Origin of the sequence: Mycolicibacterium neworleansense, from assembly GCF_001245615.1 — a bacterium.
Taxonomy (GTDB): domain Bacteria; phylum Actinomycetota; class Actinomycetes; order Mycobacteriales; family Mycobacteriaceae; genus Mycobacterium; species Mycobacterium neworleansense.
On record NZ_CWKH01000001.1, the window covers coordinates 284,604 to 514,238 of the forward strand.

The following is a 229,635-nucleotide window of genomic DNA, read 5'->3' on the forward strand; positions in this document are numbered from 1 at the left end:
CCTGTATTTCGGCGGGATCTTCGATGCCGCGGTGAGCAACCACGCCGCGCACATCCTGATGAACGTGCACTTCCTGCTCTCGGGATACCTGTTCTATTGGGTGGTCATCGGTATCGACCCGACGCCGAGGCCCATTCCGCACCTGGTCAAGATCGGGATGGTGTTCGCCTCACTGCCGCTGCACGCATTCTTCGGTGTGGTGATGATGGGCATGCAGACGGTGCTCGGCGAGAGCTTCTACCGGTCACTGCAATTGCCGTGGCACACCGACCTGCTCGGGGACCAGCACCTCGGCGGCGGCATCGCCTGGGCGGCCGGAGAAGTCCCGCTGGTCATCGTGATGCTGGCGCTACTCATCCAGTGGCGGCGCAGCGACCAGCGCACCGCCAAGCGGCTGGACCGCGCTGCCGACCGCGACGACGATGCGGATCTGGCGGCCTACAACGCGATGCTCGCCGAGATGGCGCGCCGTGACCGTCCCTCCGGCTAGCCACCGGAGTTATCCCCAGCCCGCGTTTCATCCCCAGCCGACGGTTTCGTCGGGTCCGCATGCCCGCCGCGCGTCGGGGTTCGGGCGGTCAATGGCTGCGTAAGGCGGCCGCGCCGCTTCGGCGCCGGCCACCGCAATGGATGAAGCGAAAGGAACCAGAAATGTTCGAAACCCCGTTCACGATCGTGGGCAACATCATCACCGACCCCGTCCGGCGGCGATTCGGCGATCAGGAGCTTTACAAGTTCCGGGTGGCCAGCAACTCGCGGCGCCGCACGCCCGACGGCAACTGGGAGCACGGCAACTCGCTCTACGTCACGGTCAACTGCTGGGGAAATCTCGCCACCGGCACCAGCGCCTCTCTGATGAAGGGCGACGCCGTGATCGTGGTCGGGCATGTCCACACCGATGAGTACGAGGACAAAGAGGGTGTGCGCCGGTCCTCGGTGGAGGTGCGGGCCACCGCGGTCGGGCCCGATCTGTCCCGCTGCACGGCCAAGGTCGCGCCGTTGCCGAAGCCGTCGGCCGGCCCGGTGCTCGAGTCCGACCCCGTCGCCGGCGACGAGCCCGAAACCGAGCCCGACGAGGGCGACCTGCCACTGTCGGCCTAGCCGGTTTCGGTCACGCCTAGGATGGGCGCGAGTGAGTTGGGCTTGACGCGACCCTTCGCGCAAGCGCCCATCCGACATTCCCGAAGAGTTTCAGAAAGGCACATCACGGCATGGCCGAATTCATCTACACGATGCGCAAGGTTCGCAAGGCGCACGGCGACAAGGTCATCCTTGACGACGTCAGCCTGAACTTCCTGCCCGGCGCGAAGATCGGCGTGGTCGGGCCCAACGGCGCCGGTAAGTCCAGTGTGCTGAAGATCATGGCCGGCATCGACCAGGCGAACAACGGCGACGCGCTGCTGGCGCCCGGCGCCAGCGTGGGCATCCTGATGCAGGAACCGCACCTCGACGAGACCAAGACCGTGCGCGAGAACGTCGAGGACGGCGTGGCCGTCAAGGCCAAGCTCAACCGGTACAACGAGGTGGCCGAGCTGATGGCCACCGACTACTCCGATGAGCTCATGGAAGAGATGGGTCATCTGCAGGAGGAGCTGGACGCGGCCGACGCCTGGGACATCGACTCCCAGCTTGAGCAGGCGATGGACGCACTGCGCTGCCCGCCGCCGGACGAGCCCGTCACCCACCTCTCCGGTGGTGAACGCCGCCGCGTCGCTCTGTGCAAGCTCCTGCTGAGCAAGCCGGACCTGCTGCTGCTCGACGAGCCCACCAACCACCTCGACGCCGAAAGCGTGCTGTGGCTCGAGCAGCACCTGGCCAACTACAAGGGCGCCATCCTGGCGGTCACCCACGACCGCTACTTCCTCGACAACGTCGCCGAGTGGATCCTCGAACTCGACCGCGGACGGGCCTACCCGTACGAGGGCAACTACTCGACCTACCTGGAGAAGAAGGCCGAGCGCCTCGAGGTCCAGGGCAAGAAGGACCAGAAGCTGCAGAAGCGGCTCAAGGACGAGCTGGCTTGGGTCCGCTCGGGCGCCAAGGCCCGTCAGGCCAAGAACAAGGCCCGTCTCGGCCGGTACGAGGAGATGGTCGCCGAGGCCGAGAAGACGCGGAAGCTCGACTTCGAGGAGATCCAGATCCCGACGCCGCCGCGGCTGGGCAACGTGGTGGTCGAGGTGGAACACCTGGACAAGGGCTTCGAGGGCCGCCAGCTGATCAAGGACCTGTCGTTCACGCTGCCGCGCAACGGCATCGTCGGCGTCATCGGCCCCAACGGCGTCGGCAAGACCACGCTGTTCAAGACCATCGTCGGGCTGGAACAGCCGGACAGCGGCACGGTCAAGGTCGGTGAGACGGTCAAGTTGTCCTACGTCGATCAGAGCCGCGCCGGCATCGACCCCAAGAAGACGGTCTGGGAGGTCGTCTCCGACAAGCTGGACTACATCGAGGTCGGCCAGAACGAGATCCCGTCGCGGGCCTACGTCTCGGCGTTCGGCTTCAAGGGACCGGACCAGCAAAAGCCCGCGGGTGTGCTGTCCGGTGGTGAGCGCAACCGGCTGAACCTGGCGCTGACCCTCAAAGAGGGCGGCAACCTGATCCTGCTCGACGAGCCGACCAACGACCTCGACGTCGAGACGCTGTCGTCGCTGGAGAACGCGCTTGAGCAGTTCCCCGGTTGCGCCGTGGTGATCAGCCACGACCGGTGGTTCCTGGACCGCACCTGCACGCACATCCTGGCGTGGGAGGGCGACGACGACAATGAGGCCAAGTGGTTCTGGTTCGAGGGCAACTTCGGTGCCTACGAGGAGAACAAGATCCAACGTCTCGGTGCCGAAGCGGCGCGTCCGCATCGGGTGACCCATCGGAGACTCACCCGCGACTGACCCGTGACGAGGTAAATGGTCGCGGCGGGTTTGGTGACGCTACTAATGTCGCAGCTATGCACCAATGCCGGTGTATGGGCGTGAGTAGGGAGTGATCCGTATGACGGCCGAGCCGGGAGCTCTTCGCGGACAGGGAATTAGCGACCGGGATCGCTCTCAGGCGCCGCCTGAGATGATCCACCGGCTCGCAGTCGCCTTCCTGTCCACCTATCGGGCTCCGCAGGCCGACGCACCGGGCGTCGCGGCCACCGGGCCTCAGGCCGCGGTGGCCGAGCGTCTCGTCTCCGATGCCACGGTGGCCGCCCACTATGCGTTGGGCGGCCAGCGGGCACCGGGGGAGACCAAGGTCGCGGTGTATCCGGGCGACGCCGACTCCGGCCCGGCGTTGCAGATCGTCACCGAGCAGGCGGCGATGCTGGTGGATTCGGTGACGGTGCTGCTGCACCGCCACGGCATCGCCTACCCGGCCATCATGAACCCGGTCTTTCGGGTGCACCGCGATGCCGACGGGGTGCTGCAGGACTTCCAGCCCGCGGCCGAGGCCACCGGGGCCGACGGCGTCGACGAGTGCTGGATCCTGGTCCCGGTCAGCGGCGCGGCCGACGGGCCCGCCCTCACCGAGGTGGTCGGGCTGGTGCCCGGCGTGCTCGCCGAGGCCCGCCAGATCGGGCTGGATTCTCCGGCCATGGGTGCCGCTCTACACGCCCTGGCCAACGACGTGGCCACCGATGTCGAGGGCCGGTTTCCCAATGCCGATCGCCGGGACGTCGCGGCGCTGCTGCGCTGGCTCTCGGACGGACACTTCGTGCTGCTGGGCTACCAGCAGTGCGCCATCAACGACGGCCAGGCCTCGGTCGATCCGGCCAGCCGGCTCGGCGTGCTCAAGCTGCGCGAGGATGTGCTGCCGCCGCTGACCGCCGCCGACGATCTGATGGTGCTCGCGCAAGCCACGATGCCGAGCTACGTGCGCTACGGCGCCTACCCGTACATCGTTGTCGTGCGGGAGACCGGGCAACAACGTGACGCCACCGCTACCGAGCATCGTTTCGTGGGCCTGTTCACCGTGGCCGCGATGAACGCCAACGTGCTTGAGATCCCGTTGATCTCGCGGCGCGTCGAGGAGGCGCTGGCCATGGCCCGGCGCGACCCCAGCCATCCCGGCCAGTTGCTGCGCGACATCGTTCAGACCATCCCGCGCCCCGAACTGTTCGCGCTGAGCTCCAAGCAACTGCTGGACATGGCGCTGACCGTGGTGGACCTGGGGTCGCGGCGCCGCACCCTGCTGTTCCTGCGTGCGGATCAACTGGCGCACTTCGTGTCCTGCCTGGTGTATCTGCCGCGTGACCGCTACACCACCGCGGTCCGGCTGGAGATGCAGGACATCCTGGTGCGCGAGCTCGGCGGCGAGAGCATCGACTACTCGGCCCGGGTCAGTGAATCGCCATGGGCGGTGGTTCATTTCACCGTCCGCCTGCCCGACGGCACTACCGCGCACAGCGTGGACACCTCCACCGAGAACGAGAACCGGATCCAGGACCTGCTCACCGAAGCCACCCGCAACTGGGGTGACCGCATGACCAGTGCGGCAGCGCACGCGGCGCTCAGTCCCGCCGCCGTCGAGCACTATGCCTCGGCGTTCCCGGACGATTACAAACAAGCCGTGGCCCCGGCGAATGCCATCGCCGACATCGCGATCATCGAAGGGCTGCAGGACAATTCGGTGAAGTTGGTGTTCGCCGAGAGCGGGGAGGACGGGCTCGCCCAGCTCACCTGGTACCTCGGCGGACAGTCGGCCTCACTGAGCGAGTTGCTGCCGATGCTGCAGTCGATGGGTGTGGTGGTCCTCGAGGAGCGCCCGTACACCGTGCGCCGCGCCGACGGCCTGCCGGTGTGGATCTACCAGTTCAGGGTGGCCCGGCAGCGCAGCATCCCCGAGGCGCCCGACGCGGCTTCACGCGAGGCGACCGCCCAGCGGTTCGCCGACGCGGTGACCGCGATCTGGCACGGCTGGGTGGAGGTGGACCGGTTCAACGAACTGGTGCTGCGCGCCGACCTGACCTGGCAGCAGGTGGTGATCCTGCGGGCGTACGCGAAGTACCTGCGTCAGGCGGGTTTTCCGTACAGCCAGTCGCACATCGAGTCGGTGGTCAACGAGAACCCGCACACCACCCGGTCACTGGTGCAACTGTTCGAAGCGCTGTTCGACCCGTCCGAGGACACCGCCGGGGAGCGGGACGCCCAGGGGGCGGCTGCCGCCGTGGCCGCCGACATCGATGCCCTGGTGAGCCTGGACACCGACCGCGTGCTGCGCGCCTTCGCCACGTTGATCCAGGCCACGCTACGCACCAACTACTTTGTGCAGAGCCCGGATTCGGCGCGGCAACGCGGCGTGTTGGCGATGAAGCTGAACCCCGGCCTGATCAACGAGCTGCCGTTGCCGCGGCCCAAATTCGAGATCTTCGTGTACTCGCCCCGGGTGGAGGGCGTGCACCTGCGGTTCGGGTTCGTGGCCCGCGGTGGGCTGCGCTGGTCGGACCGTCGTGAGGACTTCCGCACCGAGATCCTCGGCCTGGTCAAGGCCCAAGCGGTGAAGAACGCCGTGATCGTTCCGGTGGGCGCCAAGGGCGGGTTCGTGGTCAAGCGGCCGCCCGAGCCCACCGGCGACACCGCCGTCGACCGCGAGGCGACCCGCGCCGAAGGTGTTGCGTGCTACCAACTTTTCATCTCCGGATTGCTCGACGTGACCGACAACGTCGACAAGGGGACCGGTGCCGTCGTAACCCCGCCCGATGTGGTGCGGCGCGACGGGGAGGACGCCTATCTGGTGGTCGCGGCCGACAAGGGCACTGCCACCTTCTCCGACATCGCCAATGAGGTCGCCAAGTCCTACGGGTTCTGGCTCGGCGACGCGTTCGCCTCGGGCGGTTCCATCGGGTACGACCACAAGGCCATGGGCATCACCGCCAAAGGCGCGTGGGAGTCGGTGAAGCGGCACTTCCGGGAGATGGGGGTGGACACCCAGACCCAGGACTTCACCGTCGTGGGTGTCGGCGACATGAGTGGTGACGTATTCGGCAACGGCATGCTGCTGTCGAAGCACATCCGGCTGATCGCCGCCTTCGACCACCGGCACATCTTCGTCGATCCCAACCCCGATGCCGCCCGGTCGTGGGTGGAACGCCGGCGGCTGTTCGACCTGCCCCGGTCCAGTTGGGAGGACTACGACGCCAAGCTGATCAGCGAGGGCGGCGGTGTCTTCAGCCGTCAGCAGAAGTCCATCCCGATCAGCCCGCAGGCCCGCGCCGCGCTCGGGATCGACGGTGAGGTAGCGGAACTCACGCCGCCCGCCCTGATGAAGGCCATTCTCAAGGCGCCGGTGGACCTGCTGTGGAACGGTGGTATCGGCACCTACGTCAAGGCCGAGACCGAGGCCGACGTCGGTGACCGCGCCAACGACCAGATCCGCGTGTGCGGAAACGAGGTGCGGGCCAAGGTCATCGGCGAGGGCGGCAACCTCGGTGTGACGTCCCTGGGACGCATCGAATTCGACCTGGCCGGCGGCCGGATCAACACCGATGCCCTGGACAACTCTGCGGGTGTGGACTGTTCCGACCACGAGGTCAACATCAAGATCCTGATCGACTCGCTGGTCACCGCTGGGCGCGTAGAGCCGGGCCAGCGCCGCGATTTGTTGTTGTCGATGACCGACGAGGTCGGCGCCCTGGTGTTGACCGACAACAAGGACCAGAACGACCTGATGGGCACCAGCCGGGCCAACGCCGCGAGCATGCTGTCGGTCCACGCTCGGATGATCAAGGAGTTCGCGGCCAACCGTGGGCTCAACCGGGAGCTCGAGGCGTTGCCATCGGAGAAGGAGATCCGGCGCCGTGTCGACGCCGGAATCGGTTTGAGCTCACCGGAATTGGCTACCCTGATGGCCCACGTGAAGCTCAACCTCAAAGACGACGTGCTGGCCAGCGACCTGCCCGACCAGGAGGTGTTCGCCGCCCGGCTGCCGCGGTACTTCCCCGAGAAGCTGCGGGACCAGTTCACCGCCGAGATCCGGTCACACCAACTGCGCCGGGAGATCACCACCACCATGCTGGTCAACGATCTCGTCGACACCAGCGGGATCAGCTACGCGTACCGCATCACCGAGGACGTCGGCGTCGGGCCGGTCGACGCGGTGCGCAGCTACGTGGCCACCGACGCCATCTTCGGGATCGGTGAGGTGTGGCGCCGGATCCGGGCCGCCGGCGATGACGGGGTGCCGGTGTTCGTGACCGACCGGATGACCCTGGACCTGCGCCGGCTGGTCGACCGGGCCGGGCGCTGGCTGCTCAACTACCGGCCGCAACCGCTGGCCGTCGGCGCCGAGATCAACCGGTTCGCCGCAAAGGTCTCCGCCCTGCGGCCGAACATGCCGCAGTGGCTGCGCGGTGACGACAAGGCCATCGTCGAGAAGGAGGCCGGAGAGTTCTCCTCGCACGGTGTGTCCGACGAACTGGCGTATGCGGTGGCCACGGGGCTGTACCAGTACAGCCTGCTCGACGTGATCGACATTTCCGACATCGTCGACCGCGAGCCGGCCGAGGTGGCTGACACGTACTTCGCGCTGATGGATCGCCTCGGTGCCGACGGCCTGCTCACCGCGGTGTCCCGGCTGGGGCGCGATGACCGTTGGCATTCCTTGGCGCGATTGGCGATCCGCGACGATATCTACGGTTCGCTGCGGGCCCTGTGCTTCGACGTGCTCGCGGTCGGCGAACCCGAGGAGACCGGTGAGGAGAAGATCGCCGAGTGGGAGCTGACCAACAGCTCCAGGGTGACCCGCGCCCGCCGCACGCTGACCGAGATATACCAAGATGGTGAGCAGGACCTGGCGACGCTGTCGGTGGCGGCGCGGCAGATCCGCAGCATGACACGAACGAGTGGAACGGGAACAACTGCGTGAGTTTTACAGCACCGGTGCACGTGCGCTGGTCGGACATCGACATGTACCAGCACATCAATCACGCCACGATGGTGACGATTCTCGAAGAGGCCCGGATCCCTTTTCTGCGTGAGCCTTTCGCGGCCACCATCGATACCATCGGCCTGCTCATCGCCGACGTCAGCATCAGCTACAAGGGCCAGCTGCGGCTGGTGGACTCCCCGCTGCAGGTGACCATGTGGTCCAAGCGCGTGCGCGCGGTCGACTTCACCATCGGATACGAGGTGCGGTCGGTGAACGCCGACCCCGATTCCAAACCCTCGGTGATCGGCGAGACCCAACTCGCTGCCGTCCACATCGCCGAACAACGGCTGGAACGCCTGACGGCCGAGCAGCGCGGTTATCTGGAGAGCCATCTGAGATGACCGCTCCGGAGCGCGGCCTGTGGATCGACGATCCGCGCGACCGTAGGGATCTGGCGACGTTCGTCGACCGGGCGTTGCGGTTGGACGATGCCGCGGTGGTGCGGTTGCGGGAGCGGCGGGGGATCGGCGGCGCGGCCGTGGCATGGGTGGCGACCGGTCTGGACGTGCTGGCCAGCAGAGTGGTGACCGGGCGGGTGCGGCCCTCGGACCTGTCCGCGGGGGCCGACGCCCTGGTGGCCGGATTGTCCACTGCGAGTGACGGTTACGTCGATCCGGGCTTCCCCATGGACTCGGCCTGGCGCGGTGGCCTGCCACCCGAGGACGGGTTCGTCCACCTCGACGACGTCCCCGCACGGGTGATGCTCGACCTGGCCCAGCAGGGTGGTGCCCTTGCCCGCGAACACGGCAGCGCCCACGGACCGCCGGTGTCGCTGCTGGATCAAGAGGTGATCGCTGTCAGCGCAGGCGAGCAGCAGGTCGGCGTTCCGATGCGCTGCGTTTTCGCGTTGACCGCCATGGGGTTTCTGCCGCAGACCGGCAATCAGGTCAGCGAGCAGGAGATCGTCCGGGTCCGCGCACACCCGTCGTGGCTGCGGATCGATGCCCGATTCGGTTCGGTGTATCGCCGCCGTGACAGTGCCGCGTTGATCGTGGGCTGACCGTCGTGACGGCGGGCGACTTCGAGTTGACCATGGACGAACTCCGCGTCGTCGCCCGCTACGTGGCGGAGACTGCTGACGACGTCCTCGACGTGTTCGAGGGCACCCACCCTGACGACCTGCGGCCCCGCGCCGCCGTCGCCGCCGCCTGGGAGTTCGTCCACGGTGCGCCCAGATCCAAGGCGCAGCGGGTCACTTCGCTCGACGCGCACCGGGCGGCCGCCGCGGCCGACTCCGAATCCGCGCGGCTGGCCGCACAAGCGGCCGGAGACGCAGCCTCGGCGGCGTACCTGCATCCGATCGCCAAAGCGCATCAGGTCGGCCACATCCTGCGTGCCGCGGCGAACGCGGCACGGATAGCCGAGATCCGCGATGGTCCGCAGGCTCGGGACAGTACGCTGCGTCGGGCTCGACAACGTGCCACACCGGCGTTGATCGACGTGCTGACCCGTTATCCGCCGGTGCCGTCAGGTCGCGGCCGCGTGGCCCAGCTGATGGCGGCGCTGGACGCAGCGTTGCGCACGTCGTCTCGCTAGACCAGCCAGACCGCGGCGTCCGCGGGCAGCGTGTCGTCGGTCAGCTCCGCGCTGCTCAGCAGGACCTGGCCTGACGGCAACGGCACGGCATCGCCGCCCGTATTGAGCACGCAGTTCAGGCCGCCGTCGCGCCGCACTGTCAGAAGTCCGTCCGAGCTTGTCAGCTCGATGCGGGCCCCGGCGAATTCCGCACGGCTGGAGCGCAATTGGATGGCCCGCCGGTAGAACCCCAGCGTCGATGACGGGTCGCCCTGTTGGCGGTGGACTGTCAGCGATGCCCATTCGGCGGGCATCGGCAGCCACGTGTCGGGGTTCGAGGAGAACCCGAACGGCGGCGCATCGCCGGACCACGGCATGGGCACCCGGCACCCGTCCCGCCCGCGTTCGGTGTGACCGGAACGCTCCCACACCGGATCCTGGAGCACCGCGTCGGGCAGGTCGACATTGGGCAACCCGAGTTCCTCGCCGTTGTAGACGAATACCGCTCCCGGCAATGCCAGCATCACCAGGGCCATCGCCCGCGCCCGCGCCAACCCGCGGGCCCCGCCGCCGTAACGGGTGACTTCCCGCTCCACGTCGTGATTGGACAGCGTCCACGTCGGCGTCGCCCCGGCCAGGTTGGCCGCGGCGATCGCGTTGTCGATCGCGTCGTGGACCTCGCCGGCATCGAAATCGGCTTGCACCAGACGGAAGTTGAAGCCCAGATGGAGCTCGTCGGGACGCAGATACCTGGCGAAGCGCTCGTTGCCGTGCACCCACACCTCGCCGACGGCCACCGCCTCGGGATAGTCGTCCAGCACGGTACGGATGAAGCGGTGGATGTCGTGCACGCTGTCGTTGTCGAACCGGGGATCGTCCTCGCTGTTGCGCAGCAGTGCCGAGTCGGTGACCGTCATGTCGGGCAGCTCGGGCGGCTTCGCCATGCCGTGGGCCACGTCGATGCGGAAGCCGTCGACCCCGCGGTCGAGCCAGAACCGCAGCGTTTTCTCCAGATCCTCGAACACCGCGGCGTGGTTCCAGTTCAGGTCGGGCTGGGCGGGGTCGAACAGATGGAGATACCACTGGCCCGGGGTGCCGTCGGGTTCGGTGATCCGGGTCCAGGCCGGGCCCCCGAACACCGACACCCAGTTGTTGGGCGGTGCATCACCGCGCGGGCCGCGGCCGTCCCGGAAGCTGTAGCGGTCGCGGCGGGCCGGATCGGCCAGGGCCTCGACGAACCACGGGTGTGCCGAACTGGTGTGGTTGGGCACCAGATCCATGGTGACGCGGATCCCGCGGGCGTGGGCGGCTTCGAGCAGGCGGTCGAGGGCGGCGATGCCGCCGAACAACGGATCCACATCGCGCGGGTCCGCGACGTCGTAGCCGTGGTCGGCCATCGGCGACACCATGACGGGGTTGAGCCACAGGGCGTCGACACCGAGCGCCGCCAGATAGTCCAGCCCCGCGCTCACCCCGTCGAGGTCACCGACCCCATCGCCGTTGCTGTCGGCGAATGAGCGGGGATAGACCTGGTAGAAAACCGCGTCCGTCCACCACCGGCGCATGTCAGAACGCCGAGTTCACCATCGAGTCCGCGGCCATGTTCAGATAATCCAGCAACGCGCGCCGGTGTGGCTCGTCGAGCGTCGCCGAGTCGATCGAGGCCACCGCGGTGTGCATGCAGCGCAACCAGGCGTCGCGCTCGAGATATCCGATCCGGAACGGGGCGTGACGCATCCGCAGCCGGGGGTGGCCACGCTGGTCGGAGTACGTGCGCGGTCCGCCCCAGTACTGCTCGAGGAACATCCGCAGCCGCTCCTCGGCGCCGTCGATGTCGTCCTCGGGATACAACGGCAGCAGGATCTCGTCCTCGCGCACGAGCTGGTAAAACCGCGACACGATCGCCGCGAACGTCTCGTGCCCACCGACTTCGTCGTAGAAAGATCGCTGCACCTGCGTCACGTCGTTCATTGTGGTCCATTGTGGCCCGACGGCGCTCAGGCGCCGGTCACAGCACCGTGGTCACCTGGTGTTCATTGGACTGACCTGCGAACACACAAAGAATTTTCGTGCAGATCTCCAGGATCCATGGTGGACTGTCTCCTCGGAGGCTCCATGGCGCACAGCAAAAAAAGCCATATGCGACGGACCGGCCACATTCCCGGCCCATCGGGACCCCATGTGCCAAATCGCCCCCTGCACAGCGTCGAGGTACTCCCGACGTCGAATCCGGACGCCTCCCTGTGGGGCCGCCGCCGGGTGCTGCTCCTCAACTCCACCTATGAACCACTGACCGCGCTGCCACTGCGGCGCGCGGTGATCATGGTGATGTGCGGCAAGGCCGACGTCGTGCACGACGACCCGTCGGGGCCGGTCATCCACTCGGCCACCCGCACCATCGTGGTGCCTTCGGTGATCCGGCTGCGCACTTTCGTGCGGGTGCCCTACCGCGCCCGCATTCCGATGACGCGGGCCGCGCTCATGCACCGTGACCGCTTCCGGTGTGCGTACTGCGGAGGGCGGGCCGACACCGTGGACCACGTGATCCCGCGGAGCCGTGGGGGTGAGCACTCCTGGGAGAACTGCGTGGCGGCGTGCGCACCGTGCAACCACCGCAAGGCCGACCGCCTGCTGGCCGAATTGGGCTGGTCACTGCGATGCGCGCCGATGCCACCGAAGGGGCAGCACTGGCGACTGTTGTCGACGATCAAGGAGCTGGACCCGGCCTGGGTGCGTTATCTGGGCGAAGGCGCGGCGTGACGCCGACTTGCTGGGCACTCTCGGCGCATCGACGTATTGCGGCTGATACGGTTTGCGCGTGAGCACAGCACTTACCCATTCCCTCCTCGGAGGGGTTCCGCTGTTGTTGTTCGTGGTCCTCGCGTTGATCTATCTGACCCGCAAAGGACCGCACCCGGCCACCTACAAGATGTCCGACCCGTGGACCCACGAGCCCATCCTGTGGGCTGCGGAGGAGCCGCAGGGTCACGGGCATGGCGGGCATGATTCACACGGTGTGACGATCGGAGGCGGCGCAAGTGGCAAGTGGTGAAGTTACGACGGTCGCGCCGTCGGATCTGGAACTGCCGTACGGCTATGCCCTGACCTACAGCGGTCGGATCTCCGGGGTCACCGAGCCCGGCGAGCTGTCGGTGCACTACCCGTTCCCGACGATGGACCTCGTCGTCCTCGACGACGCGCTGAAGTACGGCTCGCGGGCGGCTAAGGCCCGATTCGCGGTCTACATCGGCGACCTCGGTGTGGACACCGCGGCCACCGCGCGCGAGATCCTGGCCAAGGTGCCCACCCCCAACAACGCGGTGCTGCTGGCGGTTTCGCCCGACCAGCACGCCATCGAGGTGGTCTACGGCGCCGACGTCAAGGGTCGTGGCATCGAAGAGGCCGCCCCGCTGGGCGTCTCGGCCGCTGCCGCCTCCTTCAAGGAAGGCAACTTGATCGACGGTCTGATCAGCGCCGTGCGCGTGCTGTCGGCCGGCGTTTCCCCTGCCTGAATCAGTACTCAGCACCGCGAGCGTGCGTGGTTGTCGACCGACAGCCGCGCACGCTCGCTGCATTTGCGGGCTTGCCTATCCGGTCAGGCTGTTGCGGATCTCCACATACCGCGTCAGGAACGCACGCTCATCGAGCCGCTTGCGGCGCATCCAGGTGCTGACCTCGAAGTTGCACTTGCTGGCATTGCACGATGCGCAGGCCGGCACCACGTTGTCCAAGGTGTAGCGGCCGCCGCGCGAGATGGCCATGACGCAGTCCTTCTGGAACGGACCGGTCGTGCTGGTGCAGTAGGCGCACCCGCCCCACGCCGCTTTGATCGCATCCCATTGCTCGTCGGTGAGGTCGTGGACCACGAGGTCCATCCGGCGCTTGCGCTTGCGGGCGGCCCGTGCCGCGCGGGTTCGACTGACCGCCATCGGCACAGCGTATGGCCCGCGAGCGTGCGCAGAATGCTGCTCAGGCACGGCGTGTCGGGCAGCAGACACGCACGCTCGCGGTGCAGGTGGGCTAGCTGACGTCGAAGGCGCGGGCCCGTAGGGAGCGCTCCACACCGGCGCGGCCCTCGACCACCAGGCGACGCAGCGCGGGCGGCACCTCGGGATCGGACAGGAACGCGTCCGCCGCATCCAGCCCGTTCTGGCTGATGTCCCACGACGGGTACAGCCCGATCACCACGGTCTGCGCGACCTCGCTGGACCGGCGCTCCCACACTCCGGAGATCGCCGCGAAGTAGCGGGTCGTGAAGGGCGCCAGCAGCTCGGACTGACCGGGCTGCACGAATCCGCCGACGATCGCGCGGGTGGTGATGTTGGCGATCGTGTCGTCCTCGATGACCTGCTCCCATGCCGCGGACTTCACCTCGTCCTGCGGACGGGCAGCCGAGGCCGCCGCCGCGTGACGCTTGCCGGCCGCGGTGGGGTCGTTCTGTGCCTCGGTGTCGATGAACGGCGTCTCGGGCCCGTCGGCGTCGATGTCGCCGTTGCGGGCCAGCGCGGTGACGATCCGCCAGCGCAGATCGGTGTCGATCACCAGGCCGGGCAGGTTCACCGCGGCGGGCTCGTTGTCGAGCAGCGTCGACAGCACGGCGACGTGGTTCGGCGACAGGACCGAGCTGCAGAGCGCGTTGACGAACGCGAGCTGATGATCAGAACCCGGCGCGGAGGTGCCGGCCAGATCGAGCAGGGCATCGGCGAACGCCGGCCAGCCGGTCTCGTGGGCCCAGGCGGGATCGGCGTATGAGCTCAGCGCGGTCTGCGCCTGCATGAGCAGGCGCTGCGCGACCCCGACCTCGGTCTCGGCGTGCACGCCGCTCATCACCAGGGCGACGAAGTCGCGGGCCTTCATCTCGGCTTCGCGGGTCATCTCCCAGGCAGCCGACCAGGCCAGCGTGCGGGGGAGCGGATCAGCGATGTCGGCGATCCGGGACAGCACCGTCGACAGTGAGGCCGGGTCCAGCCGCAACGAGCAGTAGGTCAGGTCGTCGTCGTTGACCAGGATGAGCTTTCCGCGCGAAACGCCCAGCAGCGCAGGAACATCCGTGAGCGGACCTTCGACGTCGAGCTCCTCGCGGTGCACCCGGACCAGCTTGCCCGAGCCGTCGTCGTCGTAAATGCCGACGGCCAACCGGTGTACCCGCGTCTCCCCGGCGCCCGGCGCCGCGCCCGACTGCGCGATGGCGAACCGGGTGAATGCACCGGAATCGTCGGTGTCGAAGTCGGCCCGCAGCGTGTTCAGACCCGTTGTCTTGAGCCACTGTTGGCCCCAGCCGGACAGATCACGCCCAGAGGACTTCTCCAGTGCGCCCAGCAGATCGCCGAACGTGGCGTTGGCGAACGCGTGGTCGCGGAAGTAGTCGCGCAGGCCGGACAGGAACTCTTCGAGCCCGACGTAGGCCACCAGCTGCTTGAGCACCGAGGCGCCCTTGGCATAGGTGATGCCGTCGAAGTTGACCTCCACGGCCGCCAGGTCCGGGATGTCGGCGGCGACCGGGTGAGTCGAGGGCAACTGATCCTGCCGGTAGGCCCAGGACTTCTCCACGTTCGCGAAAGTGGTCCAGGCCGTGTCGTATTCGGTGGCCTCGGCCTGGCACAGCACCGACGCGAACGTCGCGAAGGACTCGTTGAGCCACAGGTCATCCCACCACTGCATGGTGACCAGGTCGCCGAACCACATGTGCGCCATCTCGTGCAGCACGGTCTCGGCGCGACGCTCGTAGGAGGCCCGGGTCACCTTGGACCGGAAGACGTAATCCTCGAGGAACGTCACCGCGCCGGCGTTCTCCATGGCGCCCGCGTTGAACTCGGGCACGAACAGCTGGTCGTACTTGCCGAAGGCGTACGGCGTGCCGAAGTTGGCGTGGTAGAAGCCGAAACCCTGCTTGGTCTCGGTGAACAGCCGGTCGGCGTCCATGAACTCCGCCAGCGAGGCCCGGCAGAAGATGCCCAACGGGATCTCACCGTGGGAGTCGGAGTACGAGTCGCGCCACGCCGCGTACGGTCCGGCGATCAGCGCGGCCAGGTAGGTGCTCATCTTCGGGGTGGTGGCGAAGGTGTGCACGGTGGCCGGGCCGTCAGGCTCGGCGCTGACGGTCGCCCCGTTGGAGATCACCTGCCAGTGCGACGGCGCGGTGACCTGCACGTCGAAGGTGGCCTTCAGGTCGGGCTGATCGAAGCAGGCGAACATCCGCTTGGCATCGGCGGTCTCGAACTGCGAGTACAGGTAGACCTCGTCGTCGACGGGGTCTACGAAGCGGTGCAGGCCCTCTCCGGTGTTGGAGTACAGGCAGTCGGCATCGACCACCAGGACGTTGTGCTCGGTCAGGCCGGTGAGTGCGATCCCGGTCGATTCGTCGTAACCGGATACGTCGAGTGCGACGCCGTTCAGCGTCGCGCTGCGGACGGTCTCGGCGGCCAGATCGATGAAGGTATCGGCGCCGGCGAGGGCATCGAACTGCACGGTCGTGGTGGAACGGAAGGTGCGTTCGCCCGGCTTGCCGTTGCCGTCGGTGAGATCGAGGACGACGCGGTAGTTGTCGACGGTGACCAGAGCGGCGCGCTCGATGGCCTGTTCGCGGGTGAGATTGGGAAGTGCCACCCGTCCAACCTAGTGGCTGGCCGTCGGTGGGGTGCGTCTAAGGCCGTCGGGGCGTGCACCGACCGCGTCTGGTCGGCTGGTCCCGACGGAGGGGCCGAGGACTGTGTGGCGTAAGTGATTGTGCCACAGCAGTTTCCGCTTAGGTCCACAATCTCGCCGGCGTGGCCCGACAACGGAGTTTCCTTTCAACGGTGGCGCCTGGAAGTTGCAGCGTGCAAATTGTCTTTGCGATAGCAAATTTTCGATTTATAGTCGAAAATTAAATTGAAATAACGGCCATCCCATTCGGAAATAATCGCCACAAATTGCGGTTTCGGCCCAGAAAGTATAGTCTGTCTATTTTCTTGACGGTCCATTCAAAGTTATTCGATGGCCGTTCTTGTGATTCCCTGCGCCGCAGCGGATCTCGGGAGTAGTCAGCGGCTATGAATAGTTGCTGCAATATGTCGACATCCCATTTCTGGCGTCGATTTTGGCCGCCTGCAGTTGTGGGGACAGCAACGTTTAGGCGACGGTTCCGGCTGTGCACTCCGCGGTGGGTGGATTCTCAAATATGGCCTTTTAACTGGGTATATATGGCCGTGGAAGAGGCATGCGGCTGGTTTACCTCACGGCCAGAGCGGTCGCAGGCAATGTGGCGACTGTCGTGGGCGATGCGCAATGAGCCAAGAGGCGAAATTGCTAGAGCATCTACCTAAGTATTGCCTGAGGAATTCATGCTCAGCTGTATCGGTGCAGCTCAAAATGTTAATATCAAGTCGATCGGGAAAGGTCCACGGAGGCGGCAGGTAATGCTGTGGGGCATTCCTCGAAAGTCTCCGTGATAGGTGACAAAAGTCCCTAGCGATAAATGGGTTATCTCCCTATCTTCGCAACGGTATTTCCCTATTCAGCGAATTCAATGAGACCCATGTGGATTCGTGCACCCCTGGGCTCGTCATGAGCGGGCCTTCAAATGAAAGGAAACTGTCATGGCAACCAAGAAGAACACCAGGAGGATTGCGATCCGGAGGTCGGTGACCGCGGCCGGTGTACTCGCAGCCACCACCGCTGGGCTGCTCAGTCACCAGGCTGGTGCCTCAGCAGCGTGGGCGGTAGAGCTCAAGTCCTATTCAGACGCCCTGAGCGACATGCTGACCAGAACCAATGATGAGGACGGCAGGTCCAATCGGTTCTGGGCTTCGGAAGCCTCTGCGGCGCACGGCGACGCACGCACTTTGGCCGACGCGCAGGCGCTCGCTGACGCGATCGCGCAGAAAGCCAAGGATGCTGCGGCGCGAGCCGGGGAGTATGAGGCCGAGGCAGAGTGGATCGCCCAGGAGGTCGCGGGGAACACCGCGGTCGCCGAGAAGCAGGCAGCGGCGAAGTCCGCTGCGGAGAAGGCTCAGTTGGCGCGCCATGATGCCGAAATCGCAGCACAGGCAGCCCAGGAGGCCCAGGCCGCGGTGGACGCGCTGGCAGCCGCCCAGGCTGAAGCGCAGGCGGCCGCGGCTGCCGTCGAACAGGGATATCTCGATGCCAAGGCTGCGGCGGATGTTGCAGCCGCGCAGCAGCGGTCGGCGGAGGCCGCCAAGGCCGAAGCAGAACAGGCGTTCGCCGCCGCGCAGACCCATGCGGCTGAGGGTGGCCAGGCCTACCTGGACGCCAAGGCTGCCTTGGATACGGCGACTGCGCAGCAACAGCAGGCGGACGCCGTACAGGCTGCGGCAAAGAGCGCGCTCGCCGATGCACAGGCCACCGCCGCGGCGAACGAGAAGGCACTTGCGGACGCGAACAGCGCACTGGTTGCGGCCGATAAGGTTGCCGGAGAGGCACTGGCCGCCAAAACCGACTCCGATGCGGCGCTGTCGACCGCCCAGCGGGCTGCCGCAGAGGCGGCGGCCGTCAAGGATGAGGCCGCGCAGAAGGCCAGCGATGCGGATAAGGCCGCTGCGGATGCAGCAGCGGTGCAGGTCGCTGCCGACCAGGCTTTCGCCGATGCCCAGATCCATGCAGTCCAGAGCGACCAGGCCTACCTGGACGCCAAGACTGCTCTCGATGCGGCTTCGGCCGACAAGGCAGTCAAGGACGCTGCCAAGGAAGCCGCTGACACCGCGCTGGCGGACGCCCTAGCGGGTGTGGCCGACGCCGAGCGGGCGGCAGCCGAAGCGGCCGCTGCGAAGTCGGCTGCCGATGAGGCTGCCGCGGATGCGTTGGCGGCCAAGACCGCTGCCGATGAGTCGGTGTCGGCAGCAACGACCGCAGCGCAGGCTGCTGATGCGGACAAGGTGACCAAGGATGCCGCGAAGGTGGCTGCCGATGAGGCTGCCGCGGATGCGTTGGCGGCCAAGACCGCTGCGGATGCGGCGCTGTCCGATACCAAGGACGCGGCCGATGCGGCCGACGCCGTCCTGGCCAAGGCCACCGCGGACAAGGCTGCGGCCGACGCCGACAAAGCGGCCAAGGGTGACGCCATGACCGTCGCCGATCAGAACGCCGTCGCGGCGGAGGCTGCCGCGGAGGCTGCTGATGCGGACAAGGTGGCCAAGGATGCCGCGAAGGTGGCTGCCGATGAGGCTGCCGCGGATGCGTTGGCGGCCAAGACCGCTGCTGATGCGACGCTGTCCGATGCGCGGGCAAAGGCTGCCGCGGCCGACGCTGCCGCGGCGGACCTGCATGCCTATGAAGACCCGGTGCACGCCGCCTTGCAAGATGCGCGGGACGCCAAAGCGGACGCCGACAAGGAGTTGAGTGACGCGCAGGCAGCGATCGCCGGCATCGAGCAGGCCAAGGCCTATGCGGTCACCGCGGATGCCAATGTGCAGACCACCGCGACCGCCTTGCAGCAGGCCAAAGCAGCCGCGACGGCCACTCAGGCGCAGATCGACGCGGCTCAGGCCGAGGTCAACTACTACGCCTATGACCCGGTAGGAAAGGCTCAAGACTGGGCCTCGGGCTATGCCTTGCAGGGTGCGGCCCTGGACAAGCTCAACGCAGCGAGGGCGCAACTCGTGCTGGATCAGGCTGCTGTGTCCTCGGCGCAACAGGCTGCGGATGACGCGGTGGTCGCCAAGACGGCTGCCGACGCGGCCGCGGCTAACGCCCAGACTCAAGAAGCGGCGGCCAAGGCTGCGGTTGACTCGGCCAAGTTGGCCGTTTCCATCGCAGATGCCAACTTCGCGTCCGCAACCCAGGGGGTGGCCACGCTGACGCAGATGATCGCCGATGCTGACGCGGCCAAGGCATTGGCGGACAAGGAATTACAAGACGCGACCACGGTGGCTTCGGCTGCTGATTCGGCGTCGGTTGCTGCGGATCAGCACGCTACTGAGGCAACGACGGCTGCTGAGGCGGCGGCACAGGCCAAGGCAGATGCGGACCAGGCGTTGTCGGATGCGAACCGGGCTGCGTCGGATGCGCTGGCGGCCAAGACCGTCGCAGACCAGAATGCGATCGAAGCAAAGGCGGCGGCCGATGCCGCGGCTGAGGCCAAGAGTGCTGCCGACCAGGCGTTAGCGGACGCAGAGAAGGGGGCCTTTGACGCGGCTGCTGCAGCCGAGGATGCTGCCGATGAGGCCGCGGTCGCTGCCAAAGCGGCGACCGACGCTTCGGACGCAAAGGATCTGGCCGATCAGAGGGCTGCCGATGCGAACCAGGCTGCTCAGGATGCGCTGGCGACCAAGACCGCCGCGGACCAGGATGCGCTCGAGGCCAAAGCGGCCGCGGACGCGGCTGTGGCAGCCAAGGTGGCCGCAGACAATGCCCTGGCCGCCGCCGAAAGTGCTGCCGCCGATGCGGTGACCGCCTCGGATGTGGCCGACGAAAAGATCGTCGATGCGACGAAGGCGGTGGCCGATGCGCAAGCCGCCAAGGACCTTGCCGACCAGGCGTTGGCGGCGGCCGATCAGGCTGCCAAGGATGCGCAGTCCGCACAGGAATCGCTGGCCCAGGCTGCTGACGACGCCAACAAAGCCGCCTCGGACGCCGCGGCCGCCAAGGAAGCCGCGGACGCGGAGGCTGCTGACGCCGCCAAGGCCGCTGCCGATGCGACTGCCGTCCAAGAAGCTGCCGACCAGAGCGTCGCTGACGCCAAGGCGGCTGTCGAGGACGCCGCAGCAGCGAAGACCGTCTCCGATAGCGCGCTCGCCGATGCACAGACGGCATACCAGGATGCCGCAGCAGCGAAAGATAGTGCAGATCAAGTTCTTTCGGGTGTGACACAGGCTGCTGCGGATGCCGCGGCGATCAAGGCCGCTGCCGACGAGGCATTGACCGAAGCTGAAGCCGCTGCGGAGACTGCGAGGCAAGACGCCGACAGTGCGAGCGAGAAGGCTTCTGCTGCAGACATGGCCGCAACCGAAGCGGAGGCTGCCAAGGCTGCCGCAGACAAGGCTTTGGCGGATGCGGAAAAAGCAACTGCGGATGCGCAAGCTGTTAAGGATGCGGCTGTCGCCAAGGCTAGCCAGACCGCCGACGCGATGCAGGCCGCGACCGATGCTGCCACAGCTGCTGAAACCGCCGCACAGCAGGCCGTACAGGACCAGAAGGGTACCCACGTCCTGCGTCACGACGTGGATCGTCAGCTACCGGGTGGCCTGGCTTCTGCTGGTGCGTATTCGATTTCGGTGATGGTGCGGGGTGAGCATGGGATGTACATGCCGGTGTCCTCGACGGTCTCCTACGTGTCGGTGCCGATGCTGGGATTCGGTGTGACCCATGCGAATCAGACCAAGCACAACTATGTCGGAATCGAGGGTGTGAATGTAGATTTCGGTCAGAACGTGCTGGTGATCGAGACTCCGCTGAATGTGGGCAATCCGGTGTCGTTGGTGTACTCGATGGGCGGATTCAGCATCGGGCCCAACGGTGTGGGTTACACCGCTCCGTCGCTGTTCGGGGTGAGTTTGATCCCGCCGGTACAGATCGGGGCCGTACCCGGAATCGATGCTCGGACGGGGGTGCCGATTCAGGATCTGATTCCGCTGGATGCGATCTCGCCGAAGGGTTCGACGACGGTGTCGGCTGACATCGTCAAGGCGTTGACGCCGCTACACGACAAGTCTGGCGCACCGATGCTCCAAGCGATCTCGGATCGGCTGACTCAGGCGCGGGCGGACTACGACACAGCGGCGACGTTGCCGGGTGCCGACGAATCGTTGCGGGAGCTGGCTGGTCAGCTCAAGGAGCGGATCGACTGGATGCCTGAAAAGCTCGTACCGGTGGGCACGACTCAGGCGACGGCGGCCGAGACCCCGGAGACAACTGTGCCGTCCGGCAGCGTCATCACCGATGGTCCTGCCGCGGTTCCGGTGACCGGCACCCCCCGGTCCGTGGCGCTCGATGTGCCGAGCACCGATAAGACAGTCGTCGCTGATGATTCGGCCCCATCCGCAGCCGATACCCCTGGGGGAGTTACCCGCGATGCTGTGGAGTCCACGGTTGGGTCTGTGCCTGACATCAAGGTCGAGGCGAAGGCTGAGGCTGACGCCAACGCCGAGGTGAAGTCTGTGGTCAGGTCAGAAGCTAAGGCCGACGCGAAGACCGAGGCAAAGTCTGAAGCAAAGCCCGGCGCGAAGCCCGAGGCCGGCGCCAAGGTTGACGACACTCGGAACAAGCGTTCTGAGGGCGGTTCGGCCAGCAGTGGACAGCGGGCTGCGGAGAAGTCCGGCGTTGCTGGCCGGGTCAAAGCCCCTGTCGGCGAGAAGGATTCGAAGTCCGGTAAGCCAGGTGGCGCCAAGGCGGGCACATCGTCTTCGTCGGGTGGTGCATCCACGGGATCGACTGATTCTGCCGGTGGTGGTTCGACCAAGTAGTTCCTGACCCGGCCGGTGGGGATCGCAAAGCGATCCCCACCCCCGAGGGTGCGGGCTCTCGGACCGTCGTGCTGGCCGTAAACCTGAACGGATCAGCCATCTTCGAGGTGCGCACGAGTCCGAGATTCCGCCATATCTCCCGATGGCCATCCGCGGTCATGACATCGAGCGGGCCCGTCACGAGCGGGCTCTCACATATGAAAGGAGCTGGCCATGGCCGGCAGCAAGTCAAAGAAATCAAGAAAGAGTGCGGTGCGTCGGCCCGCGGCGACCGCAGGTATCTTCGCCACTGCCACCGCCGTTGGGCTGATGGCCTCGGCCGGCAACGCCTCTGCAGCCGCGCCCGATTATGCCGATGATGTGTCGAAGTTCTCGCACAGTATCGACAACGTCGTCAGCGGTCTTACCCATACCACCGATGCCTTCAATAGGTTCTGGGCGCCCTTGGCGGCCAATGCTAATGGCGTGCTGCCCACCTTCAGTGCCAGCAACGAGAAGGTTGACATGACCGACATCTCGGAATTTCCGAGTGTCGTGCGCGCGATAGCCCGGGTACCGATGCCGACTGCTTTACCCGGGGTTGTTCCCCAGATCAACATTCCCGGCCAAGGCTTCGAGACGTTGCCTGTACCGACGTCACTGCCCGGTGCGGACCTGTTGGTCGGTTTCGCCGACGGCCTGGACGCAGTCTTCAACGTTCCTGGAGTGGATTGGATTGTCGGCAGTATCCCGCCGCTCAGTGAGCTGGTTCCGGGTCTCGAGGCGACGCAGCAGACCTTCCACTCTGGCTTCGGGGTACCGCTGCTCGGCATCGGCGGCTCGACGTCGGTGTCCAACACCTATGTGCAGACTCCGCCCGGCTCCCCGTCGATCACGGCGGATCTGCCGGTGGCCCAAGGGGTGTACACGTTCCCGCTCGATGCGGCGATGGGTTGGTGGGCAGCGGCACCGACGTTGGCGGTATCCGATGGGATCAGCCAGAACGATTTCGTGATCTCGCTGCCGACGGCAGCCGCCGGTCTCGAGGTACCGGGCGGCCTCGGACAAGCCGGCGTGTTCAGTGTGGCGGCTGTCCTGCCCAGCGCCAGCGGGCTCTACATACCCGTCGGTGCAACAATTTCCAACGCCTCGATTCCCTCACTCGGGTTCGGGCTCACCACCCTCAATGTCAGCAGCGGCAACTACGTCGGCACCGACGGGGTCAACCTCAATAACGGACAGAACATCCTCGTGATCCAGAATCCGTTGACCGGTGCTGTGCCGATCCCGATCATCTATTCACTGGGCGGTTTCAACTTGGGGCCGGAAGGGATCGGCTACACGGCACCGTCGCTGTACGGCATCAGCCCGATCTCGCCGATTCAGATCGGAACCGCGTCCACGGGTCGCGATGCAGTAGGCATCATTCCGGCTGATCTGATTCCGGTCGGCGACATCCTGCCGACGCAACTTGTCTCGGTATCGGGATTGGCCTCGGGTCTGTTGGGCTTCGAAGACCCTTCGGCGGCCATCGGTAGCGGGCTGGCTCCGATCTACAGCGCGGTCGTCACGCCAGGTGCCCAGCAGTTATCGAACTTGCTCGCGCAGGAGTATGGCTCAATCGTGGATTCCTTGGCGTCCTCCGTTCTGCAGGCAAGTCAGGACTTCAAGAATCTGACCGATCGGATCGCGGCGAGATCCGCCACATCGCTCCCGTCGCTGCAGACCGAGTCGGTATCGGTGGTCCTCGACGAGGAGCCGGTCGCAAAACGGGTCGCGCCGGCGTCGGCTGCGCTGACATCGACTCAGACCGCCCCTGTCGCCATCACACCGCAGGAGGCGGCGTCCCAGGACGTCGCCTCGGCCACGGCCGCGCCGACGACCACCAGCGGTGCATCGAACAAGGTAGACCCAGTGCCGTCGGATTCGCCGGAGAAACCGGAGAAGCCGGTTAGCGCGAAGGCCTCGCTTGGCGGCACCAAGACCCCGTCTCGTGAGCGGACCAAAGCTGCTGTGCAAGGAGCGGTAAAGTCGATCACCACCAAGGTCAAGGACATCGCCAAAGTGTCGGGTCAGGGAACGAAGTCCGCGTCGGCGAAGAAACCCACAAGTTCGAGTTCGTCGGGATCAGCCGGTTCCAGCGGAGGATCCGCTGACTGAATCGAACGAGACGTCGGGTTCTGTTGGGTCTGGGCGACCCGACAGAACCCGACCGTTGGTTCTACTGGGGGAAGCCGGCGATCCCGGCGAGTCCGTTCAGCGCGCCCAGGTTGTTCAGGATCGAGCCGTCGCTGATCGACGACATCATCTGCGGGCAGTACATCTGGATGGCGATCCCGGTGAAGAACGAGGCCATCTGCGGGGACATGCCGCCGTCGCCACGCATCTGGGAGGCCACCGACGCGAAGTCCTTACCGGGCTCGACCAGCATCGGACAGACGTCCTGGCCCATCTGGACAGCGGTGTTGGGGTCGCCGTAGCCCACCCCGGCGTCGTTCAGCGCGTTCAGGAACGAGCTGTCGGTCGTCGGATCCGGGACCGGGATCGGGTCGGCCTGCGCGGGGACTGCCAGCGCGAGGGCGGCCACGACCGCACCCGCAGTCGCCAGAAAGGCACGAGCGGCCATGTTCAGCTCCTCAGCTATCACGCAGAACCCTTATATCGCTCTGCTCACTTGGGCAACAGTGGTTGACCAGGGTCACAGGAACAACACGTTTCGGTAAAGCTTCGCGCACTTTGCGTTTCCTGTGCTGCTCCCGTGACTTCAGCATGCATGTCGACATGCGCGTCACCAAACTTGTCGTAATCGATCGCCGGATAGTTACTCGGATCGGGAACATCTCTGTGCAGGTGCAGAGTTGTGCTGAATGCAGTTGTGCCGTGAACCACATCGAGAGGACGCGCAGATGGCCCAGAAGGATCAGAAGGACACCGCCGGTTTCTGGTTCGACCCGCTGTGCCCGTGGTGCTGGATCACCTCGCGCTGGATCCTCGAAGTCGAGAAGGTCCGCGATATCGACGTGCAGTTCCACGTAATGAGCCTCGCGGTGCTCAACGAAGGCCGTGACCTGCCGGAGAACTATCAGGAGCTGATGAGGAAGGCATGGGGACCGGTGCGGGTGGCCATCGCCGCCGAGCAGCTCAAGGGCCCCGAGATCCTCGGACCCCTCTACACCGCCATGGGGTTCCGGATTCACAACCAGGACAACAAGGACCTCGATCAGGTCATCGCACAGTCGCTCGAGGAGGTCGGCCTGCCCGCCGAATTGGCCGAGGCGGCCACCACCGACAAGTACGACGAGGAACTGCGCAAGAGCCACCATGCCGGCATGGATGCCGTCGGTGACGACGTCGGCACCCCGACCATCCACGTCAACGGTGTCGCCTTCTTCGGTCCGGTGCTGTCGAAGATTCCGCGCGGCGAGGAAGCAGGCAAACTCTGGGACGCGTCGCTGACGTTCGCGTCCTATCCGCATTTCTGGGAGCTGAAGCGCTCCCGCACGGAGGCGCCTGAGTTCGACTAGCGCGAAACCGGATCGCCCGGGCCGCGACGGAGCCACTGCAGGTCGTCGCGGCTGGGAGCCGACTCCCAGTCACCGTCGCCGGTGCACGCGAACGCACCGCAAGCCAGTGCGGTGTCGAGGCACTGGCGCAACGTCGCGCCCCGGGCGAGTTCGGCCAGCCAGCCCGCGACGAAGGCGTCCCCGGCGCCGACAGTGTCGATCACCGGGACCGCGACGGCCGGAGCCGCACACCGGTCCTTGGTCGTGGCCGCCATTGCCCCCTCGGCCCCGCGCTTGAGTACCGCACAGTCGATGCCAAGGCTCAGCAGAGCGTCGAGTTGCCGCCGGGGGGTATCGGCTCCGGTGAGCAGTTGGGCCTCCGCTTCTCCGGCGAACACGATGTCAGCCCGCTGGGCAAGCTCGAGATAGGCCGCCGCTGCCGCCTGCTGGTCACTCCACAGGGCGCTCCGGTGGTTGACGTCGAACGACACCGATGCGCCCGCCGAGGTTGCGGCGTCGATCGCAGCGTGGGCCGCCGATCGGGCGGACTCACCCAAGGCGGCCGAAATGCCGGTGACATGCAGGATTCTCGTGTCGGCGACGACCGCGATCGGGACATCCGCCGGTCGCAGCCGGCTGCCGGCTTGTCCGCGGCGGTAATAGCTCACGCGGGTCGCGCCGGGGTGCGGACGTTCTTTGATCATGAGCGCCGTCGCGGTGTCGAGATCGAGCACGGGGTAGGGGTGCACACCTTCGGCCCGCAGTTCACGCAAGATCAACTCGCCGAGACTGTCCGCACCGAGCCGGCCGATCCAGGCTGCTGTGCCGCCGAGCCGGGCCACCCCGATAGCCACGTTGCTTTCGGCCCCGCCGAATCCCAGCCGCAGCGTGGGATTGTGGTGCAGGCGCCCCGGCTGCGGTGCCGTAAGCAGGCCGAGGCTCTCCCCGACGGTGACGACATCGAAGGTCGGGTTCATCGCGCCAGCTGCTCCGCGACGGCGACGGCTTCGCGGGCCGCGTCGGCCACCGCGTCGGCACCGGCGTCGGCCCGGGCGGTGATCCAGCTGCCGCTGACAGCGAAAACCGCCTGCTGACTGAGGAATTCAGCCATGTTCGCGGAGGTGACACCGGCCGACGGCATGAACAGCATTTCCGGGAACACCACCGTGTACGCCGACAACAGAGACGGCGTGTCGACTGCGGTAGCCGGAAACAACTTGACCCGCTGCAGTCCGAGCCGGGCCGCGGTGTCCACCTCGGTCGGCGTGAGGACGCCCGGAATGACCGCCAGTCCGGCCTGCCCGACGCATCGCACCACCTCCGGATCCAGCCCGGGGGACACCACGAACCGCGCGCCCGCCTCGATGGCATCGCGGGCTTGCGCACCCGACCGGACCGTGCCGGCACCGACCAGAAGATCACCGCGGGCTGCGAGCCGGCGAATCGCGGCCAGGCCGTACTCGCCGCGCAATGCCACCTCGACCACCGGCAGACCACCGTTGACGAGCCCGTCGCCGATCGCGTCGACGTGGCCTGGATCCCGCACGGTCGCCAGCGGGATCACCCGGTGCTCGAACACCTCGCTCATCGCGCATCGGCGAACGTCGGGCGGGTGCCGTAGCGCTCCAGCGCGGTCCGGTCCAGGGTGACGCCGAGCCCCGGGCCATCCGGCACCGCGAGCATGCCGTCGCTGTCGAGATCCCATCCGCCGCTGACGAGTTCGTCTATATAGGCCGATCCGGTCTTGTACTCGACGAAGTCGGTGGCCGCCAGCGCCGACGCCAGATGCAGATCGGCAGCCAACCCGATCGCGGTGTTCCAGCCGTGCGGGATCAGCCGCACCCCGCGATCCTGTGCGGCCCAACCGATACGGCGGGACTCGCTCAGGCCGCCGCCCTTGGTGGTGTCGGGCTGCACGATGTCGAAGGCCCCGGCATCGAGAAAGGGCAAGAATGTCTGGCGACGGGTCAGAACCTCACCGCCACTGATGGGCACTTTGGAATGCCGCCTCAACTCGACGAAACCGTCGACGTCGTCGGGCGCCAACGCCTCCTCGAACCATGCGACGCCGAAATCGGCCAGCATGTCGGCCGTGCGTTTGGCCCACGACAACCCGCCCGGGAAGAACGCCTCGGAACCACCGGCGTCGACGGCCAGCATGTGGTCGCCGACGGCTTCGCGGGCCGCGGCCACGGTCCGCTCGTCGGTCTCGCTGTCCACGCGGCCGAACTTCCACCAGCCGATCTTGAATGCCGTGAATCCCTGATCAGCCAGCTGCGCCAGATTTTCGGTCATGACCGGTGCCTCGTCCATGAGCACCGAGGCATAGGGTCGCACCCGTTCTCGGTAGCGGCCGCCGAGCAGCCGCCCGACCGGTTGCCCGAGCGCCTGCCCGGCCAGATCCCACAGCGCGATGTCGATGGCGCTGGTGGCGTGAGTGAGTGAGCCGCCGCGGCCCATCCAGAACGCGCTCTGATGCAACGTCTCGGTGAGCCGCTCGGCTTCCAGCGCACTCTGTCCGATCAATTGCGGCGCAAGCACATCCACGGCCGCGGCGACCAGTCCCTCGGTGGTGAAGGCGCTGCCGATGCCGACCAGGCCGCTGTCGGTGTGGACGGCGACCAGGGTGTGCACGACATCGTCGGGGCGCAGTTCGTTGGACCAGCCTCCCTCCGGGGTGGCGCCGCGCAGCCCACACGTCTGAATGCCGGTGATCTTCATGTGGTTTGGTACTCCTCAAAATGATGTGGCCGTGCTGTCACGGCCGGTGGGTGAGCATGAGTCCGGGCCTGCGGCCCGTGTGGGCGGCGTCGGTGACGACGGGTACGCCGTTCACCCAGACGTGGCGGGCCGCGTCGGCGTATCGGGCGGGCAGCGTCCAGGTATCGGTGCGGTCGAGGATCGCCGGGTCGAATACGACGACGTCGGCGAACGCGCTCGCGCGCAGTTCACCCCGGTCGCGCATGCCGAAATGTCCGGCGACCATGCCGGTCATCTTGTGGATGGCCGTCTCCAACGACAGCGTGCCGGCCGGCACGTGGTGGGCCAGGTAGTGCGTATGACCGTGGTAGAAGAGGGGATTGCGGGTCCGGCTGTCGAGGACTCCGTGTCGGCACGTGGTGAACGCGTCGACCCCGAGCAGGAAGTGGTCGTGCGCGATCGCCTCGGCGAGGTGGTCCGGGGTGAACAGCTCTCCGATCAGCTGCACGCTGCCCATGTCGGCACCCGCCGCGGTGAGAATGTCGAACAGGCACTCCCACTCGTCGGTGCCGTGGCGCTCGGCAATCTCGGTGAACGACAGTCCCTCCCAGTCGGGGTGGGTCGGGCTGACGCCGAGCCGCACACGGTGCCATTGGCCGCGGTGCAGGAACCGCCAGTAACGGTCGCTGTCCCGGCGGACCTGTTCCCGAACTTCCCGGTCCTTGAGCAGCTTGGCGGCCTCGTCGGCGGGACGTTCGGCCAACCATCCCGGCAGCAATCCGGTGGCCATGCCGATGCCGTGCGGGTAGGGAGTCATGTCAGCCAGCACGTCGGTTCCACGCTGCCGTTCGGTGACAACGCGCTCGGCCGCGCGCTCCCAGGCGCCGGATTGTGCGCCGGTGTCATGACGCACATTCAGGTGTGACAGTTGAGCCCGTATCTGCCCTCCGTCGACGACGGCGAAGAACTCGTCCACGGCGGTGTCGAGTTCGGCGTCGCGGTTTCGGATGTGGCTGGCATACATGCCGTCCCGTCGGCCCGCCGTTTGGGCGAGCGCCATGAGCTCCTCAGTGGCCGCGAAACGTCCTGAGCCGTACTCCAGTCCACTGGAGAAGCCGATCGCGCCGGCCTCCATCGCCTCCTCGAGCAGGCGGATCTGCGTGCGCAGTGGGTCGGTGGCCGACCGCGCGGCGCCGCGAATCGCGGTGTGCCCGACGAACCACATGAGGTTCTGCGTTGTCGGACCGGAGTGGACCCGCTGCACGAACTCGCCGAAGCTGCGCCAGTCGACCGGACCGTCGTAACCCATGGCGCGCAGTGCGCCCGCGGTCGGGTCGACATCGTCCGCGCCGATCGGGGCATACGTGACACCACAGTTGCCGACCACTTCGGTCGTGACGCCCTGGTGGATCGTGCTCAACGCGTCGGGATTGCCCAGCACCGACCAATCGCTGTGGCTGTGCGGATCGATCAGTCCTGGCGTGATGATCATGCCCGTGCAGTCGAGCGTGGTGACCGCTCGGACGTCGGGCGACAACCCGACGAATGCGATGCGGTCCCCGCGTATGCCGACATCGGCGCGTCGTGTGGGCGTCCCGGTGCCGTCGACGATGTCTGCGCCCGTCAGCAAGTAGTCCAGTGCCGGCACGTCAGAGCACCTTGCTCAGGAACTCTTGAGTGCGGGTCTCCTGCGGTGAGGTGAACATCGATGTCGGGCTGGCGGTTTCGACGATAGTGCCCTTGTCCATGTAGATCACCCGGTCGGAGACCTCGCGGGCGAAGCCCATCTCGTGGGTCACCACGACCATCGTCATACCGTCGGCGGCGAGGTCTTTCATCACCGCCAGCACCTCTCCGACGATCTCTGGGTCCAACGCCGAGGTGGGCTCGTCGAACAGCATGATCGTCGGATCCATGGCCAGTGCGCGGGCGATGGCCACGCGCTGTTTCTGGCCACCCGACAGCGAATCGGGATACATGCCGGCCTTGTCTGCCAATCCCACGCGACTGAGCAGGGTGCGCGCCCGTTCCTCGGCTTCGCTCCTGGTGCGACCCAGTACCCGCCGCGGTGCCAGCGCGATGTTCTCGATGACGGTCATGTGCGGAAAGAGGTTGAAGTGCTGAAACACCATGCCCACGTCGCGGCGCACCACGGCGAGGTCGGCGGTCTTCTCCTCGGGTCCCAACATGTGCCCGTTGATTACGATGGTGCCGTGTGACGGCCGCTCCAAGCCGTTCATGCAGCGCAGCAGCGTGCTTTTGCCCGAGCCGGATGCGCCGATGATGCACACCACCTCGCGCTCGGTCACCCGGCACGAAACGCCGTGCAGCACTTCGGTGTCGCCGAAGCTCAGCCGTAGTCCGTCGACCTCGATCATTTGTTCGCTCCTGTGGTGAGGGTGAGGGTTTCGCCGACGTCGGGGGCCTTGATGTGGACGCCGAGTCTTCGTTCGTATCGGCGGCCCAGCGACGAGAGCGCGTAGCAGATCACGAAGTAGCCGGTACCGACGATGAGATAGGTGGTGATCGGATCGGCGGTCAGCGAGCTGACCACGTTGCCTGCGCGAGTCAGTTCGATGAGACCGATGACCGCGACAAGCGAGCTGTCCTTGATCAGGACCACCAGGAACCCGACACCGGGGGGCACGATCACCCGGGCGGCCTGTGGAAGGATCACCCAGCGCATGCGCTGTGCGTAGGACAGCCCGAGTGCGTCGGCGGCCTCGAACTGTCCACGGGGAACGGCTTGGATGCTGCCGCGCACGAGCTCACCGATGTAGGCCGAGGCGAACACCGACAGCGCGATCACCGCGGCCCAGTACTCCGAGAGACTGCTGCCTGGGGTCATCAGCGGTATACCGAAGTAGACGAAGAAGATGATCAGCAGCACCGGGATGCCACGGATCACCGCGACGTAGATGGCGGAGACCCATCGCACGGCGCGGATCGTTCCGGTGGACATCAGGCCGATGGCAATTCCCAGGATGCCGCCGAAAAGTACTGACAACGCGCAGATCTGGAGCGTCACGAGCGCACCGTGCCAGATCAGCGCGAGATGTTGGGTGCCGAGCCCTTCGAACATCACGCCACCTTCCACTTGATGAGCCGGGTTTCGGCGATTCGCGACAGGCTCGCGATGAGGAACGCGACCGCGAAGTAGAGCAGGCCGCCGACGGTGAACGCCTCGATGGTGCGGAACGTGGTCGAGGTGATTCCCATCATCACGTGCATGAGGTCGGGTAGGGATACGACCGACGTGATCGAGGACGCCAGGAACAGCAGGATGGTTTGATTGGTGATGGCTGGCAGGACATTTCGCATCGCGGGTGGGAACAGCACCCGCCAGAACGTGTCACGTGCGCTGAGCCCCAGTGCCGCACCCGCTTCGCGCAGGCCGGCGGGTACGGATTGAAAGCCGGCGCGATAGATCTCGGCCATGTACGCCGCGTTGTTGATGCTGAGCGCGAGGATGCCCGCCGCGACCGGGTCGAGGTTGACCCCGGCCTGGGGGAGTGCGAAGTAGACGAGGTAGAGCTGCAACAGCAATGGGGTGTTGCGGATGATCTCGATGTAGGTCGACGACGCGGCCCGCAAGGCACTCACTCGGGAGGTGCGCCCGGTGTAGAGCAGGATTCCGAATGCGCCGCCGGCTACTGCTGCGACCAGGCTCACCCCGATGCTGACCGCGAGGCCTTTGAGCAGTGGCGGGAGATAGGGGATCAGGTCCCCGTAGTAGAGCTGCATGTGTTGTCCTGAAAGATGTTGGGATGCAGCGATTTACTTGATGAGAGCAGGGACGTCCATGCCGAGCCAGCTGTTGTAGGACTCCTCGGCGGCCTTGCTGATGTTGTAGTTCATGATGAAGTTGTTGAGGTAGTTGAGCCAGAGCTGGTCGCCCATCTTGATGCCGAAGGACACGAACGACGGCGCGAGTGGCGGAGCGTCGAGCACCCGTACCGCATCACCCTGGCTCGCGCGGACGCCGGCGACCACCGCCGTGCTCTCCATCAGCGCGTCCACCTTCCCGCTGCGCAGGGCTTGGATGGAGTCGGCAACGGCTTCGAACAGGCTGGGCTTGGCCTGTGGAAATTCGGCTTCCAAGATGGTGGCGGGCACACTGCCGCGGGTCGAGGCGACGGTGCGGCCGGCAAGGTCGTCATAGCTGCGAATCGGGCTGTCCGTGGGCACCACGACCAGTTGTCCTTCTGACGCGTACGGCCGGGTGAGCGCGACCACCTGCGCCCGTTCGTCGAGGTTGGTCAGCGCGGCGATGATGACGTCGGCTTTTCCGGTCTCCAGCATGGGAATGCGGCTGGCATTGGTGGCACTGACGAATTCCACTCTGGCACCGAGGGAGTCGGCGAGCGCTCTGGCCTTGTCGATGTCGAAGCCTTCGTAGTCACCCGAGCTGTTCATCACGCCATATGGAGGGGCGTCCGCGAAGACCCCGACGGTGATCTTCTTGGAGGTCAGCACCTTGGTCAGGACGCTGCTCTGGGCGGTGCCGGTCTGACCCGACGACGTACACCCGGCCAACGCCAACGCGGTGATGGCGGCGAGGGCGACGAACACGACGCGGAGGGCTCTACGCATGAATGTCCTTTGTTCAGAAGGTTTTTCAGATAAAGGCCGGATGATGTCCGTGCCCGGTTCTGGATGGATCAGAGATTATCTATAATCTGTAATCTGCGCAATAGCGGAAAGTGGCAGCGTCTGCGCCGGAACGGGCGCAACCGGCTGCCTAGGATTGACGCCACTGGGCGAGCCCGGTGACCGTTTGTAAAGGAGAACGACCGTTGACGGAGGCGCTGAAACCACTGCCGGTCGTCCCGTTGCCCGCGTCGCGACGGCATCAGATCGCGGATTGGCTGCGCGAACAGATCGTGAAAGGCGGCCTGGCGCCCGGTGCGCAACTCAAGCAGGATGTGCTGGCCGCGCACCTGAGCACCAGCCCCGGTCCGGTGCGCGAAGCCCTGCGGCAGCTGGAAAGTGAAGGCTTGGTGCATCACATCCCCAACCGCGGGGCATTCGTGGCGACGGTGAGCGCCGACGAACTGCTGGGAGTGTTGCTGCCCGTGCGGTTGTCGATCGAGCAGTTCGCGGTGGAGAAGGCAAGCGCCGATCCAGCCGTGCTGTCCGAGTTGCAACGGCTCGTAGCGCTCATGGACGATGCCGCGACGCGTGACGACCTGGATCTGCTCAACGAACTCGACGTGCTGTTTCACGAGACCATCGTCAAGAGCGCTCACTCGGAACATGCGATGCAGCTGTGGGCCAGTGTCCAACCGCGCATACGGATGCAGATCCACCGGCTCGCCAGGCGTCACGAGAGCATGTCGGCGATACCCGAGGAGCATCGTGCGCTACTGCACGCGATCAAGACCGGCGGCCCGGAGGTGCGCCGCTCTACGCTCCATGACCACATCGTCACCAGCGCCCGCGAATTGCTTTCCGTCGCCGAGCCCGACTGACCGCCAACGAATCTCCGCATTCAGCTTGCGTTGGGCCGCGGTTCACGCCACGGTGTACGCATGACAGCGGCTGAGCCCAGTACCGACGGTTCCTATCGCGACCGGATCGCAGCCGTCGAGCCGGGTGGCAACGAGCACATCGCCGAGGCCGACCGGCACGGCAAGCCCAGCCAGCTGTTCTGGACCTGGACCTCGCCCAACCTCGAGTTCGCCACGATATTCCTCGGCGTGCTGGCGGTCTCCGTCTACGGCATGACGTTCTGGCAGGCCGTGGCCGGCCTGGCGTTGGGCACGGGGCTCGGGGCGCTCGCCCACTACTTCCTGTCCAAGCGCGGGCCGTTGCACGGCGTACCCCAGATGGTGTTGGGACGGCTGGCTTTCGGCTTCAAGGGCAACGCCGTGCCCTCGCTGCTGATGACGGTGACCGCCGGCATCGGCTGGTTCGCCACCAACAGTGTCAGCGGCGCCTTCGCGTTGTCCACCCTGTTCGGCATCGCGCCGGTGCTGGCCCTGGTGCTCGTCGTCGTGGTGCAGACCGCGCTGGCGGTGTTCGGCCACAACCTGGTTCAGGCCTTCGAGCGGTGGGCTTTCCCCGTGCTCGCGGTGATTTTCGCGATGACCTCGGTGGTGATCCTGACCAAGGCCGATCTCGGCGCGCCCGCGGTCAGCGGCGGGGTCGGCGGCATGGGCGGCTTCCTCCTCACGGTGGGCACTGCCTTCGGCTATGTCGCCGGGTGGGCGCCGTACGCCGCCGATTACACCCGGTACCTGCCGCGGGCCGAGGCCGGGCCACGCACCGGGTTCTTCGCTGCCGCAGGGCTGTTCGTGTCCTGCATGTTGCTGCAGACCGTGGGTGCGGCCTCGGTGACCATCGGCCCCGCCGTCTCCGACAACCCGACCACGGCATTCACCTCGGAATTGGCCCCGTGGCTGGCGAGCCTGACGCTGCTGGCGATCGCGATCGGGGCGGTAGCCGCCAATGCGATCAACATCTATTCGGGCGCAATGGCTTTCGTGACCATCGGAATCAAGCTGCCGCATCACATCGCCCGGGCGCTGGCCACCGCGTTCTTCGGCATCGTCGGATTTCTCATCGCCTGGTGGGCGCTGGCCGACGCCGCCGCGAGTTACGAGGCCTTCCTGCTGATCATCGCGTACTGGATCGGACCGTGGCTCGGCGTGGTGTTCGCCGACGAATACCTGCGCGGGGACGCACCCGTCGCACAGTTCCTCTACGACCGCACCTACACCAACTGGCCGGGTCTGGTGTCGTTCCTCATCGGCCTGGTGGTGTCGGTGGCGTTGTTCTGCAACCAGGCGAAGTTCGTCGGATACATCGCCCGCGAGGTGCCGCAATTGGGTGACATCACATTCTTCGTCGGATTCCTCATCGCCGGTGCGAGCTACCTCGTGTTGTGCCGGTCCAAGCTCGCCACGGAACGGGCGGTGGCGGCGTGAACCCGGAACAGATGCTCGACGTCGCCGTCGAGGAAGCGCGAAAAGGATTGGCCGAAGGCGGCATTCCGATCGGTGCTGCCTTGTTCGGTTCGGACGGCACATTGCTGGGCGCCGGACACAACCGTCGCGTGCAGAACGACGACCCGTCGATCCACGCCGAGACCGACGCTTTCCGGGCCGCCGGGCGCCAGCGCGGCTACCGGTCCACGATCATGGTGACCACACTCTCGCCGTGCTGGTACTGCAGCGGCCTGGTCCGCCAGTTCAACATCGGTGCCGTGGTGATCGGGGAGAGCCGCACCTTCACCGGTGGTCATGACTGGCTGGCCGAGCACGGGGTGGCGGTTACCCTGCTCGACGACGAACGCTGCGTGACGATGATGGAGAAATTCATCGCCGAGCGGCCGGATCTGTGGGCGGAGGACATCGGGGAATGAGCGCGATAGCAACAATTGACCTGGCCCGCTGGTACGCGGGCGGTGCCGAGGCCGACGCGGTTGCCGCCGAGGTCGACGCCGGCCTGCAGCGTGCCGGGTTCATCGTCGTCACCGGCCACGGGGTGGACCCCGATCTGGCGGCCAAGGTCCGCGCCGCCAGCCGGGAGTTCTTCGCGCTGCCCGACGAGGTCAAGCAGCGCTACTCGGTGCCGGTCGGCGGGCACGGCTGGATCGGGCCGGGCGCGGAAGCCAACGGTTACGCCGAGGGCACCGAGACCCCACCCGATCTGAAGGAGAGCTACAGCCTGGGCGCCGAGACCGCCACCGGCGACCCGGAGGTCGACCGGATCTGGTTCGCGCCCAACGTGTGGCCGGTCGAGGTGCCCGCGCTACAGGCGCTGGTCGATGAGTACACCGCCGCCATGCGCAAAGTGTCCGACGATCTGCTGGCCCTGTTCGCCCACGCCCTCGGATTGCCGGCCAATCCCTTTGTCGCCCTGGCCGACCGGCCGACCTGGACCATGAACATCAACCACTATCCACCGGTCAGCGTGGTGGGGGAGCCCGAGCCGGGCCAGTTCCGCATCGGCCCGCACACCGACTTCGGCACGGTGACGATCCTCGACCGCGAACCCGGCGCCGGAGGACTGCAGGTCCACTCCGAGCAGGAGGGCTGGGAGAACGCCCCGTGGGAGCCGGGATCGCTCACGGTCAACATCGGTGACCTGTTGGAGTACTGGAGTGGCCGCCGCTGGCCGTCGGGCCGGCACCGGGTACTGCCACCGCAGCCGCATGCCCCCGAGGAGGACCTGGTCTCGTTGATCTACTTCTACGAGGCCAACCACGATGCACTCGTCACCCCACTGGAACCGCCCATCGGCAAGATCGTCGGCCTGGAACCGGTGACGTCATCGGCCTTCATCAAGGAACGCCTGGACGCCATCACCCTGGGGTAGTTTCGCGTCGACGCTGTCGAGTTCGGCCAGCTGTCGCTCGCTCAGCGTGAGGTCGCCGGCGGCCAGGTTCTGTTCCAGATGGGCAATCGACGTCGTCCCGGCGATGAGCAGGGTGTTGGGAGCATGGGCAAGCAACCATGCCAGTCCGACCTGGGCGCCGCCGGCGCCGATATCCGCGGCAATCCGTTGCACCACAGGGTGTTCGGCGACCTTCGGAAAACCCGGGAATGCCGAGCCGAGCGGGAAGAACGGCACCCAGGCGATGCCTTCTTCGAGGCACAGCGTCAATTCGTCCTCATGGCTGCGGTTGAGCAGGCTGTAGGCGTTCTGTACACACACGATTCCGGCGGGCAGCGCACGGCGCAGGGTGTTCAGGTCGACATTGCTGATGCCGATCGCGCCGATCTTGCCCTCGTCACGCAGCGCGATCATCTCGGCCAACTGATCGTCGAGATCGACGATCTGGTCACCTTCGGCGGTGAGCCCGGGGCCGATGTCGGCGCGGCGCAGGTTCACGATCGGAATCTGCTCCAGTCCGAGACCGGCCAGGTCCAGTTCGACGGCCGCGCGCAGGTCGGCCGGATGCTGGGCGAGCGCCAGCGGTACGGGCCCGGAGGCCGGCCGGGCGCCGACCTTGCTGACGATCACCAGATCGTCTCGGTACGGGGCGAGTGCGTCGCGGATCCGCCGGTTCACCACGCCGTCGTCATAGAAGGAGGCGGTGTCGATGTGGTTGACGCCCAGCTCGACCGCGCGGCGCAACACGGCGGTGGCGTCGTCCTGAGGGAGAACGTGCCCCAGACCCATGGCGCCGTAGCCGATCCGCGCCACGGTGTGCCCGCCGATGGTGCCGGTGCCGCCCGGGTGCGATGTGCTCACGATGCGCTCCTGGAATATCATACTGACAGCGATGCGGAGGGTCCTCCGCTTTGTACGCTAGCAAAACGGAGGAGCCTCCGCTATGGCTGAACGGGCTGACGCGCGGCGCAACCGGGAGCGCCTGCTCGCGGCCGCCGCGGCAGCGTTCGCCGCGTCGGACGGGCCCGTCTCGCTGGAGGTCATCGCCCGTGACGCCGGTGTCGGCATCGGGACGCTCTACCGTCACTTCCCCAGCCGCGAGGCCCTGATCGAGGCCGTCTACCGCGCTGAGCTGGCCGAAGTCTCCGCCTCCGCGGCCGACCTATCCGGCCGGTACCCGCCGCACGTGGCTCTGCGCCGGTGGATGGACCGCTACGCGACCTTCGTCGCGGCCAAGAAGGGCATGGCCGAATCGCTGCGCACCATCTTCGAATCCGGCACGGTCGACCACCGCGATACCAAGGCGAGCATCACCGGTGCGGTCCAGATCCTGCTCGATGCCGGTACCTCCGATGGCAGCCTGCGCGCCGACGTGCGGGCCGAGGACGTGGTGTCCAGCCTGCTCGGGATCTTCCTGGCCAGCGGCTCGCCCGAGCAGGCGCAGCGAATGCTCGATCTGCTCCTGGCAGGTATCCGAGCTGGTGCGGTGGCGACCTGATGACGCGTTAGGGTTACCGCCATGCGCGTTTACATCGGTGCCGACCACGCCGGATTCGAGTTCAAGCAGACCATCATCGAGCATCTCAAGAAGACCGGCCACGAGCCGATCGACTGCGGTGCCTACACCTACGATGCCGATGACGACTATCCGGCGTTCTGTATCGACGCGGCGGTCCGGACAGTCGCCGATCCGGGCAGCCTGGGCATCGTGCTCGGCGGCTCGGGCAACGGTGAGCAGATCGCCGCGAACAAGGTGCCCGGCGCCCGCTGCGCCCTGGCCTGGAGTGTCGAGACCGCCAAGCTGGCCCGCGAACACAACAACGCGCAGCTGATGGGCCTCGGCGGTCGCATGCACACCGAGGAAGAAGCGCTGGCCATCGTCGACGCGTTCCTGTCGACGCCGTGGTCGGAGGCCGAGCGCCACCAGCGCCGCATCGACATCCTGGCCGAATACGAGAAGGATCACGTGGCGCCGCCGGTTCCCGGCGCGCCTGCCTGATCGATGCCCGAAGGGCACACCCTGCACCGGCTGGCCCGGCTGCACCAGAAGCGTTTCGGCCGCGCGCCGGTCCTGGTGTCCAGCCCGCAGGGGCGCTTCGCCGACGGTGCGGCCGCGGTCAACGGCCAGGTGTTCAAACAGGCCGACGCCTGGGGCAAGCACCTGTTCCACCACTACGCCGGTGGACACGTCGTGCACATCCATCTCGGCCTGTACGGGACGTTCACCGAGGCACCGATCCCGCTGGGACTGCCGGTCGGCCAGGTCCGGATGCGGATCGTGGGCACCGAGTACGGCACCGACCTGCGCGGCCCCACCGTATGTGAGGTGATCGCCGAGCCCGAGATCGCCGACGTGGTCGCGCGGCTCGGTCCCGACCCGCTGCGCAAGGATGCCGATCCCGGGTTGGCCTGGGCGCGAATCAGTAAGTCGCGCAGGTCAATCGGTGCGCTGCTGATGGACCAGTCGGTGATCGCCGGCGTCGGCAACGTGTACCGCAGTGAGCTGCTGTTCCGGCATCACATCAATCCGTACCGGCCCGGCACTCAGATGGGTCAGGCCGAATTCAGTGCCATGTGGACCGATCTCGTCGAGCTGATGAAGGTCGGCGTACGTCGCGGCAAGATCGTCGTCGTCCGCCCAGAGCACGATCACGGGGCCCCGTCATACGGTCCGGGGCGCCCCCGCACCTACGTCTACCGCCGGGCAGGGGAGGCCTGCCGGGTGTGCGGCGCGACGGTGCGCACCGCGGAACTGGAGGCCCGCAACCTGTTCTGGTGCCCCGACTGCCAGGTGTGAGCGCGCGGCGCCGGCACGGGCACGGGACAATTCCCGGGTGGAATTGATCCTCGTCGTCGTCGGAGCCATCCTCGTCACAGCAATCGCGCATCGCCGTGGGATGGAACCCGCCCTGATCATCGTGGTGATCGGCAGCGTGGTGTCGTTCCTGCCGGGCTTCGAACCGCCCGAACTGGATTCGCACATCCTGCTGACGGTGGTCCTGCCACCGCTGCTGTATTCGGCAGCCCTGGATTTCTCCTTCCCGACGTTCTTCCGCAACATCCGCCCGATCCTTGGCCTGGGCGTCGGACTGGTCGTGGTGACGGCGTTCACCGTGGCGGCGGTGTCGGCCTGGCTGGTGCTGGTGCCACTCACATTCGGACTGGCACTGGTACTGGGCGCGATCGTCGCGCCGCCGGACGCCGTCACCGCCGTCGCCGTGGGGCGCAAACTCGGCCTGCCCAAACGGGTGATGGCGATCCTCACCGGTGAGAGCCTGATCAACGACGCCGCCGCGCTGACCCTGTTCTCCATCGCGGTGGCCCAGGTGGCCGGCAGCCACACGTTCATCGAGAATCCCTTCCTGCTGTTCGGGTACAGCGCCACCGTCGGCCCGGTGGTCGGGGCCCTGCTGGGCTACGTGACGCTGTGGATCCGCAAGCACCTGGACAACCCGGGACTGGAAACCGTTCAGGGTCTGGTGGTTCCGTTCGCCGCATTCATCACCGCCGAGGAGTTGCATGCCTCCGGGGTGCTGGCGGTCGTGGTCGCCGGCTTCGTGGTGGGCAATGGTGCGATGAGTGCGGGGTACCAGACGCGACTGCAGGAACGCTATGTCTGGAATTCGGTGGACGTGCTGCTCGAGGCGTTCGTGTTCGCCTACATCGGGTTGCATCTCCGTTTCGTGCTGCAGGACCTCAACGAAGCCCACGAGTCACTGACCGTCGTCGCGGTCGCCTCGGTGATCGTGTTGCTGATCGTGCTGGTGATCCGCCCGCTGTCGGTGTTCCTGATGTTCGGCCGCAACAAGCTGTCCCGGCACGTGGAGAGCAAGTTCAGCGTGCCGGTGCCCGATGGCGCCCGCGGGGCCCTCGGCCGGCGCGACCGAAAGCCGAAAGCGCGCTGGCGCAGGATGATCGACCGTCGGTCACTGAGCTGGCGCGAGAACGTGGTGGTGTCCTGGACCGGGATGCGTGGCGTGGTGACACTGGCCGCGGCCGCCGCGATCCCGGCGACGACGGCCGTGGGCGAGCCCTTCCCCGAACGCGCCACCATCCAGGCCATCGCATTCGCGGTGAGCGTCGGCACCCTGCTGATCCAGGGCTGGACCCTGCCGGTGCTGATCCGCAGGCTGAACCTGTCCCGGTTCTGCGACGACCACGCCGCCGACCGCGAGGAGGAACTCAAGGCCGAACGCGTGGTGCATGATGCGGCCGACGAGGTGCTCGACGCATTCGAGGCAGACCCTCCCGACGGCCTGGATCCACGTGTGGTGACCGAGATTCGCGCGGTGATCGCCCGGCATTCGCAGGATGCCGACGAGATGCCCGACCCCGAGGCGCTCACCAAACGGGCCGCGGTGTTCTCGGGTCTGTACCGCGATGTGCTTGCCGCGCAACGCGGTGCGCTCATCACCGAGCGTGATGAAGGCCGGATCGAGGACGAGGCGGTGCGGGCCATGCTGGAGCGCCTGGACCTGCAGGAGGCCGGTGTGTCGGCGCGTCTGGAGAGCCGCCTCTAGGCTCTGCTCGGCAGAGGGTCAGAACCCGCCGAAGTCTCCGAAATCACCGCCGAAGTCGCCGCCGTCCCAGCCGCTGGCGTCCGTACCGCCCCAGTCGCCACCGCCGGCGTCGCCACCGTCGAAGCCGCCGGCGTCCTGGCCCGCGGCCAAACCGTCGGAATAGCCGTCACCGTAACCGTTTTCGAAACCCTGCGCGCCATAGTCGACCCCGTGCATACCGGAGAACATCGCATCGAACAACAGCACCGAGCCCAGGCCCCAGGCGCCGGCCACCAGCGCCGGCTTCCACCACGGCTCGGAGTACCAGCCCGCCGGCACCGGACGTCCGGCCACGCGGCCACCGGGGTAATAGTTCGGGGTGCGCTCCGAAGGGGTCGGCGAGGCCTCGATCTCGCGGCCCTCGAAGTTGATCCGCCGATCCTCGGTCACCGCACCGGCCGCGCGCTGCCCGGTCAACGACTCCAACTCCGGGCCGGGATCCATCCCCATGGCGGTGCGCGCCGCGCGCACGTAGTAGAGCCCCTCGATGGCGCTCTCCTTGGCCAGTGCCGCCTGCTTGGCCGTCGTCGCCTGATCGATCTGCGAGGACGCCGCGGTGTACCGCTCGGAGGCGTCGGCCAACGCCTGCTTGGAGGCATCGTCGGAACCGGTCAGGTTCAGCACCTGCCCGCCGAGACGCTCGATCAGGCGGCGGGCATCAGCCTTGGCATCGGCCAGGGACTCCGCCGAGCGCCGACCGTTGGCCTTTGACGAGCTGTAGACGGCGAACGCGATCGCGGCGATGACAAGGACGATGAGTACCAGCAAAACGCTGTTCATGGCGTCCAGCGTACCGACGGAAAACGGGGATTCAGGGTCCTCGAAGAGAACTCAAATTACGCCGAGAGCGGAGTACACCTCGTTGGACAGCGCCACGGTGCGCGGGTCGGCATTGCACTTGGTGGCGTCGAAGTAGTTCATCACGTAGGCGTAGCCGATCCGGTGTTCCAGGTCGACGAACGCGAACGAGCCGCCCGAACCGCCGTGCCCGAAGATGCCGGTGTTCGGGCCGGCCACACCGCGCTGGTTGAGCATGTAGCCCAGGCCCCAGCCGTGATCGGCGACCCGCGCCCCCAGAACCATGTCGGCGTCAAACCCGCCCTGGGAGATCCGGCACCGCTCCATGTGCTCGCGGGTCAGCAGCTTCTCCTGGGCCAGGGCGTTGTAGAACGTCGCCATGCCGAGCGCGGAGACATGCGCATTGGTGCTCGGGAACTCCGCGGCGCGCCAGAGGTCGAGGGCTTGCACACCCAACTCGTCATCCGGAACGAAATCCATCGACACCGCCCAGCCGGCCATCGGATGGTCGTCGAGGGAAATCGGTGGTTGATTGACCTGGTTGTCGGCCAGCAGGCTGCGCACGGACGGCTTGTTCACCATCTCCGCGCACCGGTGATGTTGCCAGGCCGGCAGGCCGATGTGGATGTCGGCGCCCAACGGCTCGGCGATCTCGGTGCGTAGGTACTGGCCCAGGGTGCGGCCCGTGACGCGGCGCACCACCTCGCCGAGGATGAAGCCGAATGTCACCACCTGGTAGCCCTGCGCGCTGCCCGGCGGCCACCACGGCGTCGCGGCGGCGATCCGGGCGCACACCGCGTTCCAGTCGGTCACCTGCTGCCAGCTCATCGGTTCGCGGGGTCCGATCACCCCGGAGCGGTGGCCCAGCACCATCGCGATCGTGATGTTCTGCTTTCCGGCCTGGCCGAACTCCGGCCAATAGCGGGCCACCGGCGCATCCAGGTCGATCTCGCCGCGGTCGGCCAAGAGGTGGATGCAGGTGCTCAACAGGCCCTTGGATCCCGAATACACACTGGCCAGGGTGTCCTGCCGCCATGGCCGGGTGCCTGCGGCGTCGGCTGATCCGCCCCACAGATTCACCACCAGATCGCCCTCGACCCAGACCGCGACAGCCGCGCCCACCTCATGGTGGTGGGCGAAGTTGTCCTCGAAGGCATCGCGCACCCGGGTGAATTCGGACGTGCAGAAGCCGTCGATCGTATCGATCGGCCGACTTCTCAACGGTCCTCCAGCGGGGCGAACGGTGTGGGTGATGGCTCGGCAGAATGCCGAAACACGTCACTGCCCGATGCTAGGGCCGGCCCGTTGACTGAATCGACCCGAGCGCACGGATTGTTACGAGGTTGGCTTCGGGTCAGCGCCGATTTGACGCCGAACCGAGACCGTGGAATCAGTCGTAGTACTGGCCTGTACACGCGGCCCATGGGCCGCTGGGCTCGGTCTTCGTAACGACGACCGAGCCGTCGATGCTGACCGTGCACGTCACTGTTTCGCCATAAGGCGCGTTTGCGGTCAGCTGGAAATCTGAGCGGCGCGTCCCCTCGAAAGTCTTGCTCCACGGCAGCGGGACTTCGGTTGCCTCGGTGACACCGCGGCCGTCGTGCCCGTAACTGACCAATGCGGTATCGCCGGTGCCGGTGACCTCGTAGGTGTAGGTGACGGTGCGGTTCAGTTCGTAATACTTGAAGCCGAATACGCCACCGACGGCCAGGCCGACAACCGCGAGGATCGCGAGCGGGACCCACAGCCAGATCTTTGTCTTCTTCGTCGGCGGTGGAGCGTAGTAGCCGGGGTACTGCTGCGACGGGTACGGCGGAGGCTGGGGCGGCATGTTCGGCGGCATCTGCTGCCAACCGTTACCGCTCTGCGGATAGCTCATTCACGCCCTCTTCCGTCGGGGCTGGATTGTCCCGCGCAGCTGATCGTGTGCGCGACGACGTCGCGGACATTCCAGCCTCCGCACAATGTGGGTGCCTGCCACTGTTGAGGGCTCAGGTCGTCCAGCAGATCTGCGAATTCCCGGCGTTGCCTGCGAGCCAGGGAACGGACGGTGATCATCCGGTGGTCAATACAGGATTCAGGTGGCTATCAAGCTCTGCCTTGCATATGAGGATTCCAAGCGTGTCCGAGGGCTGCAAGGTGTTGGTGACGATCTCCCTGCCGCCGATGCTCACGGTGCAGGTGATGGCAGCGTCACGGTTGATACGACCGACGTCGAGCTCGAAGCTGTCAGATTCGGGAATCGTGATCTCTGCGCTCCATGGCAGGTCGACCTGCTTCACCGTGAGGTCGGGCGTGTACCAGACTCCGGCTCTGCCGGTGCCTGTGACCTCCAAGGTAAGAGTCATCTCGCGGTTATGTGCCTTCGACTTGACGACGACGAAGGCGATGCCGCCGCCGACGGCCACCACGACGACGGTCAGGACCGCGAGCAGAATCCACAGCCAGGTCTTTTTCTTCTTGGGCGGTTGCGGCGGCGCGTAGTAGCCGGGGGAGTAGGGCTGGCCGGGGTAGGGCGGAGGCGGCATGTTCGGCGGCATGTGCTGCCAACTGCCGCCTTGCGGATAGTTCATCGGCGCCCCCGTCGCTCGAAAACCTGACTCAGTCAACGAGATCTAATCAGGTCGCGATCGAAGACGGTGCCCGGGCGCCGGCGATTCGGTCGGATGCGTGGCCGAGAACTCCCCAGATTTGTATTGTCGGGCAGCGGTGCGAATTTCGGCACAGCGATTATCGGCGAAATGTCTGGCGGGGAATACGCATTCGCTCTGTCACGGCATATGCGCCGCCGACTCCGCCGATCGCGGGGGAGGATCGGCGGAGTCGGCGGCGTTCTGACTCAGTGACCTATGGGTGTGCCGCGTCGTCCCGTCAGGGCCGTGTAAACCGCGATCAGGACAATGGCGACTACGACGCCGACCACGAACGGGACGATTGCAAATCCGCCGTTCGAGTTGCTGTATCCAACGGCGGCGGTGAGCCAGGACCCGATAAGGGCTCCGGCAATGCCGAGCACGACCGTCATGAGTGTGCTGACATTCTGCCGACCGGGCATGATGAGTCGTGCGAGTGCGCCGATAATCGCACCGACGACGACTGCGGTGATAATTGCTCCGATCATTTCGTTGCCTTTCGTTCAACCGACTTCTTGCGAGCGGTGTGATACACATCACTTTCCTCTGATTTTCGACAGTCGGCCAGTGTTGAGACGCGCGCGATACCCAGCGGTGGCCTACTCGTGAGTAATTCGCCGCAGTGCGTGGCGGGGCAGGATAATTCGATGCCATGACCACCGTGTTGTGGGTACTCGTCGCGGTATTCGCCGTCGGCGTCGTCGCCGGTGGGCTATTGCGCATTCGTGCCTGGCTCCAAAAGCCGGCGCCTCCCGAGGTCATCGAGGCGGCACACCGCGACGATGACAAGGACTACTAGCGCTATGAGAAACACGATTGGAATAGCCCTCGCCGTAAGCGTTCTGGCGCTGGGGGCGCCGGTCGCACATGCGGAGCGCAGTGAACCACCGCCGCTGTACGGGTTCTACGACTTGTTCATCGACTTCTCGAAGCAGACGTTCAACGGCCTGCCGACGCCGATGAATTCGATAACGGTGCCTGCCGAATTCACCACGCATTGTGACGTCGACGGATGTGTTGCGCGGATGGACAATTCGGACGATCACGCCCGCAACCCGGGTGCCCCCGAGGCCTATGAGTACAGATGGAACGGCGACCGTTGGGAGACGGGCGGGGAGTATCCCTACTTCTGTGACCGCAGCGACCCCGGTAGCGCCGTGCAGGCCCATCGGTCGGACTACTGGATCCCGAACCCTGACGGCAGCTTCGCCGGCGAGCGCACGCTCGTCATCGGGGGAGCCGGCTGCCCGGGGGAAGGGCCTGGTACCCATTGGCTGCCGATATCGCTGACACCGATCGACCCACCACAGGGCGGCGCCGGGCGGTGATGACCGCCTGACAAGCAAAAAACCGCCCGTGAGGGCGGTTCTTGTGGAGCGGGCGACGGGAATCGAACCCGCGTAGCTAGTTTGGAAGACTAGGGCTCTACCATTGAGCTACGCCCGCATGTGCAGCATCAGCACTGTACCGGTGTGTGCCCGCTCAAATCCAATTGGATGCCGCACGTGTCGAGGCCGTAGTATCTCGCGTGGTCCTTTCGCCGGTTATTCGCCTGCGGATCGACCGTGCACCGCGGGGTGTAGCGCAGCTTGGTAGCGCATCCGCTTTGGGAGCGGAAGGCCGCAGGTTCAAATCCTGTCACCCCGACCATCCGGCAAAGGTCCGGTCTCGGCTCGCCGGCCAATACGAAACGACGAGTGGACCATTGTTGACACACGACTCGGGCGATCTTCCGGCCCGTGGAGTCGGCTATTCGTTGCTGGCCAGCGGGCTGTTCGGGGTGGTCTTTTACCTCTCCGGCGTGGTCGACGCCTCCCCGGAGGCGGTGTTCGGCTGGCGCATGCTCATCATGACGGCCTGTTATTTCCTCGTGCTGATCAGCCCGGCCGGCCGCCGGTCACTCGCCGAGTTGTGGCGCACCCTCACCCGGGCCTGGTGGATGCCGATGATCTTCGCCGTCACGAGCTTCCTGGTTTCGGCACAGATGTGGCTGTTCAGCTGGGCTCCGGTGCACGGACATGCGCTCGACGCTTCACTGGGGTACTTGCTGCTGCCCATCGTCCTGGTTCTTGTGGGCCGGATCGGTTTCAAGGAATCGGTATCGGCTTTGCAGTGGGTGGCCGCGGCGGTGGCACTCGCCGCTGTGGTCTTGAAAGTCGTTGCCACGAGCGCAGTTTCGTGGGTCACGTTCGTGGTCTGCATCGGGTACGCGCTGTACTTCGGTGTGCGGCGACGCGTGGGTCTGGACAGTCCCACTGCGTTCGGTGTCGAGGTTGCGCTGACAGTTCCGGTGGCGGTGCTGCTCATCGTCGTCTGCCGCGGCGCATCGTCGTGGAGCGGTTATGCGGCGGTGGTGGCGGTGGGCCTCGCGGGCACGGTGGCGATGGCGGCATACGTCGCCGCCTCCAGCCTGCTGAGCATGCCGGTCTTCGGGCTGTTGACCTACGTCGAACCAGTGCTGCTGTTCGGCGTGGCGTTGATGCTCGGTGAGCGGCTGACCGGGCTCGACGCGGTGGTGTACGCACTGCTGGCAGTCGCGTTGACAGTCCTGGCCATCGGTGGCTTCCGGACCACCGGCCGTAAACCGGCCGAACCCCTGGACGGTAACGACGGTAACGAGGAAGGATGCCGATTACTGGGGGTTGCGTCGAGTCAACTACCCTGGTCGCGAACTACGGGCGTCGTTCGAGAGACCACATCCTGTCTCCCCGACGCGACCGCCGGTACGACGAAGACATCCAGAGAAAGATATCTAGGAGCGCAAGAGTGAAGAGCACGGTTGAGCAGTTGAGCCCCACCCGGGTGCGCATCAATGTGGAGGTGCCCTTCACCGAGCTTGAGCCCGATTTCGATCGCGCGTTCAAGGCGCTCGCTCAGCAGGTCCGCCTGCCCGGCTTCCGCCCAGGCAAGGCCCCGCGCAAGTTGCTGGAGGCCCGCGTCGGCCGCGGTGCCGTGCTGGAGCAGGTCGTCAACGACGCGCTGCCGAGCCGCTACAGCGAGGCCGTCACGGCCTCCGACGTCAAGCCGCTGGGTCAGCCCGAGATCGAGGTGACCAAGCTGGAGGACGGCCAGGAGCTGGCGTTCACCGCCGAGGTCGACGTGCGCCCCGAAATCACCCTGCCCGAGTTCGACGCGCTCAAGATCACCGTCGACCCGATCGAGGTCGACGACGAGGCGGTCGACGCCGAGCTGCAGTCGCTGCGGGCCCGCTTCGGCACCCTGACCGGTGTCGAGCGCGGTGCACAGGAAGGCGACTTCGTCTCGATCGACCTGTCGGCCACCGTCGACGGCACCGAGGTGCCCGAGGCCGCCACCGAGGGCCTGTCGCACGAGGTCGGTTCCGGTCAGCTGATCGAGGGCCTCGACGACGCGATCACCGGTCTGAAGGTCGGCGAGTCCAAGGTCTTCACCACCAAGCTGGCCGCCGGTGAGTTCGCCGGTAAGGACGCCGAGGTGACGGTCACCGTGAAATCGGTCAAGGAGCGCGAGCTGCCCGAGGCTGACGACGACTTCGCCCAGCTGGCAAGCGAATTCGACACCATCGATGAGCTCAAGGCGAGCCTCACCGACCAGGTGCGCCGGGTCAAGAGCGTGCAGCAGGCCGAGCAGATCCGCGACAAGGCGATCGAGGCGCTGCTGGAGCAGACCGAAGTTCCGTTGCCGGAGAAGATCGTTCAGGCTCAGATCGACGACACCCTGCACAACGCGATCCACGGCCTCGACCACGACGAGGACAAGTTCGCCGAGCAGCTGACCGAACAGGGCAGCAGCCGTGAGGAATTCGACGCCGAGAACAAGACGAACGCCGAAAAGGCGGTCAAGACCCAGCTTTTGATGGACGCGGTCGCCGACAAGCTCGACATCCAGGTCGGCCAGAACGACCTCACCGAGCGTCTGGTGCTTATGTCGCGTCAGTACGGCATCGAGCCCCAGCAGCTGATCCAGATCCTGCAGCAGAACAACCAGCTGCCGGCCATGTTCGCCGACGTGCGTCGCGGCCTGACGATCGCCGCTGTGGTGCACGCCGCCACCGTGACCGACACCGACGGCACCGTGATCGACACCACGGAGTTCTTCGGTCCGGCCGAGGCTGCCCAGGCCGAGGGCGAGGAAGCCACCGACGCCGCCGAATGACGCTGTGAGCGAACGCGCCCCCGTACGGGAGTGCGTGGCGCCCCAGTTTCGTTAGTGTCGTCAGTACCAACGCGTGAGAGAAAGCAGGTATCCAGTCGTGACTGACATGCGTTCGAACGGGAGCGGGTTCAGCCTCGTCGACTCCGTCTATGAGCGCTTGCTTGCCGAGCGGATCATCTTCCTGGGTTCCCAAGTGGACGACGACATCGCCAACAAGCTGTGCGCGCAGATCCTGTTGCTGTCGGCGGAGGATCCGACCAAGGACATCCACCTCTACATCAACTCGCCGGGCGGCTCGATCAGCGCCGGTATGGCCATCTACGACACGATGGTGCTGGCACCCTGCGATGTCGCCACCTACGCGATGGGCATGGCGGCCTCGATGGGTGAATTCCTGCTCGCCGCGGGCACCAAGGGCAAGCGTCACGCCCTGCCGCACGCCCGGGTCCTGATGCACCAGCCGCTCGGTGGCGTCACCGGCAGTGCCGCGGACATCGCCATCCAGGCCGAGCAGTTCCACGTCATCAAGAAGGAAATGTTCCGGCTCAACGCGGAGTTCACCGGCAAGTCCGTCGAGCAGATCGAGGCCGACTCCGACCGTGACCGCTGGTTCACCGCGCAGGAGGCTCTGGAGTACGGCTTCGTCGATCACATCATCACCAGTGCCAACCTCAACGGTTCGGGCCCGACGGCAGGACTAGACAAATGACCGATCAGATTCATCCGTCATTGGACGCCCGCATGCAGCCGCAGGCCCGCTACATCCTGCCGTCGTTCATCGAGCACAGCAGCTTCGGCGTCAAGGAATCCAACCCGTACAACAAGCTGTTCGAGGAACGCATCATCTTCCTCGGCGTGCAGGTGGACGACGCGTCGGCCAACGACATCATGGCCCAGCTGCTGGTGCTGGAGTCGTTGGATCCCGACCGCGACATCACGATGTACATCAACTCGCCGGGTGGCTCGTTCACGTCGCTGATGGCGATCTACGACACCATGCAGTACGTGCGCGCCGACATCCAGACGGTGTGCCTGGGACAGGCCGCCTCGGCCGCCGCGGTGCTACTGGCCGCCGGTACCCCGGGTAAGCGTCTGGCCCTGCCGAACGCCCGGGTGCTGATCCACCAGCCGTCGCTGTCCGGGGTGATCCAGGGGCAGTTCTCGGACCTGGAGATCCAGGCCGCCGAGATCGAGCGGATGCGCACCCTGATGGAGACCACCCTGGCCCGCCACACCGGAAAGGATCCCGAGGTCATCCGCAAGGACACCGACCGCGACAAGATCCTGACCGCTGCCGAGGCCAAGGACTACGGGATCATCGACACCGTCCTGGAGTACCGCAAGCTGTCTGCCCAGACCAGCTAGCACTTCCAACGGCAACTTCCCGCCCGATGACACACGCCCTGCCCGGTCACCTCCGGTGCGGGGCGTGCGTCGTCGCGGGGGAGGTTGCAAATCCCGCTGACCTGCGGTTGCGGCGGCATCAGAGTGGTCCCCGGTATCGTCGATCGAGGCGAATGCCACGTATTGACCACACCGTTCGGCTATTCGCCGTCGCTTCGCAACGACACGCCAAGGACACAGTCAGCGTGCCGACGGGTGACGAGCCGCCAGGAGAGATATGTTCTCCTGCACACGAACAAATACCACCAGAGCGATTCGGCCCTATCGGTCGCACCGCGACGGAACGAACGGGTAGCGTCGGGTTTACGCCCGAGGTAACCCAGCAAGTGGCGTTACGACCGACTGCGAACAGGAAGTAGGACCCCCCCACATGGCGCGCATTGGAGACGGCGGTGACCTGCTGAAGTGCTCGTTCTGCGGCAAGAGTCAAAAGCAGGTCAAAAAGCTCATTGCCGGCCCGGGCGTGTACATCTGCGACGAGTGCATCGATCTGTGCAACGAGATCATCGAGGAGGAACTCGCCGACGCTGACGACGTCAAGCTCGACGAGTTGCCCAAACCGGCGGAGATCCGGGACTTCCTCGAGGGCTACGTGATCGGTCAGGACACCGCGAAGCGGACGCTGGCCGTGGCGGTCTACAACCACTACAAGCGGATCCAGGCGGGGGAGAAGTCCCGCGATTCGCGCTCCGAGCCGGTGGAGCTGACCAAGTCCAACATCCTGATGCTGGGCCCCACCGGCTGCGGTAAGACCTACCTGGCCCAGACGCTGGCCAAGATGCTCAACGTGCCGTTCGCCATCGCCGACGCCACCGCGCTGACCGAGGCCGGCTATGTGGGCGAGGATGTCGAGAACATTCTGCTCAAGCTGATTCAGGCCGCCGACTACGACGTCAAGCGCGCCGAGACCGGCATCATCTACATCGACGAGGTCGACAAGATCGCCCGCAAGAGCGAGAACCCGTCGATCACCCGCGACGTGTCCGGCGAGGGCGTGCAGCAGGCCCTGCTGAAGATCCTCGAAGGCACCCAGGCCTCGGTTCCGCCGCAGGGTGGCCGTAAGCATCCGCACCAGGAATTCATCCAGATCGACACCACCAACGTGCTGTTCATCGTGGCGGGTGCATTCGCGGGCCTGGAGAAGATCGTCTCCGACCGGGTCGGCAAGCGCGGTCTGGGCTTCGGTGCCGAGGTGCGGTCCAAGGCCGAGATCGACACGCAGGACCACTTCGCCGAGGTCATGCCCGAGGACCTGATCAAGTTCGGTCTGATCCCCGAGTTCATCGGCCGTCTGCCGGTCGTGGCCTCGGTGACCAACCTGGACAAGGAATCCCTGGTCAAGATCCTCTCCGAGCCGAAGAACGCTCTGGTCAAGCAGTACGTCCGGCTGTTCGAGATGGACGGTGTGGAGCTGGAGTTCACCGACGAGGCGCTGGAGGCGATCGCGGATCAGGCCATCCACCGCGGTACCGGTGCCCGCGGCCTGCGCGCCATCATGGAGGAAGTCCTGCTGCCGGTGATGTACGACATCCCCAGCCGCGACGACGTCGCCAAGGTGGTCGTCACCAAGGAGACCGTGCAGGACAACGTGCTGCCGACCATCGTGCCGCGTAAGCCGTCGCGTTCGGAGCGTCGCGACAAGAGCGCGTAGCCCTTTCGCCCAGACTGCACTCAGGGTCGTGATCCAAGCCGGATCACGACCCTGAGTGCATTTTCGAAGGGGTTCTAGCGGGTGATCCGGTCAGGACGGGTGTAGACGTTCATCGAATCGCCCCGCAGAAATGCCACCAGGGTCAGGCCTGATTGCGCGGCAAGATCGACCGCCAGCGAGGACGGCGCCGACACCGCCGCCAGGATCGGGATACCGGCCATGACGGCCTTCTGGGTGAGCTCGAACGAGGCCCGGCCGCTGACCAGGAGCACGGTGGCGGTTGACGGAATCCGGTTGTGCTCCAACGCCCATCCGATCACCTTGTCGACAGCGTTGTGTCTGCCGATGTCCTCGCGGACGACCAGCATGGTGCCGTCGTCGGTGAAAAGTGCCGCGGCGTGCAGGCCGCCGGTGCTGTTGAAGACCTTCTGCGCTTCCCGCAGCTTCCCGGGCATCGCCGAGAGCACCGCGGCGGCAACGGTCGACGGGTCATCGCCTGGGCAGTGCTTGCTGCTCAACCGCACCGCCTCCAGCGAGGCCTTGCCGCACACCCCGCACGACGAGGTGGTGTAGAAGTTGCGGGTGACATCAACCTCAGGCGGCGGGACATGCGAGGCCAAGGTCGCGTCCAACACGTTGTAGCTATTGACCCCATCCACATCGGCGCCACGGCAGTAGCGCACCGACACCAGATCTTCGCGTTGCGCGATCAGGCCTTCGGTCAGCAGAAAGCCTTGGGCCAATTCGACATCGGCGCCCGGCGTGCGCATCGTGACGGTCAGCGGTGTGCCGTCGACACGGATCTCCAGCGGTTCCTCGACCACCAGGGTTTCCGGGCGCGCCTCGGCCGTGGCTCCGGTCAGATGGTGGGCCCGCCGGCGCGCGGTTACCCGGCCCACTACGTCCTCTCCAGCCGGATGACGACCGCCTTCGACACGGGCGTGTTGGATTTCTTGGCGGTGTGATCAAGCGGCACCAGAGGATTGGTCTCCGGGTAGTACGCGGCGGCATTGCCGGCCGGGGTGGAGTACGGAACGATCAGGAAGTCCTTGGCGCGCCGCTCCTGCCCGTCGAATTCGGACACCAGGTCGACACGGTCGTTGGGATTGAATCCCAACCTTTCGATGTCGGCGGGGTTGACGAACACCACGCGCCGCCCGCCCTTGACTCCGCGGTAGCGGTCGTCCAGGCCGTAGATGGTGGTGTTGTACTGGTCGTGGCTGCGCAGGGTCTGCAGCACGAGCCGGCCCTCCGGTACGGGCACCCACTCCAGCGGGTTCACCGCGAAGTTGGCTTTGCCTGTGGTGGTGGGGAATTCGCGGGAATCCCGCGGCGGGTGGGGGAGCTGGAACCCGTCGGGCTGACGCACCTTGGTGTTGTAGTCGGTGCAGCCGGGGACCACGGCGGCGATCGCGTCGCGCACGGTGTCGTAGTCGGCGGCGAAAGTCTCCCACGGCACCGGGTGGTCCGGACCCAGCAGTGCCCGGGCCAGCTCGCAGACGATGCCCACCTCGCTACGCAGCTGATCGCTGGGCGGGTGCAGGCTGCCACGTGACAGATGCACCATCGACATCGAATCCTCAACCGACACCTGCTGTTTGTGTCCGTTCACGATGTCGCGGTCGGTGCGGCCCAGGGTGGGCAGGATCAGCGCGGTCCGGCCGTGCACCAGGTGGCTGCGGTTGAGTTTCGTCGAAATCTGAACGGTCAGCGCACAACTGCGCAGTGCGGCCTCGGTGACCTCGGTGTCCGGAGTGGCCGAGACGAAGTTGCCGCCCATTCCGATGAACACGCTGGCTCGGCCGTCGCGCATGGCGCGGATGGCGTCGACGGTGTCATAGCCGTGCTTGCGGGGGCTGACGATGCCGAACCTGGCGTCGAGTGCTTCCAGGAACCTCTCGGGCATCTTCTCCCAGATGCCCATGGTCCGGTCACCCTGGACGTTGGAGTGGCCGCGCACCGGGCACACCCCGGCGCCCGGCTTGCCGATCATGCCGCGCAGCAGCAGGAGGTTGGTGGCCTCGCCGATGGTGGCCACCGCATGGTGATGCTGCGTCAGACCCATCGCCCAGCAGATCACCGTGCGCTGGGAGGTTGCGAGCAGGTCGGCCACCCGCTGCAACTGCGCCCGGTCGACGCCGCTGGCCTCGGTCACGGTGTCGAGGTCCACAGCGCGCGTCTGAGCGGCGTACTCGTCGTACCCGGCACAGTGCGCGGCGATGAATTCCCGGTCCACGACGGAACCGGGGGCCCGGTCTTCGGCCTCCAGCAGTAGTCGGCCCAACCCGGCGAACAACGCCATGTCACCGCCGATGCGGATCTGCACGAACTCGTCGGCGATCTGGACACCGTGCCCGACGACACCGTTTATCTTCTGCGGATCCTTGAACCGGATCAGCCCGGCCTCGGGGAGCGGATTGATCGCAACGATCTTGGCGCCGTTGGCTTTTGCCTTCTCCAGCACCGACAGCATGCGCGGGTGGTTGGTGCCCGGATTCTGTCCGGCGATCAGGATCAGGTCGGCCTCGGTGACGTCCTCGACGGTGACCGAGCCCTTGCCGATGCCGATCGACTCTGTCAGCGCGGTACCCGAGGATTCGTGGCACATGTTCGAGCAGTCCGGCAGGTTGTTGGTGCCGAAGCTGCGGACCATCAGCTGATAGAGGAACGCCGCCTCGTTGCTGGTGCGCCCAGAGGTGTAGAACAGTGCCTCATCGGGGGAGGCCAGCGCGTTCAGGTGCTCGGCGATCAGCCGGTAGGCGTCATCCCATTCGATCGGCCGGTAGTGCGCCTCGCCGGGTGCGAGCACCATGGGGTGGGCCAGCCGGCCCTGCTGGGACAGCCAGTATTCCGGCTTGGTCTCGAGTTCGGCGATGGTGTGCCGGGCGAAGAAGTCCGGGGTCACCACGCGTTTGGTGGCCTCCTCGGCGACCGCCTTCGCGCCGTTCTCGCAGAACTCGGCCAGCTTGCGGCCCCCGTGCTCCTCGGGCCACGCGCAGCCAGGGCAGTCGAAGCCGTGCCGCTGGTTGAGCCTGGTCAACGCGGCGGCGGTGCGCAGCGGACCCATCTGCTCGAAACCGCGCTGCATGCTGACCAGGACTGCCTTGACCCCGGCCGCTTCGTGCTCGGCGCCGGTGCTGATGACGTTGTGCTCGTCGTAATCGGCATCGATGTCCTTGGCACTGGTCATGAACTCAATCTAGTCCTCGAAAACTGCGGGACGCGTCGGTTGGCGGCCGTCGGCATTCGATATTTCACATGCAGTGATAGATGCTTTCTATCGACTGCGACGAAGGCGGGAGCCATGGCCAGTGACGTACTGCTCCAGCAGCTCGACTACCTGCTGGCGCTCGCGAGCGAGCGGCACTTCGGCCGGGCGGCCGCGCGCTGCCACGTGAGTCAACCGACGCTGTCGGTGGCGATCCGCCGCCTCGAGCGCGAGTTGGGCATCGTCATCGTGCAGCGCGGGCATCGGTTCGAAGGCTTCACCGAAGAGGGGCAACGCGTCGTGACGTGGGCCCAGCGGATCGTCGCGGAACGCGATGACATGCTCGCCGATATCGACCGCATGCGGGGACGCTTGACCGTCACGGCCCGGATCGGTGCGATCCCGACGGCGGTGCCCACCGGCCCGTTCATCACCACCGAGTTCCTGCGCCGCAACCCGGCGGCGTCGGTGCGCATCGAGGCGTTGTCCTCACGTGAGATCGCCCGGCGGCTGGCAGATTTCGAGATCGATGCCGGGTTGACCTATCTCGATGACGAAGCCCCACCCGGAACCAGGTCTGTGGAGATGTACCGGGAGCGCTATGTCCTGGTGGCGCCGGCCGATCACGCACTGATGCGTCAACCGGAGATCGCGTGGTCGGATGCGGCCGGCTTGGGACTGTGCGTGCTGACCACCACGATGCGCAACCGGCGCATCCTCGATGCCAACATGGCCGCCGAAGGGGTGCGCTACCGCCCGGTCGTGGAGGCGGATTCGGTCGACGCGCTCTATGCGCACCTGACGAACTCGCAGCGCGCGACCATCGCCTCCACCGCATGGCTGCCGCAGCTCGGGATGCCTGCGGGCTTTGCCGCACGGCCGATGGTGCAACACGGTCCGCGTCCGGCGATCGGACTGGTTGTCCTCGACCGTGCGCCCGCCTCGATCGTCGCCGCCGCGCTCGTGGAGGTGGCTGCCGATCTCGATCTCGGTAGCCGCATCGATGGCTGGTGGGCCTCAGCAGGGCAGGGAACCTGACCGGACCGCAGTACCGAGAAGGTGAGAGGGGGTCATCGGCGGTACTTCGTGACATAGCCGGTCATGGTCTTCAGCTGATACCGCGACACGTCGTGGGCATTCTCGTCCTCGGCGAAGACCGAGGACACCATGACCGTGTCGGCGCGGTCGTAGAAGCCGATTTCGGCCAGGCCGGCGAAGAACACGTCCCAATCGATATCGCCGTCACCGATTTTCAGGTGCTGGTGCACCCGCACCGGGTTGCCCGGCGGGTTGGTGATGTAGCGCAGTCCATGGCTGCTGTGGTGGTCCATGGTGTCGGCGACGTGAACCAGGCGCAGCTTGTCACCGGCGGCGCGCATGATCTCGGCCACGTTGCCGCCCATATGGAAGGCGTGGCATGCGACAAAAACCATGCCGATGTTGGGCGAGTTCACTCCGCGGATGATGCGCAGTGCCTCCAGTCCGTCCTCGACGAAATCGTCTGGGTGCGGATCGATCCGGACGTCGATGCCTTCACGCTCGATGATCGGCAGAAGTTCCTCCATCGACCGGAAGAACGCCCGCTCGGACTCCTCGGCCTTCTCGGGGCGGCCGGAGAACTCGGTGTTGATCACGTTGACGCCGAGGTCGACGGTGATCTGGATGACGCGCTTCCAGTTACGCACCGCGGCCTCGCGGGCGTCGGGGTCCGGGCTGGACCAGCGCAGCACCGGCAGCACCGAGGCGATCCCTACCCCGGCATCGGCACACGACTTGCGAAACGCGGTCACCAGTGCGTCGTCGGCGCGCGGATGGTTGAAGAACGGGATGAAGTCACGGTGCGGGGTGAGCTGCAGGTACTCGTAGCCCAGTTCGGCCACCAGACGCGGGAATTCGAGCAACTCGTAGTCATGGTGGAACGGGGTGGGATCCAGTGCGATCTTCATCGCTACGCCCCCGGGATCGACTCGCGCGCCACCATGTCCACCGCGACCGGAAGGCCGGTCTCCAATGCCTCGACACCGGCCGCGCACACCGCCGCCGCGGCGTAGCCGTCCCATGCCGTGGGGCCGCCGGTGTAATCCCCGGTCGTGGTGCCGTGCCGAACAGCCTCGACCCAGTGCTGGAACTCGATGTCATAAGCCCGTCCGAATCGCTCCCGGAACCCGGGGGTGATGGTGCCACCCCACGTTCCCGAGGCGCCTTTGCGGATCAGCCCGACATCGAGTCCGATGAATGCGGAACCCTTTTCGCCGACCAGTTCGGTGCGCACCTCATAGGCCACTCCGGTGGTGACGAACAACTCGACGTCCACGTGCTTGCCGGAGACGGTGCGCATGACGGCGATCTGTGGGTCCTGAATGCCGTCGGGGGCACCGGGATTGACCGCCGGCTTCAGAATCTGGATCGAGTCGATCTCCTCGTCGAACAGGAACCGGGTCACGTCGACCTCGTGGACCAGGGAATCCTTGACGATCATGGAGCTGTCGAAGCTCGGGGGCACAGCCGGGTTGCGGTGTACGCAGTGCAGCACCAGCGAGCGGCCGAACTCGCCGGCGTCGAGCAGGGCCTTCAGCTGCATGTACTCCTCATCGAACCGGCGCATGAAACCGACCTGGATGAGCCGCTTTCCGAGCTCGGCCTCGCGCTTGACCACCTCGAGTGACGACTCGACGTCGGTGGTCAACGGCTTTTCGCAGAGCACTGGTTTGCCGTGCTCCAGACAGGCCAGCAGTTGCTTGTCGTGGGTCGGCCCGGGCGTCGCGAGTACGACGGCATCGACGTCCGGGTCGGCGATGGCGTCGAGCGGATCGGTGACCGCCCGGCAGCCCGGGATGCTTGCCGCGATCTTCTCGGCTTTCTCGGGGACAAAGTCGTTGACCACGACGACTCGCGCGCCGGAAATCCGGTTGGTCAGGCGCGCGACGTGGTCGGCGCCCATGATGCCGACGCCGAGGACGGCGACACGTAGCTCAGACATGGGTGCTCCTAGCTGAAACGGACGGAAGGAATGCCACACGAACCCAGGTAGTTCCGGGTCCGCTTGGCAATGGGCAGGGGAGCGTCGACTTCGCAGGGGTACATGTCCTGTTCGACGATCGCGAACACGTCGATGCCGAGCTTCTGGATCTCGGCGAGCAACGGCGGCATCTCTGGAACGCCCAGCGGCGGCTCGGTCATCGCGCCCAGCTTGACCGCCTCGCCGAACGGCAGGTCCTCGGCCTCGACCTTGGCCCGCACCTCGGGGTCGACCTGCTTGAGGTGCAGGTAGCCGATGCGCTCGGGCGCCCGCCGGATGATGGCGATGTTGTCGCCGCCGCAGTAGCTGATGTGCCCGGTGTCCAGGCACAGGTTGACGAATTCTCCGTCGGTGCCGTCGAGGAAGCGATACACGTTCTCCTCGGTGTCGACATGGCTGTCGGCGTGCGGGTGGTATTGCGCACGCACGCCGTGCTTTTCGAACATGGCCTTGCCCAGCTCGTTCATGCCCTGGGTCTTCTTGCGCCACTGTTCGGCCGTCAGGTTGCGGTCTTCCAGCACCGCGCCGGTGGCCGGATCGCGCCACATCTCGGGGATGACGACGACGTGCTTACCGCCGACGGCCGCGGTGAGCCTTGCGACATCCTCGATCTGGGTCCAAACGGCGTCCCAGGAATTGTCCTGGTGTAGGTGCTCGAAGACGGTTCCGGCGGACAGCTTCAGGTTGCGCTGGGCCAGTTCGTCGGACAGCTGCCGCGGATCGGTGGGCAGGTAGCCGAACGGTCCCAATTCGATCCACTCGTAACCGGATTCGGCCACCTCGTCGAGAAAGCGGGTGTACGGCGTCTGGTTCGGGTCGTTGGGAAACCACACACCCCAGGAGTCAGGGGCCGAACCGACGAGAATCTTGCTCACTACGGGTTTCCTTCACCGATCCGACGGGTTGACAAGGGGGCGTTGAACTTTCTTCCAGTCCGCGTACCGTTCGTACGCGCTCTGGGTGGACTCCAGCGTGGAGACCTCCGACACCGGGACGTCCCACCAGGACTGGCTGTCGGGTGCGTAGATCAGCGGATCGGTTTCCACGTGGATCACTGTGGTGCGGTCAGCGGCCTTGGCGGCCTTGACCGCGTCGGTGAACTCGGCGGCGGTGGCGACCCTGATGACGTCGGCGCCCAGGCTCGCGGCATTGGCCGCCAGGTCCACGGGCAGCGTGTCGCCGTCGAGCCGCCCATCGGCGGTGCGATAGCGGTAGGCGGTGCCGAACCGCTGCGAGCCCAACGACTCGGAAAGCCCACCGATGGAGGCAAATCCGTGGTTCTGCACCAGCACCGAGATGATCTTGATGCCCTCCTGTACGGCGGTCACGAGCTCGGTGGCCATCATCAGGTAGGAGCCGTCGCCGACCATGACGAATACATCGCGATCGGGCGCGGCCATCCGCACGCCGATCCCGCCGGCGATCTCGTAACCCATGCAGGAGTAGCCGTACTCGACGTGGTAGCCCTTGCGGTCGCGGGTGCGCCACATCTTGTGCAGGTCACCGGGCATCGAACCGGCCGCGCACACCACCACGTCGCGGGGATCCGACAACGTGTTCACCAGGCCGATGACCTGGTTCTGGTTCAACACCGCGCCGTCGTCGGAGGTGGCGTAGACGGCGGACACAGTGTCCTCCCACTCTGCGGCCAGTTCGATTACCCGCGACCGGTATTCGTCGCTGACGCGGTAGCCGTCCAATGCGGAGCTCAGCGCTTCCAGGGCCTCGCGGGCATCGGCGATCATGCTGACCCCGCCGTGCTTCACCGCGTCCAGCGAAGCCACGTTGATGTTGACGAACCGGACCTCGGGATTGTTGAACGCGGTCCGCGATGCGGAGGTGAAATCGCTATAGCGGGTGCCGATTCCGACGACGACGTCAGCTTCCGACGCCAGCGCGTTCGCCGCCGTGGTGCCGGTGGAACCGATGGCCCCGACCGACTGCGGGTGGTCGTAGCGCAGCGAGCCCTTACCGGCCTGGCTCTCGGCGACCGGGATACCGGTCTCGGACGCCAAGGTGGCCAGAGCGTCTTCGGCACCGGAGTAGTGCACGCCGCCGCCGGCAATGATCAGCGGCTTGCGGGCCGACGCGATGATCTCGGCGGCCCGCGCGGTCACCGAGCGCTCGGGCAGCGGGCGGACCACATGCCAGGTGCGTTCGGCGAACAGCGATTCCGGCCAGTCGTGGGCCTCGGCCTGGACATCCTGCGGGATCGATACGGTCGCGGCTCCGGTTTCGACGGGATCGGTCAGCACCCGCATGGCTCCCAGCAGCGCGGCCGGGAGCTGCTCGGGCCGCCAGACCCGGTCGAAGTAGCGGGACAGCGGTTTGAACGCGTCGTTGACCGTCACGTCACCCGAAGACGGCAGTTCGAGTTCCTGCAACACCGGCGAACTGACGCGGGTGGCGAACGTATCGGCGGGTAGCAGCAGCACCGGCAACCGGTTGATGGTGGCCAGCGCGGCCCCGGTGAGCATGTTGGTGGAGCCGGGGCCGACGCTGGCTGTCACCGCCCATGTCTGCAGCCGGTCCTTCTGCCGGGCATAGGCGGCCGCGCTGTGCACCATGGCCTGCTCGTTGCGGCCCAGTACGTACTTGAGTCCTGGCGCCCGGCCCGATTCCGCCGCCTCGAGCTCATCCTGCAGCAGCGCCTGGCCCACCCCGGCCACGTTGCCGTGGCCGAAGATGCCGAAGCAGCCGGCGAAGAACTTGGACCGGATCCCGTCGCGCTCCACGTATTGATTGGCCAGGAAACGGATGGTGGCCTGGGCCACGGTGAGTCGCACAGTGCCCTCGGCGTCGACCAGCTTCCCGGTCGACTTGGGTGCGGTGGATACCACGGATCAGGCTCCTTCGCGTGTGGTGGATTTGCGGAAGGGGAGCCGCGGGTCCACGTCCTGGTGTTCCCAGCTGCTCCGCAGCCAGGTGTGGTTCGGGTCGTCACAGATCAGCCAGGCCCGGTCGGGACCGGACCCGGCCATGACGTTGAGGTAGTACATGTGGTGGCCCGGTGCCGCGATCGACGGTCCGTGATAGCCGTGTGGCACCAGCACGACGTCGCCGGTGCGGACTTCCTCCAGTACCTCGATCGGGCGGTCTGGGGTGCCATAGACCCGGTGATAGCCGAATCCCGTTGTGCCGGCCGGGCTGTCGGCGATCTCGAAGTAGTAGATCTCTTCCAGCTGGGTCTCCACCTCGGTGTTCTCGTCGTGTTTGTGCGCCGGGTAGCTCGACCAGTTGCCGCCCGGGGTGATGACCTCGCAGGCGATCAGCGAGTCGGCCTCGAATGCGGTGGCGGTACCGAAGTTGTGTACCTGGCGGCTGCAGTTGCCGGCGCCCCGTAGCTCGACGGGGACGTCGGCGGCGGCGCGCCGTCGGTTCGGAAATGACCGCGTTGCGCGTGCACCGCAGATCGCGAAGCGGCCCGCGCCGGAGAGCCTGTACTCCTGGCCGATGCCGAGATAGACCATGTCCGCGGGGCCGTCGAAGACCGAGGACCGCGGGGAGAGCGTGAAGGTTTCCCCGCCGCACTCGACGGTGCCGCCACCGGTCAGCGGAAGAACCATCACCTCGGTGTGGCCGGTGTGCAGTTCCGCCGACTGGCTGTCATCCAATTCCAGTACCTGCAAAGAGGATTCGGTCCATCCGGCGGATTCCGGGGTGACGTCGACGGTGAACGGCAGCTCAGCGCTGCGGGCCGGGATGTAGAGCTTCGAATGCATCGTCACCTCACCAACTTCACCGCGGTCGCGACCGCTGAGCGGACGTCGTCGTCGGGTGGGTACAACAGCGTGCGTCCCACCATCAGGCCCCGCACGGACGGTAGGGCAAGCGCCTTCTCCCAGGATGCGAACGCGGCGTCAGGATCGGTCGGGTCACCGCCCAGCAGCAGGGTGGGCATCGTGGTCGACTCCATCACCCGCTCCATCTCGTCGACGACCGGAAGCTTCATCCAGGTGTACGCGGAGGTCGAGCCCAGGCCCTGGCTGATGTGTACAGACTTGATCACCGCGTCGGGGGACAGGTCGTTGCGGACCTTGCCGTTCACCCGGCTGGACATGAACGGCTCCAGCATGGCGATCAGGCCGTGAGCGGCGAGCGCGTCGACCACCTGGGCGCAGGACGCCAGCGTGGACACCGTGCCGGGATCGTCGAGATCGATGCGGCACAACATCTTTCCGCCGTTCATGTGGGCGGCGGCCGTCGACGCCGCGGTAGCGCCTGTCATCCGGTCGTCGAGTTCGAAGGTCGACCCGGCCAGTCCGCCCCTGTTGAACGAGGAGAACACCACCTTGTCCTCCAACGCGCCGAGCAGCAGCAGGTCGTCGAGAATGTCGGCGGTGGCCAGCACTCCGTCGACCCCGGGGTCGGCGAGTGCGGTGCACAGCCGGTCGAGCAAATCGGTGCGGCTGTTCATCGCGGTGGGACGGGATCCGACGGCGAGCGCGCCGCGGGCCGGATGGTCCGCCGCGACGATCATGAGCTTGCCGTCACCCCGCACGGTGGGACGGGTGGTGCGGTGCTGCCAGGCCGCGGCGATCGTGCCGGGTTCGGACGCCCGGAGTTCGGTGATCGCGGCGTAGTCCGTGCACACGGTGGGTCTAGACATTGACAGCCTCCACGGCGGTTTGATCGGCGAGGGCGGCTACCTCCACGGCGGTCGGCATCGCGGTCGAGCATTCGAGCCGGGAGGCGACGATGGCCCCGGCGGCATTGGCGTAGCGCAAGGTCTTCTCCAGCGGCCAGTTGTGCAGCAGGCCGTGAATCAGGCTGCCGCCGAAGGCATCTCCAGCGCCGAGGCCGTTCACGACGTCGACGTCGTTGGGCGGTACGGTGACCGAACTCTGCTTGGTCTTGCCCAGCACGCCGCGCGGCCCCTGTTTGACGATCGCGAGCTCCACGCCGAGGTCGAGCAGGGCGTCGGCGGCCTTGTGCGGGTTGGTCTCACCGACCGCGATCTCGCATTCCTCGCGGTTGCCGACTGCCACGGTGACATGCTGAAGTGCGCGCTGAACCTGTTCGGTGGCCGCGGCCGGGGTTTCCCAGAACATCGGCCGGTAGTCGAGGTCGAGGACGGTGAGAGGGGCTCGAGCCCGGATCTCCCAGGCGGCGAAGTGCGCACTGCGACTCGGTTCCTCGGACAATCCGGTGACCGTCGACCAGTACAACCGAGCACTGCGCACGGCTTCGGTGTCGATCTCGGATGGCTGGATCTGCAGATCGGGCGCAGACGGCTTGCGGTAGAAGTACAGCGGGAAATCGTCGGGCGGGAAGATCTCGCAGAACGTCACCGGCGTGGGGAACTCGCCGTGGGTGACGACGAAGCGGTTGTCGACGCCAAGCGCGGCGAGTTCGTTGCGCACAAACCGGCCGAACGGATCGTCCCCGACCCCTGAGATCAGTGCGCTGCGGTTGCCCAGACGCGCCGCTGCGACAGCGACATTCGCGGCGCTGCCACCCAGGAACTTGCCGAACGACGTGACCTCCTCGAGGCCCACGCCGATCTGCAGTGGATAGACGTCGACTCCGCTACGTCCGATGGCGAGGACATCAAATGCCTTGTCGGCGGTATCTGTCACGGTTGGCTCCCGAATGCGGTGCGTATGCGAGTAGGCATGAATTCGAGCGGTGGCGAGTGCTGCGCTCTCGTTGTCGAGAGTGCGCTCCGTCACGGTGTCATGTCAAGACTTTGTTCGGACATTCTTACTTTCAGTCATTAGGCAGGTACGCTGAGGATCCGCCCCGCGCGAACCCGGCGTGGACCACACGAGGATCGGAGCGAGAGTGACCCCGACGCTGTCCGTCGAGCTCGACCGTTCGAGCCCGGTGCCGCTCTACTTCCAGGTTGCCCAAGTGTTCGAGAAGGCGATCCTGGACGGGCAGCTCAAGCCGGGGGACCGGTTCGAGAACGAACTCGCTCTGGCCAGCCGGCTCAACCTGTCTCGGCCGACCACCCGGCGCGCCATTCAGGAACTCGTCGACAAGGGTCTGTTGGTTCGCAAGCGTGGCGTCGGCACGCAGGTGGTCCAGACCCCGGTGCACCGCCCCGTGGAGCTGACGAGTTTGTACGACGACCTGGCCCGCGCCGGGCAGGAACCGGCCACCAAGGTGCTCGAGTATTCGATCGGGCCGGCTTCCGATGAGGTCGCCGGATGGTTGAACCTGCCGTCCGGCAGCGAGGTGGCGACGATGCGCCGGCTGCGCACGTCGAATGGCCAGCCGTTGGCCGTGATGACCAACTATCTGCCCGCCGCCCTCGCGCCTGACGAGGAGCAATTGGAACAGTCGGGCCTGTACAGGTCTCTTCGTTCTCGTGGTGTCCACATCAGGCTGGCTCGGCAGCGGATCGGGGCCAGGGCGGCCAGTCGGGACGAGGCGCGGCTGCTCGACGAGAAGCCGAAGGCTCCGCTGCTGGTGATGGAACGGACGGCGTTCGACGATTCGGGACGCATCGTGGAGTACGGAAGTCACGTGTACCGCGCCTCGCGCTACTACTTCGACACGACGCTCGTGGATCGCTAGAGATTCGCTTAACTCTTTGTCCCCCTGAGCCTTTCGCCACCATTTCGGCCTGCGGCACCGGTTCACCGGTGCCGCGCTTGCGTTTGATATGCGGTCCTAATGTCCGAACAAAGTCTTGACTTTCGAATGTGAGCGGTATTACATCGACTGCGAGGCCGTGTCGCTTGTCAGTCAGACGCATAAGCACCGCGGCGACGTCGATGGCAAGGAGAAGCAATGAGGTTCAGTCGGCTCGCGGTGGTAGCTGCGGCGGGTGTGCTGGTGATGGGCGCCGCCGCGTGCTCGAGCACCGGTGGAAAGCCGCGGAGCAACGATGGCGGAATGGGCGGCGGCACCGTCGACACCCCCCGGGTCACCATCGCGATGATCACCCACGAGGTGCCGGGTGACTCCTTCTGGGACCTGGTCCGCAAGGGCGCCGAGACCGCGGCGAAGAAAGACAACATCGAGCTGCGGTACTCGTCCGATCCCGAGGCGCCCAATCAGGCCAATCTGGTTCAGACGGCCGTCGACAGCGGCGTGCAGGGCATCGCTGTGACGCTGGCCAAGCCGGACGCCATGAAGGCCGCCATCGAAAACGCCACGGGCAAAGGCATTCCCACGGTCGCGTTCAACGCCGGTCTCGATGCTTGGCAGAAGATCGGTGTCAAGGAGTACTTCGGCCAGGACGGGTACATCGCCGGGCAGGAAGCCGGCCGGCGGCTCACCGAAGAAGGCGCCAAGAAGGTCCTGTGTGTAATCCAGGAACAAGGCCACGTCGACCTCGAGGCCCGCTGCGCCGGGGTGAAGAACACCTTCCCCGCGACCGAGACGCTCAACGTCAACGGCAAGGACATGCCGTCGGTCGAGTCGACCATCACCGCCAAGCTGCAGCAGGACCGGTCGATCGACTACGTGGTGACGCTCGGTGCACCGTTCGCTCCGACTGCGGTGCAGTCGGTACGCAATTCCGGCAGCTCGGCCAAGGTCGGCACGTTCGACACCAATGCCGCACTGGTCGACGCCATCAAGAACGGTGACGTCCAATGGGCAGTCGACCAGCAGCCCTTCCTGCAGGGCTACCTCGCCGTCGACTCACTGTGGCTCTACCTCAACAACGGCAACGTCATCGGCGGCAATCAGCCCACGCTGACCGGTCCGTCGTTCATCGACAAGTCGAACATCGACTCGGTCGCCGAGTACGCGAAGAACGGGACGCGCTAGACATGAGTACCCAGGCAGACCTCAATCTCGAAACGCACAAAGTCGTCCGCGACGAGCGGGTCAAGGAACAGAACAAACTGCAGCGCTTGCTGATTCGTCCCGAGATGGGTGCAGCGATCGGTGCGATCGGCATCTTCGTACTGTTCCTGATCGTCGCCCCGCCGTTCCGGACCCCGGAAGCCCTGGCCACTGTGCTCTATGCCAGTTCGACGATCGGCATCATGGCCGTCGGGGTCGGCGTGCTGATGATCGGCGGAGAGTTCGATCTGTCCTCGGGCGTGGCCGTCACCACGGCTTCGCTGTCCGCCTCGATGCTGTCGTACAACCTGCACCTGAATCTGTGGACGGGCGCCGTCCTGGCACTGGGGATGGCGCTGGCGGTCGGGTTCTTCAACGGCTACATGGTGATGAAGACCAAGATCCCGTCGTTCCTCATCACACTGAGCACCTTCTTCATGCTCGCCGGCATCAACCTCGCCGTGACCAAGCTGCTGTCCGGTCAGGTCGCCACCCCGAGCGTGTCCGACATGGAGGGATTCGGTTCCGGCCGAGCTGTTTTCGCGTCGTCGTTCAACATTCTCGGGGTGTCGGTACGTATCACCGTGGTGTGGTGGATCCTGTTCGTCGCCATCGCCACCTACGTGCTGTTCAAAACCAAGATCGGCAACTGGATCTTCGCCGTCGGAGGCAACCAGGACAGCGCCCGCGCCGTCGGTGTTCCGGTGATGAAGGTGAAGATCGGCCTGTTCATGGTGGTCAGCTTCTGCGCCTGGTTCGTCGGCATGCACCTGCTGTTCGCGTTCAACACCGTTCAGTCCGGCCAGGGCATCGGCAACGAGTTCTTCTACATCATCGCCGCGGTGGTCGGCGGCTGCCTGCTCACCGGTGGCTACGGCACCGCGATCGGAACCTTGATCGGCGCCTTCATCTTCGGCATGACCAACCAGGGCATCGTCTACGCCGGGTGGAACCCGGACTGGTTCAAGTTCTTCCTCGGCGGGATGCTGTTGTTCGCGGTGATCGCCAACAACGTCGTCCGTAACTACGCAGCGAAAAGGTAAGTAGATGAGCACAACTGCTGAAGCCCCGATTGCGGAGACCCCGTCGGGCGGCGCGGTGCCGCTGGTCGAACTCAAACACGTCGGTAAGAGCTACGGAAACATCATCGCCCTGGCGGACATCAACCTGCGGGTGGGTGCCGGTGAGGTGACCGGCGTGCTCGGCGACAACGGCGCGGGCAAGTCCACGTTGATCAAGATCATCGCTGGGCTGCACAAGCCGACGGAGGGGGAGTTGCTGATCGACGGCACGCCCACCGTCTTCGACTCGCCCAAGGACTCGCTCAAGGCCGGAATCGCGACGGTGTACCAGGACCTCGCTGTGGTCTCGCTGATGCCGGTGTGGCGAAACTTCTTTCTCGGAAACGAATTGCGCAAGAAGGGCATCCTGCCGTCGCTGGACATTTCCGCGATGCGCGCGACCACCATTTCCGAGCTGCACAAGATGGGCATCGACCTGCCCGACGTCGACGCGCCGATCGGCTCGCTGTCAGGTGGCCAGCGTCAGTGTGTGGCGATCGCGCGGGCAATCTTCTTCGGGGCCCGGGTGCTGATCCTCGACGAGCCGACGGCCGCTCTCGGCGTCAAGCAGTCCGGCATGGTGCTGCGCTACATCACCGCCGCCAAGGAGCAGGGGTTCGGCGTCATCTTCATCACCCACAACCCGCACCACGCGCACATGGTGGGTGACCACTTCGTGCTGCTGAACCGTGGACGGCAGAAACTGGACTGCACGTACGACGAGATCTCGCTGGAGACCCTGACCCAGGAGATGGCCGGAGGTAACGAACTCGAGGCGCTCAGCCACGAACTCCGCCGTTGATCGCTGCACTATCTGCGCGTCAACGCGAACACCCGCAGATCCCGGTCGGTGCGGGTCTGGTAGGCCCGGTACATCGGGTAGGCGAGAAAACGCTGTAGGGCCGCGTCCCGTTCGCCGTCCGTGAGCAACGTCGCCGTGACCGGGATATCCTGGCCCGCCATCGATATCGAGGCCTGCGGTTCGGCGACCAGATTGGTCGACCACGACGGATGCTGCTGCTGGCCGAAGTTGCTGCCCATCACCAGCAGGCGGTCACCTTCGTGGACATAGCTGAGCACGGAGGTGCGCGGTTGGCCCGATTTCCGACCGGTCGTGGTCAACAGCAGTTCGGGCATCGACAGCGGTCCGAACAACGAGAAACGACCCTTCGTACGGTCGACGACCCGCCTGTCTAGCGGCACGATCGCGCGGATCACCTTGGAGCCGAGCGGCGACGCGGCGAACGAGAACACGGGCTTGAACAACGCCGAGACGTCGTCCCGCCCCCATTTGCCGTGCGGGAAGGTTGCCTCGGACATTCCGATATTGTGCGCGTGCCGACCGGGTAGTGCGACCGAATCACAGCAAGCGCGCCGGTCCTTCGGACGGCCTGGCAGTGCGCAGCCGCGTTGCGTCCTGGCCCGGAGGTGCGCCAAACATCCGGCGGTATTCGCGGTTGAACTGAGAGGGGCTGTCATAGCCAACCCGGTGGCCGATCCCGGCCACGTCACCGAAATCGGCGAGCAGCAGGGATCGGGCTTGCTGCAACTGGATTCGCTTCTGGAACTGCAATGGACTCATGGCCGTCACCGCGCGGAACTGCCGGTGAAAGGCTGACACGCTCATGCCCGACATCTTGGCGAGTTCCTCTATCCGGACAGGCTCGGCGAAGTTGTCTCGCATCCAGGCGATCGCCCGATTGATGCGTGACAAATGGCTGTCGGCCAAGGCGATCTGGCGCACTGTGGCGCCGTGCCTGCCGGTCAGCACCCGCCACAGGATCTCTTGTTCGATCAGTGGGGCCAGTACCGGCGCATCAGCGGGACGTTCGATCAGGCGCAGTAGTCGGGCCACGGCATCGAGCAGGTCCACGTCGGCATCGCCCGTGGCGATCGCCGGGGCGGCTGCCCGCGACCAGGATTCGGCCGGCGCCTGTAGCGTCAGTGCTGCCAAGGTGGCCGGGGACAGCACCAATCCCATCGCCAGCGACGGATGCGTCGCCGTGGTGTCCAGGTAGTGGCCCGTGACGGGCAGGCTCGCTGCCACGATCAGATACTGCCCGGCGCGGTATTCGAACACCGAGTCACCGAGCAGCAGCTGCTTGCCGCCTTGGGCCATGACGACCAGCAGGGGCTCGGTCAACGAGTAGTCCGGGCTCTGGGGGCCGACGACCTTCGACAGCAGCAGGCCGTCGATATCGGTACTCAAGTCGGGGCGGGCGTGCATGTCGATCGACCGGCGTATCTCGGCGACTGAATCGGATGCGGTACGCATGAGATCACCAAACCATCCGCGCCACGACAATAGTCAGATAAGTGCAAGTTGAGCAGGATCGTGCAAGAACGAGCGATGATCGGTCTACCGTTGTTGCGGGCGCGAAGCTTCGATGTAGATATCCCAATTCTTCTACTCAAGGAGCGATTCCATGCCACTGGACAGCTACGTCACCCTCGGTCGATCCGGCCTCCGTGTCAGCCCGTTCGCGCTCGGCGCGATGACATTTGGAGAGGATCCCGGTGGCGCGGGTACCACCGTCGAGGAATCCGAGCGCATCCTTGCCGCCTACTTGGATCGCGGCGGCAACTTCATCGACACCGCCAACTTCTACACAAACGGGCACTCTGAACGGATCCTCGGTGACTTCTTCGCCCGCAGCCCCGGCCGCCGGCACCGGGTGGTGCTGGCGTCGAAGTTCTTCACCAACCTGTTTCCCGGGGATCCGAATGGTGGCGGCGCCGGCCGGTCGTCCATCATCGCGCAGCTACACGAAACCTTGCGTCGCATGCAGACCGACTATCTGGACGTGTACTGGTTGCACAACTGGGATCGGCAGACTCCGATCGAAGAGACCATGCGTACGCTCGACGATCTGGTCCGCGCGGGCACCATCCGCTACATCGGGTTCTCCAACACGCCGGCCTGGGTCACCGCCCAAGCCCAGACCATGGCACTGCTGCGGAGCTGGACGCCGCTGATCGCGCTACAGGTCGAGTATTCGTTGTTGACCCGCACGGTCGAAGGAGAACTGGCGCCATTGGCACTGGACCAGGGAATGGCGTTGGTGCCGTGGAGCCCGTTGAAGAACGGCTTCCTGTCGGGCAAGTACCGTCGCGGCGCCGACGTGGTGGATTCTGCCCGCGCCACGTACGTGGGTGGTCCGAGCGAGAACGAGTACGTCGTCATTGAAACAGTCGCCGACATCGCCCACGAACTCGAAACGCCGTCGGCAGCAGTCGCACTGGCTTGGTTGCGGGAACGCCCCGGCACGGTAGTGCCCATCATCGGTGCCCGACGATTGGCGCACCTGGAGTCGAACCTGGCCGGACTCGATATCGAGCTGCGGGACGATCAACTCAAGCGCCTCAACGAGGTTTCGGCCCCTACGTTGAACTACCCGTCGGACCTGAACGGCGTCATGCGAACGACTCTGCAGTTCGCCGGCACCACCGTCGACGGTGAGCCGTCCGGCGTCTATCCGCCGCTGCTGGCAAGCGAGGTTCGGTACTGACCGAGCGTGACCAAAATGCTGCTGTCTGACAGCGCGCCTACCGGCAGACACGCACGCTCGCGGTGCTGAGGGCGGGTCAGGAGAACGCGGCGCGGAAGGCTTCCAACGCGGCGGCGCTGTCACCGGACGCGTAGGCCTCCATGCCGACTGGTCCGGTATAGCCGCTGTCCCGCAATGCCTTTGCCACCGCTGGGTAGTGAATCTCGCCGGTACCCGGCTCGCAACGGCCCGGCACGTCGGCGACCTGGATCTCGCCGATCGCCGACCCTGCCCGGCGCACCAGATCAACGAGGTTTCCCTCGCCGATCTGGGCGTGATAGAGGTCGAGCATCATCTTGACGTTCGGATGGTTGACGGCCTCGATCAGCGCCAGGGTGTCCTTGGCGCGGGCGAGCGGAACGCCGGGATGGTCGACGATCGTGTTGAGGTTCTCCAGGCAGAACGTCACGCCGGCGTCGGCGCCGAGTTCGCCGAGCGCGTCGAGTCCACGCAGCGCAGACAGCCACATCTCGCCGGTGGCCCGGTACTGCGGGCGGGCGGCCTGCCCCGCGACCAGCTCGCCGGGGTGCACGACGAGGCGCGGAACGCCGAGCACCGCTGCGGCCTTGATCGCGGCCGCAGCGGTCCGGACCACCTCGCGGGCGCCGTCGGCGTCGTAGAGGTCGCCGTGCAGATATCCGGTCATCGACGAGAATCGGGCGCCGGTCGCGGCCAGCGCATCGAGATCCTTGTCGTCGAAGCTCCAGATCTCCACGGAGAAGCCGAGTTCGGAGATCTGGCGGGCGCGCTCGACGATATCGAGGTCGGTGAAGACCATCTCGGCACAGACCGCCAGTTCGAATGTCTGGGTCATTGTCCTTCTCCTTGAGCCGGGCTACCGCGGCGGCAATCCCGCGGCCCGGTATGCGGCGTCGACGTAGGCCATGTTGGTCACGGCGTCCGCGAGCCCGAACGGCAGGGCCGCACCGTTCTGGACGTGGTCTGCGAACGCCTTCAATTGATACGTGTAGCTGGGCCGGGTTCCGAGCCGTTCGACGCGTTCACCGGCGGCGGTACGGACGGTGATCCGATCGTCGTCGTTGGGCCGGATGAAGTCGTGCACCAGCAGCTCGCCGTCCTGTCCGGTGATCTGCATTGTGAACGAATACTCGGGTGCCACCATCGAATTGGCGCTCAGTGCAGTCGCACCGCCCGGGAACTCGAGCTCCACGTCGCAGATCGCGTCCACACCGGGCGAGTGCTGTCGAGCCTGGGCGGACGTGATGGTCGGTGCGCCGCCAAGCCCGTCGGCGTCGAGGCGGCCCAACGACCGCAGGATGTGCATGCCGTAGCAGCCGAGGTCCATGAGCGCACCACCTGCGAGCTCGAGTGACCAGCGCGGATCGTCGTGGTCAGGCGCGGGCATCGCCATCCGTACCTCGACCCGGGTGAGCCGACCTATCTCGCCGCCGGCTGCCAACGTGAAGGCCCGCTGGGTCACGGGGTGGAAGAAGTAGTGGAACCCCTCCAGCACGGTCACCCCGGCGGCCTCAGCGGCCCGCGCGACGGTGGCGGCCTCAGACCTGTTGCGTGCGAACGGCTTCTCACTGAGCACAGGCTTGCCGGCAGCGACCGCCGCCAGATTCCACGGGGCATGCAAACCGTTGGCCAACGGGTTGTAGACGACGTCGACTTCCGGGTCGTCGATCACGTCGGCGTACGAGCCCACGGCGCGTTCCACGCCGAACTTCTCGGCAAAAGCCGCCGCGCGCTGTGGATCACGCGCGGCGACCGCCACCAGTCGGTGACCAAGCTCCTGCGCGGGTCCCACGATCGCCTTCTCGGCGATTCGGGACGCGCCGAGAATACCGATGCGCAGTCCGGTCACGAGGTCACGGAATTGAGGTAGACCACACTGGTGAGCACATCGGCGAGCGGACCGTCCCCGGCCGGTGCGCCGTCCAGGATGGTGTCCTGCTCCAACACGAACCAACCGTCGAACCCGTTGTCTCGCAACACCGAGACAATCCCCGAGATGTCGATGTCCCCGGTGCCCAACGGCGTATACATACCGGCGCGCACCGCATCGGTATAGGTGATCTCACCGGATTGCACCTTGGCGGCCAACGCGGCATCCACGTCCTTCAGATGGGTGTGCTTGATGCGGTGCGGCACGGCCTTGGCCAGCTCCAGGGGGTCGGTGCCGCCGATCAGCAGATGGCCGGTGTCCAGGCACAGCGGGATCGTCGAACCGGCCAGCACCCGGTCCACATCGTCGCGGGTTTCGACCATCGTACCGACGTGTGGGTGAAGCACGGCCAACAGACCGGCCTCGGACGCGATTCCGGAGAGCCGGTCGAGGTTGGCCAGCAGCGTCGCCCACTGGTCGTCGTCGAGTTCGGGCCGCGAGTCGTAGCCATCGGCCCCGGTAGCCGCCGCCAGCACCACGACACCGGCGCCCGCTGCGCGAAGCGAGGTGAGTGGTCCGGCGAGATCCTCGGCCGGGTCATGGCCGGCGTCGTGCAGCACCACGGGAACGAACCCACCGACACAGGAAAGATGATGTGCCGCAAGAACATCAGTGAGTTCAGCGGCGTCGGTGGGCAGGAAGCCGTCCGGACCCAGCTCGGTCGCGGACAGCCCGGCCCTGCGCATCTCGCTCAGCACGCGGTCAGGCTCGAGTTGGTAGCCCCAGCCGGGAACTTCGCACACGCCCCACGAGATCGGTGCGCCGGCGATTTTGATCCCCCGGTCGCTGCTCATGCGTTGCGAACCTCCTCGATGCGCACCGGAGTGCCCCGGCGCAGGGACTCGGTGGCGGCCTCGGCCAGCCAGGCCACCTCCACGGCGTCGGCCACCGTGGCGCCGGCCACCGGCGCGCCCTTGGCCACCTCGACGAAGCCGGCGAGCTCGGTGCGGAACGCCTCGGTGAATCGGTCCATGAAGAAGTTGTGTGCGGGCCCGGACGGGAAGGTGTTGGCGGGATCCATATTTCGAATCGGGACGCCCTGGTCCCAGCCGGCGGCGACGCTGTCGTCGAATCCGTGCACCTCCAGGCGGCAGTCGTACCCGCGCGCGTTGTAGCGGGCGTTGGACACCACGCCAAGCGCACCGCCGTCGAACCGCACGACGACCGCGGCGGTGTCCACGTCGCCGTACTCGGTGAACAGCGGGTCACCCTGCACCGATCCGGTGGCGTAGACCTCGACCGCGTTCTGGCTGGTGATCCACCGGATGATGTCGAAATCGTGTACCGCGCAATCCCGGAAGATTCCGCCCGAACCCTTGATGTAGTCCAGCGGCGGGGGAGCCGGATCCATCGTGGTGCTGCGCACCGTGTGCAGAATGCCCAGCGAGCCATCGTCCACCGCACGCTTGGCCGCGGCGAAGGCCGCATCGAAGCGACGCTGGTACCCGACCTGCACGGGCACGCCGGAGCGGGCGATGACCTCGGCCAACCGTGCGCTCTCGGCAGCGGTGGACGCGATCGGCTTCTCGCAGAAGGTCGGTATGCCACGCTCGACGGCGGCCAACGTCAGCTCCGCGTGTGCCGGGGTGGCGGCAGCCACCACCACCCCGTCGATACCCGAGGACAACAGTTCGTCGACGGTGTCGACGGCCTTGGCGCCGTGCTTGGCGGCCACTGCCGCCGCGACGTCAGTGCGCTCGTCGGTGATCACCAGCCCGTCCAAACCATCTATCCCGGAAAGGGTTTCGGTGTGAAATGCGCCGATGCGGCCCAGTCCGATTACGCCGAGCGTGGTCATGGGATTCTCCGTTCTTGCTGCTGATCGAGGATGGTGTCGAGTTCGTCGGGGGTAAGGCCGTCGGCCAGTGCGGCCAGCACGGTGTCGACCTGGCTGGGTGGGGCCAGGCTGCCGATGGGTTGGTCCTTGTCGAGGTTCGTCGGGAAGGCGTAACCCTCGGCCGTGGCGTTGACGGCGTTGGCCAACTCCCGCTCGGGGCGGCCCGCGGCCTTCATCGCCAGCAACGCGGGGTAGACGGCGCGGACCATCGCGGTGCGGTCGAGTACCTCCATCGCACGCCCGAACGGCGAGGAGATCTGCAGCAGGTTGGCCATGCGCCGGATGTCAGTCGACGTGTTGTTGCCTGCCCCGTGATAGAGCGCGGGATTGAAGAACACCGCATCGCCCTTGCTCAGTGGCACCTGAACGTGGTGCTCGGCGAAGAACTCGATGAACTCGGGCCGGTAGAACGCGATGTAGCCGGCCTCGAATGTCTGGGAGTACGGCAGCAGCATGGTGGGGCCACTGGCCGGCGGCATGTCACAGTGGGCCACGGCGCCCTGCAGCGTCATGGCGGGCGACAGCCGGTGCAGATGCGCCGGGTAGTCCGCCAGCTGATCCGGGGTGACGAAACCGAGGTGGTAGTCGCGATGCGGAACTTGCGCCGCGCCACCGGGATTGACGACGTTGACCTGTGAGGTGACCTGGTAGCGCGGTCCGAGCCAGGCCTGGGAGACGACAGCCAGCGCGCAGTTGGCGTAATACTCGGCGTAGACGCCGGGCGAATGCAAGGCCAGCTTCTGAGCGGCATTCCAGATGCGGTCGTTGGCGCCGGCCTTGCCGAAATGGTCACCGGCGGCCGCGCCGTCGGCCCGCTGGGCTTCGATCAAGGCGACGAACGCTGCGCTGGCCCGGTCGACGACGTCAACCTCGAAGGCCCCTTCGAACATCACGACACCGGGACCGTCGGCCAGCGCACGGATCAACTCGGCCTGTAGTCGGCGGGGTTCGGCGTCGGTGACGGTAGCGGCCGAGTACACCGGAACGTTATGCCGGATATCAGCGGCAAGGGGGTATTCGGCGCCGTCGGTGGTACGGGACACCTGGTCGCGGAAAGCACCGAGTGAGCAGTCGGCCTCCTCGATCCAGGCTCGGCGCCCGGCGCGCGAAGTCCGGAATGTCGCGGTCATGGCAGACAGTCTTGCTGTGCTGTGTGACACAATCAACGGCAAAAAGCCATCAAAAAACCATCAGCACGGCGCGGAGGTCGTCAGTGGCGCACCGATACAAGGTCCGGGAGATCGCTCAGCAGTGCGGTTTGAGCGAGGCCACAGTGGACCGGGTCCTCAATGACCGCCCGGGCGTTCGCGAGAACACCCGGGCCGAAGTGCGCCAAGCGATTGCCGATCTGGACAAGCAGCGAGCGCAACTGCGGCTCAACGGTCGTCGCTATCTGATCGACGTGGTCATGCAGACGCCCCAGCGGTTCTCCGATGCGTTTCGCGCTGCCGTCGAGGCCGAGTTGCCCACGTTCGCCCCGGCCATGTTGCGGGCCCGCTTCCACCTCTGGGAATCCGGCTCGACCGCCAAGATGGTGGGCACCCTGGCCGGCATTCGCAGCAGTCACGGGGTGGTGCTCAAGGCGGCCGACGAACCAGAGGTGGCCGAGGCCGTCGACCACCTTGTGGCCGCCGGTGTCCCGGTGGTGACCTACACGACCGACATTCCCACCAGCGCCCGCAGCGCATACGTCGGCATCGACAACCACGGAGCCGGCGCCACCGCGGCCTATCTGATCGAGCAGTGGCTCGGTCCCGCCCCATCCGCTGTGTTGATCACCCTGAGCCGCACGGTGTTTCGCGGTGAGGGCGAACGCGAGGTGGGATTCCGGTCAGGTTTGCGCGGTTCCGGACGGGAGGTCGTCGAGGTCACCGACAGCGACGGCATCGACGCGACCAACGAACGGCTGGTGCTCGAGGCGCTGAAACGTCACCCGACGGTGGAGGCGGTCTATTCACCCGGCGGCGGCAACGCGGCCACGGTGGCGGCATTCGAAAAGCTCGGGCGGCAGTGCCGGGTCTTTGTCGCCCATGATCTCGACGTGGACAACCGCAGACTCCTGCGCGAGGGCAGGATTTCGGTGGTGCTGCACAACGACCTGCGTGCCGATGCGCGGCTGGCCATGCGGTTGATCCTGCAGCAGCACGGTGCGCTGCCAGGTGAACCGGTGCGCCCCGTACCTATTCAGGTGATTACGCCGTACAACCTGCCGGTATGAGCGTTGCGGGTTAGCCCGGCTCAGCGGTAGGGGCCGGTTGTGCCTTGACCGGCGGAGTGGCGGCTGGTGTGTCGGGCTGTGATGGCGGTGCGGACTGCGTCACGGTTTCGCCGAACTGCATCGTGGTTTGGGCTGTGGGAACGGACATTTCGGGTGTGCTGTGGACCTGGTTGGCCTGCAGCCCCAGGACTACGAGGAGGGCGGCGGCTGCCGAACCGGCGGTACAGAGAAGAAGTTTCGTTTTCGAATCCAGGTGCATCTCGCAAGGCCCTTCGTCACAACATTGGCTATCTATCTATGTGTTGTGAAGGCGAATTGGGAGCCGGGCATTCCACATGGCTCGACGTGATTTGGATCACATTTATATCTCGGCTCGCGGACGGGGCAGGGTCGAAGAGCGTGGCGATCGTCCGGACCGGGACACTTCATCCATGTCACGTGAGTTAGTCCCTGGGGTCACCGTGCTCGGCAACCTCGCGATCGACATCATCAACGGGGCGCCGCCGAGCCCTGGCGGATGTGCATCGTTCGCCGGAGTTGCGTTGCAGGCGGCCGGCGGGGCCGGCCGGATCGTCGCGATGGGTGCCGAACGTGATCACGCCCTGTTCGACGGGCTGCGCGCCCGGTTCGGGTCAATCGTGCAGATCCTGCGGTCGGAATCCACGAGCTCGTTTCGCCTCGACTATGACGACACCGATCACCGACATATGGGTGTGCAGGCCATCGGCCCGATGTGGACCGCCGAGGACATCGAACTCGCCGATCCCATGACGACGTGGGTGCACCTGGCTCCGCTGCTGCGTACCGATTTTCCGGCCGACACGCTGGCTGCGCTGTCGGCGCGTGGTCACCGCGTCGCCTACGACGGGCAGGGCCTGGTGCGGGCCGACCGATTGGGACCGTTGGTCGAGGATCGTCACTTTCCCGCGGACCTGCTGGCCGACATCGACATCCTGAAGATTGCCGAGGACGAGGCGGTGATCATCGCCGACGGCCCGTTCGACGCGTCGACCGCGGAGCGTCTCGGCGTCGAGGAGATCCTGGTGACTTACGGCTCGGAGGGCTGTGACATCTATATCGAGGGGGCGGTGCAACGGGTCCCGGCGGCCTGGCGGGTCCTCGATGTCCAGACCACGGGAGCGGGGGACATGTTCACCGCTTGCTATGTCGCGCACCGCGCGGCCGGTCACGATCCGCAGCGAGCCGCGGAGTCGGCAAGCGAACTGGTGGCCAGGGAGTTGGACAAGCGGATTCACACCGGGGCACCCGAGCGGGCGTAGCCGCAGGTCGACCGCTAAACTCGACAGGTGTCAAGTTCGTGCTTGCCAGTGCTAGCAGTCAGCTACCGGCCAGTAGCCCTTTCCTTAGAGAATGACATTCTCCTCAACGTGACGAAAACCACAGTTTTGTCTCAAAACGAGCTTCTTCACGCCTACGAACAGCGTCTTCGCCGTGAACCTACCCGCGTGTCGGGGGACAACGCGGTGAAGCGGAGCCTAAGAGCAGTGCAATAATCGGTACTGGTAGTGACATCAAAATTCGGTGGACGTCTGATCCGGCGGCACGTCACGTGACGGCGGCCAGAAAAGACGTGGTCAAAGAACGTGTGAAAGGCGGTAGCCGTGGGTGAGAACGGCAACGGCAATGGCGCCGCGCCGCGGCAGAAGCTCGAGAAGGTCGTCATCCGCTTCGCCGGCGACTCCGGCGACGGTATGCAGCTGACCGGTGACCGCTTCACTTCTGAAGCTGCACTGTTCGGCAACGATCTTGCGACCCAGCCCAATTACCCGGCTGAGATCCGCGCGCCACAGGGCACCCTGCCCGGTGTGTCGTCGTTCCAGATCCAGATCGCCGACTACGACATCCTCACCGCCGGTGACCGTCCCGACGTGCTCGTCGCGATGAACCCCGCCGCGCTCAAGGCCAACGTCTCGGACCTGCCTCGCGGCGGCCTGATCATCGCCAACTCCGATGAGTTCACCAAGCGCAACCTCGCCAAGGTCGGATACGACAACAATCCGCTAGAGGATGACACGTTGTCGGACTACGTGGTGACCTCCGTCGCGATGACGACCCTGACCCTTGGTGCCGTCGAGGCGATCGGCGCCACCAAGAAGGACGGCCAGCGCGCCAAGAACATGTTCGCCCTCGGCCTGCTGTCGTGGATGTACGGCCGCGAGCTCGAGCACAGCGAGGCCTTCATCCGGGAGAAGTTCGCCCGCAAGCCTGACGTGGCCGAGGCCAACGTCCTGGCCCTGAAGGCCGGCTGGAACTACGGCGAGACCACCGAGGCGTTCGCCACGACCTATGAGGTGTCGCCCGCCAAGCTGAAGTCCGGTGAATACCGGCAGATCTCGGGTAACACCGCACTGGCCTACGGCATCGTGGCCGCCGGTCACCTGGCCCAGATCCAGGTGGTGCTGGGCACCTACCCGATCACCCCGGCGTCGGACATCCTCCACGAACTGTCCAAGCACAAGAACTTCAACGTGCTGACCTTCCAGGCCGAGGACGAGATCGCCGGCATCGGTGCAGCCATCGGCGCCTCCTATGGTGGCGCGCTCGGCGTCACCAGCACCTCGGGTCCGGGTGTCTCGCTCAAGTCCGAGGCGATCGGCCTGGCTGTGATGACCGAGTTGCCGCTGATCATCATCGATGTCCAGCGTGGTGGCCCGTCGACGGGTCTGCCGACCAAGACCGAGCAGGCCGACCTGCTGCAGGCGCTGTTCGGTCGCAACGGCGAGTCGCCGGTCGCGGTCCTGGCCCCGAAGTCGCCGTCGGATTGCTTCGACATCGCGGTGGAGGCCTCGCGCATCGCGGTCGACTACCACACCCCGGTCATCATCCTGTCCGACGGCGCGGTCGCCAACGGCTCTGAGCCCTGGCAGATCCCGGACATCAGCACCTACCCGCCGATCGAGCACAAGTTCGCCAAGTCGGGCGAGCCCTTCGCTCCCTACGCGCGTGATCCCGAGACCCTGGCCCGCCAGTTCGCGGTGCCCGGAACCCCGGGACTGGAGCACCGGATCGGCGGCCTCGAAGCCGCCAACGGTTCGGGCAACATCTCGTACGAGCCCAAGAACCACGACCTCATGGTGCGGCTGCGCCAGGAGAAGATCGGCGGCATCACCGTGCCGGATCTTGAGGTCGACGACCCCACCGGCGATGCCGAACTGCTCATGCTCGGATGGGGCAGCAGCTACGGACCGATCGGCGAGGCGTGCCGGCGGGCCCGCCGCAAGGGCATCAAGGTGGCCCAGGCACATCTGCGTCACCTCAACCCCTTCCCGGCCAACCTCGGGGAGGTGCTCCGCCGCTACCCGAACGTCGTGGTGCCGGAGATGAACCTGGGCCAGCTCGCGCTGCTGCTGCGCGGCAAGTACCTGGTCGACGTCCAGTCGGTGACCAAGGTGGAGGGCATGGCCTTCCTCGCCGACGAGGTCGAGGGCATCATCGATGCGGCGCTGGATGGCACGCTGGGTGAGAAGGAAAACGACAAGGCCAAGTTCGCCCGGTTGGCGGCGGCCACCATCGAGGTTGAGGCGAGCGGTGTGGGAGCGAGCGCATGACTGACTTGATCGGGACGGATCTGGGCTTGACCGAAGGGGCGCTCAGCAAGAACGCTCTGGTGCCCACCACCGACCAGCCTCAGAAGGGCAAGGATTTCACCAGCGACCAGGAGGTCCGCTGGTGCCCGGGTTGCGGTGACTACGTCATCCTCAACACCATCCGCAACTTCCTGCCGGAGTTGGGTCTCAAGCGCGAGAACATCGCGTTCATCAGTGGCATCGGCTGCTCCAGCCGGTTCCCGTACTACCTGGAGACCTACGGTTTCCACTCGATCCACGGTCGTGCCCCGACCATCGCCACCGGTCTGGCGCTGGCCCGTCCGGATCTGTCGGTGTGGGTCGTCACCGGTGACGGTGACTCGCTGTCGATCGGTGGCAACCACCTGATCCACGCGCTGCGTCGCAACGTCAACATCACGATCCTGCTGTTCAACAACCGGATCTACGGCTTGACCAAGGGCCAGTACTCGCCCACCTCCGAGGTCGGCAAGGTCACCAAGTCGACCCCGATGGGATCGCTGGACTACCCGTTCAACCCGGTGTCATTGGCGCTGGGTGCCGAGGCGACGTTCGTCGGCCGCGCCCTGGACTCGGACCGCAAGGGCCTGTCCGAGGTGCTGCGCGGTGCCGCCGAGCACCGCGGGGCCGCGCTGGTGGAGATCATGCAGGACTGCCCGATCTTCAACGACGGATCGTTCGACGCGTTGCGCAAGGAAGGCGCCGAGGAGCGGCTGATCAACGTCAGCCACGGTGAGCCGATCAAGTTCGGTACCGATGGCGAGTACTGCGTCGTCAAGTCCGGGTACGGCCTGGAGGTCGCCAAGACCGCCGAAGTCGCTGCCGACGACATCGTGGTGCACAACGCCGAAATCGACGATCCTGCTTATGCATTCGCGCTGTCGCGGTTGAGCGAGCAGAACCTCGACCACATGGTGATGGGTATCTTCCGCAAGGTCAGCCGGCCCACCTACGACGACGCCGCGCGTCAACAGGTCAACACGGCGATCGAATCAAAGCCCCACGACACCGCGGCTCTGCAATCCTTGCTGCGTGGCAAAGACACCTGGACCGTCGAATAGTTGCGCTGAGCAGACCGGCCAACACGATCTGAGCACAGCCCCGCTCGCCGCGGTAGTTCTGGCGGGCGGGGCTTCGCGTCGTATGGGGCGCGACAAGGCGACGCTGCCGTTCGACGGCGCGACGATGGTCGAACGCGTCGTCGCCGCGGTGAGCCAGCGCTGTTCACCGGTTTTCGTCATCGCCGCACCCGGCCAGCCGCTTCCGGACCTCGACGCCGAGATTCTGCGGGATGAGGTGCGCGGCGTCGGGCCGCTGGTCGCGACCGGTCGTGGCCTGCGTGCCGTCGCCGAGGCCGGTGTGGACCGTGCCTTCGTTTGCGCGGTGGACATGCCATACCTGTCTACAGACCTGATCGACACCCTGGCGGCCTCCGCCGAGCGGGTCCCGGCCGACATCGTGCTGCCGTGGGACGGCCGAGATCACTATCTGGCCGGGATCTACCGGAGCACGCTCGCCGATCAGATCGCCGCCCTGGTCCACGACGGCCGGCGCAGCATGCGGGCGCTGGCCGAGTCCGTCGACACACAGCGGATCGTGATGGAACCGCAGCGCGCACTGACCAATGTCAACACCGCCGCCGATCTGGCCTGAGCGTGGACCAATTCACCCCGGCTTAGCCCAGCAAATTGCGAATTACTGCGGAAATTGAGCTCAATTTATCGATTCGCAATTATTAAACGATCGCTTCCCCTTATTTGATGCCCCGGAAGTCGGGTGAATAGGGGAAACGTCAGCCGGGGCCGCTCCCCGGCTGCTGCCGGAACCTGCTGCTGCTCAGGGTAATTCGATGTGTGGCATGGTGTATCAACGTGTCGAGCAATTCGCTGCGATGCAGCGCAAGGGTGCATGATTCACGACCAAACGACGCTGACCGCACTCTTTGTCGGGCCCCCGCAGTCCGATGGCGCGCGGCGAGAGTTGGCCAGCTCGTCTGACGCTTCTCCCGCGGCTCTCGTAATCTCTTGTGGTGCCGCCTTTTTGAGTGCTTTTCGTTGCTTCTGGGCGTGGCGGTTCGCCTGCCGGACGCGCTCGGGGATGTTGACCGGCGAACCGATATGCGTTGTGTGACAGCATTTTTGACCTGTGTTCGAGCCGCGGCCTACTGGCGCGCGGTAGCGAACAGATTCGGGCGCGGTAACGCGCAATGACACTCGCCGATGGCATCTACCTGGGTTTTTGTCGCCGAGGACGGCGTTTTTCGCCGGTGTCGGACCCGCAACAAGTGGGCCAGCTCACAAAAAATGCGTGATCTCGCTCACGTATTGTTTACGCCGATCACGAAACGATAACGGCGCCCAGTCCTCTGTTGACCTGCACAAACGTTTCGTTCAGCCGCCCGTTATCTGTCCGTGATCTTTCCGCTATCGCTTCTAGATCGATATGACTTCTCTCCGAGACCTTTGTACGGTCCAAAGCGTCTCCGACAGGGAGCAAATAATTTCAACACCAAGAACCTGCGTGTGAGTGGGGCCGCGGTGGCGATTACGCCCGATGCGGGGGCCTGGGTCTGACCCGGGCCGGGCACTGTGGCCCTCCCTTTCGTGCCTGACCGAGACGGCGCGAACCAACCCCTTCCGGCCTGATTCAGGCTGCCGCACCCGCCTGGGCGGGTGCCGATGGCGCGCGCTTGGCGAGAGGAATGAAGTGAAGAACATCCGCAAGACGTTTGGGCTGGGCATCATCGCCGGAGCGCTGGCTGTCGCTCCCGTGGCACTGGGTGCCGGTACCGCCAATGCGGACAGCGTCAACTGGGACGCCGTCGCCGCCTGTGAGTCGGGTGGCAACTGGGCGATCAACACCGGTAACGGCTACTACGGTGGCCTGCAGTTCACGATGGGCACCTGGCGCTCCAACGGCGGCTCGGGCTCGCCGCATCACGCCTCGCGCGCGGAGCAGATCCGGGTCGCCGAGAACGTGCTGCGCACCCAGGGCATCGGTGCCTGGCCGGTGTGCGGCAAGCGCGGCTAGTACGGCGCTACTGACAACTTGATACGGAGCGGTGCCGGGCAGTTGCCCGGCACCGCTTCTGTTTCATCAGAAAGCCCTCCGGTTACTCCAGCCTCGACAACCTCGAAAAAAACTTCAGCCCCCTCTGTAACGCGTGACCTTCGTCACACGAACCCATTGGTGACCGCACAGTTGCACGAATGTGATCGTCATCTGCAGCGGTCCTGGTGTCAAAGGTCGGGGAAGGGCCGTGAGATGACCAAACGAAGGGCGTTTACCAGGGCTTTCTGGATCAGTGCCGCATCAGCGGGCTTCATGCTGGCGCCTCTGTTCGCTGCCACTGCTACCGCCGGAGCGGACACGGTGAACTGGGACGCGATCGCCGAGTGTGAATCGGGCGGCAACTGGTCCACCGATACCGGCAACGGGCACTACGGCGGTCTGCAGTTCAAGCCCGCCACCTGGGCCTCGCACGGCGGCATCGGGTCACCGGCTTCCGCCTCCCGTGAAGAGCAGATCAGGGTGGCCGAGAACGTCCTGGCCAGCCAGGGGATCGGGGCGTGGCCCAAGTGCGGCGTCCGCGGTGGCACGCCGATCGGCTGGGCGACGCCCAGCGCACCGACGGGCTGCCAGGCCGTGCGTCCCGGTGCCGTCCTGGGCATTTTCGACCTGCGCCGGATCTGCACGACGTTCCTCGACCCACTGGGTACCTTCGGCGTCCCGCGCTGAATCAGCGCACGGGAGTGAACGCCCCGCGAGCGGCGATCGAGGCCAGGTGCCGGGTCAGCACGTATTCGGGCACGAGAACGGTTGCCCGGGCAGCTGCGGCGCTCAGCGCGGACGGGCGCAGGTTCATCACGCGGCCGATCAGCTGTGACTCCCGCACGATCGCCATGACCCGCCTTCGTCGCAGGGCCGCGAACCGGGCGAACGCCGTCGGCAGATCCGGCTCCCGACGCGCGAGACCGGCGAGCGTGGCGGCGTCCTCCAATCCTTGGCAGCCGCCCTGGCCCAAATGTGGGCGCATCGGATGCGCGGCATCCCCGGCGATCACCACCGGTCCCCGCGCCCAGCGTCGGGCCGGGGCGCGGTCGTAGAGGTCGTTGCGAAGCACCTGTTCGGGATCGGTCGCGGCGAGCACCGTGGGGATAGGGTCAGCCCAGGTGCCGAAGATCTGCTGCAGGTGATTCAGCTCGCCGCCGTTGCTGGTGTGTCCTCGCGGTGCGCGTTGGGTGGCGAACCAGTAGGTCTGATCGGGGCCGAGGGGCACATGGCCGGCTTCCATCCCGGCCGCCATGGTCTCGCCGGAGAGTTCGGGGTCGATGGTGCAGTCGGCAATTCCGCGCCAGGCTGTATATCCCGCGTAGCGCCGTTGCAGCGGGCCGTTGAGGTGGCGAGCCACCACGGAGTCCACTCCGTCGGCGCCGACGAGCGCGTTGGCCTCTCGCACGGATCCGTCCGACAACCGCACGTTCACCACGCCGTCGTGAACATCGAGTGCCTGCACGCCCACCCCGTACTCGACAGTGCCCGGGTGCGCGGCCGCGGTGAGGATCTCGGTCAACGCCGTGCGGTGAATCACCACCAACGGTTCACCCAGTGCCCGGATCATCCGGTCGGCCGCCGGGCGACGCAGCCAGGTGCCGTCGTGCCAGCGCAACGCGCCTGCGCTGACGCGCCCACCGGACCCGCGCACCGCATCACCGAGCCCGATCTCGTCGAGCGCGGCCAGGGCGTTGGGCCAGATGCTGATGCCTGCCCCGGTGGTCGTGTCGGCGCGAGCCTCGAGGACGGTGACCTCATATCCCTGCTGCTGCAAGGCGACTGCGGTGGCCAGGCCGGTGATCCCTGCACCGACGACCAGGACGGACTGTGCCATCGGTCGAATCTAACGGGTCAGGTGAGGTGGCTCACCACCAACGGAGTTGGGATCGGTAGCCTTCCAGCGTCTGCACAGTCTCTGTACAGGTTCCCGTGCCGAAAGTGCCGGGCCAGAACACTTTGAGAGGACCCGATGAAACTCACCCGCCTCGGTATCGCGCTCGGCGCCACATTGATTGCCGCCTCTGCGTTGAGCGGCTGCTCGAAGGTGACCGAGATCAGGGACGCGGCTGCCGGCGCGGCCGAGAAGGTCGTCGAATCGGGTACCGAGAAGATCACCGAAGCGGTGTCGGGCAACCTGTTCACGGCCGAGGGCATCGACAATGCCTATGCGGCGATCGCCGAGAAGGTCGGCGCCAACCCGATGCAGGTCGTCGACGTCGTCATCACGCCGGGCGTCCTGAAGGTCGAGGCCATCAACCCGAACGCCCCGACCGAGCTCAATGAGTGGAGCTACACCTCAGGCGCGGTTGCCCCCTCTCGTCCGATCGACTACGACGACGACACCGAGGCGCTGCAGCAGAATCTTTTCGCCACGTCCGACGTGCCCACCAACGCGATCGTCGCGGCGATCGACGGCGCCGTGGCGGCCAGTGAAATCCCTGACGGCAAGGTCCAGACGGTGAGCATCAAGCGCAACATCCCGTTCGAGGAGAACGTGGTCATCTTCATCAACGTCCAAGGCGAGCGCAGCAGCAAGCAGGTGCGCGCCGACGTCGCCGGAAAGGTGACCGAGGTCGTCTGAGCCACCGGTCCAGCGCATCGACGGCGGCCCCGCACCGAAGTTCGGTGCGGGGCCGCGCCGTTACGGTGGGGGCATGACGGTGTTTGACGATCTCGACGACTACCTCGCCTTGCCCCGGGTGTCAGGTCTAGCGGTGTCGCCCGATGGTTCCAGGGTGGTCACGACCGTGAGTACGCTCAACGACAAGCACACCGAATTCCTCAGCGCGATATGGGAGTTGGATCCCGCCGGCATCGAACCCGCACGCCGGCTGACGCATGGCGTCAAGGGCGAGTCCGCGCCGGTGTTCACCGCCGGGGGCGACGTGTTGTTTCTCGCGGTCCGTCCCGGAGCGGACGAGGACAAACCGCCCGCGGCCCTGTGGCGCCTCCCCGCCACCGGCGGAGAGGCTTTCGAGATGCTGACGATGCCCGGCGGCGTGGCAGGTGCGGTGAGCGCCCGGGCCGCCGACGCCACCGTGGTGGCCGCGGCATTGCTTCCGTCGTCGGCCGATGTCGACGATGACAAGACACGGCGTGACGCACGCAAGGAGAGCAAGGTCTCAGCGATCCTGCACACCGGCTATCCGGTCCGGCACTGGGACCATGATCTCGGGCCCGACCAGCCCCACCTGTTCGATGCCGACGGGCGCCAGAATCTGACTGCCGAGCCTGGTGCGGCGTTGCGCGAGACGTCATTCGACCTCAGCGGCGACGGCGACTTCGTGGTGACGTCCTGGCGGATCTCCGGGCCGGGCGCGGCGGTCCGCTTGGTGCTGGTGCGTATCGACCGGGCCACCGGCGAGCGCACCACGATTGCCGAGGAACCCGGGGCGGACCTGGAGCATCCGGCGATCGCGCCGGACGGCAGCGCCGTGGCCTTCACCAGGGAGACTCATTCCACCCCGAACTCGCCGCCGCGGATCACGTTGTGCTGCATGCGGTTCGGCCAAGACCCGATTGAGTTGACCGGCGACTGGGATCGCTGGCCGTCGTCGGTGGCCTGGACGTCGGATTCGTCGGCGCTGATCGTCACGGCCGACGACGGCGGCCGTGGCCCGATCTTCTCCGTCGACCCGGTGTACGGTGCGGTCACCCGGCTCACCCACGACGACTTCACCTACACCGACGTACGGCCCGCGCCCGGGCGGGTGATCTATGCGTTGCGCAGCTCGTATGCCGTGCCGCCGCACCCGGTCCGCATCGACGAGGGCGGCACCGTGACCGCGTTGCCGTGTCTCGAAGCGCCCGAGCTGCCCGGCACCGTGACGGAGGTGATCGCGACCGCCGCCGACGGCACGCCGATCCGGTCCTGGCTGACCCTGCCCGACGGCGACGAGCCGGCCCCGCTGGTGCTGTGGATTCACGGCGGACCGTTGGGCAGCTGGAACAGCTGGCACTGGCGGTGGAATCCGTGGCTGCTCACCGCACAGGGCTACGCGGTGCTGATGCCCGATCCAGGCCTGTCCACCGGCTACGGCCAGGACTTCATCGCCCGCGGCTGGGGCGACTGGGGCGGCGACCCCTACACCGACCTGATGGCGGCGACGGACGCCGCGTGCGCACACCCTCGGGTCGACGCGGCGCGCACCGCCGCGATGGGCGGCTCGTTCGGGGGATATATGGCCAATTGGATCGCCGGGCACACGGACCGATTCGACGCCATCGTCACGCATGCCAGCCTGTGGGCACTGGATCAGTTCGGCCCCACCACCGACGGTGCGTACTGGTGGGCCCGGGAGATGACAGCCGAGATGGCTCAGCGCAATTCGCCGCATCTGTCCGTCGGTGACATCACCACTCCGATGCTGGTCATCCACGGCGACAAGGACTATCGCGTACCGATTGGCGAGGCGCTGCGGCTGTGGTACGAGCTGCTCACCCACTCCGGGTTGCCCGCCGACGAGAACGGTGAAAGCCCGCACCGGTTCCTGTACTACCCCACGGAGAACCACTGGGTGCTGTCGCCGCAACACGCCAAGATCTGGTATCAGGTGGTGACCGCATTCCTGGGCGAGCACCTGCGTGGCGAAGCGGTGCAGTTGCCCGAACTGCTCGGGTAGCGTCGAGATCGTGACGCAGCGTGAGTTTGATCTGGTGCTGTACGGCGCCACGGGTTTCGCCGGAAAACTGACTGCCGAATACCTGGCCAAGGCCGGGGGATCGGCCCGGATCGCCCTGGCCGGTCGTTCCGAGGAGCGGTTGCGCGCGATCCGTGACGGTCTCGGGCCCGGCGCACTGTCGTGGCCGCTGATCACCGCGGACGCCACCGCCCAGGCCTCTCTCGATGCGATGGCCGCGCGCACCCAGGTGGTGGTGACGACCGTGGGTCCCTACGCCCGGTACGGCATGCCGCTGGTGGCGGCGTGCGCCGCGGCTGGCACCGACTACGCCGACCTCACCGGTGAGACCACGTTCATCCGCGACAGCATCGACCTGCACCACAAGCAGGCGATCGACACCGGGGCCCGGATCGTGCACTCGTGCGGATTCGATTCGGTGCCATCCGATCTCACGGTGTATGCGCTGTATCAGCGGGCCCTCGCCGACGGCGCAGGCGAGCTCGGTGACACCAACCTGGTGGTGCGCAGTTTCGCCGGCGGCGTATCCGGCGGCACCGTGGCCTCGATGCTGGAGTTGCTCGACACGCTTTCGTCGGATCCGGAGGCCCGGGCGTTGATGAACGACCCGTACACGCTGAGCCCGGACCGCGGGGCCGAGCCCGAACTCGGCGCTCAGCCCGACGTGCGGTGGCGGCGCGGTAGTGAGATCGCTCCCGAGCTGGCCGGCTACTGGACCGGCGCATTCGCCATGGCCGCCCCGAACACGCGAATTGTGCGGCGCAGCAATGCACTACTGGGTTATGCCTACGGACGCCGCTTCGAGTACGCCGAGCAGATGAGCGTGGGCCGCTCACTGGCCGCCCCGCTGGCCGCGGCGGCGGTCACCGGGGCCAACGCCTTCACCCTCGGTGTGGGCGGCCGCTACTTCAACCGGCTGCCCGGCGGCCTCGTCGAGAAAGTGGTTCCCAAGCCGGGCACCGGTCCCAGCGAGCGGGCGCGGGAGCGGGGCCACTACCGCGTCGAGACCTACACCACGACGACATCGGGCGCCCGGTACATGACAAGCATGGCCCAGCAAGGCGATCCCGGGTACAAGTCGACCGCGGTGCTGCTCGGCGAGTGCGGGCTGGCGCTGGCAACCGACCGTGAGGCGCTGTCAGAGCGGCGCGGCGTGCTGACACCGGTGGCCGCGATGGGCGATGTCCTGCTCACCCGGCTACCGGCCGCCGGGGTGTCGCTGGAAACCTCCGCCCTGAGCTGAGCTGGCGCAACACGAACGGATCGGCGTGCGTCGAACACCTGTGGGACAAGATCAGATTCGACTAGTGTCGGTGCCGAGGACTTTCAGTACGCCAGCAACGAAGATGGGATGAACAATGGCCGGTCTCGACGAACTTTTCGCTCAGATCCCCGTAGCAGATATCGCAAACAAGCTCGGCGCGGATGAAGGCGAGGTGAACGCTGCCATCAAGACCCTGGTTCCGGCTCTGGTCGGCGGCGTGGCCGAGAACGTACAAGCTGACAACATCGACTCCAGCGACCTCGAGTCGGCGGTCACCGCACAGGGCGTCAGCGGCCTGCTCGACGGCGGTGTCAGCGTCGACCAGGTCGACGCGCAGCAAGGTGACCAGATCGTGTCGAAGATCTTCGGCGGTAACGACAGCGGCCAGGTCGCGTCGGCGCTGGCCGGGACCGGTGCCGGCGGCAGCAGCCTGATCAAGCAGCTGCTGCCGATCCTGGCGCCGATCGTGCTGGCCTACATCGGCAAGCAGTTCGCTCAGAAGAACGCGCCCGCCGAGTCGGCACCGCAGCCCCAGGCCTCCGGCGGCGGGCTCGGGGACATCCTGGGCAGCATCCTGGGTGGCGCGACCGGTGGCGGTGCTGCCGCGAACAACCCGCTGGGCAGCATTCTCGGCAGCGTCCTCGGCGGTGGTGGCGGCCAGGGCAACGCCATCGGTGAGATCCTCGGTGGCCTGCTCGGCGGCAAGAAGTAGCTCACCCACAAGCAGGCTCGAAAGCCTCCGACGCCCAGCGAACGCACCGGGCATCGGGGGCTTTCGCGTATCCGGGCACGTCCTTCTTAGAATGGCTCGGTGACCCCCACCCCTGACAATCGTGCCGATGCCCTCCCCAAATCCTGGGATCCGGCCGCGGTAGAAGCTGACCTTTACCAGGGCTGGGTGGATGCCGGCTACTTCACCGCCGATTCGGCCAGCGAAAAGCCGCCGTACTCGATCGTGCTGCCGCCGCCCAACGTGACCGGCAGCCTGCACATGGGCCACGCCCTCGACCACACCCTGATGGACGCCCTGACCCGGCGCAAGCGCATGCAGGGATATGAGGTGCTGTGGCTGCCCGGCATGGACCACGCCGGCATCGCCACCCAGACCGTGGTGGAGAAGCAGCTCACCGCCGACGGCAAGACCAAGGAAGACTTCGGGCGCGAGCTGTTCGTCGAGAAGGTGTGGGACTGGAAGCACGAGTCCGGCGGCACCATCGGCGGGCAGATGCGCCGCCTCGGTGACGGCGTGGACTGGAGCCGCGACCGCTTCACCATGGACGAGGGCCTGTCGCGGGCGGTGCGCACCATCTTCAAGCGGCTCTTCGATGCCGGGCTGATCTACCAGGCCGAGCGGCTGGTCAACTGGTCACCGGTGCTGGAGACCGCGATCAGCGACCTCGAGGTGAAGTACGAGGACGTCGAGGGCGAGCTGGTGTCATTCCGCTACGGCTCGATGAACGACGACGAGCCCCACATCATCGTGGCCACCACCCGTGTGGAGACCATGCTCGGTGACACCGCGATCGCAGTGCACCCCGACGACGAGCGTTACCGCCACCTGGTCGGCAAGACCCTGCCGCACCCCTTCGTCGAACACGAGATGATCATCGTCGCCGACACCCACGTCGATCCCGAGTTCGGTACCGGCGCAGTCAAAGTCACCCCCGCGCACGACCCCAACGACTTCGAGATCGGCCTGCGCCACCAGCTGCCGATGCCGACGATCATGGATGCCAAGGGCCGGATCGCCGACACCGGAACGCAATTCGACGGTATGGACCGGTTCGAGGCCCGGGTCAAGGTCCGGGAGGCGCTGGCCGAACAGGGCCGAATCGTCGCCGAGAAGCGGCCGTACCTGCACAGTGTGGGGCACTCCGAGCGCAGCGGCGAGCCCATCGAACCGCGGCTGTCCCTGCAATGGTGGGTCAAGGTGGACGGCCTGGCCAAGGCTGCCGGCGATGCGGTGCGCAACGGTGACACCGTGATTCACCCGCCGAGCCTGGAGCCGCGGTGGTTCGCGTGGGTGGACAACATGCACGACTGGTGCATCTCCCGTCAGCTGTGGTGGGGCCACCGGATCCCGATCTGGCACGGCCCCAACGGCGAGACCGTGTGTGTCGGCCCCGACGAGACCCCGCCGGAGGGCTGGGAGCAGGACGCGGACGTACTCGACACCTGGTTCTCCTCGGCGCTGTGGCCGTTCTCCACCATGGGCTGGCCCGACCACACCCCGGATCTGGCCAAGTTCTATCCGACGTCGGTGCTCGTCACCGGCTACGACATCCTGTTCTTCTGGGTGGCTCGGATGATGATGTTCGGCACCTTCGTCGGCGATGATCCGGCCATCACGTTCGATGGCCGGCGTGGCCCGCAGGTGCCGTTCGAGAACGTCTTCCTGCACGGCCTGATCCGCGACGAGTTCGGCCGCAAGATGAGCAAGTCGCGCGGCAACGGCATCGATCCGCTGGACTGGGTGGAGAAGTTCGGCGCCGACGCGCTCCGTTTCACCCTGGCCCGCGGCGCCAGCCCCGGCGGTGATCTGTCCATCGGTGAGGATCACGCCAGGGCCTCCCGCAACTTCGCCACCAAGCTGTTCAACGCGACCCGCTTCGCGTTGATGAACGGGGCGGCTCCCGCCGAACTCCCGGCGGTCGCCGACCTGACCGATGCCGACCGCTGGATCCTCGGACGCCTCGAAGAGGTTCGCGCCGAGGTGGACGCGGCGCTGGACAGCTACGAGTTCAGCCGCGCCTGCGAGTCGCTGTACCACTTCGCCTGGGACGAGTTCTGCGACTGGTACGTGGAATTGGCCAAGGTGCAGCTGGGACAAGAGGTCCACACCGCTCACACGACTGGGGTGCTGGCCTTCGTGCTCGACGCACTGCTCAAGCTGCTGCACCCGGTCATGCCATTCGTCACCGAGACACTGTGGAAGGCGCTCACCGACGGCGAGTCGATCGTCATCGCACCGTGGCCGCAGGCGTCCGGAATTGCACTCGATTCGGTTGCGGCGCAACACATTGCCGACATGCAGAAGCTGATCACCGAGGTGCGCCGCTTCCGCAGCGATCAGGGTCTGGCCGACCGGCAGCGGGTTCCGGCCCGGCTGTCGGCGATCGCCGAAGCCGGTCTGACCGAGCAGCTGCCCGCGGTCACCGCGCTGGCCTGGCTGACCGATGCCGGTGATGGGTTCACCCCCTCGGCCTCGGTCGAGGTGCGCCTGACCCAGGCCACGGTGCTGGTCGAGGTGGACACCTCGAGCACCGTCGACGTCGCCGCCGAGCGCCGCCGGCTGGAGAAGGACCTTTCCGCCGCGCAGAAGGAACTGGCCACCACGACGGCCAAGCTCGGCAACGAGGCCTTCCTGGCCAAGGCGCCCGAGAACGTCGTCGACAAGATCCGCGGCCGTCAGCAATTGGCCGGTGAAGAGGTCGAGCGGATCACCGCACGCCTGGCCGGGCTGGCCCGATGAGGATCCGGTGACCGACCCCATTCCTTCGCCGGACGAGATCGCCGCGCTGCTGCAGGTCGAGCACCTGCTCGATCAACGGTGGCCCGAGACCAAGCTGGATCCCAGCACGGCGCGCATCGCCGCCCTGCTGGAGCTGTTGGGCTCGCCGCAGCGGGCCTACCCGTCCATCCACGTCGCCGGGACCAACGGCAAGACGTCCGTGGCCCGCATCATCGATGCACTGCTTACCGCGCTGCACCGGCGTACGGGGCGCACCACCAGCCCGCACCTGCAATCCGCGGTGGAGCGCATCTCGATCGACGGAAAGCCCATCACGCCGGCCCATTACGTCGAGACCTATCGCGAGATCGAACCGTTCGTGCAACTGGTGGACCAGCAGTCCGAGGCGGCCGGCGGTCCGAAGATGAGCAAGTTCGAGGTGCTGACCGCGATGGCCTTCGCGGCGTTCGCCGACGTGCCGATCGACGTGGCGGTGATCGAGGTCGGGATGGGCGGACGCTGGGATGCCACCAACGTCGTCAACGCCCCGATCGCGGTGATCACCCCGATCGGCATAGACCACACCGACTATCTCGGTGACACGATCGCCGCCATCGCGGGGGAGAAGGCCGGCATCATCACCCGGCAGCCCGACGACCTGGTGCCGACCGACACCGTCGCGGTCATCGGTAAGCAGGTTCCCGAGGCCATGGAGGTGCTGCTCGAAGAGGCGGTGCGCGCCGATGCGGCCGTGGCCCGTGAAGACTCGGAGTTCGCGGTGCTCAGTCGGCAGGTCGCCGTCGGCGGCCAGATGCTCGAACTGCAAGGTCTGGGCGGTGTGTACTCCGACATCTTCCTGCCGCTGCACGGTGAGCATCAGGCCCACAACGCGGTCCTCGCGCTGGCCGCGGTGGAGGCGTTCTTCGGTGCGGGCGCGGACCGCCAGCTCGATGTCGACGCCATCCAGGCCGGCTTCGCGGCCGTACGCAGCCCCGGCCGTATGGAGCGTATGCGAAGTGCGCCAACGGTTTTCATCGACGCAGCGCACAATCCGGCCGGCGCGGCGGCGCTGGCGCTGACCTTGCAGCAGGAATTCGATTTCCGGTACCTGGTCGGGGTGGTATCGGTAATGGGGGACAAGGACGTGGGCGGCATCCTGACCGCGCTGGAGCCCGTGTTCGATCAGATCGTGGTGACCCACAACGGTTCGCCCCGCGCAATGGACGTCGAGTCGTTGGCGTCGCTGGCCGAAGAGCGGTTCGGCCAGGACCGGGTGATCACCGCCATGACGCTGCCCGATGCCATCGAAACCGCCACCGCCCTGGTCGAGGAATCCGGGGAAGACGAAGGACTGTCCGGGGCCGGCATGGTGATCACCGGTTCGGTGGTGACCGCCGGGGCGGCCCGGACCCTGTTCGGACGGGACCCGCAGTGAGCAATCAGACCCCTGATCAGACGCCGAGTGACAAGCCGGCACCACCTGACCCGTGGAAGAGCTTCCGCGGGGTGATGGCCGGGACGCTGATCCTCGAAGCCATCGTCGTGTTGCTGGCGCTGCCCGTGGTGGCCACCAGCGCCGCCGGGCTGACCTGGACGTCGGGCGGATTCGTGGTCGGGCTGGCGATCGTGTTGATCCTGATGTCGGGACTGCAGGGCCGGCCCTGGGCCATCTGGGCGAACCTCGGCATCCAGCTGGTGGTGATCGCCGGTGCGCTGGTTCACGGGGCGATCGGCTTCATTGGCGTCATCTTCGCCGTGGTCTGGCTGCTGATCGTGTACCTGCGGCGCGAGGTGAAACGCAGGCAGGATCGCGGCCTGCTGCCGGGTCAGCAAGCCTCCAGCGAATAGCCGGGCGATAGCTGGGCCACGCCGCACACGCTGTGGGGCCCCCGCCATCGCGCGGTGCGGTTACCGACCGGTACGCTCTCTGCCGTGACTGAGCAGACCCTCGTTTTGATCAAGCCCGACGGCGTGCAGCGCCACCTGGTCGGGGAGATCCTCGGCCGGATCGAGCGCAAGGGTCTGACCCTGGCGGCGCTCGAGCTGAAGAACGTCAGCGTCGAGCTGGCCAAGCAGCACTACGCCGAGCACGACGGCAAGCCCTTCTTCGACTCGCTGCTGGAGTTCATCACCTCCGGACCCGTGGTCGCCGCCATCGTAGAGGGACCGCGTGCGATCGCGGCGTTCCGTCAGATCGCCGGCGGCACCGATCCGGTGGAGAAGGCTGTGCCCGGCACCATCCGCGGTGACCTGGCGCTTGTGACCCAGGACAACCTCGTGCACGGCTCGGACTCGCCGGAGTCGGCGGCCCGCGAGATCGCCCTGTGGTTCCCTGGCGAAGCTTCCGCCTGACAACCCTTCTTCGCAGTCTGGTCAGTACCGCGTCAGTGATGTGGGATACTGGTTCCGGGTAGCCGGCCTCAACCGAGGCCGAACACCCGAATGAAGACTTCGACGAGCGCGACCACCGCAATCCGGTGCGGCGCGGGCCGTCCAGCCATCATTCAGCCAGGCACCGGGTGGGTTCGGTATCGGACCGCCCGGAGCGAGACCACAACAAGTCCGGGGAAAGTGTCCCGGGCCAATAGCGGAAGCCCTCGCGTGGCCGCGTCGACACGACGCGCCCGGGGGCTTGAGGAGAATTCGTGGCCGAAGATGCCCAGAATGACGACCTATCAATCCAGACTCCGCAGCAGGAGGGACTGCCCGAGCGGCTGAGAGTCCACTCCCTGGCGCGGGTGCTCGGCACCACCAGCCGGCGCGTGCTCGATGCCCTGGCCGAGTTCGACGGACGTCAGCGCAGTGCGCATTCCACGATCGACAAGGTCGACGCCGAGCGGGTCCGTGACGCACTCGCGCTCGACTCGACCGAACCGGCGCCCGTCGACCAGGCAGAACCGGTCCAGGTCGAGGCCGTCAGCGTCACCGTGAGCGAGTCCGTCACTCCGGCCGACGCCGCTGAAGCTCCGGCCGAATCCGCCGAGGCCGACGCCACGCAGGCCGATCCCGTCCTGGTCGGTGATGAGCCCGAGTCCCGGTTGATCCTGGAGACGGCGAACATTCCCACCGCCCGCGAAGCCCATACCGAGCGCGCCGATTACCTGCCGCTGTTCGTCGCACCCCAGCCCGTCAGCTTCGTGCCGGTGCACGTCGACGAGGATGACGACGACGAGGACGACACCGACGCTGACACCGACACGGATGCCGATGCCGAGACGGACGACGAGCAGGCGGATCGCCCCGCCGCACGCCGGCGCCGGCGTGGCCGCCGGGGGCGGGGCCGCGGCCGCGGCGAGCAGTCGGACGACAACGGACCCGAGTCCGGCTCGGATTCCGATACCGACACCGTCGATGACCAAGGTGAGTCCGACCAGGATTCCGACGACGAGTCGGACGAGTCGGATGAGGGCACCGACGAGGACAGCGCAGGCAGTGACGGCAGCAACCGCCGTCGCCGTCGCCGTCGCCGGCGCAAGTCCGGCGCGGGTGACAACGATGACGCGGGCTCGCCCGATGACCCGCCCAACACCGTCGTGCACGAGCGCGCCCCGCGCTCCGAGCGATCGGGCAAGGGCAGCGACGACTCGGAGATCCAGGGGATCAGCGGCTCGACCCGGCTGGAAGCCAAGCGCCAGCGCCGCCGCGACGGCCGCGACGCCGGACGTCGTCGCCCGCCGATCCTGAGCGAGGCGGAATTCCTGGCACGTCGTGAGGCCGTCGAGCGCACCATGATCGTGCGCGACAAGGTCCGGACCGAACCGCCGCACGAGGGTGCCCGCTACACCCAGATCGCCGTGCTGGAAGACGGCGTCGTCGTCGAGCACTTCGTGACCTCGGCCGCTTCGGCGTCTTTGGTCGGCAACATCTACCTGGGCATCGTGCAGAACGTGCTGCCGTCGATGGAGGCCGCGTTCGTCGACATCGGCCGTGGCCGCAACGGTGTGCTGTACGCCGGTGAGGTGAACTGGGAGGCCGCGGGCCTCGGCGGCTCGAACCGCAAGATCGAGCAGGCCCTCAAGCCCGGCGACTATGTCGTGGTCCAGGTCAGCAAGGATCCAGTGGGGCACAAGGGTGCCCGGCTCACCACTCAGGTGTCGCTGGCCGGCCGCTACCTGGTGTACGTACCGGGTGCGTCCTCGACCGGGATCAGCCGCAAGCTGCCCGACACCGAACGCCAGCGGCTCAAGGAAATCCTCAAAGAGGTCGTTCCCGCCGATGCCGGCGTGATCATCCGCACCGCGTCGGAGGGCGTCAAGGAAGAGGACATCCGCTCCGACGTCGAGCGGCTGCAGCAGCGCTGGACCGAGATCGAGGCCAAGGCCGCCGAGGTCACCGCGAAGAAGGCCGGCGCGGCCGTCGCCCTGTACGAAGAGCCCGATGTCCTGGTCAAGGTGATCCGCGATCTGTTCAACGAGGACTTCTCGGGCCTGATCGTCTCCGGTGACGAGGCCTGGGACACGATCAACTCCTACGTCAACACCGTCGCTCCCGACCTGGTGGGGCGGCTCACCAAGTACGAGCCCGCCGGTGGCGCCGAGGCGCCCGACGTGTTCGCGGTGCACCGCATCGACGAGCAGCTGGCCAAGGCGATGGACCGCAAGGTGTGGCTGCCCTCGGGCGGAACGCTGGTCATCGACCGCACCGAGGCGATGACCGTGGTCGACGTCAACACCGGCAAGTTCACCGGTGCCGGCGGCAACCTCGAGCAGACCGTCACCCGCAACAACCTGGAAGCCGCCGAGGAGATCGTGCGGCAACTGCGGTTGCGCGACATCGGCGGCATCGTGGTCATCGACTTCATCGACATGGTGCTCGAATCGAACCGTGACCTGGTGCTGCGCCGGCTGACCGAGGCGCTGGGCCGGGACCGTACCCGCCATCAGGTGTCCGAGGTGACCTCACTGGGCCTTGTGCAGCTGACCCGCAAGCGGCTGGGAACCGGTCTGGTGGAGGCGTTTTCGACTACGTGCACGCACTGCGCGGGCCGCGGCATCGTGCTGCACGGCGACCCGGTCGACACCGCGTCGTCATCGAACACCGGCCGCAAGACCGAATCCAGCGGCGGCGGGCGGCGCAGCAAGCGCGGCAAGAAGGGCAATGCGCGTCCCGAGCCCGAAGAGGTACCCGTCGTCAAGGTGCCCGATCATCCGGCCGGCGAGCACCCGATGTTCAAGGCGATGGCCGCGGCCAACGGCCGCCACCACGACGAGGAGTCGCTCGACGAGGACACCGCCGGCGAGGCTGTCGACGGTGAGGAGCAGACCACGCCCGAGCTCGTGGACGTGACGGACGAATCCACCGACGGCGAATTCGACGCGCAGGACACCGACGAGGTGGCCGAATCCGACGAAGATCTGGATGCGGAAGACGTCGACGAGGAGACGGACGACGAATCGGATGAGGACGACTCCGACGACGACATCGACTTCGACGACGAACTCGGCGACGAGGACGAGGATGACGACCTCGACGACATCGACGAAGACGAGGACGACGAGTCCGACGACGACGAGTCCGACGAAGACGAGGACGACGAGGACGACGAGGAGCCGGACGAGCCGGAAGAGGACGTCTACCAGGCACCTGAGCCGGTGGTGGTAGCTACGCCGCCGAGCCGCGGCCGCACCCGACGGCGCGCCGCAGCCAGGCCCGCGGGGCCGCCCAGCCACGAGTAGAGGGCGGTTTGACCCTCTACCCGCTGGTCAAGTACCCTTGACCAGTTGTCTCCAGAGCCTGTAGCAGTCACAGGCCGGTGACGGCGGGGCATCCCGCCACCAAGACCCGCGCACGCACCGACCGGTAGCGCGCGCCCGCAGAGAGCAGCAGAGCAGAGGACACGATGGCGACATACGCAATCGTCAAGACCGGCGGCAAGCAGTACAAGGTTGCCGCTGGTGACGTGGTGAAGGTTGAGAAGCTCGACGCCGAGCCCGGCGCGTCGGTGTCGCTGCCCGTGGCCCTCGTGGTCGACGGCGCCAAGGTCACCAGCAAGGCCGATGACCTGGCCAAGGTCGCCGTGACCGGCGAGGTGCTGGAGCACACCAAGGGTCCCAAGATCCGTATCCACAAGTTCAAGAACAAGACCGGCTACCACAAGCGCCAGGGGCACCGTCAGCAGCTGACCGTGCTCAAGGTCACCGGCATCAAGTAACGAGGGAGCGAACCAATGGCACACAAGAAGGGCGCTTCCAGCTCTCGCAACGGTCGTGAATCCGCAGCACAGCGGCTCGGCGTCAAGCGGTTCGGTGGTCAGGTCGTCAAGGCCGGCGAGATCCTCGTCCGCCAGCGCGGCACCCACTTCCACCCCGGCGTCAACGTCGGCCGTGGCGGCGACGACACCCTGTTCGCGCTGGCTCCCGGCTCGGTGGAGTTCGGTTCCAAGCGCGGCCGCAAGCACGTGAACATCGTTCCCGTGCCGCGCCCGGAGGCCTGAGACTTCGAGGATTCTCCGCGAATGTGAAGCAGCTGCGAGTTCTCGATAGGACTATCGCAATAGCTTCACATTCGACGGAGAGGATGTCCGATGCCCCGGTTTGTCGACCGCGTCGTCATCCATGCGAGTGCAGGGAACGGCGGCCACGGCTGTGCGTCGGTGCACCGCGAGAAATTCAAACCCCTCGGCGGCCCTGACGGCGGCAATGGTGGTCGCGGCGGCAGCATCGTGCTCGTCGTGGATCCTCAGGTACACACCCTGCTGGACTTCCACTTTCATCCCCATGTGGTCGCACCCTCGGGTAAGCAGGGTGCGGGCAGTAACCGTGACGGCGCTGCCGGCGACGATCTGATCGTGCGCGTGCCGGACGGCACGGTGGTGCTCGACGAGAACGGCCGGATGCTGGCCGACATGGTCGGTGCAGGCACCCGGTTCGAAGCCGCACAAGGCGGCCGTGGTGGTCTCGGTAACGCGGCGCTGGCCTCGCGGGCCCGTAAGGCTCCGGGCTTCGCCCTGCTCGGTGAGAAGGGGCAGTCCCGGGATCTCACCCTGGAACTCAAGACCGTCGCCGACGTCGGCCTGATCGGTTTTCCCTCGGCCGGCAAATCCTCTCTGGTGTCGACCATCTCGGCGGCCAAGCCCAAGATCGCCGACTATCCGTTCACCACGCTGGTACCCAACCTGGGTGTGGTGTCGGCCGGTGACAACACGTTCACTGTGGCCGACGTTCCCGGCCTGATTCCGGGAGCGTCCGAAGGCCGGGGTCTGGGCCTGGAATTCCTCCGGCACCTTGAGCGCTGCGCGGTGCTCGTGCATGTCGTGGACTGCGCCACCATGGAACCCGGGCGTGACCCGATCTCCGATATCGAGGCGCTGGAAGCCGAACTCGCCGCCTATTCCCCGACGCTGCAAGGTGATTCCACCCTCGGCGATCTCGCGTCGCGGCCGCGTGCGGTGGTGCTCAACAAGATCGATGTTCCCGATGCCCGGGAGCTGGCCGACTTCGTGCGGGAAGAGGTCGCCGACCGGTTCGGCTGGCCGGTGTACGAGATCTCGACCGTCAGCCGTGATGGATTGCGCCCGTTGATCTTTGCGCTGTGGGAGATGGTGAAGGCCTATCGCGACGCGCAGCCCGCGGTGGTGCCCAGGCGTCCGGTGATCCGGCCGATCGCCGTCGACGAGAGCGGCTTCACGGTCGAGACCGACGGTTTCGGCGGGTTCATCGTGCGCGGTACCCGTCCCGAGCGCTGGATCGCACAGACCAACTTCGACAACGACGAAGCCGTCGGTTACCTCGGCGACCGGTTGGCGCGGTTGGGCGTCGAGGATGAGCTGTTCAAACTGGGCGCCAAGCCCGGGTGCGCCGTGACCATCGGCGACATGACCTTCGACTGGGAGCCGCAGACCCCGGCCGGTGTGGACATGCCGCTGACGGGTCGAGGCACCGACATCCGGCTCGAGCAGACCGACCGGATCGGCGCCGCCGAACGCAAGGCTGCCCGACGGGAGCGCCGCCAGCCCGGCAGTGAGGACGCGTGAGCGTTCATCGCGAGGCGATTCGGACCGCACGCAGCGTAGTCGTCAAGATCGGCACCACGGCGCTCACCACTCCGGCCGGTGTCTTCGACGCCCGCCGGCTCGCGGTCCTGGTCGAGGCCATCGAGGGCCGGATGAAGGCCGGCTCCGATCTGGTGATCGTGTCCTCCGGTGCCATCGCGGCCGGAATCGAGCCGCTCGGACTCTCCAAGCGCCCAACGGATCTGGCCACCAAGCAGGCGGCGGCCAGCGTCGGCCAGGTGGCCCTGGTCAACGCGTGGAGTTCGGCGTTCGCCGTATACAGCCGCACGGTCGGCCAGGTGCTGCTGACCGCCCACGACATCGCGATGCGGGTGCAGCACAACAACGCACAGCGCACCTTGGACCGGTTGCGCGCCCTGCATGCGGTGGCGATCGTCAACGAGAACGACACCGTGGCCACCAACGAGATCAGGTTCGGCGACAACGACCGCCTCTCCGCTCTGGTGGCCCAACTGGTCGGTGCCGATGCGCTGATCCTGCTGTCCGACATCGACGGCCTGTACGACTCCGATCCACGAAAAGGCAACGCCCGCTTCATCCCTGAGGTCGCCGCGCAAGGCGATCTGGACGGGGTGGTGGCCGGCGGAGGCAGCAACCTGGGTACTGGCGGCATGGCCTCGAAGCTGTCGTCGGCCTTGCTGGCCGCCGATGCCGGGGTGCCGGTGCTGCTGGCCGCCGCGGCCGATGCCGGTGCGGCCCTGAGCGATGCGTCGGTGGGCACCGTCTTCGCGCCGCGGCCCGAGCGGATGTCGGCGCGGCGGTTCTGGGTTCGCCATGCCGCGGAGTCGCACGGGGCATTGACCCTCGACGACGGCGCGGTGCGCGCGGTGGTCAAACAGCGCCGTTCGCTGCTGCCGGCCGGGATCACCGAGGTCAGCGGGCGATTCCACGGCGGTGACGTGGTGGATCTGCGGGGGCTTGACGGGCAGACCGTGGCGCGTGGCGTGGTGGCCTACGAGGCGACGGAGCTGGCGGCGATCATCGGCCGCTCGACGCCGGATCTGCCGGCCGAGCTGCGCCGGCCCGCGGTGCACGCCGACGATCTGGTCGCCACCTAGCGATTTGTGCACCTCCGGTAACGCTGACCGTTCCGGGCGGTGCACAAATCACAGGTGCGGGGACTCCAGATACAGCGCACCCCAGATTATTTGCGTGAGGGTGTCGGCCAGTTCGGCGTCGTAGGAGTTCGGGTGTGACGGCAGGTTCTGATGGCAGGTCCGTTCCACCATCCAGGTCAGGGTGCTGGCGGTGACGTCGGCCGGAAGTTGCGTGCGGATCGAACCGTCGGCCTGCCCCTGCTCGATCACGCGGGTGAGCTGATCGCCGATCCCGGTCAACAGCTCGCGGTAGGTCTGCCCGACGAGTGGGTCGTAGCCCGACATCTCGTTGAGCGCGATCAATACCGGTTGGTGGCGCCGATAGCTGGCGATGATGCCTGCCATGGCCGCACGGACGTCGTCCGGGTCGCGCCGCCCCGAGACACTCCACCACCGCTCGGCGGCCTGGGTCAGATCGCCGAACACCTGGCTGGCCAGCCGGCGCAGCAGATGCCCCTTGTCCTCGAAGTAGATGTAGAAGCTGGCCCGCGAGATCCCGGCCTCGGTGGCCAGTCTGTCGACGCTGAGCTCGGTGAAGCTGGTGCCGTCGGCCATCAACCGGTCGGTGGCATCGAGTAGCTGCCGTTCGATCCGCTCGCGCCGTTCCTCCCGGTTGGCCTGCGGTTTTCGCGTTACCGATGGCATGGGCACAGCGTATCGGCTTTCCTCACACCTTGACTAGACATAGTGTCTAGACTTATCGTCACCCACATGACTGTGTCGCCCATCACATCCGCCACTTCCTACGTGCGCCCGTACGACCCGATCGATCTCTCGTCCCGGGTGTTCTGGGCCACCACGGCCGCCGATCGCGAGGTCTCTTTCGCCGAGCTGCGTGCCTCCCGGCCTGTCAGTTGGCATCCACCGGTCGAGGACGCGCTCATGCCCGATCCCGACGATCGCGGGTTCTGGGCGGTCACCCGGCACGCCGACATCGTGACGGTCAGCCGTGACAGCGAGACCTATCTGTCGGGCAAAGGGGTGCTGTTCGAGTCCATTCCGGAAGAGCTGCTGGAGGCCTCACAGTCGTTCCTGGCGATGGACGCGCCCCGGCACACGCTGATCCGCAAACTGGTCCACGCGGCGTTCACGCCCCGCCAGGTCGCCCGCATCGAAACCTCGATCAAGGAGAACGCCCGCGATATCGTGGCCGAGCTCAAAGAGGTCGGTAGCGGGGTGGACTTCGTCGACCAGTGCGCCAAGGAACTTCCGATCCGCACGTTGTCGGACATGGTGGGAATCCCCGAATCCGAACGCCAGCGGGTGGCGCATGCCGCCGACGCGCTGGTGTCCTGGGCCGACCCGGTTTATCTGGCCGGGCGCAACCCGCTGGAGGTGCTGCTGCAGAACCAGATGTACCTGCATCAGGTGGCGAATGCGCTTGCCGCAGAACGCAGGCAGAGTCCCGGCAACGATCTGATCAGCGCGCTGGTGCACGCGGAGGTCGACGGGGACCGGCTCACCGACGCCGAGGTCGCGGCATTCTTCGTGCTGCTGGCGGTGGCGGGCAACGATACGACGCGCCAGACCACGAGCCATGCGCTCAAGGCGCTCACCGATCACCCCGACCAGCGGGCTTGGCTGCTGGCGGATTTCGACGACCGGATCGGCGGCGCGGTCGAAGAGTTCGTGCGTTGGGCGACGCCGGTGATGACGTTCCGGCGTACCGCGGCCGTCGACGTCGAACTCGGTGGGCAGCGGATCTCGGCGGGGGAGAAGGTGGTGATGTTCTATTCCTCTGGTAACCGGGATGCCGAGGTGTTCGACCGGCCCGAGGTTCTCGACCTGAGCCGAAAGCCCAATCCGCACCTGGGATTCGGTGGCGGTGGCCGCCATTTCTGCCTGGGCGCGCATGTCGCCCGGACGCAGTTGCGCGCGATCTTCGGCGAGCTGCTGCATCAGTTGCCCGATATCGCCGCGGGGGAGCCGGCCTATCTGGAGGGCAACTTCGTGCACGCTATCCGGTCGATGCCGTGCACGTTCTCCTGAGCTCACCGGCCAACAGCGTCAACATTTCCGAACAGCCCGCCTCGACCTTCACCGTGGCCAGATCGTCACCGCGGGTGGGTCCGCGGTTGATGATCGCCACCGGGATTTCGTGTGCGGCCGCGTGCCGGACGAATCGGTAACCCGAGTACACGGTCAGGGAGGACCCGGCCACCAAGAGTGCCTCGCCATCGTCCACCATCGAGTACGCCTGTTCGACACGGGCTTTGGGGACACTCTCGCCGAAGTAGACGATGTCGGGTTTGAGCATGCCCGCACAGGCCGGGCAGTCCACGACGGTGAACGAATCGGTTTCGCGGACCACTGCGTCGGCGTCGGGTGCCACCGCGATCCCGCCGACCGCCTCGGCGCGTTCGATGAAGCCGGGATTGGCCGCTTCCAACAGCGCGGCCAACTCGTCGCGGCCCATCGTCGCGCCGCAGTCCAGGCAGATCACCTGCGCGTACGTGCCATGCAGGTTGACCACCGACCGGCTGCCGGCCTTGCTGTGCAGTAGATCGACGTTCTGGGTGATCAGCCCGTTCACCACGCCGGTGGCTTCGAGTGCGGCCAGGGCCCGGTGTCCGGCGTTGGGCAGCGTGTTGTCCATGTGGCGCCAGCCGACGTGGTTGCGAGCCCAGTACCGCTGCCGGAACACCGGATCGGAGGTGAACTGCCGGATCGTCATCGGATTGCTCGGCGGGGAATCCGGGCCACGGTAATCGGGGATGCCGGAATCGGTCGACATTCCCGCGCCGGTCAACACCGCCACGCGGCGTCCCTGCAGCAGGGCGACGAGTTCGGGGGCATCCACCCTCGCCAGGATAGGCCGCCGGTCAGTCCAGGCACTCGGACGCCGGCACAACCTTGGCGCTCATGTTGCGGCGCATCATCTGCAGCGCCGCCTCACCCAGCCCGGCGTCGATGTGCGCCACCGCGTCGGACGGGATCACCACGTCGAAATGTCGCACGTAGGCGTCCAGCGCGCTGTACAGGATGCACTGCTCGGTGACCTGGCCGGCCAGTATGAGCCGACGGGCGCCCAACCGGCCCAGCAGGTAATCCAGCGCGGTCGCATAGAACACACTGTGGCGCACCTTGGTCAGCAGCAGGCAGTCGTCCGCCGGGACGATCGGCCGCACCAGTTCGGGGTGTTCACCGGCCAGCGCGGCCTCGACGATGTCACTGAACTGCGCCGTGAAATCGCCGTAGTTGTCGTTGACGTAGATCAGGTCGATGTTCTCGCGGCTGCGAGCGCTCTTGATCAGTCCGACCAGCGGATCGATGATCGGTGCCACGTTGGGGGCAAGCAGTTCGGCATCCTCGTGCCGGTAGTGGTTGAGCATGTCCACAACCACCAGTGCGGTATCGCTCATGCCTCATTTGGTACCCAGTGGCCCGATCTTGACACTTTTCGGGTGACAATGGGCGCGATGGACTTCTACAGCGCCTATCACCACGGTTTCGCGCGGGTTGCCGCCTGCACCCACCACACGGCGTTGGCGGATCCGCCGGCGAACGCCGAATCGGTGCTCCGGTTGGCGCAGGCCTGCCACGACGACGGCGTGGCCGTCGCTGTTTTTCCCGAGCTGACCTTGTCTGGCTACTCGATCGACGACATCCTGATGCAGGATGCCCTGCTGGAGTCGGTGGAAGAGGCGCTCATCGAAATCGTCGCGGCCTCGGTGGTGTTGACGCCGGTGCTCGTGGTCGGTGCACCGCTGCGGTACCGGCATCGGATCTACAACGCCGCGGTCGTCATCCACCGTGGCGCCGTGCTCGGGGTGGCTCCCAAGTCCTATCTACCGACCTACCGGGAGTTCTACGAGCGCAGGCAGATGGCCACCGGCGCCGACGTGCGCGGCACCATTCGGGTGGCCGGTGCCGAGGTGCCGTTCGGGCCGGACCTGCTGTTCGTGGCGTCCGACCTTCCCGGGCTGGTTCTGCATGTCGAGATCTGCGAGGACATGTTCGTGCCGGTGCCCCCCAGTGCGCAGGCCGCGCTGGCGGGCGCGACGGTGCTGGCGAACCTCTCGGGCAGCCCGATCACCGTGGGGCGCGCCGAAGACCGTGCGCTGCTGGCTCGCTCGGCTTCGTCGCGGTGCCTGGCCGCCTATGTGTACGCCGCGGCCGGCGAGGGGGAGTCGACCACCGATCTGGCCTGGGACGGCCAGACGATGATCTGGGAGAACGGACTGCTGCTCGCCGAGAGTGAGCGCTTCCCGAGGGGTGAGCGACGCTCGGTGGCGGACGTGGACCTGGAGCTGCTGCGTTCCGAGCGACTGAGGATGGGCACGTTCGACGACAACGCCAGAAATCATGGCGCCCAGGTGGATTCGTTCCGCCGTATCGAGTTCCAGCTCGACCCGCCGACGGGTGACATCGGGCTGCTGCGCGAGGTCGAACGGTTCCCGTTCGTGCCGGCGGATCCCGCACGCCTGCAACAGGATTGCTATGAGGCGTACAACATCCAGGTTTCCGGCCTGGAGCAGCGGTTGCGCGCGCTGAAGTACCCCAAGGTGGTCATCGGGGTGTCCGGCGGCCTGGATTCCACCCACGCCCTGATAGTGGCGGCACGGGCGATGGATCGGGAAAACCGGCCGCGCAGTGACATTCTCGCGTTCACGCTGCCCGGCTTCGCCACCGGCGACCGCACCAAGAACAACGCCATCCGGTTGAGCCAGGCGCTCGGCGTGACGTTCGAAGAGATCGACATCAAGAAGACCGCCGAGCTGATGCTGACCGAGATGGAGCATCCGTTCGGCCGCGGTGAGAAGGTTTACGACGTCACGTTCGAGAACGTCCAGGCCGGCTTGCGCACCGACTACCTGTTCCGGCTGGCCAATCAGCGCGGCGGCATCGTGCTCGGCACCGGTGACCTGTCCGAGCTGGCGCTGGGCTGGTCGACATACGGGGTCGGCGACCAGATGTCGCATTACAACGTCAACGGCGGAGTGCCGAAAACCCTGATCCAGCATCTGATCCGGTGGGTGATCTCGTCGGACCAGTTCGGTGGCGAGGTGAACGAGGTCCTCCAATCGGTGCTGGACACCGAGATCACCCCGGAACTGGTGCCCACGGGCGAGGATGAGGAGATCCAGAGCAGCGAGGCCAAGGTCGGTCCGTATGCGCTGCAGGATTTTTCGTTGTTCCAGGTGCTGCGCTACGGATTCCGCCCGTCCAAGGTGGCCTTCCTGGCATGGCATGCCTGGCATGATGCGGCCCACGGTGACTGGCCGGCGGGATTCCCGGAGGACAAGCGCCCGGTGTATTCGCTCAAGGACATCCGGCACTGGCTGCAGGTGTTCGCCCAGCGGTTCTACTCGTTCTCTCAGTTCAAGCGTTCGGCGCTGCCGAACGGTCCCAAGGTGTCGCACGGCGGCGCCTTGTCGCCGCGGGGAGATTGGCGGGCGCCGTCGGATATGTCAGCCCGGATCTGGCTCGACGAGATCGAGCGGAACGTCCCCGAACACTAGTTCCGCCCGCCTGCGTCCGGCCAAATGACCGGTTGACCCAATTGACGACGCAAAAAATTGACAAGCTAACCTTCTGCCTCACATCGCCGCGCTAATGTGCGGCAGGTCACAGTCCGGCCTGGGCCGGATGTCGGTCTAGGAGGTTGCGTTGGGTGCTGCGAAGTACGTCGGCCGGGTAGGGGGATTGGCGGTCGCGCTCGGGGTCGGGTCGGCCGTCGTTCTGGGTGGTCAGGTGCTGGGCGCACCGGTGGCCTCGGCATCGCCGGGTGACACGTCGTCCGGGTCAACGTCGTCTCCCACTGCCGGCAAGGGCCCGGCCAAGGACCGGCCGAGTGCCCGCTCGCTGCGGCAGGCGACGGTGCGTGCGGCGATCAAGGACCGGGCGGCCAAGCTCGGTGAATCCGGTCGCCATCGCGTCGGTGCCACGACGCCGAAGTCCCAACTCGCTCAAACCATCGCCGACCGACTGTCGGATGCTCGGGCCAACATCGAGACCGGCTCGAACCGGCACGACGCCGCGGCGGCGGACGACACCGACACCCCCGGCCCGGCCAAACCCGCGGCGAGCCCCAAGGCGATCGAGACGCTCCGCGGCCTGTCGTTCACCGGTCCGAATCTTCCCCGGCCCCTGCGTGATCAGGCTCAGCCTCCCGGCGGAGCGGCCACGGTCGCGGCTGTCGAGGCCGGCGTGGTCGACGAACCCGCTCCCGCTCCCGTACCGGGCCTGATCGCGGCCGTGGTCAACAACATCGCCACCACCCTGGCCGGGAACTCGCCGACTGCGCCGCGGACCGACTCGCCGGCCGAATGGGTGCTGCTGGCGGCCGCGCGTCGCGAATTCTCCACCGCCGCCGTCGCCCCCTCGGCGGCCACCACCACCGACGGCATCACCGCGACCCCTTCGGTGGTCATCGTCGACGGCATCATCAACGGCAGCACGGGGGCGACGAGCTCGAGCGGGTTGCCGCTCACCTACACCGTGGTCGGCGCCCCCAGCGCCGGCGGCAAGGTCCGGCTCAATTCGGCCAACGGCACCTTCACGTTCCTGCCCTACGCGACGGTGGTCGACAACGACGGGACCGAGCAGTTCACCGTGCTGGTGGCCGAGACGACACCGTTCGACGCTGCGCTGCAACAGATCCCGGTCGTCGGCTCGTTCGTGCCGCAGGTCCTGGTGGTCGTGCACCAGATCCCGGTCGTGAACGACGTGTTGGCGCCGCTCATCGGTGACTCCGAGGTGGTGGCGGTCAACGTCGACGTCGGCGCGCTGGCGCCTGGCGACACTCCGGTGGCCTACACCTACAAGGTCACCTCTTTCGACGGCACGCAGATCAGCATGAACTGGTTCCCGGCCTCGGGCCTGCAGGCGGGCGAGGAGGCGCCGACGATCTTCAGTGGCGCCGGTCTGTCCAGTGCCGGTGACACCAACCCGTACACCGGAGGCCCGACCGGCGTCGGCACGTTCCGGGACAACGGCTACAACGTCGTCACCTGGGACTCGCGCGGTGAGCACGATTCGGGCGGGATCCTGCAGCTGGACAATCCGTTCTTCGAGGGCCGCGACGTGTCGGCCCTGATCGACTACGTCGCCAAACGGCCCGGGACGCAACTCGACGCCGCGAACGATCCACGGATGGGCATGGTGGGTCCGTCATACGGCGGAGGCATCCAGTGGGTGGCCGCGGGCACCGACAACCGGATCGACGCGATCGTGCCGACGATCTCATGGAACTCGCTGAACAGCTCGCTCTACCCCAACGAGGCGTTCAAGACGTCGTATGCGGCGCTGCTGCTGCTGTCGTTGGTGACGTCGGGCGCGAACATCAACACCCAGCTGTACAGCGGCATCTTGACCGGTGGGCTGCTGGGCATCCTGACCCCCGAGCAGCAGGCCCTGCTGGCCAGCAGTGGCCCGACCGCGCTGGTCAACAAGGTCACCGCACCGACGCTGATCATCCAGGGCACCGTGGACGTGTTGTTCCCGCTGCAGCAGGCGATGGACAACGCTCAAATCCTCGACGCCAACGGGGTGCCGGTGAAGATGGTCTGGTTCTGCGGCGGCCACGGCAACTGCGAGACCCCTCCCGGCGACAGCGCAGAGATGGTCCAGACCGCGACGCTGAGCTGGCTCGACACCTATGTCAAGCACAAGGGCGAAAATGTCGATGGCAGCCTGGCGGATAGTCTTCCTACGTTCGGGTGGATCGACCAGAACGGCGACCACTACACCTCCGACCTCCTGCCGACCGACCCGAACTTCACCGGGACCCCGGTCACGGCCTCGGGCAGCGGCGGGCTGCTCGGAATCGTCCCGATCCTCGGCGGTTCCGGACCGGGCGCGGCGGGGATCCCGTTCGGCCTCGGGGACGGCACCAAGGCCATCAACGCGGTGAACACCACGGTGACCGCTCCATCGGACACCGCCACCCAGATCGTCGGTGCGCCCGAGCTGACCATGACGTACTCCGGCATCGGCACCAGCCGCCACGTCTACGCCCAGATCGTCGACGACCAGACCGGGCAGGTGATCGGCAATGTGGTCACGCCGATTCCGGTCACTCTCGACGGCAAGGAGCACACCGTCACCATCCCGATGGAGGCCGTGGCCTACACGCTGGAGCCCGGACACACTGCCACCGTGCAGATCACCACTTCGGCGACGCCGTTCCTCAACTTCACGCAGTTCGGCGTCATCAACATTTCCGACGTGGAGGTGTCGCTGCCGACCGTGGGGGACGGCGCCGACGCGCAGCTCGCGTCGGACGCCGCACAGGAGGTGGTCAGCGTCTAGAGCCGGCCCTCGGCCCGCAGGTCCGGATGGACCCATTCGGGTGAGCGCCGCGCCTTGAACGCGCGGAAGCCCTCCATCGCCTCGTCGCCGCTGTAGCTGGCCTTCATGCCGATCCGGTCGTAAAGGCCCATGTAGCTGTCCAGGCTGGACTTGACCACCCCGCGGGCGCGCGGTGCGGTCCGGCAGCACTGGGCCAGCACTTCTGTTGCAGCGGAGAGCAATTGGTCGTGCGGCACCACCCGGGCCACCATGCCCCAGTCGACGGCCTCCTGCGCGCTGAGGGTGCGGCCGGTGAACATCAGGTCGCGGGTTCGGACCGGGCCGATCAGGCGGGCCAGCATCTGGCTGTAGTAGGTGTCGGCGATGCCGCGGTACAACTCGGGCACCCGGAACGTGGCGCGGTCGCTGACCACGGCCATGTCGCTGCAGATCGCGATCTGCAGACCGCCGCCCTGGCACAGGCCGTTGACGGCGCTCACCACCGGTTTGACCGACTGGCGCAGCGTCTCGAACGGGGTGACGTCCATCGACAGGGCCGCACCGAAGCTCATCCAGTCGTCGACGCCGTTGCCGCCGCCGAGGTCGCCACCGGGGGCGAAGACGTCCCCGGTCCCGGTGATCAGCAGCCCGGCCAGGTCCGGGTCCGCCTCGACATGGGTGACCGCGTACCGGATGCCGAAGTACATGGCCGGAGTCATCGCGTTACGGGCGTCCGGCCGATCCAGGGTGACCACGCCGAACGGGCCCTGTCGGTCGAACCTGAGATACGGCGTGCCGAGCCAGTCGCCGTCGGGCGGGCGCGGAGTCTGTCCCTCTGTCATGGTTGGCGACTATAACTTCAACGGTATCGCCTTCAGTTGGTGTCTCAGTGCGTCAGGACGGCATCGATGTCCACCGCCGAGGGGGCGCAGTTGCCGGCCCCGCGGACCAAGGTGGCCAGGGCTCCGGCCGCACAGGCACGCCGCAGGGCCGGCTCGTGGCCCGTGGTCCATCCGGCGGCCAGCACACCGGCGAACACGTCACCGGCCCCGGCGGTGTCCAGGGCGCGCACCGTCGGCGCCGGCACGTCGAAGCGTTCGTCAGCGCCGAGGTAACTGGCCCCGCGCGAGCCCCGGGTGATCACCAGGTGGCGCACCGGCCAATGCCACTCGGCCGCCTCGGACTCGTTCACCACCACCACGTCCACCAGCTCGGACAGGGCCAGCAGTTGGTGTGCGGCGGTGCCGGGCGGTGAGGCATTGAGCATCACGACGGCGCCGGCCGCGCGCGCGAGCCTGGCCGCCGCGATCGCCGTCGTCACCGGGATTTCCAACTGGATCAGGGTGACCTCGCTCCACACGATGGCCGAGCGGGCCGCCTCGGAGTCCACCTCGAGTCGGGCGTTGGCGCCCGGCGACACCACGATGCAGTTCTCCCCGACGGTGTCGACCAGGATCGCTGCCGACCCGCTCGATCCGGGCAACGATGTCACCGCGTCGGTCCCGACCCCGTTGACCCGGAGGTGCTCCCGCAGGGTGGTTGCGGCGGCATCGTCACCGACCGCTGCCACCAGCGCGACGTCGGCACCGGAGCGCGCGGCCGCCACCGCCTGGTTGCCGCCCTTGCCGCCGGGCGACGACGTGAGCGACGAGGCCAGCACGGTCTGGCCGGGACGAGGCAGATTGTTTACGACGAACGTCTGGTCAGCGTTGATACTCCCAACCACGCACACACGCGAAGCCGCCATAGTCGACAACGCTAAATCCTGCTGGGCGCTGACACGTGTCGAACCGCCTCAACACCTCCGATACCCTGGGACGATGAGCGTGCAGACACCGCCCGTCAGCGCCCCGCCGCACGACCTGCGCGAGCAGGTGCACGAGGCCGCGCGCCGGGCCCGCGTCGCGGCCCGAGTTCTGGGCACCCTGAGCGCCGAGACCAAGAACCGTGCGCTGCACGCCGCCGCCGACAGCGTGCTGGCCCACGTCCACGAGGTCCTGGCCGCCAATGCCGCCGATCTTGATGCCGCCAGGGAGGCGGGCACCCCCGAGGCGATGCTCGACCGCCTGGCACTCAACCCGCAGCGGATCGACGGCATCGCCGCCGGGCTGCGCCAGGTCGCCGGGCTGCCCGACCCGGTCGGCGAGGTGCTGCGTGGCCGCACCCTGCCCAACGGTCTGCAGCTGCGCCAGCAGCGGGTGCCGCTCGGCGTGGTCGGCATGGTCTACGAGGGCCGGCCCAACGTCACCGTGGACGCGTTCGGACTCACGCTCAAATCCGGCAATGCAGCGCTGCTACGCGGCAGCTCGTCCGCGGCCCGGTCCAACCAGGCTCTGGTGACGGCGCTGCGTTCGGCGCTGGCCTCGGTCGGGTTGCCGACCGACGCGGTGCACTTGCTGCCCAGCCATGACCGTGCCAGCGTGACCCACCTGATCCAGGCCCGCGGCCTGGTCGACGTGGTGATCCCGCGCGGGGGATCCGGCCTGATCGAGGCCGTGGTGCGTGACGCGCAGGTGCCCACGATCGAGACCGGTGTGGGCAATTGCCATGTGTACGTTCACTCCTCGGCTGACATCGACCTGGCCTGCAAGATCCTGCTGAACTCCAAGACCCGGCGTCCCAGCGTCTGCAATGCCGCCGAGACCCTGCTGGTGGACAAGGCACTTGAGGCGAGCGCGCTGCCGCGGCTGACCACCGCGCTGCGTGAGGCCGGTGTCACCGTGCACGCCGATCCCACCGACGAGGAGCTGCACACCGAGTTCCTCTCGATGGACATCGCCGTCGCCCTGGTGGACGGCGTCGACGGGGCCATCGCGCACATCAACGAGTACGGCACCGGGCACACCGAGGCCATCGTGACAACGGATCTTGCTGCGGCTCAGCGTTTCACCGAACAGGTGGATGCGGCCGCGGTGATGGTCAACGCGTCCACCGCGTTCACCGACGGAGAGCAGTTCGGTTTCGGCGCAGAGATCGGCATCTCCACCCAGAAGCTGCATGCCCGCGGACCGATGGGCCTGCCCGAACTGACCTCGACCAAATGGATCGTGTGGGGAGACGGTCAGACCCGCCCGGCCTAGGCGCCGACCAGATAGAGACCAGGAGACCACATGAGCGTGCCCGCTCGCCCCGCTCCGTTGTTCGCCGACATCGACGATGTCGCGCGGCGCCTGGCGGAAACCGGCTACCTGCCCGACACTGCCACCGCGACAGCGGTTTTCCTCGCCGACCGGCTCGGTAAGCCGCTGTTGGTGGAAGGGCCGGCGGGCGTCGGCAAGACCGAGCTGGCCCGCGCCGTCGCGGCGACCACCGGCTCCGAACTGGTGCGGCTGCAGTGCTACGAGGGTGTCGACGAAGCCCGGGCGCTCTACGAGTGGAATCACGCCAAGCAGATCCTGCGGATCCAGGCCGGGCAGAACGCCACCGGTGGCGACTGGGACCAGACCAAGATGGACGTGTTCAGCGAGGAGTTCCTGCTGACCCGGCCGCTGCTGACCGCGATCAAGCGCACCGACCCGACCGTGCTGCTCGTCGACGAGACCGACAAGGCCGACATCGAGATCGAGGGTCTGCTGTTGGAGGTGCTGTCCGACTTCGCGGTCACCGTCCCCGAACTCGGCACGATCACCGCCGAGCGGCCGCCGTTCGTGGTGCTCACCTCGAACGCCACGCGTGAGCTCTCCGAGGCGCTCAAGCGGCGCTGCCTGTTCCTGCACATCGATTTCCCGGATCCGGATCTGGAGCGCCGCATCCTGTTGTCGCGGGTGCCCGAGCTGCCCGAGCACATCGCAGGAGAACTGGTGCGGATCATCGGCGTGATGCGCGGCATGCAGCTCAAGAAGGTGCCGTCGGTCGCCGAGACCATCGACTGGGGCCGCACCGTGCTGGCGCTGGGCCTGGACACCGTCGATGACGAGATGATCGCCGCCACCCTCGGCGTGGTGCTCAAACACCAGTCCGACCAGCAGCGCGCGGCCGGCGAGCTCAGGCTGAACTGATGGTGCCCCGCCGGGTTCGACCGCCCCAGCCGCTGGCCCCGCACGGCCTGCCCGGGCACCTTGTCGAGTTCGTCGAAGCCCTTCGCGGGCAAGGAATCTCGGTCGGCCCGTCGGAAACCGTCGATGCCGGCCGGGTGATCACCGTGCTCGGTCTGGGCGATCGCGAAGCGCTGCGCGAGGGCATTGCCTGCGCGGTGCTGCGGCGTCCCGACCACCGCGAGACCTACGACGCGATGTTCGACCTGTTCTTCCCGGCGGCCCTCGGTGCGCGCACCGTGCTCCCGGATGAGGATGATGCCGGCGCCGGTGACCAGGACCGGCCGCAGCTGCCGCCCGAGGACATCGAGGCGATGCGCGACGCGCTGGTGCAGATGCTGGCCGACAACGAGGATCTGGCCAACCTCGATGACCGGATGGCGGCGATGATCGCGCGGATCGTCGAGGCCTACGGTCGCTACAACTCCAGCCGCGGCCCGTCGTACTCGTCGTATCAGGCGCTCAAGGCGATGAGCCTGGACGATCTGGAGGGCCGGCTGCTGGCCGGGCTGCTCGCCCCCTACGGGGACGAGCCCACCCCCACCCAGGAACAGATCGCCAAGGCCCTGGCCGCTCAGCGCATCTCCCAGCTGCGCAAGATGGTGGAGTCCGAGACCAAGCGGCGGACCGCCGAGCAGTTGGGCCGTGACCACGTGCAGATGTACGGGGTGCCGCAGCTGGCCGAGAACGTGGAGTTCCTGCGCGCCTCGGGTGAGCAGCTGCGTCAGATGCGCAAGACCGTGCAGCCGCTGGCGCGCACGTTGGCGACGCGGTTGGCGGCCCGTCGCCGCCGGTCCCGGTCCGGCGAGATCGACCTGCGCAAGACCCTGCGCAAGTCGATGTCCACCGGCGGGGTGCCGATCGACGTGGTGCTCAAGAAGCCGCATCCGGCGCGCCCCGAGCTCGTGGTGCTCTGCGACGTATCCGGATCGGTGGCCGGATTCAGCCACTTCACCCTGATGCTGGTCTCGGCGCTACGCCAGCAGTTCTCCCGGGTCCGCGTCTTCGCCTTCATCGACACCACCGACGAGGTCACCGAGATGTTCGGGCCCGAGGCCGACCTGGCGGTCGCGGTGCAGCGCATCACCCGTGAGGCGGGCGTCTACACCCGCGACGGGCACTCCGACTACGGGCACGCGTTCGTGTCGTTCCTGGACAAGTACCCCAACGTGCTGTCGCCGCGCAGCTCACTGCTGATCCTGGGTGACGGCCGGAACAACTACCGCAATCCCGAGACGGCGCTGCTGGCGCACATGGTGTCGGCCAGCCGCCACGCGCACTGGCTCAACCCGGAGCCCAAGCACCTGTGGGGCAGCGGGGATTCCGCGGTGCCCCGATATCTCGAGACCATCCCGATGCACGAGTGCCGATCGGCCAAACAGCTGGCCTCGGTGATCGACGGGTTGCTGCCGGTCTGAGCTCGTCAACGCTCCCGTAAGCTGCCTCTTTGTGGCAACACGGCGCAGATTGGGTGTGATGGGTGGGACGTTCGATCCCATCCACAACGGACACCTGGTCGCCGCCAGTGAGGTGGCCGACCTGTTCGACCTCGACGAAGTGGTTTTCGTCCCCACCGGCCAGCCGTGGCAGAAGCACGACCGGAAGGTCAGTGCGGCCGAGGACCGGTATCTGATGACGGTGATCGCGACCGCGTCCAACCCGCGCTTCTCGGTCAGCCGGGTCGACATCGATCGGGGCGGGGCGACATACACCAAGGACACCCTGCGTGACCTGCGTGATCTCAACGCCGGCACCGACCTCTACTTCATCACCGGAGCCGATGCCCTGGCATCGATCCTGTCCTGGCAGAACTGGGAGGATCTGTTTTCCATGGCGAGGTTCGTCGGCGTGAGCCGACCAGGCTACGAGCTGGACGGTGAACATATCGAGGCGGCGCTGCGTGAGCTGCCGCCGGACGCATTGACGTTGGTCGAGGTGCCCGCGCTGGCGATCTCGTCCAGCGACTGCCGCAAGCGGGCCTCCGAAGACCGGCCGATCTGGTACCTGGTGCCCGACGGTGTGGTGCAGTACGTGGCCAAACGCGGGTTGTATTCCGCAGACGGGAAGGGTGAACACACCATGGAGCCGGTTCGATGAGCGCCACCGAAGAGGCCGTCGCGATGGCGACGGTGGCCGCCAAGGCTGCCGCGGCCAAGCTGGCCGACGATGTCGTGGTCATCGACGTATCGGGTCAGTTGGTGATCACCGACTGCTTCGTGATCGCATCGGCCTCCAATGAGCGTCAGGTCAACGCGATCGTCGACGAGGTCGAGGAGAAGATGCGGCTGGCCGGGTACAAGCCCGCGCGCCGCGAGGGCACCCGGGAGGGCCGCTGGACGCTGCTCGACTACGTCGACATCGTCGTCCACATCCAGCACCAGGACGAGCGGGAGTTCTACGCGCTCGAACGGTTGTGGCGGGACTGCCCGACGATCCCGGTCGAGCTGGACAAGCCGGAGACCTCCGAGTGAGGGCGCGATGAGGGTCCGCCGCCTGGTCCTGCTGCGCCATGGCCAGACCGAGTACAACGCGGGTAGCCGGATGCAGGGCCAGCTCGACACCGAGTTGTCCGATCTGGGTCGCGACCAGGCTGCCGCGGCCGCCGATGTGCTGGGCAAGCGTCAGCCGCTGCTGATCGTGTCATCGGATCTCAAACGCGCCCTGGACACCGCGATGACCCTCGGCGACCGTGCCGGGATCGCGGTGCAGGTGGACAAGCGGTTGCGGGAGACACATCTGGGCGACTGGCAGGGCCTGACCCACCTTGAGGTGGACACGATGGCTCCCGGTGCCCGCGTGGCCTGGCGCGAGGACGCCCGGTGGGCGCCCCATGGCGGCGAGAGCCGGGTCGACGTGGCCGACCGCAGTATTCCCGTTGTCGCCGAACTTGTTGCCGGACAACCGGAGTGGGGCCTGGATGGCTCGGATCGCCCGGTGGTTCTGGTGGCCCACGGCGGGCTGATCGCGGCGCTGACCGCCGGGTTGCTCGGTCTGCCGGTGGACAACTGGCCGGTGCTGGGCGGCATGGGTAACGCCAGTTGGGTTCAGCTGTCCGGACATTCGGAAGACACCGCGGCGGATGGTGACGCGTTCGACGCCATCAAATGGCGGCTGGATGTGTGGAACGCCTCGGCACAGGTGGCCAACGATGTCCTCTGATCGCGGCTCGGCGGCCAGGCCGGTGCTGCTGGTCTTCGCCGACTCCCTGTCGTATTTCGGACCGACTGGCGGTCTGCCGTCGGACGATCCGCGGATCTGGCCCAATATCGTTGCCGAACAGTTGGGCTGGGACGTCGAGCTCATCGGCCGAATCGGCTGGACCTGCCGCGACGTGTGGTGGGCCGCGACCCAGGATCCGCGGTCCTGGGCGGCGTTGCCGCGAGCCGGTGCGGTCGTTTTCGCCACCAGCGGTATGGACTCGCTACCCTCGCCGCTGCCGACGGCGCTGCGGGAGCTGATCCGCTACATCCGCCCGGCCAGGTTGCGCCGGTGGGCGCGCGACGGTTACGGCTGGGTCCAGCCGCGGTTGTCGCCGATCGCCCGCTCCGCGCTGCCGCCGCACCTGACGGTCGAGTATCTGGAGATGACCCGCAACGCCATCGATTTCAACCGGCCGGGCATTCCGGTGGTGGCGTCGTTGCCGTCGGTGCACATCGCCGACACGTACGGCAAGGCTCATCACGGGCGTGAGCCCACCGTCAAGGCGATCACGGCCTGGGCCGCCGAACACGACGTGGCGTTGGTGGACCTCAAGGCCGCAGTGGCCGACGAGGTGCTCAGCGGGCGCGGCAATCCCGACGGCATCCACTGGAATTTCGAAGCGCACCGGGCGGTGGCCGAGCTGATGCTCAAGGGTCTGGCCGATGCTGGTGTGCCGCAACTGGATTCCGCCGACTGACGATGGCGGTCATGATAGTGACCGACTCGACGTCGCGGTTGCGATCCGAGTTGTGTGAGCAGTGGGGGATCCGGCAGGTGCCGTTGCACATCCTCGATGACGGTGATGACTGGCGCGACGGCGTTGACCCGTTGCCGCCGCAGATCTATGAGAGGGCACGGGTCACGACGTCCGGGGCCTCGCCGGCCGATCTCTCCGAGACGTATCAGCAGGCGCTGGCCGACAGCGGCGGTGACGGTGTTGTCGCGGTGCATATTTCGGCCGCGCTTTCGAGCACCTACAGCACCGCTGCGGCGACGGCCCGGGAGATCGGACCGGCCGTGCGGGTGGTCAACTCACGCGCGGCGGCGATGGGGGTTGGTTTCGTCGCCCTGGCTGCCGCGGAAGCGGCACAGCGCGGCGAGCCGCTCGACGCTGTCGAAGCCGCGGCTCGGGCCGCGATACCGCGCGGGCAGGCGTTCATCGTCGTGCACCGGCTCGACAATCTGCGGCGCAGCGGCCGTATCGGTGCGGCGGCATCGTGGCTGGGCACCGCACTGTCGCTCAAGCCGCTGCTGCGCCTCGACGTGGACGGCCGGCTGGTGCTTTCACAGCGCATCCGCACGATATCGAAAGCGCATGCGGCACTTGTCGATCAGATCGCCGACGCGGCCGGAGAGCGCGCCGTCAGCGTGGTGGTGCACCACGTCGACAACCCCGACGGTGCCGAGGAGATCGCCGCGGCGCTCACCGACCGGCTGCCGCACCTGAAGTCGCTGTCGGTGGCGGACATGGGTGCGGTGCTCGCGGTGCATGTCGGTGGCGGCGCGGTCGGTGCGTGCATCACCGTTGAGGACGCTTAGCCGGTCCCTCGCCTGCCGAGGCCGATTTCTACCTCAGGGCTGTGGATCGACGGGTGCGCACAACCGTCAGGCAGAAAACGATGCCACCGCAGGGCGCTCAGCCCTAGCCGGCGAAGCGCCCGGTGATCGGCGGCAGATCCTTGAGCGTGAGGATTCCGGGTGGCGCGGCCACCACCGCGGGCACCGCGTTGGTGACCGGCAGCGCGGTGTAGATCATGCCCAGCCCGTTGAGGCTGACCTCGCTCCAGTCCTTCGAGGGCAGGCAGTAGACAACCGTGCGCATGTTGGGCACGCCGAACACCTGGATCACGTGACCGTGCGCCACCGGCTTCGGCGGGGTGACGTGATTGCCCATGATCCAGTTGAACCCGACGCTGACCACGTTCTTGTCGCCCACCCAGCCACGGTGGTAGCCGAACACGCTGGCCACCGTTCCCTTGGGGATCTGCATGAACCCCAGGTCGGAATCATCGGTGGCCGCGGTGAACTGGACGTCGAAGGTGATCCGGTCGAGCTCCGCGCCGACGGCGTCGGCCATCATCGCGGCCGACTCGGCGAACACCTCGCTCTCGCGACGCACGCTCTCGGCCAGACCGGGGGTCTCCGGGTCCTGGCCGAAGCCCATCGCGGCCATGGTGCCCGCCGATTCGTAGACCCCGCAGTCGACCGACTCGGTGATGCGAATCTCGTCGACGCTCTCGCACGCGCTGGACAGCACCATGCCCATCATGTTCGTCAGGCCGGGGTGCGCACCGCTACCGAAGATCGTGGAATTGCCTGCCTGGCAAGCCTTCTGGATCCGTTCCAAGTCTTCAGGGGTCTGCTTGCCGCCGGTGATCCAGGCCGCGGTGGAACACACGTTGACCCCGGCCTCCAGCAATGCGACGAGTTCGTCGACGCTGGGCCAGATGGGGTTGTAGCAACAGGCGTCGGGTTTCAGCGCGATCAGTGCGTCGATGTCGTTGGTGGCCTTGATGCCGGTGGGCTCCGGCCAGCCGGCCAGGTCCGCGGCGTCGACGCCGACCTTGTCGGCGCTGTACGCGTACACGCCGACCAATTCCATGTCGTCGCGGCCGATGATCGCGTGGAGCGAGCGTCGTCCGATGTTGCCGGTGGTCCACTGGATGACCCGGATCGGCTTACCCGCTGCGGTCATGGTCGTCTCCTCTTCGAGCCCTGCGGTGGACTCTAGACACTATCGGTGAGTTGTTCACTCGCGGTAGGCACACCACCGTCGCACAATCGAATTGCGGGGCGAGCTTGCCCCGCCAAGCCATGAATCGAGGTCGGATCATGGACATGCTCTACACGTTCGCAACGGCCGGCGCCGCCGCCGTCGCCCTGCTCTGGCTCGGCATGAACAACATCCGCGTGGTCAGGCAGTTCGAGCGGGGTGTGGTATTCCGGTTCGGCCGGGTCCAGGAGAACGTCCGCCAGCCCGGATTGACCATGCTGGTTCCCGTCGCCGACCGGCTGCAGAAGGTCAACATGCAGATCATCACGATGCCGGTGCCCGCGCAGGACGGCATCACCCGCGACAACGTCACCGTCCGGGTCGATGCGGTCATCTACTTCAACGTGATCGACCCGGTCCGGGCCGTGGTCGACGTCCAGGACTACATGTCGGCGATCGGCCAGGTGGCGCAGACCTCCCTGCGGTCGATCATCGGCAAGAGCAATCTGGATGACCTCCTGTCCAACCGGGAGCGGCTCAACCAGGGTCTCGAACTGCTCATCGACAACCCCGCGGTGGGCTGGGGGATACACATCGACCGGGTCGAGATCAAAGACGTCGTACTGCCGGATTCGATGAAGCGGTCGATCGCGCGCCAGGCCGAGGCGGAACGTGAGCGGCGGGCCCGCGTCATCACCGCCGACGGCGAACTGCAGGCATCGGAGAAACTCGCCGCGGCCGCCGACGTGATGGCCGCCGAGCCCGCGGCCCTGCAGCTGCGACTGCTGGAGACCGTGGTCGAAGTGGCCGCCGAGAAGAACTCCACGGTGGTGCTGCCGTTCCCGGTGGAGCTGCTGCGCTACCTGGAACGGACCACACCCAAGCAGCCCCCGACCCCCGCGGTGGGGTAGTAATCCACAACGCGAGATTCATCCACAGCCAGTCGGTGACGAGGGCCCGCGAGCCCGGAATCGTCGCGACCCGCACCTACCGTCGCGGGCATGGGAACCGAATTGTCGGTGGAGCGGCTCCGTCGTCTGGGAGGCAGCCGTCCGGGCGGCACGGACGACACCGACGCCGAGGGTGACGGCGCGCCGGACCGCGACACCGCATCCGAGAGCGCGCTGTCGAGATGGCTGCCCGATACGGCGCCGGGGGAAGGCCGGGGGTGGTTGGCTGCCGTGCGGGCAGACCCCGGCCGCGCCGGGGCACTCGCGCTGGCCGGGGTCGGGGTGCTGGCCGTCCTGGTCACCGTCTTCGCCCTGATCCGCCAGCAGCCGCCGCCGGTCGCTTCGGCGAATCTCCCACCGGTGCAGATGGTTTCGTCGGCGGCGCCGCCGCCGGCCGGCAATGCCCCGGGTGGCCAGGTGGTGGTCAGCGTGGTCGGCCTGGTGCACAAGCCGGGTCTGGTCACCCTGCAGTCCGGGGCGCGGATTGCCGACGCGCTGCAAGCCGCAGGCGGGCCGCTCGAGGGGGCTGACCTGATCGGCTTGAACATGGCCCGCCGGGTCGGGGACGGTGAGCAGATCGTCGTCGGCATCGACGCCCCCGCGGGTCAGCCGGCGACCATGGGCAGCTCGGTCGCCGGCGATGCGGCGGTCACCCCGCCACCCGGCACCCCGGCCGCCGGCACACCGGCCGGGCCGGTCGACCTCAACACCGCGTCCGTCGAGGACCTCGACGCGCTGCCCGGTATCGGCCCGGTGACCGCCGAGGCGATCGTGGCCTGGCGGGTCGCGCACGGCCGGTTCGACAGTGTCGATCAGCTTGGCGACGTCGACGGCATCGGCCCTGCGCGGCTGGAGAAACTGCGTGAGCTGGTCCGGGCGTGAGGGGCCGGGAGGGGACGGATGGGCCGATGAGCGGTCGCTGGATCTGCGGATGGTCCCAGCCGCCCTGACGGCGTGGTCGGTGTCGGCGGCGGGCATCGTCTGGCATCCCGGGGCCGCGGTGGTGGTGGGCCTCGGCGCGGTCGCTTTGACCTGGCTGGCTGCGCGGTCCGGTGGTGGGATGGCCGCCGATCAGCGACCGGTCGCGGCCGCGGTGCTGGCGGTGGCGGCCGTGGCCGCCGGGTTCGCGATGGCAGTCGGACTTCGCGTGCATCAGGTCGAGAATCATCCGATCGGTCGGCTCTATGGCGGCCAGGCGAGGGTCGAGGTCCTTCCCGAGGAGACCCCGCGGGTGGTCAACGGTGGGCGGCTGATGTTCCGCGCCGCGCTGCGCCAGGTCGACGAGGTCCCGATGACGGGCCGGGTCCTGGTGTTCGCCTCGTCGTCGTTCGGTCAGGCCGGGCCCGGGCGGCCGGTACGATTTCGGGCCGCCGTGGGGCGCCCCGGCCGCCAGGACCTGACGGTGGCCGTGCTCGCGGCATCGGGTCAGCCGTCGCTGGGGGAGGCCTCGGCAGTGCAGCGCATCGCCGGGCAGATCCGTTCGGGCTTCGCGGAATCGGCGCGGGCGGCGCTACCGGCCGATCAGGCCGGCATGCTGCCGGCACTCGTGCTCGGGGACACCTCGGCGGTCACCGCGACCACCACGGCGCAGTTCCGTACCGCCGGCCTGACCCATCTGACGGCGGTGTCGGGAGCCAACGTGACGATCGTGTGCGGCGCGCTGCTGCTGAGTGCCGCGCTGGTCGGGCCGAGAGCAGCCGCGCTGCTGGCCGGTGCCGGGCTGGTCGGGTTCGTCATCGTCGTGCAGCCATCGGCCAGCGTGCTGCGGGCCGCGGTGATGGGGGCGGTGACCCTGCTGGCGGTGTTGACCCACCGACGGCGGCAAGCCGTGCCCGCGCTGGCGGCCAGTGTGATCGTGTTGATGATCGCGGCCCCCGAACTGGCGGTCGATGTCGGGTTCGCGCTGTCGGTGTGCGCGACGGCCGGGATCGTCGTCCTGGCTCCGGTGTGGTCGGGCCGGCTGCAGGCCCGTGGCTGGCCGCGCCCGGTGGCGGCGGCGGTCAGCGTAGCGGTGGTGGCCCAGTTGGTCACGGCGCCACTGGTGGCCGGGATCTCGGGAACCGTCAGCCTGGTGGCCGTGGCTGCCAATCTTGCTGTGGCCGGGGTGATTCCGCCCATCACGGTTCTCGGCACCGCGGCGGCGGTGTGCTCGGGGATCTGGCCGGGCGGGGCGCAGCTGCTGATCCGGTTCACCGGACCCGAGCTGTGGTGGCTGTTGTCGGTGGCGCGGTGGGCCTCGGCGCTGCCCGCGGCCGCGCTGCCATCGCCCTCGGGTGTGGCCGGCGTGGTGTCGGTGGCGCTGGGCGGGGTGGCGTTGACGGTGCTGTGGCGGCTGCGCTGGGTGCGTCGCGGGCTGGCCGTGCTGGTGGTCGGCCTGCTGGCCTGGGCGCTGGCGGGCCAGGTGGTCGGCGCTGTCGGGTCGGCGTGACACGATCATCGTGTGAGTCAACAGATCGACGGTCTGCACCTGGTTCTGGGCGATGAGGAACTGCTGGTCGAACGAGCGGTCGGGGCGGTGCTGCGGGCGCTGCGTGAGCAGGCCGGATCCGACGACGTTCCGGTGGACCGGATGCGGGCCGGTGAGGTCAGCACCAGTGAGCTCGCCGAGCTGCTGAGCCCGTCGCTGTTCGCCGAAGAACGCCTGGTGGTGCTGGAGGCCGCCGCCGAGGCGGGCAAGGATGCCGTCGCCCTCATCGCCTCGGCCGCAGCCGATCTGCCTCCCGGCACGGTGCTGGTCGTCGTCCACTCCGGCGGCGGGCGGGCCAAGGCGCTGGCTGACCAGTTGAAAAAGCTTGGCGCACAGGTGCATCCGTGCTCGCGCATCACCAAGCCCGCCGAGCGTGCGGATTTCGTGCGGGCCGAGTTCCGCCAGTTGCGGGCCAAGGTGTCCGACGACACGGTCACCGCGGTACTGGATGCGGTCGGCTCGAACATCCGCGAGCTCGCCGCGGTGTGCTCGCAGCTGGTGGCCGATACCGCCGGGCAGGTCGACGCGGTCGCGGTGCGCCGCTATCACAGCGGCAAGGCCGAGGTGAAGGGCTTCGACATCGCGGACAAGGCGGTCACCGGAGATGTCGCGGGCGCCGCCGAAGCGTTGCGTTGGGCGATGCTGGCCGGGGAGCCACAAGTGGTGTTGGCCGATGCGCTGGCCGAGGCCGTGCACACGATCGCACGGGTGGGGCCGTTGTCGGGGGATCCGTACCGGCTGGCCGGTGAGTTGGGGATGCCGCCGTGGCGGGTGCAGAAGGCGCAGAAGCAGGCGCGGCGATGGTCACGCGACTCGGTGGCCGAGGCGATGCGGGTGGTCGCCACCCTCAATGCAGACGTAAAGGGCGCAGCGGCAGATGCCGACTACGCCCTTGAGACAGCGGTGCGCCGGGTGGCGGAACTCGCCACCCGGTGAACCGGAAAAGCTAGCGGATCAAACCCGGAGGGTCAGAGCTTGTTCAGCGCCAGGGCCAGAGCCGACTTCTTGTTGGCGGCCTGGTTGGCGTGGATGACGCCCTTGCTGGCGGCCTTGTCGAGCTTGCGGCTGGTCGACACCAGCAACTCGGCGGCCTTGTCCTTCTCGCCCGCCTCGACGGCCTCGCGGAAGCTGCGCACAGCCGTACGCAGCGACGACTTCACCGACTGGTTACGCAGCCGACGACGCTCGTTGGTGAGGATGCGCTTTTCCTGCGACTTGATGTTGGCCACGTAAAAATTCCTTCGTAATTCTCTAGCTGGGGTTACCGAAGTCTGGGTGCGCACACCCGCACTGCGGGCAGCGACTGTTCAGGGTACCAGCGAGGCGTCCGAACTCCCAAAGCGGTGCAGCGGAAACGTCGGGCGCCCGCGGCTCGTTTTTCCACCCTCATACCACTTCAATCGCCCTTTGGCCTGCCGAAACGGGCTGCGCCGTTGAACCGGCGAAACGTCCGAAGGTGGGGCAGCATGATGGGGGTGAGCCTGAAAACCGTCCGTACCCAAGGTGCCGAGTCGAACGGGTCGAGGCCGGCCTCGCAACGGGCGGCGTCCTCGCGGCGCGCCAAGCATCAGGGCATCTTCGACGGCTACAACCAGCTGGGCCGCTACTCGCAGGCCTTCGACGAGATGTTCGATGCCTCTGGCAACGTACGCGGACCCTACAAGGGCATCTTTGCCGAGCTTGCTCCGTCGGACGCATCGGAGCTGCGATCGCGCTCGGATGCGCTGGGCCGCGCGTTCATCGATCAGGGCATCACCTTCTCGCTGTCCGGCCAGGAGCGGCCGTTCCCGCTCGACCTGGTGCCGCGGGTGATCTCGGCCGCCGAATGGTCCCGGCTGGAACGCGGCATCACCCAACGGGTCAAGGCGCTGGAGATGTACCTCGACGACATCTACGGCGAGCAGGAGATCCTGCGCGACGGCGTGATCCCGCGCCGGTTGGTGACCTCGTGTGAGCACTTCCACCGCGAGGCGGCGGGCATCGTCCCGCCCAACGGGGTGCGCATCCACGTCGCCGGTATCGACCTGATCCGCGATGACAAGGGCGACTTCCGGGTGCTCGAGGACAATCTGCGATCGCCTTCGGGGGTGTCCTACGTGATGGAGAACCGGCGCACCATGGCGCGAGTCTTCCCGAACCTGTTCGCCACCCACCGCGTGCGCGCGGTCGGCGACTACTCGTCGCACCTGCTGCGGGCGCTGCGCAATGCCGCACCCACCAACGTCGCCGACCCCACCGTCGTGGTGCTCACGCCCGGGGTCTACAACTCGGCCTACTTCGAGCACTCGCTGCTGGCCCGCCAGATGGGCGTCGAACTGGTCGAGGGCCGTGACCTGTTCTGCCGCGACAACGCCGTCTACATGCGCACCACCGAAGGCGAGCGCCAGGTCGACGTCATCTACCGCCGCATCGATGACGCGTTTCTGGACCCGATGCAGTTCCGGCCCGACTCGGTGCTCGGGGTGGCCGGCCTGCTCAACGCCGCGCGCGCGGGCAACGTGGTGATCTCCAGCGCGGTCGGCAACGGGGTCGGCGACGACAAGCTCGTCTACACCTATGTGCCCACCATCATCGAGTACTACCTGGGCGAGAAGCCGGTCCTGGCCAACGTCGACACCTACCGCTGTTGGTTGGACACCGAACGCGAAGAGGTGCTCGACCGGATCGACGAACTCGTCATCAAACCGGTCGAGGGTTCGGGCGGCTACGGCATCGTCTTCGGCCCCGACGCTTCGGACAAGGAGCTGGCGGCGATCTCCAAGAAGATCCGTGCCGATCCGCGCGGCTGGATCGCCCAGCCGGTGATGCAACTGTCCACGGTGCCCACCCAGATCGATGACAAGCTGGCGCCCCGGCACGTGGATCTGCGTCCGTTCGCGGTCAACGACGGCAACGACGTCTGGGTGCTGCCCGGCGGGCTGACCCGGGTGGCGCTGCCGGAAGGGTCCCTCGTGGTCAATTCCAGCCAGGGCGGCGGTTCGAAGGACACCTGGGTGCTGGCAACGCGGACGTCGGCGGCCGACCGCGAGCTGGCCGCGGCCGAGGTGGTGCGGTCGCTGCCAAAATCCGCCAAAGGGCCCAAAAGCGACGGCGCGCCGGACGGTTCGTCGTCACAACAGCAGCAGTAGCAGGGGGTGGGCGGAAGATGCTGGCGCGCAATGCCGAGTCGTTGTATTGGATCGGACGGTATGTGGAACGGGCCGATGACACCGCTCGCATCCTCGATGTGACGGTGCATCAGCTGTTGGAGGACTCCAGCGTCGACCCGGATGTCGCCTCGCGCACCCTGCTGCGGGTGCTCGGTATCGATCCGCCGGCGCGGCGCCTGGATGTGTGGTCGTTGACCGACATCGTGGCGTTCAGTCGTGACAGCGGCGGCAATTCGATCGTCGACTCGATATCGGCCGCACGGGAGAATGCCCGCGGTGCCCGGGAGGTCACCTCGACCGAGATCTGGGAGTGCCTCAACACCACCTACAACGCGCTGGCCGAGCGCGAGCGTGCGGCCAAACGTCTGGGCCCCCACGAGTTTCTGTCGTATGTCGAGGGGCGCGCGGCGATGTTCGCCGGGCTGGCCGATTCGACGTTGAGCCGCGACGACGGCTACCGGTTCATGGTGCTGGGCCGCGCCATCGAGCGGGTCGACATGACGGTGCGGCTGCTGCTGTCGCGGGTGGGGGACAGCGGGTCATCGCCGGCCTGGGTCACGTTGTTGCGCTCAGCGGGTGCCCACGACACGTATCTGCGTACCTACCGCGGGGTGCTCGACGCCGGGCGGGTGGTCGAGTTCATGTTGCTGGACCGGCTGTTCCCGCGATCGATCTTCTATTCGTTGCGGTTGGCCGAGCACAGCCTCGACGAGTTGCTCAACCGGCCGCACAGCCGGCTGGGCGCCACCGCGGAGGCGCAGCGGCTGCTGGGCCGGGCCCGCAGCGAGCTGGAGTTCCTGCAGCCGGGCGCGGTGCTCGAATCCCTGGACGCCCGGCTGGCCGGGCTGCAGAAAACCTGCCGTGATGTCGGAGAAGCGTTGGCGTTGCAGTACTTCCACTCCGCACCGTGGGTGGCGTGGACCGATGCCGGGCACGGGGATGCGGTTGTGATCGAGGAAGGCGAGGTCTAGATGTGGCGGCTACGGGTGGTGCACTCCACGGGATACGCCTACAAGTCGGCGGTGACCGCGTCCTTCAACGAGGCCCGGCTGACGCCGCGTTCTGATTCGCGGCAGAACGTGATCCTTAACCGGGTCGAGACCATTCCGGCCACCCGGTCCTATCGGTATGTCGACTACTGGGGCACGGCGGTCACGGCGTTCGATCTGCACGCCCCGCACACCGAGTTGGAGGTCTCGGCGTCGTCGGTGGTCGAGACGGAGCCCGCCGAGAAACCCGAGGAGTTGGTGGGCTGGGATGATCTGGGCTCGGAGGCCGTCGTCGACCGGTTCGACGAGGTGCTCAGTCCCACGCACTACACCCCGCGCAGCAGGCGCATCGCGCGCGTCGGGCGGCAGATCGCCAAGGACCACGACCCGTTCGAGGCGGTGACCGCGGTGGCGCAGTGGGTACGCAGTGAGCTGGAGTACGTGGCGGGCACCACCGGGGTGCACTCCTCGGGCCTGGACGCCCTGCGTGAGGGCAAAGGGGTATGCCAGGACTTCGCCCACCTGTCGCTGATCATGTTGCGGTCCATGGGAATTCCGGCCAGGTACGTGTCGGGTTATCTGCATCCGACCCGCGAGGCGGTGGTGGGGGACACGATCGACGGGCAGAGTCACGCCTGGATCCAGGCGTGGACCGGCGGCTGGTGGCACTACGACCCGACCAACGACAGCGAGATCACCGAGCAGTACGTCAGCGTCGGGGTGGGCCGGGACTACTCGGATGTGGCGCCGCTCAAGGGGATCTATTCGGGGGAGGGGTCGACAGACCTCGACGTGGTCGTGGAGGTCACCCGCCTGGCTTGACGCGGCCGGCGCCGGCGCGACCCAGGTTGCGGAAGCCGGGGTGCACGTGCGGCGTCAGCCCCTGCTGGTCGGCGACGATCTGCAGCAGGGTGTGCAGGTCGTCGCGTTGTTTGGCGTCGAGCCCCGCGGTCATCCCTTCGTCATGCCGCCGCGCCAGCTCACCGATGCGGCGTAGCGCCTTTTTGCCTGCGGCGCTGAGGAACAACGCATGGAGACGGCGGTCGTCGGGGTTGCGGCGGCGCTCGACGTAGCCGCGGTCCTCCAGATCGTCGACGTAGCTGACGACGCGACTGGGCAGCAGGCTCAGTTGGGTGCTCAGAGACTGTTGGCTGAGCCCGGGCTGGGCGCCGATGGCGCGCAGGATGCCGGCGTGGGGCGGGGTGAGCTCGAGGGTTGCCATCTGCTCGGCGAACTGTGTCGCGGCCCGGTGGCCGAGTTGCGCCAAGAGAAATGCCACGGTGTCGGGCCGCCCGTTTTCCACGGTAGGACCGTATCACGATGAAATCGTTCAAAAGAAAAAACATTCACCCGTTGAGTTCGCCGCTGTGCGCGCATATCGTTCAAACTATGAATGATTCAACGAGAGATCGAATCCGAACGGCTCGCCCGACCGGACGGCAGGGCGGACCGCCCCTGGCCCCGGTGGCGGCGGTATCCCTGGCGCTGCTGCTGGCCGGCCTTGCCGTCGGGGTCGCACTCGGTGGGTTGATGCCGCTGCCGTACGGCAAGGCGGCCGCCGTCATTCGGTACATCCATGACAACCACGGCGCGGTGCAGGCCAGTGCGGTGGGCACGTTCGCCGCATCGGTGCCGCTGGCGATCTACGCCGCGACCGTGAGCACCCGGTTACGACAACTCGGGGTGACCGCGCCCGGCGCCACGATCGCCCTGGCCGGCGGCATCCTGGCGGCCGGCTCGCTTGCGTTGTCCGGGTTGATCTGCTGGACGATGTCCAGGGCTGAAGTGGTGATCGATGACGGTCTCATCCGTGCGCTGTACTACCTGGTGTTCCTCACCGGCGGAGTCGGACACATCGTCGCGCTCGGATTGCTGCTTGCCGGGATCGCGGTACCCAGCCTCATCCTCGGCCTGTTGCCGCGGCCCGTGGCCTGGACCGGACTGCTGATCGCCGCGCTGGCCGAGCTGGCCACGCTGGTGTTGATCTGGCCGGAGTCGTCGGTGATCCTGCCGATCGCGCGGTTCACCGGACTCATCTGGCTCATCGTGGCCGGCGCACTCCTGCCGGCGCGCCGGCCCGATCGGAGCCGCACATGAAGCTCAGTGTGAGTGTGACGAACTATTCGTGGCCGGAACCGATCCATGAGCGGTTGGCCTCGCTGGCGTCCCGCCTCGACGGCACCGCCGTCGACACCGTGTGGGTGGCCGATCACCTCGTGCAGGCCGATCCCGCCAGTTCGACCGACGAACCGATGCTGGAGGCGTACACCGCGCTCGGGTACCTCGCCGCGACGACGAGCCGGATCCGGCTGGGCACCATGGTCACTGCCGCCACCATCCGCGCACCCGCGCTGCTGATCAAGGGGGTGACGACGCTCGACGTGCTGTCCAACGGCCGGGCCTGGCTCGGACTCGGCGCGGGCTACAACGCGGCCGAGGCGACCGCGATGGGATTGTTCCTGCCGGGTACCGCGGAACGCTTCGAGCGGATGACCGAGCTGCTGCAGCTGGCCCACCACATGTGGCGCGGTGACGAATCTGCCTTCCTGGGACAACATCTGACAGCGCAGCAGCCCATCTGCAGTCCCCGTCCGGTGACGATGCCGCACCCTCCGGTGCTGATCGGCGGCACCGGTGAGCGCCGCACTCTGCGTCTCGTCGCGCAGTACGGCGATGCCTGCAACCTCTTCGACATTCCCGACGGCGGCCGAGCCCTCCGTCGTCAGCTCGAGGTACTGGACCGGCACTGCGCGGAGGTGGGGCGGCCGGCCGAAGCGGTGCACCGCACGGTCACCACCGCCCTCGAACCCGGTGAATCGGTCGCACAGCTGGTTCAGCGCTGCCGGGCGCTCGCCGAGCTGGGCCTGCAGCACGTCGTACTGATCACCCGCGGACGCCCCTGGGCCGGTGCGGATCTGGACGTCGCGGCCGGGGCAGCCGATCAGCTGCGCGAGCGGGCGCACACTCCGGGGTGAACCTCGACCCGGTGCAGGTCGTCGCCGAGTTCGATCTGGCGGTCGAATACCGCGGCGGCCAGCTCGCGCCAATCGTCCTCGGTGCCCGCCGCGATACCGGGCACGTAGTGGGTCAGGATCAGGATCCCCACCCCGGCGCGGGTGGCGGTGGCCGCCGCCTCCTGCACCGAGGAGTGATAATCGCAGATGTCCCGGATCCTTTGCTGCGGAAGAAGTTCGATCAGGTCCTTGCGGATCACCGTGTGCACCAGGGCTCCTGCTCCGGCGGTCAGGGCATCCAGACTGGGGCATGGCACCGTATCGCCGGCCACCACCACCGACGCCCCGGCGTGTTCGATCCGGAAGGCGATGGTCGGCGTCACCGGCCGGTGATCGGTAGGGGCGACCCGGACCTGCACGCCGCCGTGATCCCACACCACCGCGTCGGTGTATTCGTGGACCTCCACCCGCGGCGGACCGGTGAGGTCGGCGTGGTGGGCGATGCGGTAGCCGATGTCGTGTCCGAACGCGCCCAACATGGCCTCGACCACCTGAGCGGTGCCGGGCGGGCCGATGATCGGCAGGGGCGGTGCGTCCGGGGTGAAGCTGCTCACCCAGCGGGTGATGATCACGTCGCCAAGGTCGACGATGTGATCGCTGTGCAGGTGGGTGAGCAGTAGCGCGCTGAGTTGGTTGGCTCCCGCGCCGGCCCCGGCCAGCCGCTGCAGCACGCCCCGGCCGCAGTCGATCAGGAACATCTGGTCGCCCGCGCGGGCCAGGGTCGACGGTCCGGCCCGCTGCGGGTCGGGGATCGGGCTACCGGTGCCGAGCAGCGTGACCTCGATCATGTGCTCATTCCTACCCGTCCCGGCCCAATCAGGCGTGGCTTCTTTCTTACTGACGAAGACCGACCTAGCCTGGTGTGAGGTGGATCACGATCGGAGGCTGCCGATGCGAATCGCGGACGTGCTGAAAAACAAGGGCACGGCGGTGGTGACGATTTCGCCGGAGACCACGGTGACCGAACTGTTGGCCGGGCTCACCGAGCTCAACATCGGTGCCATGGTGGTGATGGGTCCCGGTGGGCTGGCCGGCATCGTCTCGGAACGTGACGTGGTGCGCAAGCTGCACGAGCGGGGCAGCAGCCTGCTGGCTCAGCCGGTGTCGGAGATCATGACCACGGTGGTGGCGACATGTACTCCACGCGACACCGTCGACCACCTGAGTGCGCTGATGACCGAGAACCGGGTGCGTCATATCCCCGTGCTCGACGGTGGCCGGCTGGCCGGCATCGTCAGCATCGGCGACATCGTCAAGACCCGGATGGAAGAGCTCGAGGCCGAGCAGGAACAGCTACAGGCCTACATCACGCAGAGCCGTTGATCCGCCGACACCGTAGTTGTGCGATGGTGGGCGGGTGGCTGCCGTGGATGTGCGTCCCCCGAACAAGTCCGACGTGAAGCGGCTCGCCGCAGTCCTGGGCCGGGCGTTTTACGAGGACCCCGTGATGTCGTGGATCCTGGCCGACGAGGGCCGCCGTGCCAGGGGGCTGCCGCGGTTGTTCGCCGCGATCACACGCCACCATTTTCTCGCCGGCGGCGGTGCCGAGGTGGCCGGCCGTGACGGCGAGATCGGCGCAGCCGCACTGTGGGACGGGCCTGGGCGCTGGAAGCAGACTCCCGGTGAGGAACTGCGGATGCTGCCCACCATGGTGCTGGCGTTCGGCCGTGACCTGCCACGCGGCCAGCGAGTCGTCGAGCTGATGAAAGAACATCACCCGGAGGAGCCGCACTGGTATTTGGCCGTGATCGGCAGCGACCCCACGGTGCGCGGCGGCGGTTTCGGGCATGCCCTGATGCAATCGCGCCTGGATCGGGTGGACGCCGAACACGCGCCGGCCTACCTGGAGTCGAGCAACCCCGCCAACGTCCCCTATTACATGCGGTTCGGTTTCGAGGTCACCGGAGAGATCGTGCTGCCCGAGGGCGGCCCGGTGATGACCGCGATGTGGCGCCGGCCGCGCTGATCCCTTCGCCGGCTACCCGAATACGCCGGACATCTTCATGATCAGCAGCACGCCGACGGCGACGAACACCGCGATCAGCAGCACCAGCCCGATGATCGCGGTCACCGACGTAGGGGTGTACCGGTGCCTGGGTCGCGGTTCGGGTTCGCCCAGGCCCGAGGTCTGCGCCGAGTCCGGTGGGGTGGCGCCAGGAGCGACGCCGCCGCCGGGTTCCAGATCAGGTGTCTTGCCCGGGTCGGGGTCGGGTGGTAGCGCGGTCATGGCGTAGGAGTGCCCGCTCACGCCGATTTAATGCATCGGCCGGCCCGTCACGCGCGCAATCACGCAACCTCGTGGCTGTTACAGTGCGAGGGCCGACCAGCAGGGGAATCCGGTGAAAGGCCGGAACTGACGCGCAACGGTGTGAGGCATTGCCTCGAGTCCGATCACCTGCGGCCGGCGATGACCGTTGACGGCTCCGCGACTGGGCCCTGGATCAAAGGAAGTCTTGGCCGTGCGTGCACCCACCGCACTGTTGTCCCTGTTGGCTGTGACGTTGTCGCTCATGATGGCGTGTGGGCATCCAGATTCTGCCGCGGGCCACCCCGCGGCCAATGAGGCGGCGGGCCCGACCAGCTATCCGCTCACCATCGAAAACTGCGGTTCGGCCGTCACTTTCGACGGACCGCCGCGGCGGGCGGTGTCGCTTTACCAGTCCTCTACCGAGGTCCTGCTGGCGCTGGGTCTGGCCGATCGGATGGTCGGCACCTCGACCTGGTTTGATCCGGTGCTGCCCGAACTCGCTGCCGACAACGCCACCGTGCCCCGTCTGGCCGACAACGACCCGGGACTGGAGACGGTGCTTGCCGTCGAGCCGGACCTGGTGACCTCGGCCAGCACTCACACCTTCACGGCGGCGGTGGTCGCCGAGCGGAGTCGGTTCACCCAGTTGGGTATCCCGACATATCAGTCGCCTTCGGTGTGCAGCGGGGCGAGAATCGACGGTGAGACCGTCACCCGCACTGAACCGTTGGCCCTCGACACACTGTTTCGGGAGATCAGGGAGCTGGCCCAGATTTTCGATGTGCAGGAGCGCGGCCGGGACCTGATCGCCCGGCTCACCCGTCGGTTGGAGGACACCCCGTCGATCACCGAGCCGACTACCAGCGTCGCGTTCTGGTTCTCGGGGTTGCGGACGCCGTATCTGGCCGGCTGCTGCTCAGCGCCCGGGTTGTACGCCACCCAACTCGGTGTCACCAATGTCTTCTCCGATACCCGCGAAGACTGGCCGGAGGTCAGCTGGGAGGCGCTGGCCGACCGCGACCCCGATGTCCTGGTGCTGGCCGACCTCAACCGAAGGCGCGTCGACGGTGATGCGCTGGATGCGAAAGTGAAGTTCCTGGAATCGAATCCGGTCACCAGAAACATGTCCGCGGTGCGCGATCGGCGCTATGTCGTACTGGCCGGGTCCGAACTCGATCCCGGTATCCGTGAGATCGACGCCCTGGAGAAGCTGGCCGCTGGTTTCAGGGCGTTCGGGCTGGCCCGATGAAGGGCGGGGCCCGGTTGGTCGCCGGCGCGCTCAGTGTCACGGTGTTGGCTGGATGCGCCCAGACCACCGGCCCGGCCGCGGCTCCCGGGGCGACGCCCGGATATCCACTGACGGTGCAGAATTGCGGCCGACAGGTGGTGGTCGACGCGCCACCGCGGCGCGCGGTCTCGCTGAACCAGGGTTCCACCGAGATACTGCTCTCGCTGGGCCTGGCGGACCGGATGGTCGGCACGGCGACGTGGACTGACCCGGTCCGCACCGGCCTCGAGGCCGAGAATGCGCGGGTGCCAAGGCTTGCGGTGAACAAGCCGTCGCTGGAGACGGTGCTCGACACCGCTCCCGACTTCGTGTCGGCCTCTTTCGGCGGCACCCTGGGGCCTGGCGGCGTCGCCGACCGCGACCAGTTCGCGAAGCTGGGCGTACCGACATATCTGGCGCCCAGCGACTGCGAAGGCAAGACCTCGGTCAACGGTGACGGCGCACGCAGCGCACCGTTCACGATGGCGGCGATCTACACCGAAATCCGGGATCTCGCCAGTATTTTCGGTGTCCCCGATCGTGGTGAACGCCTCATCGCGCAGTTGCGGCAACGGATGGGATCGGTTGCTGAAGCCCCCGCCGAGATCGACATGGCGTTCTGGTTCTCCGACGTTCGCGCGCCCTATTTTGCCGGCTGCTGCGGATCACCCGGGGCGATCGCCGGTGCCGTCGGGGCGCGCAACGTGTTCGCCGACACCACCGATGAATGGCCGCAGGTGAGTTGGGAGAGCGTGGCCGACCGCGACCCCGATGTGCTGGTGCTGGGCGACCTGAGCCGCCGCACGATCAACGGTGACGCACTGGAGACGAAAGTCGATTTCCTGGAATCGAATCCGCTCACCCGGGGGCTGACCGCCGTCCGGCACCGTCGCTACATCGTGGTGAACGGCGCCGATCTCAACCCGTCGATACGCACCGTGGATGGCGCCGAGAAAGTGGCGAAGGGCTTGGCCGAACTCGGTTTCGGCGCGGCGCCGTGAGTCTGCGTACCAGCTGGCTCGGCGGATTGTGGGCCGCCGGGCTGGTCCTTCTGCTGTTCTCCGCCGCGGTGGCCATCACCATCGGACCCGCCGCGTTGTCGATGGGGGACGTGTACCGCATCGTCGGCGACCGCCTGGGCGCCGGGCCATCCGGGGCCACGCGATTACAGGAGAGCATCGTCTGGCAGTTGCGGCTGCCCAGGGTCGTCCTGGCGGCGATCTCCGGGGCGGGGCTGGCGCTGTGCGGGGCGATACTCCAGTCACTGCTGCGCAATCCACTGGCCGACCCGTTCGTGCTGGGCGTCTCCTCGGGCGCTTCTACCGGTGCGGTGCTGGTCGCGGTGCTCGGCGTCGGCGCGGGCACGCTGAGCCTGTCCGGCGGCGCCTTCGCCGGCGCGGTGTTGTCTTTCGCCGTGGTGCTGCTGCTCGCCTACGCCGCCGGCGGCGGCACCGATCGGGTGGTTCTGGCCGGAGTGGCCGGCACCCAGCTGTTCTCGGCGCTGACGTCCTTCATCGTGCTGTCCTCGGCGGACGCCGAACAGACGAGGGGAGTGCTGTTCTGGCTTTTGGGGTCGCTGGCCGGGGTGTCGTGGTCCGACGTGTCCACCTGCGCGGCCGCCGTCGGCCTCGGGCTGATGCTCTGCCTGATCCACGGGCGCACCCTCGACGCGTTCGCCTTCGGGCAGGATGCGGCCGCGACGCTCGGGATCGCGGTGACGCGGACCCGCATCGTGTTGCTGGTGATGACCGCGTTGGTGACGGCGGCTCTGGTCAGCGCGGCCGGGGCGATCGGCTTCGTCGGGCTCGTGCTGCCGCACGCCGCGCGCTTCGTCGTCGGGCCCGGCCACCGGCGTTTGTTGCCGACAGCAGTCATCCTCGGCGCGATCTTCATGGTGTGGGTGGACACCCTGGCCCGGACAGTCTTCGCCCCGCAAGAATTGCCCACCGGTGTGGTCACCGCGCTGCTCGGTGTGCCCGCTTTCGCATTGATCCTGTTGCGGCGCCGAGGAGTACGCCGATGAACCTGCGAGCGGTCGAGGTGAGCTGGACCCGTTCGGGGCGGCTCGTACTGGACGGGGTCACGCTGGATCCGATTCCCGGAAGCACGGTGGGATTGTTGGGGCCCAACGGTTCCGGCAAGTCGTCGCTGTTGCGGCTGCTGGCCGGCATCGACCGGCCCGACGCGGGGAGTGTGCAGCTCGACGGTCGTGAGCTGCACACGATGTCCCGGCGGGCGGTGGCGCGACGGGTAGCGGTGGTAGGCCAGCACGCGGACACCGATCTGGACATCGCGGTGCGCGACATCGTCCGCTTGGGCCGGATCCCGCACACCCCGATATTCGGTGGCGGCGACGGCGCCGCAGCCGTCAGGGCGGCGATGGCGGCCACCGGCTTGGACAGCATGGCCGATCGGTTGTGGCACACCCTCTCAGGTGGGGAGCGCCAGCGCGTGCAGATTGCCCGGGCGCTGGCCCAGGAACCCACCGAACTGCTGCTGGACGAACCGACCAACCATCTGGACATCGCTCATCAACTGGAGATCTTGGGGATGATTCGCGCGCTCGACGTCACCAGTGTGGTGGCCCTGCACGATCTCAACCTTGCGGCGATGTTCTGTGACCACGTGGTGGTGCTGGCGCAGGGGACCGTGGTGGCCGCGGGCAGCCCGGCCGAGGTGCTGACCGAAGAGCTGGTGGCCGATGTGTACGGTGTGCGCTGCCGGATCACCGTCGACGACCGGGGGCCGTACGTGCGGTTCGAAACTGGCAGCCCGACGCGCGGCGTGGGTGGTCAGCTCCAGGAGTACTGAGCCCGCAACCGCAGGGCAACCGCTTCGAAACGGCTGCGCTCCAGGATCGCCCCCTCGCGGCGGATGCCTTCTTCTGGAACGTCGAGCACCCGGTCCAGCCGGACCCAGCTCGGCCTGCCGTCGTAGTCCCACGTGCCGGTGCCGATCGAGATCCAGTCCGGATCGTCTCGGTGGTAGTCCTGGCTGGACAACATCAACCCCAGCAGGGTGTTCCGGTCGCGGCCCACCACCAGGACGGGGCGGTCCTTGCCCTGGGTCGGATCGTCCTCGTAGACCACCCAGGTCCAGACGATCTCGCCGGGATCGGCCTGCCCGTCCAGATCGGGGGCGTAGATGATTTTGCGGGCCCGGTGTGCGGTGGGCACGCTGTGCTTCGACACGGGCCGACCGGCGGTGATCGCCTGAGGTGGCGAGGCGGCCGCGCCGGCGAGCACTCCGAGACCGAGCTTGATGCCCTGTTGAAGGCCCTGCTGGATGCCTTGCTGCACGGTCCGCGGCACGTTGTCCGTGGTCTGTAACTGGCGTACGAACTTCGGGGCCTCGTTGAACACCAGGTGCTCGGCGCCATCCACTACACCCCGGAGAACCTGTTGGAACGCCTTCCACTGCGACGCCATGGTGTCGAGCATATGCGAGCAGACCCTTGGCGATTGTGTCGCGACGGTGGTTGCTCGATACCCTTAGGGAGCACAGCACGTGCTGGACACCCACGCTCACCAGGAGATTCCCATCAGCAGCTTCGCCGACAAGACGTTCACTGCGCCGGCGCAGATCAGGAACTTCTGCATCATCGCCCACATCGACCATGGCAAATCGACGCTGGCGGACCGGATGCTGCAGCTCACCGGCGTCGTCGACGACCGGTCGATGCGTGCGCAATACCTGGACCGGATGGACATCGAGCGTGAGCGCGGCATCACCATCAAGGCGCAGAACGTGCGGCTGCCCTGGAAAGTCGGCGACCAAGAGTTCGTCCTGCACCTGATCGACACCCCCGGCCACGTCGACTTCACCTACGAGGTGTCCCGTGCCTTGGAGGCGTGTGAGGGCGCGGTGCTGCTGGTCGACGCCGCCCAGGGCATCGAGGCACAAACCCTGGCCAACCTGTACCTGGCGCTCGACCGGGATCTCACGATCATTCCGGTGCTCAACAAGATCGACCTGCCTGCCGCCGACCCGGAGCGCTATGCCGGTGAGCTCGCGCACATCATCGGATGTGAGCCGTCGGACGTGCTGAGGGTGTCCGGTAAGACGGGCGAGGGGGTGGCCGAACTGCTCGACGAGGTGGTCCGGCAGGTGCCGGCGCCGACCGGCGACGCCGACGCTCCCGCGCGGGCCATGATCTTCGACTCGGTCTACGACATCTACCGCGGTGTGGTCACCTATGTGCGCGTCGTCGACGGCAAGATCACCCCGCGCGAGCGCATCGCGATGATGTCCACCGGGGCCACCCACGAACTGCTCGAGGTCGGCATCGTCTCACCCGAACCGAAGGCCAGCGAGGGCCTGGGCGTCGGCGAGGTCGGGTACCTCATCACCGGTGTGAAAGACGTCCGCCAGTCCAAGGTCGGCGACACCGTGACGACGGCGCGCAAGGGTGCCACGGAGGCCCTGACCGGTTATCGCGAACCCAAGCCGATGGTCTACTCCGGCCTCTACCCGGTGGACGGCTCGGACTATCCCGACCTGCGTGACGCACTGGACAAGCTACAGCTCAACGACGCGGCCCTGACCTATGAGCCCGAGACGTCGGTGGCGCTGGGATTCGGGTTCCGCTGCGGCTTCCTCGGCCTGCTGCACATGGAGATCACCCGTGAACGCCTGGAGCGGGAGTTCAATCTCGACCTCATCTCGACCTCACCCAACGTCGTGTACCGGGTCATCAAGGACGACGGATCCGAGATCGTCGTGACCAACCCGTCGGACTGGCCCGAGGGCAAGGTCCGCGAGGTGTACGAGCCCGTCGTCAAGACCACCGTGATCGCGCCAAGCGAGTTCATCGGCACCATCATGGAGCTGTGTCAGTCCCGGCGCGGCGAGCTGGGTGGCATGGACTACCTGTCGCCCGAGCGCGTCGAGCTGCGCTACACGATGCCGTTGGGCGAGATCATCTTCGACTTCTTCGACTCGCTGAAGTCGCGCACCCGCGGCTACGCCAGCCTCGACTATGAGGAGGCCGGCGAGCAGCAGGCCGACCTGGTGAAGGTCGACATCCTGCTGCAGGGTGAGGCCGTGGATGCGTTCAGTGCCATCGTGCACAAGGATTCGGCGTCGGCCTACGGCAACAAGATGACCACCAAGCTCAAGGAACTCATCCCGCGCCAGCAGTTCGAGGTTCCGGTGCAGGCGGCGATCGGATCGAAAATCATTGCCCGCGAGAATATCCGGGCGATCCGTAAGGACGTGCTGTCCAAGTGCTACGGCGGTGACATCACCCGCAAGCGCAAGCTGCTGGAGAAGCAGAAAGAGGGCAAGAAGCGCATGAAGACCATCGGTCGTGTTGAGGTTCCTCAGGAAGCGTTCGTCGCGGCGCTGTCCACCGATGCGGCCGCGGACAAGCCGAAGAAGTAGCCCGCGCCCGGGATAGGTTCGCGCTGAGCACAACCCTCGGCTCGTGCCGGTGCGGATCGTAGTGTCGCGGGAGTGTCCAGAGAGCTTCATCTGCTGGCCTTCGGCAATACCCGGTCTACCCGGCCGTGGCGGCATCCCGATATCGACAACAGCACCGCAGGCGTGCGCCGGCGGCTGATCAGCCATGCGCAGACTGCCGAGGCCGGCACCTTCGACGCGCTGTTCTTCGCCGACGGTCTGAACTACGGCCCGCCGGCGACCTGGCCGTACAAGATCACCGAGGACTTCGAGCCGCTGACCGCGACGGCGGCGCTGTCCTCGGTCACCGAACGGATCGGGCTGGTGGTCACCGGATCGGCCACGCTGGCCCATCCGTATCACCTTGCCCGCCAGTTGCTTTCACTCGACCATCTCAGCGGTGGCCGGGCCGGCTGGAACCTGGTGACCAGCTTCGCGCAGGCCGCTGCCGACAATTTCAGTGCGAACGGCGTGGTGGCGCACGACGAGCGTTACCGCATCGCCGAGGAAGCGCTCGAGGTGGTACGCAAGCTGTGGGACGGCTGGGGTGAGGACACGATTGTCGAAGACCGTGCTTCGGGGATCTTCAACGACGTCAACCGAATTCAGCCCACCGACCACCACGGACGTTACTTCGACGTGGCGGGCCCGCTGGGTGCGGCGCGGTCGGCCCAGGGGCAGCCGGTGATCTTTCAGGCCGGATCATCGGAAACCGGACGGGGATTCGCGGCCCGGCACGCCGAGGTGATCTTCACCAGTCATGGCAACCGGCTGCGGGCGCAGGAGTTCTACACCCAGATCCACGAGGAGGCGCGGCGGTTGGGCCGGGCCCGCCCGCCGCTGATCACCCCGTCGCTGCGATTCCTCGTCGGCTCCACCGAGGAGGAAGCCCGGCGCGCGCAGGAGCAGGAGTACGAGTACTTCAGCCCGCAGTACCAGGCCGGTTGGCTGCTCGAAGTCGACGTGGATGTCACCGGCGCGGACCTGGACGGTCCGGTCCCGGAGTCGGCGTTCCCGGCGCACACGGAGACCCATCAGACCGCGCTGGCCGGCTACCGCCTGCTGGCGACGGAGGGAAACCCGACGGTGCGGGAGTTCCTGTATCGCACGGTCAACGGGTGGGGCGCGGCCGTGGTGGGCACGCCCGAGCAGATCGCCGACGAAATCGAGCAGTGGTTCTCCACCGGCGCCGCCGACGGTTTCGTACTGCGGGATTCCGGATTGCCCGGCCAGCACGAGCTTTTCGTCGAGCAAGTGGTCCCGGTGCTGCGCAAGCGAGGGCTGTTCCGCCACGAATACGCCGGCACCACCCTGCGATCTCATCTCGGGCTCGACGTGCCGCAGCGGCAGCGGTCATGACCGAACCGTACGTACTGTCGGCGTTCACCATGTCGACGGTGTCGCACGGCAATTTCGGGCTGTGGCGTCACCCGCAGGACCAGACCGCCGACTACACCGATATCCGGTACTGGGTGGAATTGGCGAAGCTGCTCGACGACGGCGGTTTCGACCTGTTGTTCATCGCCGACGCGGTCGGGCAACTCGACGTGTTCGGCGGTAACGCCAGCGCCGCGCTGGCCCGGGCCGTGCAGACGCCGGTGACCGACCCGCTGTTGGCCGTGTCGGCTATGGCCGCGGCGACCGAGCGGCTGGGGTTCGGGATCACGGTGTCCACCACCTACGAGAGCCCCTACCTGCTGGCGCGCAAGTTCAGCACGCTGGACCACCTCACCGGCGGCCGGATCGGCTGGAACATCGTCACCTCCCTGTTGGACAGCGCGGCGCGCAACATCATCGGACGGGAACGGCAGATCCCGCACGACGAGCGCTACGCGATGGCCCAGGAATTCGTGGAGGTGACCTACAAGCTCTGGGAAGGTTCGTGGGAGTCGGGCGCGGTGCTGCGCGACACCGAGCGCGGGGTGTACACCGATCCGGCGAAGGTGCACGACATCGGCCACCACGGGCGGTATTTCACGGTGCCCGGGGCGCATCTGGTCGAGCCGTCGCCGCAACGAACGCCGGTGTTGTTCCAGGCGGGCACGTCAGCTGCAGGCCGGGAGTTCGCCTCCCGCAACGCGGAACTGGTGTTCGTGAGCGATCCGCGGCCCGAGGTCCTGCGCGGCCACATCGAGGACATCCGGCGCCGGGCGGCCGGACACGGCCGCGACCCGTATTCGCTGAAGTTCATCACCTCGGTCGAGATCGTAACGGACAGTACCGATTCCGCGGCTCAGGCCAAGGCTCGAGAGCTCGCAGACTTCCACGACCTGGAGGGCGGTCTGGTGCTGCTGTCCGCCTTGTCCGGAGTGGACTGGTCGACCTACGGGGTCGATCGCCCGATCGAGCAGTTCGACACCGATGCCAGCCGGTCCATCCTGGCCGCGGTCACCGATTCCGGTGTCCGAAAGCGCCTGACCTTGCGGGACTACGTCGGGGGGCTGGGCGGGTTCGGCGGCGAGCTGTTCGTCGGATCGGCCACCACGGTGGCCGATGCGCTGGAGGCATATGCCGACCGGGCCGGGGTGGATGGCTTCAACATCGCCTATCACGTCACGCCCGGCAGCTTCGCTGACGTAGCCACCTACCTCATCCCCGAACTCCGCCGGCGCGGCCGCGCCCGCGAACTCGGAGGTCCGACAACATTGCGGCAGAAGCTGTTCGGTGGTGACGACGGGTTGTTGCCCGACGGTCACCCGGGTGCCGCATTCCGAAGTAATAACGTTCACTCGCAATAGAATCCTGCCGATTCCATAGCTGACGACGCGAATCCGATTGCGGCAGTGTGGCAACACATACCGACATATCAACCCCCGAGCCGATTCACGGACGGGCGGCGTCGCGGTCAGAAAGGGACATTGCCGTGACTACTACAGACGATCCGAAGGCGCACCCGACGGCGGAGGCCGGGGGCCGCACCCTGATCGCCGCGGAATCCACCGGGCTCGAGTCGGGGGCACTGGGCCCGTGGGGCGTGTTCGCTCAGGGCCTGGCGGCCGCCGCACCCAGCGTGGCGCTGGCCGTGGTGCCGTTCTCATTGTTCGTGGCCGCGGGCAAGGGCGCGGCGTGGGCCGCGGTGATCGGCCTTTCCATCGTGGTCCTGGTGGCGATCACGATCAGCTTCCAGGCCAAACGCACGGTGTCCTCCGGATCGCTGGGCACCTACACCGGTAACGGCCTCGGGCCCGGGTTCGCGTTCGCCGCCGGGTTCAGCCTGTTGTTCGGGTATATCGGTTTCGCCACCACGGGCACCCTCGGCGGAGTGCTGTACCTCGACGCGTTCCTGGAGTCGATCGGGCTGGGATCCCAAGCGGTCTGGTTCCGGCTGCTGCTGGTGCTCGTGGTGGTCGGCGTCGCGGTGTACCTGCCGTATCGCGGGGTTTCGCTGGCCGCCAAGTACGAACTGGCCTTCGAGTTGTTGGCCATCGCGTCGATCCTGGTGATCATCGTGGCCTCCTACATCGGTTACGGGTTCCGTATCGACTGGGACCAGTGGAACCCCCAGCATCTCGGGTCCAGCGCGACGTTCATCGCGGCGGTCACCGCGGTGGGTTCCTACGCCGGCTTCGAGAGCGTCGCCTCACTCGGCGCCGAGGCCAAGGATGCGCACCGCAACATCGCCAGATCCCTTCTGCGCGTGGTTCTTCTGATCGGTGCCCTCTACATCTTCGCGACCTACCCGCAGATCTTGCACTTCGGCGAGATCGACGGCGACAAGGCGGTGCTGCCGCAGCTGGCGTCCAGCGTCGGGGTGGCTTGGGTGAACGTCGTCGTCAGCGGCGCCGTCGCCATCGCGTTCATCGTGTTCGTCACCGCGGTCACCAACGCGGCGGCGCGGTCGCTGTTCACCTTCGCCCATGAAGGCGCCCTGCCCCAGGTGTTCACCAGGGTGCACCCCACCTACAAGACGCCGTGGACCGGCGTCGTGTTCGTCGGGATCCTGGCTCTGGCGTTTTCGATCACCGCCACGTTCAGCTCCGCGGGCCGGCTGGTGTTCGACGTCTACGGCGGTTACGTGGCGAACTGGGGCTTCCTGGTCAGCTACCTGCTGGTGGTCATCGCCACGCCGATCTGGTTGCGCAAGATCGGTGCCCTGACCCCGCGGCGGCTCGCCGTCGCGGTCGCAGCCACCATCGGACTGGGATACGTGATCATCAGCAACTTCTACCCGGTGCCCGAATTCCCGTTCAACATCCTGCCTTTCGTGTTCGGCGCCATCCTCCTCGCCGGTCTGTCCTGGTACTGGTACCTCAAGCGGACCAGGCCCGAGGTGGCCAACCGGATCGGCACCATCCAGAGTGTCTCGCCCGAGGAACAGCAGCGCTGGATCGATGCCGGGGTGACGCCGTGACGCTGACCGAGGACGCCCTGACCTCGGCGTCGATCGTGACTGGTTGGACCGTCGCCGAGGTCACCGCACGGCATCACCCGCTGATCGCCGACTTCCTGGCCACCACACCGGGCATCGGCGGGCGCAAGTTCGCCGCCGATTCCCGCGATGTCGCAGAACAACTCAGCGGTGCGTACCCCGGCTCGGCCGTTGTGCTTGTCGATGAGGCCGGTGCGGTCGCCGGCTACGCCGCCCTGCACCGGCCCGACGGCGCCGAACCGGAGGTGTTGGGCAACTTCGTCTTCGGTCCCGATGCACCGGCCGACACGGTGCGGGGGATCGTCGACGACAGTGTCGGGCAGTTCGGCCGGGTGGCGGTGCCCGGCGCCTACCTTCGGGTGTTCATCGGCGCCGATCAGGCGGTGGCGATCGATGCCCTGACGGCTCGCGGAGCCCGCCGGGAACGCCAATTCTCCAGCACCCTAAAGGTATTGAACGATGAGGATCCGGCGGTATTGGCCGAGGCGAGGATCGACTCGGTGAGCGTCCTGTCCTGGCCCGAGGTGGTGGCGGCCGGTTTGACCGAGCAGGTCCGCCAGGTGCAGTTCGACACGTTCCGCGAGCACTTCGGGAACATGTCGAAGACCCCGCAACGCTGGGAACACCATCTGGCGAGCCGGGCGTTCACCCCGGATTTCAGCCTGGCCGCGGTGGATGACGACGGCGTGGTGATCGGCTACGTGCTCGGTTCCACCTACACCTCGGGAACCGGCGCGGACGAGATCCGCAGTGCCCATACCGACTACATCGGTGTGCGCGCCGACCGGCGCAAGGCCGGTACGGCGGAGCTGCTGCTGCGCAAGCTCTGGCTGGCGGCACTGCGGCGGGGGCTCACCCATGCCTCGCTGGGCACCGACATCGCCAATGCCAGCAATGCCCATCTGCTGTACGCGCGGTTGGGGTATCGCACCGTCCGCGACGAGTACGCGTACCGCATCGACGCCGAGGAGAACTCTTAGATGACCACGGAAACGACATACCTGAAGCGCCCCACCGGATATGACGCCGAGCTGCGCTCGGTGTTCGGGCCGGTCTTCGAGCGGATCGCCGAAGGGAATCGGCAGCGTGAGGCCGACCGGGTGTTCCCGCACGAGCAGGTGCGTTGGTTGAGCGACGCTGGATTCGGTACCCTGCGAATATCGGCCGAACAGGGCGGTTTCGGTGCTTCGCTGGAGCAGACCTTCCTGCTGCTTGCGGAGTTGGGGGAGGCCGACGCCAACGTCGCCCATATCTGGCGCAACCATCTGGCCTTCGTCGAGGACCGGCTCAACGCACCGGTTTCGGAGGACAACACCACCTGGATCAAGCGGTTCCTGGCCGGCGAGTTCGTCGGCGGTGGCTGGACCGAGGCCAACAACCTGACCCTGGCCAATCTGGCCACGACCGTCACCGAACAGGACGACCACTGGCTGGTGACCGGCGCGAAATACTATGCGACGGGTAGTCTTTACGCCGACTGGCTGGATGTTCTGGGTCGTGGTGAGGATGGCGAGCTGTGGACGGCCCTGGTGCGCGCCGACGACCCCGGCGTCACCCTTGTCGACGACTGGCGCGGGTTCGGCCAGCGCACCACGGGCAGCGGCTCGGCCCGCTACGCTCAGGCCCGCGCCGAGCGGGGCAATGTCTTCCCGGCGACCGAACGGTTCACCTACCAGGCGCACTTCTACCAGATCGCCATGCTGGCGGTGCTCACCGGAATCATCAAGGCCGCACAGCGCGACGGCTCGGCGGCGTTGTCCGCTCGGAAACGAAATTATCCGCAGGGGCTGGCCGAGATTCCGGCGGCCGATCCTCAGCTGCTGCAGGTGATCGGTGAGGTGTCGGCCGAGGCCTTCGGGGCGACCGCGGCGCTGGCGCAGAGCGCGCGCAGCCTGGATCGGATCGTGGCCGGCCGGCTCACGGGAAGCGAAGGCAACGCTCGGCAATTGCTCGTCGACGCCGAGGTGGCCGTCACCCAGGCACAGCTGGTGATCGTTTCCACCGCACTGCGGGCCACCACGCGGGTGTTCGATGCGCTGGGCGCCTCCGGAGTCTCTGAAGAGCTTGGCCTCGACCGGCATTGGCGCAACGCGCGCACGCTCGCCTCCCACAACCCGGTCGTCTACAAGGCCCGCATTCTCGGTGACTGGTTCATCAACGGCAAGGATCCGGTGGCCGACCTGGCGTCACGGGGACGCGGCGGACAAGGCAACTGAGCCCGGGTCAGACGACCCGCAGCACGGCCTTGCCCGCGACCTTGCGGCCCAACAATGCCTGGGCGGCAGCGGCGGTGTTCTCCCACGAGTCCCGCAGACCGATCTGCGGGTCGAGTTCGCCGTCGGCCAGCAAGGTCAGTAGATAGTGGAGATCCTCCTGGAACGGGGCCCGGACGGTGAACGGCTCCAACCGTTTCCGCCTCCCGGTACGCCTTTCCTCCTCGAAGTTGATCGTGGTCGGCTCGTTGGAGGCCATCCCGATGGACTGCACTGACCCGCCGTCGGACACCAGGCTGAATGCTTGGGCCAGGAGTTTCCCGCCGACGTTGTCGAGCACGCCGAACACCGGATCGGTCACCGCGTCGAGCCCGACCACCACTTCGGCCGCGCCCAATTCCGCCAAGCCTTCGCCGCGCGGCGCGCTGCCGACGGCTGCCACCACGTGGGCGCCCGCTCGGGCAGCCAGCTGCACGGCGAATCGGCCGACACCGCCGGACGCACCGGTGATCAACACCCGGCGGCCGACAACCGGGCCGAGTGCCCGCAACGCCTGCAGTGCGGTCACCCCGGCGACCGGCAGCGCGGCAGCTTCGTCGAATTCGACGAACTCCGGAAGCTCGGCCAGATTGTCGGTGGACACCACGCGCCGTTCGGCCCAGCCGGCCTCACCGCTGAATCCGACCACCCGGGCGCCGACCGGTGGTCCTGAGCCGTCAGCTGCGGCCTGAGTGACGATGCCCGCGCTGTCCCAGCCGGGAACTTCGCCTGGACGGCGCATCTGGTCGATGAAGTGCAGTTCACCGAAATTCAGCGCGATCGCATGGACGTCGATCAGGGCCTGAGATTCGGCGACCGAAGGCTCGGCCACCTCGTCGAACCGGAGGTTGGCGGGCGCGTGCGGGTCGTAGACGAGGGCTCGCATGAACGGGCTAACCCCGAAGGGTCTGCCGCTATTCCCTTAAGGTGGCGACGTGAGCGACAAGGACCGCATCCGCTGGGACGCGGCCTATGCCGGCCACGAGCCGGATGATGACCTGCCGGCCCTGCCGCAGGTTTTCGACGGCCACGCCGACCAATTCCCGGTGGCCGGGTCGGCCCTGGACATCGCCTGTGGTCCCGGCCGGGCCACGGTGTGGCTGGCCCTGCGGGGGCTGGACGTGTGGGGGCTCGACATATCCTCCGTGGCGATCGACCGGGCGAAGCAGTCGGCCATCCGCCACGGGGTGGCCGAGCGTTGCCGCTTTGACGTCGCCGACCTTGACGAAGGCCTACCATCCGGGCCCGCGGTGGACGTGGTGTTGTGCCATCGTTTTCGCGATCCCGGGCTCTACCCGGCCCTGACCGCCCGGCTGCGCCCCGGCGGTCTGTTGGCCATCTGTGTCCTCAGCGAGGTCGGCGCGGAGCCGGGCCGGTTCCGGGCCGCTGCGGGCGAACTCGAGGCGGCCTTTGCCGGTCTGGAGGGCCTTGCCGCGGCAGAGGTGAACGGCCAGGCCTGGCTGGTGGCGCGGGCACCCGCTACCGTGCGGCGTTGACGGGCACCCGCCGGGCCTGCGCCAGCAGTTCGCCCCACGCGTTGAACGCCTCGGCGTACTCGGCCGTGCTGCCCGAGCTGCCGCCGGCGAGGTCGACCAATGCCCTTGCGATACTGCCGATTCCGATACCGGTGCGCTGCACCACCCGCACCAGTTCGGCGAAGGCTTGTTCCGGTGCGCAACCGCGCAAGGCGACCAGAACACCGATCGCCACGTCGATCTTGATGCGTGAAGTGTCGTCTGCCCGGAGGCGGCTGTAGCTCATGGATCTGATGGTGCTCGGTGTGCCTTGCCGGATCCAGAGATCGGCGCACGGTGATTGCTTGCGCGGCTAGGCGCTGCCCTCGGCGATCCGGCGCACCGCGTCGATGAACACGTCGACCTCGTCGAACGTGTTGTAGAACGCGAACGACGGCCGCACGGTGGCCTCCAAGCCCAGGCGGCGCAGAATCGGCTGGGCGCAATGATGCCCGGCCCGCACCGCGATGCCCTCGGCGTTGAGTGCCTTGCCCACTTCCAGTGGCTCATGGCCGGCCAGCACGAACGACAACACGCTGGCCTTCTCTTCGGCCGTTCCGACCAGTCGTACTCCCGGGATGGCCGCCAACCGAGGGGTGGCGTACTCCAGCAGAGCATGTTCGTAGGCTGCTATGCGTTCGATGCCGATGCGCTCCACGTAACGCAGTGCCTCGCCCAGCCCGACCGCATCGGCGATGTTGCCAGTGCCGGCCTCGTACTTGTTCGGCGGTCCCTGATACAACGACCGGTCGAGGGTGACGTCGGCGATCATGTTGCCGCCGCCCTGCCACGGCGGGGTCTCGGCGAGCACATCCTCGCGGCCGTACAGGGCACCGATTCCGGTGGGGCCGTAGATCTTGTGCCCGGAGAAGACGAAGAAGTCAGCCCCGAGCTCGGCCACGTCGATCGGGATGTGCGGGATGGACTGGGCGCCGTCGATCAGCACCCTGGCCCCGTACCGGTGACCGAGTTCGACGATCGTCTTGACCGGGGTGACGGTGCCCAGCGCATTCGACACCTGTGTGGCAGCGACGAGTTTCGTCCTGGGCCCGAGCAGGTCTTCGAATTCCGACAGCAACAGGTTGCCCGCGTCGTCCACCGGCGCCACCTTCAGCACCGCGCCGGTCTGCTGCGAGATCAGCTGCCACGGCACGATATTGGCGTGGTGTTCGAGGTGGGTGATGACGATCTCGTCGCCCGGTCCCAGATGCTTGCCTCCCCACGCATAGGCCACCAGGTTGATCGCCTCGGTGGTGCCGCGGACGAAGATGATCTCCTCGGCCTTCGCTGCGCCGATGAAGCGCCGCACCGATTCGCGTGCGTCCTCGTAGGCATCGGTGGCCCGGGCCGCCAGTTCGTGCGCGGCGCGGTGGATGTTGGAGTTCTCATGCGCGTAGAAGTGCGCCAGCCGGTCGATCACCGACTGGGGCTTCTGGGTGGTGGCCGCGTTGTCGAACCAGATCAGCGGCTTGCCGTTGACAGTCTCCCGCAGGATGGGGAAGTCGGCGCGGATGGCGTTGACATCGAAGATCTCGTGATGATCTCCGATTACCGGAACCTGTTCGGGTGCAACGGCTTCGGCGGGTGCTCCCAGGAAGTAGTAACCATCGGCACCTTCGGAGGCCGCCGGTTTGCCCGACCATGCCAGATCCGGCACCGTCGGGACGGCTCCGGGCCATGCGGGTGCCGATCCGCGGGGTGAGGCGGGTGCCGCCGATGGACCTCCTGCCAGCACCCCGGGCACGGTGGGCACCAGGCCCGACGGCACCGCGAATGCCTCCAGCCCGCCGATCGGCGCGATCGGACTGGCCGCATTGCCCGGGCCGGATGCTGGTCGCGTACAGCTGGGTGGCCAGCGCGGCCAGCTCGGCCGCGCTGACCGGAAGATCGCTTTCGGCGTCTACCGATTTGTACTCACTTGTACTCATGGAAGTGGTCCACTCCGACGTCCTCGAGGACCGCGAGCGCGTCGTCGGTGAGCACGGCCAGTGACGAGTACAGGGTCACCAGGTAGGACGCGATGGCCGACCGGTTGATGCCGGTGAACCGCACCGACAGCCCCGGCGCCTGCTCGCCGACCAGTCCCGGCTGGAACAGGCCGACGACGCCCTGGCGCTCTTCACCGGTGCGGACCAGGATGAACTTGGTCTTGCCGTCGATGACCGGAACCTTGTCCGACGGCACGATCGGGATGCCGCGCCAGGTGATGAACTGGGCGCCGAACAGGCTGACGACTGGTGGCGGGACCCCACGGCGAGTGGCCTCGCGACCGAACGCGGCCACGCCGAGGGGATTGGTCAGGAAGAACGCCGGGGTCTTCCAGACCTTGGTGATCAGCGAATCCAGGTCGTCGGGGGTGGGCGTTCCGCGCAGGGACTGGATGGTCTGCTCCGGCGTCACCTGCGACAGCAGTCCGTACTCGGGGTTGTTGACCAGTTCGAACTCCTGGCGCTCCTTTATCGTCTCGATCGTCAGGCGCAGCTGCTGGGCGACCTGATCGTGCGGGCTGGAGTACAGGTCCGACACCCGGGTGTGCACGTCGAGCAGCGTCGAGATCGAGCGCAGCGTGTATTCGCGCGGACTGGTCTCGTAGTCGACGTATGTCTCGGGCAGCGGTTCTTCGGTCCCGGCGCCTTCCTCCGAGTGGATCGCCACCCGATCGGGGTTGACCACCCGGTTCACCCGGTAGATGCCCGCCTCGACCGGCACCCAGCTCAGCAGGTGCAACAGGAACCGCGGGGTGATGGTGGACAGCTGGGGAACGGTCTTGGTGGCATTCGCCAGCTGGCGGGCGGCGAGATCGCCGAGTGCCTGCGATTCATTCTGTGCGGACGTCACGGGGGCCTACCTCCAAGCGTCAAAGTGGGTGTGGGCGGCAACGATACGGCCGAAACGGGTTCACGACAGTGTTTAGCGCGGGGACGATTCAAACTCGTCACCGACGTGTGAACTGGGCATTGCTGCCCACTTGCCGTATGGTGGGCCGCATGCAACACGTCGAATCGCTGCGCGTCGCCATCGTGCGCTGCCTCGACGTGCGTTGTTGTTGTTGATTTTCTGACGCCTTCCTCTGCGTCGTCCGCCCGCCTTGCTCGCGGTGCGTTGATGCGCGCGTTCCGGCCTTCAAGAAAGTCAACCCCTCATGTCTGTTCTGTCTGTTGCTGATTCCCGAGCCGAACTCCCACTTGATTCCGAGGAAGTGTCGGGCCCGGTCGCCGTCCGCACCCGGATCCGTCCCCGTCGGACGAATCCGGCACCGATGACGCGTTACCGCGGCGGGACCTATTCGCACACCGTGGACACCGTGGTGTTCACCGACGGCACTTCGGCGCGCACCGATCTGATCAGGCTGAATCCCAACGTCGAGGCCTACTCGCTGGACTTCTCCGGTATCGCGCCCACCCGGCCGTCGCGGTATGAGACCGCCACCTGGTCAGCGGTGCGCAACCTGCGCTCCCGGTCCTACGAGGCCGAGGTCGACTGGATCGTCCGCAACTCCTTTCCCCGGCTCGGCACCGCCGAACTGAGCCGTCGGGTGCGCGCTGCCGGAGTGCCGCTGGGCGCGGCCAACCTCGCCGAGCATGAGGCGATCGCGGCGACCCAGGCGGCGATCTGGTTGTTCACCAACGGCCTGGCGCTCGACAACCGGGCGCGCAACGAACCGGTGAGGGCTTATCCCGATGGCGATGCCATCGTGTTCGAGTTCGACGGAGCTCCCCAATTGGGCGGGTACACGGTCGAATTGGAATCGACGGCCGCGGTGTCGTTGGTCCTGCAGAAGTCGCATGACAGCGTGCGATGGGAGGACGTGGCCGCCTCGGGGCTCAACATCGCTGCCGGCCGCGGCGCCCACCGCAGAACGCTCGGCGTCGGCAGCACCGTGTCCTCGACCCGGCCCGGCCGCGGCCCACAGGGCTACCGCTACTACCGGCTGACCGTGCTGGCCGACCGTGACGCACTGGTCCGGATCACCGATATCCAGTTCTGGCTCAACGGTTCTGGCACCTATGCCAACTCCGACCGGGTGGTCCATCTGTACAACTACCTGACCGCCGGAGCCCGTGCGGCCCGACGCGCCACCACGACCCCCGCCCTGTCGGCCGACGATGCGGTGGTCGAGGACGGACTGGTCGGGCCGTTCCGGTTGCGGGCCACGGACAGTGCAGCGCTGGCGGTGTCACACGGAGCGGTCGTCGATCGCACCGGCCGGGAACTGACCGGACCGGTGAACCCCGGTGACGAGTTCTTCCTGCGGGTGTCGGCGGTCGGCCAGGTCACGCTGACCGTCCGCGTCCCGGCCACCCCGGACGGTTTCGGCGGACGTGTGATCACCGGAATCGCCCAGGACGGCACCAGCGGCCTCACGCCGGTGGTGCTGGTGACCCCGACCCAGCTGGAGCTCGATTTCGACGTCCAGTTCGGTGCCGCCTCGACGGAGACGCTGACCCGCAGCGCCTAGCTGTCTCGGGCCTACATCGGCGCGTTGGCGGGCTGGAAGACCCCGGAACTGTCGGACTCCTCCTCGGCCCGGATGACGTGCACGACGGCGTTGATCAGCGCCAGGTGGGTGAACGCCTGCGGGAAGTTGCCCAAGTGGCGACCCGTGCGCGGCTCGATCTCCTCGGCGTACAGATGCAGCGGGCTGGCGAACGACAGCAGCCGCTCCAGCAGGTGCTTGGCCCGGCTCACCTCACCGATCTCGACGAGTGCGGACACCAGCCAGAACGAACAGATGGTGAACGTGCCCTCTTCGCCGGACAGGCCGTCGTCGGTCTCCTCGACCCGGTAGCGCAGCACCAGGCCGTCCTCGGTGAGTTCGTCGGCGATCGCGAGCACGGTGGCCCGCACCCGCGGGTCGTCCGAGGGCAGGAACCGGGTCAGCACCGACAGCAGTAGCGACGCGTCCAGGGCGTCGTCGCCGTAGCGCTGGGTCAGCACGCCGCGGGAGTCCACGCCGCGGGCCAGGACGTCGGCCTTGATCTCCTCGGCCGTCGCGCGCCACTGCTGGGCGTAGCTCTTCTCACCCTGCAGTTCGGCCAGCTTCGATCCGCGGTCCAGCGCCACCCAGCACATGATCTTGCTTGAGGTGAAGTGCTGCGGTTCGCCGCGCACCTCCCAGATGCCCCGGTCGGGATCCTTCCAATGTTTGATCGCTTCCTCGACCTGGTTCTTCAGCACCGGCCACAGCGCTTCGGGGATCTGCTCGCGCGACTTGGCGTGCAGATACACCGAATCGAGCATCGTGCCCCAGATGTCGTGTTGCATCTGGTTGTAGGCGCCGTTGCCGATGCGCACGGGCCGGGCGTTGTCGTAGCCCGACAGGTGGTGCAGCTCTTCCTCGACCAGGCTGCGCTCGCCGCCGACCCCGTACATCACCTGCAGCGGGTGCCGTTCGCCGTTGTTGGCGCCCGACACGTCGGCGATGAACGAGAAGAAGTCGTCGGCTTCGCGATCCAGGCCGAGGGTGTACAGACCCCACAGGGCGAAGGTGGAGTCCCGGATCCACGAGTAGCGGTAGTCCCAGTTACGTTCGCCGTGTGGGGTTTCCGGCAGCGACGTGGTCGGTGCGGCCAGCAGGGCCCCGGTCGGGGAGTAGGTCAGCCCCTTCAGTGTCAGCGCGCTGCGCTGCAGGTACGACCGCCACGGGTGGTCGGGGAAGTCGCCGATGTTGATCCACTGCCGCCACGACTCGCTGGTCTTCCACATCTTCTCGGCGGCCTCTTCATAGGTCTGCGGGGCCGGGTGCTTGGACCAGCTCAGCGCGACGAACACGTTGTCGCCCTCGGTGAGCCGGGTGCGGGCCCGGGCCTCGCGGCCCTCGATGCCGATCCGCAGATTGGTGGTGAGCCGCAGCGTGGGGTGTGAATCCGGGTTGCGGCTGGCGCGGGCGATGGCCTCGCCGTAGGCGGGCCCGGAGTACTCCCACGACGCGCTGACCCGGTGGTAGTCGAACGCCGGCTCGCAGTTCATCACCAGTTCGACGGTGCCGCTGACGCAGCGCACGGTGCGAAGCAGGATGTGCTCGGCGTCCCAGTCCATCGGGGTGCGCCGGTGGGTGCGGGAGCGGGTGTCGATGTCGTGCCAGGGGCCCATCACCAGCGCGTCGCGCACGATCAGCCAGCCGGTGTGGGTCTGCCAGGTGGTTTCGAGGATGAGGCTGCCCGGCAGGTAGCGCCGCGCGGCCGGGACGGTCACGCCGTAGGGGCCGAGCCGGAAGTGGCCCGCGCTGCGGTCCAGGATCGCGCCGAACACGCTGGGGGAGTCGGGCCGGGGCACGCACAACCACTCGACCGAACCGGCCGAGGAGATCAGGCAGGTGTTCTCGCAATCGGACAGGAAGCCATAGTCGGCGATCGGCGGGAACGGGTTCCGCAGTGCCCCGCCCGACGAGTACGGCACCGGAGCGGTCACCGTCAGCGGTGTCTCCGGCAGCTTGGTAGTGCCTGGCGCCTTGTCGAGTGCCGCGACGACATCCGTGGGCTCGGTGTGTTGCAGAACCATCCGCACATCATCATCTGCGGATACAGGTGCCGTCTACCCAAGACACACGTGTCGAACGTTACGGGCGGGACGGGACGAAGATGGATGAACCGGGCGATCGCCTACGCTTGCCCCATGGCGGCAATCCTGAACTGGTGGGACGGCGTCGAACTGTGGCTGACCGGGCTGCCGTTCGTCGTGCAGACCGCGGTGGTGATGCCGGTGGTGCTGGCGCTGGCCTATGGCAGTGCGTTGGTCCTCGACGGCGCGCTGGGCTGGGGAATCACCGGATTGCACCGGCTGCGCCACGCCCCGGCCGACGAGGTGGAATCCGAGTGAACGGTATGCCTCGCTCACGTGTCACGCTGATCTTGGTGATCCTGGTTGTCCTGGTCATCGTGATGTGGTTGCTGACCCGCTAGCCGGGATGCAAATCGCTCGCCGGGCGCGACGCCGGAATTCTGTTATTCTTCGCGCCATGCAATCAGCGTCCGGCAAGACTGAGAGCCATGTCTTGGCTCTCATTGCCGTGGGTTCATGCGCTGTTGCTGACGTCGCCTGTTGTCGCTGACTCCAACCCGTCCGCGGTTTGGTGTCGGTGGCGATAGCTCTACGCCCGGATACTTTTCTTCGCCTTTCCGCATGACGGACCTCGCATTGTCCGCTGTCCGCAAGAAAGGTCATCAGTGCCCGTTTACAAGTCCAACCTCAGTAAGTTCTGGCGAACCGCCACCGTCCTGGCCACCACCGGCGTGCTTGCCGTCGGCTGCGGTGGCGGTGCCAGCGATGTCGCCGGCGGTGACAACGGCGCTGCGGGCGCCGACACCACCCTGACGCTCGTCGCCTACGCCGTGCCCGAGCCGGGCTGGAGCAAGATCATCCCGGCGTTTGCCGCCACCGAAGAGGGCAAGGGTGTCGCGGTGACGACGTCGTACGGCGCGTCGGGCGACCAGTCCCGCGCCGTCGCCGACGGCAAGCCGGCTGACATCGTGAACTTCTCGGTGGAGCCCGACATCACCCGGTTGGTCAAGGCCGACAAGGTGGCCGATGACTGGAGTGCGGGCAACACGAAGGGCATCCCGTTCCGTTCTGTGGTGTCATTGGTGGTGCGCAAGGGTAACCCCAAGGGCATCAAGGACTGGGACGATCTGTTGCAGCCCGGGCTCGAGGTCGTCACCCCGAGCCCGCTGAGTTCGGGTTCGGCCAAGTGGAACCTGCTGGCCCCGTATGCGGCAAAGAGCAGCGGTGGCAAGGATTCGGCGGCCGGGCTGGACTTCGTCAACAAGCTGGTGACCGAGCACGTCAAGACCCGTCCGGGTTCGGGCCGTGAGGCCACCGACGTGTTCCTGCAGGGCACCGGCGACGTGCTGATCAGCTACGAGAACGAGGCGATCAACGTCGAGCGGCAGGGCAAGGACGTCGAGCACGTCAACCCGCCGCAGACCTTCAAGATCGAGAACCCGGTGGCCGTGGTGAAGACCAGCGCCCACGCCGACAAGGCCAAGGCGCTGGAGAACTTCCTGTTCACCGCCGAGGGGCAGAAGCTGTGGGCCGAGGCCGGCTTCCGTCCGGTCGATCCCGCGGTGGCGGCGAACTTCACCAAGGACTTCCCGACGCCGGAGAAGCTGTGGACGATCGCTGATCTCGGCGGATGGAAAGAGGCCGACCCGGCGTTGTTCGACAAGGAGAACGGCTCGATCACCAAGATCTACAAGCAGGCGACTGGATGACTTCAGTAGCGCAGACCGATGCAGCCGAACCTGGTTCGGCTGCGCCCGCGCCGGGGGATTCCGCCCCCGGCGCGCGGCCCGGTCGCTACGGCAGCACGTCGCTGCGCGTAGGTGCCGCCTCGATCTGGCTGAGCGTCATCGTGCTGCTGCCGCTGGCGGCGATCCTGTGGCAGGCCGCCGGCGGCGGGTGGAACGCCTTCTGGCTGGCTGTCACCTCCAATGCGGCCCTGGAGTCGTTCCGGGTGACGCTGACCATCTCGGCCGGCGTCACGGTGGTGAACCTGGTCTTCGGCCTGATCGTGGCCTGGGTGCTGACTCGTGACGACTTCCCCGGGAAGCGGCTGGTCGACTCGGTGATCGATCTGCCATTTGCCCTGCCGACGATCGTGGCCAGCCTGGTGATGCTGGCGCTGTACGGTCCGGCCAGCCCGGTCGGGCTGCACCTGCAGCACACCAAATGGGGTGTCGGCGTCGCGCTGCTGTTCGTCACGTTGCCGTTCGTGGTGCGTTCGGTGCAGCCGGTGCTGTTGGAACTTGACCGCGATGTGGAGGAGGCCGCCGCGTCGCTGGGTGCCAACACCTTCACCATCCTGACCAAGATCATCCTGCCTGCGCTGCTGCCGTCATTGCTGTCAGGGGCCGGGTTGGCGTTCTCCCGCGCCATCGGCGAGTTCGGGTCGGTGGTGCTGATCGGCGGCGCGGTTCCCGGCGAGACCGAGGTGTCCTCACAGTGGATCCGGACCCTGATCGAAAACGACGACCGCACCGGAGCCGCGGCGATTTCCATTGTGCTGCTCGTGATCTCGTTCGTGGTGCTGTTCGTGTTGCGGGCCGTGGGCTCGCGGGCGGCCAAACGTGAGGAGCTTTCGGCATGACGCTCTCACCGCCCGTGCGTTACCTGCTGCGCTTCCTGGCACTGGCCTACGTGGCGGTGCTGGTGGTGGTGCCGGTCGGGCTGATCCTGTGGCGGACCTTCAGTCCGGGGATCGGAGCGTTCTTCACGTCGGTGGGAACGCCGGCGGCGATATCGGCGCTGCAGCTGTCGTTGTTGGTCGTGGCGATCGTGGTCCCGCTGAACGTGTTGTTCGGTGTGCCCACGGCCTTGGTGTTGGCGCGCAACCGGTTCCGCGGTAAGAGCGCTCTGCAGGCGATCATCGACCTGCCGTTCGCGGTGTCGCCGGTGGTGGTCGGCGTCGCGTTGATCCTGCTGTGGGGTTCGGCCGGGCTGCTCGGCTTCGTCGAGAACAACCTCGGATTCAAGATCATCTTCGGAATCCCCGGCATCGTGCTGGCCAGCATCTTCGTCACGGTCCCGTTCGTGATCCGTGAGGTCGAGCCGGTGTTGCACGAGATCGGCACCGATCAGGAGGAAGCCGCCGCGACGCTGGGGTCGACCTGGTGGCAGACGTTCTGGCGGATCACCCTGCCGTCGATCCGATGGGGCCTGACGTACGGCATCGTGCTGACCATTGCCCGCACGCTGGGGGAGTTCGGTGCGGTGATCATGGTGTCCTCGAACCTTCCGGGCGCTTCCCAGACGCTGACCCTGCTGGTGGCCGACCGCTACAACCGCGGCACCGCCGAATCGGTGTACGGGGCGTACGCCATCTCGACATTGCTCATGGTGGTGGCCGTGGTGGTCCTGGTTGTCCAGGTGATCCTCGACCGACGCCGAACCAAGGCCGCGCAGTAGGCCGAGAAGGAGACTAGAGCTATGACCGACGCGATCGTGGTTCGGGGCGCCAACAAGCATTACGGCGAGTTTGCGGCGCTGGACAACATCGACTTCGAGGTGCCGTCAGGTTCGTTGACCGCACTGCTGGGCCCGAGTGGCTCGGGCAAGTCCACGCTGCTGCGCGCCATCGCAGGGCTGGACCAGCCCGACACCGGGACCATCACCATCAATGGACGCGATGTCACCGGGGTACCGCCGCAGCGCCGCGGTATCGGGTTCGTGTTCCAGCACTATGCGGCGTTCAAACACCTGACGGTGCGCGACAACGTGGCATTCGGCCTCAAGATCCGCAAGCGGCCCAAGGCCGAGATCAAGGAGAAGGTCGACAATCTGCTCGAAGTGGTGGGGCTGGCCGGTTTCCAGACCCGCTACCCGAACCAGCTCTCCGGTGGTCAGCGTCAGCGCATGGCGTTGGCGCGGGCATTGGCGGTGGATCCGCAGGTGCTGCTGCTCGACGAGCCCTTCGGCGCGTTGGATGCCAAGGTGCGTGACGACCTGCGTACCTGGCTGCGCCGCCTGCACGACGAGGTGCATGTCACCACCGTCCTGGTGACCCACGACCAAGCCGAGGCGCTGGATGTGGCGGACCGGATCGCGGTGCTCAACAAGGGGCGCATCGAGCAGGTCGGCTCGCCGACCCAGGTGTACGACGAGCCCGCCAATGCGTTCGTGATGTCGTTCCTGGGAGCGGTCTCGGAGCTGAACGGAATCCTGGTGCGTCCGCACGATATTCGCGTCGGGCGCAACCCGGAGTTGGCCGTGGCCGCCGGCGACGGCACCGCCGAGGTCACCGGGGTGCTGCGGGCCACGATCGACCGGATCGTGATGCTGGGCTTCGAGGTGCGCGTCGAGCTGACGAGCGCCGCAACCCATGTGCCGTTCACCGCACAGATCACCCGCGGCGACGCCGAGGCGCTGGGGCTCCGTGAAGGCGACACGGTCTACGTACGGGCGACACGGGTTCCGCAGATCGCCGGGGCAGTGCAGGTCGCGGTCGAAGCCAGCGAGGATGAGGCGCTGACCGTCAGCTGAGTCGGTCAGGCCCCATCCATCAGGCCAGGGTCAGGAACAGTCTCTCCAACTCGGCGACGTCCATCGTTTCGTCGCTCTCGCCGGTGATGCACTCCCGTAGACCGGTGGCGACGATCTTGAATCCGGCGCGGTCCAGGGCTCGGGACACCGCGGCGAGCTGGGTGACGACGTCCTTGCAGTCACGACCCTGCTCGATCATGGCGATGACGCCCGAGAGTTGGCCCTGGGCGCGGCGGAGCCGGTTGAGGATGGCGGAGATCGATTCTTCGTCGCAGATCATGTTGTCCCCCTTCGGGGTTCGTTGCGTTGGCTTTCATCATACCCACCCGGGTATGCGGTTCGGGTCATGTTGTCGCAGCGGGAGGGCCGAAAAGCCAGCGCAGCGGACACCATCCCAATCGGGCACAGCTGAGGTTGCCGAGGCCGGCCAGCACCGTCAGGCCGGCCGCGGTGAGCCCGACGGCGGGGTGGATCTCCTGTCCGAGGATCAGCGAGGCCATGAGCAACACGAACCAGCCGAAGGCCCGCCGCATCGCGTCAGGGTCGACGTGCGCGGTCAGGCGGGTGCCCAGCAGGCTGCCCAGCACCGCCGCGGCGGTGACCGCGCCGGCAATCGTCCAATCGATCGGCACGGTGCTCAGATGCCCGGCCAGACCCGCGACCGAGTTCATCGTGATCACCAGCAGTGACGTACCCACCGCGATGGGCATCGGCAGGCCGCCCAGCAGCGCCAGCGCGGGCACCACGAGGAATCCGCCGCCGGCGCCCACGGTGCCGGTCACGAGCCCGACCCCCAGGCCCATGAGCAGGATCTTGACCACCGGCATGGTGCGGGCCGCCGGTTCGCATGCCGTGCGGCCCTTGATCATTGCGATCCCGGTGGCAACCATCACCACCGTGAAGGCGACCAGCAGCACCGATCCGGCGACGACATAGCTGAGCAGGCCGCCCAGGTAAGCGCCGACCATCCCGGCCGCGCCGAACAGCAGGCCACTGCGCCACTGCACACGCCCGGCGCGGGCATGCGACAGGGTGCTGACCGCGCTGGTGACCCCGACGACCAGCAGCGAGGTGGCGATCGCCTGCTTGGCCTCCATGCCGGCCACATAGGCCAGCAGCGGAACGGTCAGGATCGAGCCGCCGCCGCCGAGGAGTCCCAGGGACACCCCGACCAGGACGGCCAGCGCGACAGCCAGGGCGATCATGCCGACGCGCCGGAAGGTGCCCGCTTGGAGCCGGTCAGTTGCTCGACGACGCTCTGTGCGTCACAGGACACGCCCCGGTTGTACGGCAGCTTGGCCAGCATCATGCCCATCGCGCAGGTGTTCGTCAGCGCCGCGGTGGTCAGCCCGGCCCCGATCGCGCCGGCGACCCATTTCAGCTTGGGTGCCGCGATGCTGCCCAGGACGCTGCTGAGCACGATCGAACCCGCGACCAGGCGTACCTGACGTTCCAGATCCCACCGTTGAGCGCCCCGACGGACGCCGAATCCCTTGTCCTGCCAAGCAGTCATGCCGCCGTCGAGGATCGAGACATTAGGCAGACCGGCCGCGCGCAGAGTCTGTCCGGCGGTGCTGGCCCGCTGTCCCGACCGGCACACCAGCACGACGTCCTCGTCGAGATGCTGAGCGATCTCGTCGCGGTGTTCCTGCAACAGATCCAGCGGAACGTTGTAGGCGCCCGGGATGTGCGCGGTTTCGAACTCGCCGGGGGTGCGGACGTCGATCACCCGCGGGCCGGTCCCGGCCTGCTTGCGCTCGTTCAGTTCTGCGGCGTCGATGATCGACGAGGTGGACATCAGGCCAGACCTTTCAACATCAGGTTCCAGTACATGGCGGGCAGCCCGTACTTCTTGAGGTACCAGTACGGCCGGTGCGGCTTCACCGGATCGAGCAGGGGGAATGAGGGTTTGAGGGCGAAGTCGTAGTCGAACTCGGCCAGCAGCATCTCGCGTGAGGACGTGACGATCGGGCAGGACGCGTAACCGTCGTAGGCCTCCGGCAGCGGGCGTCCGCTGAGGACCGCGCCGATGTTCTCGACGACCGCAGGCGCCTGCTTGCGAATGGCCGCACCGGTTTTCGAGTTCGGGGAGGATCCGGCATCACCGAGGGCGAACACGTTGGGATACCGCACGTGCTGCATCGTGTGCTTGTCGATGTCCACATAACCGTTGGCGTCTCCGCCGACATGGCTCGTGGACAGCGGGCTGGACTTGATCCAGTCCGGTGCCGACTGGTGCGGGACCGCGTGCAGCATGTCGTACGGCAGCACGAGGTCGGTACCCGCGTCGCCGTTACCGACGTTGGTGACGGTCACCTTGCGCGACGCCGAATCTATCGACCGCACTTCACTTCCGGTGTGCAGCTGGATGCCGTAATCGGCGATGACCTTGTCCAGGTTGTCGGCGATAGCGGGGATGCCGAAGATCCGTGGGGTGGGGACCACCAGGTGCACGTCGATGTTGTCGAGCACGCCCTGGCGCCGCCAGTGGTCGCAGGCCAGGTAGGCGATCTTCTGGGGTGCACCGGCGCATTTGATCGGCCCGGCCGGCATGGTGAACACCGCGGTTCCGGACCGGGTTTCGCGGATGAAATCCCAAGTACGCGGGGCCAGATCGACGCGGTAGTTCGACGAGACACCGTCCTTGCCGAGGGTGTCGGTAAGGCCCTCGGTGCGGTCCCAGTCCAGCTGGATGCCGGGGCACACCACCAGCACCTCGTACGAGTACGTCACGCCGTCGGAACAGGTGACCGTGTTGGCCTCGGGGTCGACGGCCGTCACCGCGCTCTTGATCCAGGTGGCCCCGCGCGGCATCACCGAGGCCTCGGTGCGCTCGGTTTCGGCGGCCGTGGCCTGGCCGCCGCCCACGAGTGTCCACAACGGCTGGTAGTAGTGCTTGTCAGACGGTTCGATGATCGCCACGTCGGTGTAGTGCTTGCGCAGTAACCGGGCGGCTACGGTCACTCCGGCCGTGCCGCCGCCGATGATGAGGATCTGATGCCTGCGTGGGGTGGACATGCTTGTTGTATTTTCCTGTCTCTCAGACGTTTTGGACACCGGACACCCATGCGCCGTAACCACCGAGGATGTCGCTGACATCGGTGAAGCCACGCTGGCGCAACAGGCTGGCCGCCACCGATGAACGGTAGCCGCCGGCACAGTAGACGACGGTCGGGCGGGCCGGGTCCAATTCCGCGGTCCGTTCCGGCAGCTGACCCACCGGGATGTTGACCGCGCCAGGAATCATGCCCGCCTCGGTCTCGCCCGGATTGCGCACGTCGACGATCTGCAGATCCGCGACCGAGGTGGCCCGTTCGGCGAAGGCGGTGGCTGTCAACCGTGAGGCGACCGTCACATCGTCGCGGTGCTCGAACATGGTCCGTTCCGGGTCATCCAGGTAGCCCAGCACCCGGTCGAATCCGATGCGGGCCAGCCGGTTCTTGCCCTCACGTTCCTCGCCCGGGTCGGTGACCAGCACGATGTCGGCGTCGGGCTTGATCACCGAGCCGGCGAACTCGGCGTAGCGCCCGGCCAGGCCGATGTTGATCGCGTTGCGCAGGTGGCCCATGGCGAATTCCTCGGGGCTGCGGCCGTCGACCAGCACGGCGCCGCCGGCCACGGCGTCGGCGGTCTGACCGTAGTCCAGCGCCTCCGGCATCGCCTCCTCGTCCAGCAGGGCGCGGTCCTTGCGGTTGAGAATCGCGTCGTACACGAAGTAGCCCGGGGCCGGCGGCTGTCCCGCCGTCACCAGCTCGATGAAGGACTGCTTGTCGGGTGCGCGCAGTGCGTAGTTGGTCTGCTTCTGCTCGCCCATGGTGGACGACAGCTCGGTGGACAGGTTCTTGCCGCAGGCAGAGCCCGCGCCGTGGGCCGGGAAGATCCGGGTGGCATCGGGCAGCGGCAGCAGCTTCTCGTGCAGCGAGTCGTAGAGCTTGTCGGCCAGCTCGTCGCGGGTGAAACCGATCGAGGCCAGCAGGTCGGGCCTGCCGACGTCCCCGATGAACAGGGTGTCGCCGGTCAGCACCCCGTAGGGCACGACATCATCGGCGCGTTCGTAGACCACGATGCTCATGGACTCCGGGGTGTGGCCGGGGGTGTGGCGGAACTCCAGCGCCACCTCTCCCAGTGAAATGCGTTGGCCGTCTTCAACTCCCATGTGATCGAACTCGGGCTGGGCGACCGACGAGTACACGATCTGGGCGCCGGTGGCCTCGGCCAGTTCGAGGTGGCCGGACAGGAAGTCGGCGTGGAAATGGGTCTCGATCACGTGGGTGATCTGCAGGCCGAGCTTGTCGGCGTCGGCGACGTACTCGGAGACGTCGCGCTGCGGGTCGACAACGACGGCGCGACCCGACGCCTCGTCACCGATCAGGTACGACGCGTGCGACAGACAGTCCAGGTAGTACTGGATGAACTTCATTGTTCAGCTCCTAGGTGGACGGTGAACTATACCTACGGGGGTATACCGATACGGCCGACTATACCCCTAGGGGTATGGCAGTCAAGCTGACAAAGGCGCCCCCGGGCGTGGCCCGGGGGCGTGATTGTTCTGAGGGCTGCGGGATCAGGCGGCAAAGCCGGCGCTGCGCGCGGCCAACGCCTCTTCATAACGATCGAGCACGGTGGCCGCGACCAGGCGGTGCGGACCAAGCGGTTCTGCCATCGGAATACCTGCGGCACAAGCGAATTCGGAAACCCTGTCGGTGATCCGGCCGTGTGCCAGGAACCACGGGGCGATCACCAGGCGCCGCGCGCCGCGGTGGTGCAGACGACCGACCGCTTCGGGCAGCGAAGGGTTCTGCCCTGTGGCGAAAGCCACGTGGGTACCGGCCCACCGGGTGCCTTCGGCCAACGCGCCGGCCAGGGCGGCGGTACGCGCGTTGGCGGCCGGATGGGACGAACCCACCCCCACCAGGATCACGCCCAGGTCGGCGTCGAAGCGGGATACTCCCACCGCGGTCAGCCGCTCCCGCACCACCTGCAGCAGGCGGGGGTCGTCGCCGAGCACGTCGGCCTGGGTCACCTGGTTGCCCGAGTCGGCGATCAGCTCGGGAATGTCGATCCGCGCGTGATAGGCGCTGCCCAGCAGCAATGGCACCACGATGGCGCCGGGCTCCACACCGGTCAGCACCTCGGTGAGATTGGGGGTGTTCTGCTCGCAGAACGCCACCCGGACCTCAGTGTCAGGCAGGAGGCGGCGCAGATGGCCGCCGATGGCGTGCGCGTTCGCCGACGAACGCGGATCCGCGCTGCCGTGTGCTGTGAGAACGAGCGTCACAGATACCTCACGAGGCGTGCAGCCCGCACTCCGTCTTGGCTTGTCCGGCCCACCGGCCGCTGCGCGGATCGGCCCCCTCGGCCGGCTTGCTGGTGCACGGCGCGCACCCGATGGACGGGTAGCCGTCGTAGACGAGCGGATTGACCAGGATGTCGTTGGCCTCGATGTAGGCCTGCATGTCCTCATCGGACCAGGCCGCGATCGGGTTGATCTTCACCAGGCCGAAGGCAGCGTCCCAGCTGATCAGCGGGGCGTTGGCGCGCGTCGGCGCCTCCACCCGGCGGATCCCGGTGACCCAGGCGGTGTAGCCCGCCAGGGCCTTGCTGAGCGGTTCGACCTTGCGCATCCGGCAGCACGCCGCGGCGTCACGGGCGAACAGGTCCTTGCCGTGCAGCTCGTCCTGCTGGGCAACCGTGTTCTCGGGATGGACGTTGACCACATTCACGCCGTACACCTGCTCGACGGCGTCACGGGTGCCGATGGTCTCGGCGAAGTGGTAGCCGGTGTCCAGGAACAGTACGTCGACGCCCGGGCGCACCTTGGCCGCCATCTCGACCAGGACGGCGTCCTGCATGTTGGAGGCCACCACGTAGTTGCCGCCGAAGTGCTTGTCGGTCCAGCGCAGCAGCTCTTCGGCGCCGGCGTCGGCCAGGTCGGCCGCGCCTTGCTCGACCAACTCGATCAATTCGGCTTCAGTCAATGTGCTCATCTCGCGATCTACCTCAAGTCCGCCTCGTCGGCCCGAACGGCCCACTGAGCGAAACGCTCATTGCCCTCGCGTTGTTTCACGAAATTGCGCACAATCCGCTCGATGTAATCGCCGAGCTCGGTGGCCAGCACCTTGTGCTGGCGCAGCTTGCGTCCGAAACCGCTGTCCAGGCCGAGGCTGCCGCCGAGGTGGACCTGGAAGCCCTCTTCGGGACCGTTGCCGTCGTCGACCATCTGGCCCTTGAAACCGATGTCGGCGACCTGGATGCGGGCGCACGAGTTGGGGCAGCCGTTGATGTTGACGGTGATCGGCACGTCCAGCTCGGCGTTCAGATCACCGAGCCGGGCCTCCAGCTCGGGGACCAGGTGCTGAGCACGACCACGGGTGTCGGCGAAGCTCAACTTGCAGTACTCGATGCCGGTGCAGGCCATCAGGTTCTGCCGCCAGTGCGACGGCTGCGATTGCAGCCCCAGTTCGTCCAGGCCGGCGCGCAGCGCATCGACCTTGTCATCCGGCACGTCGAGGATGATCAGCTTCTGGTACGCGGTCATGCGGGCCCGGTCCGAACCGGCGGCCTCCATCAGGTCGGCGACCTTGGTCAGGATGGTGCCCGAGACGCGACCGGCGATCGCGGAGACGCCGACGGCGTTGAGGCCGTTGCGGATCTTCTGCACGCCGACGTGGTCGACGGTGTGCGGCACCTGCTCGGGCGCGGGGCCGTCGTGCAGCTTGCGGTGCAGGTACTCGGTTTCGAGAATCTCCCGGAATTTCTCTACACCCCAGTCCTTGACCAGGAACTTCAGCCGCGCCTTCGAGCGCAGCCGGCGGTAGCCGTAGTCGCGGAAGATCCCGACCACGCCCGCCCAGACGTCGGCCACCTCCTCCAACGGCACCCACACGCCAAGGCGCTGAGCCAGCATCGGGTTGGTCGACAGGCCGCCGCCGACCCACAGATCCAGCCCGGGACCGTGCTCGGGGTGGTTCACCCCGATGAACGACACGTCGTTGATCTCGTGGGCCACGTCCTGCAGGCCCGAGATCGCGGTCTTGAACTTGCGCGGCAAGTTGGAGAACTCCGGATTGCCGATGTAGCGCTCTTCGATCGCGCGCAATGCCGGGGTGGGGTCCAGGACCTCGACCAGCGAGTCGCCTGCCAGCGGGGACCCCAGCATGCCGCGCGGGCAGTCGCCGCAGGCCTCCATGGTCTGCAGGCCGACCTCGTCCAGGCGGCGCCACACCTCGGGGATGTCCTCGATGCGCAGCCAGTGGTACTGCAGGTTCTCGCGGTCGGTGATGTCTGCGCTGTCGCGGGCGAAGTCCACCGAGATCTGTCCGAGCGTGCGGATGGCCTGCGCCGACATCGCCTTGCCGTCGGTGCGCACGCGCATCATGAAGTACTCGGCCTCGAGCAGGTCGGCATTGTCGTCACCGGTGAAGGTGCCGTCATAGCCTTCGGTGCGCTGCGTGTAGAGGCCCATCCAGCGGAACCGGCCGCGCAGGTCGTCCTTGGCGATGCTGGCAAAGCCGTCGCGCGAGTAGACGTTCAGGATGCGGTCCCGCACGTTGAGCGCGTCGTCTTCCTGCTTGAACTGCTCGTTGTGGTTGAGCGGCTCGCGGTTGCCCAGCGCCCACTGGCCTTCGTCGCGGGGGCGCTTGGCGGGCCGATCGGCCTTGGCGGGTGCCTCGGGGGTGGTCACTGTTGTGCTCCTTGGAGAAAGGAGCTGGCGTATGGACCGCGCAGATCACCGGTGGCTGTCCGGCGGCGCAGATCCGGTGCCAGCTGAAACTATGGGGCGGGCGGGTTCCGAAATCAACGCATGATTAAGGCAGACAGCAACAGCTACAGACGCGCTTGAAATCGACATGCCGACGAGCCACCAGCGCAATGCGGGTGGTGCTGTTGTGGGCGGCAGTCACGCCCGACATTCTGCCACGATTGTCGCCACCTGCCCTAACCGGGCCATATTTGCGCTCAGGGTGAGCAAAAGTCGTCGCTGGACAGTCTGGGAAAATCAAATCCATGAGCACCCGTACCGCGCCCGCCCACCAACCCGAGTTGGTGCACGTGCCAGGGCGCGCGTTCGGCATCTACATCCACGTTCCGTTCTGCGCGACCCGGTGCGGATACTGCGACTTCAACACCTACACGCCGGCCGAACTGGGTGGGGCGAACCCCGACGGCTGGTTGGCCGCATTGCGCGTCGAACTGCGGCTGGCCGCCGCCACGATCGGTTCCGTGCCGGTGCAGACGGTGTTCGTGGGCGGCGGCACGCCCTCGCTGCTCGGCGGTACCGGCCTGGCCGCGGTGCTCGGTGCGGTCCGCGACAATTTCGAACTGGCCGCCGGCGCCGAGGTGACCACCGAAGCCAACCCCGAGTCCACCTCACCGGAGATGTTCGCCACGCTGCGTGAGGCCGGCTACACCCGGATATCGCTGGGTATGCAGTCGGCCGCACCGCGGGTGCTGGCCGTGCTGGACCGCACGCACTCGCCGGGCCGTGCGCCCGCGGCCGCCGTGGAGGCCAGGGCGGCCGGGTTCGAGCACATCAACATCGATCTGATCTACGGGACGCCGGGGGAGACCGACGACGATCTGCTGCGGTCGATCGACGTCGCACTCGGTGCCGGAGTCGACCATGTGTCCGCGTACTCGCTGATCGTCGAGGACGGCACGGCCCTGGCCCGGAGGGTGCGCCGTGGCGAGATCGCCCGGCCCGACGACGACGTGCTCGCGCAGCGGTACGAACTGCTCGACGCCAGGCTGTCGGCAGCCGGGCTGCACTGGTACGAGGTCTCGAACTGGAGCACCGAGGGCGGAGAGTGCCGGCACAACCTGGGTTACTGGGACGGCGGCGAGTGGTGGGGCGCCGGGCCGGGGGCCCACGGTTTCCTGGGCGACACACGATGGTGGAATGTCAAGCACCCCAATGCTTACGCGCAGGCCCTGGCTGAGAATCGGTTGCCTATCGCTGATTTCGAGGAGCTCGATGCTCGTGACCGTCATGTCGAGGACGTGATGCTGCGGGTCAGGGTGCGCGAGGGCCTGCCGGTGACACAACTCGATGCCGACGAGCTGCTTCGTGCTGAATCACTCTGTGATGAAGGGCTTCTCATTCGGACTGACGATTCTCTGGTGCTGACGGACCGGGGTCGTCTGCTCGCGGACGCGGTCGTTCGGCACTTGCTGGGGTAGGCGCGGGGACACCATCGGATTCCTGTGGAAAGCCTGTGAGTCCGCTGTGTCTGCATGTGTGCGCGCCGTGTGGAACATGTTGATTCCGTGGTAATTACGTGGCAAATACGTAGGTCTGTGCAATGCAAGTCATCGGTCTACTCTTTGCCGAATGCTCACAAAGAACGACCAAGCCGACTGCAATGCTTCGGCCGCGCTCGCCTCGTTCGAGCTGCCGGCCGGTGACAACGCGACCGGCCCAGCCGATTTGGCCGCCGAGCTGGCTCGCGCGCTGTCCGACGACGGCAGTGATTACGTGGTCTACGAGCGGGGAAACCGGTGGATCCTGGCTTCTGGAGCGCAGTGCGGTGTCGAATTGGACAGCGATGAACTGCGGCTCACCCGCGACGGAACCGTAGCCGCCCGCCGGCCATGGACCGGTCGGCCGGGTGCCGTGCTCGGCGAAGCGGTGGATTTGATGCTTGCCGACTCCGAAACCCATGCCGATACCGCATTCGGCTGGGTCGCATTCGAATTCGGTGCGTACAAGTTCGGTCTCGAGCATCGTTTGGCTCCGAAGACACCGCTGGCGCGGATCTTCAGTCCGCTGACGCAGATCGAGGTCACGGCCGAAAGAGTCACCGTGCTCGGCGGCCCTCCGGCCCACCACGAACTCGTGGGGCGCCTGATCGCCGAGGGCGTCACGCCCACGGCCGAACCCCGCGCCGTCGACATCCGGCAGGACGGCAGTGGCTACCGCGATCGGGTGGCGGCCGCGATCGACGAGATCGACGAGGGCCGCTACCAGAAGGTGATTCTGTCGCGGCGCTTCGACGTGCCGTTCCGGCTCGACTTCCCGTCGACCTACCGGCTGGGGCGCCGGCACAACAACCCCGCGCGGTCATTCCTGTTGCGGGTCGGTTCACTTCGTGCGCTCGGCTACAGCCCCGAACTCGTCGCGGCGGTCCACCAGGACGGGTTGGTGGTAACCGAACCGCTCGCCGGAACCCGAGCGCTCGGCCGCGGTGCGGCCCACGATCGGGCGGCCCGAGACGATCTCGAGTCCAACTCCAAGGAAATCGTCGAACATGCCATCTCAGTGCGCAGTTCGCTCAAGGAGATTGCCGAAGTCGCCGAACCCGGTACTGCGACCGTCACTGACTTCATGACCATTCGTGAGCGCGGAAGTGTGCAGCACCTGGGGTCCACCGTGGGGGCTCGCCTCGACCCGTCGATGGACCGCATGGACGCCCTGGAGGCATTGTTCCCCGCGGTGACGGCGTCGGGCATTCCCAAGGCCGAGGGGGTCGAGGCAATCCTGCGGCACGACGAACTGCCGCGCGGTCTGTACTCCGGTGCCGTGGCGATGTTCTCGGCCGACGGGTCCCTCGACGCGGCGCTCGCACTGCGGGCGGCCTATGAAGCCAACGGGCACACCTGGCTGCGGGCCGGGGCCGGGATCATCGCCGAGTCCACGCCCGACCGTGAGTTCGAGGAGACCTGCGAGAAGCTGAGCACCTTGTCGCCGTACCTCATCGAGGGGGCTGCGCCGACCGACATGTGAGTGAGCTAACACGTCGACGCCTGCCCGGCGCGATGGCGAACGGATGGCCCAAATAGCCGCGTCGACCGGGAAACATGCACGTCATCGCCGTCTGCTGGGCTCCCAGCAGATGCACAGCGGGTTCTGAGGTAGAACTCCTGCTTGCTCGGATCGTGTGCCACTATTGTCCGCATGTCGGCAGCGTATTTAGGCAAGCCTATCCAGACTTACCTGCGACCGGGGTCCTGCTGACATGGGCCCCGACACTTCGACTCCGGAGCCCATCGCCGTCATCGGGCTGGGTCTGCGCGTCGCCGGCAACGTCGCGACACCGTCGGACTTCTGGAACTTCCTGTTGGAGGGGCGCAGCAACATCTCCGAGGTGCCCGAGGAGCGCTGGGAGCCCTACCTGCGGCGCGATCCGCGCAATGCCGCCGTGCTTCGCGAGATCACCCGGCTCGGCACCTTCCTCGACGATCTGGCCGGATTCGATGCCGAGTTCTTCGGCGTCTCGCCGCGCGAGGCTGAGGTGATGGATCCCCAGCAGCGGCTGGCGCTCGAGGTCAGCTGGGAGGCGTTGGAGCACGCCGGGGTCTCGCCGCGGACGCTGGCCGGCAGCGATACCGCTGTGCTGATGGGCGTCAACTCCGACGACTACGGCAAGTTGATCATGGAAGACCTGCCCGGTATCGACGCCTGGACCGGCATCGGGACCTCGCTGTGCGGCATCGCCAACCGGGTCTCGCACCTGCTCGATCTCCGCGGCCCGAGCGTCGCGCTGGACGCCGCGTGCGCGGCATCGCTGGTCGCGGTGCACCAGGCCTGCCAGATGCTGCGGGCCGGCGAAACGTCGCTGGCCCTTGCCGGTGGCGTCAGCGCGTTGATCGGTCCGGGCCTGACCCGCGTGCTCGACGAGGCCGGCGCCACCGCTCCCGACGGCCGCTGCAAGACGTTCGATGCCGCGGCCGACGGCTACGGGCGCGGCGAGGGTGCCGGCGTCGTCGTGCTCAAGCGGCTCGCCGACGCCGAACGCGACGGTGACCGCATCCTGGCGGTGGTGCGCGGCGGTGCGACCGCCCAGGACGGGCGCACGGTGGGCATCATGTCGCCCAACGGTGCTGCCCAGGCGGACATGTTCCGCCGCGCCTGCGCCATGTCGGGCATCGACCCGGCCCGCATCGGCTACGTCGAGGCGCACGGAACCGGAACTCCCACAGGCGATCCCACCGAGGTCGGGGCGCTTGCCGAGGTGTACGGCGCGGGGCGGGACGACGATGACCGCTGCCGCATCGGCTCGGTCAAACCCAACATCGGCCACCTCGAGGGCGGCGCCGGGGTGATGGGATTGATCAAGACCGTCCTGGCGCTGCACCACGAGGCGATTCCGCCCACCGCCGGAGTGCGCCGGCTCACCGGCGCGGTGGATTGGGCCACCAGTGGCCTCCGGGTGCCCACCGAGGTCGAACCGTGGACACGCGGCGACACTGCGCGCCAGGCGGCGGTGTGCAGCTACGGTTACGGCGGCACGATCGCGCACATTCTGCTCGAAGAGGCTCCGCCACAACCGGACACCACGCCACAGGCCGCCGGCCAGATGATCGTCCCGCTCTCGGCGCGTTCCCCGCAGCGGCTGGCCCGCCAGGCCGAAGCACTGGCCGATCACCTGCGGGCCGGACACCAGCAGGTGGCGCCGGTGGCCGCCACACTGTGGGCCCGGCGCACCCACGAACCGGTCCGGGCCGCGATCGTCGCCCAGCACCCGCATGAACTGATCGCCGGACTCGACGCGCTGTCGCGTGGTGAGTCCGCCGCCGGTCTGGTCACCGGCGAGGTCCCCGGCGGGCAGGCGCGGGACGCGGTGTGGGTGTTCTCCGGACACGGCTCGCACTGGGCCGGAATGGGTCGTGAATTGCTGGCGGCCGAGCCAACTTTCGCGGCCGTAATCGACGAGGTCGACGAGGTCTTCGGGCCCGAGCTCGGTTTCTCCGCCCGCGAGGCGCTGAGTACCGGTGAGCTCGGCGGCACCGACCGGATCCAGGCGCTGACCTTCGCGATGCAGGTCGGACTGGCGGCGGTTCTGCGTGAGCGGGGAGTGCGGCCCGCCGCGGTGATCGGGCACTCGGTCGGTGAGGTCGCGGCGTGCGTCGTCTCCGGGGTGTTCGAACTGCGCCAGGGTGCCGCCGTGGCCTGCTACCGGGCCCGCGGCTTCCGCTCTGTGATGGGTTGTGGCGCCATGGCTTTGGTCCGGCTGCCGTTCGCCGAGGCGGACCAGCGACTGACCGGCCGCACCGATGTGGTGGCCGCCATCAGCGCCTCGGCCGATTCGTGCGTCATCTCTGGCGTCACCGAAGCGGTGGAGGCGGTCTGCGAATCCTGGTCCGGGCAGGGCATCGTCGTGCGCCGGGTCAACACCGACGTGGCGTTCCACAGCCCCGCGATGGACGACCTGACCGGGGCCCTGGCCGCCAACGTCGCCGGGCTGCAGCCGCCCCACGATGCGGTGGTCCCGCTGTACACCACGGCGCTCACCGATGCGCGCTCCACCGCGTCGAGAGACGCCGACTACTGGGTGCGCAACCTGCGCGGGCAGGTCCGGTTCGCCGAGGCGGTCACGGCAGCGGCCGAAGACGGACACCGGCTGTTCCTCGAAGTGTCCGCCCATCCCGTGGTGTCGCACTCGATCGTCGAAACCCTGCTGCACCTCGGCATGGACGACCATGCCGTCGTCCCACTGCTCCGCCGCAACGAGCCGGAGTCCCCGGCCGTCACCACCGCGATCGCCTCGCTGTACACGCACGGAGCCGAGGTCGAACACGGTGTGGCCCAGGCTGATCCATGGGCCGACCTGCCGGTCACGCAATGGCAGCACCGGCATTTCTGGCGCGTGCCCACCGCGGCACCCGGCGGGAGCGCGGTACACGACACCACCAGTCACACGCTGTTGGGCGGGCGCACCGACGTGGCCGGAACCGTGGCGACGCGCATCTGGCAGACCCGGTTGGACTTCGACACCCGGCCCTATCCCGGTGACCATCCGGTGAAGGGCACCGAAATCATCCCTGCCGCAGTGCTGTTGAACACCTTCCTCACCGCGGCCGGTGACGGCGCCGGCTTGAAAGACGTGCGCCTGCGCACGCCGGTGGCGCCCGCGCGTGCCCGCGATCTGCAGGTCGTCCTGGCCGACCGCGAGCTGACCCTGGCCTCGCGGCTGGCAGATGCCGCCGGGGATCAGGACGGCGGATGGTTGACGCACAGCAGCGCGGTGGTGGATCCGGCCCGTGCCAAGGCAGCTACTGTCGATCTCGATGGGGCCCGCGCGCGGTGCACCGAGCAACTGGCGCCCCGGCACGTGATCGACACCCTCGCCGAGCTCGGGGTAGCGGCCATGGGATTCGATTGGGACATCACGGATCTGCGCCGCGGCGACGGTGAGTTGCTGGCTCGGGTGAGTTCTGAGGCCGATGGGTCCCGGCCCACCAGCTGGGCGTCGCTGGTGGATGCGGCGACCTCGGCCGCCTCGACGAGCTTCGATGGCTCGCCGCGGCTGCGGATGCCCGCCCGCATCGAGCGGGTGCACGTGCATGCCGTGCCTCCGGCAACCGCGATGCTGTCGGTGCGGCGCCGGCCAGGTACCACGACCACGGACGTGGCCATCACCGATGAATCCGGATCGGTGCTGTTGTCGATCGACGGGATGGTCTTCGAGGAACTGGAGAATCCGGGGCGCGAAGCGTCGGCGACCGATGTCCGTCGCATCGTGCACAGGGTGGCCTGGCATCCGGTGGTGTCCCTCGACGAGCGCATGCCGAGCGGTGTGGTGCTGGTCGGTGGCGATGTCGACCGGCTGGAAGCCGCGGTCGACGACCTGACCACGGCCGCGGTGCCCTATCTCGCGGTGGAAGACCCTGCGGAACTGGAGTCGATCATCGAGTTCGGCTCCCTGCCAAGGGAACTCGGTGACGCTGCGGTCGTGCTGGTGCTGCCGCGCGACGATGACTCACCCGAGGCGGCCGTGGACCTGGTGACGCGGACGTTGACCCTGCAGCAGCGCCTGGGAGTGTCGGCGCGGCTGTGGGCACTCACCGTCGGCGTCCACGAGGGCGCCGACGTGACCCACGCGCCGCTGTGGGGACTGGGCCGGGTCGCGGCCGCCGAGCATCCGCAGCTGTGGGGCGGTGTCGTCGACGTCGCCGACGGACACCTACCGCTGGCCGCGCTGGGGTCGCTGCCCGGACACGGCGTTCTGGTGGTCCGCGACGGGGTTGCCCTGGCCGCCCGCCTCTCGGCGTCGGATCCGGCTTCGGCAGCCGCGGTGGAGAGCGCCCCCATGCAGTGCGCGCCGGGTGGTACCTACCTGATCACCGGTGGCACCGGCGTTCTCGGTCTGCGGATGGCCCAGCGTCTGGCCGACCTCGGAGCCCGCCGTCTCGTGCTGGTGTCACGTTCGGGCCTCGGCGACCGCTCGGGCTGGGCGGATGACGAGCGGTCGGCGGCCGTCCGTGCGGTCACCGCGCTGGAAGAGCGTGGCGTGTCGGTGACCGTCGCGGCCGTCGACATCGGGGCGCCAGGATCGGCCGACGCCCTGCGCGAGGTGCTGCGTCCGCTGCCGCCGGTGCGCGGCGTGATCCACGCTGCCGGAGTGGAAGCCGGTGCACTGCTGATGAATACGGCATCCGAGGAGTTCGCCGCCGCCATGCATCCGAAGGTGCGCGGCACCCTCGTGCTGCACGAGGTGTTCCCACCCGAACAGCTCGACTGGATGGTGCTGTTCTCCTCGTGCGGCTACCTGGCTGGATTCCCGGGGCAAGGGGCCTACGGCTGCGCCAACGCATTCCTGGATGGGATGGCCCGGTACCGGCGCAATCTCGGAGACCGCACCACTGCCGTCGCCTGGACGGCGTGGCGGGGGCTGGGCATGGGCTCGTCATCGGAGTTCGTGGCGGCCCAACTCGACGCGCTCGGCATGGGCACGGTCGGCGCTGACGACGCGATGCGGGCACTGGAGCTGGCGATGCGCGAAGACACGGCCAATGTCGTGGTGCTGCCGGTCCTGCCCGCGGCGGCGGCGGTGCCGATCCTGGCGGATATCGCCCCGGAGGAGGAGCCTGACGAGGTCGGGGAGCCGGCAGCGGGGGAGTTCGACCCCGATCAGCTGGCGGCTCACGTGTTGACCGCGGTGGCAAGCCAATTGGGGCTCGCGGAGTCCGATGTGAACGTCGATCTTCCGCTCGTGGAACTGGGCGTCGACTCGATCATGACCGTGCGGCTGCGCCGGCAGTTGGAAAAGCAGACCGGCCTGGCGCTGCCGCCGACACTGCTGTGGGAGCACCCCACGGCAGCGGCGGTGACCGCCCGGATCATCGAGCTACTCGCTCCCGCGGCGGGGTGCGAGGTCCCGGCGGGCGGTTAGTCCGAGGTCTGCGCCGAGGCGGCGAGACCTCACCCGGTGATCGTGGTGATCAACTTCTTCTTGTCGACCTTGCCTACCGCGGTGGACGGCAGGGTCGACATCGGAACCAGCACATCAGGCCTGGCGTGGGCCGATGCGCCGCGTTGGTCCAGGAACTCGTTGAGCTCGACCAGGGTGACCGGCGCGCCCTTGAAAACCACGGCGGCGCAGATCTTTTCACCCAGGTACTCGTCGGGCAGCGCCACGGCCGCGGCCGCGTAGACCGCCGGGTGGGTCAGCAGGTGGTCCTCGAGATCGGTGGCCGACACCGTCTCACCGCCCCGGTGGATGACGTCCTTGATCCGGCCTGTCACCTCGACATAGCCGGCTCGCGGGCCATCGGCGAAGATCCGCACCCGGTCGCCCGTGCGGAAGAAACCGTCGGGACTGAACGACCGGGCATTGGCCTCCTCGGCCCGGTAGTAGCCGTTGAGCGTGTAGGGCCCGCGAACAAGCAGCTCACCCTCTTGTCCGGGGGCGACCTCATGGCCGTCCTCGTCCACCACGCGCATCTCGTCGTGCGGCGACATCGGCCGGCCCTGGGTGTGTTCGACCACGTCCACCGGGTCGCCGGGCCGGGTGAAATTCAGCATCCCCTCGGCCATTCCGAAGATCTGCTGCAAGCCCGGGCTCAACCCCTCGCGGATGAAACGGGCCTCCTCTGGTGACATCCTCGACCCGCCGACCTGAACCACGCGCAGTGAGGTGGGCAGTACCGGTTCCCAATCGCAGGCCTGGGTCCACAGCTTGGCCAGGGCATTGACGAGTCCGGTCACGGTGACGCGGTGGGTGTTTATGAGCGCGAAGGCCGATTCGGGGCTGGGATCGTCGGTGTAGACGGTTGTCGCCCCGACGGTTATCGCGCCCAGCAGGCCGGGGCAGGCGAACGGGAAGTTGTGCCCGGCGGGCAACACCGCCAGATAGACGTCGTCGTGCACCATCTCGCAGGCCCGTGCGCACGCCGCGGCGTTGTAGAGATAGTCGTCATGGGTGCGGGGGATGAGCTTGGGCAGGCCGGTGGTGCCACCGGACACCAGCAATACTGCGGGTCCGGTGGTGTCGACGGTGATGTCGGGCGGGCCCGGGTGGCCGAAATCTTTGAGCGCGGACCAGGGTTCGAAGGTGCCCGGGTCACCGTCGACGAGGACGTGCCGTAACCGCGGGTGCTCGGCGACGATTTGTGCGGCCAGCTCGCGGTAGTCGAATCCGGCGTTGGTGTCGGGGATCACCAGCCCGACTGCGCCGCTCACCTCGGCGAAGTGGCCCAGTTCGGCCGACCGGTGGCCGGGCAGGCACAGTACCGGCACGGCTCCGGCGCGCAGCAGTCCGAAAACGGCGACTGCGAACTCTCGGGAATTCGGCAACTGCACCAGGACCCGGTCGCCGGGAACGATCCCGCGGTCGGCGAGTGCTGCGCCGATGCGGTCGGCCAGCGCGTCCAGTTCGGCGAAGGTATGACTGCCGGTGGCGTCGACGACGGCCGCCTTGTCCGGCCAGTTGTGGGCTGCCTCACGCAGGATGCTGTCCAGAGCTTTGCCCCGCCAGTACCCGGCCGCGCGGTACACCTCGGCGCGGTCCTCGGGGAACGGGGTGAATCCGTTTGCCAGTTCGTCCTGTTCACGGTCAAAACCGGTGGTCATCGGTGTTGTGGCTCCCGTCAGGTGGGTCTGTTGACAGATCGAATATAGGGTAACCTCCACCAAGTTAGGGCAGCCTGCACTAATAGTTCGGTGCGGATGATTCGGAGGTGTGGTGAGCGTGGTTGCGACGAGTTCCCAGACGGTTCGCGACGAGGTCGCCGCACTCCTGGGGATCAGCCCCGACGACGTAGACCCCCACGCCGACCTGATCGCCTCCGGGCTGGATTCGATCCGGATGATGTCGCTGTCCGGCCGCTGGCGTAAGCAGGGCATCAACGTCGGATTCGCCGCCCTGGCAGCCAATCCCACCGTCGCCGCCTGGATCGAGCTGGTGGCCGAGCATGCCCCGGAAGCCACGGCCGAGGAGGCCGTCGCCGACACCGCCGGCGGTGGTGACGAGGGCGAGCCGTTCCCGCTGGCGCCGATCCAGCACGCCTTCTGGGTCGGGCGCAACAACGACCAGCAACTCGGTGGCGTCGGCGCGCACCTGTACGTCGAATTCGACGGCGCCGATGTCGATCCGCAGCGGCTGCAGGCAGCGGCGGCGAAACTGGCTGCGCGCCACCCCATGCTGCGGGTCGAGATCCTGCCGGACGGCACCCAGCGGATCGGTGACCGCCCGTTGCCGGTCACCATCTATGACCTCCGCGACTTGGATGAGGCTGCGGCGCAAGCACAGTTGGAGCTCACCAGGGACGCCAAGTCCCATCAGATGCTGCATGACGAGGTGCTGCAGATCAGTTTGTCCCTGCTGCCCGGTGGTGGCACGCGCCTCCACGTCGACATGGACATGCAGTGCGCGGACGCGGTGAGTTACCGCAACTTCATGGCTGATCTGGCCGCGCTCTATCGCGGCGTGGACCTGCCTGCACTGGGCTACACCTACCGCGAATACCGGGCCAAGCTGACCGCGACGGTCCCACCGCCGCCGGAGCAGGATCGGCAGTGGTGGGCCGAGCGGGTGCCCGATCTGCCGGATCCGCCTGCGCTGCCACTGGTTCCGCTGTCCGATCAGCGCAACCCGCACCGCAGCATCCGGCTGTGGGAGGTCCTCGACGTCCCGACCCGCGACGCATTGTTCGCGGCGGCCCAGCGGCGCGGGATCACCCCGGCGATGGCGGTCGGGGCGTCCTATGCCAATGCGTTGGCGCACTGGTCCACCCAGTCACGGTTCCTGCTCAACCTGCCGATGTTCGGCCGGGAGCCCTACCACCCCGATGTCGACAAGCTGGTCGGCGACTTCACCTCGTCGCTGCTGCTGGACATCGACCTGGCCGGAGCCGATACCGCCACGGCCCGGGCCCGGGTGGTGCAGGAGACGCTGCACGCCACCGCCGCGCATTCCTCGGTGTCCGGACTGGATGTGCTGCGTGACGTGAGCCGCCACCGCGGCAGCCAGACGCTGGCCACGATCGTCTACACCAGTGCGCTGGGGCTGGGAGACCTGTTCGCCGGCGATGTCACCGACCAGTTCGGGGCGCCGGTGTGGACCATCTCGCAGGGGCCGCAGGTGCTCATCGACGCCCAGGCCACGCCGATCGCCGACGGCCTGATGATCAACTGGGATGTCCGGATCGAGGCGTTCCGTCCGGGCGTGGCCGAGGCCATGTTCGCCTACCACCTGGCCGAACTACGTCGCCTGGCCACCGACGATGCGGCCTGGGATGCCCCGGACCCGCCTGCGGTCACTGAACAGCAGCGCCGGGTGCGGGCGGAACTGAACGCGTCGGCCTCCACGCCCAGCGGCGACGTGCTGCACACCGGTTTCCTTGCCAATGCCGAGTCCACGCCGGACGCGCCTGCGGTGTTCTGCAGCGCCGGCGACCTCACCTACGGCGAGTTGCGGGACAAGGTGCTGGCCGTGGCGGCCGCGCTGCAGTCCCGCGGGGTGTGTCGCGGTGAGGTGGTCGCGGTGCTGGGCCCCAAGAGCGTCGAGCAGGTCATCGCTCTGCTGGCCATCTCGATGGTCGGCGCCGCGTACCTGCCGGTCGGGGTGGACCAGCCCGCGGATCGGGCCGCGCGCATCCTGCACACCGGCGGGGTGGATTTCGCCCTGATCTGTGGTTCGGGGCCAGATCATCCCGAGTTGCCGCACCTGACCGTGGGTGACGCCGAGATCATCGGCGACCCAGAGCATTTCGAGCCGGTCGCGGTCACCCCGGAAGACCTGGCGTACGTGTTGTTCACCTCGGGTTCCACGGGCGAGCCCAAGGGGGTGGAGATCACCCACGACGCGGCGATGAACACCATCGAATTCATCAACGACCATTTCGACATCGGCCCGGCCGATCGTTGCCTGGCGTTGTCGCACCTGGAGTGCGATCTGTCGGTGATCGATGTCTACGGGACGCTGCGTTCGGGTGGCTCGATGGTCGTCGTCGACGAGGAGCAGCGCCGTGATCCCGATGCCTGGGTCCGGCTGATCGCCGAACATCAGGTCAGTGTCCTGCACTTCCTGACCGGCTGGCTGGAGATGCTGGTCGCCGGCGCATCCGGCGCATCCGGCGCAGGTGGCGGTCCTTTGTCTTCGGTGCGGGTGGTGCCCACCGGCGGCGACTGGGTCCGACCGGAGCTGGTCCGCGCGCTACGCGCCGCGTCACCACAGATGCGTTTCGCCGGTCTGGGCGGAGCCACCGAGACCGCGACGCACAACACCATCTTCGAGGTGGGTTTCGGCGACGACGCCCTGCCTGCGCACTGGACCTCGGTGCCGTTCGGCGTGCCGCTGCCCAACAACTGCTGCCGGGTGGTCGACGTCCGGGGGCAGGACTGCCCGGACTGGGTTCCGGGTGAGCTGTGGGTAGGCGGTCGCGGTATCGCCCGCGGCTATCGCGGGCGTCCGGACCTGACCGCCGAACGGTTCGTCGAACACGACGGGCGGCGCTGGTACCGCACCGGGGACCTGGTGCGCTCGTGGCCCGACGGCACGCTGGAATTCGTCGGCCGGGCCGATCACCGGATCAAGGTGAGTGGCTTCCGCATCGAGCTGGGTGAGGTCGAGGGTGCGCTGTGCCGGGTTCCGGGCGTGGACGCGGCGGTAGCGGTGCTGGTGCCGGTCGAGGGCGGCCACGACCTGCTGGGGGCGGTGGTGCGGGCGGATCAGGCCGGCATCGATGCGGAGGCGGTGGCTCAGGTCATGGCCGAGCTGGTGCCCGCGCACATGATCCCGCAGGTGCTTCTGGTCGCCGACGAGATCCCCTACGCCAGGGGCAAGACCGACCGCACGGCGGTGGTCCGAATGCTGGCCGCGGTAGGCGCCCCCGAGGGCAGCAGCCACCGGGCGCCCTCCGGCCCGCTGGAAACCGCGCTGTGCGCGATCGTCGGCGACGTTCTGCGGCAGTCCGGCGTCGGGGTCGACGACGATTTCTTCGCCCTCGGCGGGGACTCGGTACTGGGCACCCAGTTGGTGGCGCGGATCCGAGACTGGCTGGACACCTCGACGGTCATGGTCGCCGATGTCTTCGCGGCCCGGACGGTCGCGAAGATGGCCGCGTTGCTGACCGGCCGGGAAGCGGGCTCGGACCGTTTGCAGCTGGTTTCGGAGCTGTATCTCGAGGTCACGGGCATGGACAACGCCGATGTGGCCTCCGAGTTGGCACGCACGTCCCCAGAACCGGCGTTCGGCAACTAAGGTTAGAGTTACTTCAGTTAGGGCAGGCTTTGCTTATCGTCAGGAGGTCGTTGTGGACGCAGTGAGTCGCACGACTACGCAGACCATGCAGACAGCGGCGACCGAACCGCTGCATCAGGGCTTCTTCACGCACGCGCTGGGTGCGCCCGACGACATCGCCGTGATCGGACCGACTACCCGCTGGACCTACGGGCAGCTGCGCGAGCAGGCGCTCGCCGTTTCCGGCGCGCTCGCGGTGGCCGGGGTCCGCGTCGGTGACCGGGTCGCCGTCGTGGGTCCCACCGGTCTGGACACGGTGATCGCGACGCTGGGGATCCTCGCGGCCGGCGGCGTCTGCGTACCGATCGACACTGCGGCACCGGCCGAGCCGGTCCTGGAGCGCACGGGTGTGCGCATGGCCCTGTTCACCGGCGACGGACCGCCCAACTGGTTGCCCGCGCTGACCGTCTCCGAAGCACTGCGGATCGGAGCCCGCGCGGGTGATGTCTCCCCGGTGCGCTCCGGGCCGGGCGATCCCGCCTTCCTGGGTTCGCTCGACGAGAGCGGGCACGCGGTGGTGACTCACGCCGCCGCGCACGACGCGGTCGTGGAACTGAGCGGTCGGCTCGGCGTCAGCAGCGCGGATCGCATCGGCGCGTTCGCCGCTGCCGGTGCCGCCGCGCCGATTCTCATGGTGCTGGTGGCACTCACCGCGGGCGCGGGCATCGTCGTCGCCGATGACGCCCCGCGTCGCAACCCCGAGCGGCGGATGAACAGCTTCGCGCTGGCCGCGCGGCGTCGGGATGCGGTGGCCGCTCTCGACACCGCCGTGCCGTCGTGACGCCCCCGGAAACCCAGATCACGGTCAAGCCCTGGGTGAAGCGCTATCCAGGGTCCGAAAGCTCAACAGCGACATTGGTGTTCCCGCATGCCGGTGGAGCGGCGCTGGCCTACCGCGGGTTCGGGATGGCGCTGGCCGCGGCCGGATCCGATGCCTACGTCATGCAGTACCCGCAACGCGGTGACCGGTTGTCCCATCCGGCCGCGCCGACGGTGGGCGAGCTCGCCCACGATCTGTTCGACGCGGGTGACTGGGCCGGCATCGGGTCTCTGCGGCTGTTCGGGCACTGCATGGGCGCGGTGGTGGCCTTCGAGTTCGCCCGGATCGCCGAACGCAACGGTGTCGCGGTCGACGCAGTGTGGGTGTCGGCCAGCGAGGCCCCGTCGGCGGTGGCGGCAGCACCAGCGCTTCCGATGGCGCAGTCCGAGATCCTCGCCGAGATGGTCGATCTCGGCGGCACCGATCCGGCGCTGCTCGCCGACGAGGATTTCGTCGAGCTGTTGCTGATGGCGGTGCGGGCGGACTACGCGGCCTTCAACCGGTACGCGTGCGACCCCGACGTCACGATCAATGCCGATATCTACGCCCTCGGCGGAGACCGCGACCACCGCATCAGCGAGGACATGTTGCGGCGCTGGGAATCTCACACCACCGGCGCCTACACATGCTCAATGTTCGATGGCGGGCATTTCTATCTCAACTCCCAGCTCGAGGATGTGGCGGAGCTGGTCAATGAGCTCTAGCGGGCAGCACATCCAGCCTGAGGTCGCCGATCCGGTGGTGATCGTCGGCATGGCACTGGAGGCCCCGGGGGGCATCGACACCGCCGAGGGGTACTGGTCCCTGCTGACCGAGCAGCGCGAAGCGCTCGGCCGGTTTCCCGCCGACCGCGGCTGGTCGGTACGCGAGCTGTTCGAGGGCTCGCGCCGCGACGGATTCAAGCGCATCCACGACCTCGGCGGGTTCCTCACCACCGCAGCGACTTTCGATCCAGCGTTCTTCGGGATCTCACCGCGCGAGGCCGTCGCGATGGACCCGCAGCAACGCATCGGGCTGCGCCTCGCGTGGCGCGCACTGGAGAACAGCGGCATCAACCCCGATGATCTGGCCGGGCACGACGTGGGGTGCTACGTCGGTGCGTCGGGCCTGGAGTACGGGCCGGCCTTGTCGGAGTTCTCGCACCACAGCGGTCATCTGATCACCGGTACCTCGCTGGGCGTGATCTCCGGCCGGATCGCCTACACGCTGGATCTGTGCGGCCCGGCGCTGACCGTCGACACGTCGTGCTCGTCGGCGTTGACCGCGTTTCACACCGCCGTGGCCGCGGTGCGGGCGGGGGACTGCGACATGGCACTGACCGGCGGGGTCTGCGTGATGGGCACCCCCGGCTACTTCGTCGAGTTTTCCAAGCAACACGCATTGTCCGACGACGGGCACTGCCGGCCCTACAGCGCCCATGCCAGCGGGACAGTGTGGGCCGAGGGGGCGGCGATGTTCGTATTGCAGCGCAGGTCGGCGGCCGTGCGGAACGGCCGTCGGATCCTGGCTGAGGTCCGCGCCACCGCGGTGAACCAGGACGGGCGCACCACCGGTCTGACCGCGCCGAGCGGCCCGGCCCAGCAGCGGTTGTTCGCGAAGGCGATCGAACAGGCGGGCGTGCGGCCCGAGGACGTCGGCATGATCGAGGGCCACGGCACCGGCACCAGGCTCGGTGACCGCACCGAATTACGCTCCTTGGCACAGACATACGGGGCCACGGCCCCGGGTACCGGCGCCCTGCTGGGGTCGGTGAAATCCAACATCGGGCACGCCCAGGCGGCGGCGGGCGGGCTGGGCCTGGCCAAGGTGATCCTGGCCGCCGAGCACGCGTCCGTCCCGGCCACCTTGCACGTGGATGAGGTCAGCCGCGAGATCGATTGGGACACCCAGGGTTTGCGATTGGCAACCAAGCTGACTCAGTGGCCCGCGGTCAACGGCCGGCGCATCGGCGCGGTCTCGGCTTTCGGGATGAGCGGCACCAACGCGCACGCCATCATCTCGGTCCCCGAGGCTCCGGAGGCTGACGGGGCCGCCGCATGACCGATACCGACTCCCTGCCGGACGAGCGCACCCCGATCCTGCTCAGCGCGCATGCCGAGGACCTGATCGGCACCGACGCCGAGGCCATTCTGCGTTACCTGGATTCGCATCCCGAGGTGAGTCCCGGCGACGTCGCCGCCACCGTGCTGTCCACCCGGCGCCTGCGCCGCCACCGCGCCGTGGTCCGGGCCGCCGACCGCGCGGAACTCGCCGCGGGCCTGCAGGCACTGACCGAGAATGCCGAGCATCCACTGGTAACCCGGGCCCAGGGCGGGGCACCGACATCGGGCTCGAGGGCACGCATCGCCTTCGTGTTCCCGGGCCAGGGCAGCCAATGGCCGTCGATGGGCGTGCAGGCCTACGACAGGTTGCCGGCCTACCGGGCCGAAGTCGATACGTGGGCCGCGGCATTCCAGGCCGCCGGTACCGCCTCGCCGCTGGATTATCTTCTGGCCGAGCCGGATTCGGGCGCGGTCACCAACGATTTCTCGCAGGTGCAGATTCAGGGTGCCCAGTTCGTCCACGGTGTCGCGCTGGCCCGGGTCTGGCGGGCCTGCGGCGTGGTGCCCGACATCACCGTGGGCCACAGTCTGGGTGAGATCGGGGCCGCCTACGTCGCGGGCACCATCAGCCTGGAGGCTGCGGTCGCCGTGGTGATCGCCCGGGCGACCATCCTGGACCGGCTGACTGGCCCGTACCGCGTCGCGGTTCTCGGGATCAGCCCCGACGAAGCCTCGAAAGTTGTTGCCGAGACCCCCGGGTGGCTGGAACTGTCGGTGGTGAACTCGCGGTCATCGGTCGCGGTGTCGGGGGAGACCGATGCGGTGGCGGCGGCAGTGGCCACCGTCACCGGCCGCGGATCGTTTGCCAAGGAAATCGAGATGTGGTTCCCGGCGCACACCACCGCGCTGGACTCCGCCTACGCCGAACTCGAATCGCTCTTGCCCGAAGCGCAATTCGGTGAATCCCCGGTGCAGTTCATCGGCTCGGCCACTGCCGAGGTGGTCGAGGCCGGCACTGGCTTCGCTGAGTACTGGTACACCAACCTGCGCAGCACCGTGCGCTTCGACCGGGCCATCGAGACGGCGGCGCGGCGCGGGGCCCGCATCTTCGTGGAACTGTCCGCACACCCGGCGCTGTTGTTCGCCATGGGGGACCTGCTCGACGATGCGGCCGAGCTCACCGGCGGCCCGGTCGTGATGGTGGGTTCGGGCCGGCGCGACGAATCGATCACCGAACGGCTCAGCTCCAACATCATTTCGGTGGCGATGGCCGACTCCGGCTACCGCTGGGACGACCTGCCGAACCACCCGGCCGCCCGATTGCGCGACTTCCCGTTCGCGCCGATGCGCGCCGAACATCTATGGGCCACACCGCAACCACTGCCGTCGGTCGCCGGCCTGACTGTGGGCGTCGAGCATTGGGTGGAGGCTGCTTCACCGCGGAATGTCCCGACCGGAGGACGCCGTGTCGCGGTGCTCGACCTGGCCGCCGGCCAGGGCGGGGCGGCCGCATTGAGCAGTGCCCTCGACGAGGTGCCGGACGCCACCGTCGTCCTGCCCGCCGATGCCGACCTGCTGATCGTGGTGTCACCCGTGTCCGACGAGGCCGACGCAGTGGCAGCGGCGGAAGCCTTGAGCCGACGCATCGACGACGGCCTGCTGGGCTATGTCGAGGCGATCGGGCCCCGAACCCGCGACGTGTGGATGGTCACCGTCGGTGGTGAACAGGTCGGCGACGGGCCGACCCCGCGGCCCGAAGCGGCCGCTCTGGCCGCGATGCATCGCAGCCTGGGCTATGAACACCCAGACCAGACGTTCCGGCACCTGGACCTACCGGCGACGCTGATCGACCACGCCGCTGCGGCCGCGGCCGTCACCGCCATGTTGACAGCCGCCGACGATATCGCGCTGCGGGACAATGGTTCCGGTCACAGCGTGTGGGTCCGGGAGATGCAGGACGACACCTCTGACGGGCGCGCGTGGACCGCGGATTCGGGGATCTTCGACGAGGTGGTCATCACCGGCGGTGCCGGCGCGGTGGGTCTGCACTTTGCCCGCCGCCTGGCCGAGCAGGGAGCCCGACGCATCGTGCTGCTCAGCCGCAGCGGGCTCGATGATGGGCAGGTGGCCGCACTGGCCGCGCATGGGACCGAGATCCTCGCGCCGCGTTGCGATCTGACCGACCCGGCGCAGATCGCCGCGACCATCGCCGAGTCGTCCATCGGCCCGGCCTCGCTGGTGATCCACGCCGCGGCGTCCGCCACGCTTGCCCCGGGCAGCGAGCTCACCGGCGCCGCGGCTCGGAACACGTTCGCGGCCAAGCTGAGTGGACTGGCCAACCTCACGGCGGCCTGGCCACTGCGCCCGGATGCCCGGGTCGTGTTGTGTTCCTCGGTATCCGGCCTGTGGGGTGGCTACGGTCATGCCGCCTACTCCGCGGCCAACCGCCTGCTGGACGCACTCGGTACGCAGCTGCGGGCCGGGGGACGGCACTGCACCGCGATTCGGTGGGGATTGTGGCCGGGGGACGGCATCATCGACTCGGCGGAAGTGAGCCGGGTCGAACGGTCCGGACTGCGCGCCATGGCACCCGACCTTGCCGTCGAGGCCGGACTACGGGACTACCCGGCCGATCCGTTGGTGTTCACCGCTGATGCCGAGCGGCTGCGGACTTTCCTCGGGGGTCCTGCCGAGCCCGCCGTTGCGGTCAGCGACAGCGCCGAGGTACCCGAGGGCGAAGCGGCTGACGCCACCGGTGCGATGCGGATCGCGCTGGGGGCCGTGTTGAAGCTCACCGACACCTCCGCATTGGATCTCGATGCGTCGCTGCTGGATCTGGGCGTCGACTCGCTGCTGGCAATAGATCTGCGCAAGAAGCTCAAGAAGGCCACCGGCCGATCAGTGCCGCTGGCCACCATCCTCGGTGGCGCCACCGCCGCGGAATTGATCGAGCATTTGGAAAGACCTGAAAAGGAAGCATTTTCGCGTGACTGACATGGTTAGTGCCGATCCGGCAGCCCCCCGCACCTCCGACGCGCGTCTGGAGCTGATGCGGCGCAAGCTTGCCGAGCGGGGCCTGGCGAATGCGGAATCCGGGGAGGCGACCGGCGCCGACAGCGCACCGGTCGATCCGACGGTGCTGTCGGACGGGCAACGCCGGATGTGGTTCGTGCAGGGATTCGACCCGAGCGGCGTGCTGCTCAACATCTGCCTGTCCTACCGGCTCAATGGGGTGATCGACGCCGAGCGACTGCATGAGGCCCTGAACGCGGTGGCGCAGCGGCACCCGATCCTGCGCACCACCTATCGCGCCGACGAGAACGGCGAGCCCACCGCCACGGTCCAGGACGACCTGAGGCCGGGTTGGTCGGTGCACGATCTCTCCGACAAGTCCGAGCGGGCCCGCAAGCTACGCCTCGAGGTTCTGGCCCAGCGTGAGTTCGGCACCGCGTTCGACCTGAGCACTGACTCCCCGCTACGGATTTCGTTGATCAAGACCGGGGCGAGCGAGCACGTGATGTTGCTCGTGGCGCACCACATCGCCTGGGACGACGGCTCGTGGCGGGTGTTCTTCACCGACCTCACCCGGGCCTACGCCGGGGAACAGCTTCCCGAGACCCCACGCGTGACGGTGGCGGCTGCTGCGGACGCCGGCGAGGACCTGGCGTACTGGCGCGAGGTATTGGCGAGCCCGCCGGAGCCGCTGGAGTTGCCCGGCCCGGCCGGATCGGTGGTCCCCAACGGTTTTCGATCCCAACGCAGCACCGTGCGGCTGTCCGCCGACACCGTCGAGCGCGTGTCGGCCCTGGCGCGCGAGACCGGCGCTACGCCGTACATGGTGCTGCTGGCGGCATTCGGCGCTCTCATCTACCGCTACACCCACACCGACGATTTCCTGATCGCCACCCCGGTCCTGAACCGCGATACCGACGAGACCATCGGCTATTACGGCAACACGGTGGCGATGCGGCTGCGGCCGCAGGGCTCGGCCGGCTTCCGCGAGCTGGTCGCCGCCACGCGGGACACCGCGATCGGTGCATTCGCGCATCAGCGCGTCAACCTCGACCGGGTGGTGGCCGAGCTCAACCCGGACCGGCGTCACGGCGCCGAGCGGATGACACGGGTGAGCTTCGGTTTCCGCGAGCCCGACGGTGGCGGATTCACCCCAGACGGCGTGACGAGCGAGCGGGCCGACCTGCGCGGCCAGCACACTCAGCTGCCACTGGGTTTCATGGTGGAGCTCGACGCCGACGGCGCGGTGGTGGAGGCCGAGCACCTGACCGAGGTGCTGGACGCCGAGCTCGCCGCCCAGATGCTGCGTCATTTCGCCGTGCTGCTGGACAGTGCGCTCGCCGAACCCGACCGGCCGCTGTCGCGGCTGGAGTTGTTCACCGCCGCCGACGCCGAGTGGCTGCGTGCCGTGTCCACCGGTGAGCAGTTCGAGACGCCGGCCACCACGCTGGCGGCGCTGGTCACCGAGCAGGCCGCCCGCACCCCCGACGCCACCGCCGTGGTCTACGAGGGCCGCCATTACAGCTACCGCGAGCTCAACGAGTCGGCAAACCGGTTGGCGCACTGGCTGATCGAGCAGGGCATCGGCACCGAGGACCGGGTGGCGGTGCTGCTCGAGAAGTCGCCCGAGCTGGTCATCACGGCATTGGGCATCGTCAAGGCCGGCGCGGTGTATCTACCGGTCGATCCGACGTATCCCGAGGACCGCCTCACCTACATCCTCTCCGATTCCGATCCGAAAATCGTTCTGCGCGAGCCGGTCGAGGGTCTGGAGAACTATCCGGCCACCGATCCCACCGACGCCGAACGGGTCCGGCCGCTGCGCCCGGACAACACCGCGTACCTCATCTACACGTCCGGATCCACCGGCCTGCCCAAGGGTGTGCCGGTGCCGCACCGGCCGATCGCGGAGTACTTCGTCTGGTTCGGGGGTGACTACCAAGTCACCGAGGACGAACGCCTGCTGCAGGTGGCGTCGCAGAGCTTCGACGTGTCGATCGGCGAGATCTTCGGCATGCTCGCCGCCGGTGCGCGCCTGGTGATCCCGAAGCCGGGTGGCCTGGGTGACATCGGCTATCTCACCGATCTTCTGCGCAACGAGGGCATCACCTCGATGCACTTCGTGCCGTCGCTGCTCGGGCTGTTCCTGTCACTGCCGGGCGTCAACGAGTGGCGTACGTTGCAGCGCGTGCCGATCGGCGGCGAGGCCTTGCCGGGAGAGATCGCCGACAAGTTCCTGGCCACGTTCGACTCCCTCCTGCACAATTTCTACGGACCCACCGAGACGGTGCTCAACTGCACCCGCTACAAGGTGGAAGGCAAGCAGGGCGCGCGGATCGTGCCGATCGGCAAGCCGAAGATCAACACCACGATCCACCTGCTCGACGATGCTCTGCAGCCCGTGCCGGTCGGGGTGATCGGTGAGATCTACATCGGTGGAACGCATGTCGCGCACGGGTATCACGACCGTCCGCGGTTGACCGCCGAACGCTTCGTCGCCGACCCGTTCAATCCCGGCGGACGGATGTACCGCTCGGGCGACCTGGCCCGGCGCAACGCCGACGGTGACATCGAATTCGTCGGCCGCGCCGATGAGCAGGTCAAGATCCGTGGCTTCCGGATCGAACTGGGTGAGGTCTCCGCGGCCATCTCCGTCGACCCGTCGGTGGGGCAGGCCGTGGTGGTGGTCAGCGACCTGCCGTCGCTCGGCAAGAGCCTGGTCGCCTACATCACGCCCGCGGCCGGCGCCGAACAGGTGGAGATCGACCGGATCCGGGCCCGGGTCACCGCCGCGCTGCCGGAGTACATGATCCCGGCCGCGTTCGTCGAGCTGCCCGAGATCCCGATCACCGCGCACGGCAAGATCGACCGCCGGGCCCTGCCCGAGCCGGAGATCCGCTCGGCCACCGAATTCCGGGCGCCGGAGACCGAAACCGAACACGACATCGTCGCGCTGTTCGGCGAGTTGCTCGAGCGCGACGGCGTCGGCGCCGATGATTCGTTCTTCGACCTGGGCGGGCACTCGCTGCTGGCCACCAAACTGGTTGCCGCGGTCCGGAGCCGCTGCGGTGTCGAGCTCGGCGTCGCCGATGTCTTCGAGAACGCCACGGTGGCCGGCCTGGCCGCCAAGGTCGACGAGTTGCGGGCTTCCGGTGCCGGCGCGGGCCTGCCCGCCATCGTCGCCACCGCCCACGACGGCCCGGCCCAGATGTCCGCGGCGCAACACCGGCAGTGGTTCCAGTTCCGCATCGACGGGCCCAACCCGGTGAACAACGTGCCGTTCGCCGCACGACTGACCGGGCCCTGCGATGTCGAGGCACTGGCCGCTGCGGTCGGCGATATCGTTGCCCGCCACGAGATCCTGCGCACCACCTATCGCGAGATCGACGGTGTGCCGTATCAGGTGATCCATCCCGCCGCCCCGCTGGAGGTGCGGCGTGCCGACGGCGACGGCGAGGATTGGGTGCAACGCGAACTCGATACCGAGCGTCGGTACTGCTTCGACCTGGAGAACGAATGGCCGGTCCGGGCCGCGATATTGTCGCCCGGATACTCAGGTGATTCTTGCTCCTCGCGTGCGCAGCAAGTGCTCTCGCTGGTGGTGCACCACATCGCCGCCGACCACTGGTCGGGCACAGTGCTCTTCACCGATCTGCTGACGGCCTACCACGCCCGCAAGGCCGGAAAGGCGCCTGAGTGGGCGCCGCTGCCGGTGCAGTACGCGGACTTCGCGGATTGGCAGGCCGAAGTGCTCGCCGGCGGCGACGAACGCGTGGAAGAGCAACGCACCTACTGGACCAGGCAACTGGCCGGGCTGTCGGCAGATCAGGACGTCGAGAACGGACTGCAGCCCGACTTCCCGCGGCCGCCGGTGCCGACCGGCGAAGGCAAGGCGCTCGACTTCACCATCGATGCGGCGCTGCGCGGCAAGCTCGTCGAGATCACCCGTGAGCTCGGCGTCACCGAGTTCATGGTCCTGCAGGCCGCCGTGGCGATCGCCCTGCACAAGGCCGGGCAGGGTACCGACATCGCGCTGGGCACTCCGGTGGCCGGACGTACCGCGCCAGAACTCGACGCGCTGATCGGGTTCTTCATCAACATCGTGGTGCTAAGAAACGACCTGTCGGGCAACCCGACCCTGCGTGAGGTGCTGCGCCGGTCCCGCGACATGGCACTGGCCGCCTACAAGCATCAGGACCTGCCGTTCGACCGGGTCGTCGATGCGGTGAGCCCGGTGCGTTCGCTGGCACGCAACCCGTTGTTCGGTGTGGTGGTGCACGTGCGTGAGGATCTGCCGGCCGATCAGGTCATCGACTCCGGACCGGCCGGTGAAACCCGGTTCAGCGCACTGGAACCCACGTTCGACGTGGCCCACGCCGATCTGTCGCTGAACTTCTTCGCTGAGGCCGGCGCGGGGTATCGCGGCACGATCATCTACCGCACCGAGCTGTACGAGGAGGCGACCGCGCGCCGCCTCGTGGCCTGGCTGCAGCGCATCGTGGAGGCGTTCGCCGGTGATGCCGACCAGACGGTACGCGACATCGCAGTTGTCGATGCGGCCGAGCGCAACCAGTTGATCGAGGACTGGAGTCGTAAAGCGGTACCGCCGGCCGGACTGCCGCAGACCGACGGCGCAGACCGGGTCTACGTCCTGGACGAATGGCGTCAACCGGTGGCCGTCGGCGTCACCGGCGACGTCTACTTCGCCGGCGGTGCCGTGGACGAGGCCGCCGGGGCCGCCGGCGGGATTGCCGCACAACGTTTCACGCCCAATCCCTTCGCGGACGGACAGCTGTATCGAACCGGAGACCGGGCGCGGTGGACCACCGATGGCCGGCTGGAGCCGATCACCTCCGGCGAGCCCCGGCTGCAGGCCGCGCTGGAAGCGCTCGACGGGGTTGTTGCCGCGGCGACGCGGTACTGGGACACCCGGGGTGCCGCGACGCTGGCCGGCTACCTGGTGCCCACACCGGGAACCGGTGACGCCGAAGCTCTCCTGGACAGTGCGCGGGCCGCGCTGCCCGAGGAATTCGGCGGTGCCGTGCTCACCGTGGTCGACGACATGACACCCGCGACCCTGACCCGCCCCCGCGTCACCTCGACGGTTCCCACCGAGCCGCCGGCCACCCCCACCGAGGAAACCCTGGCCGCCATGCTGGTGGCGCTGCTCGGCGTCGCCGAAGTGGGGCGGTACGACGACTTCTTCACCCTCGGCGGCGACAGCATCCTGGCGGTCCAGCTGGCCGCGCGGGCGCGGGATGCCGGCGTGGCCATGACGGCACGCATGGTGTTCGAGCATCCCGGGCTGGCCGATCTGGCCGCCGCGATCGATGCGGCCGGCACCCAGGCCGAAGCCGCCGATGTGCGCCATGAGCCGATGTCCGCATCGGGCCTCTCGCCCGACGAGCTGGCCGCGCTGACCGCCGGATGGGGTCAGGACCAGGGGATCTCGACATGACCACGACCGGTACGCCGCCGGGCGTCGAGGACGTCCTGGCGCTGAGCCCGCTACAACAGGGGCTGTACTCGCTTGCCGGCCTGACCGAAGGTGACGAGGGCGCCGACCCGTATGTGATCGCGATGGCCGCCGACATCGACGGCGAACTGGACGCCGAGCTGCTGCGCGGCTGCGCCGAGGCGATGCTGGTGCGTCATCCGAACCTGCGGGCCAGCTTCTTCCAGGGAAACCTGAGCCGCCCGGTGGCGGTGGTCCCGTCCGCCGTCGAACTGCCCTGGCGCCATGTGCAGGCCGGTGACGAGCAGGCGATCACATTGGAGACCGAAGAGCGCGCCCGGCGGTTCGACCTCGGCCGCGGGCCGCTGCTGCGCTTCCTACTCATCGAAAAGCCGGGGTCCCGTTGGCGTCTGGTGATCGTCGCCCACCACATCGCGATCGACGGCTGGTCGCTGCCGGTTTTCGTCGGCGAACTCCTCGCGCTCTACGGCGCCGAGGGTGACGTGGCCGCGCTGCCGCCGGCGGTGCGCCCGTACCGCGACTACATCGGCTGGCTGGCCGGGCGAGATCAGGAAGCCAGCCGGGCGCGGTGGCAGGCGCATCTGTACGGCATGGACGCCCCGACCCTGTTGTCCCCGGTGCTGGCCGGGCGGGAGACCCAGCCGGGCCTGCCCGCGCGCACCGAGGTGAACCTCGATGAGCAGCAGTCCGCGGCGATCTTCGAAGCGGCCCGCAGCCGTGGCGTCACCGTCAACACCCTGTTCCAGATGGCTTGGGCGACAATCCTTTCAGTCTTCACCGACCGAACCGACGTGGTGTACGGAGTCACGGTGTCGGGGCGTCCGGACGAGCTGGCCGGGGTCGAGTCGATGGTCGGCCTGTTCATCAACACCGTGCCGCTGCGAGTCCGGGTCGACCCCGCCCTGCCGGTCGGCAGCCAGTGTCTGGCGCTGCAGCGCGAGGCGGCCGAGCTGCGTGACCACAGCTATCTCAGCCACACCGAGCTCCGGTCGCTCGGCGGTATCGGCGAGCTTTACGACACCCTGCTGGTGTACGAGAACTTCCCGCCCGGCGGGCTGGTCGGCAGTGACGAGTTCGAACTCGGCGGGGCCGTACTGCGGCCCGCGGCATTGGAAAGCCTGTCGCACTTCCCGGTCACCATCGCAGCTCACCCCACCCATGGCCGCCTCACGGTGCTCGTCGAAATCCTCGACGGGGCACTGGGATTACTGGATCCGCGGGCTCTGGGACTGCGGGTGCTGGCCGTCGTGCAGCGGCTGCTGGACGGCTGGGAGCGTCCGCTGCGCGAGGTTGCCGTCACGCTCGAAGACGAGCCGGACCCGGCCGGCGCGCCCGCGGTGGCCGGCGGCGGATCTCAGACCGGCTTCCACACGGCGTTCAGCGCGGCCGCCGAGGAGCGGCTCGGGTCGGTGGCCTTGAGCTGGGACGGAGGCGAGTTCAGTTATCGCGAGCTCGACGACGCCGCCGATCGCCTGGCTGCCGGGCTGATCCGGCGCGGGGTGAGCGATGAGACCCCGGTCCCGGTCCGGCTGCGCCGCGGACCCGATTACGTGGTCGCGATGCTCGCGGTGCTCAAAGCGGGCGCGATGATCGTGCCCCTGGACCCGGCCATGCCGGACGAGCGGGTGGCCGAGATCCTGCGCCAGATCGGGGCAGAGGAGCCCACACCGATCATCGTCGACGACGCGCTGCTGGCGTCGGTGGCCGCCGATCCCGAGTCGGACTACCAGCCCGCACCGGTGCGACCCGGACAAGGCGCCTACATCGTGTTCACGTCGGGTACCACCGGAAAACCCAAGGGCGTCATCGGAACGCATCAGGCACTGCTGGCCTATTGCGCTGACCATGCCCACCAGGTACTGCAACCCGCGGCCAAACGACTTGGCCGTCCGTTACGCGTGGCCCACGCCTGGTCGTTCACGTTCGACGCGGCCTGGCAGCCGTTGGCCGCCCTGCTTGACGGGCACACCGTGCACATCGTCGGCGACGACGTGCAGCGCGACGCCGAGGCGCTGGTGGACACCATCGGGCACTTCGCGATCGACATGATCGACACCACTCCGTCGATGTTCGCCTCGCTGCGGGCCGCGGGGCTGCTCAGCCGGGTGCCGCTGGCGGTGCTCGCCCTCGGCGGCGAGGCCATCGACACCGCAACCTGGCAGGGCATCCAGGCCGAGTGCGAGCGCACCTGGATGTCGGCACACAACTGCTATGGCCCGACGGAGACCACGGTGGAAGCGATCGTCGCGACGATCGCCGAGCACCCGCAGCCGTGCATCGGCCGTCCCACGGAGTCGACCGCCGCCTATGTGCTCGACAGGTGGCTGCGCCCGGTTCCCGACGGCGTGTACGGCGAACTGTATTTGGCCGGTGGCCAATTGACGCGCGGTTACCTGGGTAGGCCGGGGGAGACCGCCGCGCGGTTCGTCGCCGATCCGTTCACGCCGGGTGCTCGCATGTACCGCACCGGTGACGTGGTGCGCCGCAATCCGGAATCGCGGGCCGTCGAGTTTCTCGGGCGCAGTGACGATCAGGTCAAGATCCGAGGCTTCCGGGTCGAACCCGGCGAGGTGGCCGCGACGCTGCACGCCCACCCCGGGGTCCGGCACGCCCACGTTGCGGTACGGCAGCACCGCAGCGGGCCGAGACTCGTCGCGTACGTGGTCACGAGTACCCCGGCCGCCGAGCTGCGCCGGATGCTGGCCGCCACCCTGCCAAGGCATCTGGTGCCGCACCACATCGTCGTCGTCGACGAGATCCCGCTTACCACCAACGGCAAGGTCGATGATGCCGCGCTGGCAGCGGTCGGCACCGGCGGGTCAGCCGAGGGTTCCGAGCTGCCGGCGACCGAGACCGAGCGGGTGCTCGCCGAGGTGCTGGCCGAAGTTCTCGGGACACCCGGGGGATCAGGAGTCGACGTCACCGCCGACTTCCTCGATCTCGGGCTGGACAGCATCGTGGCACTGTCCGTCGTACAGGCCGTGCGGCGCCGAGGCATCGCGTTGCGTGCCCGGTTGATGCTGGACTGCGCGACGGTCCGCGAACTCGCGGCCGCGATCGATTCCGATGCGGTCGCCGTCGAACAGGCGGATGATGCCGCACCCGACACCACGCCGATTCCGTTGCTGCCCAACGGCCGCTGGCTCTACCAGTACGGCGACCCGCGGCGGCTCGCGCAGACCGAGGTGTTCCGGCTGCCCGCCGGCATCACCCGGGCGCAGCTGGAAGCCTTGTTGCGCAACGTGATCGATGGTCACGAGGTGCTGCGCACCCGGCTGGACCGCGACGCCATGGCGTTGGTCGCCCATCAGTCGCGCGAGGTACTTTCCGAAGCCACGGGATCCGGCGATCTCAACGGCGCCGTGGCCGAGCAGGCCGAGCTGTCCGTGCAGCGCATGGATCCGGAGAACGGGTCGATGCTGGACGCGGTGTGGTTGCATCATCCACAGGCCGAGGGCGGTCTTCTGATCCTCACCGGTCACGTGCTGGCCCTGGACCCGTCGTCGTGGCGCATCATGGTCGGCGAACTCGAAAACGCCTGGCATGCCCTGGCTTCCGGGCGCACCCCGATCCCGGTGCGAGAGCACACGTCGCTGCGGCAGTGGTCACATCTGCTCGCCGAACGGGCCGCCGGACTCGACACCTGCGGCTTCTGGGAGAAGCAGTTCGAAGGCGATGATCCTGACATCGGCGCCCGCGGCGTCGATCCCGCCGTCGACCGCATGGGCGATGTGGCGATCGAGATGGCCTTCGCCGACCCGGACGTGACGGCGCGATTGCTGACCGGGGCCGTCCCGGTGACCGAAGTGCTGGCTGCGACAACGGCTCGCGCTCTGACCGAGTGGCGCCGCCACCGCGACCAGCCGACCCCGGCGCCCCTGTTGGCGCTGGAGACCCACGGCCGGTCCGACGCGGTGGTATCCGACCGCGATGACGTGGACACCGGCGATACCGCGGGGCTGCTCAGCATGATCTACCCGTTGCGGGTGACTGCCGATGACGCCCGCGGTGTCGCGGCCCAGGTGGCCGCCATCCCGGGCGACGCCATCGACTACGGGCTGCTGCGTTACCTGCGAGCCGACACCGCCGAGCGGCTCGGCTCCCACCGGGATCCGCAGATACTGCTCAACTACCTGGGCCGCATCGAACTCGATGCGGCCGACCATGCGCTACTGCAGGACCGGTCACTTCAGAGCGGGGTGACCCCGATTCCCGAACCGAATGTCGCTGTGCGCCATGAACTGACGATCATGGCCGCGGTGATCGACCGCGACGGGTCGGCCGTGCTCGGCACCCAGTGGCGGACCCTGCCCGACATTCTGTCCGCCGAGGACATCGCCGCCCTGCAGGCGATGTGGCTGGATGCGTTGCGAGAGGTGTTGCGAGAGGTGACCCAATGAGTGCCCCATCGGCCCCCACACTGGCCATCATCGGTGCCGGACCCAAGGCCATCGCGGTGGCTGCCAAGGCCGCCGAGTTGCGGGCGATGGGTGTGCCGGCCCCGGATGTCGTCGTCGTCGAACGTGCCGGAGTGGCCGCCAACTGGCAGGCCGTCGGCGGCTGGACCGACGGCAACCATCGCCTCGGCACCGGACCCGAGAAGGACGTCGGCTTCCCGTACCGGTCGTCGCTGGTGCCGCGGCGTAACGCCGAACTCGACGAGCGCATGACCCGGCACAGTTGGCAGGCCTACCTCATCGCGACCGGCGGATTCGCCGAATGGGTGGACCGCGGCCGGCCCGCGCCGACCCACAAACGCTGGAGCCAGTATCTGGGCTGGGTGGCCGATGACATCGGGATGAACGTGGTTTCCGGTGAGGTGGAACGGATCTCGGTTGACGCCGACACCGGCGGTGCCGGCAATTCGACCGATGGTCGCCGGTGGGTCCTGCATACCGCCGAGACAGCGGTGAGCGCCGACGGCCTGATGGTCACCGGACCGGGCCAGGCCGAACGCTCGGTGCTGCCCGGCAACCCCCGGGTGATGTCGATCGCGCAGTTCTGGCATCAGGCCGGCAAGCACGAGCTGATCACCGCTGAGCGGGTGGCGGTGATCGGCGGTGGTGAGACCGCCGCGTCGATGCTCAACGAGCTGTTCCGCCACCGGGTTTCGACCATCACGGTGATCTCGCCGACCGTCACCCTGTTCACCCGCGGCGAAGGATTCTTCGAGAACACCCTGTTCTCCGATCCGACCGGCTGGACCGGGCTCACCCTGGCCGAGCGCCGGGATGCGTTGGCCCGCACCGACCGTGGCGTGTTCTCGGCGCGCGTGCAGGATGCGCTGCTGGCCGACGACCGGATCCGCCATCTGCGCGGCCGGGTCGCCCACGCGGTGGCCCGCGACGAGCGGATCCGGCTGACCCTGTCCACCAACACCGGGGGTGAAGCGGTCGAGACCGTGCACGGCTTCGATCTGGTGATCGACGGGTCCGGTGCGGATGCGTTGTGGTTCGCCCCGTTGTTCAGCCAGGACGCGCTTGACCTGCTCGAGCTCGGGCTGGGCGGCCCGCTGAGCAGCGACGCGCTGCAAGAACACATCGGTCACGACCTGGCCCTGACCGATGTCTTCCCCAAGCTGTTCCTGCCGGGGCTGGCCGGACTCACCCAGGGACCCGGCTTCCCGAACCTCAGTTGTCTTGGCCTGTTGTCCGACCGGGTGCTGGGTGCAGACCTTCACCACCCCTCGATGAGGAGACTCGATGAGTTCCAATCCGTTCGATGACGAGAACGGCACGTTCTATGTCCTGGTCAACGCCGAGGATCAGCACAGCCTGTGGCCGGCGTTCGCCGACGTGCCCGCGGGCTGGCGGGTGGTCTTCGGTGAGGCCGGCCGCGCCGAGTGCCTGAACTACGTCGAGGCGCACTGGACCGATCTGCGGCCCGCCGGCCTGCGTGAGGCCATGAGCAACTGACGCGTCAGGCCGGGTTGGGCGCGAGCGCGTCCATGTCGAACACCCGCGCGTGCAGGATCGTGCGGTTCCGCAGCGCCGCGCGCACCGCCCGGTGCAGGCCGTCCTCGAGGTAGATGTCGCCGCGCCACTTCACCGCGTGCGGGAACAGGTCGCCGTAGAACGTCGAATCCTCGGACAGCAGGCGGTCGAGAGCGAGCACCGTGGTGGTGGTGACCAGCTCGTCGAGGCGCAGCTGGCGCGGGGGGATGCGGGACCAGTCCCGGTAGGAGAGCCCGTGCTCCGGGTAGGGTTTGCCCTCCTGGACGCCCTTGAAGATCATCGCCGGCCCGCGTCCGTGGCAGTGTTGCGCGGTGTTGCCATCGGCATAGGTGCCTAGGCTAATACGTTCGCGGGACGTTGCCTGCGCCGGTGTCGTTCGGACCGGCGGACCGCGGCGCTCGGCTGCGCGATCGGTAAACCCGCTGCTGGTCGGTAAAATGAACCGAGCAAAATAAACACATCGCCGCTGCGAAGGGTAGGTGAACAGGTGGGGAGTGCCGACGAACGTCGTTTCGAGGTGCTGCGCGCCATCGTCGCCGACTTCGTGGCCACCAAGGAGCCGATCGGCTCCAAGACCCTGGTGGAGCGCCACAACCTCGGTGTGTCCAGCGCCACGGTGCGCAATGACATGGCGGTGCTGGAGGCCGAGGGCTACATCACCCAGCCGCACACCAGCTCGGGCCGGGTGCCCACCGAGAAGGGTTACCGGGAGTTCGTCGACCGGATCGACAACGTCAAACCGCTGTCGTCGTCCGAGCGCCGGGCCATCCTGTCCTTCCTGGAGTCCGGCGTCGACCTCGATGACGTGTTGCGGCGCGCGGTGCGGCTGCTCGCGCAGCTGACCCGGCAGGTCGCGATCGTGCAGTACCCGACGTTGTCCACGTCGTCCGTTCGTCACCTCGAGGTGGTGGCGCTGACCCCGGCGCGGCTGCTGTTGGTGGTGATCACCGATTCGGGCCGGGTGGACCAGCGCATCGTCGAGCTCGGCGACGCCATCGACGAACACGAGCTGTCCAAACTGCGCGAGATGTTGGGACAGGCGTTGGAAGGCAAGCCGATCACCGCCGCGTCGATCGCGGTGAGCGATCTGGCCTCACACCTCAACGGCCACGGCGCGCTCGCCGATGCCGTCGGCCGGTCGGCGACCGTCCTGGTCGAGACGCTCGTGGAGCACACCGAGGAACGGCTGCTGCTCGGCGGAACCGCCAACCTGACCCGCAACACCGCTGATTTTGGCGGATCGCTGCGGTCGGTGCTGGAGGCGCTGGAGGAGCAGGTGGTGGTGCTGCGGTTGTTGGCAGCCCAGCAGGAAGCGGGCAAGGTAACCGTGCGGATCGGTCATGAGACCGAGGCCGAACAGATGCTGGGCACGTCGGTGGTGAGCACCACGTACGGCAGTTCAGGCAAGGTGTACGGGGGAATGGGTGTGGTGGGTCCCACCCGAATGGATTACCCGGGAACCATCGCCAATGTCGCTGCGGTTGCTCTGTACATCGGCGAAGTCTTAGGTACTCGGTAATACAGCCGGATACGTCCGGCACAGAAAGGTCAGGCAAGGTCAGCGTGGCACGCGATTATTACGGCTTGCTCGGAGTGGGCAAAGGCGCGAGCGATTCGGAGATCAAACGCGCATATCGGCGATTGGCACGTGAGCTGCATCCCGACGTCAACCCCGACGAGGAGGCCCAAGCCCGGTTCACCGAGATCCAGGTCGCCTATGAGGTGCTGTCCGATCCGGAGAAGCGCCGCATCGTCGACATGGGCGGTGACCCGATGGAATCGGTGGGCGGAGCGCCCGGCGGATTCAGCGGGTTCGGCGGTCTCGGCGACGTGTTCGAGGCGTTCTTCGGTGGCGGCACCGCCTCGCGCGGTCCGGTCGGCCGGGTACGCCCGGGCGCCGATTCGCTGCTGCGGATGCGGCTGGACCTGGCGGAGTGCGCGACCGGCGTGACCAAGCAGGTCACCGTGGACACCGCGGTGCTCTGCGACCTGTGTCACGGCAAGGGCACCAACGGCAACTCCACGCCGATCACCTGTGACACCTGTGACGGGCGCGGCGAGATCCAGACCGTCCAGCGCTCGCTGCTGGGCCAGGTGATGACCACGCGTCCCTGCCCGGTCTGCGGCGGGATCGGTGAGGTCATCCCGGACCCGTGTAACCGATGCGGTGGCGACGGCCGGGTGCGTGCCCGCCGTGAGATCAGCGTCAAGATCCCGGCGGGTGTCGGCGACGGCATGCGCGTCCGGCTGGCCGCCCAGGGCGAGGTCGGCCCCGGCGGTGGGCCTGCGGGTGACCTCTACGTCGAGGTGCACGAGAAGCAGCACGAGATCTTCGTCCGCGACGGTGATGATCTGCACTGCACCGTCTCGGTGCCGATGGTCGACGCCGCGCTGGGCACCACGGTCACCGTCGACGCGATCCTCGACGGACCCACCGAACTGAGCATCGCGGCAGGCACCCAGCCCGGCTCGGTGACCACGCTGCGCGGCCACGGTATGCCGCATCTGCGCTCCGGGGTACGCGGCGACCTGCACGCCCACATCGATGTCGTGGTGCCGACGCGGCTCGACAGCACCGATACCGACCTGCTGCGCAAGCTGAAGGAGAACCGCGGCCGCGACGCCGCCGAGGTGCGCTCCACTTCGGCCCAGTCGAGTTCCGGCGGACTGTTCAGCCGCCTGCGCGAGACGTTCTCCGGCCGCTGACGCCGGGGCTGACCCAATGAGCGCAGCGCTTTTCTACGTCGACGCGCTGCCGGGCGCCGGGGAGCTCGCCGTCGTCGACGGCGACGAGGGTTTCCACGCGTCCAACGTGCGTCGCATCCGGGTCGGGGAGCAGATCGACCTGAGTGACGGCGCCGGGACGCTGGCGCACTGTGTCGTCGAGGAGACCGCCAAGGGCCGGTTGTCGGCGCGGCTGACCGAGCGGGTCGTCATCGCCGCACCGCGCCCGTCGGTGACCGTGGTGCAGGCGCTGCCCAAGTCCGACCGCTCGGAGCTGGCCGTCGAGCTGGCGACCGAGGCAGGTGCGGATGCCTTCCTGGCCTGGCAGGCATCTCGGTGCGTGGCCCGCTGGGAGGGCCCGAAAATGGACAAGGGCCTGCGGCGTTGGGAGGCGGTGGCGCGCTCGGCGGCCGGTCGAGGGCGTGGTGTCGACGCCGGCGCTGACCCGGCGGGTCGCCGACGCGGTGTCCGGGGGAGCGTTGGTGCTGGCACTGCATGAGTCCGCCACCGAGCCGGTCGCGGAACTTCCTCTGGCCCAAGCGGATTCGTTGATCCTCATCGTCGGCCCCGAAGGTGGCATCGCCGACGAGGAGATCGCCGCGCTGACCGGGGCCGGCGCCAAGGCGGTCCGGCTCGGGCCGACCGTGCTGCGGACGTCGACGGCGGCAGCCGTGGCGTTGGGAGCGATCGGCGCGTTGACGGCGCGCTGGGAGATTTAGCGCCGTCGGATGGCCTGGCCAGGCATTACGCTCCTTCTGTGAGTTTCCCGCCGCAAGGCCCGCCGCCGCCCTACGGGCAGCCCCCGTACGGGCAGCAGCCTCCGCATTGGCCACCGCCGCAGGGGCAGCCATGGCAGCCTTCACAATGGCCTCCGGCCCGCCCGCCCATCCGGCCGAAGAAATCGGGGCTCGCCATCGCGATCGTGGCCGTCGTCGCGGTCGTGGGCCTTTCGCTGGTCGGATTCATGGGGTACGCGATCTACCAGGTGAGCGGTGAGGGACAGGACCGGACTGCTCATTCGGCATCTGATTTCTCCGGCGTGTGCGACAACGATCGCATCACCAATGCCGCCGACTACGGCAAGCCGTACAACGTCGTGGCGTTCTTCAAAGGGCTCGGAATCGTCGACGAGATCTGGCTGCCGGTCGCTTCCGACAAATGGACGACCTCCGATGAGTACTCCGAGATCAATGTCGTCGCCTGCCTGGATCGAAAGAAGGGCAGCGAGGTGAAGGTCACTTCGTGCGTCGACGACGATGACGGGGACCACGTCAAGGTCGACTACTACTCCGTCGAATACGAGGTCACGTTCCGCGAGGCCAAGACCGGCAAGGTGATCAAGAGCGGGGGGACGGTCACCGGCACCGCTGACAGTTGTCCCTATGTGGCCACCTACGATCGCCGGTCCCGCAAGATGTACGCCAGGCCGGACGACGATGCGGTTCGGGCTGCGGTGGACGCGTTCGCGGGCTGATCCGGCGCGCCCCGCTGACCTGTATCTTCATCCGGCCTGCTTAACCATTGGGGCGTGTCGTTGACCAGCGGTAAACTGGCAACAGTGCGACGGCAGCCGGCCGTCAGGAAAACACGGAAAGCAGGCACAAACTCCACGTGACGCCCCGCGACACGACCGCTGACTCGTCGGCCACCACATCGGAATCGGTCCGCAGCAGCATCACTGTTCCGCCCGACATCATCGTGGGCCTGCTCGGCTCCGCCGATGAAAATCTGCGGGCCCTTGAAAGACTTCTTCCCGCCGACATTCACGCCCGCGGCAATGAGATCACCTTCACCGGCGAGCCCGCCGACGTCGCACTGGCCGAACGCGTCGTGGCCGAGCTGATCGCCGTCGCCTCCAGCGGACAGGCGGTGACCCCTGAGGCGGTACGTCACAGCGTCGCCATCCTGACCGGCACCGAGGACGAGTCCCCGGCCGAGGTGCTGACACTCGACATCCTGAGCCGGCGCGGCAAGACCATCCGGCCCAAGACGCTCAACCAGAAGCGCTACGTCGATGCCATCGATGCGCACACCATCGTGTTCGGCATCGGCCCGGCCGGTACGGGCAAGACGTACCTGGCGATGGCCAAGGCGGTCAGTGCCCTGCAGACCAAGCAGGTCAGCCGGATCATCCTGACCCGCCCCGCGGTGGAGGCCGGCGAGCGCCTCGGCTTCCTGCCCGGCACATTGAGCGAGAAGATCGACCCGTATCTGCGGCCGCTCTATGACGCACTGCACGACATGATGGACCCCGAGCTCATTCCAAAGCTGATGAGTGCCGGGGTGATCGAGGTCGCACCGCTGGCATACATGCGTGGTCGCACGCTCAATGACGCGTTCATCATCCTCGACGAGGCGCAGAACACCACCGCCGAACAGATGAAGATGTTCCTGACCCGGCTCGGGTTCGGATCGAAAGTCGTTGTCACGGGCGACATTACGCAGGTGGATCTGCCCGGCGGCAACACCTCGGGCCTGCGGGCGGCGATGAACATCCTCGACGGTATCGACGACATCCATTTCGCCGAACTCACCAGTGCCGACGTGGTCCGTCACCGCCTGGTATCCGAGATCGTCGACGCTTACGCCCGACATGAGGAGCCGGCCTTGCTCAACCGTGCCCAACGCCGTTCGTCGAACGGGCGGCCACGCAGATGAGCGTTGAGGTATCCAACGAGTCGGGCATCGATGTCTCCGAGGATGAACTGATCAGCGTCGCGCGTTTCGTCATCGCGAAGATGGACGTCAACCCGGCGGCCGAGTTGTCGATGGTGCTGGTGGACAGCGCCGCCATGGCGGATCTGCACATGCGGTGGATGGACCTGCCGGGCCCCACCGATGTGATGAGTTTCCCGATGGACGAGCTGGAACCCGGCGGGCGGCCGGACTCTCCCGAGCCAGGCCCCTCGATGCTCGGCGACATCGTGTTGTGCCCGGAATTCGCCGAACAGCAGGCCGCCAAGGCCGGGCACTCGCTCGGCCAGGAGCTGGCCCTGCTGACCGTGCACGGGGTGCTGCACCTGCTCGGCTACGACCACGCTGAGCCCGACGAGGAAAAAGAGATGTTCGCGCTGCAGCGTCAGCTCCTCGAGGAATGGGTGGCTGATCAGGTCGAGGCATATCACGCCGACCGGCAGAGCCAGAAGGATCAGAGCCTGCTGGACAAGTCACGATATTTCGACGAACCGTGACCGGCATACTTCCGCTGCTCGGCGCCGTGGTGCTGGTCGCGTTCGGTGGCCTGTTCGCCGCCATCGACGCCGCGCTGTCGACCGTCTCGATCGCGCGGATCGAGGAGCTGGTCCGCGACGAACGCCCGGGTGCGGCCCGGCTCAGCCGGGTGGTCGCCGAGCGGCCCCGATACATCAATCTTGTTGTGCTGCTGCGGATCACCTGTGAGATCAGCGCAACGGTCCTGCTCGTCTCCTTCCTGGACGGCCACCTCGGCGTCGGCTGGGGTCTGGTGGCGGCGGCCGCGATCATGGTGGTGACGAGCTTCGTGGCCATCGGCGTCGGCCCCCGTACGGTCGGCAGGCAGAACGCCTACTCCATCGCGCTGATCTCGGCATTGCCGCTGCAGGCCATCTCCGTGCTGCTCACCCCGATCAGCCGGCTGCTGGTGCTGATCGGTAACGCGCTCACCCCCGGGCGGGGCTTCCGTAACGGCCCGTTCGCCTCGGAGATCGAGTTGCGCGAGGTTGTGGACCTGGCCCAGCAGCGGGGCGTGGTGGCCGACGAGGAACGCCGGATGATCCAGTCGGTGTTCGAACTCGGGGACACCCCGGCGCGTGAGGTCATGGTGCCGCGCACCGAGATGGTGTGGATCGAAAGCGACAAATCAGCGGGTCAAGCGACGTCATTGGCGGTGCGCAGCGGACATTCGCGCATCCCGGTGATCGGGGAGAACGTCGACGACATCGTCGGCGTGGTGTACCTGAAAGACCTTGTCCAGCAGACCTATTACTCGACCAACGGCGGCCGCGACACCAACGTCGCACAGGTGATGCGTCCGGCGGTGTTCGTGCCGGACTCCAAACCGCTCGACGAACTGCTCAACGAGATGCAGCGCGACCGCAACCACATGGCGTTGCTGGTCGATGAATACGGCGCCATTGCGGGCCTGGTCACGATCGAGGACGTCCTGGAGGAGATCGTCGGCGAGATCGCCGACGAGTACGACACCGACGAGGTGGCCCCGGTCGAGGACATCGGTGACCGGCAGTACCGGGTGTCGGCACGGTTGCCGATCGAAGACCTCTGCGAGCTCTACGAAATGGAGGCCGACGAGGATCTCGACGTGGACACCGTCGGCGGTCTGGTGGCTTTCGAATTGGGCCGCGTGCCGCTGCCCGGCGCCGAGGTCACGTGGGACGGCCTGCGGCTGCGTGCCGAGGGCGGTTCCGACCATCGTGGCCGGGTGCGGATCGGCACGGTCCTGGTCAGCCCGGTTGAATCCGACAAACAGGAGACCCGAGAAACCGATGAGTGAGCTCGACGCAGAAGACAACAAGCTCGTGGTCCTGGCCCGTGGCGCGATGGGCCGCGCCGAGGCGTCCTCGGGTGCGGCGGTCCGTGATCAGGACGGCCGCACCTACGCCGGCGCGCCGGTCACCCTGGCAGCACTGCAGCTGACCGCGCTGCAGGCGGCGGTGGCCGCCGCGGTGTCCAGCGGTGCCACCGGCCTTGAGGCAGCAGTGCTGGTCGGCGGCGCCGCCGACGACGCAGGCATCGCCGCGGTGCGGGAACTGTCCGGCGACGCCGCGGTGATCGTCACCGATCGCGCCGGGAACCCGCTATGACCGAATTCCGTTCCGGTTTCGTATGTTTCGTCGGCAGGCCCAATACCGGCAAGTCGACGCTGACCAACGCCCTGGTGGGGCAGAAGGTCGCGATCACCTCCAACCGGCCGCAGACCACCCGGCATACGATCCGCGGCATCGTGCACCGCGACGACTTCCAGATCATCCTGGTCGACACCCCCGGGTTGCACCGCCCGCGGACCCTGCTCGGTCAGCGGCTCAACGATCTGGTCAAGGACACCTACTCCGAGGTGGACGTGATCGGTCTGTGCATTCCCGCCGACGAACGCATCGGTCCCGGTGACCGTTGGATCTATCAGCAGATTCGCGCGGTGGCGCCCAGGACGACGCTGATCGCCGTGGTCACCAAGATCGACAAGGTGCCCAGGGAGCGGGTCGCCGAACAACTGATGGCCGTCAGCGAGCTCTTGGGGCCGGACGCCGACATCGTGCCGGTCTCGGCCACGGCGGGGGAGCAACTCGATGTGCTCACCGATGTGCTGGTCTCCAAACTGCCTCCGGGGCCTGCCTATTACCCTGACGGCGAACTCACCGATGAGCCCGAGGAAGTACTGATGGCCGAGCTCATCCGCGAGGCCGCCCTGGAAGGCGTACGCGACGAGTTGCCGCACTCGCTGGCCGTCGTCATCGAGGAAGTGTCCGAAAGAGAAGGCCGTGACGACCTGATCGACGTGCACGCGATCCTCTACGTCGAGCGCGACAGCCAGAAGGGCATCGTGATCGGCAAGGGCGGTGCGCGGCTGCGCGAGGTCGGTACGGCTGCCCGGACCCAGATCGAAAAGCTGCTCGGTACAAAGGTTTATCTAGACCTGCGGGTCAAGATCGCCAAGAACTGGCAGCGTGATCCCAAGCAACTCGGCCGGCTCGGGTTCTGACCTCGACCGGCAACGTCAACCGGCCTGGCGGTCGAGTGCGTTGATCGCGGCGGCCGCCTGCGAGGCATCGGTCTGCGACGGGGTATTCCACCAGACCTCGGGCTGCTTGGCTGCCCAGCCGGTGATCGCCTCCAGCTCGGCGGCCAGTGAGATCAGCAGCGGCTCACTGTCGGCCGGACCCATCAGCTGCACGCCGATCGGCAGGCCGTCGGAGGTGAAGCCGGCGGGCACGTTGATCGACGGCCAGCCCAGCAGGTTCCACGGCCAGGTCAACGGGCACGCGGCGATCGAGCTGCGTTCGGTGGCCGACCACCCGCGGCGGTCGAATTCATGTGTGAGCGGCGGTGGCTGGGCCGTTGTCGGAGCGATGATGACGTCGACGAGGTTGAAGATCCAGGACATGCGGCGCTGCGCGGCAGCCTCGTGCGCGCGGGCCTTGCGCAGCACGTCCTGAGACAGCAGGCGGCCGATCCTCATGTTGGCCACGGTGCGCTCGTCCAAGGGCACGTCGCCGAGCCGCTCGGCCCAGTCCAGCAGACCCGCGGTCGAGCGGGCCAGGAAATCCCACGACATTCGCAGGCTGTAGTTGGGGTCTTTGGCCACCACGGTGTGGCCCAGATTGCCGAGCTGATCGGCGACGGCCTGCAGTGCGTCACGGATCTCGGGGTGCAGCGTGGCGGGAAATCCGGTGAACGGCAACTTCGTCGACATCGCCACCCGCAGCGGCCCGGGCGCGCGACTGACATGCTCGAGGGCCTGGATCGGTGCCGGCTTGTGCAGATCGCCCTCGGCATTCCCGGATGCGGCGTCGAGCACCAGGGCCGCGTCGGTGACGGTGCGGGCGAGCACCCCGTTGACGGTGATGCCGTTGAACGCCTCGGGCAGCGGCCAGGTGGAGATGCGTCCGCGCTGCGGCTTGATGCCGACCAGGTGTGTCCACGCGGCGGGGATGCGGACGCTGCCCGCACCGTCGGACCCGATGGCCGCCGTCACCAGGCCCGCCGCCACGGCCGCGGCGCTGCCGCCCGAGGATCCGCCCGGGCTGTGCTTACGGGACCACGGGTTGCGGGTGTGCCCGAAGCCGGGGCCACCGGTGAACGGCCACTGTCCGAGCTCGCAGGTGTTCGTCTTCCCGACGATGACCGCACCGGCGGCGCGCAGCCGGCGCACCACCTCGGCGTCGGCGGTCGCGACGCGCACGTCGCCGTCGGTGCCGAATCGGGTGGGCACCCCGGCGATGTCGACGTCATCCTTGACCGCGATCGGGATTCCCAGCAGTGGGAGCTGTTTGCCGGCTGCGCGAGCCGTGTCGGCCTTGGCGGCGTCGGCCAGCGCCTGCTCTGTGAGCACCACCCGGAAGGCGTTGAGCGTGGGCTGGCTCGCGGTGATGGCATGCAGTGACTGACGTACCAGTTCGTCAGAAGTGACTGCGCCGCTGGCAAGTTGATACAGCTGATGCGTCAGGGTGGGAAAAGGCGGGGTGGTGGAGTCGGAAGTCGCAGATTTGGCCATCACTTTCGAGAATATCGGCGGTGCATAACGGAACCTGTCCGGCCATGGTGCGACACTGTCACGATGCGGCTGTACCGGGACCGGGCGGTGGTGCTGCGCCAGCACAAGCTCGGCGAGGCCGACCGGATTGTCACCCTGCTCACCCGCAACCATGGTTTGGTGCGCGCGGTGGCCAAGGGGGTTCGGCGTACCCGCAGCAAGTTCGGCGCGCGGCTGGAACCGTTTGCCCACATCGACGTGCAGCTGCATCCCGGGCGCAACCTCGACATCGTCACCCAGGTGCAGGCCATAGACGCGTTCGCCGCCGACATCGTCAGTGACTACGGCCGCTACACCAGTGCATGCGCGATGCTGGAGACCGCCGAGCGGCTGGCCGGGGAGGAGCGGGCGCCGATGCCTGACCTGCACCGGCTCACGGTGGCCGCACTACGGGCCATCGCCGACGGGCGCCGGGCCCGGGAACTGGTGCTCGACTCCTACCTGCTGCGGGCGATGACGATCGCCGGGTGGGCGCCGGCACTGACCGAGTGCGCCCGCTGTGCCGCGCCGGGCCCGCACCGGGCATTCCACGTCGCCGCCGGCGGCAGTGTGTGCGTGCACTGCCGGCCCAGCGGATCCAGCACTCCGCCCCAACCCGTACTGGAGCTGATGTCGGCGCTGCACGAGGGCGACTGGGAATATGCCGAGGCCTCCTCATCGAGCCATCGCACCCAGGCCAGCGGACTGATCGCGGCGCATCTGCAGTGGCACCTGGAACGTCAGCTGCGGACATTGCCTCTGGTCGAGCGGGTGTACCGGATCGATCGGACAGTCGCCGAGCAGCGCGCGACGCTGGTCAGGCAGGATATGGGCCATGGCATTGACGAAGGACGGGAAGCGGGGCAAGTCGACCTACCCACAGCTGCCCCCGGCGCCTGAGGACTACCCGGTCTTCCCGGACACCTCGAGCTGGCCCGTCGTCTTCCCGGAGATCCCGGCCGGCACCAACGGCCGGTTCGCCCGTCCGCCGCAGCACACCTCCAAGGCCGTCGCGCCGCGGATCCCCGCCGATCAGGTTCCCAATCACGTCGCCGTGGTGATGGACGGCAACGGTCGGTGGGCCACACAGCGTGGCCTGGGCCGCACCGAGGGACACAAGATGGGTGAGGCGGTGCTGATCGACATCACCTGCGGCGCCATCGAATTGGGCATCAAGCACTTGAGCGTCTACGCGTTCTCCACCGAGAACTGGAAGCGCAGCGCCGAGGAGGTCCGGTTCCTGATGGGGTTCAACCGGGAGGTGGTACGGCGCCGCCGGGAAAACCTGAACGCCATGGGCGTGAACATGCGCTGGGTCGGCTCGCGGCCCAAGATGTGGCGCAGCGTGATCAAGGAATTCGACATCGCCGAACAGATGACGGTCGGCAACGACGTCATCACGGTCAACTACTGCGTCAACTACGGAGGGCGCACCGAGATCGTTGAAGCAGCGCAGGCACTGGCCGCCGAGGCCGTCGAGGGCAAGGTCAACCCGGGCCGCATCACCGAGGCGTCCTTCGCCAAGCATCTGCACCGCCCCGACATCCCCGATGTGGACCTGTTCATCCGGACCTCGGGGGAGCAGCGGGCCAGCAACTTCCTGCTGTGGCAGTCGGCCTACGCCGAGTTCGTGTTCCAGGACAAGCTGTGGCCGGATTACGACCGGCGCGACCTGTGGGCGGCATGCGAGGAGTACGTGAACCGCAACCGTCGCTTCGGTAGGGCCTGACATGCCCGGCCTCCTGCAGCGGTTGTCCTCGGTGCTCGGCGAGGTGATGTCGGTCGTCGAGGAAGAAGACGGTGCGCTGACCGTGACGGTCGACGGCTCGGTGGCCTCGATTCGGGTGGTGGCCATCGCCGAGGACCTGGAGATGGTCTCGCTGACCCAGCCGTTGGCCTGGGATCTTCCGCTGAACAACAAGATTCGCGAGCGGGTGTCCGACCACGCCAGCAAGACGATGCTGGGCACGGTGGTGCTGGTGGAGAAATTGGTCGAGACGCCCACTAACGGGGCGACACCCAAGGGAGCCTCGCGCAAACGACCGGCCAAGAAGGTCGCCGACGTGATGCTGCGTTACAACTTTCCCGCGGCCGGGCTCACCGACGACGCGCTGCGCACACTGATCCTGATGGTGTTGGCCACCGGTGCCGATGTGCGCCGGGACCTGATGTCGTGACCGCTCCGGTCATCCGCATTGTCGCGGCGGTGGTGCTCGACGGGCACGACCGGCTGCTGGTGGTCCGTAAGCGCGGCACGACGGCCTTCATGCAGCCGGGCGGAAAGATCGAGCCGGGGGAGCAGCCGATCGAGGCGCTGGCCCGGGAGGTTCGTGAGGAACTCGGCGTCGGATTCGTGTTGTCCGAGGCGGAAGAACTGGGCCGCCACACGGCACGGGCCGCCAACGAACCCGGCCACTCCGTCGACGCGTGGCTCTACCTGGTGAGCCTGGACGGCGAGCCGCAGCCGCAGGCGGAGATCGCCGAGATGACGTGGATCGGCCTGCATGATCCCGGTGACATCGAGCTGGCCCCGTTGACCCGCGACACCGTGCTGGCGCTGGCGCGCGACCGGGTCAGTTGACCCCGTCGCTGCACCCGCCACACATCCCGAAGATCTCGATGGTGTGGCTGACATCGGAGAAACCGTGTTCGCGGGCCACGTCGGCGGCCCAGGTCTCGACCTGGCCACCGGAAATCTCGACGGTCGCGCCACAGGTCCGGCACACCAGGTGATGGTGGTGGTCCTCGGAGCAGCGCCGGTAGACCGACTCGCCGGTGTCGGTGCGCAGCGTGTCCACGCTGCCGGTGGTGGCCATGGACTGCAGGGTTCGGTAGACGGTGGTCAGGCCGATGGCCTGGCCGCGGCGGCGCAGCTCGTCGTGCAGCTCCTGGGCTGAGCGGAATCCGTCGGTCTCGTTGAGCAGGTCGGCGATGGCCGCGCGCTGCCGCGTGGACCGGACCGCGCCCGTCACCGCTGTTCCTCGCCGGCGTGGGCGACAGCGTCGGCGACGATATGGGCCAGGTGATGGTCGACGAGGCGGTAGAGCACCTCACGCCCCGCGCGCTCGCTGGCGACGACCCCGGCCTGCTTGAGAATCCGCAGGTGCTGGCTCACCAGCGGTTGCGGCACCCCGAGTGCGTCGACCAGTTCGTGCACGCAGCGCTGGGACTGTTGCAGCTGCAGGACGATGGCGATCCGCAGCGGAGCGGCCAGCGCACGCAGCAGCTCACCGGCGGTGTCGAGCACCTCCCGCGGCGGCATTTCCGGCGCCGGAGCGGCGGTGTGCTCGCGTGCGTCGTCGTGTTGATTTACCGTGAAATTGGAAATCGTTTCCATTACGGGCCAGAATACATGCACGATATTGCATGTCAACCGCTCCTGCGGCCGCGGCGGATTATCGCTGGCGGCAGGCTGGTCGCTACTCTGATGCACCGTGGCATCCATCATCGACACCGTTGCGAACCTGGCGAAACGCCGTGGCCTGGTCTACCAGTCCGGTGAGATCTACGGCGGCACCAAGTCCGCGTGGGATTACGGCCCGCTCGGTGTCGAGCTGAAAGAGAACATCAAGCGCCAGTGGTGGCGGTCGGTCGTGACGTCCCGAGATGATGTTGTGGGCCTGGACTCCGCCATCATCCTGCCGCGCCAGGTGTGGGTGGCCTCCGGTCACGTCGACGTCTTCAACGATCCGCTGGTGGAGTGCCTGAACTGCCACAAGCGGCATCGTCAGGACCACATGCAGGAGGCGTACGCGGCCAAGAAGGGTCTCGATGACCCCGACTCCGTCCCCATGGACGAGATCGTCTGCCCCGACTGCGGCACCAAGGGCCAGTGGACCGAGCCGCGCGACTTCAACATGATGCTCAAGACCTACCTGGGCCCGATCGAGTCCGAGGAAGGTCTGCACTACCTGCGCCCGGAGACCGCGCAGGGCATCTTCGTCAACTTCGCCAACGTGGTCACCACCGCGCGCAAGAAGCCGCCGTTCGGCATCGGCCAGATCGGCAAGAGCTTCCGCAACGAGATCACCCCGGGCAACTTCATCTTCCGTACGCGCGAGTTCGAGCAGATGGAGATGGAGTTCTTCGTCGAGCCGTCGACGGCCGGTGAGTGGCACAAGTATTGGATCGAGACGCGGCTGCAGTGGTACGTCGACCTCGGCATCAACCGGGACAATCTGCGCCTGTACGACCACCCCAAGGAGAAGCTGTCGCACTACTCCGACGGCACCGTCGACATCGAGTACAAGTTCGGTTTCGCCGGCAACCCCTGGGGTGAGCTGGAAGGTATCGCCAACCGCACCAACTTCGACTTGTCCACGCACGCAAAGCATTCCGGTGTGGACCTGTCGTTCTACGACCAGGGCGCCGACACCCGCTACGTGCCGTACGTGATCGAGCCGGCAGCCGGCCTGACCCGCTCGCTGATGGCGTTTCTGGTCGACTCCTACACCGAGGACGAGGCCCCCAACGCCAAGGGCGGGGTGGACAAGCGCACCGTGCTCAAGCTCGACCCGCGTCTGGCCCCGGTCAAGGCCGCGGTCCTGCCGTTGTCGCGCAACGCCGACCTGTCACCCAAGGCCCGCGACCTGGCCGCCGAGCTGCGCAAGAACTGGAACGTCGAGTTCGACGACGCCGGCGCGATCGGCCGGCGCTACCGCCGCCAGGACGAGATCGGCACGCCGTACTGCGTGACCGTCGATTTCGACACCCTGGAGGACAACGCCGTCACCATCCGCGAGCGTGACGCCATGACCCAGGAGCGCATCGCACTGGACAAGGTGTCGGACTACCTGGCGGTGCGGCTCAAGGGCGCCTGATCCTTTCGTCGAGCAGCTGCGCGGGGACATCGCCGTCGAGCAGTTCGATCAGCCTCGCCAACAACCCGTCGAGGTGGTGGCCGACCGCGGTGATCGCCGGGTCGCCGTAGCTGGCGAACAGCAGGCTCGGCTGATCGACGGCAAGTACGGTGCCGTCCGGGCCGGCATAGAGCAGCGTGCGCAACGGCGCGTGCAACATGACGCCCGCGTCGTGACGGAACATGCGTTCGGCAATGGTGTGGTTGCCCATCAGGTACTCGGTGGCCCGCGACGTCGAACCGGACAGCGCCATCGTCGGCGAGACGTCGATACTGAAGTACCGCATGAAGCCGTGTGGGGCTTGCTGCTTCGCCACGGCGACCACGTCGTCCCAGTCCGACGCGCCGTCGTATGCGCTGAGATCGACTGCCGGTACCAGTGATTCGTAATGTTCGCGGGCGCGGTCGTAGTCATCGGGCAGCGCGATCAGCAGCCGCCGGCTCGGGTGGTCGACGACGCCGCTGCGTCGCGTCATTGCCATGATCCCGCGACGTCGAGGACGACCCGGAAACGGGCCTGGCCCGACATCATCCGCTCGTAGGCCTTCGGCGCTTCCTCGAACGGCATCACCTCGACCATCGGCGAAATGTCGTTGGCGAGGCTGAATGCGAGGTTGTCCTCATTGTCGATCGCCGAGCCGGTCAGGCTGCCGATGATGCTGCGCCCACCGAGGATCAAGTCGGCTGTGCTGACCGCGATCGGGTCCGGGGCGACCCCGACCACGACCAGTTGCCCGCGCGGACGCAAGCCCGCGGTGAGTGGGCTCATCGAGGCGCCGCTGGCTGCGGTGGCGACGATTGCGGTGGCGCCGCCGAGCGCGTTGAGTTCGGCGGCGGGGTCAGTAGCTGCGCTGTCGATGTAGTGATCGGCGCCCAGTCGCTTTGCCAGCTCTTCTTTTTCGGCACCGCGGGCGATGGCAGCGACGCGAAAACCGAGCTTCTTGGCGTATTGCACGCCCAGATGACCGAGCCCGCCGATGCCCTGGATGGCAACCAGTGCGCCGGGCGGCGCCGCAGTGGCGCGCAGTGCGTTGAACACCGTGACCCCGGCGCACAACAGGGGAGCGGCGGTGGTCGGCGACAGTTCGGCGGGCACCCGGACCAGACCCGATGCCCGGGCGTACACCACCTCCGCGTAGCCGCCGTCCTCGGTGGTACCCGGTTTGGGCTGATCGCTGCAGTTCACAAAATCGCCGCGGCGACAGAACTCGCACTCGTTGCACTGGCCTCCGAGGAATCCCAGCCCCACCCTGTCGCCGGGTTTCCAGGCATGCACTCCGTCGCCGATCGCGTCGACCACGCCGATGATCTCGTGGCCGGGTACCACCGGTTGTTCGGGCGCGGGCCGCTGGCCTTCGACGGCCAGCACGTCGCTGTGGCATACCCCGCAGCTGAGCACCCGTACCCGGACGTGGCCGTGTGACGGTGCAACGAGCTCGCGTTCGACCAGGTCGAATTGGCGTTGTCCGGTCACCTGAAAGGCGCGGTAGGTCGACATGTCCATTCTCCTCGGATATCCGGCGATCAGGCGAAGACGGTTGCCCGGGCCTGGCGGGTGAGTTCGTCGGCGAGCACTTCGGTGGCGCCGGATTCGATACCGTCGACGATCTGGCGAGCGACGTCGGCCGGATCATTCTTCGGGACGTCGAGATCGGCGACCATCGAGGTGTCGGTGTAGCCCAGGTAGACGCCGACCACATCGGTACCTTGGCCGTCCAGCTCCAGCCGCAGCGAGTTGTTCGCCGACCACAGCGCGGCTTTCGATACGCCGTACGCGCCGAAGCCGGGTAGCCACGAAAGCACCGAGGCGATGTTGACGAGTGTTCCCCCGGCCAGCTGGGGAGCGAAGGCTCTCGTCACGCGCAATGAGCCGAACAGGTTGGTTTCGACTACGGATCGGATCTCATCGAGGTCGCTGTTCAGCAGCGACTTGCCGCCGGTCACGCCGGCGTTGTTCACGACGATGGTGGCGTCGGTGGCCAGTGCGGCCAGCTTGGCGACCGAATCACCGTCGGTGATCTCGGCCGCGACGACAACCACCCTCGGGTCGGTGCTCGGCTCGGGGCTTCGGCTCGTGGCATAGACCTTGGCAGCGCCGCGTGCGAGCAGCTCGTCCACGATCGCCTTGCCCAGCCCTTTCTGGCCACCGGTTACCACTGCCGTTGCACCTTGGATCTGTCGGGACATTGGATTCTCCTTCGGGTTCGGTTGACTGCACCAACGTCACTACCGTCAAGGCGGGAACCTGGATAGGTATTCCCAACTCAGCTAGAATAGGGCATGCGCACTGATCCGTGGTCCGACGACGTCTGCCCGATCGCCCGCACCATGTCGGTGCTCGGCCAGCGGTGGGCCATGCTGATCATTCGCGAAGCACTGCTGGGCCGGTCGCGATTCTCGGAGTTCCGCGAACGACTTGGGGTGGCTCCCGACGTACTCAGCGCACGGCTGTCCGAACTCGTGGCGGCCGGCATCCTCGAAGTCGTCGATTATCAGCAGCCGGGCGACCGAACCCGCAGCCGCTACGTGCTCACCGACGCCGGCCATGAACTCGTCTCGGTGCTCGCTGCGATCGGTCAATGGGGTCACGTTCACCGGCCGCGTCCGCACAGCAGTCAGTACCGCTTCATCGACACCGACACCGGAGAACCTGTCCGAATCGGTTTTCAACGCAAGGACGGTACGCCGGTGCCGCGCGGGCAGGTCAGCCTTCAGGAGCGGACCGGCTAGAAGCGACCGCCACCGCCGCTGTAGCTGCGGCCCGACGAATGCGACGCGCCGCCGTAGGAGGTCGGGCGGCCCATGCTGCGGCCACCGCCCCAGCTGCCCCCGTACCCGCCGCCGAAGCCACCACCGAAACCGCCGCCGCCGCGCAGGACGTTGCCGATGAGGATGCCGCCGAGCACCGCACCGATATCGGACCCGCCGCCTCCGCCGTACTGCGAGGTGTAGGACCGCTGCGCGGCGCGGACGTCGTCATTGGCCTGGCCCTGGGCCTGAGCGGCCAGCGTCGACGCCCCGTTCGCGTGCGCCACCGCCTCATTGGGGTTCTCGGCCCGCTTGGCCTCGGCGGCCTGCAGCTGTCGCTGCGCCTCGGCCAGCCGGGTGCGCGCCTCCGGGCCGATGCTGCCGCGTCGGGTCTCGATGAAGTCCGATACCGCTTTGATCCGTGACTGGGCGGTGAACAGGGCCTGCTCCAGCGCGCGGGCCAACCGCTCGGCGGCCTCCTGCTGTTCGTGCACGCCGGCCAGCAGCTGGTCGAGTTCAGCGTCGGCCTTGGTCAGCCGGGTGAAGGTGCCCAGCGGGTCGGACTTGCCGTTGCCCGTGGCATCGTCGGCCGCCTTCTTCGCGGCGTCACGGGCGGTGGCGAGCCGGTCGGCCTGTGGCGTGCCTGGTTGCCCCATAAGGGAATTCGCCTGGTCGATCCCGGCCTGGATGTCGGTGATGGCCGCGGGCAGACCGGCCAGCGCCCGATTGATGTCGGAGGCCGCACTGTCCACGGCGTCGAGCAGGGTCCGGGCCTGATCGAGGGCCGACTCGGCTGAGCGGACCGCGTCCACCAGCGCGGTCTGATCGGTGGCCGGCCGGGACACCAGGCCGCGGGCCGCGGTGACGTTGCGGTCGGCGAACGCCAGTCGTTCCTTGGCGGTGTCCACGTTGGTCGCCACGGAAGTCAGTGCGGTCGCGTCGAATTGCGTGTGCAGACTGTCCAGGGTCTGTCGGGACGGGTCGATGCGGGCGGTCAGGTCGACCATCTGCTGGGTCATGGCGTCCAGCCGGGCCGGGGCGTTGATCACCAGATCGCGCAGCTGCTCGAAGGCCTGACTCTGGGTGTCCAGCTCGCGGTCGGCCCTGGCCGCCGACACCACCACCTTGGTGAGCAGCTCCCGCTGTTGCAGCGGAGTCTCGGGCGCATCGTCATCTAGGGTCTGACGCACGGTGAACGCTTGGGCCAGTGCGGTTTTCGCGTTGGCCAGGGCGGCACTGAACGGCTCGGTGCGCTTGGACCCGAATTCCTCGACGGCCAATTCCAGCTCGGCCTCACTGGTGCGCACGGCATTGTCGACGTCGACCACGATCGAACGGGACAGCTCGTCGAGCGCCTCCAACGGCACCGCGGCCAGTGCGTTCGCGTCGGTCGGATCGACCCGCTTGGCCGCCTCGAACTCGGCGTGACGGCGCTTGGCCCGGCGGCGGCGCGACCACAACCACAGCAGGCCGGCCAGCACGAGCACCACGCCCAGACCGATCAGCATGGCGGGCCACGAGATCCCGGGTGCGGCGGGGGTTTCGGGTTCGGCGTTCAATCCGTTGGCCGCGGCGATCGCCGCACCCGCCCAGTCGTCACGGCGCAGCGCCGGGGTGACGCTGTTGCGTCGGATGTCGTCGGCTCGCGCCGAGTTGGTGACGGTATCGGGCACCTGGAAAGCGAACGCCCGGTCCACCGTGGCGACCGCCAGCAGCACGTCGTCGTCACCGAAATCGCTCAGCTGCATGGTGTTCTGCGCCCAGCCGACCGGGTTCTGCCGGGCGAAATCCTCGGTGAAGACCACCCACAACTTGATGTGGCGGTCGTCGTAGAGCCGGTCGATCGCGCGCTGCACGTTGCCCCGCTGGGCGCCCGACAACACCCCGGCGTTGTCGGTGAGTTGGCCGGCCAACCGCAGCGGTGGCTCGGCGGCGGCGCCGGGGGCGACCAGCAGTCCGGCCATCAGGATCGCGAGCAGCATGGACAGCAGACGGGCGATACGCATGACCGTCAATCTAGTGCGCTGCGGGGTTGGCGCGTCGGTTCCTGGCAGACTGTGCGTCGGTGAACGCGGATACGCAGTCCTGGTATGACGACTTCGACCGGCAACGTCTGGTGGTCGAGGCGCCCAAGGGTGCTGCGCTGCCCGGAACCGACACCGAGCACCGGACCGATTTCGCCCGCGACCGGGCCCGCGTGCTGCACAGCGCGGCGCTGCGCCGGCTGGCCGACAAGACCCAGGTGGTCGGTCCGCGGCACGGCGACACCCCGCGCACCCGGCTCACCCATTCGCTCGAGGTGGCCCAGATCGGGCGCGGCATGGCGATCGGACTCGGCTGCGATCCCGACCTGGTGGATCTGGCCGGCCTGGCCCACGACATCGGGCATCCGCCCTACGGCCACAACGGCGAGCGGGCCCTCGACGAGATCGCCAAGCCCTTCGGGGGATTCGAGGGCAATGCGCAGAACTTCCGGATCCTCACCCGGCTGGAACCCAAAGTCCTTGACGCCGAAGGGCGTTCGGCCGGCCTCAACTTGACCAGAGCCGCGCTGGACGCGGTGGCGAAGTATCCGTGGCCCAGCTTCGGCACCCGCAAGAAATACGGCTTCTACGACGACGACGCCGATGCGGCGGCCTGGGTGCGGGCCGGTGCGCCGGGCGAACGGCCCTGCCTGGAGGCCCAGGTGATGGACTGGGCCGACGACGTCGCCTATTCGGTGCACGACGTCGAGGACGGCGTGATCTCCGGGCGCATCGACCTGCGGGTGCTCGGCGATCCCGACGCCGCGGCCTCGCTGGCCGACCTGGGCGCCCGATCCTTTCCCAGTGTCACGCACGACGAACTGCTGGCCGCGGCCGAGCGGCTGTCGCACGTGCCGGTGGTCACCGCGGTGGGACGCTACGACGGCACGTTGGCGGCCTCGGTCGCGCTCAAGACCATGACCAGTGAACTCGTCGGGCGCTTTGCCAATGCGGCGATCACCCAGACCCGCGCCGTCGCCGGCGACCGGCCGCTGCGGAGGTTCGACGCCGAGCTGGCGGTGCCGCCGCTGGTGCGCGCCGAGGTGGTGTTGCTCAAGATGCTGGCGCTGCAGTTCATCATGTCCGATCACCGGCACCTGCAGATCCAGGCCGATCAGCGCACGCTGATCCACGAGGTGGCCCTGGCGTTGTGGGCGCAGGCCCCGGGCAGCCTGGACCCGCAGTTCGCGCCCGAGTTCGACCTCGCGGCCGACGACGGGGCCCGCTTGCGTGTGGTGGTCGATCAGATCGCGTCCTACACCGAGAGCCGGCTGGAACGCGTGCACGAGGCGCGTTCACCCCGGCCGCTGGGCTGACCAGCTCCCCAGGCGGCGCAGCACCAGATCCGGGAGCGCCCACAGCAATGCGCCACCCACTCCGGCGACGACCGTGCGCCGGGCTCTCGGAATCCGGCCGGCCAGGGTGATCCCGAGGTCGGGGGAGTGGACGGCGTCGTCGCACCCGAACAACAGGTCCACGTCGACGCCGGGCTCCATCAGGTGCGCCGGCCACGGTGAGCTGGCGAGCACGGTGTCGCGCGCGTATCCGGCCGGCCCCTGGGCGAATCCGTCGGTGAGGGCGGCCCGCAGCATCTCGCGGAAACCGGGATCGTCATAGACGACGCCGTCGGAGGCCGGATAGTCCGCCATGATCATGTCGAACAATGCGGCCGCGGTGTACCCGCACAGATCGTGCATCGCGCCGTCGGGATCGGCGGCGATCGCCGTCACGAAATCGCGGTGCGGCGCGGTCAGCAGCGCGGTCACCGGTGGATAGCCCAGATCGTCGATCGGCGAGGCGAGCACCAGTCCGGATGCCCGGCCGGTCCTGGCGAGCGCGAGCCCGAACGGCGCGCCCTGCGAATTGGCCACCACGGGCACCGGGCACCCGGCGACGGCGTCGATCACCGCGGCGAAGTCTGCCGCGACGGTGTCGAAATCTTTGCCCGGATCGGGATCGGACCCGCCGATCCCCGGACGGTCCACCGAGATCAGGCGGATCCCGTACTCGTCGAGCCCACGCTGTCCGAACGTCATCCGTCTGCCGCAGCCGGCGCCGGCGATGAACAGCGCCGGCACGCCGGAGTCCGGCCCGTAGGCGGCATAGGCGATGCGACGACCGTCGTGTTCGACCCAGTTCTGTCGGGTTTCACTCACCGCAGCTCACATGCCTTCCCGCGGCGTCGGCAAACCCGCGCAACGCGACTTCCGCGCACGCATAGACTATGCCGGTGGCCGGCCGGATTTCTGATCGCGATATCGCGGCCATTCGTGAAAAAGTCCGCATCGAGGATGTCGTCGGTGACTACGTCCAGTTGAGGCGGGCCGGGGCCGATTCGATGAAGGGCCTGTGCCCGTTCCACGACGAGAAGTCGCCGTCGTTCCATGTGCGGCCGAATCACGGCCACTTCCATTGCTTCGGTTGCGGCGAGGGCGGCGACGTCTACGCCTTCATCCAGAAGATCGAGCACGTCAGCTTCGTCGAGGCGGTTGAGTTGCTGGCCGACCGGGTCGGCTACACCGTCACCTACACCGGCGCGTCGACGACGAACGTCCAGCGGGACCGGGGCAGCCGCAGCCGCTTGTTGGCCGCCAACGCCGCGGCCCAGGAGTTCTATGCCGAGGCGCTGCGTTCGGATGAGGCGGCCGAGGCGCGCAAGTACCTGACCGAGCGCAACTTCGACGCCGCCGCGGCCGCCCAGTTCGGCTGCGGGTTCGCGCCGTCGGGCTGGGACACGCTGACAAAGCACTTGCTGCGTAAGGGTTTCGAGTTCAAGGAGCTGGAGGCGGCCGGGCTGAGCCGGGAAGGCAAACGGGGGCCGATGGACCGGTTCCATCGCCGGTTGCTGTGGCCCATCCGGGTGTCCTCGGGCGAGACCATCGGGTTCGGCGCGCGCCGGCTGTTCGACGACGACCAGAACCAGGCCAAGTACGTCAACACCCCCGAGACCGTGCTGTACAAGAAATCACAGGTGCTGTTCGGGCTGGACCGCGCCAAACGCGACATCGCCAAGGGCCATCAGGCCGTCGTGGTCGAGGGCTACACGGATGTGATGGCGATGCACCTGTCCGGCGTGACCACCGCGGTGGCCTCGTGTGGCACCGCGTTCGGCGAGCAGCACCTGTCGATGCTGCGCCGGCTGATGATGGACGACAACTTCTTCCGCGGTGAGCTGATCTACGTGTTCGACGGCGACGCCGCCGGCCAGGCGGCCGCGGTGAAGGCATTCGAGGGCGAGCAGAACCTGTCCGGTCAGTCGTTCGTGGCGGTGGCTCCCGACGGTATGGACCCGTGCGATCTGCGGCTGCGCTCGGGCGACGGCGCCGTGCGCGACCTGGTCGCGCGTCGAACACCGTTGTTCGAGTTCGTGATTCGCAGCGCGCTGGCCGAACATGACCTGGACAGCGCCGAGGGCCGGGTAGCCGCGCTGCGGCGCTGCGTGCCGATGGCGGCCCGGATCAAAGACCCGACGCTGCGCGACGAGTATGCGCGGCAGCTGGCCGGCTGGGTCGGCTGGGACAACGTCGCCCAGGTGATCGGCCGGGTGCGGGAGGAAGCCGGCGGTGGCCGCAAGGACACCCGGCGTCAGCCCGCGCGGCAACAGGCACGACCCACGGCGGCCCCCGTGCAACGTCCCAACCCGACCGACCCGACGCTGTGGCCGCAGCGGGAAGCGCTCAAGGCCGGCCTGCAGTACCCGGCGATCGCCGGGCCGGTGTTCGACTCGCTGACGGTCGAGAGTTTCACCCATCCCGGGTACGCCGCGGTGCGGTCGGCCATCGAGGCCGCCGGCGGCGTGGCGTCGGGCAGTTCCGGAGCCCAATGGATCGAGGCGGTCCGCGAGCAGACCACGTCCCCGGCGGCAGCCGGCCTGGTCAACGAACTGGGCGTGGAAGCCATCAACGTCGAGGATGACGAACAACTCCCGCGCTACATCACCAGCGTGCTGGCCCGTCTGCAGGAAGTCTGGGTGGGCCGCCAGATCGCCGAGGTGAAATCCAAGCTGCAACGCATGTCGCCGGTGGAGCAGGGAGACGAATATCACGCCCTGTTCGGTGACCTGGTGGCCATGGAGTCCTACCGCCGCAGCCTGCTCGAGCAGGCCAGCGGCGATGACCTGACTGCGTGATCGCTCACATCGCGATAGGGTGAGGCGCAGTCGGGCCCCTACACGCGAAAGAGGCGAACCCGGTGACCAACCTGGTGACATTGTTCAGCATGAAGACACGGCGCTACGTCGCAGTGGGCGCATTTGCGCTGGCCACGGGTGCCGCGGTGGCCGCACCGGCGTTCCTCGCAACGTCGGGTCCGGGCCCCGAGGTCTCGGCCCAGCCGGCCTGCCTGGCCTGGTTCGGCAACAAGGAGGACGGCAAGTGCCTGTCCTACTCGAACGGGATGCCTGCCAACGTGGGCACGCCGTGGGTCGGCGTCGGACAGAACGGCGTGGTGACCGGCCCGCTGCTGCCGGGCACGTCGATCAACCAGGGGATCGGCTAGCCCCTACCAGTTACGTTTCGCCGAAGCGTCGGTGCTCTCCTTCGTGGAGAACACCGACGTTTCCGCATCTATGGGGGTCAACGTGAGGAACTGCGGATCGGGGGAGACCCGATTGGCGATCTTGCGACGGCCGGCGTCCAGAACTGCTTTGGTGGCCGGGTTGGCGGCCACCGCGCGGTAGGTGCTGGCGATCTGCTCATAGCGGCGTCGCCCGGCCTTGGCGCCCAGTACATAGCCGACGGCGATCACGGCGGCATAGCGGATCACGGTGTCCCTCCCAGACGACTGATGTGTGTGCTCCATCCTGCCTCACCGCCGCCCCGACGCGCCCGTCTGGGAGCGCATTGGCGGCAGCGGCGGTCCGTACGCTAGAGTCAACGCTCGGCCGCGGAGCTTCCGCGGAAGGTAGTCCCCTGTAGCTCAATTGGCAGAGCTCCCGACTGTTAATCGGGCGGTTGATGGTTCGAGTCCATCCGGGGGAGCAAGTTCTCCAGAATCCCAGGCCTAGGACTGGGGCCGGGTCTGCGCCTGACGGGCCGCCTGGGTAAGCGCCTCCACCAGTGGATTGGACGCCGACGCGAGAGCTTTCCGCTCCTCATCGGTCAATTGGTAGAACGTCCACACGCCCCAGGCTGCCGGCCGCACGTACACCGTCACCTGCTGCCTGTTGTTCTGCAACACGGCCGGCACGGGTACGGCGCGATCGAGGGTGGCCGCGCTGGCCATCTCCTCGGCGATCTGTTGGACGTTGACTGATTCCTGCAGTTGGTACAGCACGGCCTTGTTGGCGGGGCCTTCCATGGCGAGGAACCAAGCCATCAGTGTCTCCTTGGGGTCAGTGGTTGTGAGCGGTGATACTTCGGTGATCGTGAGTCGGATCGCAAACAGTGTCACCTATCGACGCGCCGCCGTCAGCCCACTCGCTGAGCCGGGCTGATTCGCTACGCTCGAGGATGTGCACCCACGGCTGATCGCCATCGTCGCCTTCGTCGGTCTATTCGCGGTTGGCTGCGGCTGGAGCCCGCCGTCGGCGCCACCGCCGAAGCCGGACACCTGCGCGCCCACCGACGGCCCCAGCGCCGACACCATCGCCGATCAGATCGCGAAATTGCCCGCGCCCGAAGCGGGTCGGCAGTGGACTCAGGTCAACACCGGGCACACCACCAACTGCCGGCTGTACTGGGTACAGGTAGGCCAGACCAACCCCGAGCCCAACAGCGTCGGGCAGCTGCTGTTCTTCGACCGGCAGACGCCGATCGGCCCGGCCACCCCGGAACCGCGGCCCTACATCAACGTGGTCACCAACGCCGACGACACCGTGGTGGTGAACTACCAGTGGCAGCAGGGGCAGGACTCACCGAAGTCGCCGACCGGCATCGCCACCGTGCGGTTCCGGATCGGGGACGACGGCAAACTGGCTGCCATCGACCCGATTCCGAAGCCCTGAGACGTCTCAGCCGTTGACCAGCTCGGCGGGATCGAGCATCGCCGCGTAGCGCAGCTGCTCGGGGATGCCGAACCCGTCGACGAGGGTTTCGACGTGCGGGCGCAGTGACCGGCAGCGCTCGTTGATCCCGCGCGTCACGGCCTTGGCACGTTCGGTCGACAGGTAGCGGTGCTCGATGAACCAGGCCTTGTCGTCCTCGATGACCGACAGCGCGTACAGGTCGCAGACATCGTCGAGGAGTCCCCGGGCGGTGTCGTCCTCGCAGGCGTCGATGCCCGCTACGAACGCTTCCAGGATGACCCGGTCGATGTGCGCCTGTGCGGCATGCAGCACATGGTCCTGCACGGCGTTGAACGCGTCGAACGCCGACATCTCCTTGGCCTTGCCCTGCAGCCGTCGTGCCACCGAGGCCAGCATGTACTGCTCGCGGTCCTCGAACATCTTGACCTGGGTGCCGCGGTTGAACAGGCTGCCTTCCTCCTCGTTGTCCTGACGGGTGTCCAGGACGGTTTGGATGATGGTCTCTGCGGCAGTGCGTTTCAGTACCCGCTCGCCGGCGTAGTTGGCCGCGAACCGCACCCATTCGACCGGGCTCATGCCCTTGATGTCGTCGGCGTAGGCGGTCAGCAGTTCCTTGGCCACCAACTGGGTGAGCACATGGTTGTCGCCCTCGAAGGTGGTGAACACGTCGGTGTCGGCACGCAGCGCGATCAACCGGTTCTCGGCGAGATAGCCGGCGCCGCCGCAGGCTTCGCGGGCCTCCTGGATGGCGCGGCTGGCGTGCCAGGTGTTCGCGGCCTTGAGTCCGGCCGCGCGGGCCTCCAGTTCGCGCTGCTCCTCGGCGTCGGGGTCGTCGGAGGTCTGCAGCTCATGGCACTTGGCCACCAGTTCGTTCTGGGCGAACTGCAGCGCGTAGGACTTGGCGATCAGCGGCAGCAGCCGGCGCTGGTGTACCAGGTAGTCCATGATCAGAACTTCCTCGGTGCTCTTCGGTGCCTCGAACTGCCTGCGTTCCAGGGCATATCGGGTGGCGATGTCCAGTGCCACCCGTGCGGCCGCGGCGGCGCTGCCACCGACGGTGACCCGGCCACGGATCAGCGTGCCCAGCATGGTGAAGAAGCGTCGGCCGGGATTCTCGATCGGTGAGCTGTAGGTGCCGTCGGGGGCGACGTCGGCGTAGCGGTTGAGCAGGTTCTCCCGCGGGACCCGCACGTGGTCGAACACGATGCGCCCGTTGTCGACGCCGGGCAGGCCGCCCTTGTAATGGCAGTCGGACGTCGTCACCCCGGGCATGTCGTTGCCCATGTCGTCACGGATCGGCACCACGAGGCAGTGCACGCCGTGGCCTTTCCCGTCAGGCGTGATCAGCTGGGCGAAAACCGTTGCCACCCGGGCGGTTTCGGCGGCGCCGCCGATGTAGTCCTTGCGTGCGGTGGGTGTGGGGGAGTGAATGACGAATTCCTGGGTCTCCGGATCGTAGGTGGCGGTGGTCTCGAGTGACTGCACGTCGCTGCCGTGGCCGGTCTCGGTCATCGCGAAGCAGCCCAGCAGGTCCAGGTCGATGAGCCGGCGCACGTACGCCTTGTGATGGCGTTCGGTGCCGAGGTTCTCGATGGCGCCGCCGAACAGGCCCCACTGCACCCCGGCCTTGACCATCAGCGAGAGGTCACTCATCGCCAGCATCTCGATCTGGGTGATGGCTGCGCCGACGTCTCCGTTGCCGCCGTGCTCCTTGCGGAAGCCGTCCTCGGCAGCACCGGCCGCGGCCATGATCTTGAGTTGCTCGCCCACCTTCGCGCGGGCGATCACCGTGTTGGGGGTGTAATGCGGTCGGAAAATCTCGTCCGACAACCTGGCTCGCATGGCGTTCTTGACGTCGCGCCAGCGGCCGTCCAGCGCATTTCGCAGATGTTCGGAAGTGGAGGTCATATCCGACGGTAACGCGTCGGGCGGTGGTTATAGGACGGTTGACGCTCTATCTGTTGGGAAGGCAAGCCTTGCTGGACAAGCTCGACATCGCCGCGAAAGACTGGCGCCATGCCGGAGTCTGTCGGTAAGTCTCTGTCTCCCACCGGTTTGCCGCATGTGAGCTATCACCGCCATGCCGATGTCACCGGGGGCTGGCTGCGCGCGGCGACCTTCGGTGCGATGGACGGCCTGGTCAGCAACACCGCGCTGATCGCCGGTGTGGGGGCCAGCGCCTCGGCCCAGACCGTGGTGCTCAGCGGCGTGGCCGGGCTGCTGGCCGGTGCCTTCTCGATGGCGCTGGGTGAGTACACCTCGGTCACGACCGCCAACGAGCAGGTCGATTCCGAGGTCAGCGTGGAGCGCCGGTCGTTCCGCAAGAACCCGACGGCCGAGCAGGCTGAACTGGTGGCGATGCTGCAGGAGATGGGGATGACGCCGGAGACGGCGGCCAAGGCCACCGAGGAGATCCACCGCGACGAGAATCGGGCCGTCAACTTTCATCTGGTCCAGGAGCTGGGGGTGGATCCCCGCGAGAAGCCGTCACCGTGGGTGGCCGGGGCTTCGTCGTTCGTCCTCTTCGCGATCGGTGCGATCATCCCGCTCATCCCGTATCTGTTGGGCTTCGAATCCCTGTGGGCCGGCCTGGCTTGCGGCGGGGTGGGCCTGTTGATCGCCGGCGGGGTGGCGGCGAAGTTCACCCGCAAGCCGGTTGCCATCGCTGGGCTGCGGCAGCTGCTGTTCGGGGCTGTCGCGATCGCGGCCACTTATGCGGTCGGCATACTGGTCGGCGCCGTCATCACCTGATGCCGCGTCGAATTCTCTTGGCCGGCGTCCTGGCGTTGTCGGCGTGTGGTCCCGCGCAGGCCACGCCGCAACTGGACTATCTCGGCCAGCACCAGGTGGCTCACGGCGCGACCCTGGACGGCACGGTGATCGGCGGTTTGTCGGGAATCAGCTACGACCAGGCCGCCGATCTGTACTACGTCGTCAGCGACGACCGCTCCGCGAAGAACCCGGCCCGCTTCTACACCGCGCGGATCACGCTGTCGGACAACGGTATCGGCGATGTCGAGTTCGTCACCACCCATCCGTGGCTGGACCGCGACGGACAGCCGTTCGGCCCGCTGAACATCGACGTGACCCCACCGGCGGTGCCGCCCGACCCCGAGGCCATCGCCTTCGATGCCCGCAGGCAGCGGTTGTACTGGACCAGCGAGGGGGAGCGGCGCGCCGAGGGGCCCGGGGTGCCGCTCCTGCTGGACCCGTGGGTCCGGACCGCCGGCCTCGACGGCAGTTTCCTGGGCGAGTTCACCCTGCCCGGCGGGTTTCAGATGTCGGCCGACGAACACGGTCCACGGCGCAACAGTGCATTGGAAGGGCTCACGCTCACGCCGGGCGGGCGGTATCTCTGGGCGGCCATGGAGGGGCCCGGCTACGACGACGGGCCGCGGCCCGATGAGCAGCGTGGCGCGCGGACCCGCATCGTCCGATTCGACGCGGAGTCCGGGGCGGCCGACGGCCAGTACACCTATCCGCTGGACGCGGTCAGTGCGGGGCCGGGCGGCGACAACGGGTTGTCGGATCTGGTGGCGCTCGATGACAGCAGCTTCCTGGTGGTCGAGCGGGGCTACGGTACGCACGTGGCGGTCCGGATCTATCGGGCCTCGGTTGTCGAGGGCTCTACCGAGCTGACCAAGACGCTGCTGGCCGATCTCACCGCCACCCCGGGCCTGGCGCCGCTGGACAACATCGAGGGAATCACGTTGGGACCCAAGCTGGCCGACGGCCGGCAGTCGGTTATCGCGGTCAGCGACGACAATTTCTCGCCCACACAGGTGACGCAGTTCCTGTTGTTCGCGCTGTAGACCGGCAAAGCTTGCGTCGAGATTGCGCTCAGGGTCGTGAATTTCGCCGAATCGCGACCCTCACGTCAATCTCGGCGAGAGGGTAGGCAAGCGCGCGCTATTTCAACAGCGCGTGACGATCGAAGTAGAAGTAGGTGTAGGCCGCGGTGATCGCGCAGACCACCGTGGCCACCAGCAGCATCTGAGAGCCGCTGACGACGACGCTGATGAAGCCGCCGACGATGGCGCCACCGGCGAAGCCGGCCCACAACATGAAATATCCCAGCCAATCGCTGAGCTGGCCTCCACTGATGTGGCGTTCGATGCCCTGGCCGAGCTTTACCAGCGTCCCGGTCACGTAACTCAGCGGGATAGACACCTCGCCGTCCTTGACGAACGACGTGTTCAGCGCGCCGATACCGAAGGCCACGAACAGGATTGGGATGTACGGAACGTCGCGGGCCGTCCAGCCGCGCTCGACGAGGTCGACCACTGTGGACACCACCAGCGCAAGCGTCGTCAGCACGGTCGCGCCGTGGGGGTGATTGACCCAGAGATGGCGGCGGCACAACGATGCGATCACCACACCGCCGACGAAGGCGAGCAGCAGCAGCGCGGCACCGATCGCCAGCCACTCCTCGCCCTGAAACAGCCCGAGGAACGCCCGCTCGGTATTGCCCGTCATGAAGGTGACGAAATATCCGGCCGAATGGGTGAACGCGGCTGCCCCCAGCACTCCGGCCAGAGCTGCCAGTACCCACGACAATCGGGCCTCGCCGTCGAACTGTTGCGACATGTCACCCATTGTCGGGAGCTGGCCGGCCGTCGGGGCGGGATTCGCCCCGAGGCGTCAGCTGTCGCTGCCGACGGTGACCGCGGTGGCCTCGTCGGTCAGCTCGTCGAGCTCGGACTCCTCGACATCGATGCCGACCAGGTGCGGCCGGGTCAGGGTCAGCACGCCGGCACCGGCCAGCACCGCGGCCGCACCCACCCAGTAGGGCAGGTGCACGTTGACCTGCTCGCCGAGCACCCCGGCCAGCCAGGGTGCGACGGCGGCGCCGCCGAAGCGCAGGAAGCTGTAGGCCGCCGAGGCGACCCCACGTTCGACCGGGGCGGCCTTCATCACGGTCTCAGTGATCAGCGTGTTGTTGATGCCGATGAACAGGCCGGCGATCACCACACCCGATGCCAGGACGGTCTTGGAATCCGTCCACACCGCCATCACGGCCAGTACCGCGGTGAAGGCGATCAGGTTGAGGATGAGCACCCGCACGGTACCGAAGCGGTGCTGCAGTCGCGGGGCGACCACCACCGAGGTGAACGCCAGCGCCAGACCCCAGCCGAAGAAGATCAGCCCGATCTGATGGGCGGTCATGTTCAGCGGGAAGGGGGTGAAGGCCAGCAAGGTGAAGAAACCGAAGTTGTAGAGCAGCGCGGTGACCGCGACGCCGAGCAGTCCGCGATGCCGCAGCGCCCGGAACGGATCGGCCAGCGTGGTGGCACGTTCGGCGCGCGGGGTGGCCGGCAACAGGAACGCGGTGATCACCAAGGCGAAGGCCATCAACGCCGAGACACCGAAGAACGGGCCGCGCCAGGAGATCGAGCCGAGCACGCCGCCGACCAGCGGGCCGATCGCGATGCCCAGGCCCAGCGCCGCTTCATACAGGATGATGGCTTGCGCCACAGAGCCTTTCGCGGAGTTGACGATGGTGGCCAGCGCCGTGGCGATGAACAGGGCGTTGCCCAGGCCCCACAGGGCACGCCAGCCCACGATCTCCATCACGGTGTCGCTCATCCCGGCCAGGCCGGCGCCGGCGATGATGATCACCAGGCCGAGCAGCAGCGTGCGCTTGGGGCCGATGCGGCTGGACACCACGCCGGTGATCAGCATCGCCACACCCATCACCGCCATGTAGCTGGTGAACAGCAATGACACCTGTGACGGTGAGGCGTTGAGGTTGTCGGCTATCGGTTTGAGGATGGGATCGACCAGTCCGATGCCCATGAAGGCGACGACGGAGGCAAAGGCGACGGCCCATACGGCCTTGGGTTGGCGCCACATCAGCGCGGTAACTCCTAACTAATTGTCGTTCGGCAGAGCAGGTTCGTCGCGGTCTTCGAGGATCCGGCGGATGACGTCGACGGCGGCCGTCAACGTCTTGCGCTCGTCGGCGGTCAGTCGCTCGAGCCGCGGGTTGATCGCCGCGGCACGATCGGCCCTGGCCTGCTCCAGGGTTCGCCGTCCCTGATCGGTGATGCCGATCAATACCGCTCGGGCATCGCCGGGGTCGGTGGTGCGCGACACCAGGCCGGCGTCTTCGAGCCGGCGAACCTGGGTGGTCATCGTCGGCTGCGAGCAGTGGTCGAGATAGGCGAGGTCGGAGATGCGTGCCTCGCCCTGGTCCTCAATGGTGGACAGCAGCCGGGCCTGGGCCCATGGCAGCGGAAGTCGGGTGCGTTGGGTGGCCAGCCGATTCAACCGGGCGACGACCGACAACAGGTCGGCGCCGAGTTCGGTGTTGTCGGTTACCGTGACATCCTTGGTCGGGGTCGGCATGCCCACCATATTTACATAGATTTACTATGTAGTCTAGTCATCCGGCGTGCTGTCGGTCACACGACGGGCAACCGACGGCCGCGATCGCGGCTGGCAGAATCGAACGATGACCGCGATATCCCCGGCGACGACGCCTCGGCGCGGCCTCACCCCAGGCGAGCTTGCACAGGCTTCGGTGATGGCGGCCCTCTGTGCGGCCACGGCCATCATCGCCGTGGTGGTGCCGTTCGCCGGCGGGCTCTCGGTGCTGGGAACCGTGCCCATGGGCCTGCTGGCCTACCGCTACCGGCTGCGGGTGCTGCTTGCGGCCACCGTCGCCGCGGCCACGATCGCCTTCTTGATCGCCGGCATGGGTGGAGCGATGACCGTCGTCGACTGTGCCTACATCGGCGGGCTGACCGGGGTGGTCAAGCGTCGCGGACGCGGCACCGGCACCGCGTTCGGCGCCGCCATTGTGGCCGGGGCGCTGTTCGGAGCGGCGATCATCGTGGCGCTCACCGTCCTGACCAGGCTGCGCAGCCTGATCTTCGACTCGCTGTCGGCAGGCATCGAAGGGATCGCCAAGGTCCTCGAGCGGATCCCGGTCCTCGACGTCGCGGCCGAACCGCTGCGGAACACCTTCGCCACGATGCTCGACTACTGGCCGGTGCTCATGCTGTTCCTCGGCATCACCAGCATCACTACGGTCAGCATGATCGGCTGGTGGGCGCTGTCGCGCATCCTGGCCCGGCTGCTCGGCGTTCCGGACGTGCACAAACTCGATTCCGGTGACGAGGACGAGCAAGCCGCCGTCGGTCCCGTGCCGGCCAGGCTGACCGACGTGCGGTTCCGCTACCCCGGGGTCGAGCGCGACGCGCTGGGCCCGGTGTCGATGGAACTGCAGCCCGGCGAGCACGTCGCGGTGACCGGGCCCAACGGCTCGGGCAAGACCACGCTGATGCTCATGCTTTCCGGCCGCAAACCGACCTCGGGCACCATCGAGCGGGCCGGCGCCGTGGGCCTGGGGCGCATCGGTGGCACCGCAGTGGTGATGCAGCAT

The 229,635-nt window shown here is 67.3% G+C and carries 205 protein-coding genes, 3 tRNA genes and 1 pseudogene (2 of these 209 running past the window's edge); 130 read left to right on the forward strand and 79 right to left on the reverse strand.

All coding sequences use genetic code 11. The features are described from left to right. From BN2156_RS01340 to BN2156_RS01370, 7 genes are all read left to right on the forward strand, one after another. On the forward strand, positions 1-490 hold the 3' end of the coding sequence (locus BN2156_RS01340) for a bifunctional copper resistance protein CopD/cytochrome c oxidase assembly protein (protein WP_235625183.1). 1,535 nt of this gene lie to the left of the window's left edge; only the last 490 of its 2,025 coding nucleotides appear in the window; the start codon falls outside the window, past its left edge; its stop codon occupies positions 488-490. 161 nt (positions 491-651) lie between these two features. Then, positions 652-1,101, forward strand: a complete 450-nt coding sequence (locus tag BN2156_RS01345) for a single-stranded DNA-binding protein (protein WP_090509414.1) — start codon at positions 652-654, stop codon at positions 1,099-1,101. A 110-nt stretch (positions 1,102-1,211) separates the two neighbouring features. Further along, the gene (gene ettA, locus BN2156_RS01350) at positions 1,212-2,885 is read left to right on the forward strand and encodes an energy-dependent translational throttle protein EttA (protein ID WP_090509417.1); all 1,674 of its coding nucleotides are present in this window, start codon (positions 1,212-1,214) and stop codon (positions 2,883-2,885) included. Positions 2,886-2,985: 100 nt separating this feature from the next. Next, positions 2,986-7,839 carry an NAD-glutamate dehydrogenase gene (locus BN2156_RS01355; protein WP_407661584.1) on the forward strand — a complete coding sequence of 1,618 codons (4,854 nt, stop codon included), beginning with the start codon at positions 2,986-2,988 and terminating at the stop codon, positions 7,837-7,839. Next, complete coding sequence (locus BN2156_RS01360) at positions 7,836-8,243, forward strand: acyl-CoA thioesterase (protein ID WP_090509422.1); 408 nt, start codon at positions 7,836-7,838, stop codon at positions 8,241-8,243. Before BN2156_RS01355 ends, BN2156_RS01360 begins: the two co-directional genes overlap by 4 nt. Continuing rightward, the gene (locus tag BN2156_RS01365) at positions 8,240-8,902 is read left to right on the forward strand and encodes a DUF8185 domain-containing protein (RefSeq protein ID WP_090509424.1); all 663 of its coding nucleotides are present in this window, start codon (positions 8,240-8,242) and stop codon (positions 8,900-8,902) included. The genes BN2156_RS01360 and BN2156_RS01365 overlap by 4 nt, the downstream gene beginning before the upstream one ends. Positions 8,903-8,934: 32 nt before the next feature. Further along, on the forward strand, positions 8,935-9,438 hold the full coding sequence (locus BN2156_RS01370; protein ID WP_090515329.1) for a putative immunity protein: 504 nt from the start codon (positions 8,935-8,937) through the stop codon (positions 9,436-9,438). On the opposite strand, the gene BN2156_RS01375 is transcribed toward BN2156_RS01370, so the two are convergent. Further along, a complete protein-coding gene (locus tag BN2156_RS01375; RefSeq protein ID WP_090509427.1) occupies positions 9,435-10,982 on the reverse strand; it encodes a glycoside hydrolase family 13 protein in 1,548 nt (515 codons plus the stop codon). The two genes, BN2156_RS01370 and BN2156_RS01375, sit on opposite strands and share 4 nt — an antisense overlap. Position 10,983: 1 nt before the next feature. Continuing rightward, positions 10,984-11,388 carry a globin gene (locus BN2156_RS01380; RefSeq protein WP_067767304.1) on the reverse strand — a complete coding sequence of 135 codons (405 nt, stop codon included), beginning with the start codon at positions 11,386-11,388 and terminating at the stop codon, positions 10,984-10,986. 144 nt (positions 11,389-11,532) lie between these two features. On the opposite strand from BN2156_RS01380, the gene BN2156_RS01385 reads away from it, so the two are divergent. The 3 genes from BN2156_RS01385 to BN2156_RS01395 are packed head-to-tail and all read left to right on the forward strand — an operon-like array spanning position 11,533 to position 12,929. Further along, the gene (locus BN2156_RS01385; protein ID WP_162490709.1) at positions 11,533-12,177 is read left to right on the forward strand and encodes an HNH endonuclease; all 645 of its coding nucleotides are present in this window, start codon (positions 11,533-11,535) and stop codon (positions 12,175-12,177) included. A 58-nt stretch (positions 12,178-12,235) separates the two neighbouring features. Next, positions 12,236-12,469, forward strand: coding sequence for an aa3-type cytochrome oxidase subunit CtaJ (gene ctaJ, locus BN2156_RS01390; RefSeq protein WP_090509432.1), 234 nt, complete (start codon positions 12,236-12,238; stop codon positions 12,467-12,469). After that, positions 12,456-12,929, forward strand: coding sequence for a DUF5130 domain-containing protein (locus tag BN2156_RS01395; protein WP_090509435.1), 474 nt, complete (start codon positions 12,456-12,458; stop codon positions 12,927-12,929). Before ctaJ ends, BN2156_RS01395 begins: the two co-directional genes overlap by 14 nt. A 75-nt stretch (positions 12,930-13,004) precedes the next feature. Here the strand turns inward: BN2156_RS01395 and BN2156_RS01400 are convergent, their stop codons facing one another. Both BN2156_RS01400 and pepN read right to left on the reverse strand, forming a co-directional pair. Further along, complete coding sequence (locus BN2156_RS01400; protein WP_090509438.1) at positions 13,005-13,346, reverse strand: HNH endonuclease; 342 nt, start codon at positions 13,344-13,346, stop codon at positions 13,005-13,007. 91 nt (positions 13,347-13,437) lie between these two features. Further along, on the reverse strand, positions 13,438-16,023 hold the full coding sequence (gene pepN, locus BN2156_RS01405) for an aminopeptidase N (protein WP_065463267.1): 2,586 nt from the start codon (positions 16,021-16,023) through the stop codon (positions 13,438-13,440). A 971-nt stretch (positions 16,024-16,994) separates the two neighbouring features. On the opposite strand from pepN, the gene BN2156_RS01410 reads away from it, so the two are divergent. Together BN2156_RS01410 and BN2156_RS01415 are read left to right on the forward strand one after the other, a co-directional pair. Further along, positions 16,995-21,815, forward strand: coding sequence for a prolipoprotein diacylglyceryl transferase (locus BN2156_RS01410; RefSeq protein WP_090509440.1), 4,821 nt, complete (start codon positions 16,995-16,997; stop codon positions 21,813-21,815). 213 nt (positions 21,816-22,028) lie between these two features. Continuing rightward, positions 22,029-23,954, forward strand: a complete 1,926-nt coding sequence (locus tag BN2156_RS01415; RefSeq protein WP_131725120.1) for a hypothetical protein — start codon at positions 22,029-22,031, stop codon at positions 23,952-23,954. A 61-nt stretch (positions 23,955-24,015) separates the two neighbouring features. Here BN2156_RS01415 and BN2156_RS01420 read toward each other — a convergent pair whose 3' ends face one another. Further along, the gene (locus BN2156_RS01420) at positions 24,016-24,420 is read right to left on the reverse strand and encodes a DUF732 domain-containing protein (protein WP_090515333.1); all 405 of its coding nucleotides are present in this window, start codon (positions 24,418-24,420) and stop codon (positions 24,016-24,018) included. 280 nt (positions 24,421-24,700) lie between these two features. Between BN2156_RS01420 and BN2156_RS01425 the strand changes: the two genes are divergently transcribed. Then, complete coding sequence (locus tag BN2156_RS01425; protein ID WP_090509446.1) at positions 24,701-25,318, forward strand: mycothiol-dependent nitroreductase Rv2466c family protein; 618 nt, start codon at positions 24,701-24,703, stop codon at positions 25,316-25,318. On the opposite strand, the gene BN2156_RS01430 is transcribed toward BN2156_RS01425, so the two are convergent. The 8 genes from BN2156_RS01430 to BN2156_RS01465 are packed head-to-tail and all read right to left on the reverse strand — an operon-like array spanning position 25,315 to position 32,590. Next, entirely contained in the window at positions 25,315-26,274 is a 960-nt protein-coding gene (locus BN2156_RS01430; RefSeq protein ID WP_090509448.1) for a sugar kinase, read from the reverse strand. The genes BN2156_RS01425 and BN2156_RS01430 overlap by 4 nt on opposite strands. Next, positions 26,271-26,885 (reverse strand): bifunctional 4-hydroxy-2-oxoglutarate aldolase/2-dehydro-3-deoxy-phosphogluconate aldolase, encoded by a 615-nt coding sequence (locus BN2156_RS01435; RefSeq protein ID WP_065461802.1) that lies wholly within the window; start codon positions 26,883-26,885, stop codon positions 26,271-26,273. Before BN2156_RS01435 ends, BN2156_RS01430 begins: the two co-directional genes overlap by 4 nt. After that, on the reverse strand, positions 26,882-28,018 hold the full coding sequence (locus tag BN2156_RS01440; protein ID WP_090509450.1) for a mandelate racemase/muconate lactonizing enzyme family protein: 1,137 nt from the start codon (positions 28,016-28,018) through the stop codon (positions 26,882-26,884). The genes BN2156_RS01435 and BN2156_RS01440 overlap by 4 nt, the downstream gene beginning before the upstream one ends. A 37-nt stretch (positions 28,019-28,055) precedes the next feature. Next, a complete protein-coding gene (locus tag BN2156_RS01445; RefSeq protein ID WP_090509452.1) occupies positions 28,056-29,645 on the reverse strand; it encodes an N-acyl-D-amino-acid deacylase family protein in 1,590 nt (529 codons plus the stop codon). A gap of 1 nt (position 29,646) precedes the next feature. Beyond that, positions 29,647-30,375, reverse strand: coding sequence for an amino acid ABC transporter ATP-binding protein (locus BN2156_RS01450; RefSeq protein ID WP_090509455.1), 729 nt, complete (start codon positions 30,373-30,375; stop codon positions 29,647-29,649). Continuing rightward, positions 30,372-31,079: an amino acid ABC transporter permease gene (locus tag BN2156_RS01455; RefSeq protein WP_090515335.1), complete on the reverse strand. Its 708-nt coding sequence runs from the start codon at positions 31,077-31,079 to the stop codon at positions 30,372-30,374. The genes BN2156_RS01450 and BN2156_RS01455 overlap by 4 nt, the downstream gene beginning before the upstream one ends. Continuing rightward, a complete protein-coding gene (locus BN2156_RS01460) occupies positions 31,079-31,741 on the reverse strand; it encodes an amino acid ABC transporter permease (RefSeq protein WP_090509457.1) in 663 nt (220 codons plus the stop codon). The genes BN2156_RS01455 and BN2156_RS01460 overlap by 1 nt, the downstream gene beginning before the upstream one ends. Positions 31,742-31,774: 33 nt before the next feature. After that, the gene (locus BN2156_RS01465; RefSeq protein WP_090509459.1) at positions 31,775-32,590 is read right to left on the reverse strand and encodes a transporter substrate-binding domain-containing protein; all 816 of its coding nucleotides are present in this window, start codon (positions 32,588-32,590) and stop codon (positions 31,775-31,777) included. 203 nt (positions 32,591-32,793) lie between these two features. Between BN2156_RS01465 and BN2156_RS01470 the strand changes: the two genes are divergently transcribed. From BN2156_RS01470 to BN2156_RS01485, 4 genes are read left to right on the forward strand one after another with little or no spacing between them, the layout of a single operon-like run. Next, positions 32,794-33,468, forward strand: coding sequence for a GntR family transcriptional regulator (locus BN2156_RS01470; RefSeq protein WP_090509461.1), 675 nt, complete (start codon positions 32,794-32,796; stop codon positions 33,466-33,468). 60 nt (positions 33,469-33,528) lie between these two features. Beyond that, entirely contained in the window at positions 33,529-34,926 is a 1,398-nt protein-coding gene (locus BN2156_RS01475; protein WP_090509464.1) for a purine-cytosine permease family protein, read from the forward strand. Further along, positions 34,923-35,363: a nucleoside deaminase gene (locus BN2156_RS01480; RefSeq protein WP_090509467.1), complete on the forward strand. Its 441-nt coding sequence runs from the start codon at positions 34,923-34,925 to the stop codon at positions 35,361-35,363. The genes BN2156_RS01475 and BN2156_RS01480 overlap by 4 nt, the downstream gene beginning before the upstream one ends. Further along, a complete protein-coding gene (locus BN2156_RS01485) occupies positions 35,360-36,319 on the forward strand; it encodes an isopenicillin N synthase family dioxygenase (RefSeq protein WP_090509469.1) in 960 nt (319 codons plus the stop codon). Before BN2156_RS01480 ends, BN2156_RS01485 begins: the two co-directional genes overlap by 4 nt. Here the strand turns inward: BN2156_RS01485 and BN2156_RS01490 are convergent. Next, complete coding sequence (locus BN2156_RS01490; protein WP_407661712.1) at positions 36,272-37,201, reverse strand: aldo/keto reductase; 930 nt, start codon at positions 37,199-37,201, stop codon at positions 36,272-36,274. The genes BN2156_RS01485 and BN2156_RS01490 overlap by 48 nt on opposite strands. Positions 37,202-37,280: 79 nt before the next feature. On the opposite strand from BN2156_RS01490, the gene BN2156_RS01495 reads away from it, so the two are divergent. The 4 genes from BN2156_RS01495 to BN2156_RS01510 are packed head-to-tail and all read left to right on the forward strand — an operon-like array spanning position 37,281 to position 40,857. Next, complete coding sequence (locus BN2156_RS01495) at positions 37,281-37,835, forward strand: TetR/AcrR family transcriptional regulator (RefSeq protein WP_090509474.1); 555 nt, start codon at positions 37,281-37,283, stop codon at positions 37,833-37,835. 21 nt (positions 37,836-37,856) lie between these two features. Beyond that, positions 37,857-38,336, forward strand: coding sequence for a ribose-5-phosphate isomerase (locus BN2156_RS01500; RefSeq protein ID WP_090509476.1), 480 nt, complete (start codon positions 37,857-37,859; stop codon positions 38,334-38,336). Positions 38,337-38,339: 3 nt separating this feature from the next. After that, positions 38,340-39,134: an Fpg/Nei family DNA glycosylase gene (locus tag BN2156_RS01505; RefSeq protein WP_090509478.1), complete on the forward strand. Its 795-nt coding sequence runs from the start codon at positions 38,340-38,342 to the stop codon at positions 39,132-39,134. A 37-nt stretch (positions 39,135-39,171) separates the two neighbouring features. Beyond that, positions 39,172-40,857 (forward strand): cation:proton antiporter, encoded by a 1,686-nt coding sequence (locus BN2156_RS01510; RefSeq protein ID WP_090509480.1) that lies wholly within the window; start codon positions 39,172-39,174, stop codon positions 40,855-40,857. An 18-nt stretch (positions 40,858-40,875) separates the two neighbouring features. Here BN2156_RS01510 and BN2156_RS01515 read toward each other — a convergent pair whose 3' ends face one another. The 6 genes from BN2156_RS01515 to BN2156_RS01540 form a co-directional block, all read right to left on the reverse strand. Continuing rightward, positions 40,876-41,676 carry a hypothetical protein gene (locus BN2156_RS01515; protein WP_090509482.1) on the reverse strand — a complete coding sequence of 267 codons (801 nt, stop codon included), beginning with the start codon at positions 41,674-41,676 and terminating at the stop codon, positions 40,876-40,878. A 51-nt stretch (positions 41,677-41,727) separates the two neighbouring features. Then, on the reverse strand, positions 41,728-42,915 hold the full coding sequence (locus BN2156_RS01520; RefSeq protein WP_090509486.1) for a serine hydrolase domain-containing protein: 1,188 nt from the start codon (positions 42,913-42,915) through the stop codon (positions 41,728-41,730). 169 nt (positions 42,916-43,084) lie between these two features. Further along, positions 43,085-43,573 carry a hypothetical protein gene (locus BN2156_RS01525; RefSeq protein WP_090509487.1) on the reverse strand — a complete coding sequence of 163 codons (489 nt, stop codon included), beginning with the start codon at positions 43,571-43,573 and terminating at the stop codon, positions 43,085-43,087. Next, entirely contained in the window at positions 43,570-43,752 is a 183-nt protein-coding gene (locus BN2156_RS01530) for a maleylpyruvate isomerase family mycothiol-dependent enzyme (RefSeq protein ID WP_090509490.1), read from the reverse strand. The genes BN2156_RS01525 and BN2156_RS01530 overlap by 4 nt, the downstream gene beginning before the upstream one ends. Next, positions 43,749-44,267, reverse strand: coding sequence for a hypothetical protein (locus tag BN2156_RS01535; protein ID WP_090509491.1), 519 nt, complete (start codon positions 44,265-44,267; stop codon positions 43,749-43,751). Before BN2156_RS01535 ends, BN2156_RS01530 begins: the two co-directional genes overlap by 4 nt. Before the next feature lie 266 nt (positions 44,268-44,533). Beyond that, on the reverse strand, positions 44,534-44,815 hold the full coding sequence (locus tag BN2156_RS01540; protein WP_090509493.1) for a GlsB/YeaQ/YmgE family stress response membrane protein: 282 nt from the start codon (positions 44,813-44,815) through the stop codon (positions 44,534-44,536). 164 nt (positions 44,816-44,979) lie between these two features. Here BN2156_RS01540 and BN2156_RS30840 point away from each other — a divergent pair, with 164 nt between their 5' ends. Then, the gene (locus BN2156_RS30840) at positions 44,980-45,126 is read left to right on the forward strand and encodes a hypothetical protein (RefSeq protein ID WP_090509496.1); all 147 of its coding nucleotides are present in this window, start codon (positions 44,980-44,982) and stop codon (positions 45,124-45,126) included. A 4-nt stretch (positions 45,127-45,130) separates the two neighbouring features. Continuing rightward, complete coding sequence (locus BN2156_RS01550; protein ID WP_090509498.1) at positions 45,131-45,655, forward strand: MBOE_33420 family protein; 525 nt, start codon at positions 45,131-45,133, stop codon at positions 45,653-45,655. A 44-nt stretch (positions 45,656-45,699) separates the two neighbouring features. Here the strand turns inward: BN2156_RS01550 and BN2156_RS01555 are convergent. Then, positions 45,700-45,773, reverse strand: a tRNA-Gly gene (locus BN2156_RS01555). Between the two features lie 127 nt (positions 45,774-45,900). On the opposite strand from BN2156_RS01555, the gene BN2156_RS01560 reads away from it, so the two are divergent. The 6 genes from BN2156_RS01560 to clpX all read left to right on the forward strand — a co-directional run bounded on the left by BN2156_RS01560 (position 45,901) and on the right by clpX (position 51,516). Then, positions 45,901-45,977, forward strand: a tRNA-Pro gene (locus BN2156_RS01560). A 58-nt stretch (positions 45,978-46,035) separates the two neighbouring features. Then, the gene (gene rarD, locus BN2156_RS01565; protein WP_159402811.1) at positions 46,036-47,097 is read left to right on the forward strand and encodes an EamA family transporter RarD; all 1,062 of its coding nucleotides are present in this window, start codon (positions 46,036-46,038) and stop codon (positions 47,095-47,097) included. Next, positions 47,094-48,461, forward strand: coding sequence for a trigger factor (tig, locus tag BN2156_RS01570; RefSeq protein ID WP_090509503.1), 1,368 nt, complete (start codon positions 47,094-47,096; stop codon positions 48,459-48,461). Before rarD ends, tig begins: the two co-directional genes overlap by 4 nt. A gap of 106 nt (positions 48,462-48,567) precedes the next feature. Further along, positions 48,568-49,170 (forward strand): ATP-dependent Clp protease proteolytic subunit, encoded by a 603-nt coding sequence (locus tag BN2156_RS01575; protein WP_019345228.1) that lies wholly within the window; start codon positions 48,568-48,570, stop codon positions 49,168-49,170. A 32-nt stretch (positions 49,171-49,202) separates the two neighbouring features. Then, positions 49,203-49,826 carry an ATP-dependent CLP protease proteolytic subunit ClpP2 gene (gene clpP2, locus BN2156_RS01580; protein ID WP_407661713.1) on the forward strand — a complete coding sequence of 208 codons (624 nt, stop codon included), beginning with the start codon at positions 49,203-49,205 and terminating at the stop codon, positions 49,824-49,826. 409 nt (positions 49,827-50,235) lie between these two features. Further along, complete coding sequence (gene clpX / locus BN2156_RS01585) at positions 50,236-51,516, forward strand: ATP-dependent Clp protease ATP-binding subunit ClpX (protein WP_036393515.1); 1,281 nt, start codon at positions 50,236-50,238, stop codon at positions 51,514-51,516. A 74-nt stretch (positions 51,517-51,590) separates the two neighbouring features. Here the strand turns inward: clpX and fdhD are convergent, their stop codons facing one another. Both fdhD and BN2156_RS01595 read right to left on the reverse strand, forming a co-directional pair. After that, on the reverse strand, positions 51,591-52,415 hold the full coding sequence (gene fdhD, locus BN2156_RS01590) for a formate dehydrogenase accessory sulfurtransferase FdhD (protein ID WP_090509508.1): 825 nt from the start codon (positions 52,413-52,415) through the stop codon (positions 51,591-51,593). Further along, positions 52,415-54,706, reverse strand: coding sequence for an FdhF/YdeP family oxidoreductase (locus BN2156_RS01595; RefSeq protein WP_090509510.1), 2,292 nt, complete (start codon positions 54,704-54,706; stop codon positions 52,415-52,417). Before BN2156_RS01595 ends, fdhD begins: the two co-directional genes overlap by 1 nt. 114 nt (positions 54,707-54,820) lie before the next feature. Between BN2156_RS01595 and BN2156_RS01600 the strand changes: the two genes are divergently transcribed. Continuing rightward, positions 54,821-55,762, forward strand: a complete 942-nt coding sequence (locus tag BN2156_RS01600; RefSeq protein ID WP_090509513.1) for a LysR family transcriptional regulator — start codon at positions 54,821-54,823, stop codon at positions 55,760-55,762. Between the two features lie 32 nt (positions 55,763-55,794). Here BN2156_RS01600 and BN2156_RS01605 read toward each other — a convergent pair whose 3' ends face one another. The 7 genes from BN2156_RS01605 to iolC are packed head-to-tail and all read right to left on the reverse strand — an operon-like array spanning position 55,795 to position 63,322. Continuing rightward, positions 55,795-56,670, reverse strand: a complete 876-nt coding sequence (locus BN2156_RS01605) for a sugar phosphate isomerase/epimerase family protein (protein ID WP_090509516.1) — start codon at positions 56,668-56,670, stop codon at positions 55,795-55,797. Between the two features lie 2 nt (positions 56,671-56,672). Continuing rightward, positions 56,673-57,704, reverse strand: coding sequence for a Gfo/Idh/MocA family protein (locus tag BN2156_RS01610; protein ID WP_090509518.1), 1,032 nt, complete (start codon positions 57,702-57,704; stop codon positions 56,673-56,675). 8 nt (positions 57,705-57,712) lie between these two features. Then, positions 57,713-58,618 (reverse strand): sugar phosphate isomerase/epimerase family protein, encoded by a 906-nt coding sequence (locus BN2156_RS01615; RefSeq protein WP_090509521.1) that lies wholly within the window; start codon positions 58,616-58,618, stop codon positions 57,713-57,715. 12 nt (positions 58,619-58,630) lie between these two features. Beyond that, complete coding sequence (iolD, locus tag BN2156_RS01620; RefSeq protein WP_090509523.1) at positions 58,631-60,583, reverse strand: 3D-(3,5/4)-trihydroxycyclohexane-1,2-dione acylhydrolase (decyclizing); 1,953 nt, start codon at positions 60,581-60,583, stop codon at positions 58,631-58,633. 3 nt (positions 60,584-60,586) lie between these two features. After that, positions 60,587-61,465 carry a 5-deoxy-glucuronate isomerase gene (iolB, locus tag BN2156_RS01625; RefSeq protein ID WP_090509526.1) on the reverse strand — a complete coding sequence of 293 codons (879 nt, stop codon included), beginning with the start codon at positions 61,463-61,465 and terminating at the stop codon, positions 60,587-60,589. 2 nt (positions 61,466-61,467) lie between these two features. Beyond that, positions 61,468-62,352 (reverse strand): Cgl0159 family (beta/alpha)8-fold protein, encoded by an 885-nt coding sequence (locus BN2156_RS01630; protein WP_090509527.1) that lies wholly within the window; start codon positions 62,350-62,352, stop codon positions 61,468-61,470. After that, the gene (gene iolC, locus BN2156_RS01635; protein ID WP_090509530.1) at positions 62,345-63,322 is read right to left on the reverse strand and encodes a 5-dehydro-2-deoxygluconokinase; all 978 of its coding nucleotides are present in this window, start codon (positions 63,320-63,322) and stop codon (positions 62,345-62,347) included. The genes BN2156_RS01630 and iolC overlap by 8 nt, the downstream gene beginning before the upstream one ends. Before the next feature lie 205 nt (positions 63,323-63,527). Between iolC and BN2156_RS01640 the strand changes: the two genes are divergently transcribed. The 4 genes from BN2156_RS01640 (at position 63,528) to BN2156_RS01655 (ending at position 67,349) form a co-directional block, all read left to right on the forward strand. Continuing rightward, the gene (locus tag BN2156_RS01640) at positions 63,528-64,265 is read left to right on the forward strand and encodes a GntR family transcriptional regulator (protein WP_090509533.1); all 738 of its coding nucleotides are present in this window, start codon (positions 63,528-63,530) and stop codon (positions 64,263-64,265) included. A 216-nt stretch (positions 64,266-64,481) separates the two neighbouring features. Continuing rightward, positions 64,482-65,468, forward strand: coding sequence for a substrate-binding domain-containing protein (locus BN2156_RS01645; protein WP_090509536.1), 987 nt, complete (start codon positions 64,482-64,484; stop codon positions 65,466-65,468). Positions 65,469-65,470: 2 nt separating this feature from the next. After that, a complete protein-coding gene (locus tag BN2156_RS01650; RefSeq protein ID WP_090509537.1) occupies positions 65,471-66,529 on the forward strand; it encodes an ABC transporter permease in 1,059 nt (352 codons plus the stop codon). Between the two features lie 4 nt (positions 66,530-66,533). Further along, positions 66,534-67,349, forward strand: a complete 816-nt coding sequence (locus BN2156_RS01655; RefSeq protein WP_090509540.1) for an ATP-binding cassette domain-containing protein — start codon at positions 66,534-66,536, stop codon at positions 67,347-67,349. A gap of 8 nt (positions 67,350-67,357) precedes the next feature. On the opposite strand, the gene BN2156_RS01660 is transcribed toward BN2156_RS01655, so the two are convergent. Together BN2156_RS01660 and BN2156_RS01665 are read right to left on the reverse strand one after the other, a co-directional pair. Further along, complete coding sequence (locus tag BN2156_RS01660; protein WP_090509543.1) at positions 67,358-67,867, reverse strand: nitroreductase family deazaflavin-dependent oxidoreductase; 510 nt, start codon at positions 67,865-67,867, stop codon at positions 67,358-67,360. A gap of 40 nt (positions 67,868-67,907) precedes the next feature. Further along, a complete protein-coding gene (locus tag BN2156_RS01665; RefSeq protein ID WP_090509545.1) occupies positions 67,908-68,822 on the reverse strand; it encodes an AraC family transcriptional regulator in 915 nt (304 codons plus the stop codon). 151 nt (positions 68,823-68,973) lie between these two features. On the opposite strand from BN2156_RS01665, the gene BN2156_RS01670 reads away from it, so the two are divergent. After that, on the forward strand, positions 68,974-70,056 hold the full coding sequence (locus BN2156_RS01670; RefSeq protein ID WP_090509548.1) for an aldo/keto reductase: 1,083 nt from the start codon (positions 68,974-68,976) through the stop codon (positions 70,054-70,056). Between the two features lie 76 nt (positions 70,057-70,132). Here BN2156_RS01670 and BN2156_RS01675 read toward each other — a convergent pair whose 3' ends face one another. The 5 genes from BN2156_RS01675 to BN2156_RS01695 are packed head-to-tail and all read right to left on the reverse strand — an operon-like array spanning position 70,133 to position 74,971. Then, positions 70,133-70,909, reverse strand: coding sequence for a TIM barrel protein (locus tag BN2156_RS01675; protein WP_090509551.1), 777 nt, complete (start codon positions 70,907-70,909; stop codon positions 70,133-70,135). Between the two features lie 21 nt (positions 70,910-70,930). Then, positions 70,931-71,923 (reverse strand): Gfo/Idh/MocA family protein, encoded by a 993-nt coding sequence (locus BN2156_RS01680; protein ID WP_090509553.1) that lies wholly within the window; start codon positions 71,921-71,923, stop codon positions 70,931-70,933. Then, positions 71,920-72,798: a sugar phosphate isomerase/epimerase family protein gene (locus BN2156_RS01685; protein ID WP_090509555.1), complete on the reverse strand. Its 879-nt coding sequence runs from the start codon at positions 72,796-72,798 to the stop codon at positions 71,920-71,922. The genes BN2156_RS01680 and BN2156_RS01685 overlap by 4 nt, the downstream gene beginning before the upstream one ends. Next, positions 72,795-73,802 (reverse strand): Gfo/Idh/MocA family protein, encoded by a 1,008-nt coding sequence (locus BN2156_RS01690; RefSeq protein WP_090509558.1) that lies wholly within the window; start codon positions 73,800-73,802, stop codon positions 72,795-72,797. Before BN2156_RS01690 ends, BN2156_RS01685 begins: the two co-directional genes overlap by 4 nt. Continuing rightward, complete coding sequence (locus tag BN2156_RS01695) at positions 73,799-74,971, reverse strand: phytanoyl-CoA dioxygenase family protein (protein WP_090509561.1); 1,173 nt, start codon at positions 74,969-74,971, stop codon at positions 73,799-73,801. Before BN2156_RS01695 ends, BN2156_RS01690 begins: the two co-directional genes overlap by 4 nt. Before the next feature lie 83 nt (positions 74,972-75,054). On the opposite strand from BN2156_RS01695, the gene BN2156_RS01700 reads away from it, so the two are divergent. From BN2156_RS01700 to BN2156_RS01730, 7 genes are all read left to right on the forward strand, one after another. Then, the gene (locus BN2156_RS01700; protein WP_090509564.1) at positions 75,055-76,059 is read left to right on the forward strand and encodes a LacI family DNA-binding transcriptional regulator; all 1,005 of its coding nucleotides are present in this window, start codon (positions 75,055-75,057) and stop codon (positions 76,057-76,059) included. A 431-nt stretch (positions 76,060-76,490) separates the two neighbouring features. Continuing rightward, on the forward strand, positions 76,491-77,339 hold the full coding sequence (locus tag BN2156_RS01705) for a PfkB family carbohydrate kinase (RefSeq protein WP_090509567.1): 849 nt from the start codon (positions 76,491-76,493) through the stop codon (positions 77,337-77,339). A gap of 342 nt (positions 77,340-77,681) precedes the next feature. Next, positions 77,682-79,628: a 2-oxoacid:acceptor oxidoreductase subunit alpha gene (locus BN2156_RS01710; protein WP_090509570.1), complete on the forward strand. Its 1,947-nt coding sequence runs from the start codon at positions 77,682-77,684 to the stop codon at positions 79,626-79,628. Continuing rightward, positions 79,625-80,707, forward strand: a complete 1,083-nt coding sequence (locus BN2156_RS01715) for a 2-oxoacid:ferredoxin oxidoreductase subunit beta (protein ID WP_090509575.1) — start codon at positions 79,625-79,627, stop codon at positions 80,705-80,707. The genes BN2156_RS01710 and BN2156_RS01715 overlap by 4 nt, the downstream gene beginning before the upstream one ends. Before the next feature lie 28 nt (positions 80,708-80,735). Further along, positions 80,736-81,299 (forward strand): molybdenum cofactor guanylyltransferase, encoded by a 564-nt coding sequence (gene mobA, locus BN2156_RS01720; protein WP_090515337.1) that lies wholly within the window; start codon positions 80,736-80,738, stop codon positions 81,297-81,299. A 1,053-nt stretch (positions 81,300-82,352) separates the two neighbouring features. Further along, positions 82,353-82,676 (forward strand): transglycosylase family protein, encoded by a 324-nt coding sequence (locus BN2156_RS01725; RefSeq protein WP_090509577.1) that lies wholly within the window; start codon positions 82,353-82,355, stop codon positions 82,674-82,676. A 234-nt stretch (positions 82,677-82,910) separates the two neighbouring features. Continuing rightward, on the forward strand, positions 82,911-83,384 hold the full coding sequence (locus BN2156_RS01730; RefSeq protein ID WP_090509580.1) for a transglycosylase family protein: 474 nt from the start codon (positions 82,911-82,913) through the stop codon (positions 83,382-83,384). A gap of 1 nt (position 83,385) precedes the next feature. Here BN2156_RS01730 and BN2156_RS01735 read toward each other — a convergent pair whose 3' ends face one another. Next, positions 83,386-84,534: an FAD-dependent oxidoreductase gene (locus tag BN2156_RS01735; protein WP_090509582.1), complete on the reverse strand. Its 1,149-nt coding sequence runs from the start codon at positions 84,532-84,534 to the stop codon at positions 83,386-83,388. Positions 84,535-84,669: 135 nt separating this feature from the next. Here BN2156_RS01735 and BN2156_RS01740 point away from each other — a divergent pair, with 135 nt between their 5' ends. The 13 genes from BN2156_RS01740 (at position 84,670) to proB (ending at position 101,124) form a co-directional block, all read left to right on the forward strand. Next, positions 84,670-85,281 carry a hypothetical protein gene (locus BN2156_RS01740; RefSeq protein WP_090509584.1) on the forward strand — a complete coding sequence of 204 codons (612 nt, stop codon included), beginning with the start codon at positions 84,670-84,672 and terminating at the stop codon, positions 85,279-85,281. Between the two features lie 73 nt (positions 85,282-85,354). After that, positions 85,355-87,322 (forward strand): S9 family peptidase, encoded by a 1,968-nt coding sequence (locus BN2156_RS01745; protein ID WP_090509587.1) that lies wholly within the window; start codon positions 85,355-85,357, stop codon positions 87,320-87,322. 10 nt (positions 87,323-87,332) lie between these two features. Beyond that, positions 87,333-88,583 (forward strand): saccharopine dehydrogenase family protein, encoded by a 1,251-nt coding sequence (locus tag BN2156_RS01750; protein ID WP_090509589.1) that lies wholly within the window; start codon positions 87,333-87,335, stop codon positions 88,581-88,583. A gap of 115 nt (positions 88,584-88,698) precedes the next feature. After that, positions 88,699-89,316 carry a DUF937 domain-containing protein gene (locus BN2156_RS01755; RefSeq protein WP_090509593.1) on the forward strand — a complete coding sequence of 206 codons (618 nt, stop codon included), beginning with the start codon at positions 88,699-88,701 and terminating at the stop codon, positions 89,314-89,316. A 99-nt stretch (positions 89,317-89,415) separates the two neighbouring features. Then, entirely contained in the window at positions 89,416-92,076 is a 2,661-nt protein-coding gene (locus BN2156_RS01760) for a valine--tRNA ligase (protein WP_162490711.1), read from the forward strand. A gap of 7 nt (positions 92,077-92,083) precedes the next feature. Further along, positions 92,084-93,490 carry a bifunctional tetrahydrofolate synthase/dihydrofolate synthase gene (gene folC / locus BN2156_RS01765; protein ID WP_090515339.1) on the forward strand — a complete coding sequence of 469 codons (1,407 nt, stop codon included), beginning with the start codon at positions 92,084-92,086 and terminating at the stop codon, positions 93,488-93,490. A 74-nt stretch (positions 93,491-93,564) separates the two neighbouring features. Continuing rightward, positions 93,565-93,903 (forward strand): DUF4233 domain-containing protein, encoded by a 339-nt coding sequence (locus BN2156_RS01770; RefSeq protein ID WP_210436619.1) that lies wholly within the window; start codon positions 93,565-93,567, stop codon positions 93,901-93,903. An 84-nt stretch (positions 93,904-93,987) separates the two neighbouring features. After that, a complete protein-coding gene (ndk, locus tag BN2156_RS01775; RefSeq protein ID WP_090509598.1) occupies positions 93,988-94,407 on the forward strand; it encodes a nucleoside-diphosphate kinase in 420 nt (139 codons plus the stop codon). Positions 94,408-94,700: 293 nt separating this feature from the next. Then, entirely contained in the window at positions 94,701-97,730 is a 3,030-nt protein-coding gene (locus BN2156_RS01780; RefSeq protein ID WP_090509601.1) for a ribonuclease E, read from the forward strand. A gap of 164 nt (positions 97,731-97,894) precedes the next feature. After that, complete coding sequence (rplU, locus tag BN2156_RS01785; protein WP_029367319.1) at positions 97,895-98,206, forward strand: 50S ribosomal protein L21; 312 nt, start codon at positions 97,895-97,897, stop codon at positions 98,204-98,206. A gap of 15 nt (positions 98,207-98,221) precedes the next feature. Continuing rightward, positions 98,222-98,488 (forward strand): 50S ribosomal protein L27, encoded by a 267-nt coding sequence (rpmA, locus tag BN2156_RS01790; protein ID WP_003879727.1) that lies wholly within the window; start codon positions 98,222-98,224, stop codon positions 98,486-98,488. Between the two features lie 90 nt (positions 98,489-98,578). After that, the gene (gene obgE, locus BN2156_RS01795; protein ID WP_090509602.1) at positions 98,579-100,027 is read left to right on the forward strand and encodes a GTPase ObgE; all 1,449 of its coding nucleotides are present in this window, start codon (positions 98,579-98,581) and stop codon (positions 100,025-100,027) included. After that, the gene (gene proB, locus BN2156_RS01800; RefSeq protein WP_090509605.1) at positions 100,024-101,124 is read left to right on the forward strand and encodes a glutamate 5-kinase; all 1,101 of its coding nucleotides are present in this window, start codon (positions 100,024-100,026) and stop codon (positions 101,122-101,124) included. The genes obgE and proB overlap by 4 nt, the downstream gene beginning before the upstream one ends. Positions 101,125-101,172: 48 nt before the next feature. Here the strand turns inward: proB and BN2156_RS01805 are convergent, their stop codons facing one another. Continuing rightward, on the reverse strand, positions 101,173-101,808 hold the full coding sequence (locus BN2156_RS01805; protein WP_090509607.1) for a TetR/AcrR family transcriptional regulator: 636 nt from the start codon (positions 101,806-101,808) through the stop codon (positions 101,173-101,175). A gap of 66 nt (positions 101,809-101,874) precedes the next feature. On the opposite strand from BN2156_RS01805, the gene BN2156_RS01810 reads away from it, so the two are divergent. Next, positions 101,875-103,152 carry a cytochrome P450 gene (locus BN2156_RS01810; RefSeq protein ID WP_090509610.1) on the forward strand — a complete coding sequence of 426 codons (1,278 nt, stop codon included), beginning with the start codon at positions 101,875-101,877 and terminating at the stop codon, positions 103,150-103,152. On the opposite strand, the gene BN2156_RS01815 is transcribed toward BN2156_RS01810, so the two are convergent. Together BN2156_RS01815 and BN2156_RS01820 are read right to left on the reverse strand one after the other, a co-directional pair. Then, the gene (locus BN2156_RS01815; protein WP_090509612.1) at positions 103,121-103,963 is read right to left on the reverse strand and encodes an NAD-dependent protein deacetylase; all 843 of its coding nucleotides are present in this window, start codon (positions 103,961-103,963) and stop codon (positions 103,121-103,123) included. The genes BN2156_RS01810 and BN2156_RS01815 overlap by 32 nt on opposite strands. A 22-nt stretch (positions 103,964-103,985) precedes the next feature. Further along, positions 103,986-104,525, reverse strand: a complete 540-nt coding sequence (locus BN2156_RS01820) for a cysteine hydrolase family protein (RefSeq protein ID WP_090509615.1) — start codon at positions 104,523-104,525, stop codon at positions 103,986-103,988. Positions 104,526-104,582: 57 nt separating this feature from the next. On the opposite strand from BN2156_RS01820, the gene BN2156_RS01825 reads away from it, so the two are divergent. Next, on the forward strand, positions 104,583-106,625 hold the full coding sequence (locus tag BN2156_RS01825) for an NAD(+) synthase (protein WP_090509619.1): 2,043 nt from the start codon (positions 104,583-104,585) through the stop codon (positions 106,623-106,625). A gap of 148 nt (positions 106,626-106,773) precedes the next feature. After that, positions 106,774-109,416, forward strand: a complete 2,643-nt coding sequence (locus BN2156_RS01830) for a S15 peptidase family protein (RefSeq protein WP_090509621.1) — start codon at positions 106,774-106,776, stop codon at positions 109,414-109,416. On the opposite strand, the gene BN2156_RS01835 is transcribed toward BN2156_RS01830, so the two are convergent. Further along, positions 109,413-110,237 carry an enoyl-CoA hydratase/isomerase family protein gene (locus BN2156_RS01835; protein WP_090509623.1) on the reverse strand — a complete coding sequence of 275 codons (825 nt, stop codon included), beginning with the start codon at positions 110,235-110,237 and terminating at the stop codon, positions 109,413-109,415. The two genes, BN2156_RS01830 and BN2156_RS01835, sit on opposite strands and share 4 nt — an antisense overlap. Before the next feature lie 44 nt (positions 110,238-110,281). Next, complete coding sequence (locus BN2156_RS01840; protein ID WP_090509625.1) at positions 110,282-111,142, reverse strand: ribokinase; 861 nt, start codon at positions 111,140-111,142, stop codon at positions 110,282-110,284. Positions 111,143-111,215: 73 nt separating this feature from the next. Here BN2156_RS01840 and BN2156_RS01845 point away from each other — a divergent pair, with 73 nt between their 5' ends. Genes BN2156_RS01845 through BN2156_RS01880 form a run of 8 tightly spaced genes read left to right on the forward strand, consistent with a single transcriptional unit; the run spans position 111,216 to position 118,169 of the window. Next, on the forward strand, positions 111,216-112,475 hold the full coding sequence (locus BN2156_RS01845; protein ID WP_090509627.1) for a glutamate-5-semialdehyde dehydrogenase: 1,260 nt from the start codon (positions 111,216-111,218) through the stop codon (positions 112,473-112,475). A 30-nt stretch (positions 112,476-112,505) separates the two neighbouring features. Then, entirely contained in the window at positions 112,506-113,393 is an 888-nt protein-coding gene (locus BN2156_RS01850) for an AAA family ATPase (RefSeq protein ID WP_090509629.1), read from the forward strand. Further along, positions 113,393-114,847, forward strand: coding sequence for a vWA domain-containing protein (locus BN2156_RS01855; protein WP_090509632.1), 1,455 nt, complete (start codon positions 113,393-113,395; stop codon positions 114,845-114,847). The genes BN2156_RS01850 and BN2156_RS01855 overlap by 1 nt, the downstream gene beginning before the upstream one ends. A gap of 49 nt (positions 114,848-114,896) precedes the next feature. Beyond that, positions 114,897-115,526: a nicotinate-nucleotide adenylyltransferase gene (gene nadD / locus BN2156_RS01860; protein ID WP_264035274.1), complete on the forward strand. Its 630-nt coding sequence runs from the start codon at positions 114,897-114,899 to the stop codon at positions 115,524-115,526. Further along, entirely contained in the window at positions 115,523-115,900 is a 378-nt protein-coding gene (gene rsfS / locus BN2156_RS01865) for a ribosome silencing factor (protein WP_090509637.1), read from the forward strand. Before nadD ends, rsfS begins: the two co-directional genes overlap by 4 nt. A gap of 7 nt (positions 115,901-115,907) precedes the next feature. After that, positions 115,908-116,588: a glucosyl-3-phosphoglycerate phosphatase gene (gene gpgP / locus BN2156_RS01870; protein WP_090509639.1), complete on the forward strand. Its 681-nt coding sequence runs from the start codon at positions 115,908-115,910 to the stop codon at positions 116,586-116,588. Further along, on the forward strand, positions 116,578-117,327 hold the full coding sequence (octT, locus tag BN2156_RS01875) for a diglucosylglycerate octanoyltransferase (protein WP_090509642.1): 750 nt from the start codon (positions 116,578-116,580) through the stop codon (positions 117,325-117,327). The genes gpgP and octT overlap by 11 nt, the downstream gene beginning before the upstream one ends. A gap of 2 nt (positions 117,328-117,329) precedes the next feature. Next, complete coding sequence (locus BN2156_RS01880) at positions 117,330-118,169, forward strand: DegV family protein (RefSeq protein ID WP_090509645.1); 840 nt, start codon at positions 117,330-117,332, stop codon at positions 118,167-118,169. Between the two features lie 103 nt (positions 118,170-118,272). On the opposite strand, the gene BN2156_RS01885 is transcribed toward BN2156_RS01880, so the two are convergent. Then, the gene (locus BN2156_RS01885; protein WP_090509648.1) at positions 118,273-119,325 is read right to left on the reverse strand and encodes an NAD(P)H-dependent amine dehydrogenase family protein; all 1,053 of its coding nucleotides are present in this window, start codon (positions 119,323-119,325) and stop codon (positions 118,273-118,275) included. 137 nt (positions 119,326-119,462) lie between these two features. Between BN2156_RS01885 and BN2156_RS01890 the strand changes: the two genes are divergently transcribed. The 4 genes from BN2156_RS01890 to holA all read left to right on the forward strand — a co-directional run bounded on the left by BN2156_RS01890 (position 119,463) and on the right by holA (position 123,696). After that, positions 119,463-120,254, forward strand: coding sequence for an SPFH domain-containing protein (locus tag BN2156_RS01890; protein WP_090515341.1), 792 nt, complete (start codon positions 119,463-119,465; stop codon positions 120,252-120,254). Positions 120,255-120,344: 90 nt separating this feature from the next. After that, positions 120,345-121,175, forward strand: coding sequence for a ComEA family DNA-binding protein (locus BN2156_RS01895; protein ID WP_090509651.1), 831 nt, complete (start codon positions 120,345-120,347; stop codon positions 121,173-121,175). A gap of 49 nt (positions 121,176-121,224) precedes the next feature. Further along, positions 121,225-122,721, forward strand: a complete 1,497-nt coding sequence (locus BN2156_RS01900; protein ID WP_090515342.1) for a ComEC/Rec2 family competence protein — start codon at positions 121,225-121,227, stop codon at positions 122,719-122,721. Between the two features lie 12 nt (positions 122,722-122,733). Then, entirely contained in the window at positions 122,734-123,696 is a 963-nt protein-coding gene (gene holA, locus BN2156_RS01905; protein ID WP_090509653.1) for a DNA polymerase III subunit delta, read from the forward strand. Positions 123,697-123,728: 32 nt separating this feature from the next. Here holA and rpsT read toward each other — a convergent pair whose 3' ends face one another. Continuing rightward, entirely contained in the window at positions 123,729-123,989 is a 261-nt protein-coding gene (rpsT, locus tag BN2156_RS01910; protein WP_003879693.1) for a 30S ribosomal protein S20, read from the reverse strand. Between the two features lie 345 nt (positions 123,990-124,334). Between rpsT and BN2156_RS01915 the strand changes: the two genes are divergently transcribed. Genes BN2156_RS01915 through BN2156_RS01925 form a run of 3 tightly spaced genes read left to right on the forward strand, consistent with a single transcriptional unit; the run spans position 124,335 to position 127,720 of the window. Further along, positions 124,335-125,888, forward strand: coding sequence for a circularly permuted type 2 ATP-grasp protein (locus BN2156_RS01915; protein WP_090515344.1), 1,554 nt, complete (start codon positions 124,335-124,337; stop codon positions 125,886-125,888). A gap of 17 nt (positions 125,889-125,905) precedes the next feature. Then, the gene (locus BN2156_RS01920; protein ID WP_090509655.1) at positions 125,906-126,880 is read left to right on the forward strand and encodes an alpha-E domain-containing protein; all 975 of its coding nucleotides are present in this window, start codon (positions 125,906-125,908) and stop codon (positions 126,878-126,880) included. After that, complete coding sequence (locus BN2156_RS01925) at positions 126,881-127,720, forward strand: transglutaminase family protein (RefSeq protein WP_090509658.1); 840 nt, start codon at positions 126,881-126,883, stop codon at positions 127,718-127,720. Here the strand turns inward: BN2156_RS01925 and BN2156_RS01930 are convergent. Next, the gene (locus BN2156_RS01930; RefSeq protein WP_090509661.1) at positions 127,704-128,201 is read right to left on the reverse strand and encodes a MarR family winged helix-turn-helix transcriptional regulator; all 498 of its coding nucleotides are present in this window, start codon (positions 128,199-128,201) and stop codon (positions 127,704-127,706) included. The two genes, BN2156_RS01925 and BN2156_RS01930, sit on opposite strands and share 17 nt — an antisense overlap. An 86-nt stretch (positions 128,202-128,287) precedes the next feature. On the opposite strand from BN2156_RS01930, the gene BN2156_RS01935 reads away from it, so the two are divergent. Together BN2156_RS01935 and BN2156_RS01940 are read left to right on the forward strand one after the other, a co-directional pair. Continuing rightward, a complete protein-coding gene (locus BN2156_RS01935; protein WP_210436562.1) occupies positions 128,288-128,995 on the forward strand; it encodes a hypothetical protein in 708 nt (235 codons plus the stop codon). Further along, complete coding sequence (locus BN2156_RS01940) at positions 128,992-129,873, forward strand: TIGR03560 family F420-dependent LLM class oxidoreductase (protein WP_090509663.1); 882 nt, start codon at positions 128,992-128,994, stop codon at positions 129,871-129,873. Before BN2156_RS01935 ends, BN2156_RS01940 begins: the two co-directional genes overlap by 4 nt. On the opposite strand, the gene BN2156_RS01945 is transcribed toward BN2156_RS01940, so the two are convergent. Further along, positions 129,840-130,700, reverse strand: a complete 861-nt coding sequence (locus BN2156_RS01945) for a ribonuclease Z (RefSeq protein WP_090509666.1) — start codon at positions 130,698-130,700, stop codon at positions 129,840-129,842. The two genes, BN2156_RS01940 and BN2156_RS01945, sit on opposite strands and share 34 nt — an antisense overlap. Positions 130,701-130,803: 103 nt before the next feature. On the opposite strand from BN2156_RS01945, the gene BN2156_RS01950 reads away from it, so the two are divergent. Further along, positions 130,804-131,235 carry a CBS domain-containing protein gene (locus BN2156_RS01950; RefSeq protein ID WP_075921301.1) on the forward strand — a complete coding sequence of 144 codons (432 nt, stop codon included), beginning with the start codon at positions 130,804-130,806 and terminating at the stop codon, positions 131,233-131,235. Between the two features lie 34 nt (positions 131,236-131,269). Then, the gene (locus BN2156_RS01955; RefSeq protein ID WP_090509669.1) at positions 131,270-131,878 is read left to right on the forward strand and encodes a GNAT family N-acetyltransferase; all 609 of its coding nucleotides are present in this window, start codon (positions 131,270-131,272) and stop codon (positions 131,876-131,878) included. A gap of 12 nt (positions 131,879-131,890) precedes the next feature. On the opposite strand, the gene BN2156_RS01960 is transcribed toward BN2156_RS01955, so the two are convergent. Further along, entirely contained in the window at positions 131,891-132,139 is a 249-nt protein-coding gene (locus tag BN2156_RS01960; protein WP_090509671.1) for a DUF6480 family protein, read from the reverse strand. 286 nt (positions 132,140-132,425) lie between these two features. On the opposite strand from BN2156_RS01960, the gene BN2156_RS01965 reads away from it, so the two are divergent. Genes BN2156_RS01965 through BN2156_RS01980 form a run of 4 tightly spaced genes read left to right on the forward strand, consistent with a single transcriptional unit; the run spans position 132,426 to position 136,238 of the window. Continuing rightward, a complete protein-coding gene (locus BN2156_RS01965; RefSeq protein ID WP_407661714.1) occupies positions 132,426-133,409 on the forward strand; it encodes an ABC transporter substrate-binding protein in 984 nt (327 codons plus the stop codon). Beyond that, on the forward strand, positions 133,406-134,428 hold the full coding sequence (locus BN2156_RS01970) for an ABC transporter substrate-binding protein (protein ID WP_090509673.1): 1,023 nt from the start codon (positions 133,406-133,408) through the stop codon (positions 134,426-134,428). Before BN2156_RS01965 ends, BN2156_RS01970 begins: the two co-directional genes overlap by 4 nt. After that, entirely contained in the window at positions 134,425-135,450 is a 1,026-nt protein-coding gene (locus tag BN2156_RS01975; RefSeq protein ID WP_162490712.1) for a FecCD family ABC transporter permease, read from the forward strand. The genes BN2156_RS01970 and BN2156_RS01975 overlap by 4 nt, the downstream gene beginning before the upstream one ends. After that, positions 135,447-136,238 (forward strand): ABC transporter ATP-binding protein, encoded by a 792-nt coding sequence (locus tag BN2156_RS01980; RefSeq protein ID WP_090509677.1) that lies wholly within the window; start codon positions 135,447-135,449, stop codon positions 136,236-136,238. The genes BN2156_RS01975 and BN2156_RS01980 overlap by 4 nt, the downstream gene beginning before the upstream one ends. Here BN2156_RS01980 and BN2156_RS01985 read toward each other — a convergent pair. Further along, positions 136,220-136,855 (reverse strand): type II toxin-antitoxin system PemK/MazF family toxin, encoded by a 636-nt coding sequence (locus tag BN2156_RS01985; protein WP_090515352.1) that lies wholly within the window; start codon positions 136,853-136,855, stop codon positions 136,220-136,222. The genes BN2156_RS01980 and BN2156_RS01985 overlap by 19 nt on opposite strands. Positions 136,856-136,934: 79 nt before the next feature. On the opposite strand from BN2156_RS01985, the gene lepA reads away from it, so the two are divergent. The 6 genes from lepA to BN2156_RS02015 all read left to right on the forward strand — a co-directional run bounded on the left by lepA (position 136,935) and on the right by BN2156_RS02015 (position 145,412). Further along, positions 136,935-138,809 carry a translation elongation factor 4 gene (gene lepA / locus BN2156_RS01990; RefSeq protein WP_090509680.1) on the forward strand — a complete coding sequence of 625 codons (1,875 nt, stop codon included), beginning with the start codon at positions 136,935-136,937 and terminating at the stop codon, positions 138,807-138,809. Positions 138,810-138,881: 72 nt separating this feature from the next. Beyond that, positions 138,882-140,186 carry an NtaA/DmoA family FMN-dependent monooxygenase gene (locus BN2156_RS01995; RefSeq protein WP_090509682.1) on the forward strand — a complete coding sequence of 435 codons (1,305 nt, stop codon included), beginning with the start codon at positions 138,882-138,884 and terminating at the stop codon, positions 140,184-140,186. After that, the gene (locus tag BN2156_RS02000; RefSeq protein ID WP_090509685.1) at positions 140,183-141,565 is read left to right on the forward strand and encodes an LLM class flavin-dependent oxidoreductase; all 1,383 of its coding nucleotides are present in this window, start codon (positions 140,183-140,185) and stop codon (positions 141,563-141,565) included. Before BN2156_RS01995 ends, BN2156_RS02000 begins: the two co-directional genes overlap by 4 nt. 125 nt (positions 141,566-141,690) lie before the next feature. Continuing rightward, on the forward strand, positions 141,691-143,178 hold the full coding sequence (locus tag BN2156_RS02005) for an APC family permease (RefSeq protein WP_090509686.1): 1,488 nt from the start codon (positions 141,691-141,693) through the stop codon (positions 143,176-143,178). Continuing rightward, a complete protein-coding gene (locus BN2156_RS02010; RefSeq protein ID WP_090509688.1) occupies positions 143,175-144,176 on the forward strand; it encodes a GNAT family N-acetyltransferase in 1,002 nt (333 codons plus the stop codon). The genes BN2156_RS02005 and BN2156_RS02010 overlap by 4 nt, the downstream gene beginning before the upstream one ends. Beyond that, a complete protein-coding gene (locus BN2156_RS02015; protein WP_090509692.1) occupies positions 144,177-145,412 on the forward strand; it encodes an acyl-CoA dehydrogenase family protein in 1,236 nt (411 codons plus the stop codon). A gap of 7 nt (positions 145,413-145,419) precedes the next feature. Here the strand turns inward: BN2156_RS02015 and BN2156_RS02020 are convergent, their stop codons facing one another. After that, positions 145,420-146,334 (reverse strand): zinc-binding dehydrogenase, encoded by a 915-nt coding sequence (locus tag BN2156_RS02020; protein ID WP_090509695.1) that lies wholly within the window; start codon positions 146,332-146,334, stop codon positions 145,420-145,422. Between the two features lie 49 nt (positions 146,335-146,383). On the opposite strand from BN2156_RS02020, the gene BN2156_RS02025 reads away from it, so the two are divergent. Beyond that, a complete protein-coding gene (locus BN2156_RS02025) occupies positions 146,384-146,944 on the forward strand; it encodes a class I SAM-dependent methyltransferase (protein ID WP_090509698.1) in 561 nt (186 codons plus the stop codon). On the opposite strand, the gene BN2156_RS02030 is transcribed toward BN2156_RS02025, so the two are convergent. The 3 genes from BN2156_RS02030 to BN2156_RS02040 form a co-directional block, all read right to left on the reverse strand. Then, positions 146,928-147,209 carry an ANTAR domain-containing protein gene (locus BN2156_RS02030; RefSeq protein WP_090509700.1) on the reverse strand — a complete coding sequence of 94 codons (282 nt, stop codon included), beginning with the start codon at positions 147,207-147,209 and terminating at the stop codon, positions 146,928-146,930. The genes BN2156_RS02025 and BN2156_RS02030 overlap by 17 nt on opposite strands. 66 nt (positions 147,210-147,275) lie before the next feature. After that, positions 147,276-148,850 (reverse strand): family 2A encapsulin nanocompartment cargo protein cysteine desulfurase, encoded by a 1,575-nt coding sequence (locus tag BN2156_RS02035; RefSeq protein WP_407661715.1) that lies wholly within the window; start codon positions 148,848-148,850, stop codon positions 147,276-147,278. Positions 148,851-148,876: 26 nt separating this feature from the next. After that, entirely contained in the window at positions 148,877-149,800 is a 924-nt protein-coding gene (locus BN2156_RS02040) for a family 2A encapsulin nanocompartment shell protein (protein WP_090509705.1), read from the reverse strand. Between the two features lie 304 nt (positions 149,801-150,104). Between BN2156_RS02040 and BN2156_RS02045 the strand changes: the two genes are divergently transcribed. Then, positions 150,105-151,421, forward strand: a complete 1,317-nt coding sequence (locus BN2156_RS02045; protein ID WP_090509708.1) for a TQXA domain-containing protein — start codon at positions 150,105-150,107, stop codon at positions 151,419-151,421. An 11-nt stretch (positions 151,422-151,432) separates the two neighbouring features. On the opposite strand, the gene BN2156_RS02050 is transcribed toward BN2156_RS02045, so the two are convergent. Beyond that, on the reverse strand, positions 151,433-153,463 hold the full coding sequence (locus BN2156_RS02050; protein WP_090509710.1) for a glycoside hydrolase family 15 protein: 2,031 nt from the start codon (positions 153,461-153,463) through the stop codon (positions 151,433-151,435). 114 nt (positions 153,464-153,577) lie between these two features. Between BN2156_RS02050 and BN2156_RS02055 the strand changes: the two genes are divergently transcribed. From BN2156_RS02055 to BN2156_RS02075, 6 genes are all read left to right on the forward strand, one after another. Beyond that, positions 153,578-153,781, forward strand: a complete 204-nt coding sequence (locus BN2156_RS02055; RefSeq protein WP_090431635.1) for a hypothetical protein — start codon at positions 153,578-153,580, stop codon at positions 153,779-153,781. A gap of 139 nt (positions 153,782-153,920) precedes the next feature. Next, positions 153,921-154,013, forward strand: a complete 93-nt coding sequence (locus tag BN2156_RS31480; RefSeq protein ID WP_407661586.1) for an Ms4533A family Cys-rich leader peptide — start codon at positions 153,921-153,923, stop codon at positions 154,011-154,013. 115 nt (positions 154,014-154,128) lie between these two features. Continuing rightward, a complete protein-coding gene (locus BN2156_RS02060; protein WP_090509713.1) occupies positions 154,129-155,172 on the forward strand; it encodes a sulfate ABC transporter substrate-binding protein in 1,044 nt (347 codons plus the stop codon). Next, positions 155,169-156,047: a sulfate ABC transporter permease subunit CysT gene (cysT, locus tag BN2156_RS02065; RefSeq protein ID WP_090509715.1), complete on the forward strand. Its 879-nt coding sequence runs from the start codon at positions 155,169-155,171 to the stop codon at positions 156,045-156,047. The genes BN2156_RS02060 and cysT overlap by 4 nt, the downstream gene beginning before the upstream one ends. Next, entirely contained in the window at positions 156,044-156,865 is an 822-nt protein-coding gene (gene cysW / locus BN2156_RS02070) for a sulfate ABC transporter permease subunit CysW (protein ID WP_090509719.1), read from the forward strand. Before cysT ends, cysW begins: the two co-directional genes overlap by 4 nt. Before the next feature lie 21 nt (positions 156,866-156,886). After that, positions 156,887-157,939 carry a sulfate/molybdate ABC transporter ATP-binding protein gene (locus tag BN2156_RS02075; RefSeq protein ID WP_090509722.1) on the forward strand — a complete coding sequence of 351 codons (1,053 nt, stop codon included), beginning with the start codon at positions 156,887-156,889 and terminating at the stop codon, positions 157,937-157,939. A 19-nt stretch (positions 157,940-157,958) separates the two neighbouring features. Here BN2156_RS02075 and BN2156_RS02080 read toward each other — a convergent pair whose 3' ends face one another. The 9 genes from BN2156_RS02080 to BN2156_RS31485 all read right to left on the reverse strand — a co-directional run bounded on the left by BN2156_RS02080 (position 157,959) and on the right by BN2156_RS31485 (position 166,014). After that, positions 157,959-158,219 carry a metal-sensitive transcriptional regulator gene (locus BN2156_RS02080; RefSeq protein ID WP_066898264.1) on the reverse strand — a complete coding sequence of 87 codons (261 nt, stop codon included), beginning with the start codon at positions 158,217-158,219 and terminating at the stop codon, positions 157,959-157,961. A gap of 64 nt (positions 158,220-158,283) precedes the next feature. Then, positions 158,284-159,144 (reverse strand): sulfite exporter TauE/SafE family protein, encoded by an 861-nt coding sequence (locus tag BN2156_RS02085; RefSeq protein ID WP_090509727.1) that lies wholly within the window; start codon positions 159,142-159,144, stop codon positions 158,284-158,286. Further along, on the reverse strand, positions 159,141-159,737 hold the full coding sequence (locus BN2156_RS02090; RefSeq protein ID WP_090509729.1) for a rhodanese-like domain-containing protein: 597 nt from the start codon (positions 159,735-159,737) through the stop codon (positions 159,141-159,143). The genes BN2156_RS02085 and BN2156_RS02090 overlap by 4 nt, the downstream gene beginning before the upstream one ends. Further along, positions 159,737-160,957, reverse strand: coding sequence for an NAD(P)/FAD-dependent oxidoreductase (locus BN2156_RS02095; RefSeq protein ID WP_090509732.1), 1,221 nt, complete (start codon positions 160,955-160,957; stop codon positions 159,737-159,739). Before BN2156_RS02095 ends, BN2156_RS02090 begins: the two co-directional genes overlap by 1 nt. 22 nt (positions 160,958-160,979) lie before the next feature. After that, positions 160,980-162,359, reverse strand: a complete 1,380-nt coding sequence (locus BN2156_RS02100) for an MBL fold metallo-hydrolase (RefSeq protein ID WP_090509735.1) — start codon at positions 162,357-162,359, stop codon at positions 160,980-160,982. Positions 162,360-162,503: 144 nt separating this feature from the next. Beyond that, on the reverse strand, positions 162,504-163,217 hold the full coding sequence (locus BN2156_RS02105; protein ID WP_090509737.1) for a sirohydrochlorin chelatase: 714 nt from the start codon (positions 163,215-163,217) through the stop codon (positions 162,504-162,506). Positions 163,218-163,224: 7 nt separating this feature from the next. Further along, positions 163,225-163,926 (reverse strand): phosphoadenylyl-sulfate reductase, encoded by a 702-nt coding sequence (locus tag BN2156_RS02110; protein ID WP_090509740.1) that lies wholly within the window; start codon positions 163,924-163,926, stop codon positions 163,225-163,227. 8 nt (positions 163,927-163,934) lie between these two features. Further along, positions 163,935-165,623 carry a nitrite/sulfite reductase gene (locus tag BN2156_RS02115; RefSeq protein WP_090509743.1) on the reverse strand — a complete coding sequence of 563 codons (1,689 nt, stop codon included), beginning with the start codon at positions 165,621-165,623 and terminating at the stop codon, positions 163,935-163,937. 124 nt (positions 165,624-165,747) lie between these two features. After that, positions 165,748-166,014 (reverse strand): Ms4527A family Cys-rich leader peptide, encoded by a 267-nt coding sequence (locus BN2156_RS31485; protein ID WP_407661588.1) that lies wholly within the window; start codon positions 166,012-166,014, stop codon positions 165,748-165,750. Between BN2156_RS31485 and hemW the strand changes: the two genes are divergently transcribed. From hemW to BN2156_RS02130, 3 genes are all read left to right on the forward strand, one after another. Next, positions 165,947-167,119, forward strand: a complete 1,173-nt coding sequence (gene hemW / locus BN2156_RS02120; protein WP_090509745.1) for a radical SAM family heme chaperone HemW — start codon at positions 165,947-165,949, stop codon at positions 167,117-167,119. The genes BN2156_RS31485 and hemW overlap by 68 nt on opposite strands. Positions 167,120-167,270: 151 nt before the next feature. Beyond that, positions 167,271-168,662 carry a salicylate synthase gene (locus BN2156_RS02125; RefSeq protein WP_090509748.1) on the forward strand — a complete coding sequence of 464 codons (1,392 nt, stop codon included), beginning with the start codon at positions 167,271-167,273 and terminating at the stop codon, positions 168,660-168,662. Positions 168,663-168,894: 232 nt separating this feature from the next. Continuing rightward, positions 168,895-174,051: a type I polyketide synthase gene (locus tag BN2156_RS02130; protein WP_090509751.1), complete on the forward strand. Its 5,157-nt coding sequence runs from the start codon at positions 168,895-168,897 to the stop codon at positions 174,049-174,051. A gap of 29 nt (positions 174,052-174,080) precedes the next feature. On the opposite strand, the gene BN2156_RS02135 is transcribed toward BN2156_RS02130, so the two are convergent. Continuing rightward, entirely contained in the window at positions 174,081-175,730 is a 1,650-nt protein-coding gene (locus tag BN2156_RS02135; RefSeq protein WP_090509754.1) for a (2,3-dihydroxybenzoyl)adenylate synthase, read from the reverse strand. Positions 175,731-175,842: 112 nt separating this feature from the next. On the opposite strand from BN2156_RS02135, the gene BN2156_RS02140 reads away from it, so the two are divergent. Genes BN2156_RS02140 through BN2156_RS02180 form a run of 9 tightly spaced genes read left to right on the forward strand, consistent with a single transcriptional unit; the run spans position 175,843 to position 196,665 of the window. Further along, positions 175,843-179,361, forward strand: coding sequence for a non-ribosomal peptide synthetase (locus tag BN2156_RS02140; RefSeq protein WP_407661589.1), 3,519 nt, complete (start codon positions 175,843-175,845; stop codon positions 179,359-179,361). A gap of 52 nt (positions 179,362-179,413) precedes the next feature. Then, positions 179,414-180,181, forward strand: coding sequence for an AMP-binding protein (locus BN2156_RS02145; protein ID WP_159402812.1), 768 nt, complete (start codon positions 179,414-179,416; stop codon positions 180,179-180,181). After that, entirely contained in the window at positions 180,178-180,924 is a 747-nt protein-coding gene (locus BN2156_RS02150; RefSeq protein WP_090509762.1) for a thioesterase II family protein, read from the forward strand. The genes BN2156_RS02145 and BN2156_RS02150 overlap by 4 nt, the downstream gene beginning before the upstream one ends. Continuing rightward, the gene (locus BN2156_RS02155; protein ID WP_090509764.1) at positions 180,914-182,260 is read left to right on the forward strand and encodes a beta-ketoacyl [acyl carrier protein] synthase domain-containing protein; all 1,347 of its coding nucleotides are present in this window, start codon (positions 180,914-180,916) and stop codon (positions 182,258-182,260) included. Before BN2156_RS02150 ends, BN2156_RS02155 begins: the two co-directional genes overlap by 11 nt. Next, positions 182,257-185,256 (forward strand): mycobactin polyketide synthase MbtD, encoded by a 3,000-nt coding sequence (gene mbtD / locus BN2156_RS02160; protein WP_090509767.1) that lies wholly within the window; start codon positions 182,257-182,259, stop codon positions 185,254-185,256. Before BN2156_RS02155 ends, mbtD begins: the two co-directional genes overlap by 4 nt. A gap of 1 nt (position 185,257) precedes the next feature. Next, on the forward strand, positions 185,258-190,732 hold the full coding sequence (locus BN2156_RS02165) for a non-ribosomal peptide synthetase (RefSeq protein ID WP_235625326.1): 5,475 nt from the start codon (positions 185,258-185,260) through the stop codon (positions 190,730-190,732). Continuing rightward, the gene (locus tag BN2156_RS02170; RefSeq protein ID WP_090509773.1) at positions 190,729-195,150 is read left to right on the forward strand and encodes a non-ribosomal peptide synthetase; all 4,422 of its coding nucleotides are present in this window, start codon (positions 190,729-190,731) and stop codon (positions 195,148-195,150) included. Before BN2156_RS02165 ends, BN2156_RS02170 begins: the two co-directional genes overlap by 4 nt. Next, a complete protein-coding gene (gene mbtG / locus BN2156_RS02175) occupies positions 195,147-196,475 on the forward strand; it encodes an NADPH-dependent L-lysine N(6)-monooxygenase MbtG (protein ID WP_090509776.1) in 1,329 nt (442 codons plus the stop codon). Before BN2156_RS02170 ends, mbtG begins: the two co-directional genes overlap by 4 nt. Next, the gene (locus BN2156_RS02180) at positions 196,453-196,665 is read left to right on the forward strand and encodes an MbtH family protein (RefSeq protein ID WP_090509778.1); all 213 of its coding nucleotides are present in this window, start codon (positions 196,453-196,455) and stop codon (positions 196,663-196,665) included. Before mbtG ends, BN2156_RS02180 begins: the two co-directional genes overlap by 23 nt. Positions 196,666-196,669: 4 nt before the next feature. On the opposite strand, the gene BN2156_RS02185 is transcribed toward BN2156_RS02180, so the two are convergent. Further along, positions 196,670-196,984 (reverse strand): type II toxin-antitoxin system VapB family antitoxin, encoded by a 315-nt coding sequence (locus tag BN2156_RS02185; RefSeq protein WP_036394222.1) that lies wholly within the window; start codon positions 196,982-196,984, stop codon positions 196,670-196,672. 207 nt (positions 196,985-197,191) lie between these two features. Here BN2156_RS02185 and hrcA point away from each other — a divergent pair, with 207 nt between their 5' ends. The 9 genes and pseudogenes from hrcA (at position 197,192) to era (ending at position 205,123) form a co-directional block, all read left to right on the forward strand. Next, on the forward strand, positions 197,192-198,223 hold the full coding sequence (gene hrcA / locus BN2156_RS02190; protein ID WP_090509781.1) for a heat-inducible transcriptional repressor HrcA: 1,032 nt from the start codon (positions 197,192-197,194) through the stop codon (positions 198,221-198,223). Between the two features lie 44 nt (positions 198,224-198,267). Further along, complete coding sequence (dnaJ, locus tag BN2156_RS02195; protein WP_090509783.1) at positions 198,268-199,410, forward strand: molecular chaperone DnaJ; 1,143 nt, start codon at positions 198,268-198,270, stop codon at positions 199,408-199,410. Positions 199,411-199,426: 16 nt separating this feature from the next. Next, positions 199,427-200,147, forward strand: a pseudogene (locus BN2156_RS02200) (16S rRNA (uracil(1498)-N(3))-methyltransferase). A gap of 38 nt (positions 200,148-200,185) precedes the next feature. Continuing rightward, the gene (locus BN2156_RS02205; RefSeq protein WP_131725121.1) at positions 200,186-200,902 is read left to right on the forward strand and encodes a hypothetical protein; all 717 of its coding nucleotides are present in this window, start codon (positions 200,186-200,188) and stop codon (positions 200,900-200,902) included. 137 nt (positions 200,903-201,039) lie between these two features. Then, positions 201,040-202,086 (forward strand): PhoH family protein, encoded by a 1,047-nt coding sequence (locus BN2156_RS02210; RefSeq protein WP_090509787.1) that lies wholly within the window; start codon positions 201,040-201,042, stop codon positions 202,084-202,086. Continuing rightward, a complete protein-coding gene (gene ybeY, locus BN2156_RS02215) occupies positions 202,083-202,619 on the forward strand; it encodes an rRNA maturation RNase YbeY (RefSeq protein ID WP_090509790.1) in 537 nt (178 codons plus the stop codon). The genes BN2156_RS02210 and ybeY overlap by 4 nt, the downstream gene beginning before the upstream one ends. Beyond that, positions 202,616-203,917 (forward strand): hemolysin family protein, encoded by a 1,302-nt coding sequence (locus tag BN2156_RS02220; protein WP_090509791.1) that lies wholly within the window; start codon positions 202,616-202,618, stop codon positions 203,915-203,917. The genes ybeY and BN2156_RS02220 overlap by 4 nt, the downstream gene beginning before the upstream one ends. Further along, positions 203,910-204,227 carry a cytidine deaminase-like protein gene (locus BN2156_RS02225; RefSeq protein WP_090509793.1) on the forward strand — a complete coding sequence of 106 codons (318 nt, stop codon included), beginning with the start codon at positions 203,910-203,912 and terminating at the stop codon, positions 204,225-204,227. Before BN2156_RS02220 ends, BN2156_RS02225 begins: the two co-directional genes overlap by 8 nt. Beyond that, positions 204,224-205,123, forward strand: a complete 900-nt coding sequence (gene era, locus BN2156_RS02230; protein ID WP_090509795.1) for a GTPase Era — start codon at positions 204,224-204,226, stop codon at positions 205,121-205,123. The genes BN2156_RS02225 and era overlap by 4 nt, the downstream gene beginning before the upstream one ends. Positions 205,124-205,138: 15 nt before the next feature. Here the strand turns inward: era and BN2156_RS02235 are convergent, their stop codons facing one another. Next, the gene (locus tag BN2156_RS02235; protein WP_090515354.1) at positions 205,139-206,635 is read right to left on the reverse strand and encodes an amidase; all 1,497 of its coding nucleotides are present in this window, start codon (positions 206,633-206,635) and stop codon (positions 205,139-205,141) included. Positions 206,636-206,698: 63 nt separating this feature from the next. On the opposite strand from BN2156_RS02235, the gene recO reads away from it, so the two are divergent. The 4 genes from recO to BN2156_RS02255 are packed head-to-tail and all read left to right on the forward strand — an operon-like array spanning position 206,699 to position 209,234. Continuing rightward, positions 206,699-207,553 (forward strand): DNA repair protein RecO, encoded by an 855-nt coding sequence (recO, locus tag BN2156_RS02240; RefSeq protein ID WP_090515356.1) that lies wholly within the window; start codon positions 206,699-206,701, stop codon positions 207,551-207,553. Then, complete coding sequence (locus tag BN2156_RS02245; RefSeq protein ID WP_090509799.1) at positions 207,489-208,382, forward strand: decaprenyl diphosphate synthase; 894 nt, start codon at positions 207,489-207,491, stop codon at positions 208,380-208,382. The genes recO and BN2156_RS02245 overlap by 65 nt, the downstream gene beginning before the upstream one ends. 1 nt (position 208,383) lies before the next feature. Continuing rightward, positions 208,384-208,830 (forward strand): hypothetical protein, encoded by a 447-nt coding sequence (locus BN2156_RS02250; RefSeq protein ID WP_090509801.1) that lies wholly within the window; start codon positions 208,384-208,386, stop codon positions 208,828-208,830. After that, positions 208,827-209,234: an NUDIX hydrolase gene (locus tag BN2156_RS02255; RefSeq protein ID WP_090509804.1), complete on the forward strand. Its 408-nt coding sequence runs from the start codon at positions 208,827-208,829 to the stop codon at positions 209,232-209,234. The genes BN2156_RS02250 and BN2156_RS02255 overlap by 4 nt, the downstream gene beginning before the upstream one ends. Here BN2156_RS02255 and BN2156_RS02260 read toward each other — a convergent pair. Both BN2156_RS02260 and BN2156_RS02265 read right to left on the reverse strand, forming a co-directional pair. Next, positions 209,227-209,625 (reverse strand): Fur family transcriptional regulator, encoded by a 399-nt coding sequence (locus BN2156_RS02260; protein ID WP_090509806.1) that lies wholly within the window; start codon positions 209,623-209,625, stop codon positions 209,227-209,229. The two genes, BN2156_RS02255 and BN2156_RS02260, sit on opposite strands and share 8 nt — an antisense overlap. Continuing rightward, positions 209,622-209,990 carry an ArsR/SmtB family transcription factor gene (locus BN2156_RS02265; protein WP_162490714.1) on the reverse strand — a complete coding sequence of 123 codons (369 nt, stop codon included), beginning with the start codon at positions 209,988-209,990 and terminating at the stop codon, positions 209,622-209,624. Before BN2156_RS02265 ends, BN2156_RS02260 begins: the two co-directional genes overlap by 4 nt. 97 nt (positions 209,991-210,087) lie before the next feature. Here BN2156_RS02265 and BN2156_RS02270 point away from each other — a divergent pair, with 97 nt between their 5' ends. Beyond that, on the forward strand, positions 210,088-211,473 hold the full coding sequence (locus BN2156_RS02270) for a glycine--tRNA ligase (RefSeq protein ID WP_090509809.1): 1,386 nt from the start codon (positions 210,088-210,090) through the stop codon (positions 211,471-211,473). Here the strand turns inward: BN2156_RS02270 and BN2156_RS02275 are convergent. The 3 genes from BN2156_RS02275 to BN2156_RS02285 are packed head-to-tail and all read right to left on the reverse strand — an operon-like array spanning position 211,460 to position 213,698. Next, on the reverse strand, positions 211,460-211,987 hold the full coding sequence (locus tag BN2156_RS02275) for a DUF302 domain-containing protein (protein WP_110811012.1): 528 nt from the start codon (positions 211,985-211,987) through the stop codon (positions 211,460-211,462). The two genes, BN2156_RS02270 and BN2156_RS02275, sit on opposite strands and share 14 nt — an antisense overlap. Further along, complete coding sequence (locus tag BN2156_RS02280; protein ID WP_090515361.1) at positions 211,984-213,009, reverse strand: alcohol dehydrogenase; 1,026 nt, start codon at positions 213,007-213,009, stop codon at positions 211,984-211,986. Before BN2156_RS02280 ends, BN2156_RS02275 begins: the two co-directional genes overlap by 4 nt. Before the next feature lie 26 nt (positions 213,010-213,035). Next, positions 213,036-213,698 (reverse strand): SDR family oxidoreductase, encoded by a 663-nt coding sequence (locus BN2156_RS02285; protein ID WP_090509810.1) that lies wholly within the window; start codon positions 213,696-213,698, stop codon positions 213,036-213,038. Positions 213,699-213,791: 93 nt separating this feature from the next. Between BN2156_RS02285 and BN2156_RS02290 the strand changes: the two genes are divergently transcribed. Further along, positions 213,792-214,241 carry a winged helix-turn-helix transcriptional regulator gene (locus BN2156_RS02290; protein ID WP_090509813.1) on the forward strand — a complete coding sequence of 150 codons (450 nt, stop codon included), beginning with the start codon at positions 213,792-213,794 and terminating at the stop codon, positions 214,239-214,241. Here the strand turns inward: BN2156_RS02290 and BN2156_RS02295 are convergent. Beyond that, the gene (locus BN2156_RS02295; RefSeq protein ID WP_090509816.1) at positions 214,238-216,265 is read right to left on the reverse strand and encodes a TPM domain-containing protein; all 2,028 of its coding nucleotides are present in this window, start codon (positions 216,263-216,265) and stop codon (positions 214,238-214,240) included. The genes BN2156_RS02290 and BN2156_RS02295 overlap by 4 nt on opposite strands. A gap of 59 nt (positions 216,266-216,324) precedes the next feature. Between BN2156_RS02295 and BN2156_RS02300 the strand changes: the two genes are divergently transcribed. Continuing rightward, a complete protein-coding gene (locus BN2156_RS02300; RefSeq protein WP_090509818.1) occupies positions 216,325-217,599 on the forward strand; it encodes a deoxyguanosinetriphosphate triphosphohydrolase in 1,275 nt (424 codons plus the stop codon). On the opposite strand, the gene BN2156_RS02305 is transcribed toward BN2156_RS02300, so the two are convergent. After that, complete coding sequence (locus tag BN2156_RS02305) at positions 217,579-218,439, reverse strand: alpha/beta fold hydrolase (RefSeq protein WP_090509821.1); 861 nt, start codon at positions 218,437-218,439, stop codon at positions 217,579-217,581. The two genes, BN2156_RS02300 and BN2156_RS02305, sit on opposite strands and share 21 nt — an antisense overlap. A gap of 68 nt (positions 218,440-218,507) precedes the next feature. Here BN2156_RS02305 and dnaG point away from each other — a divergent pair, with 68 nt between their 5' ends. Together dnaG and BN2156_RS02315 are read left to right on the forward strand one after the other, a co-directional pair. After that, on the forward strand, positions 218,508-220,412 hold the full coding sequence (dnaG, locus tag BN2156_RS02310) for a DNA primase (protein WP_090509823.1): 1,905 nt from the start codon (positions 218,508-218,510) through the stop codon (positions 220,410-220,412). A gap of 89 nt (positions 220,413-220,501) precedes the next feature. After that, positions 220,502-220,780, forward strand: a complete 279-nt coding sequence (locus BN2156_RS02315; protein ID WP_210436624.1) for a DUF7155 family protein — start codon at positions 220,502-220,504, stop codon at positions 220,778-220,780. Between the two features lie 3 nt (positions 220,781-220,783). Here BN2156_RS02315 and BN2156_RS02320 read toward each other — a convergent pair whose 3' ends face one another. Next, on the reverse strand, positions 220,784-221,047 hold the full coding sequence (locus BN2156_RS02320) for a hypothetical protein (RefSeq protein ID WP_090509826.1): 264 nt from the start codon (positions 221,045-221,047) through the stop codon (positions 220,784-220,786). A gap of 142 nt (positions 221,048-221,189) precedes the next feature. Between BN2156_RS02320 and BN2156_RS02325 the strand changes: the two genes are divergently transcribed. Next, positions 221,190-221,262, forward strand: a tRNA-Asn gene (locus BN2156_RS02325). 22 nt (positions 221,263-221,284) lie between these two features. On the opposite strand, the gene BN2156_RS02330 is transcribed toward BN2156_RS02325, so the two are convergent. Next, positions 221,285-221,599, reverse strand: a complete 315-nt coding sequence (locus tag BN2156_RS02330) for a hypothetical protein (protein ID WP_065516517.1) — start codon at positions 221,597-221,599, stop codon at positions 221,285-221,287. Between the two features lie 136 nt (positions 221,600-221,735). On the opposite strand from BN2156_RS02330, the gene BN2156_RS02335 reads away from it, so the two are divergent. After that, on the forward strand, positions 221,736-222,227 hold the full coding sequence (locus tag BN2156_RS02335) for an LppP/LprE family lipoprotein (protein ID WP_090509829.1): 492 nt from the start codon (positions 221,736-221,738) through the stop codon (positions 222,225-222,227). A gap of 6 nt (positions 222,228-222,233) precedes the next feature. On the opposite strand, the gene BN2156_RS02340 is transcribed toward BN2156_RS02335, so the two are convergent. After that, positions 222,234-224,156, reverse strand: coding sequence for an acyl-CoA dehydrogenase family protein (locus BN2156_RS02340; RefSeq protein WP_090509831.1), 1,923 nt, complete (start codon positions 224,154-224,156; stop codon positions 222,234-222,236). 108 nt (positions 224,157-224,264) lie between these two features. Here BN2156_RS02340 and BN2156_RS02345 point away from each other — a divergent pair, with 108 nt between their 5' ends. Both BN2156_RS02345 and BN2156_RS02350 read left to right on the forward strand, forming a co-directional pair. Next, positions 224,265-224,999 carry a VIT1/CCC1 transporter family protein gene (locus BN2156_RS02345; protein WP_090509832.1) on the forward strand — a complete coding sequence of 245 codons (735 nt, stop codon included), beginning with the start codon at positions 224,265-224,267 and terminating at the stop codon, positions 224,997-224,999. After that, positions 224,999-226,060, forward strand: coding sequence for an esterase-like activity of phytase family protein (locus BN2156_RS02350; RefSeq protein ID WP_090509833.1), 1,062 nt, complete (start codon positions 224,999-225,001; stop codon positions 226,058-226,060). The genes BN2156_RS02345 and BN2156_RS02350 overlap by 1 nt, the downstream gene beginning before the upstream one ends. A gap of 97 nt (positions 226,061-226,157) precedes the next feature. Here BN2156_RS02350 and BN2156_RS02355 read toward each other — a convergent pair whose 3' ends face one another. From BN2156_RS02355 to BN2156_RS02365, 3 genes are read right to left on the reverse strand one after another with little or no spacing between them, the layout of a single operon-like run. Continuing rightward, positions 226,158-226,835: a YoaK family protein gene (locus BN2156_RS02355; RefSeq protein ID WP_235625186.1), complete on the reverse strand. Its 678-nt coding sequence runs from the start codon at positions 226,833-226,835 to the stop codon at positions 226,158-226,160. 54 nt (positions 226,836-226,889) lie between these two features. Beyond that, positions 226,890-228,101: an MFS transporter gene (locus BN2156_RS02360; protein WP_090509836.1), complete on the reverse strand. Its 1,212-nt coding sequence runs from the start codon at positions 228,099-228,101 to the stop codon at positions 226,890-226,892. Positions 228,102-228,119: 18 nt separating this feature from the next. Continuing rightward, on the reverse strand, positions 228,120-228,596 hold the full coding sequence (locus BN2156_RS02365) for a MarR family winged helix-turn-helix transcriptional regulator (RefSeq protein WP_407661591.1): 477 nt from the start codon (positions 228,594-228,596) through the stop codon (positions 228,120-228,122). 106 nt (positions 228,597-228,702) lie between these two features. Here BN2156_RS02365 and BN2156_RS02370 point away from each other — a divergent pair, with 106 nt between their 5' ends. Continuing rightward, positions 228,703-229,635: the 5' portion of an ABC transporter ATP-binding protein gene (locus tag BN2156_RS02370; RefSeq protein WP_090515365.1), read on the forward strand. 1,113 nt of this gene lie beyond the right edge of the window; the window shows 933 of its 2,046 coding nt (coding positions 1-933); it begins with the start codon at positions 228,703-228,705; the stop codon falls past the right edge of the window.

Excerpts from the sequence above, each read along its gene's own strand:
- BN2156_RS01345 (WP_090509414.1), top strand. The coding sequence starts at position 652 with ATGTTCGAAACCCCGTTCACGATCGTGGGCAACATCATCACCGACCCC.
- ettA (WP_090509417.1), top strand. The coding sequence starts at position 1,212 with ATGGCCGAATTCATCTACACGATGCGCAAGGTTCGCAAGGCGCACGGC.
- BN2156_RS01355 (WP_407661584.1), top strand. The coding sequence starts at position 2,986 with ATGACGGCCGAGCCGGGAGCTCTTCGCGGACAGGGAATTAGCGACCGG.
- BN2156_RS01365 (WP_090509424.1), top strand. The coding sequence starts at position 8,240 with ATGACCGCTCCGGAGCGCGGCCTGTGGATCGACGATCCGCGCGACCGT.
- BN2156_RS01370 (WP_090515329.1), top strand. The coding sequence starts at position 8,935 with ATGGACGAACTCCGCGTCGTCGCCCGCTACGTGGCGGAGACTGCTGAC.
- BN2156_RS01375 (WP_090509427.1), bottom strand. The coding sequence starts at position 10,982 with ATGCGCCGGTGGTGGACGGACGCGGTTTTCTACCAGGTCTATCCCCGC.
- BN2156_RS01380 (WP_067767304.1), bottom strand. The coding sequence starts at position 11,388 with ATGAACGACGTGACGCAGGTGCAGCGATCTTTCTACGACGAAGTCGGT.
- BN2156_RS01385 (WP_162490709.1), top strand. The coding sequence starts at position 11,533 with ATGGCGCACAGCAAAAAAAGCCATATGCGACGGACCGGCCACATTCCC.
- BN2156_RS01400 (WP_090509438.1), bottom strand. The coding sequence starts at position 13,346 with ATGGCGGTCAGTCGAACCCGCGCGGCACGGGCCGCCCGCAAGCGCAAG.
- BN2156_RS01410 (WP_090509440.1), top strand. The coding sequence starts at position 16,995 with ATGGCAACCAAGAAGAACACCAGGAGGATTGCGATCCGGAGGTCGGTG.
- BN2156_RS01415 (WP_131725120.1), top strand. The coding sequence starts at position 22,029 with ATGGCCGGCAGCAAGTCAAAGAAATCAAGAAAGAGTGCGGTGCGTCGG.
- BN2156_RS01420 (WP_090515333.1), bottom strand. The coding sequence starts at position 24,420 with ATGGCCGCTCGTGCCTTTCTGGCGACTGCGGGTGCGGTCGTGGCCGCC.
- BN2156_RS01425 (WP_090509446.1), top strand. The coding sequence starts at position 24,701 with ATGGCCCAGAAGGATCAGAAGGACACCGCCGGTTTCTGGTTCGACCCG.
- BN2156_RS01430 (WP_090509448.1), bottom strand. The coding sequence starts at position 26,274 with ATGAACCCGACCTTCGATGTCGTCACCGTCGGGGAGAGCCTCGGCCTG.
- BN2156_RS01435 (WP_065461802.1), bottom strand. The coding sequence starts at position 26,885 with ATGAGCGAGGTGTTCGAGCACCGGGTGATCCCGCTGGCGACCGTGCGG.
- BN2156_RS01440 (WP_090509450.1), bottom strand. The coding sequence starts at position 28,018 with ATGAAGATCACCGGCATTCAGACGTGTGGGCTGCGCGGCGCCACCCCG.
- BN2156_RS01450 (WP_090509455.1), bottom strand. The coding sequence starts at position 30,375 with ATGATCGAGGTCGACGGACTACGGCTGAGCTTCGGCGACACCGAAGTG.
- BN2156_RS01455 (WP_090515335.1), bottom strand. The coding sequence starts at position 31,079 with ATGTTCGAAGGGCTCGGCACCCAACATCTCGCGCTGATCTGGCACGGT.
- BN2156_RS01460 (WP_090509457.1), bottom strand. The coding sequence starts at position 31,741 with ATGCAGCTCTACTACGGGGACCTGATCCCCTATCTCCCGCCACTGCTC.
- BN2156_RS01465 (WP_090509459.1), bottom strand. The coding sequence starts at position 32,590 with ATGCGTAGAGCCCTCCGCGTCGTGTTCGTCGCCCTCGCCGCCATCACC.
- BN2156_RS01475 (WP_090509464.1), top strand. The coding sequence starts at position 33,529 with ATGACAGCGGCTGAGCCCAGTACCGACGGTTCCTATCGCGACCGGATC.
- BN2156_RS01485 (WP_090509469.1), top strand. The coding sequence starts at position 35,360 with ATGAGCGCGATAGCAACAATTGACCTGGCCCGCTGGTACGCGGGCGGT.
- BN2156_RS01495 (WP_090509474.1), top strand. The coding sequence starts at position 37,281 with ATGGCTGAACGGGCTGACGCGCGGCGCAACCGGGAGCGCCTGCTCGCG.
- BN2156_RS01500 (WP_090509476.1), top strand. The coding sequence starts at position 37,857 with ATGCGCGTTTACATCGGTGCCGACCACGCCGGATTCGAGTTCAAGCAG.
- BN2156_RS01505 (WP_090509478.1), top strand. The coding sequence starts at position 38,340 with ATGCCCGAAGGGCACACCCTGCACCGGCTGGCCCGGCTGCACCAGAAG.
- BN2156_RS01515 (WP_090509482.1), bottom strand. The coding sequence starts at position 41,676 with ATGAACAGCGTTTTGCTGGTACTCATCGTCCTTGTCATCGCCGCGATC.
- BN2156_RS01525 (WP_090509487.1), bottom strand. The coding sequence starts at position 43,573 with ATGAGCTATCCGCAGAGCGGTAACGGTTGGCAGCAGATGCCGCCGAAC.
- BN2156_RS01530 (WP_090509490.1), bottom strand. The coding sequence starts at position 43,752 with ATGATCACCGTCCGTTCCCTGGCTCGCAGGCAACGCCGGGAATTCGCA.
- BN2156_RS01535 (WP_090509491.1), bottom strand. The coding sequence starts at position 44,267 with ATGAACTATCCGCAAGGCGGCAGTTGGCAGCACATGCCGCCGAACATG.
- BN2156_RS01540 (WP_090509493.1), bottom strand. The coding sequence starts at position 44,815 with ATGATCGGAGCAATTATCACCGCAGTCGTCGTCGGTGCGATTATCGGC.
- BN2156_RS30840 (WP_090509496.1), top strand. The coding sequence starts at position 44,980 with ATGACCACCGTGTTGTGGGTACTCGTCGCGGTATTCGCCGTCGGCGTC.
- BN2156_RS01550 (WP_090509498.1), top strand. The coding sequence starts at position 45,131 with ATGAGAAACACGATTGGAATAGCCCTCGCCGTAAGCGTTCTGGCGCTG.
- BN2156_RS01575 (WP_019345228.1), top strand. The coding sequence starts at position 48,568 with ATGCGTTCGAACGGGAGCGGGTTCAGCCTCGTCGACTCCGTCTATGAG.
- clpP2 (WP_407661713.1), top strand. The coding sequence starts at position 49,203 with ATGCAGCCGCAGGCCCGCTACATCCTGCCGTCGTTCATCGAGCACAGC.
- clpX (WP_036393515.1), top strand. The coding sequence starts at position 50,236 with ATGGCGCGCATTGGAGACGGCGGTGACCTGCTGAAGTGCTCGTTCTGC.
- BN2156_RS01595 (WP_090509510.1), bottom strand. The coding sequence starts at position 54,706 with ATGACCAGTGCCAAGGACATCGATGCCGATTACGACGAGCACAACGTC.
- BN2156_RS01600 (WP_090509513.1), top strand. The coding sequence starts at position 54,821 with ATGGCCAGTGACGTACTGCTCCAGCAGCTCGACTACCTGCTGGCGCTC.
- BN2156_RS01605 (WP_090509516.1), bottom strand. The coding sequence starts at position 56,670 with ATGAAGATCGCACTGGATCCCACCCCGTTCCACCATGACTACGAGTTG.
- BN2156_RS01610 (WP_090509518.1), bottom strand. The coding sequence starts at position 57,704 with ATGTCTGAGCTACGTGTCGCCGTCCTCGGCGTCGGCATCATGGGCGCC.
- iolB (WP_090509526.1), bottom strand. The coding sequence starts at position 61,465 with ATGCATTCGAAGCTCTACATCCCGGCCCGCAGCGCTGAGCTGCCGTTC.
- BN2156_RS01630 (WP_090509527.1), bottom strand. The coding sequence starts at position 62,352 with ATGTCTAGACCCACCGTGTGCACGGACTACGCCGCGATCACCGAACTC.
- BN2156_RS01645 (WP_090509536.1), top strand. The coding sequence starts at position 64,482 with ATGAGGTTCAGTCGGCTCGCGGTGGTAGCTGCGGCGGGTGTGCTGGTG.
- BN2156_RS01650 (WP_090509537.1), top strand. The coding sequence starts at position 65,471 with ATGAGTACCCAGGCAGACCTCAATCTCGAAACGCACAAAGTCGTCCGC.
- BN2156_RS01655 (WP_090509540.1), top strand. The coding sequence starts at position 66,534 with ATGAGCACAACTGCTGAAGCCCCGATTGCGGAGACCCCGTCGGGCGGC.
- BN2156_RS01660 (WP_090509543.1), bottom strand. The coding sequence starts at position 67,867 with ATGTCCGAGGCAACCTTCCCGCACGGCAAATGGGGGCGGGACGACGTC.
- BN2156_RS01665 (WP_090509545.1), bottom strand. The coding sequence starts at position 68,822 with ATGCGTACCGCATCCGATTCAGTCGCCGAGATACGCCGGTCGATCGAC.
- BN2156_RS01670 (WP_090509548.1), top strand. The coding sequence starts at position 68,974 with ATGCCACTGGACAGCTACGTCACCCTCGGTCGATCCGGCCTCCGTGTC.
- BN2156_RS01675 (WP_090509551.1), bottom strand. The coding sequence starts at position 70,909 with ATGACCCAGACATTCGAACTGGCGGTCTGTGCCGAGATGGTCTTCACC.
- BN2156_RS01685 (WP_090509555.1), bottom strand. The coding sequence starts at position 72,798 with ATGAGCAGCGACCGGGGGATCAAAATCGCCGGCGCACCGATCTCGTGG.
- BN2156_RS01690 (WP_090509558.1), bottom strand. The coding sequence starts at position 73,802 with ATGACCACGCTCGGCGTAATCGGACTGGGCCGCATCGGCGCATTTCAC.
- BN2156_RS01695 (WP_090509561.1), bottom strand. The coding sequence starts at position 74,971 with ATGACCGCGACATTCCGGACTTCGCGCGCCGGGCGCCGAGCCTGGATC.
- BN2156_RS01705 (WP_090509567.1), top strand. The coding sequence starts at position 76,491 with ATGTCACGTGAGTTAGTCCCTGGGGTCACCGTGCTCGGCAACCTCGCG.
- BN2156_RS01715 (WP_090509575.1), top strand. The coding sequence starts at position 79,625 with ATGACTGACTTGATCGGGACGGATCTGGGCTTGACCGAAGGGGCGCTC.
- BN2156_RS01730 (WP_090509580.1), top strand. The coding sequence starts at position 82,911 with ATGACCAAACGAAGGGCGTTTACCAGGGCTTTCTGGATCAGTGCCGCA.
- BN2156_RS01735 (WP_090509582.1), bottom strand. The coding sequence starts at position 84,534 with ATGGCACAGTCCGTCCTGGTCGTCGGTGCAGGGATCACCGGCCTGGCC.
- BN2156_RS01740 (WP_090509584.1), top strand. The coding sequence starts at position 84,670 with ATGAAACTCACCCGCCTCGGTATCGCGCTCGGCGCCACATTGATTGCC.
- BN2156_RS01745 (WP_090509587.1), top strand. The coding sequence starts at position 85,355 with ATGACGGTGTTTGACGATCTCGACGACTACCTCGCCTTGCCCCGGGTG.
- BN2156_RS01755 (WP_090509593.1), top strand. The coding sequence starts at position 88,699 with ATGGCCGGTCTCGACGAACTTTTCGCTCAGATCCCCGTAGCAGATATC.
- BN2156_RS01770 (WP_210436619.1), top strand. The coding sequence starts at position 93,565 with ATGGCCGGGACGCTGATCCTCGAAGCCATCGTCGTGTTGCTGGCGCTG.
- rplU (WP_029367319.1), top strand. The coding sequence starts at position 97,895 with ATGGCGACATACGCAATCGTCAAGACCGGCGGCAAGCAGTACAAGGTT.
- rpmA (WP_003879727.1), top strand. The coding sequence starts at position 98,222 with ATGGCACACAAGAAGGGCGCTTCCAGCTCTCGCAACGGTCGTGAATCC.
- obgE (WP_090509602.1), top strand. The coding sequence starts at position 98,579 with ATGCCCCGGTTTGTCGACCGCGTCGTCATCCATGCGAGTGCAGGGAAC.
- BN2156_RS01805 (WP_090509607.1), bottom strand. The coding sequence starts at position 101,808 with ATGCCATCGGTAACGCGAAAACCGCAGGCCAACCGGGAGGAACGGCGC.
- BN2156_RS01810 (WP_090509610.1), top strand. The coding sequence starts at position 101,875 with ATGACTGTGTCGCCCATCACATCCGCCACTTCCTACGTGCGCCCGTAC.
- BN2156_RS01820 (WP_090509615.1), bottom strand. The coding sequence starts at position 104,525 with ATGAGCGATACCGCACTGGTGGTTGTGGACATGCTCAACCACTACCGG.
- BN2156_RS01825 (WP_090509619.1), top strand. The coding sequence starts at position 104,583 with ATGGACTTCTACAGCGCCTATCACCACGGTTTCGCGCGGGTTGCCGCC.
- BN2156_RS01835 (WP_090509623.1), bottom strand. The coding sequence starts at position 110,237 with ATGACAGAGGGACAGACTCCGCGCCCGCCCGACGGCGACTGGCTCGGC.
- BN2156_RS01840 (WP_090509625.1), bottom strand. The coding sequence starts at position 111,142 with ATGGCGGCTTCGCGTGTGTGCGTGGTTGGGAGTATCAACGCTGACCAG.
- BN2156_RS01845 (WP_090509627.1), top strand. The coding sequence starts at position 111,216 with ATGAGCGTGCAGACACCGCCCGTCAGCGCCCCGCCGCACGACCTGCGC.
- BN2156_RS01850 (WP_090509629.1), top strand. The coding sequence starts at position 112,506 with ATGAGCGTGCCCGCTCGCCCCGCTCCGTTGTTCGCCGACATCGACGAT.
- BN2156_RS01855 (WP_090509632.1), top strand. The coding sequence starts at position 113,393 with ATGGTGCCCCGCCGGGTTCGACCGCCCCAGCCGCTGGCCCCGCACGGC.
- rsfS (WP_090509637.1), top strand. The coding sequence starts at position 115,523 with ATGAGCGCCACCGAAGAGGCCGTCGCGATGGCGACGGTGGCCGCCAAG.
- gpgP (WP_090509639.1), top strand. The coding sequence starts at position 115,908 with ATGAGGGTCCGCCGCCTGGTCCTGCTGCGCCATGGCCAGACCGAGTAC.
- octT (WP_090509642.1), top strand. The coding sequence starts at position 116,578 with ATGTCCTCTGATCGCGGCTCGGCGGCCAGGCCGGTGCTGCTGGTCTTC.
- BN2156_RS01880 (WP_090509645.1), top strand. The coding sequence starts at position 117,330 with ATGGCGGTCATGATAGTGACCGACTCGACGTCGCGGTTGCGATCCGAG.
- BN2156_RS01885 (WP_090509648.1), bottom strand. The coding sequence starts at position 119,325 with ATGACCGCAGCGGGTAAGCCGATCCGGGTCATCCAGTGGACCACCGGC.
- BN2156_RS01890 (WP_090515341.1), top strand. The coding sequence starts at position 119,463 with ATGGACATGCTCTACACGTTCGCAACGGCCGGCGCCGCCGCCGTCGCC.
- BN2156_RS01895 (WP_090509651.1), top strand. The coding sequence starts at position 120,345 with ATGGGAACCGAATTGTCGGTGGAGCGGCTCCGTCGTCTGGGAGGCAGC.
- BN2156_RS01900 (WP_090515342.1), top strand. The coding sequence starts at position 121,225 with ATGGTCCCAGCCGCCCTGACGGCGTGGTCGGTGTCGGCGGCGGGCATC.
- BN2156_RS01920 (WP_090509655.1), top strand. The coding sequence starts at position 125,906 with ATGCTGGCGCGCAATGCCGAGTCGTTGTATTGGATCGGACGGTATGTG.
- BN2156_RS01925 (WP_090509658.1), top strand. The coding sequence starts at position 126,881 with ATGTGGCGGCTACGGGTGGTGCACTCCACGGGATACGCCTACAAGTCG.
- BN2156_RS01935 (WP_210436562.1), top strand. The coding sequence starts at position 128,288 with ATGAATGATTCAACGAGAGATCGAATCCGAACGGCTCGCCCGACCGGA.
- BN2156_RS01940 (WP_090509663.1), top strand. The coding sequence starts at position 128,992 with ATGAAGCTCAGTGTGAGTGTGACGAACTATTCGTGGCCGGAACCGATC.
- BN2156_RS01945 (WP_090509666.1), bottom strand. The coding sequence starts at position 130,700 with ATGATCGAGGTCACGCTGCTCGGCACCGGTAGCCCGATCCCCGACCCG.
- BN2156_RS01950 (WP_075921301.1), top strand. The coding sequence starts at position 130,804 with ATGCGAATCGCGGACGTGCTGAAAAACAAGGGCACGGCGGTGGTGACG.
- BN2156_RS01960 (WP_090509671.1), bottom strand. The coding sequence starts at position 132,139 with ATGACCGCGCTACCACCCGACCCCGACCCGGGCAAGACACCTGATCTG.
- BN2156_RS01965 (WP_407661714.1), top strand. The coding sequence starts at position 132,426 with ATGGCGTGTGGGCATCCAGATTCTGCCGCGGGCCACCCCGCGGCCAAT.
- BN2156_RS01970 (WP_090509673.1), top strand. The coding sequence starts at position 133,406 with ATGAAGGGCGGGGCCCGGTTGGTCGCCGGCGCGCTCAGTGTCACGGTG.
- BN2156_RS01980 (WP_090509677.1), top strand. The coding sequence starts at position 135,447 with ATGAACCTGCGAGCGGTCGAGGTGAGCTGGACCCGTTCGGGGCGGCTC.
- BN2156_RS01985 (WP_090515352.1), bottom strand. The coding sequence starts at position 136,855 with ATGGCGTCGCAGTGGAAGGCGTTCCAACAGGTTCTCCGGGGTGTAGTG.
- BN2156_RS02000 (WP_090509685.1), top strand. The coding sequence starts at position 140,183 with ATGACCGAACCGTACGTACTGTCGGCGTTCACCATGTCGACGGTGTCG.
- BN2156_RS02015 (WP_090509692.1), top strand. The coding sequence starts at position 144,177 with ATGACCACGGAAACGACATACCTGAAGCGCCCCACCGGATATGACGCC.
- BN2156_RS02020 (WP_090509695.1), bottom strand. The coding sequence starts at position 146,334 with ATGCGAGCCCTCGTCTACGACCCGCACGCGCCCGCCAACCTCCGGTTC.
- BN2156_RS02030 (WP_090509700.1), bottom strand. The coding sequence starts at position 147,209 with ATGAGCTACAGCCGCCTCCGGGCAGACGACACTTCACGCATCAAGATC.
- BN2156_RS02045 (WP_090509708.1), top strand. The coding sequence starts at position 150,105 with ATGTCTGTTCTGTCTGTTGCTGATTCCCGAGCCGAACTCCCACTTGAT.
- BN2156_RS02050 (WP_090509710.1), bottom strand. The coding sequence starts at position 153,463 with ATGGTTCTGCAACACACCGAGCCCACGGATGTCGTCGCGGCACTCGAC.
- BN2156_RS02055 (WP_090431635.1), top strand. The coding sequence starts at position 153,578 with ATGGCGGCAATCCTGAACTGGTGGGACGGCGTCGAACTGTGGCTGACC.
- BN2156_RS31480 (WP_407661586.1), top strand. The coding sequence starts at position 153,921 with ATGCAATCAGCGTCCGGCAAGACTGAGAGCCATGTCTTGGCTCTCATT.
- cysT (WP_090509715.1), top strand. The coding sequence starts at position 155,169 with ATGACTTCAGTAGCGCAGACCGATGCAGCCGAACCTGGTTCGGCTGCG.
- cysW (WP_090509719.1), top strand. The coding sequence starts at position 156,044 with ATGACGCTCTCACCGCCCGTGCGTTACCTGCTGCGCTTCCTGGCACTG.
- BN2156_RS02075 (WP_090509722.1), top strand. The coding sequence starts at position 156,887 with ATGACCGACGCGATCGTGGTTCGGGGCGCCAACAAGCATTACGGCGAG.
- BN2156_RS02080 (WP_066898264.1), bottom strand. The coding sequence starts at position 158,219 with ATGATCTGCGACGAAGAATCGATCTCCGCCATCCTCAACCGGCTCCGC.
- BN2156_RS02085 (WP_090509727.1), bottom strand. The coding sequence starts at position 159,144 with ATGATCGCCCTGGCTGTCGCGCTGGCCGTCCTGGTCGGGGTGTCCCTG.
- BN2156_RS02090 (WP_090509729.1), bottom strand. The coding sequence starts at position 159,737 with ATGTCCACCTCGTCGATCATCGACGCCGCAGAACTGAACGAGCGCAAG.
- BN2156_RS02095 (WP_090509732.1), bottom strand. The coding sequence starts at position 160,957 with ATGTCCACCCCACGCAGGCATCAGATCCTCATCATCGGCGGCGGCACG.
- BN2156_RS02100 (WP_090509735.1), bottom strand. The coding sequence starts at position 162,359 with ATGAAGTTCATCCAGTACTACCTGGACTGTCTGTCGCACGCGTCGTAC.
- BN2156_RS02110 (WP_090509740.1), bottom strand. The coding sequence starts at position 163,926 with ATGAGCACATTGACTGAAGCCGAATTGATCGAGTTGGTCGAGCAAGGC.
- hemW (WP_090509745.1), top strand. The coding sequence starts at position 165,947 with ATGAGCACCCGTACCGCGCCCGCCCACCAACCCGAGTTGGTGCACGTG.
- BN2156_RS31485 (WP_407661588.1), bottom strand. The coding sequence starts at position 166,014 with ATGCCGAACGCGCGCCCTGGCACGTGCACCAACTCGGGTTGGTGGGCG.
- BN2156_RS02125 (WP_090509748.1), top strand. The coding sequence starts at position 167,271 with ATGCTCACAAAGAACGACCAAGCCGACTGCAATGCTTCGGCCGCGCTC.
- BN2156_RS02130 (WP_090509751.1), top strand. The coding sequence starts at position 168,895 with ATGGGCCCCGACACTTCGACTCCGGAGCCCATCGCCGTCATCGGGCTG.
- BN2156_RS02135 (WP_090509754.1), bottom strand. The coding sequence starts at position 175,730 with ATGACCACCGGTTTTGACCGTGAACAGGACGAACTGGCAAACGGATTC.
- BN2156_RS02155 (WP_090509764.1), top strand. The coding sequence starts at position 180,914 with ATGAGCTCTAGCGGGCAGCACATCCAGCCTGAGGTCGCCGATCCGGTG.
- mbtD (WP_090509767.1), top strand. The coding sequence starts at position 182,257 with ATGACCGATACCGACTCCCTGCCGGACGAGCGCACCCCGATCCTGCTC.
- BN2156_RS02165 (WP_235625326.1), top strand. The coding sequence starts at position 185,258 with ATGGTTAGTGCCGATCCGGCAGCCCCCCGCACCTCCGACGCGCGTCTG.
- BN2156_RS02170 (WP_090509773.1), top strand. The coding sequence starts at position 190,729 with ATGACCACGACCGGTACGCCGCCGGGCGTCGAGGACGTCCTGGCGCTG.
- mbtG (WP_090509776.1), top strand. The coding sequence starts at position 195,147 with ATGAGTGCCCCATCGGCCCCCACACTGGCCATCATCGGTGCCGGACCC.
- BN2156_RS02180 (WP_090509778.1), top strand. The coding sequence starts at position 196,453 with ATGAGTTCCAATCCGTTCGATGACGAGAACGGCACGTTCTATGTCCTG.
- BN2156_RS02185 (WP_036394222.1), bottom strand. The coding sequence starts at position 196,984 with ATGATCTTCAAGGGCGTCCAGGAGGGCAAACCCTACCCGGAGCACGGG.
- ybeY (WP_090509790.1), top strand. The coding sequence starts at position 202,083 with ATGAGCGTTGAGGTATCCAACGAGTCGGGCATCGATGTCTCCGAGGAT.
- BN2156_RS02225 (WP_090509793.1), top strand. The coding sequence starts at position 203,910 with ATGAGTGAGCTCGACGCAGAAGACAACAAGCTCGTGGTCCTGGCCCGT.
- era (WP_090509795.1), top strand. The coding sequence starts at position 204,224 with ATGACCGAATTCCGTTCCGGTTTCGTATGTTTCGTCGGCAGGCCCAAT.
- BN2156_RS02235 (WP_090515354.1), bottom strand. The coding sequence starts at position 206,635 with ATGGCCAAATCTGCGACTTCCGACTCCACCACCCCGCCTTTTCCCACC.
- recO (WP_090515356.1), top strand. The coding sequence starts at position 206,699 with ATGCGGCTGTACCGGGACCGGGCGGTGGTGCTGCGCCAGCACAAGCTC.
- BN2156_RS02245 (WP_090509799.1), top strand. The coding sequence starts at position 207,489 with ATGGCATTGACGAAGGACGGGAAGCGGGGCAAGTCGACCTACCCACAG.
- BN2156_RS02250 (WP_090509801.1), top strand. The coding sequence starts at position 208,384 with ATGCCCGGCCTCCTGCAGCGGTTGTCCTCGGTGCTCGGCGAGGTGATG.
- BN2156_RS02265 (WP_162490714.1), bottom strand. The coding sequence starts at position 209,990 with ATGGAAACGATTTCCAATTTCACGGTAAATCAACACGACGACGCACGC.
- BN2156_RS02275 (WP_110811012.1), bottom strand. The coding sequence starts at position 211,987 with ATGACGCGACGCAGCGGCGTCGTCGACCACCCGAGCCGGCGGCTGCTG.
- BN2156_RS02280 (WP_090515361.1), bottom strand. The coding sequence starts at position 213,009 with ATGTCGACCTACCGCGCCTTTCAGGTGACCGGACAACGCCAATTCGAC.
- BN2156_RS02285 (WP_090509810.1), bottom strand. The coding sequence starts at position 213,698 with ATGTCCCGACAGATCCAAGGTGCAACGGCAGTGGTAACCGGTGGCCAG.
- BN2156_RS02290 (WP_090509813.1), top strand. The coding sequence starts at position 213,792 with ATGCGCACTGATCCGTGGTCCGACGACGTCTGCCCGATCGCCCGCACC.
- BN2156_RS02295 (WP_090509816.1), bottom strand. The coding sequence starts at position 216,265 with ATGCGTATCGCCCGTCTGCTGTCCATGCTGCTCGCGATCCTGATGGCC.
- dnaG (WP_090509823.1), top strand. The coding sequence starts at position 218,508 with ATGCCGGTGGCCGGCCGGATTTCTGATCGCGATATCGCGGCCATTCGT.
- BN2156_RS02315 (WP_210436624.1), top strand. The coding sequence starts at position 220,502 with ATGAAGACACGGCGCTACGTCGCAGTGGGCGCATTTGCGCTGGCCACG.
- BN2156_RS02330 (WP_065516517.1), bottom strand. The coding sequence starts at position 221,599 with ATGGCTTGGTTCCTCGCCATGGAAGGCCCCGCCAACAAGGCCGTGCTG.
- BN2156_RS02340 (WP_090509831.1), bottom strand. The coding sequence starts at position 224,156 with ATGACCTCCACTTCCGAACATCTGCGAAATGCGCTGGACGGCCGCTGG.
- BN2156_RS02345 (WP_090509832.1), top strand. The coding sequence starts at position 224,265 with ATGCCGGAGTCTGTCGGTAAGTCTCTGTCTCCCACCGGTTTGCCGCAT.
- BN2156_RS02350 (WP_090509833.1), top strand. The coding sequence starts at position 224,999 with ATGCCGCGTCGAATTCTCTTGGCCGGCGTCCTGGCGTTGTCGGCGTGT.
- BN2156_RS02355 (WP_235625186.1), bottom strand. The coding sequence starts at position 226,835 with ATGTCGCAACAGTTCGACGGCGAGGCCCGATTGTCGTGGGTACTGGCA.
- BN2156_RS02360 (WP_090509836.1), bottom strand. The coding sequence starts at position 228,101 with ATGTGGCGCCAACCCAAGGCCGTATGGGCCGTCGCCTTTGCCTCCGTC.
- BN2156_RS02365 (WP_407661591.1), bottom strand. The coding sequence starts at position 228,596 with ATGCCGACCCCGACCAAGGATGTCACGGTAACCGACAACACCGAACTC.